The organism is Natrinema sp. CBA1119, from assembly GCF_002572525.1.
Taxonomy (GTDB): domain Archaea; phylum Halobacteriota; class Halobacteria; order Halobacteriales; family Natrialbaceae; genus Natrinema.
Genome location: NZ_PDBS01000001.1, coordinates 2,870,810 through 3,099,130, shown reverse-complemented (window position 1 = coordinate 3,099,130; position 228,321 = coordinate 2,870,810). Strand labels below are relative to the sequence as shown.

Below are 228,321 nucleotides of genomic sequence, written 5' to 3'. Positions count from 1 at the left end.
CGAAACGCTCGAGGCCGAAAACGATCGGGACGTGCCGATACTGGTAAAGATCGGCCCGGACGAGCCCCAGGAGTCAGTCTTCGACCTGGTCGACATCGTCCGGGAGTTCGATCTCGATGGCATCGTCGCGACGAACACGTCGACGAGTCGCGAGGGACTCGAGTCGCCCCGGCGCGAGGAGTGGGGCGGACTCAGCGGGAACCCCCTCGAAAGTCGCTCGACCGAGGTCATTCGCACACTTGCCGAGTACACGGACGGCGAATTGCCCATCATCGGCGTCGGCGGCGTCGACTCGGCCGAAAGCGCATACGAGAAGATCCGGGCCGGCGCCTCGCTCGTCCAGTTGTACACCGGATTCGTCTACGAAGGGCCCTCGACCGCGAAGCGGATCAATCGGGGGCTCGTTGCGTTGCTCGATCGCGACGGCTTCTCGTCGGTCGAGGAAGCGGTCGGCGCGGATCTCGAGCGCTGATCGAGAACCGGTATCGACCCGCGGAGAGACTACGAACGGCGAACGACCGTCGGGCCGGAGAGGGTCGGAACCGCGTCTGCGCCCCAGGCGTTGCGTTCCTGTTGATCCTCGATCGGCCCCTCGAACGCCGAAATTCCCGACACGACTGCTTGCTCGGGGAGATCGTTCGGGTCGATCATATCGATGCTGCCGGCCGTCGGCGAGTATGCCCAGAGCCGGACCGCCTTTCGCAGCGTGTTCAGGTCAATTTTCACAAGCCGATCCGCGATCCTGACGCCGTTATCGTAGATGGTGTCCGTCGTCTCTATCAGGTTCGCCGCCTCGAGCAGACCCTGGTTCGGGGTCGCAAACTCGACCGTGTGTCGCTCGACTCCGTCGGCGATGTTGGAATCCTGGAAGTCAACCTCGAGCTCGAGGTACGTGGGTCGAAACAGATTCCCTGGCATTCCGGTTTCCGTATGATACTCGGCGCTGAGCGAGCCGACGGCGTTTTGGCTCTCGACCGTCGTCTCGGTACTCTCGATCGTCCAGCTCCAGCCGTTGCCGCCGTAGGACGTGCCGGGTGTCTCAATGCTAAGACGCACGTAGACGTCACCGACATCGCTCGGGTCCGCGTCTGTCGCCCAGCTAATGACGAACGGGAAATCGACGGTGTATGAGTCACAGTTCCCACCGAACCAACCACAGCCGCGGAGCGATTCGTTCTGGTGCATGAAGATCCCGTCGGCGTTCCACTGGCCATTGACGGCGCCGACCTGTTCCGGGTCCAGCGGCGTCTCGTCTTTCTGGAACAGCGTGGGGATCCCGACCGAACAGAGGAACCCATCACCGGTCGCCCCGGCACCGAGTCCGGGGAGGGTCGCCGCTGCGAGCCCGGTCCCACCGACGGCTTTCAGAACGGTTCGACGCGATCGATTCGTCCTCTCGTCCGTACTGTTGGGTCTGCCAGACATTTCAATAGATACAACTATGGTATCTCATTTATATTTTTTCTAGCGATATATTATATGTCTCCCATATATGTATTATATAAATTCTTTCCGAATTCGAGAGTTGGCCTCAGAAGACCGGAGCACAGAGTAACGGAAAGGTGAAGATACCGGTTCGTAATCGGCGATCGAAAAAGGAAAGCACGGGAACGGAAACCAGTCGGTCGTCAGTGGTGGCTTCGACAGAGATCAATCAGCCGGTTCGAGGTCTCCGATCGCGTCGTCGAGCCCATGGTGTTCGGCCGGGCCAACGACCCCGTCGGTCTGCTCCTCGCGGATCTCCCGGGAGTTGGAGTCCTCCCGTTGTGATTCGACCATCGGTTCGGTATCACCGTCAGTGACGGAGAGGAAAACCGATCTGAGCTGTTCCGTCTTGTCCGTCTCGCGGTCGATATCGTCAGTGGGGTCTGCGTCGGTCATGTTCGTCTACCTACCAGATTCGGTGGCACGGATAATGTATATAAATCGACCGCAACTTTCACGAACTGAGAACGGTCGCGACGAACGACACTCCGTCTTCGGTCGATCGATCAGTCGACGTCCACGCGCGTACCGTATCCGGATTCGCCGATCACGTCACCGTCCTCGTAGACGACCTCGCCGCGGACGACGGTCGCGACCGCTTTCCCCCGGAAAGACTCGCCCTCGAACGGCGTCACGCAGTTCTTCGAGTGGAAGTCGGCGCCGTCCGCCGTCCACTCTCGGTCGGGATCGACGATCGTGAGGTCGGCGTCGGTACCCACCTGCAGCGACCCCTTCTGGGGGTACATCCCCCAGACCTGGGCCGGATTCGTCGAGTGTCGGCGGACCCACTCCTCGAGCGAGAGCCGATCCTGATCGACGAAGGTGAGCATGGTCGGCACCTCGGTCTCGAGGCCGACGAAGCCCGAGATCGCATCCCAGGTGTTGCCGAAGGGGTCGTCGACTTTCTTTTCCGCGGGCGTGTGCGGTGCGTGGTCGGTGGCGATGCAGTCGATCACGCCGTCGTCGATACCGACCTCCCAGAGCCTGTCACGTTCCTCGGCGTCCCGAATGGGTGGCTGAACCCGCGCGACGTTGCCCTTCTCGCGCATGACCTCCTCGGTGAACCAGAGGTAGTGGGGCGTCGTCTCGGCGGTCACGTCGACGCCGCGGTCCTTGCCGCGGGCGACCGCCTCGGCGGCCGATCCCGATGAGACGTGGAACATGTGGATCTTCGCGCCGGTCTCCTCGGCGAAGGTGATCATCCGCTCGACGGCTTCCCGTTCGGCAATCACGGGCCGCGAGCGGGAGTGATCGATCGGTTCGTTTCGTCCCTCGGCCTTGAAGCGCTCCGTGTAGTGATCGATGATCTCGCCGTTTTCCTCGTGGAAACCCAGTCGCTTGCCCGTCTCTCGGATCTTCTCCATGGCCTCGAGTATCTCGCCGTCGTTCGGCGGCGGGACGTCACCGACTGTCGAACCGAGAAAGACCTTGAAGCCGAGCGGGCCGACCGCGTCAATTTCGGGAATGAGATCGAGATTTTCGCTCGTGACGACCGCGTAACTCTGAAAGTCGACGTGGGCCGAGGCCTCACCGCGCTCGAATTTGAGCTCGAGGTTCTCGGGGCTGTCGATGACCGGGTCCGTGTTGGGCATCCCGACGACGGTCGTCACGCCGCCGGCGGCGGCCGCTCGCGTCGCGGACTCCCAGTCTTCCTTGTACTCGAGGCCGGGTTCGCGGTTGTGGATGTGGCAGTCGACAATCCCGGGAACCAGCACGTTCCCCTCGGCGTCGAGGACGCGATCGGCGTCGGGAAGCCGGTCACTCCGGCCGACGGCGACGATTTGTCCGTCCTCGACGGCGACGCCCGCGTCGGGCGTCCGGCCCGCGGGCGTGATGACGGTACTGTTCCGCACGACGAGATCCACGGTCATTGCCGTGAAGTTGCCGAGGACCGCGCATATAGCTTCCCCAAACGGCTCGAGTCCCGCCGAGTAAAACGGGCGATAGCGATCCGAAACGTGAGAGAGACGCGCGAGCAGTTGTTCACCATATCGTAGCCCACTGGTGTGTAAGCACTGCTTACGCCGGATCGGACACCGAAAGCGCAGGGGGTACGAATCGGATACTAAACAGCGAGGTGGTGCTACCGCCAGGAAATGGACTCGCCAGCGATTCGCGACAGCACGGTGCTCGTGACCGGCGGCGCGGGCTTTATCGGCAGCCACCTCGTCGAGGCGCTGACGCCCCACAACGAGGTTAGGGTCCTCGACAACCTCACGACCGGCGACCGAACCCACCTCCCCGACGGCGTGACGGTGATCGAGGGCGACATTCGGGACCCGATCGCGCTGCAGCAAGCGGCCCGCGGCGTGGACATAATCTTCCATCACGCCGCACTCGTCAGCGTCGAACGGAGCGTCGACGCGCCCCGACAGAGCAATCGCACGAACCTCGAGGCGAGTCTGCTGGTCCTCGAGCAGGCCCGCCAGGAGGACGCCCGGGTCGTCGTCGCCTCGAGCGCGGCGGTCTACGGCCACCCCGAAGAGCTTCCGGTCACCGAAACGACGCCGACGAACCCGACCTCGCCCTACGGCGTCCAGAAGCTCGCGCTCGACCAGTATACCCGCCTCTACGAGGAGTTGTACGATCTGCCGACCGTCGCGTTGCGCTATTTCAACGCCTACGGCCCGCGCCAGCGGGGGCCCTACAGCGGCGTGATTTCGACGTTCCTCGAGCAGGCGCGGGCGGGCGAGCCGATCACGGTTGAGGGGGACGGCGAGCAGAGTCGCGACTTCGTTCACGTGAGCGATGTCGTCCGGGCGAACCTGCGGGCGGCGACGACCGACGCGGTCGGCGAGGCGTTCAACATCGGGACGGGCCAGCGAACGACGATCCTGGAACTCGCCGAGATCGTCCGGGACGCGACCGGATCGTCCTCGCCGATCGTCCACCGAGATTCCCGCCCCGGCGATATCAGACACAGCGGCGCGGACACCACGAAGGCGACGTGCGAACTCGGGTTCGACGCCCGGATCGATCTCGAGTCCGGAATCCATTCGCTGGTTGGGGAAGGCGAGCGGACGCTGCTCGAGGAAGACGCTAACACGCTACTGGAGTCGAACCGGGAACACGGTTCGTACAGTTGATTCGGTCGATAGCACGGGACGGGTCATATCCGCCGATATGTCGGCCCGTAAACCGGTGCGACACCGAGACGGATATCGCCGAGACGAGCGCATCACTCGCTCGTATTCGATTCATTGACAGTCACGCCAATATTTTGTTACTCGCTAAATCCGGAACGAATCCGCACTAACCGTTCGAAACGTCCGGACGAGTTTATTCGGTCCGTCGAACAAAGACTGCCTATACCATGACTGGCGAGTGTTCAGCTGCGATGATCGCGGATCGGGTCGATCACCGCCTGACATCGATAGGGAACAACTGTCCGGGGCCCCATTGGGGAATCCCACTGATACCGACGGATCGGAATCGGTTGGTCGAGTGGAATTCACGTTCTGGAAGAGATATAGATAACGTACTAACAGCACATGGGTTATAAAAAGCGATTTGTAGAACGGTCACGAGGATACAGGATATGAACGACGTGAACACGGGTTTTCCACAGCCATGAGCAGCCACCGACGAGCTCCCCGATCCATCGTCGCGCTCGTTCCGTCGATCAGTGGAGCCGTCGCGTCAGCGGTGACCACGGGCGCTCGGCCGGGGTTCATCTCGTGGTCAGCCCAACCGCTCCAGCTGGAGGGAAGCGCCCACATCGCTGCGCTCGCCGGCATGATCGCGCTCGCGCTTCTTGGAGGGATACTCGTCGCTCGCAACCGATACGAGGAGCCGGCCTCGCTCGCGGCCGGTCCCGAGACGCACCACGAGGAGTTCGTGACCGATCGGGAGCGCGTTCGACAACTCCTCCGAGAAAACGGCGGGCGGATGAAGCAGTCGAGCATCGTCGACTCCGTCGACTGGTCGAAGGCGAAGGTCAGTCGACTGCTCGCGGACCTCGAGGAGGACGAACAGATCACGAAACTGCGTCTCGGACGGGAGAACCTGGTCTGCCTGCCGGGTCACGAACCGACGGCGTCGAAATCGCCCGAACAGGTGAACGACGATTAGTCATTCATCCCGACAGCAGAGCGCGATCCGCGTGTGGCGTCCCCGATCCGCATGTGGTGTCCCGGTTCTCGTTGCCGGTACCGAGCGGAACGGAACTGACCGTCGACCGTTCCTATCAGCAATCGTTGTTTTCCGCGAACGAACCCGACACTGAATACGCCACTGCTGGGCCGTAGTATCCGATTTCTCGCGTAATGGTTCCGCCGGTTTATGCGCCGAAGCAACGACGAAATTGGTGCCTTCACGGCAACCATGAACGCACGCAATCAGTTGCTCGTCGTACTTACCGCGCTGATGCTCGTTTGCTCGAGCGGGGCGATGGTCACAGCCGCCACATCCGGTGACACCATCGATCAGAGCAGCGAGGCCAGCGCGAACGAGTACGACTCAGCGAACGAGACGACGAACGAAACGGTAGACGACGAACAGGACGAGACAGCCACGGGGATCGACGGAAACGAGACGGTCCCCGACGACGGTGACGCTGACAATGAAACCGCGGACACGGACAACGACTCCCAGCCCGCGTACGTGACGTTCGACGATCAGACGACCGATGGCGAGACGGTCGTCGTCGAGAACGTCACGATCGCGAGCCCCGGTTTCGTGACGATCCACGATAGCAGCCTCCTCGTGGGAGAGGTCTTCGAGAGCGTCATCGGTACCTCGGAGTACCTCGAGGCCGGCACGCATGAACAGGTCGAAGTCACCCTCGACGAACCGCTCGAGGAGGACGAGACCCTGATTGCGATGCCCCATCGCGATACGAACGACAATCAGACGTACGATTTCGTCGAATCGGAGGGGCAGTTTGACGGACCCTTCCTCACGGCCGACGACGAGCCGGTGACCGACGATGCAGTGGTCACCGTCGAGGATGCGACCGATGAGGAGCCGGTCGAGGATACCGAGACCGACGAGGACGTTCAGCAGCCGGACGACAACGTCACTGACGAAGAACCAACCGATAACGTCACCGACGAACCGGTTGACGACAACGAAACCGATGATGGCCTCGTCGACGACAACGAAACCGACGACGACGGGCTAGCTGACGACAACGAGACTGATGATGAGCTCGTCGATGACGAAACCGACGAACCGATTGACGACAACGAAACCGACGAACCGATTGACGACAACGAAACCGACGAACCGATTGACGACAACGTAACCGACGAGGACGAGGGGGCCGACGAAGAGCCAGTCGATGAGATGCCGATGGAGGATCTACCGGTCGATGGTGACGGACAGCCGATCTTCGTGACCGTCGAGAATCCAACCATCGAGAACCTGAACATCGAGAACGTGACCGTTTACGTTCTCGTCGTCGGTGAAGACGTTGACGGTGACGAGATCGCAGACCAGATCAACAACGTCACCGACGGTGAGATGCCGGTTGACGACGACGAAACCGAAGACAACGTCACTGACGATAACGAATCGGACGAGAACATCACGCAGATCGACGAAGAACCGATCGACGACGAAACCGAAGACAACGTCACCGAGGACAACGAAACGGAAGACGACCTTACGCCGATCGACGACAACGAGACCGAGGATAACGAGACGGAAGATAACCTCACACCGATCGACGAAGAACCGATCGACGACAACGAAACTGAGGATGACGCCGCCGATGTTGCGGCAGCCGAATCCTTCAACGTTAGTGACCTCGAGGCGCCCAGCAGCGCCACGATCGGTGAGAATATCACCGTGACGGCGAACGTCTCGAACCCGACGGACGAGGAACGCACCGAGGCGATCCAGTTCCGTCTCGATGGTGACCTCGTCGCCGAGCAGAACGTGACCCTCGAGAGCGGCGCGAGCGAGGACGTCGAGTTCGAGGTCGACACCACTGGCCTCGCTACCGGCGACTACGTCCACATGGTGCTGTCGGACGAATCCGGTGAGGTCGCGGCCCTCGAGCTGACCGAGGAAACCGAAGAGACTGACACCGGTATCGACGACGAAACAAACGAGTCCGAAACCGAAGACACCGGACTCGACAACGAGACGAACGAGACTGAAGACGGTCTCAACGACACCGGTGAAAACACTACCGACGGTGTGACGGCCGACTGAGCCGACCCTGCGGCGACTGGGTTCGGTAGCGAACGGCCGACAGATCCAACGGACGGCGCGTCTTTTCTCTCCGTCGCAGCGAGCGTCGCGACGGTATGCTATCGTTCGCTCGGCGGATGACGACACTCGATTCAGCAGTCACCAGGCACGGAGCGACGGCGTCGTCCCGAACGAGCAGTCACCGACGGATAGACGTGCAGATGTGGCCGAGGCGCACGTTGAGCGCCGCTGTTCGAGGGCGGCCGGGCGTCAGTTGGGTGGGCACCTCGTTCAACCAAGCAGCTGATAGAGGCCGCTCGCAGCGACGGCGAGAAACAGTAGCACGCTCGAGAGCACCGGATCGATGCTCGAGACGACCGGCAGTCCGAGGCCGGCGAGCGCGATGATCGCGAGCCCGAGCAGACAGAGCCCGAGGTGAAGCCCCAAGACGCGCGAGTGGTCGTCGTTGTGTCCGTCGACGTACTGGAGGACCTCGTCGAAGTGACGACCGGGCTGGATCGTCTTCGCGTCGGAGTCGTACTCGATCACGGCGTCTTCCTCGAGCTGGGGGAGATGCGTCTGTTGGAGGGAGACGTAGACGCTCTTGTAGAGGTTATTCGGGACGGGCGTGGTATCGGATTCCGTCGCAGCGATCTCGGTCGCCACGTCGGAGACGTCGATCTGTCCGCCTTCCTCCGCGAGCAGCTGGACGATAGCCCGCCGTCTATCGTTACCGAGGATGTGAAAGACCTCGCTCTCCTCGAGCGGCTCAGTTCTGTTCGTTTGAACTGACATCGATCAAAGAGAAAGGGCAAGGGTACTCGAACGGCCGTCCACCACCTGTGACCATGTCTCCCCATTTCTCCCACCACTACCTTTAACTTTTGCAGGTTACGCCATCGCCCGAGTCGGACTGTGTGACCGGGATCCGCGCGAGGGGAGTAGGAGACGGATACAGTCACTCGAGCCATCGGTTCCGCCCACCGGTCACAGCGTGGCCGGACGATGTGGCAAACCGTGTCCGGAAGACGTAACGAACGGAGCGGACGGGAGAAAACCCCTCGAGTCGCCGAACGTATCGGTCACCCGTCTCGAGGGGGGACAGGAGTGGGGTGGTGTCGAAACGAAAAACGGAGCGGACCGGAGGCGATCAGTCACCCGGGAGATGACCGCCGGATTGCATCTCCCGATAGGTCGTACAGGATGGACAGCCGTGGACGATGTCGCCGTTGTCACCGAAGACACGCGCGAACTGCTGCGTTACATGCGTTCCGCAGTTTCGACATCGAGCACCGGCTGTCGACGATTCCATGGGCTTCCAGTCGTGTTGTGTGGAGTTCATGGGTTGTAGGGGGTGTACTCGGACGGATACGATCGGGGACGCAACTGACCGGATGGACCGACGCCTGACTCGATCCGGTCACGAGGCGGCCGATCTGACGCGATACCCGTCCGGGCATCATCGTATCGAGGGGAGCAATCGCGAATAAAGGACGTTGACCGTTCACCCGAGAAGCCGGTCTGAGAACCGGGAAACAACCGGTTTCCGGGCAGTTTGGCCCCGTAGAAGCGCCGATACCGACGTGTAGTCGAACACCACCCGATCGACCTCAACCAGAATTCAGCCGTATTAGGTAGTCAAACAGGGGATTGACCGGTTCGTGGAATCGTCGAAAGCTGTACTTTCCGGATCGAAATACGATCTTACGTCGCGGAACAAAATGGCGACGGACGATAAGGTACATCGTTATAAAATACCACTATCGCTTACCGATTTTTGTGCTGGAATGTAATGGTGGAACCGCCGACAGTGGTGGTCCGGCGACAGAGCCTCCCGAATCGTCACCTCTTACACAGAGCGAACGAACCCTGCCCGTCCTGGACGGGTGACTACGACTATGTCAACGCAAGCAAGTAACACGCGATCCGAGTCGACTGCCAATCCAGCGGCCAAACTCGATGTCCTCGGTGACGACTGCGCACGGACGATCCTTATCGCCACGAGCGAAGGGCCAAAGACGGCAAAGGAACTGACAAAACAAACGGACAGCTCGTCGGCAACGGTCTACCGACGAATCAACAACCTCCTCGAGAGCGATCTCCTGGCGGAGTGCGTGCGGTTCGAGAACGACGGTTCCCATACGACCGCCTACGAGACGACTGTCGACGCCCTTCGCGTTCGGATCGACGCGGACGGCATCAACGTTGTCATCTCTGATAACGACAGCTGATCGGCCTCGGATGGGCCACGGATGTGGTGTCTGCCCGGTGAAACGACTGTTTCTGACACCGCTGATGACCGCCTCGACCGCCGACCCGATCGACGCGTCGGAGATCGAGTAATAGTCTGTGAATCCGCAGTTTCACTCGAGTAATACCCCACGAAATGACGGAACGGACAGTGTATGAGACGGATAACAAATATCTATTCACTGGAACGGTCAGTGTGATTGAGCAATGCACGATCTGACCGGCTTCCAGCGCGACCTGCTCTACGTGATCGCAGGTGCCGACCGACCGTCGGGGCAGACCGTCAAAGACGAAGTCGAGAAGTACTACAGTTCGGAGATCAACCATGGACGGTTGTATCCGAATCTGGACACGCTCGTCAACAAGGAACTGGTCGAGAAGGGACAACTCGACAGGCGAACGAACTACTACGCGATCACTGATGCCGGTCGACAGCAGATCGAAGATCGTCGGGAGTGGGAGGGACAGTATATCGACTTCTAGGGCGACAGGTGGCCATGGACGGCGGCAGACTGCGAGTACAGTCGGTCTCACAGTGACCCGTGTCTCTCCCACCGGACGACAGTTTTCATTCTCGCGGTAACGCGGCCATAACAAAGCACGGAAGAGTGTATCGCTCCAACGAGAATGGCACTCGTCTTGTCCGCACAGGGATCAAACGTTGCACGACGAACCCCGGTGGATCGTCGATGAGTCATCGAACGAGTAGTCGGACGCGGCTCGCGTTCGTTCGCCGGTACCCGTTCGATCTCGCGGCCGTCTCGATCGGTGCAGTACTCGCGTTCCTGATCGTGACGGCGTTCGAGTCCGGAAACGGCCTTCGATTGTTCGTTACGATGCCGCTTGCTCTGTTTCTCCCGGGCTACGCGCTCGTTTCGGTCCTGTTTCCGGCCCGCGAGCGGGACGCGCGGGAAACGGCGGCGACGGCCGCCGAGGCCCGTCCCCGCGGAATCGACATCACCGAACGCGTCGGTCTGGGATTCGTCCTCTCGCTCGCGATCGTTCCGCTGGCCGTACTGCTCTTGCCGATCACCGGCTGGGGGCTGACAACTGCGTCGATCGCAGCGGCGCTCGCTCTCGTGACGGTCGTCGCCGCCCAACTGGGCGTCGTGCGACGGCTCCGGACTCCGGACGCCGAGCGGTTCAGCATCTCCCCGATCTCGAGTCTAGGACGCCTCCGCGGCGACGAGAGCGCGGTCGCGACGGCGTCGTCGGTACTGCTCGTGGTCGCGATCGGAACGGCGGTCGGCGCGTTACTCGTTGGATTTTTGCTGCCCGTGGCGGGCGGTGGGTACACCGAACTTGCGTTGTACAGCGAAGACGAAGACGGCGAACTGGTCGCCGGCGCGCTGCCGAGCGAGGTCGAGCCGGGCGAGTCGATCCCGCTAACCGTCTCGATCGAAAACCAGGAGGGCGACCAACAGCGCTACACGGTCGTGGTCCAGGAACAGGTCGTCGAAGACGGCGAGGTGGTCGAACGAACGGAGTTACGACGGATCGACGCGACCGTCTCGGACGGCGCGACCGCGAGCGGGGAACGATCGGTGACGCCGACGGCAGGACCCGGCGAAACGGTCAGGATCAGTATGTTGCTCTATCAGGGCGAGCCGCCGGCCACGCCGACGAACGAAAACGCTGCGGAGGAAACCCACTTCTGGGTGGAAATAACCGAGACGTAACGACTCCCGCAGGGCCCCCGCCGTGGACGTAATCGCCGATCGGGGACGGTATCGAATTCCGTGGGTGGGCCACTCCGTTTTGGGCGCGTTTGACGCGTTCGATGCCGACGAAATACTGTCCTACTGCTTCGAGACAGCGGTATCAACTCGAGTCGGAGCGACCCCCCGAGTCGGAAGTGACCACCCGAGCTGGAGCTACCCCTTCGAGACGGCGGGGATGAATCAGCCAGCGACGGAACAGACGGCTGCCGTCCGGCGGATGGGCTGCGCTCACATCGGTTCGGAATAGATTCCAGACGCGCCGAGATGGCCAGAGGGGTGCGTGTCGGCGCGAACGGGGATGGCGAGGATAGCGAACGACGACGGAAGTCGGGCGCGGAAAACGCTCTTACCGGCTCGCGAAGCCGAACGGAAGGTCCAGATCCGGACGGCGGGAGACGTGTTGTACCGCCGAGAGGACGAGGACGACGAGACAGAGTGCCAGTGCGACGATCGGTGCCAGACCGGTCGTCAGGGGGCCGACTGCGAGCAACGACAGCCCAAGCGCGACGACGCCGACCGCCGTCACCGCCGCGTAACTGCGATGCCACGCCCGATCGTTCTCGAGGTGGCGGTCGAGGTACGGCTCGAAGCGGTCCTCGCTTGGCAGCAGTTCGATCGTGTGCCCGTCGGGATCCCAGTCGACGATGTCGTGGTCCTCGAGCATCGGCAGATGGGTCTGGTACAGCGAGATGTACACTCGCCGGCGCTGGGTTCGAGTCACGTCGTCGGGCTCGGTGTCGTTTTCCCACGCGGCGACCTGCTGGACGAGCGGCGCGAGATCGCAGGAGCCGCCCTGCCGTTTCAGGTACTGGACCGCCCGTCGTCGCCGCGCGTTGCTGAAGACGTCGAATAGCTCGGCTTGCGTGAGTTCAGTCTCAGACATGGCTGCTCTCGTCGTGTCGTCTCGAGTCCCGGTTCCGTCTGACGGGTGTAGTCGGATACCTCACACCAGCGAATGCCAGACTGTGTCACTTTACTATCGCTCGGCTACCCGCGGGAAAGGGAATTGTACCAGTTGGCGTCCGTGACAGACGAGAAATACGATGTTTCAGCGTCCGAACGCGCGCTGTGCGCTCGTCCGCGGCCGCGATCACCAGGCTCACGACGATAGCAGGGTGTGCGGTTTCACTGCCACCGTAGCCACGAACTACGCCCCCTGCAAGCCGGGGATAACAAAGCCTCGCTACCGGCTGTTTCAGCACGATTACCCACGCGGGTATCGATTGACTATGAAACGAATACGCGACCGACCACGACGCCGAGTAGCGGCTCGAGCGCACGCCACGATTCACCGTCGCGGTCGCTCGAGCGACGTCCGGGGGAGCCGCGACGACGGAGGCGAACCACGATGAGCGAGGCGGTACGAGAGGTCGTCCGCGGCGACGGCTGTACGATCGACGCCGAGGCGACGGTCGGCTACGGCGAGTTCGACGAGCCGACTCGGATCGGCGACGACGCGACGATCAGGGCGGGCTCGATCGTCTACGGCGACGTGACGATCGGCGACGAGTTCGCGACCGGACACGACGTCCTCGTCCGCGAAGGGACGACGATCGGTGACGACGTACTCGTCGGAACCAAGACGGTCATCGACGGGCAGACGACGATCGGCTCGCACGTCAGCCTCCAGACCAATGTCTACGTGCCGACCGAGACGACGATCGGCAACAACGTCTTCGTCGGACCCGGGGCCGTCCTGACCAACGACGAGTACCCGATACGGACCGACGACGGACTCGAGGGGCCGACGATCGAGGACGGCGCGTCGATCGGCGCGAACGCGACGCTGTTGCCCGGCGTCACGGTCGGCGAGAACGCGTTCGTCGCCGCCGGAGCCGTCGTCACGGACGACGTTCCGGCCGACAGTCTGGCCGTCGGCACGCCGGCGACCGTCCAGGAGTTACCGGAGCCACTCGAGGGGGCGAACCAGCTCGCATGACTGACACCGAAACGAACCGAGAGGCGGAGACGGGTATCGATGCCGCCACTGGTGCCGATACCGGGGCCGAGACGGTGGACGCCGATACCGAACCCGAGACGGTAGACGCCGATACCGAACCCGACCGCGACGCGACCCCCGTTCCGATCGCCGACCCCCAACTCAGCGCTGACGCCGTCCGGCGGGTCGAATCCGTTCTCGAGGACGGCCGACTAGCGGACGGGCCGGAAGTCAGGGCCTTTGAAGAGGAGTTCGCAGCCTACTGTGGCACCGACGACGCGGTTGCGACGGCCAACGGAACGACCGCGTTACACGCCGCCCTCGAGGCGATCGGACTCGAGGACGGCGACGCGGTGATCACGTCGCCGTTTTCCTTCGTCGCGAGCGCGAACGCGATTCGACTGGCGGGCGGCAAACCCGTCTTCGCCGATATCGACCCCGAGACCTACACGCTTGATCCGGCCGACGTGGAGCGGGTGCTCGCCGAGCGCGACGACATCGCCGGACTCCTGCCGGTTCACCTCTACGGACTGCCCGCGGATATGCCGGCGCTGTGTGACATCGCCGACGAGCGCGACCTGTTCGTCCTCGAGGACGCGTGTCAGGCCCACGGCGCGAAAGTCGACGGCGAGCGAGTCGGCACGTTCGGTGACGCGGCCTGCTTCTCGTTCTATCCGACGAAGAACATGACGACCGCCGAGGGCGGAATGATCGTCACCGACCGCGACGATGTCGCCGAGCGCGCCGCGAGCTACGTCAATCACGGCCGGGACGTGAACGGGACCGGCGGCTACGACCACGTCGCTCTCGGGCACAACTTCCGGATGACCAGCATCGAGGCGGCGATCGGCCGCGTCCAGCTCGAGCGGCTGTCGGAGTTCAACCGAGCCCGTCGCGAGAACGCCGCCGCGTACGACGAGCGGTTCGCCGACCTCCCGCTCGAGACGCCGACGGAGCCGACCGGCGCTCGCCACGTCTACCACCAGTATACGGTTCGGACGGGAGATCGGGACGCCCTCGAGGCGGCCCTCGCCGATCGCGATGTCGGGACCGGGATCTACTACGAGACGCCGATTCATCACCAGCCGGCCTACGAAACGGTCAGCACGGCCGCGGCGCGGCTCCCCCGCGCGGAACGGGCGGCCGAGGAGGTGCTCTCACTGCCCGTTCACCAGGGCCTGTCGACACGCGACAGGGAGACTGTCGTCGAAGCAGTGCGGGATCACGTTACCAGCCAATGAGTACGGACAGAACGACTGACGGGACGACCGACGAACAGATTCGAGCCGGCGTCATCGGCGTCGGCTCGATGGGCGAAAACCATGCGCGCATCTACGCTGAACTCCCACGCGTCGAACTCGTCGGCGTTACCGACCACGACGACGGGATCGCGCGGCAAGTCGCCGACGAATACGGGACCGAACCGGTCGATCTCGAGACGCTGTGCGAGCGCTGTGACCTCGTGACGGTGGCCGTTCCGACCCACGCACACTACGAGACGGTCTCGACCTGTCTCGAGGCGGGTGTCAACGTACTGGTCGAGAAGCCGATCGCGGAAACCGTCGAGCAGGGCCAGAAACTGGCCGAACGGGCCCGCGAGGCGGGACTCGTCTTGCAGGTCGGTCACATCGAGCGGTTCAACCCGGCGGTGCAGACGGTCGCGGAACTGATCGACGAGCTGGACGTAATCAGCATCGAGGCCCACCGGCTCGGCCCGCCGATCGACCGGACGGCACCGGGTAACGTGGTCTTCGACCTGATGGTCCACGACGTCGATGTCGTCGGCTCGATACTCGACGAGAAACCGCACTCGGTCGCCGCGATGGGGGCCGAGAACGGTCAGTACGCTACCGCGACGATCGAGTACGACGACGTTATCGCGACGGTGACGGCGAGCCGCGTCACCCAGAAAAAGGTCCGGAAGCTCACCGTCACCGCCCGCGAGTGTCTCGTCGAGGTCGACTACCTCGAGCAGTCGGTGTTGATCCACCGCGATTCCTACCCCGAGTACCTCACGAACGACGGCCAGTCCCGCTACCGCCACGAGAGCGTCGTCGAGCGACCTCGCGTCGACACCGGCGAACCGCTTCGAAACGAACTCGAGTCGTTCGTCGAGGCGGTTCGCACCGGCACCGAGCCGGAGGTGACCGCCGAGGACGGGATTCAGGCCCTCGAGACGGTCCAGTTGATCGATCGGCTCGCGATGGGGCCGACGGACGAGACGGACGACGAACCGACCCAAGAGCCGGAGGTGGAAGCCTGATGTCGGACACCGCTGGCAGCGGCCGCGACGCGACCGATTCCCGGACTACCGACGGGCTCTACGGCTCGAGCCAATCCTCCGACCGTCAGCGTGATCGCCTGACGAGCGGCGACGTTCCGGTCGCCGTCTACGGTCTCGGCAAGATGGGGCTCCCGCTCGCGGCGGTCTACGCAGAGACCACGGGGAACGTAACCGGCGTCGACATCGATCCAACCGTCATCGAGACGATCACCGACGGCGAGAGTCACGTCGTCGGTGAACCCGGCCTCGCGGCCCTCGTCGCCGACCAGGTCGATGCGGGCCGACTCGAGGCCACGACCGACGGGACGGCTGCGGCGTCCGCGGCACGAATTCACGTCATCATCGTCCCGACGCTGCTGGACGACGAGAACGATCCGGATCTGACGACGGTCGAGTCGGTCGCCGACGACATCGCCGCCGGTCTCGCTCCCGGCGATCTGGTGATCGCCGAGTCGACGTTACCGCCGGGGACCTGTCGCGACGTGCTCGAGCCCCATCTCGCGAGCGAGAGCGGCCTCGAACCGGACGAGTTTGGGCTCGCGTTCTGTCCCGAACGGACATCCTCGGGAACGGCACTACGGGACATCCGCGGCCAGTATCCGAAGGTCGTCGGCGGCGTCGATCCGGAGAGTACGCGCGCGGCCGCGGTCGTCTACGACGAGCTCTCGGACAACGAGGTTCATCCCGTCTCGGACGCGACGACGGCGGAGGCCGTCAAGGTGTTCGAGGGCATCTACCGTGACGTAAACATCGGCCTTGCGAACGAGTTGGGGCTGCTCGCGGACGAACTCGACGTTTCGACCCGCGAAGCGATGGATACGGCGAACGAGCTGCCGATGTGTCAACTCCACGACCCCGGCCCGGGCGTTGGCGGGCACTGCATTCCGTATTACCCGCACTTCCTGCTCGGCCGAACCGACGAGCCGATGACCGTCACGGAGACGGCTCGCCGAGTCAACCACGCGATGCCGTCGGTCGTCGTCGATCGACTCGAGCGCGAACTCGCGCGGGTGGACACCGACATCGAGGAGGCATCGGTCGTCGTTCTCGGCGTCACGTACCGTCCCGGCGTCGAGGAGACGCGCGCCTCGCCCGCACTGGGGATCATCGACGACCTGCTCGAGCGGGGAACCGACGTCGCGGGCGTCGATCCGCTCGTCGATCCGGCCGACTACGGCGCGCGCCCGGTGACGATCGAGGAGCTGTCGGACGAAGTATTCGACGCCGCCGTGATCGTCACTCCCCACGAGGCGTTCGATCGAATCGACTGGGGTGGCCTCGAGCCGATGGTCGTCATCGACGGGCGAGATGCGGTCGACCTCTCGGAGACGCCCCATCGGGAGTACGACCTCGCCGGCTCGAGCGACGGGCGGCCGCCGCGGGAGTCGCGGGACCCCGACGACGGTATCGAACGCGACGGCGCTAATCGCGATGGGACCGATCGCAACGGCACCGATCGCGACGGCACCGAGCGCGAGACGTCGGCGGCGACGAGCGCGAGCACCGACGGAGGAAACGATGTATAAGGGAAAGCGGATCGGCGTTGTCGTAACGGCCTACGACGAAGCGTCGTTCGTCGGTCGTGTCATCGAAACCGTTCCGGAGTTCGTCGATCGGATCTATGCGATCGACGATAGGTCACCGGACGAGAGCTGGCAGGTGATCCAGCGCGTCGCCGAGCGGGTCAACGCGTCGGCCGAAAGCGACGCGACCGAACCGGCGGTCGCGGTGGCCGACGGCGGCGACGACCGGCGCGTCGTGCCGATCCGTCACCAGGAAAACCGCGGCTACGGCGCGGCGGTCAAGACCGGCTACCGCCGTGCGACGGAGGAGGGAATGGACGTCGTCGCCGTCATGAACGGCGATGGCCAGATGGACCCCGCGATCCTCGATCGAATCATCGATCCCGTCGTGACCGGCGAGGCCGACTACGCCAAGGGGAATCGGCTGCTTCGACCCGAAGACCGCGAGGATATGTCGACGTTCCGGTTCGTCGGGAACGCGATCCTCACCGGACTCTCGAAGTTCGCGTCGGGCTACTGGTCGATCGGCGACCCGCAGAACGGGTACACCGCCATCTCGCGGGACGCGATCGAGCGACTCGATCTCGAGGCGATCACCGACCAGTACGGCTTTCTGAACCACCTCCTGACGCACCTCAACGTCGCGGGCTGTCGGGTCGCGGACGTACCCATGACGGCGGTCTACGGTGATGAGGAAAGCAGCATTCGGTACATCCCCTTCGTCCGGTACGTCTCCCTGTTGTTACTCCGGAGCTTCTGCTGGCGGCTGAAAACGCGGTACGTGGTCAGATCGTTCAATCCGGCCATCGTCCACTACGCCGTCGGCTCCGGGGGGCTGGCCGTCGGGCTGGCGGGAGTCGGTGGCTCGCTCGTTCGAGTCGCCCGCGGCAACGGGGCCGCGACGGCGAGTCTCGCCTCGTTCGCTGCGATTCTGATCGGGCTCGTCTCGCTCGGCAGCGCTATCCAACTCGACGCCGAGGCGAACGAGGATCTCGAGCTTCCGTGTGACAAACGCGACGCGACGACTGATCGGACAGTCGGGCGCGACGATGGACCGCCGGCTCAATCGATCGAGTGAGTGACGATCGCGTCGCTCTCGCAGGTCGGACACTGAGTGGTTCCGGCCGAAACGTTCGTTCCACAGTCACGACACTCGTGGACGACCGTAACGGATCGGACGCCATCGCCGCTTTGTGCGGCAGTTTCTGGAGTGTCCGTCGTGGTTTCGGACCCGGAGAACAGTTGACTAAGTAGTGTGGAGAGACTCATAGAACGGGGTTGTCGGCCCTATTCCAGAGATAGGTATAAGCGTTTCGTGAGCCGGACGATACGCTCATCGTTCCGTATGCTTCAACGGTAGCAGTAGATGTGATGTGAGTTACCACCGTAAATTTCTACCAGAAACAGCTCGTTCCCGGAGTCACATCGTCTGCGAACGCGGCTGCAACGCTCGCTTCGTCGAACGGTCGAGACGGTCGACCGTTCCCCGAGAGCGGGCGACGTCGACGAGCAGATCGGTGAGGCTCACGAGATCCCCGACGTACTCCCGTCGCCGCCGCTGCCAGCGCTCGTCGGCCTCGTCGTCGGCGAGGACCTCGAGAGACCGCTCGCAGACCGCGTCGTACTCGTCGAACTGCTCGGCGAGGCCGGCGCGCTCGAGTTCCTGGAACTCGCCGTACTCGTGACGGTCGGTGCCGCGGTAGCGAAAGGCGGGCGTTCCGAGTAGTGCGGCCTCGTTGACCATCGTCCCGGTGTCGGCGACCAGCAGCGAGGCCTCGGCCATCGCGTCGTGAATCAGCGCCGGGTGGAGATCGTACGCCCGCGCGGGGAGGTCCCGGAGGTCCATCTCGTCTCCCTCGTCGGAGACAAAGACGGTCGCTTCCTCGCTCAGTCGCTCGATCAGGTCACGTCGCTGTTCGGGGCGGAACCCCTCGAGGTCGGCGTCGTGGAGGGCATCGAGGGCGTTGAATCGGACGATTGCGTACGGTTCGTCCGGAGTCACCCCAAGGTATTCCAGAACGTCGGCGTTCGGCTCGAAAACGTCGGGGTGGAGATAGGCGCACTCCTTGAAGCCGTCGAAGGTGTAGTGGGCGTCACCGAGATCGCGGCGCGTCACCGCCGGGGAGAGAATGCAATCGGCGAACGGCCGAGAAACGGTGTGGTTGAAGTCACCGGGCTCGTCGTCGAGGACGAGCACGACTGGGGTTCTCGTCAGCGTACCGGCGGCGGCCGCGTAGGGTCCCCTGCCGAAGATTACGTCGGGACCGAACCGGATCGCTTCGGTCGCGATCGTCAGGAACTGGCCCCCTAACTCGCGTGCGAACCCCAGTTTCGAGTACCGCTCCGTTTCGTGATCGCCGTACACTCGGTACGGCATGTCGAAATAGTCGAGTAGGTCGGTCGTACAGGCGTAGCGCCGAGTGAGCACGAGCACGTCGTGGCCCGCTCGCTCGAGGCGGTCGACGGCGTGTCGATACAGATGGACGTGAGCTGGCGTATTCGCCAAGACGAGGATCCGCATCGCTGCGAACTACCCCATCTCGACCCTTTGTAATCCCATCGCTACGGGGGACGCCGACCGGAAGCCACCGTATACGAATCCCACATCTAGATGTACGTGAAGGAAAACTCGCGTGGGTTGAGCGGATAACAAAACGGATCCAGTCCGTTTCGTCCGGTACTCGAAATGGACGTTCTCACGCTCACTGCGTACGCCGACGCCCCGTTCATGGTTCAGCAGATGGACGCGCTCGAGGAGCGCGGCGTCTCGTTTACCACGATGTCGGTGGCCGGTGAGATCGACGCCGAAACCGACCGGAGTCCGGTAGATTACATTCGGACGGTTCCGGAGATCATTCGGGAAGCGGGAAACGGCTACGATCTGATCCACGCCCACTACGGATTGACGGGGCCGATAGCGCTCGCACAGCTCCGCAAACCGGTCGTCCTCTCGCTGTGGGGGTCGGACGTCCACGGCCCGGTCGCACCCGTCAGTCGTGCGTCTGCGCCGCTCTGTGACGAGGTCGTCGTCATGTCCGAGGAGATGCGTGCGGTACTCGGCCGCGACTGTCGGGTGATCCCCGACGGCGTCGACCTCGAGACCTTTCGCCCGGAGCCCCGGGACCGAGCCAGAGCGCGGGTCGGCTGGGACGACGATGTGGACGCGTACGAGGTCCTCTTTCCCTACTCGCCCGCGCGCGGAGTGAAAAATTATTCGCGGGCCGAGCGCGTGGTGACCGTGGCCGACAACCTCCTCGAACGACCCGTGCGACTCCGGACCGTCTCCGGCGTCGATCACGATGCGGTGCCCGACTACATGAACGCCGCCGACGCGCTCCTGTTGACCTCTCACAGCGAGGGGTCGCCCAACTCTGTGAAGGAGGCCCTGGCCTGCAACCTCCCCGTGGTTGCCGTCGATGTCGGCGACGTTCGGGAGCGCCTCGCCGGCGTCGAACCCTCCCGCGTCGCCGCGAGCGACGAGGAACTCGTCCGGGGACTCATCGACGTCCTCGAATCCGGCGAGCGATCGAACGGCCGCGAGGCCGCCCGCGAGGTGAGCATCGACCGGACGGCCGATCGGATGCTCGAGGTCTACGAGGCGGTCGCGGGGCAGGTCATCGAGACCGCAGACGACAGGGAGAAACAGCAGGTACAGGGGACGGCACGGATCGAGTGACGGCAGAAGAGTCGTAGCTGTATCAGCGTACGTGCTCGGTCGCTTACTTTCGGCCTTCGTCGAGACCGGCTTCACGCAGTTCGTCCATGGATGCAGCTTTCAACTCGTCGCTGGCCGCGTTCCGTAGTGACTCGAGCGGATCATCGGGGACAGGCATGAGTTTGATACCGTCCTCCAGTTCGACGAGCCGATACCGCTCACCGAAGCGCTCACGGACTGCCTTCGGGATCGTAATCCGCCCGCGCTCGTCGGTCGTGATCTCGGACATACCTATCTAGCGTCGACGGGCGGGCGAGAAAGTAATCTACTCCCACTTTCCGCTCTCAAATGGGAATCGAAAACTGCGGTCGTTCAGCCGCTCCGGCGAACTGAGGTACGCGGAAAACCGTTCTCCAACCGATTCGATCGCAGTCGGTGATGATAAAATTTCGATGGCTACTGCACTTCCGCCCGATACCACTCCATCGCCTCGGGCACGTGCGCCTCGAGCGGCTGATACTCGTATCCGAGCTCCTCGCTGGCTTTCCGCGAACTGTAGAACAGCCGCTCGGTGGCGAGCCTCGCCATCTGCCGGTCGAAGGGGAACAGCCGGCGGTCGGCGACGGCGTCGACGACCTCGGCGACCGGTCCGGCGGCCCGAATCGCCGCGGACGGAACGCGGATCCGCGCGGGCGAGCCGCCGGCCGCGTCGGCGATTCTGGCGACCGCCCGGTCGTAGGTAAGGTTCTCGCCGCCGAGGATGTAGTGCTCGCCGCTGGTTCCGTGCTCGTACGCCGCAAGTATGCCGTCGACGACGTCCGAGACGCCGACGATGCTCAGGCCGCCGGGGAGGTAGGCGGGCATCGTCGGTTCGACGCCCATCGAGAGCAGTTGCGCGGTGAACTCCTCGTCGCCGGGGCCGAAGATCGACGTCGGGTGGACGGTGACGGCGTCTCCGTCCGTTTCGGCGTAGCGATCGACCAGTTCCTCCGCCTCGGCTTTCGAGGCCTGGTAGGCACCGATCGGCTCGGCAACGTCCGTCTCGTCCGCGAAGTCGCTCCCGTTCTTCGGTCGACGCGTGCCGGACGTACTGGTAAAGACGACGCGGCCGACATCGCCGTCCCGGCAGGCCTCGAGCACACGCTCGGTCCCGTCGCGGTTGACCTCCCGGACGGTCTCGGGACCGGCGCTCCAGAGGCCGATTCCCGCGAGATGGAAGACGGCGTCGGCCCCGTCGACGAGGTCCCGGAGCGTCTCGTCGTCGAGGATATCGCCGACGTACCACTCCACGTCGTCGAGGTCTCCCCGATCCGAGGTCGGCCGGCTGAGCCCGCGGACCGTCCAGCCCTCCTCGAGGAGGCGATCACAGAGCCGCGAACCGAGGAAGCCGGTCGCGCCGGTGACCGCCGCGGTTCGGGATCCGGTCGTCGCGGTCATCGACCACCCTCGAGTTGCGGCGGGACGGCGTCGCCGGCGACCGCCGCGTACACGCGGTAGGCGATGGAGACGGCGGGATGGGTCTCGTCTGAGGGCGGAAGCTCGCCGTCGGGGATCCGCTCTCGAAGCCGCTCGAAGTCGACGCCGTCTCCCTCAACGGTGACCGGTCCGGCCTCACCGCGGGCCGTCTTCAGCGCCGCGTCGGTCTCGAGCGATCGGCCGAGCAGCGAGGACGCGACGGCGTCGACGGCGGAAGCCGAACCCGCGAACAGTGCGTTTCCTGCAGTGGGATCGCCGCCGTAGGCGATCGTCGCGTCCAGAACGGAGACGGCGGGCTCGATGACGCGCGTCGCCGCGACGGGAACTCGCTCGGGATCCGCCATCGAATCGACGAGCGCGGCGAGCGTCCGCATCGCGCCGGCGACCGGCCCATTCTCGGTAGGTCGCAGCGACGGGACGACGATCACGGTACTCTCGGCGAGCCGCTCGGGCACCGAAAGCGCGATCGGACTCCCGTCAACGGTACAGATGTCCTCGGTCCGGGACTCGTCCGCCAGATCGACGAATTCCGCGTCGAAGCGCTCGAGCAGGCTCGCGTAGCCTATGTACTCGGCGGTTCGAGCGACGGAGATCCGCTCGTCGCTCGCGCCAACGACGGCTATATCGGCGTCAGTCCGCCGCTCGAGGTGGGACACGATCGAGCCGATCACGGCCGGGTCGGTGACCATCCCCGACGACGGGTGGAACGGGTAATGGGCATCGGGGACGAGCGTTAGTCGGTCGGCAGCGGCGAGCGTCTCGAGTGAGGGCTCGAGCACGTCGCGGACGGGCGACTCGAGCGCCGCCATGCGGGCGTCGATATCGGGATCCCACCCGCCGCGGCGTCCGGTGGCGTCGACGGCGGCTGCGCGGACCGTGTCCCCGTTCGTCGCGTCGTCCGTCGTGCTCGTCGTGTTATCCGTCGCGCTCATAGGGTCACCTCGGGCGTCTCGAGTCCGTCGATGTCGTCGGCGTCGTCGGTCTCCGCGACTGCCAGCTCGTATGCCCGTTCGGCGAGTTCGAGCGTGCGGCGACCGTCGGCCCCGTCGACCGGCGGCTGTTCGTCCTCGCGGATCGCATCACAGAAGTCCGCCAGGGCGTCGTAGTGAGCCTGCAGGTAGAACGTCGGACCGAAGACGGCCGGCTCGTCGCGCGTGAGTCGACTCGCGACGTTCGAGAGGGCGGATTTGGCAGCGCCGGCGTAGAAGTTCTGCGGCAGGTGGTCCTGATTGCTGATCGTTCCCGTCACGCCCTCGAGGCGAAGCCGGGTGTTGACCTCCGGAAGCTGTTCCCACTGGTAGGAGCCGCAGTGGAGCGTGATAGTCGTCCCCGTCTCCGGCGCTTCCATGAGGACGGTCGCGGCGTCCTCGACGTCGATCTCGAGCGTCTGCCCCATCGAGGCGTCCCGGACTCGGAGCTCGCCGAACAGCCACTCGAGGACGTCGAAGCAGTGGACGCCGAGCTCGAGCAGGGAGCCCCCGCCGACCGCGTCGGAATCCAGCGGCCACGACGGCGGCGCGTTCTCGACCGGTGGTCGGCCGAGCGGCCCGTCGTTGAGCCGGGTGATCGAGGCGTAGGGGACGTGACCAACGCTCCCCTCGTCGTAGGCCGCCTTGACGCCGGCCATGTCCGGCTGGTAACGCAGCGTATGGTCGACGCCGATCGCGATGCCCGCCTTGCGGGCGGTCTCGAGCATCTCGTCGGCCTCGTCGGTCGTCCGAGCCAGGGGTTTCTCGACGAAGACATCGACGCCGGCCTCGGCGGCCCGTTCGACGGCTTCGCCGTGGAGGAACGGCGGGAGTGCGACGACCGCTGCGTCCAGGTCCTCGGAGTTGAGCAGCGTCGCGTAATCGTCGTACGTGCGCGACGCACCGGCGCGTTCGGCGCGCTCGCGGTTCTCGGGGACGGCGTCAGCGGCCGCCACAACCGTGACGCCGGGCATCGCGGCTGCTGACTTCAGGTGTACCATGCCGATGTTCCCGACGCCGAGGATGCCCAGCGAGAGCGCATTCGAGTCGGTCAACCGATGCAAAAGAGGTGTTGGTGCCATCTGTCCGAGAACGGGCCGGCTGCGGGCTTTGTTATCGTCGTCGTACCCGCCAGAGCGCTCGAGTAGCAAATCCCTTCAGTCGTTCGTCTCGGTCACTTCCAGCTCGCCGTCGCCTGCTCCGTAACCGGCGACGATCCCGAGACACGGCGGGCAACATCTCCCATCGTCTCGACCGTGAGATCGGTCGCGGTCCGCCGGCGCTCGAGGTGAGAGAGAATCGCCCGCATGCGGCGATCGTCCCGCTCGTGGGTCAGGTTGTTCGGGTGGAGCCACATGTGAAAGAGCCCGTCGGTCCGGGCCGCCTCGTCGATCCCGCTATGGGCCAGTTCGACCATCGGATCCGTCCAGATCGACTCGGCAACCGTCCGCGCCGGCCCCTCGAACCCGAAGAGGAACATCGACGCCGGCACGTTGACCAGCCCGTACTCGTCGACGGCCGGTTCGACCAGCATCGACCGGTCTCGAATCGTCGAATCAAATATTCCGCGCACGCCGTCCCGCGTCGGTGATCGTCCCCGATACGCCGAGACGCCCTGCTCGGCCAGCACCTCCCGGTGGCCGATATCGTTGCGCGGGTAGACGAACGAGTCGATCGACTCGTTCCAGTCGGCCGCGATTTCGCGGCTGCGCTCGAGTTCGGCGACGGCGAACTCGCGATCCGTCTCCGGGCGGCCGAACAGGGCGTGCGAGAAGGAGTGGCTGGCGAACTCGTGGTCGGCGCCCGACTCGAGGAGATCCGTCACGAGATCGGGGGCGTATCGAAGGTCATCGCGGTCCGCCCAGTCGGTTCGCTCGCGGTCGAACCAGCCGTCGGGGGCCGGATGGTCGGCGTGGACGCCGTCGCAGTCGTCGAGCATGAGGTGACCGACGACGGCCCATGTCGCCGGGATATCGAACTCCTCGAACAACTCGAGCATGACCGACCAGCCGCGGCGACCGGCCTCGACCCGCTCGGTCGGCGGATCGGCCAGATCGTGAAATCCCCAGCCGAGTTCGGCGTCGAGGGAAATTACGACGCTGCCCACGGGATCCACCACTGTTGAACGCGTTTCATATCGGGACGGTCCGCCCGGGATGACTTTGTTATGGATCTCTTGTCGGGACGGGGACCGAGAACCGTCGTGGTTACCGCCGCCGCTCGAACGCCGCCGAACGCGGACATGCTGGCGGAAGAATTAATCGGAGCGAACGGAATCGAATGGAGGCGGCTACCGGGTGAAACCTCTCTATAACAAAGCGCTCGTCGGGCAATTTCTGTCCATAGGCGTCTTCGACGTCTCCCTACATAATCATGAGCGGATCTACAACCCCCTCCGAGCGAGCGTTCGTGCTTGGACTCGACGGCGTACCGTGGAGACTCATCGAGCAGTGGAGCGAGGAGGGCGAACTCCCGAACTTCGCCCGGATGCGCGAGGAGGGCGCGTCCGGAACGCTCGAGAGCACCCGTCCGCCGACGACGCCGCTCGCGTGGCCGTCGATCGCGACGGGTGTCTGGCCGGACAAACACGGAATATACGGCTTTCAGAACCTCTCTTCGGAATACAGCCACGAGATGTACACGAGTCGAGATCTCCAACAGCCGGCCCTCTGGGAACAACTCGGGCCGGCCCACGTCGGGAACGTCCCGATGACGTATCCGGTCAGCGAGATCGATGGCACCATGGTCACGGGCATGATGACGCCCTCGACGGACCGGGAGTTCACCCATCCACCGGATCTCCGGGACGAGATCGAATCCCGGATCCCGAACTACGAGATCAGCCTCGATTACCCCGAGTACGCCGATCGACTGGACGACTTCGAAGTCGCCGTCGACGACGTGCTCGCAAAGCGCCGCGAACTGATGCGGATTCAGATGGACCGCGCCGGCGACGACTGGCAACTGTTTTTCTTCGTCTACACCGCACCCGACCGATTCCAGCACCTCATCTGGGACATGGATCGGCTCCTCGCCCACTACAAGAAACTCGACGACGTGCTCGGCGAGGTCATGGACTACACGGACGACCACGACGCGGACCTCTACGTCGTCTCCGATCACGGCTTCGGCCCGATCGAGGACCTCGTCTACGTCAACCGCATCCTCGAGCGGGAGGGGTACCTGTTCCGCCGCGAAGACGACGGGACCCGCGGCGCGCTCGCGAGCCTCGGCATCTCCCGGGACGCCATCACCGGTGCGCTCAATCGCGTCGGGATCACCGAAAAAGCGCTCGTCCAGTCGCTCCCCCGACAGCTGGTCGACTCCGTTGCCGAGCAGATTCCCGGCGATCACGCCCTCTACGACGTTGACTTCGACCGCACGGTCGCGTTCGTCCACGACACCGGCAACCTGTACATCAACGACACCGAGCGCTTCGACAGCGGCGTCGTCGATCCCAGCGAGATCTCGGAGATCAAGGCCGATATCAGGGCCGCCCTGGAGTCGGCGACCGACGCCGACGGGGGGGCGCTGCTCGAGGTGTCCGACGGGGACGATCTGTTCCCGACGGACGAGAAGTCACCGGACCTCGTCGTGAGCGGTCGGGGAACCTACGAGTCACGAAGCACGGTCGCCGACGACGTGATCGGCGATACCGGGGTTTACGACGCGAGCCACCGCAGCGAGGGGATCGTCCTGTGTCGCGGGCCGTCGATCGACGCCGGAGCGACGCTTCGGGGCGCGCGCGTGGTCGACGTCGCGCCGACGCTGCTCCACGGAATCGGCGAACCGGTCCCGGAAAACGCCGACGGACGGGTGTTGTTCGATGCGTTCGCCGAGGAAGCGCGCCCGGCCTCGAGAAAGGTCGACCGCACGACGGTCAGCCGGACCGACACCGACGATGCGGTCGATGAGGACTTCGACGACGTCGAGGACCGACTGAAGGGGCTCGGTTACATGGAGTGAGTGATCCCGCGGTCCGTCGCGACCCGTTCTCCGAGTGACTATCGGCTCGGCAGGGGCGGGTAACTACCGCCGTATACATCGTGATAGGGCTCTTTTCCGGCGCTCTTCGATCCCGAATACTTCCGGTCCGCTCGAACGGATACCGAACGGCCGCCACCCTCCTCTCACGTCCGATCGCGCGGTAGCGTCAGCGTGATAGTGTTTCCCGTCTCGGATCGATCGAACGCGATATTGCCGTCCGAGAGGTCGGCGACCCAGTAGACGAGCCACAACCCCAACCCGGACGTGTGATAGACGTCGTCCATCTTCCAGTCACCGGTGAGAATGCGAAACTCGACTTCCGGGATCGGCGGACAGTTATCTCGAATCGAGACGGAGATCGTTTCCGGATGCGAGCGGACGGTTACCGACAGTTCCGGCTTACCGTGCGGTTCGTGTCGAACCGCGTTCTCGAGGAGTTCCGCCACGGCCAACTCGATTTCAGTTACTGCGCGGGCGGTCGCGGTGTCCGGAGACGTCGTCTCGATCGTCGCGTTCGGATACTGGTCGCGTATCGTTTCGATTGCCTCGGTTACGACTGGGACGAGGTCGATCGAGGCGGGCACCGATCCCTCCGTTAGCAACTCGATGATCTCGCGCTGCTTGGCGGCGGTCTCGAGGAGTTCCTGCCCCTGTCGGCGGATGGTCGCCGCGTGTTCGCGGGACGATTCGTCGCCGTCCCTCGCGATGCACTCTGCGTTGCCGAGCATCACGGACAGATCGTTTCGCAGGTTGTGTCGAAGGAGATTGTCCATGATCACGAGCTGGCGTTCCCGGCGACGACGATCGGTGATATCCCGGGAGAACCCGACGATACGGTCGACCTCACCGTCTTCGATGATCGGTTCGGAACGCACCCAGACCCAGCGGCTGTAGTCTGTGTCCGGATTGACGCGATACTCGATGTCGACCGATTCGCCGTCCGAGGTGCGGGCCATCGCTGCCGTGACGCGGGAAACGTCGTCAGGGTGGACGACATCGAGAAACTCATGCGGGTTCGCCTCGAGATCCTCGACCGGTTGGCCGAAGACGTCTTCGTAGACCGGGTTGACGAACAGGAGCTCGGTCCAGTCACTGTTGAACATCCAGAGAACGTCCCCGACCGTCCCGGCGATCGTCTGCAGTCGACTCTCGGCGGTGCGGCGATCGCGTTCCGCAGCGACCTGTTGGGAGATATCCCGCGAGCTGACAACGTACCCCTCGAGCGTGTCGTCGGGCAGATCCGTAAAGCGGCTCTCGAGCCACACCCACTCGTCGCTTCGGGTCGCGTGACGATATTGGACCGACGCGGACGACTCCCCCGTCGAACTGATCTGCTGGAACTGGTCCGCGACGGTTTGCCGATCGTCCGGATGGATGTACTCCTGGGAGTCCTCGCCGACGAGCTGGTCCGGCTCGTACCCGAGGATAGAGCGACTCGCATCGTTGACGTAGAGGTACGTCCCCGCCTCGTCGACGACGGCGAGTTTGTCCTGGGCGTTCTCGAGCAAAACCGAGGCCAGATCGCCGATTTCGACGGTCATCTCACTATTGTGGCAATTGTTCACGTAGGATGATGAAAAGCGTGGTGGGCGCGTCACCGACCGAACGCCTCGCTCTATCGACCGGATCGGACGAGTCGAAGGCCGGCTTTCGCCGTCGTCCAGGCCGGGTACACGGTGTTGTAGACGCTGTTCGGCGCGTTTCGCGCGCCGGCCCAGAGGAGTCGGTGGACCAGCGGCGAGCCGGACGACGATATCAGATCGGCCAGGTCCGCGGTTTCGAGCCACTCGAAGAAGGTTCGCTCGGCCGGCGTCGCGGGTTCGGTCTCGCTCGCGCGCTCGCGGATGTCGGCCCACATGTGGCGCTCGTCCTGCCCGAGCACCCACTCGCCGCGCTCGAGGGAGCGACGGAGGTCGCGGTAGTCCGCGTCCGAGAACGGATAGCCGTGGTTCGACGGCTCGAGGCCTGACAGGCGAAGGCCGACCGCCGTTCGATAACACTTCTCGCACTCGCCGCAGTTACCGTCCATGCGGTCGTTACAGGTCTGGAGTTGCAGTTCGGGATCCTCATCGCGGACGTAGTCGGCGATGACGTCGAGGCGTTCCTGCCGGGTGAGTTCGTAGGCGTCGTGGTGACACCGCGTCCCGGCCCATCGGACGTGCTCGTCGATGTCGGGGCGAGAACCCCACTCGAGGTCGATCCCGTCCCAGTGAGTCGCGGCGACGTAGAGGTCTTCCATTCCGCGCGCGTAGGCCATCGGTGCGCAGAGCCCGAGCAGTCCCAGCCCGTGACCCACGGAGCTGTACCAGCCGCCGTCGACGTAGCGCTTGTAGTGGGCCAACAGCATGGGATGATCGAGGAAAGAGAGCATGTTCGACTCGACGAACGCCGTCTCGCAGTCGTGGTCAGCGGCGAAGCCCGAGACGCGCTCGCGGAGGGCGTTCCACTTCCCGTCGTCGGCGGCGTCCGGGGTGATCGTCCAGCCGCGAACGCTGATCAGCGTCGGCGACTCCTCGCGGTGGCGGACGTACGAGCACGTCGAGTCGACGCCGCCGGTGAACAGCAGGCCGCTCTCGGCGGTCGCGTCCGGTTCCGGTTCGATAGTTCGGCGCGCGTAGAGCGTCCCGCCCTCGAGGAAGTCGTGCATGTCACACAGCGACTCTTTTACGTTCTCGAGCGCGCGGGCGAACGTCGCGTCGACCTCGTCGACGTAGACGTCGGCTCCGTTGGCCCACGCGACCGGACAGACCTGCGCGAGGACGGGGATCGCGAGCACGCCCTCGGGAACGTCCCCGATCGGAACGTCGTAGCTGGTCCGAAACGATTCGTCGGTGAAGAATCGCTCGAGGTCGGCAGCGCTGCGGACCGAACACTCGAGAGTCGCCTCGTGAGTTGAGATCTCGTCGATGATGATGGATGACATAGTGAGGGCGAGTTCGGGTGTCGTCTCGACCGATCACGACCGCCTACAAAAACCGGCATAATCGTTGATCGATTCCGACGCGAGAAACCAATCCGTAGCTGACCGTTCGGATTCGATAGGGATAGCATACTTTGGATGGAGGGCTCACAACGGCTGTTTTCGAGGGTAGGAAGCCTATAACAAACCCCGACAGTGCCGACCACTGGCCCAACACATGCGTATCGAGACTGGGCCGGCCGAACTCGGTGAGAGGGCATGAGACGATCGACGCTCAACGTGACGGTCGCAATCGGCTTTCTTGCGGTTGCGATGGGGATCCTCGTGGCGAGGGCGAACCCCGCGACCGCCTACGAGCCGTCGGTCTACGCGGGCGCTCCGACGGTCTCCTGGATCGGGTTCGCACTCGCGCTCGCGGTCGCGGTGGGGGTGACCCTGTCCTGTCGCGGCCGTCAGCAGGGACTCGGAATCGGTCTCGGGGGACTGACGGTCACGGCCATCGTGAGCCTCCCGATACTCAGGAACTATCGGTTCGCCGGAATGGGCGACGCACTCACGCACCTCGGGTGGACGCGCGACATCGTCACCGGCGGAACCGCGCCGCACGAACTCTTCTATCCGGGACTCCACGCTATCGCGACGGTCCTGCACTTCGCCGGCGGTGCCTCGATCGAACGGGGGCTCCTGATCGGGATGGTCGTCCTCTTCGTCCCCTTCGTCATCTTCGTCCCGCTCGTCGTCCGCGATATGACCGGCGACGGGCTGGCGGTTGGCCTCGCCGCGATCGTCTCCTGGATGGTGCTGCCGATCAACAACATCGCGACGCACATGGGCGTTCACACCAACTCGAACGCGCTGTTCCTCGTTCCGCCCGTGCTCTTCGCGATCGTCGCCTACCTCCACCGGCGCTCGACGCTCGAGCGACTCCCGCTCGACGTGTCGCCGTTCAGTGTCCTCATCTTTCTCACCGGCCTTGCGCTCTTGTTGGTGCATCCCCAGCAGATGTTCAATGTCGTCGTTCTCATTGGCGCGATCAGCGGCGTCCAGTATCTCGCCCGCCGGCGCTACGACGACCACCCGATGCTCGAGCATCCGACGACCTACGTTCACACGCTCTCCCTCGGGGCCCTCTTCGGGCTCTGGGCGCTCGGCAACGAGCGGTTCAGGCAGGCCGTCGGCGGCCTCGTCACCGGGTTGCTCGCACAGGATATCGGCGGCGGCACCGAAGTCGACCAGCGGGGGACGTCGTTGACCGAGATCGGTGGCAGCCTCACCGAGTTGTTCGTGAAGATGTTCCTCGACGCGGCGATCATCGGCCTCGTCGTCGGCTGTTTCATCCTGGTCGTCTGGCTCGGCCGGACGAGCCTGGACGGGGAGACCAAATCCCTCGTCAACTACTTCGCGTTCGCGCTGTTCCCGCTCTCCGCGATGTTTCTCGTCTACTTCCTCGGGACGCCCACGATGGCGTTCCGGCAGATGGGGTTCATATATGTGCTCCTGACGATCCTGGCCGGCATCGCCCTCGCAGGGCTCGTGGGCGGCCTCTCGAGCGTGATCACGAGACCGGGCGCGAATGCAGTCACGGCGTTGGTACTCGGGGCGTGTCTCGTCCTCGGGCTCATGACGGTGTTCACGTCGCCGCTGATCTACAACCCGGGCCAGCATGTGACCGGCGAAATGATGAGCGGTTACGAGGACGGGTTCGATCACGGGGCCGAGGACGTCCCCTACGCGGGGATGGGATACGACCCCTATCGATACGACCACGGCATCAACGGGGTTTCCGGCGGCGACACGATCAGCGGCGCGTCGGCCGCGACCGGCTCCGTCAACGCCACCGTGTTTTCGGAGGGGAACTACAGCGGGGCTTATCCCACCGACGAGTACTACTTCGTCGTCACCGACTGGGACGAGTCGCGGGAACTCGACGTCTACCGTGAACTCAACTACGACAGGAGGGCCCTCGAGGCACTCGACACCGAGCCGGGTGCGAACAAGGTCATTTCGAACGACGACTTCGAGATGTACGCGATCGATAGCGCACCGTAGGGGCCCCTCATCGCCCAGCGCGACTGCGTTTCTTCGGAGAGAGCGAACCGGTACGTCGAGCGATGAAGTCGCCTCTCGTGCTCGGTATCGAATCGTCGCTCTCGCACTGTCGCGGTCGATCACGGCCCCTCCGGAGGGGGTGTCCAACTCGGTCGTCGGGTCGTCCGGCTCGAGATATGGATGATGATATGCGTGCGTTGGGCGGCGCCTGGACGCACACTCGGGACGGGTCGTACCGAGTCCGGTATCGGCACCTCACTGGCGACCGCGGTGGTTCGACGCTGTTCGTCAATCGTGCTGACGGAGTGACTGACGGGCGACGGTGACGTCAGTCGGCGTTCCGGCCGGTAATAGGGTATTACGACCGAGGAAACGGATTCCTGTCCGAACGAAACAGCGTCACCACCGGAAAAACGATGCGGGAAGCAACTCGTCGAATTCAGCTCGGAGAACCCCACACTCCGAGGAATTCCCTCGTTTCTCGAGAAAATACGTGATTGCACGCCGTCGTTACACCGCGTGATCATTCGTATATTCGAGAACGAAGATGCATAGATTGTGCCAGTTTCTGCAAAGTTAGTAACTATGTCTGTAAATTTAAGCCATAGTAACAAGGAAAAGTTTATGGGCGTAAGATGGTGTTACGAAAATGTATGGCGCAGAATCCCCGTACGTCCGAAACGGAATCCGCTCCGACGACAGGCCGAAATTCCGGATTAACCCGCCGTAACTACGTTCGCTCGTTCGCCGCGGTGGCGACCGCGGCGACCGCACTCGGCGGTGCCGGTGCAGCCTCGGCCCAGGACGACTACGAGGTCATCGAAGCCGAGGGACAGACGATTACCATCGGCTCCGGTGAGACCTGGGAGAACAAACTCATCGACATGACGACCGGACAGGACATCATCGTCACGGCCCACAGCAGCGACTGGACGATCCGAAATATCGGATTCAAGGGCAAGAATACCTCCGGCACCGGCTCCGCCACCTTCGGTATCTCCGACACCGCCGGCGGGACCTGTACCGTCGAAAACGTCTACCTCGGCGACGGCTCGAGTACGGGTAACGGTAACCCGAACGGGCACGGCCAGACCGCTTTCTGGGTCGCTCCCGACCACTCCGGTCACATCGACTTCAAAAACGTCAACATCCAGAACTTCGCGGACAACGCAATCTACGCCTCCGCACCCGGCAACAAGGGCGGCGGTACGATCCACATCGACAGCAGTTTCGCCGCGAACTGCTATGTCTCGCACTTCCGACTGGCCACCGAAGGCAGCAAGGTGACCAATTCCAGCGTCTCCGTCGACGCCAGCGAGGGCTACGTCGGCCGCGGAATCTGGGCGTGGGCCCCCGGGACGATCGAGGTCGACAACTGCCAGATCGAGATGAACGGCCAGAACTCCGCCATCGTCGCCGGTGCGAACGGAAGCCCTACCCAGGTCTCCGTGACGAACTCCGACTACGACGAGGGTGCCGGCATCTCCGAAGAAGCAGGTTCGAGCGTCCAACTGGGCGACGGCGTCGGTACCGATCCCGAGGCAGTCATCCCGGATGGCGTTCCAACCTCCCCCGAAGCCGCCGCATCGGGCGCTTCGAACTGAATCCGCCGCTGACGCATCCCTCCACACGTTCCGTTCCCCGCTGACGCGCCCTTCCTCCACAGTGCGGATCGTTGCTTCCCCCTCCCGCGATCCGCACTGGCACACTCTCGCCGTATTCACTTCTCGTTCGACGGTTGTCACAGACTCGAGCCGTCTCCGATGAGGAGTATATAGTAGCCACTGCAAGTCACTGCACACCTGATCGCATAACGGCGTTGCGATCAGTGTTAATCCGTTTCAGTGGCTACTATAGTAGTCACCGAAACGATTCCCCGCTGATCGCACAGTCCGCAGGAGGTGGTTTTGCGTCCGGATTCGAGGGATCCGTTTCTCGAGAGACAAAACGGTTGTAGACGATCGCTTCTTCCGGGGGTCGTCGGAGTGTCGCTGCAAAGTAATATCGTATTACCGGCGACGGACATCCAGAATCAACCGGCTTTCGGCGCCCGTTTCCTGGTAATACGAGTATACCGATACGAAAACGAGAATGTTCCGCACATATAATTCCGAAGCTAAAAACCACTCAAACTTTTAGTAATAGTGCAGGGAAGAGATACAGTCTGTAAATTTTAAGGGCAGAAATGCGGAAAGTTTATGCCGGTAGTATCTAATTACCTGATTGCATGGCACGCGACCCTTCGGTACTGGACGACGAGTCGTCCGTCTCCACCGACGCGGAGGCGACCGACGAAGGCGGTAACGAGAAATTACTACACCGGCGATCGTATATGAAGCTGGCCGGTGCGACGACGGCGGCCGCGACGCTAACTGGAGCCGCGAGCGCCGTCGAAGATGACTACGAAGTCGTCGAGGCGCGCGGGCAGACGGTGACGGTCAACCGCGGCGAAACGTACGAAAACAAACTGATCGACCTCACGACCGGTGAGAGTTTCCTGATCATGGTCGAGGGAGCCGACTCGGCGGTTCGGAATATCGGTTTCAAAGGTCTCTATCGCGGGGACTCGTTCATGATCTCGATCAACGCCGGGCAGGGAGACATCCTCTTCGAGAACATTTATCTGGGCGACGGCGCGACGAAGGAAGGCGCGAGCTTCGTTCACGGGCCCGGTGCCGTATTCATGCACCGAGGAAGCGAAGCGGACCTCACCTTCCGCAACTGCAACGTCCAGGGATACCCGAACAACGGCTTTTACTGTTCCAACACGCCGTACGGCGGCAGCGTCCGATTCGAGCGCTGTTTCGGCAAGAACAACGGCGTTACCACCTTCCGCTGTGGCAGCGAGGACGACGAAATCATCGACTGCGTCGCCTACAACGACGATACTGACTACGGGCGCGGCTACGGCGGCTACGGCGAGACCAACGGCCGCCCCGTCTGGGTCTGGAACGGCGGTACCGTAACCATCCGCGACTCGCACTTCGCCGACGGCCCCTACCCGTACTCGCTCGTGGCCGGCGCGAACGGTTCCGCGGGCAGCGTCGACTTCCAGAGCGGCGGCTATCGCGGACAGATCCGGGAGGCAAACGGTTCCACGGTCTCCATCGGCAACGACGTCTCGAGGGAGCCCGATCTCTCGATCCCCGACGGCGTCCCGACGTCGCCCGAGGCGGCCGCATCGGGAACCGAATCGGCCGGCTCGAGCGGCGGAGCCAACGACGAGGCGACGAGCAACGAGGAGGGCTCGCAACTGCCGAACGTCCTCCTGGTCGACGGCGATCCGTCGGACGCGACCCGATACGAGTTCACGGTCGACGGTGCGATCGAACACACCAACTACGAGGGAGCCTCGATCGACGACGAGGACACCATCGACGGCGCGACCGTGCAGGGGGGCGTGGCCGACTGGAAGGACGCCTTCCGGTTCGACGGCGACCTCGCCGAACTCACCGTCGACGGCCCCGGAACGGTATTCGTCAACGGCGAGGCGGTCGATCCGGCCGACGTCGGGCAACAGCTTCCACACGTCCTCGAGGTCGCGGGACAGGGGACGCCGACGAGCTACGAGATCACGGTTGACGGATCGATTGAGCTCGCGTCGGACGCGCAGCCGGAAGCGGACGCGACGACGGTCTCGGGGTCGACGGTTCAGAGTTCGCTCACCGACGAAACCCAATCCTTCCGATTCTCGGGTGCGCTGACGGACCTCACGTTCAGCGACGGCGCGGCGGATGTGACGGTCGACGGCGAATCGATTGATCCGAGCGAGTACGGAGAACACGAACTGCTTCCACACGCCCTCGTGATCGACGGCGTCGACGCCGGCGGACCGAGCACGTACTCCCTCGAGGTCGACGGCGCGGTCGTCAAGTCGGAGTACCGGAACGCCTCGATCGACGACGAAGACGTGATCGAGGGTCGAGCCGTTCGCGGCGCCGTCGGCAACTGGCTCGACGCCTACTGGTTCGACGGCGACATCACGGACTTCCAGCTCCGCGGCAACGCGAGCGTCGACGTCCAGTACAACGCGCGCGATCACTGATACGACTCCATAATACGACTCGATTTTCCCGTTTCGCTCCCTCGCCGTTGCTCGAGTGGCGAGGCTCGAACGCGCCGAGCGACCCGACCGCGGCTCGGATTCTCACGCCGCAAAGTCCCATATCAGACATCCAGCGGGAGAGATAGGCGGGTTGTACTGTCGGTACGAGCGTAATAACAAACCAGTTGATATGCGTCTACTGTCGTATGCACATCGGGTTCTATCACGACGCGGCGGGCACGCGCCACGCCGGGGGGATCGCCGTCTACACGCAGCGGATGGCGGTCGAACTCAGCGAGACGAACGACGTGACGCTGTACACCAGACGCGGTGAGCTCTCCCCCGTGTTGCTCGAGTCGGACGTGCGAATCGTCGAGACCCCGTCGTTCGACGACCATCCCTCTCGGGTAACTGATCCGATCAACCCCCTCGGGACCCAGAACCGCAAGAAGTTCCTGATGACGCTGTGGGCGGCCCGTAACGACGTCATCGATCAGATGAACGAACGGCTCGACGTGCTCTGTACGTCCCAGTTTCTGGACGACCTGCTCCTCTCGAACCTCGTCGACGTGCCGACCGTCTACACGTTTCACAAGGCCTCGGACCGCTCTCCGGCGGCCTGGCTTCGCGACCGGTTTTCGCAAACGGACCTGCTGCTTGCCAACTCGCCGGATACCGCCCAGAAGCTCACCGAGACGTTCGGCTACGACTTCGAGGGCGTTATCGCGCCCGGCATCGATCCCGAGGCGTTTCGGCCCGGTATCGAGCCCGCGTTCGAGAGCGACGACCCGGCAATCTTGTTCGTCGGCCGACTCGTCGAATCGAAGGGGATCGACGACCTGCTCGAGGCGGTCGCGGCCCTCGACGGACGGCAGGAACTCCACTTCGTCGGGCGGGGCGAACGCACCCGGATTCGGGATCGGGCCGCGGCCCTCGGGATTGACGACGACGTCGTCTGCCACGGCGAGGTTCCCCACCCTGACCTCCCGGCGTACCACGCCGGAGCCGACGTGTTCTGTCTCCCAAGCCACAAGGAGAGTTTCGGGATGGCGAACCTGGAAGCGATGGCTTGTGGCCTCCCGGTCGTCACGACCGATCTCGAGGGGATCGGGACCTACCTGTCCAACGGGGAAAACGGTCTGCTGGCCCGCGTCGGCGATCCCCAGGATCTCGCGGACAAGCTGACGATGCTCGTGGACTCCCCCTCGCTCCGGTCGCGCCTCGGTGCGCAGGCTCGCGAAGACGCACACGCGTTTCGCTGGACCGCCCAGGCTGAACGCTTCGAGCGGGTCTGTCGCACCGCACTCGAGTCGACCGAGGGGGCCGATCGCCCGTCGAGCGATCCGATCCGGGCGGATACGGTCTGAACCTGCGGCGAACAATGGCGACCGCTATCGCGAACGCGATCGCGCGCAGGTTCCGAACGCGATCGTCTCGAGCCGCGATTCCGTCAGCAAAACCGGTCGAGACCGGTCAGTTGCTTCGGGCGTTGTACTGGACGTCGACGCTCGCGTTCCCGCTGAGCCGGAAGTCCGTGATGTCGCCGTCGAACCAGTAGGCGTCCAGTTCGTCGTCGACGCTGCCGCTGACGGATCGGCCGTCGATCTCGTCGCCAGGGTCGATCGACGCGTCGCGGTAGCTCGCGGTGACGACCTCGCCGTCGATCTCGAAGGAGTAGTTCGTCTCGCCGTCGGTGCCGGCACCGTCGATCACGATGGCGTTGGGGAGCAGTTCCTGCTCGCCGTACTGATCGGGGTCGATTCGCCGGTCGTCGAGGTAGACGTGCGCCGAGCCGTCGATGAAGGTGACGTCGGTGAGCGTCCCGGAGAACCGGAAGCGCTGAGCGCTACGTTCGATCGATCCCTCGACCGTGGTTCCGGAGGATACCGTCGCGTAGTCCTCCGAATCGTCGCCGTCGACCGTATCGATCGTGCCGTCGACCGTGATCTCGTAGTTCGCGGCCGACCCGTTGCCAACCAGCGTCAACACGTGTGGCTGCTCCTGACCGTAGTCGGCCGGATCGACCGCCTCGCCGTTGACGAGCACGCGCGCATCGCCGTCGACGGTGAGCTCCTCGAGTTCGCCGCCGAAGCGGAAGCCGTCGCGCCAGCCGGCGACGCCGCCCGAGACGTGGCCGCCGTCGATGGCGTCCTCGTCGTCGATCGTGGCTCCCTCGACGGTCGCCTTTTCGACGGCCCCCGAGACCGTGAACTCGTAGCTCGTTCCGCCCGCGGTGCCGATCCCGTCGACCAGTAGCGTGTTCTCGAGGCTCGGTTGATCGCCGTTGTACTGATCGGGGTCGATCACCTCGCCGTTGACCTCGACGCGGGCCGAGCCCTGTCGGAACGCGACCTCGTGGAGGTCGCCGGCGAAGCGGAAGCCATCGACGTGGGACGACGTCGTCACCCAGCCGGACGCGCTCGTGCCAGTAATTTCGTCGTGAACCTCGAGCGAGCCGGCGTTCGGATCGGCGACGAGTTCGTCGGTAGTCTCGACGTAGTACTCCGTCGCGTCACCGGTCCCGGTGACCGTCAGGGTGTTCTCGGGGAGGTCCTCGTCCTCACTGTCCTCATTGTCCGCGGGCGGGCTCGAGGAGCCCCCGCCGCTTCCGGCGCTCCCACCGCTCGCCGCTTCCGCACCGCTTTCCGGACAGCCGTCGGGGACGAAGTGTTGCGGGTTCGAGCCGTCGCCGCGGCCGTCGTCGGTGTGGACGTTATCGAGTGTCAGGTTCGGACTCCCGTTCGTTACAACCGAGCCGCCCGTACCGTTCGTAATGAAATGGGAGTTGCGGACGGTCGCGCCGCCGCCGTAGTTGCCTTCCCAGACCCAGATGTTGCGGTTCGCCGCGCGCGTCCCGCTCTTGTAACTCACGCAGTTCTCGATGGACATGCCACAGTCACCGATTCGAAACGCGGTGTGATGGCAGTCGTTACCGTAACAGCCCTCGAGTGCGATCGTCCCGCCGTCGCCGTTGTAGGCGGGCGCGGAGCCGTAGATACCGTTGTTTCCGGGAACGTTGAAGTTGACGTTCGTCACGTCGAGGTGCCCCGAGTGGCTGGGATCGACCCAGATACAGATCGAGCGCTCGCCGCTTGGCTGTTCGCCGGTCGATTCGCCGAAGTAGACGTTCTCCATCACCGACGTTCCGGAGCCGGAATCGCAGACCCCGAAAATGGTCTCGTTGTAGGGAATAGTGCCCGTAAAGCCGATGTTCCGGATCGTCCAGTTCGATCCCTTGGCGGTGATCGTGATGTTGTTTCGATCGCCGAAGTCGATGAGTTTGTTCTCCCAGGTCTCGCCCGAATCGATCCTGATCGACTGGCCGCGCGCCTCGATGACTTCGTAGTCACCCTCGGCCGCGCTCGCCGCGCTCGTCCCGACGCCCGCTGCGACGGCCGTTGCGCTGGCTAACTTCAGGTACGATCGCCGGTCGAGTATGCTGTCTTCGCTCTGTTCGTCGTCACTGACTGTCGGTTCGGCGGGACCGTCTGCGTCCCGTACCGGTTCGTCGCGTGCCATGCGATCTGAGAGAGAACACTACCAGACCATAAACTTTCCTGCCTCACTATCAGTAAGATTTTGTGATTTTCATTATATCACTGTAGATATTTTCTCTAATTATACAGTCTAATCACGGTTTCTTATATTAAAAACCAGACGGCTGCGGCGGGGTGGCATATATATTTATTAGCTTCAAGTTTTGTATAAAGACAGTAGCAGTTTCGCAACTGTCAGAAGCGGGGGAACAAACACGTACTCCAGAATTGTGACCTAACTATTCGCCTGTCGAACAGGCAAGCGAGACAGTCACCCGAAGACGACATCCCGCCGTGACTCGAGGACGCTCTCCGTGGAGTGAATATCGTCGATAAGCGAGGTGAGCGCGAAGAGACGGTAGACCGACACCCGATCGCGGTCCGCGTGTGCGTCGAGGAACGCGTGGAGTTCGTCGGTCGAGAGCACGTCGTCGACGGCCCCGCACTGTTCGATCTGCGTTCGAATGCAGTCGACCGTGCTCGGTCTCAGTTGGGACTCCGTCTCGAGACCGTTGAGCGATTTAATGATCGGTCGCAAGACATCGAACACCCGTGGATATCGCGACAGCAGATCGTCGACGAACGCCGCGGCCTCGTGGCGGGTCGAGGCGACCGGGACGCCGTAATCGGGATGAGTCAGCGCCGCGGCAGCGGGCGCGAGTTCCGTGAGGAACGACCGATAGAGGTTGTACCGAGTCTTCTGCTCGGGCGGGCAGTTCATCGCGTACCGGAAGAAGTCGATCGAGTAAAACGGGGTCGTACTCCAGAAGAAGAATCGATTCCGGTCCTCGCCCTCGAACAGGAAGTTGACGCCGCGCTCGTAGACGAGGAAGTGGACGTACTTCGAGGCGGGATCGGTCTCGGGGTACAGTCGGAGCCGCTCACGAACGCTCCGCCGAATCGCGTCCACGGAGAGCCCCGTAATCTGGGCCACCTCCTCGAGCGAGAGAAAGCAGTTTTCCGCGATGACGTAGTCGACCAGCGCCGATTCGTCGTCGATCGATGTCGCGGGAGTGAGATCGGGGAGCACCTTGTCCCCGCCGTCGCCGGTGACGTAAGTGAGACCGGCGTCGTACTCCTCGCGAAGCTGCCTGAAGAAATCGAGGATAAACGAGGTCAAAAGACCGATCTGTCCGTTTTTCGTCTTGATGATTCGGTCCAGATCCGACCCGTTGGGCGGCCCGACATCGTAGCGCTGCCAGTCGATATCGAACGTCTCGGCCAACTCTCGAGCGAGTTCGACGTCGGACGGCGGTACGAACTCGTCGGAGGCCATCGTTGCCGCAGTCGTCGGGATCCCCTCTGCGTGGTACCCGGCCAGCACGGACCGCGAGTCGAGCCCCCCGCTCAACGAAATTACGTCACGAGTACCGTCGCCCGATCGCTGGCGGCAGGCCCGTTCGAACCGATCGACGAGTTCGGCAGCGTTTCGCGATCGGCTTCGATCCGCGTAGGCCGGCTCACCGAAGTCGAACCGGTGGAGCGTCGTCTCCGTGACCGCGCCGCGCTCCGGATCGATGGTGAGTTTCGTCCCCGGACGCAGCCGGTTCGCCCCGTCGATCAGCGTCCGGTCGCCCAGCGAGTAGCCAAAGAGGAGACACTGAGCGACGCCCATCGGAGCGAACCCCTCGATCGGCGCCTCGTTGATGAGATAGCGCAGTTCCCGCGAGAACAGAAACGTCTCTCCGTCGTGGAAGTAGTACGTCGGCAGCCGAGCGAGCGGATCGTTGAGCAAGCCGAGCCGGTCGGTTTCCTTGTCGGCGGCGACGAGCAGGAACTCGCCGTCGGTCTCGAGTAGCCACTCGGTCAGGAACTCGTCGTCGCCGTCGGCCGCGAGCACGTGTGCCGCAACCTCGAGGAGTTCGCGTTCGAGCGTCTCGTCGTCGCGGTCGTAGATCCGGCCCTCGAGACAGACCCAGTACTCGTCGTTCTCGACGATCCGGATCGGATACTCGGGGTACGCCGTCGTCCCGACCGAACGAGACGCCGATTCGAGGACCACGTTGGCCTCGTACCGATCCGTGTGAACGAGTGGCTCGAGCGATCCGGCGAACGATCCGTCGTCTGCATCCGGCGTTCGCCCGGTGATGCCAACCATATTAGAAGATGTGATAGTCAGCGTCATAGTAATGGCCACGTTTACGATGGCCAGATCCGGGCTACCGAATGCGGTGATCGGCCGTAACCGACCTGAAGCACGAGGTTCTGATCGATCGACTACCGTCTCGGGGCGTTCGCCCGCGAGGCAGTCGACTCGAGCCGGTATAGCCACTGAAACGAGTTACATACTGATCGCAACGCAATCGTGCGATCAGGTGTAGAGTGACGTTCAGTGGCTACTATAGTCACTCTGCGGGCACAGAATTCGCGCACGTCGGCGAATCGGTCGCGTCAGAAGGCTCCCGCGCCGAGAACAGCTGCTGGCACGCGACTGTTCCGGTACTGGATGACGGTCGTCGGGAGCCAGATGAATGTACGGAAGCGGGTAATAAAAAGCCTTCTTAGCGGTCGATGAGAGACCGCCGTGCGAGAACGGATCGATTCCGTCGTCCATCCGTGCGGGGGACCCGGGAACAAACAGAGAGGGAGACTGAGGCCGGAACGGAAATCGAGACGGTGACGAACGCGAACATCCGGCCGACCGGACGATTCGCCGTCCGACTGGTACGGAATCGACGACCGCGTCACGATAGTACCAGCTGAAACGATTCACACACCGATCGCACAGTCCGCGGTTCTCGCTTACGGTGTTTGCTCACGGCTCGCTTCGCTCGCCGTTCGCATTCCCGCGGTTCTCGCTCACTTCGTTCGCTCACGGCTCGCTTCGCTCGCCGTTCGCATTCCCGCGGTTCTCGCTCACTTCGCTCGCTCACGGCTCGCTTCGCTCGCCGTTCGCATTCCCGCGGTTCTCGCTCACTTCGCTCGCTCCGAACCGCGCTCGCTCCGAACCGCGCTCGCTCCGAACCGCGCTCGCTCCGAACCGCGCCTCCAACGTGCGATCGGATGTGTAGTGACTGTCAGAGAGTACCATAGAATCACAATAGCAGAGAGCAGATTCGTCGCAGCCACGGCACAGTTGCCGTCGCATGGGATTACTCGATACGGGAGAGCTTTCCGTCGACGTTGCGTTCGTGATGGCGGTTCCGAACGACGTGAGCGCTCGAGAGGCAGAAAAAGGCGGCGACGACGAGGCCGGCGAGGGCAGTCATCGGCACGGCCGACAGGAGCGGGATCCCGAGGAACGCCGCACCGATAAGGGACGCCCCGGCCACGCTAAGCCCCGCATACCACCGATCCCACCGATCCTGTCGATGGGTATCCGTATCGAGGTACATCATCAACAGGTCGGCGTTGTCCGCCAGCGAGATCAACCCTCGGTCCTGGTCGTACTCGACGATACCAGCGTCGTCCATCTTCGGAAGATGGGTCTGATAGAGGGCGACGTAGACTCGTTTTCGCTGGTCGGAGCTGAGGGCGTTGATATCAGTGTCGTTCTCCCAGGCGGCGATCTGTTCCGCGAGCTCGCCGAGCGTCACCGTTTCGTCGGCGTCCAGGAGGTACGCGAGGACTTCGCGCCGACGGCGATTCTTTAAGAGCTCGAAAATGACGTCCTTCGAGAGCCGCTCGTCCGTCTCGTCGGTGACCGAGGCGATCTCATCCGGAAGTGACGTGTCTACCGACGACATTATCGCGACCCTCCGATCGTAGCGACCCCATTCGCGTTCGTTGTCCCCAGTGCACGGCAGGAAAAGCCACCAGAGCATCGGCTCGACGGTGACCGCTGTACGTTCGAACGGCGGATCCGAATCACGTTTGACACACCAAGTTGAACACCAACGGAGATACTCTTAAAAACGGCCACGTTTCGCACCGGCTGCAAAGGACGTACGGAGCGGCTTCCGGAGGGAGTCTCAGTGGTGACTTCTCGCCGTCGTGACGGCCGCTCTCGGTCGCCGGCGAAGTCGGTCGGTACCGATCGATTGTGGGCGCGTATCGACAGGGTACGGAGACGCGGGCCGAGAACGGATCTGATACCGGCGCGACTCGGGGAACTGAGTGACAACACGGCAGCGATACCGATCGTTCGGCCGATCGGATATAAAGTCGATCGACAGTTCACACACGAACGACTGGTTTACACGTCGAATAGAGGGATTTACGCCGATTGCTCGAGTCGACTATCCCCGCATTTCATGTAGTATGATCACACGAACCTATGTGGGTCGAAGCGACCGGTGACGGCCGTTTCGCCCGGATACGACCGATGGGACACGGTCTCGACGCGACCGTCACGGTTGTTTGCTCGAGAGTGACGGTCGCGTCGGTCGTCGTCGCCGCTCGGTTTAGCGTCGGCGACGGGACTCCTTACTGGCTGTTACGTAGATGCTCCCCGAACCCATCCGGTGAATACACTTCCTGACAGTCAGGCGTCAGAATGGTAAGTCGGTGTTTCCTGCGAAACCATGTGAACCCCTTACAGTGACTGCACGGTTTCGGTCGGATACTGATGACGCGGTCTATAATCGATCACGCCAGCACCGAATCGCAGTCGGAGGCGGTCGAGGCTGGTCTCTGTCCAGACTGTGAGACCGATACGATCGTCCACGATCCGGACCGCGGCGAACGGGTCTGTGAGGAATGCGGCCTCGTTCTCACCGAGGACCCCATCGATTACGGCCCGGAATGGCGAGCGTTCAACGCCCAGGAGCACGACGAACTCTCGCGGGTCGGCGCGCCCCTGACCCAGTCGATGCACGATCGGGGGCTGACAACGACCATCGATTGGCGCAACAAGGACGCGAACGGTCACTCGATGTCGGCCGACAAACACGGTCAGCTCCACCGGCTTCGGGTCTGGCAGGAACGAATTCGAACGAAAAACGCGGGCGAACGAAACCTCAAATACGCCCTCTCCGAGATCGACCGGATGGTGAGCGCGTTAGGCGTCCCCAAGCCAGTCAAGGAGACCGCGAGCGTCATCTATCGACAGGCGCTCGAGCAGGACCTCATCCGAGGCCGATCGATCGAGGGCGTCGCGACCAGCGCGCTCTACACCGCATGTCGTAAAGAGGACATACCGCGGAGCCTCGAGGAAGTAACGTCGGTTTCACGCGTCGACCAACGCGAGATCGGTCGCACCTATCGCTACATTGCGGACGAATTGGATATTAACCTCGAGCCGACGAACCCTCGGCAGTTCGTCCCGCGCTTTTGCTCTGATCTAGACGTCGACAAGGACGTCGAAACCAAGGCCGTCGAGATCATCGATCTAACGACCGAAAAGGGGCTCCATTCGGGCAAGTCACCGACCGGGTTCGCCGCCGCGGCGATCTACGCCGCCGGATTGCTCTGCGACGAAACCATTCCGCAGCGAGCGGTCGCCGACACCGCCCAGACGACCGTCGTGACCGTCCGGAACCGGTATCGCGAGCAACTCGAGGCGATCGACCAGCAGCCGGCTACATGATCGAGCGGTCCTTCTCGTCTTCCTCGTAGACCTCCTCGTCGAGCAGCGCGTGGAGGTTACTGTAGGGAACGAACGCGAGGAACCGGTCGTCATCGTCGTATAGCTCGAGTCCGTCGTCGGTGTGATCGTAGCGCTCGCAGACGATCTGTCCTTCGGGGAGGATCGCGCGGTACATACGACGACGTACGTTCGCATCAAGCATATCTGTTGGCCGTGATCGGCGAGCGAAATCGGTTTACCCCCACCGCCGCTACGACCGGTCAGTGACCGACGAACGTTCTTCGCCGCCCTCCGACGAACAGCGAAGCGATCCCCACGACTCGAGCGACGGGGAGACGGCCGACGCCGACGCGACTTCGGACGAGAACGACGCCGACGCGACCGACGACGCCGACGAGTTCACCATCGCCGACTTCCACGACGCCAGCCAGCAGGAGGGACGGCCCGTTCTCACCGCCGCGGCCGTCTCTCGAGCGCTCGAGATCCCCCACGAGGAAGCGAACGAGCGACTCGAGGCGCTCGCCGAAAACGGCGACGTCGAGCGCCACGCCGTCTCGACGGATCCCGTCGTCTGGTACCCGACCGAACTCGAGGACCTGACGGATCGAGAACGGGTGGTCGTCTTTCCGAAACAGCGGGAGATCGTCGTCGATCGGCCCGACCAGTTCACGCGCGCGCAACTATCGCAGTTCGCTCACCTCGCGGATGCGAACGGCGAACAGGGCTACCGCTACGTCGTTCGGCCGGCCGATATCTGGGGTACGCCCCACGACTCCTTCGAGGACCTCGCGCGGACGATGCGACAGGCGCTGGGCCAGCGGTCGGATGCACTCGAGGAGTGGGTCGAGAGTCAGTGGGACCGCGCCCACCAGTTCCGGCTGGTGACCCACGATGACGGGTATACGGTTCTCGAGGCACAGAGTCCCGAAATCATGGGCAACGTCGCCCGGCAGAAGCTCGACGAGGAACACGTCCACGCGCCGATTTCCGAGACCGAAGACTGGGTACAGGAGGGCTCTGAGGCCGCGATCAAGCGCATCCTCTACGAAGCTGGGTATCCGGTCCAGGACCACCGCGAACTGGCCTCCGGCGAGGAGTTGCCGATCGATCTGGGGGTGGTACTGCGGGACTACCAGCAGACGTGGGTCGATCGCTTCGCGGAGGCGGGTGAGGGCGTCTTCGTCGGCCCGCCGGGCAGCGGGAAGACGGTGGCCGCGATGGGCGCGATGGCCCACGTCGAGGGCGAGACGCTCGTCCTGGTCCCGAGCCGCGACCTCGCACAGCAGTGGGCCGACGCGATCGAGGAGTACACCTCGCTCGAGCCCCATCAGATCGGCCAGTACCACGGCGGCCGGAAGGAAGTGCGGCCGGTGACCATCGCCACCTACCAGATCGCGGGGATGGATCGCCACCGCTCGCTGTTCGACGACCGCGAGTGGGGGCTGGTGATCTTCGACGAGTGCCAGCACGTCCCCTCGGACGTGTACCGGCGGAGTACGCACCTACAGTCCAAGCATCGCCTGGGGCTCAGCGCCAGCCCAATCAGGGAGGACGACCGCCAGACCGAGATCTTTACCCTCGTCGGGCCGCCGATCGGCACCGACTGGGAGGCGCTGTTCGAGGCCGGCTTCGTCGCCGAACCCGAACTCGAGATCCGCTACGTGCCGTGGGGCGACGACGAACAGGCCAACGCCTACGGCTCGGCCGAGGGCCGCGAGAAGTACCGCATCGCCGCGGAAAACCGGGGCAAGATCGACGAGGTCCGGTACCTGCTGTCGGCTCACCCCGACGCGAAGGCGATCGTCTTCGTCGACTACCTCGACCAGGGCCGCGAGCTATCCGAGGCGCTCGAGGTGCCCTTCCTCAGCGGCGAAACGCCACACCACGAGCGACGGCGGCTGCTCGAGGAGTTCCGCCGGAACGAGCGCGACCTGCTGCTCATCTCGCGGGTCGGCGACGAGGGGATCGACCTGCCGACGGCGGATCTGGCGATCGTCGCCTCCGGCTTGGGCGGCTCGCGGCGACAGGGGACCCAGCGAGCCGGGCGGACGATGCGTCCCGCCGGCGGCGCGCTCGTCTACGTCCTTGCGACTCGAGGGACGCGCGAGGAGGACTTCGCCCGGAAACAGCTCCAGCATCTGGGTCGAAAGGGGATCACGGTCCGCGAGCAGGCCGTCGAGCGCGGCGAGGACTGAGTGGGGTCGGTCGGAGAGAGGTGAGGCAGAACGGCCCCACGAGTGCGACCCCGAACCGAGGCCAATATTCAAGGTCGCGTGTTCGAACTGTACTGATAGTATGAACGAGCCACGCGGTCGCGGGGTGAGGGAGCGGTGAGCGACGGAGGGACACAGCGCCAGATTCTCGTCGGCGAAACGGCCGACGGCGCGAACCTGAAACTGCCGGTCGTGGAACTGCTGACCGGCCGCGGGTTCGTGACGGGGAAATCAGGCTCCGGGAAATCGAACACCGCGTCGGTCATCGCCGAGGAACTGCTCGAGGCGGGCTATCCCCTCCTCATCGTCGACACCGACGGGGAGTACTACGGGCTCAAAGAGGAGTACGAGATGCTCCACGCGGGAGCCGACGAGGAGTGCGACATCCAGATCGGGCCGGAACACGCCGAACAGATGGCGACCATCGCCCTCGAGGAGAACGTCCCCGTCATCCTCGACGTCTCTGGCTATCTCGACGAGAGCGTGGCCGACGAGTTGCTCCGAGAGGTCGCCCGCCAGCTGTTCGTCAAGGAGAAGAAGATGAAGAAGCCGTTCTTGCTGGTGGTCGAGGAGGTCCACGAGTACATTCCGGAGGGCGGCGGCGTCGGCGAGACGGGGAACCTGTTGATCAAGATCAGCAAGCGCGGCCGGAAACACGGCCTCGGAATCCTGGGGATCAGCCAGCGACCCGCCGACGTCAAGAAGGACTTCATTACGCAGGCGAACTGGCTCGTCTGGCACCGGCTAACCTGGGACAACGACACCAAGGTCGTCGGCCGCATCATCGACACCGAGTACTCGGAGCTCGTCGCCGACCTCGACGACGGGCAGGCGTTCGTGCAGACCGACTGGACCGAGGCCGACGTCCGAAAGGTCCAGTTCCGCCGCAAGCGGACCTTCGACGCCGGCGCGACGCCCGGTCTCGAGGACTTCGAGCGCCCCGAACTCAAGTCCGTCTCGGACACGCTGGTCGGCGACCTCCAGGACATCTCCGAGCGCAAGGACCGCGAGCAAGACCGGATCAACGAACTCGAGAACGTACTCGAGAAAAAGGAGAAACGGATCGAGACCCTCGAGGACGAGTTATCCTCGGCGCGGGACGTCTCGAGTGCGGCCAGACAGATGGCCGACGCGTTACAGAACACGGACACGGTCCAGTCGGAGCTCCCTGGCTCGAGCGACGACCTCCGCCGGCTCCACGAGGAGATCGCCGAACTCGAGACCGAACGCGACGAGCTTCGGGAGGCGCTCGACGCGCGCAACGACCGGATCGAGGGCCTCGAGACCGAGCTCGCGGCTCGCGAGGACGAACTGGCAACGCTTCGCACGGACAACGAACAGTTACGCGAGGTCGTTCGCGACCTCGAGCGCGAGGGCGCCGACGGAAACGGGACCGCCAAGAGCGGGGCCGGCGACGAGTCACCCATTCTGCAGGCCGGCGGCGACGACATCGAATTCGGCTACACGCCCGTCGACGCGGACGGCGGTTCGGACGGCGAGAGCGGGTCGGACGCGGCTGCGATCGACGATCCGACGCTCGTCGTCGCCGACGAGGAACGCGAACTCGCGGAGCTGCTCGAGATCCCGTGGGTCCGCGACCGAGTCACTCGAGCGTGCGAGGGATCGCGGTGCTCGGTCGGTGCGGCCCGGGAGATTCTGGCCGTATTCGCCAAGGACGGTCCGCTCGAGGCGGAGTCGATCGCGGCTCGGGTGAACCGGTCGACGGTCGCGGTGCAGAGTCTCCTCTCGGAGCTGCGGACGGGCGGGATACTCGAGCGCACCGAAGAACGGACGTACGCGCTGTCCGAGGACGTCCGTGCGGAACTGGCTCCCTCGGCCGCCGACGAGTGAGCGTCGGGACCCGCGTCGAGCGCCGGTCGTGTCGTCCCGTCCTGTCACGTCACGTCACCGTCGGAGACGGTCGCCGACCGCCTCGATCGCGGCCGGCTCGGTTCCCTGGTGGACGGGAAGCGCGACGAGTTCCCGCGAGAGCCGGTTTGCGGTCACGTACTCGTCGCTCCCCCGGACCGACTCTCTGAGTATCGGCCAGGTGTGGGCTCCCGTGACGCCGGCCGCCTCGAGTTCCGCGAGAATCGCGGCCGAATCGTCGGCCCGGACGGGGAATTCGTACGGCGAGATCCCGGTGGGAAGCGAGTCGAACAGCAGCGTCATGTCGTCTCGGTCGCCGAAGATCTCCCGCCATGTTCGGTAGTTCTCCCGCCGCCGCTTCCGAATCGCGTCCGGGTCGGCGGCGTCGGCGATCGACGCCGAGAGCTTCGACATGGGTACTTTCGCAGCCTCGTATCTCGCCTTCGGATCGACCGATTCCGAGCCGTCAGAACCGTCGGAGAGGGCAGACTCGACCGACCGGTAGAGCGACGGACTCGTCTCGAGGAGGGCTCCTGCGACCGACGTGGCGAGGAACCGGCAGTCGACGCTCCCGACGCGGTCGGCGGGCCCGGCGAACGACGACGGGGAATACCGCTCGCGAATCTCCTCGTCGGTTCGATAGAGCAAGGCGCCATCGGGAACCGGGAGCAGCTTCCGTAGCGTCGTGATGCCGAGATCGCCGTCCGTCCCCAGCAGCGTCCCCTCGTGGATGCTGAGCGGCGAATGTGCGTTGTCGTCGACGTGGTAACAGTCGTATTCGTCGGTCAGCGATGCGATCCGCTCGAGGCCGGGCTGTGGAAAGCCGAAGTAGTTGACGGACATAACGGCGACGGTGTCGTCGTCGATCCGTGCCTCGAGGTCGCCGAAATCGGGAGCCAACGTCTCCTCGATCGCGTAAAATCGCGTCTCGAGCCCGAGGTCGCGGAACGGTTCGGCGATCGCCGGCGAGAGGTAGGCCGGAACGACGACGTTTCCGCCGGGATCGGCGACCCCGGCGAGCCCGTCCCTGAGCGCGGCTTTCCCGGAGCCGTAGTGCGTGTACGCCACACCGGGGGCGTGTCGGTCGACGAAGGAGTCGATTCCTCCCGTACCCGACCGGGAGCGGGAGAGATCGAAGACGGAGGGGGTAGTAGTGATCATACGTGTGACCGCTTTGTGAATCGATACCGAGAGCGGCGGTTATCGAATCAGTTGGTAGTCGCGTGGTCTTAGTGAACCGGACGATACAGCTCAGGACCGAGTGGCAATGGCTACTTACAGCCGATGCTCGCCGTCTCACTCGCTCCGCGATACCGAACTGACGGGGAAAGCACTTGCATAACAAAGCCCGGGCGGGCAGACATCGCGTCCATGGCAGGTTCGACTGACGATAACGACCTTCGTCTGCTCGTCGTCGGACTCGACGCCGGTTGTCGACCGGTGCTCGAGCCGATGTTCGAGTCGGACAAGCTCCCCACCTTACAGCGGCTGTTCGAAACGGGCATTGCAGGACCTCTCGAGTCCCAGATTCCCCCCTGGACGGCCAGCGCCTGGCCGTCGCTGTACACCGGCAAAAACCCGGGGAAACACGGTGTGTACGATTTCCTCTCCTTCGACGGCTACGAGTGGGACGTGGTCAACGCGACCCACGTCCGCGAACGACCGGTCTGGGAACTCCTGAGTGACAACGGACTCTCGAGCGTCGTCGTCAACGTCCCGGTGACCCATCCGCCTCGTGCGTTCAACGGCGCGTTGATTCCGGGACTGACAGCCCCGGAAGATCCGGACTGTCACCCCGACGGGATCCTCGAGGACGTGAAACTCGCCTGCGGCGACTACTGGATATACCCGCAAAGCGGGCCGTTGCCGGACCGCTCGATCGAGGGCTATCAGCGGACGATCGAACTCCGAGGAACGGCCTTCCGATACCTCTGTCGGCGGATCGCACCGGACTTTGGCTTCCTCCAGTTTCAGCAGACCGACTCGGTGTTTCACGAGCGACCGGGAGACAAGGAGGCGATCGAAGCGGTCTACCGGGCGGTCGACCACCAACTCGAGGAGACGCTCGAGCGGACGGAGCCCGAAAACGTCCTGATCGTCAGTGATCACGGTATGGGAAAAGTGACCGGCGACGAGTTCCGCGTCAACGAGTTCCTCCGGGACGCGGGTTACGTAAGCGCCCAGAGCGGGGGTGAGGGAATGCCCGACTGGTCGAAATCTTGGGAGAACGATCTGCTCGAGGGTGCGGTCGCCAGCGACTCCGGGCCCGGTGCGCTCGAGCGGGCGATGAACTCGGCCGCGACCGTTGGGCTGACGACCCAGCGAATTGCGGATGCACTCGAGCGCGTCGGGCTGAAGGAACCGATCGGCAAGCGGGTGCCCAACGATATGATCCGGGCGGCGAGCGAACAGGTCGACTTCCCGAACTCCCGAGCATACGTCCGATCGAAGAGCGAACTCGGCGTCCGGATCAACCTCGAGGGGCGCGAGCCGAACGGACAGGTTCCGGCCGCGGCGTACGAGCGCGTCCGCGATGAGCTCATCGAGGCGCTGTCGGCCGTCCGGACGCCCGACGGCGAGCCGATGTTCGACGCCGTCGAACCCAGGGAGACGTACTTCGAGGGGCCGCACGTCGACGAGGCACCCGACATCCTGACGGTTCCGGCGGGATTCGACAACGCGATCGCCGCCGATCTCGGCACGGAGCGCTTCGGCGAGCCGATGGAGCCGTGGAACCACAAGCCGACCGGTGTCGTCGCTGCCGCCGGGCCGGCGTTCGACGAGTCCGCCGCGCTCGAGGGGGCGACGATCTTCGATATCGCGCCGACGATCTGTTCGCTGTTCGACGTGCCGATCGATGTTGCGATGGACGGCGAAGCGCTACCGGCCGTCGACCGGAGCACCGAGCAATCGTACCCGGCTTACGATCCGGAACCGATCAGGGCGACCGACGAGGGAACCGTCGAAGACCGACTCTCTGACCTGGGCTACCTATGAGCGTCGAAATACAAACCCTCGATCCGCGAACCGACGGCGACGAGTGGAATCGGTACGTCGAACGATCCGACGGGTCGAACCCGTTCTTCCGGACGGAAGCGCTCCGATTGCAGGCCGAATACACCGGAACGACCCCGTACCTGCTCGCCGGGTTTAAAGGGCAGGAGCCGGTCGGGATCTTCCCCGTCTTCGAGTACACCAAAGGCCCGGTGACCGCCGCGTTCTCTCCGGCACCACACTCCTGGACATCGTACCTCGGACCCGCCCTGCTGAACGTCGATAAGCTCAAACAGCGCAAAGCAGATCGCCGGATCAAGCGATTCCTCGAGGGCTGTCTCGAGCGGATCAACACCGAAATATCGCCGCTGTACAGCAAGTTCGTCACCGCCGAGTTCGACGACATTCGTCCGTTCGTCTGGAACGAGTACGACGTCAAACCCTGTCACACGTACGTCGTCGACCTCGAGGGGACCGAAGAGGAGCTACTGGGGCGGTTCAGCAGCGATGCCCGGAGCAACATCCGAAACGCCGACGACGACAGCTACACGATCGAGGAGGGCAATTCCGATGACGTCGAACGCATTGTCGAGAAGGTTCGAGAACGCTACGAGAGCCAGGGCCAACCGTTTCGGCTGCAGTCTGACTTCGCCAGGTCGCTCCACGAACAGCTCCCCGACAATGCGATCCGTCCCTACGTCTGTCGCGTCGACGGCGAGTTCCTCGGCGGGATCCTCGTCGTCGAATCCGACCGGACGCGGTATCGCTGGCAGGGCGGGGTCAAACCGGACGCGGACGTCGATATTGCGATCAATGATCTGCTGGACTGGCACGTCATGCGCGACGGCCTCCGCGACGGAATCGAGGAGTACGACCTCGTCGGAGCCGGCGTCCCGAGCATCAACCGGTACAAGGCGAAGTTCAACCCGCGCCTCGAGACCCACTACGAGATCACGTCGGGTTCGTTCGGCGTCGACCTGTTGGTCGATCAGTATCAGAAACACCGGTAGCGTCCCTGCTGTCACAGCTGTCCACGCGTCCCCGGGACAACCCCGACAGACAGAACCCGATATATCGTCAGGCTAGATGATGAGTATCAGATAGATAATAGTTCGATCGCCGTTTCGTCATCTATTTATATCATATCACTAATTTGAAGGGACATGGGGATAACTATCAATGTTGCAGACGATGCAAATGTCGAACTCGACGATGTGGACATTACAATCTACGGAGATACCATAGCGTTTTCCGTCGAAGGAGAGATCACCGACGTTCCCTTGGACGTGCTGAACGAATTCGCCGGGAACAAATTGACACCGGTGGAGATCACGTTCGAACGGAATTCCTAAATATCGCAACTGTTATACAAGGGTTACAGTATTACCTTGTATACCCATGACTGAGCGCGACACGGCCGCTTCTCCTCCGGTTCCCGATAGTATCCAGGTGATCGAAACGATTGCAGACCATGTCGAGAAAGATCCCACTGAGGTCGATTTTACGTTTGGAGACTACCTCGACCCGGACGCCCTCGATACACTTCTCGAGTCCGCGAATTCGGAACTGGTCATCGCATTTACGATCGACGATATGCTCGTCACCGTGGCCACTGACGGAACGATCGAGGTTCGAGAGTGGCAGGACTAGGCCCGCGACTACTATAGGAGCCACTGAAACGAGTTACGTACTGATCGAGTTCGTCGTCCCGTTCGTTGACGAACTCGAAAACGACGAGGGGATTTACACGCAACTCGGCGTCGGATGCTAACAACACACTTTTCTCCGCCAGCTATCAACAGATAAACATGGGAATACGAGAATACTTCGAATCCGATCTTCGGTTCTACTATGCAGTCGGTGTATTCGTTATTCTGGTCTTCGTCAGTGGAATCGCGATAGTAGGAGTATTGGAACTCGCTGCCATCGATGCCCGACTCATTCCGCTTATCGTGGGCTTCTTCTTGTTTATGTTCGTCTACTTTATCTCGGTGAGTGTTCAGGCTCTCGAACCGAATTGAGTTGTGAACTAGACGTAAGGGACGATACGTCCCTCACCTCCGCCGGACGGTGACCACGCACGCAAACTCAGCAGCGCTTCGCCCATTATTTGTGATCGAATTGAGTCATTAATACTCCTAATTTCTGTGCTGTCGGGAGATTCCAGTTGTACGTAACCGCAGCTAACCGAGTCACAACGGTCACTACCGCACACACCCCGGCAGCCGTACTTCCGGTAGCACCTGCCGTCCCCACCAGCCAGTATGCGCTTCCACCGAGGACCGCACAACTCGCATAGAAATCCTCGAAGAGGATAAACGGGGGGCGATCGAGAAGAATATCTGCAAACGCACCACCGCCCACGGCGTTGATCGTCGCAATAGCGACGATACCAAACGCTGAAACGCCCGCCTCAGTTGCGACGATGGCACCCGTCGTGGTAAAGGCAGCAAGGCCGATAGCATCCGAAACAAGGGTGACTGGATGTGTTTCCGGAGACGTCAGAACGACGCTCAGCGTGATCGCCAAGCCGACTCCGAGTAGCCCCAGACTGATTTCGATCGGTGACTGGAGTGCTAACGGAGTTCGCGTCACGAGAAGGTCGCGTGTCGCTCCACCAGCAAACGCCATCGCCAGTCCAACGATGGTTATCCCGAATACGTCGAACTCCTCACGGATCGCCTTTGATGCCCCCACGAGTGCAAACGCGACCAGGCCGATCGTATTCATAACGGCAAATGGGTCGCCAAATAGTATTTCGATGAAACCCTGACTCATTGCTCTCGTTCTGTGGGTTTCTCTTGGGTGCTCCGTCTAAAGTGTTCTCTCCTCCCCGATCCGACTGTACAGGTGTGGGAACTATACACCCCGTTGAGCGGTACGTCCTCCCCCGTTCCCGCCGATAGCTGTTTGGCGAACCGGTGGTGTGTGAAAGACACCGGTGCAACTCGAGCACCACCAGCACCGAGTCGACCTGACCGCCAAAAATGGCACTCCTGTCGCACTCCCCACCCCCTCACCTATAGTAGCCACTGAAACGATTTACACACTGATCGTACAGCCGTCGTTCGATCAGGTGTACAATGACTTTCAGTGGCTACTATAGAACCGCCCTCGATGACAGTGCCCTGCGCCAGTGGAAGGGATAACCGGTATGCGTTCCGTTCGCTACTCGCCGATCCGGTACTTGGACTGGCGGGCGTCCTCCAGACAGACGCGGCTGGTCACGAGGCCGCCGTCCTCGAGCTTGCCGAGCGCGTAGCGGACGGTCCGGGGACACAGTCTGGATTCGGCGGCGATCCGCTCCTGGGTCAGCGGCCCCTCGTACTCGAGGACCTTGTAGACGAGTTTCGCGCTGGGCGGGAACTCGGAGATGGCGCTCTCGGCTGCCGTTTCCTCGCTCTCGTCGCTTCGCTCGTCCTCGCTCGTCTCTTTGGTCTCATCCGTGGCCTCGTCGAGTTCGGAATCCGATTCGGTCGCGCTCATGCGTATCGATCGATGGAGTCCACACGCGGTGGGTCCGACGACTGTCCGTCAGGGGCGATCCGACCGGAGCGGCGCGTGAGTGATAGTCGGGTGATGCGTCCAGCAATCGGTCGGCGATCGCGTCTACCGGCCAGCAGACGCCGTCGGCGGGCCGCGGGTCCGTCCAGTTTCATTCTCACTCGAGCGTATCGGCGTGAGTCACATATACGGTACCGACAGTTCAGAATCGCAGGGAGGAACTACCGAGTCACCGATCGGACGGGCACCCGCAGCGATCACCCCGCGGACCGACCGTCGACGACCGCTCGAGGCGGACGGCACGGGCCGCTGCGGACCCGATGACGGAGCGCGGAACCGACGGCAGTAACCCGTGCATAGTAAGGCAGCAGCCCACCTCAGGAACCGATATGTTCGGAACCAGCGGTATTCGCGGGCGGGTGGGCGACGAGGTGACGGCGGCGCTGGCGCTCTCGGTCGGCCGCGCCGTCGCCTCGGAGGGGTACGACCGGGTCGTCGTCGGCCGCGACGTTCGAGAGAGCGGCTCGATGCTCGTCGAGGCAGTCGGCGCGGGACTGCGCGAGTGCGGTGCCGACGTCGTCGAAGTCGGCGTCGCCTCGACGCCGGCGATCGCCCGCGCGGTCGACCACCTCGGAGCCGATGCGGGAGTCGTCGTGACGGCCTCGCACAACCCGGCGACCGACAACGGGCTCAAGCTCTGGAACCCGTCGGGGAAGGCCTTCGGCCCCGACCAGCGCGCGGCCGTCGAACGACGGATTCGCGAGGACGACTACGGGCTGGCCGAGTGGGACGGGGTCGGCGACCGAACGCGTCGCGACGGCGTCCAGGACCACCACGCGGACGCGATCGAGTCAGCGGTGGACCTCGAGCGGTCGCCGAGCGTCGTCGTCGATATCGGGAACGGGACCGGCGGCGTGACGGCATCGGTGCTCGACGACCTCGGCTGTCGGGTTCGGACGCTCAACGGGCAGGCGGACGGCTCTTTCCCCGGCCGGCCGAGCGAACCGACAGCAGAAACTCTCGAGACGCTCTCGACCCTCGTCGCGGAAACGGACGCCGAGTTGGGGGTGGCTCACGACGGCGACGCCGATCGAATGGTGGCCGTCGACGAGACGGGAACCTTCGTCCCGAAGGACGCGTTACTGGCGATATTCGCTCGAGAGGCGGCGGGATCGGGCGACCGGGTCGCGGCCCCAGTCGACACGAGTCTGGCCGTCGACGACGCGCTGACCGATGTCGGCGCGTCGCTGACGCGGACGCAGGTTGGGGACGTGTACGTCGCGGAGCGGACGACGGAGGCCGACGTCGTCTTCGGCGGCGAACCGAGCGGTGCGTGGATCTGGCCCGAGGAGACGCTGAGTCCGGACGGCCCGCTCGCGGCGTGTAAACTGGTGGAACTGATCGCCGAACGAGGGGCGCTCTCCGAACTCGTCGGAGACATCGAGGGGTATCCGATCCGGCGAACGTCGATCGAAGTGGAAGCGAAGGCGACGGTGATGGCCGACGTCAGCGAGGGGGTAAGCGAGCGATACGACGAGATCGATACGCTCGACGGCGTTCGGGTCGAGACCGATGACGGCTGGTTCCTGCTTCGCGCCAGCGGCACGCAGCCGTTGATCCGCGTCACGGCGGAGGCGCGGTCGGCGGCCGACGCCGAGGCGCTGTTCGAGGACGCGCAGGCGTTCGTTACCGAAGCCGTCGCGACGAGGGGGGAGTGACGACGGCGGCAACTGATCGGCGAGACCTGCCCGGCCGACGGTGGAGCACGCGAGACGGTCGGCAGTTACGGACCGGCTATCTGGCTTCTTTCGGAATGAAATCGGAGGTCTTCATCTCGCGGTACGTCGCACAGTCGGGACAGGCGTGGACGACGTCGCGGTTGTCGCCGAAGACGCGAGCGAACTGTCGAGTTACCTGGTTGCCACAGTTGACACATCGGGGGGCGGTCGTTTGCTGGCCGGACGTCATTGGCGTCCAGTTTGCGGATGGATCCGTCGACATCAACAACCCGTAACCACAGAACGGTATTTACTATAGACCGCATAATCGACGCGGCGACAGGCCGTTCGCGCTGCCGGCGGCGATTGATACCCCATCGAAACACTCCAGATATCGAACGTATTAGGCCCGCATTCGAGAGAAATACAGTATTACCGAAACGAAATATCGTATTTCGGCCCGTTTTCCGGCCCACCGTTCGTCGTCCCGGAGCGACCGAACCGGGACTGTCGTATCGATCACTCGAGCCCCGTCCGATTCGGTACTATCCGGATCGGATCCGAACCGGATCCGGTCCGACTTCGGTGCCGAGACGGGTCGCCGAGACAGGTCGCCGAACCGGGTCGGCGATGCATCGGTCCGCCGCTCGGAAAGCGTCCAATCATCGCTCGGGACGCATCCAACCGTCGCTCGAGTCGACCACTGTAACAGCTTTATAATTATCCGCCGGATCAGCGTACGTCGATTCGATGAAAGCCATCCTTCTCACGGCAGGTGAGGGGACGCGGATCAGGCCGCTCTCCGCGTCCCGTCCCAAGCCGATGCTGCCCGTCGCCGACCGGCCGCTGGCCGCGCACACGGCCGACGCCGCCATCGACGCCGGCGCGGACGAGATCGTGCTCGTCGTCGGCTACGAGGGTGAGACGGTCCGGGAGTACTTCGGTGAGGAGTACCGCGGTGTCCCGGTCTCCTACGCCGTCCAGGAAGCCCAGACGGGGACTGCCGACGCCGTCGACGCGGCCCGCGAACACATCGACGGCCCCTTCGCCGTGTTGAACGGGGACAACCTCTACGATCCCGCCGCCATCGATCGGCTGTTCGACGCCTGTCCGGCGGTCTGTGCCGCCGAGGTGTCGGACCCCCGCAACTACGGCGTCCTGAGTACGACCGACGGCACCGTCACGGACATCGTCGAAAAGCCCGACGAGCCGCCGACGAACCTCGCGAACGCCGGTGCCTACGCCTTCCCGGCGGACGCCCGCGAGTGGCTCGAGGTGCCCGCGAGCGAACGGGGCGAACGGGAGATCACGGACGTGCTCACGCGGGTCATCGAGCGGTACGCGGTCACGCCGGTCACGCTCGACCGGTGGCTGGACGTGGGCCGTCCCTGGGAACTGCTCGCGGCCAACGAGTGGAAAGTCGGCGAGCTCGAGCGCCGGATCGACGGCGCGGTCAGCGACGCGGCGCACCTCGAGGGGCGGGTCGTGGTCGAAGCGGGAGCGACGGTCGAGCCCGGCGTTGTGATCGAGGGACCGGTGCTGCTCCGGTCGGGGGCCACCGTCGGCCCGAACGCGTCCGTCCGAGGTGCGACGGTGATCGGTGAAGGCGTTTCGATCGGAAACGGTGTCGAGGTGAAAAACAGCGTCCTCTCGCGGGGGGTATCGGTGAACCACCTCTCTGCCGTCGCCGATAGCATCCTCGGTCGGAACGTCAACTTCGGTGCGGGAACGACGGTGGCGAATCGCCGCCACGACGACGCGGACGTCTCGTTTACGGTCAAGGGCGAACGACTCTCGACGGGCCGGCGGACGTTCGGCGTCGTCGCGGGAGACGGGGCGAAGACCGGCATCAACACGAGTCTGACTCCCGGGCTGAAACTCGCGACCGGCACGACCACGGCACCCGGTGAAACGGTCGACCGGGATCGATGACGGCGGGCCGCGATCCGATCCGTCGTAATCGCCGTCGAACTGATAGTTCGTCTCCCCGTCGCGGTCGAGCGCAGGCGGACGTTTCGGCCGCCCGGAGCAATCAGGTGTGCCCTTTATGCAGTGGCGAACACCTAGACTACTTGGAGGGTATCGGTCGATACCCACGACATCGGTGACGCCGTCACCGTGACTCGATCGCCACAGTGACCCTCCACGTTCGATTCCGACAGCGTTCGAGTACGGGTCGTCACGACCGACGCCGTGTGGATTCGAGACTACGGGGGTGGTTTCGCGTCCTGCGGCCTCGAGACCCTTACTCGAGTCCGATCGATCGGTTTACCCGCTGATTGGGGACGGCGCTGCTATCCGAAGACGATGTTCTGTATCGATGACCGAGAGGAACGCCATCTCGAGACGGACGTTCGAGTACAAACGAATCGACGCACGAGCCCAGCGACTCGACTGCGTCGGGTAGTGGAGCGACTCGACTGGGAGGATTCGAAAGACGTGGGAAGGGAGGACTCGAGCGCGAGCGGCGTCAGTCGCGTCTGAGTCGCAGTCGAATGTGCTGCGTCACTCGACGGTGACGCTCTTGGCGAGGTTTCGCGGTTTATCGATCGGCCGGTCAAGCAGGTCGGCGGCGTGATAGGAGACGAGCTGGAGCTGGACGTTCGCGACCAGCCCCGCCAGATCGGGATCGGTGTCGGGAATCCGCAGGTGTTCGTCGGCCACCTCGACGGCGGGGTGGCCGTCGGGACAGACCGCGATGACGGGTGCACCGCGGGTCTGTGCCTCCTCGGCGTTTTTCAGCGTCTTCTCGTCTTCCTGTCCGGTGAAGATCGCGAACACCGGCGTCTGGGGCGTGACCAGCGCCAGTGGGCCGTGTTTCAGTTCGCCCGAGGCGAAGCCCTCGGCATGCTCGTAGGTGATCTCCTTGAACTTCAGGGCCCCCTCGAGCGCCACGGGGAAGCCGAGCCCGCGACCGATGAAGAAGTACGCCTCGCTCCGGCTGTACTTATCTGCGATCGCCTCGGCGGTCGAGTACTCGAGGAGCTCGTCGATTTTGGCGGGCATCGACTCGAGTTCCGGCAACAGCGACTCGAGGTCGGCCGGCGGTTCGCCCCGGGCGTCGTCGGCGATGCGCTGGCCGAGCAGCGTGAGCATGACCGCCTGCGAGGAGAACGTCTTCGTCGCGGCGACGCCGATCTCCGGCCCGGCGCGGATGAAGAGGGTGTCGTCGGCCTCGCGAGCGGCCGTCGAGCCGACGACGTTGGTCACGGTGAGCGTGCGAGCACCCTCGGCGGCGGCCTGGCGGAGCGCGTTCAGGGTATCGGCCGTCTCGCCGCTCTGGGTGACCGCGATCACCAGCGTGTCGTCGTCGATCGGCGGCGCGGAGACGCTGTACTCGTTGGCCAGTAACGCGGTCGAGTGCACCCCCGCCTGGTTCAGCGCGAGCGACCCGTACAGGGCGGCGTGATACGAGGTGCCGCAAGCGACGAACTGGACGCTGTCGACGTCGTCGAACGTCCCCGGTTCGAAATCGGAGAGCGCGATCCGGCCGTTCAGGGAATCGATCCGCCCCTCGATCGCCTGGGTCAGCGACGTCGGCTGCTCGTTGATCTCTTTGAGCATGAAGTGATCGTACTCGCCCTTCCCTGCCTGTTCGGGATCCCACTCGACCGTCTCGGACGTGCGCACGATCGGGTTCCCCTCGAGGTCAGTGAACTCGACGCCGTCCTCGTCGACGATGACGACGTCGCCGTCCTCGAGGTAGACCACGCTGTCCGTGTACTCCAGGAAGGCCGGGACGTCGCTCGCGAGGAAGTACTCGCCGTCTTCCATCCCCACGACGAGCGGGGAGCCCTGCCGGGCCGCGTAGAGGACGTGTTCGCCCGACACCATCGCGGTCACGGCGTAACTGCCCTCGAGTTCGTCGATCGCCTGCCTGAAGGCCGACTCGCTGTCGAAGCCGGCGTCGAGGTAGTACTGGACGAGGTGCGGAATGACTTCGGTGTCGGTGTCGCTCGTGAACACGTACCCGTTCTCGGCCAGTCGCTCCCTGAGTTCGACGTAGTTCTCGATGATCCCGTTGTGGACGACCGCGACGTCCTCGCTCTCGTCCGTGTGCGGGTGGGCGTTCGCGTCGGTCGGCGGCCCGTGCGTACTCCAGCGGGTGTGCCCGATTCCGACTTCCCCGTCGAGCGGTTCACCGATCGATTCCTTCAGGTCCTCGACCTTCCCCGAGCGTTTTTCGACGTTGATGCCGGAGCCGTTCTGGACGGCGACGCCCGCCGAGTCGTAACCCCGGTACTCGAGGTTCTCGAGCCCGGTCAGCAGTGGCTCGAGGGCGTTGCCGTCTCCGACGCGGCCGATGATTCCACACATCTGTTAGTCACCACCCGTCGGGACGCTCGGGGTGCTCGCGCGGTCCGGACACGGGTTCGATTTCCGCTGACGAGACAACGCCTTGCCTGCCCCCGAACACTGCGATAGAAGTATCGTGGAGGGCTGCTGACTCGCAGCAACTGGTCGAGACGACGAACGGTACGCAACCATGAGAGGAAGTCAAACCTCCTGAACCCATTACTATAGACGGACTACTGAGCGCCGTAGTCACAGGGTACTCCACTGCTGGCTGTCGACCGCGGCGACTGTCGGCCGCACAGCCGAACGGAACCGCGACCCGACATCGGACACGAACTGTCGGTTTGAGGCGCTCTCTCCTCGAAAAACGTTCGAGCTGTCAGATCGGTCTCAAAAGTACGCCGAACAAACAGGGAATCGGCACTCGAGTATGGAGCGTCGAACGGGCGGTAGCGACCACCCAACTGACGTAGGAACGGAAAACAGTCGCCGCGGTTCCCAACGCCACACGCAGCACGTTTCGGCGGTCGGTCGCTGCATGACGAAACCGTGACTACAGACTGTGTTCCGAGCCGAGACGCCGGGAGACGCTCGATGGGCCGACCGCTGGGATGGGGGCTCGAACCGCCACACCTTTTGCGGTGGACCGGGTTGTACGCGTATGGGTTTTGGTAGCTACGATGAATCCGAACAACAGGACCAGAGCACGGACGATGAGGACGTAGAAGCCGTCAACGTCCACGAACACGAACATAAGGGGGAAATGTCGTTCGAATCCGACGTCTCGACGGACGAACTCGTCTCCCAGCTGGGCTCGATGAAAGAAGACGAGTCCGACGAGTCCGACGAATAACGACCCGACCGTAACGGACACGATACTGGTCCGGCCGTCCGCGGTCGACGGCGATCGCTCGCGCGTCGTCGAGCGCTATCGATCCGATCGCTACTTCGCTTTTTCTCGCAACTGTGGCTCGAGCCGTCGAGTCGATCGAAACGAGTGGGTACTCGAGAGATCGCTGCGTCAATAGCCGGATCCGAGTCAGCAGAGGGTCGCGGAACAGAGTTCACCGATCGCCCGCCGCAGTCGCTGGGAGACGGCCGACTTCGAGACGTCGAGTCGATCCGCGAGTTCGTTCTGGGAGATGCCACGCGGGACGTCGAAATAGCCCTCCTCGTAGGCGACAGTGAGCAGTTTCTGCTGTTTCGCCGTCAGCGCGACGACGCCGTCGTCGCCGTCGTCGGAGACGCGCAGGTGATCGACGGTGACCGAGATCCCGCGCTCGCGACAGTAGTCATTGAACGCGACGAGTCGATCCCGGTCGGCGAACCGAAGCTGCACCTGCCAGCCGTCTCGAGCGCTCGAGAGGTCGAGCAGGCGGCCGCCGACGTCGGCGATCTCGGCGGTGAACGTCGTCGCGCGGTCGGTACGCGTGACCCGGTAGATTCGTCTATCGGGGTAGCGATCGACGAGGACGGGGTCGGTGACCGTCGGATCCGTCTCGAGGGCGGTCTCGAACGCGTCGAACGCGGTGCCGTAGACGGTGACGAACACGAGCGTCCGACCCGGCTCGACGGTGGTCCAGTAGTCGGGTTCGACGGTGACGTCCGACGCGTGCCGAATCGTCGGGCGCAAGAACAGTTTCGGGTGGTCGAGTCGAAGCTGAGCGACGATCCCGCCGTCGGCTTCCGATCGAACGCCCGACCGGTCACCGGTCGCGTCGCTAATCGATTCGATAGGCTCCCCGGCGTCGGTGACTCCCTCGACGCTCGTCTCAGGATCGGCATCGGTGACTTCCTCGACGCCCTCCTCGGCGTCGGTGATATCGATGCTCACGAATTCATCCGCCATCCGGAGAGATGACCGGCGTAATTACGTCTTACCTCGAACGCACTCATCGAATGCCTCATTAGGAGCCTGGAACATGATCGTGGGCGCTATATACGGAAACGAATCGGGTTCGCCCCCCAATCTATATTCATCTATCGGCGTGTTGATCGGTATCGGTACCGGCGGAAAGACGGTATTACCGACCCGAACGGATCGAAGTAAGACAGGTATACCGGTGACGATACCGGGTAATAGCGGCTCGTACGGACTGCTGTCAGGTAGTTTCGGCGCGACCGCGATCCGTCCTGTGGTCGTGCCTGGACATCGCTGCAGTCGTGCCGGTACATCGGGACACGCGCCAGTGCACCGGGACAGCAGACCGTCTCAATCGGCCTCGAGTTCGTCGAACAACAGTTCGAACAGTTTTCGCTGGGCCAGCCGGAGATGGCGACTGAACGTCGGCTGGGAGATCCCGATCGATTCGGCCACCTCCTCGCCGGTGTGCTCGCGCGGCCACTCGAAAAAGCCGCCGTAGTAGGCCGCCTCGAGCGTCCGTCGCTGTCGCTCTGAGAGGTGCTGGCTCAACTCGTCGAACGGGCGCACCGGCCGGGACGATCGATCGCGTTTCCGGCGAGCGACCAGTTCCATGCCGGGATGGGCCCGCTCGAGGTGGTCGAGGAACGAGCGAACGTCGACAGGGTCGCCGAGTTCGATCACGAGCCGGCAGCGACCGTCAACCGGCGTGACGGATCGGAGGACGCCACCGTGCTCCGCGATCGCTCGCGCGACAGTGGGTTCCCGCAGGCCGATTTCGAGGACGGTTCCGCCAGTGTCGCGGTCGACGATCGAAATCGCGTCGACCGCCGACAGCGACTCGATCGTCTCTCGAATCGCGTCCGTATCGCCTCCGTCAACTGCACAGAACACCGTCGATCCGCCCGATGACCGCGGGACGATCGCTCGCACGTCGAGCGGCCGGTCGATGCCGCGGGCGATCGATGACAGCGCTTCGCCCTCGTCCCGGACGACGACCTCGAGTTCGGTGATCCGATCGGCGAGCAACGCGCGTTTCGTCTCGATCGCCCCGATCACAGCCCCGGCGATCGAAGCGAGGTGGCGACAGGCGCGGCGAGTTCGATCGTCGAACGCCGACGGTCGGTTCGCGTACGCGGTCAGCGTCCCGTATCGGACCCCGTCAGCGGTGAGCGCCACGCCGAGCGCGGACCGGAATCCGCGCTCGCGGAGCCGCCGTCGCCACGACCGGTCCTCGGCCGTGTCCTCGCGCCGATCGACCGAGAGGTCGTCGAGGACGACCGGCTCGCGTGCCGCGGCCGCCGCTCCCGCCGGCGCGTCGACGTCAGTCTTCAGGGGAACGGTCGCCGACTCGAGGAACTCGCCGTCGCGGCCGACCCACGTCGACGGGACGACTCGTTCGCGACCGTCGTCCGCGTGACCGACCCACGCGAGCCCTATTTCGCCGGCCGACTCGAGCGGATCCAGGGAGACGATCGCTTCACAGAGCCGTCGCTCGACCGCCTCGCGCGTGTCGGCCGCCAGTATCGACTGCCCCGCCTCCCACACCCGTTCCGTCCGCTCGATGACGGCTTCGAGACGGTCTCGCTCGTTCCGGGACGCCCGGAGGCCGTCGGCACGCTCGAGCGACTCGAGGGCGACGGTCGCGGCGTCCGACACCGCATCGATCGGGTCCGACTCGAGTCCGTCGAACGCCATCGGTTCAGTACTGGTCGCAAGGACCACGGCACGGTTCGCGACCGGGACGGCGAGAACTCGCTCGGCCCGGATCCCAGCGCGCTCGAGGAGATCCGCCAAGTCCGCCCGCTCGTAGACTGTCAGTCCACCGGTCTCCGGGTGATCGGCCGCTCCGTCATCGTCTGCCTGAGCAATCGATCTTTCGTTCTCGAGAACATCGGACAGCGGGCTCCCGTCAGGATCGATCGGTGGCGGCTCGAGCGAGCGCTTGTCGCCACCGGTGCGCTCCGCCGCCGCGACCGTCGCCGGACGAAAGCGATCGTCTTCGGCGCGATACCAGACGGCTACGTCAGCGCCGGCCAATTCCCGGACGGCAGCCGTGGCGGTGTCTCGAACGGCCGACGGCGTCTCGGCCTGACGGAGCGCGACGAGCGCGCGTCGGATCGACGACAGGGCGGCCCCTCGAGAGCCGCGCCTGTCGCGGACGACACAGAGCGTTCGATCGGGGTCCGACAGTGGCGCGACGAAGACGTCGACCGGTGGGGACGCGTCGGTCGCGAGAGCACCCGAAACCGGTTCCATCCACCGGACGACAGGTGATCGAGCGCGCTCCCGAATCGTCGTCGCGAGGTCGTCGGCGAACACGTCCTCGAGTTCCCGTCCGACGAGCGCGTCCGCATCGGCGAGATCGAGCAGCGCCGGGTTCGCCAGCCGAATCGTCGTCCCCTCGAGGACGGCGATCCCGTCGTCTAGCGCGTCGACGACGGACTCGAGGAGCTCGAGGCGGTCTTCGGTCACCGAGGTCGCAGCGTCGGGGGACTGTTCCCGCGCGTGGACCGAGACGCCGTCGTCACCGGGGTGAACGGTCACGGCGAGTCGCCCCTCGAGTGGAGGAAGGGCCGTTTCGAGCGTCTCGGCGGAGCCCGTCGTCTCGGCCGCTCGAACGCCGTCGTAGAGCGCCTCGCCGAGCTCGTCCGGAAGGAGGTCCCAGACGACGGTTCCGATCGGGTCGGCGCGGTCACTCGAGCGCTCCGCAGTGCTCGTCTCGGTCCCAGTTCCCCCACCGATACCGGTATCGGTGCCGGTGAACAGCGACATCGCGGCATCGTTGGCGTACCGGAGCTCGTCCCGCGGGCCGAGGGTGAAAAACGCGTCCGCGAGCCGGTCGACGCCCGCGCGAACGTCGTCGGCCACCGAATCGGCCGCCGGCCCCGTCCCGGTTCGGGTGACGACGACCCCCTCGACGGTCGGATCAGCGAGCCGGTTCGTGAGGGTCAGTTCCGAAACCTGCCACGTGCCGTCGGCGTGGCCGAGCCGCGGCGTCACGCGGTCGGTCGTCCCAACCGGCGCGTCGGTCACGAAAGCGAGCGTCTCACGAACCGCCGCCCGATCGTCCGGGTGGACGAGCCGGTCAATCGCCGTTCGCTCGAGTTCGGTCGGCGTGTACCCCATCCGCGACTCGACCGCCGGCGTCGCGTACTCGATGTCGCCGTCCGCGTCGAGCACCCAGACGACCGCGCCGGCGCTCTCGAGGATCGATCGGTAGCGAAGATCGGTTTCCGCCGCGGCCAGACGGAATCGCGCTCGCTCGGCCGCGTTTCTCACTCGAGCGGTCAGCACCGTCGGGGATTCGTCACGAGCAACGACGTCGCTCGCTCCCGCCGCGAGCGCGCGGTCGGCGCAGTCTGGGTCTGTGCCGTCGGCGCAGTCAGCACGGTCCGTGCGGTCGGCGTCGTCGCCATCGAGGACGGCCACGATCGACCGGTCGTCGGCTCCGGCGGCGAGGCGCTCGAGCAACGTTCCGCTCGGTTCCGATCGTCCGTCGCCGTCGGCCGGGACGAACGGGCAGACGAGACAGTGCACCTCGCGCTCGGCGAGTCGCTCGCGGGTCCCCTCGAGCGTTCGCTCCCTGAGTAGCGAAGCGCCATCGAACCGGGCGGCGAGCGTCTCCATCGCATCGTCGGCGGCAGCGGAATCGCCGACGACCAGGACGCAAGGGGCGTCACCGACGACGGTTGCGGTACCGTCGCTCACCCAGCGGTCACCTCCAGTCTGGCCCGATTCAGGTCTTGCATCCCGAATCGATACCGTCCAGTCTGATCGATCCCTGCTCGATGAATCGCCGGACGATCGGGTACCGAACGAGCGGGTACCGGACGACCGAGAGCACGAGCCGAGCAAGCAGCCACGAAAGGGGCCACAATACCGGCCGGATCGCTCTCCCGCAAGATAACTATGGATCTCGTACCCGCGCGTCGCGGGAGAGTAGGCGGACTCACCACCGGATTCGGAGGCCGTTATGACTGCACTGTTATGATTTCGCTCGAACCGTGAGGACCGGGACCGGCGCGTTCCGGACGATCTCCTCGGCGACGCTGCCCGAGATGAGGTGATCGAGCCCTGATCGACCGGCCGTCCCGACGATGATCATATCGACCGGATTCGTCTCCGCGAAGTCGACGACCTGCTCTTGAGGAACGCCGTGGCGGATGTCCGTGGTCACGTCGACACCCTCGCGAGTCGCCGACTCCTCGGCCTCCGTGGCGGCCGTGGCGGCCGCCTCCTCGGGATCGTTCCGGAGCTGATCCTGTTGGTCCTCCGCGTGCGGGCCGTCCTCCGACACCGAGAGGACGTGCAGGGTCGCGTCGAGTTGATTTGCGAGTTCGATCCCGTGATCGGTCGCCCGACGGGCCGCGTCGCTCCCGTCCGTCGCGAGGAGTATATCCTGATACATCGGTTGACTATCCGTTGGAGCGACGCCCGGATACATCCCTTACCTGCCGTTGCCTGCCGGCTATGCGTCGATCGGACGTCCTCAGAACACCACCTCCCACCCGTGCCCGCAGTTCCGGCACTCGAAGCGACGCTTCAACCCCGCATCGGTCACCGATCGATCCGCTTCTTCTCCCGACCCCTCGAGACAGTTCGGGCAACGATACCGGCTCATGCGCTTGTGGCAGCACACAGTCGGACATAAAGAGCCGACTCGTTTCGGGATGATTGAGACCAATTCGTTTCGTTTCACGCGGAACCCGATCGGTCGATCGGACCGCTGAATTCCGGGCCGAATCGTCGCGCCGCGAGCGTCGACGTCAGAGCAACTCGAGGATCGCGTGATGCAACTCGAAAACGACGATCGCGAGATACAGTTGCCCGATCCCGGCGGCGATCATCACGACTCCCGCGATCCGCTTGAGCAGGCCGGAATAGGCCGCGAACCGGCCGGCACCGGCGACGAGCCCCATCCCCGTCGCGACGGTCAACGCGATCATGAGCACGACGACGGTACCGACGTACGTTCCCAGGAGGACCATCGCGTCGGTCGTCGACAGCGATAATGCGCGGGTGACGACGCTGATGAACAGCGGCGCGACGCAGCCGGCCGACGCCAGCGCGTAGCCGACGCCGAAGACCCCGAAGCCGAGCGTGCTCGAGCGGCGCTTCGGAAGCGGAATCGAGAGCGACGGCGCGCGCTCGAGGACGATCAACACGCCGAAGCCGATCAGGACGAAGCCGGCGATGGCTTCGAACCACTTGATCGACGACAGCGTCGACTGGCCGACCCAGAACGTCGCCCCCAGCAGGGCGGTAAACGTGACGAGGACGCCGAGCCCCGCGAGCAGACCGCGGCTCAGCGCACCGCCGAGCGACGCCCGCTCCCCGTCGGTCTGACTCACGTAAAATCCCACGTACCCCGGCAGGAGCGGGTACGCACACGGGGAGAAGAACGTCGCGATCCCGGTCGACAGCGCGAACACGATCGACGTGGTGCCCGTCGCGTCGACCATCCTCACTCGGCCCCGCCCTCGAGGGCGCGATCGATTCCCGCGACGAGTTCGTCGGCGGTTTTGATGCCGGAATCGTGCCATCGGACGGTCCCCGAGGCGTCGATCGCCACGGCGGACGGATAGGGCGATCCCCAGTATCGGCTGGTGAGCTCCGAGGTCGGGTCGAGGCCGATCGTCCAGTCGCCGTCGTTTTCGTCCCACCACTCGGCGAGCTCAGCCTCGGAAATCGTGTCGCCGACCGGTTCGCTCGTGACGGACAGAAAGAGGACGTCATCGCCGACTCGGTCGTGGGTCGTGGCGAGGGCGTCCATCTGTTTGATACAGGGGTCACACCACGTCGCGAAGAAGTCGATGAACGTCGGTCGATCCGGCGCGGGGACGGTGACGGTGCCTGCTTCGCTCCCCGGCGCGTCGACCGTCTCGATCTCGTAGGGGTCGTGTTGTCGGCCGACGAGTCCGGACGATCCGTCGGAGTCGTCGTCGAACGAGGGGACGCCGAACGCTGCGACGGCACCGGCACCGGCGACGACGCCCACACTGCCGAGACCGGCGAGGACCTCACGGCGACGCATCGCTACTCGTCCACCCCCACGACCGTTCTCGTGTCTTCGACCATCACCCGGGTGTTCACTGCGTCGCGTTGCCTGCTCGCCCTCGGATACGCGCGCTCGACGATTCCGCGTTCGTTGACGATCTGGACGAGCGCGGAGTGGGTGAACGTGTACTCGAGACCATCGCTACCGGACGATTCGTTCCCGGATTCGTTCCCTGCAGCGGTTTCGTTCGTCGATTCGTTATTCGACGACTCCTCGTCTCGCCGAAGCGGGAGCCCGAACGTCTCATTGAGAACCGTTTTGGCCGTCTCGTTGTCCTCGGGACGGAGGTAATGCCAGTGTCCCGCGTCGGGATCGATCCCTCGCTCTGTACTGTAGGCCCGAAGGGCGTCGGCCGTGTCTCGGTCGGGGTCGAACGTCACCGCGAGCAAGCCGACCTCGTCCTCGTAGCCGCTCTCGATGGCGTCTTCCTGTATCCGAGCGAGGTGCTGGAGGAGCGCGTCACACATGCCGTCCGGACAGGATCCATAAAAATACGTGATGACGAACGGGCGTTCGCCGACGAAATCGTCGCGAGAGACCGTCTCCTCCGCGATCGGATCGGTGAGCGAGAACGAGGGGAACTCCTCGCCATACGTATAATACGAATAATCCGCGTGTTGGGCCTCCTCTTCCGGGGGTTCGAGTATCGTATCCGGGTTGGAGTCACCGCCGAGTAGATCACCGAGACAGCCGGCAACGCTCGTGATCCCCACCGTCCCGAGCGAGCCGAGGTATGTCCGCCGTTCCATAGTTAATTCGATGGAACCCGTAATCAAAGGTTCATTGGTTCGATCGCCGAAGGCAGCCCCTGTGCGTTTCGTTCTCGATATACGACACTCGGACGTGCCGCCATCCGCCGCCGATCGAGCGGGCACTCAGAGCGGTGATTCAATTCAGTGAACCGATCGTGAGCCCGTCTCCGGCCGTTCGAGTGACGAACCAACAGGCGTTTGATCGCCGATACCCAACCCTCACCCGATGAAACGCCGGGGTTTTCTCCGCGGAACAGCAGGGATCGGTGCAGTCGGGACAGCCGGAATCGCCGGACTTGCCGGCTGTCTCGAGCGACTCGGGTTCGAAGAGGAATCGGCGTGGGCGAATCCGCCGCTCGTCGAGAACAGACCCGACGCGGTCTACCTCCCGGCATCACGCGAGGAGATGGGCACCTACGGGACGGCGACCGACGGCGACTACGCGGCCGCGCTGTCGTACACCTTCCCCCATCGGTTCTGGACCGTCGAAGCCACCAGCGAGGGGAAAACGCTCGTCGAGGTCGACGCCGACGACAGCCTCCACCTCATGGTCTCCGTCTGGGATCGCGAGACGCACACCGCCCTCCCGGCGACCCTGCGCCTCGAGGTCTCCCAGGACGGCGAACCGGTCGACACCGGCACCTCGGCGCCGTGGCCCATGATCTCCCAGCGAATGGGGTTTCACTACGGCGATAACGTCCAGCTCCCCGGGGAGGGCGCGTACACCGTTCGAGTCACTGTCACCCCCGTCACCGGGATCAATCGGACCGGTTCGTTCGAGGGGCGTCTCGAGTCGCCGGGCTCGCTCGAGATCAACTTCGAGTACGCTCGGTCGGACATTCACGACCTCTCGTTCGAGACGATCCCCGAGGACCGGCGGGGGAGTCGCGAGGCGTTATCGCTGATGAGTCACGGCGGCGACGGTGGAGGAGACGGCAATGGCGGGCACAACGGTGGGGCCGGACAACCGCCGATGGGACGGGGGGTGCCGGTCGAGGACCTCCCCGGCCAGGTCTTCGAACCCCAGCGCAGCGGTGACGCGACGTTCGCCGCGCTCGTCTCCGACGCCGATCGGTTCACCGACGGGAGTTCCTATCTGGCGATCAGTCCCAGAACGCCGTACAACGACATTGTCCTCCCGTTTACGTCCCTGTCAGCGGCCGTCGAGGGCAGCGGTTCGGTCCGCCAGAACGAACTCGTGGAAGCGCTCGATCACGAGATCGGCCACCACTACGGGGTCGCGATCGACGGTCTCGCAGCCGGCGACCGCGTGACGGTCTCGGTCGACTCGCCGCCGCAAGTGTCCCGTCACGACGGCTACGAGACCGCGTTTTTCGACTTCGACGAACTGAGCTATACGGTCTGAGCCGGTTCGATGGCCGAAACGGTTTGCGATCGTTCATGAGACAGTTCACCACCCGTCTCGGGTCGGACGAGGCGGAGCCACTCGTTGCGATAGTCTCCGGATGTAAGTTGTCGATTTCAGCGTGGAAACCACGGCTTTCGGGCGGAACAACGATAAGAGCCGGTCGATCGTCGAAAACCGTTCTCGCCGGGGCTCTGTTTCAGCCCATAAATTCGTTCGTACCGTAACCGATCGATTTGGACCGGATACTGGTAGTTCCTTACGGTTATGATAACTATCGGGGATCGTCGAATACGTCCGAAGCATGTCTCGTACAGGTCACGCAGCCATGGATATCGGGTGTCCGGAGTGTGATACGACGATAGCCGCATCCATCCCGCCAGGCCCGGGAATCCACTCGGAGAGCGATTCGAACCGCCTCCTCGGAAAGGAAACGCGATGCCGGAACTGCGGTCACGAACTCGAGCTGTACTACTACTGAATGGCGCGTCTGACACAGGTGAAACGGCGTTTGAGACAACTGAAACGACGTGACTGACGGCGATTCGAATTCAGGTTCTCGACGGACGGTATCGACGCCGTAGTCGTCCCCCTGACCGCAGCGTTTGCTCGCAGCGGCTCGCCGTTTCGACTCACCGGCCGGTCTCCCAGCCGCGCGGCGTCTCGTTCAACCGCTCGGAACCGTCCTCGGTCACCGCGACGAGGTCCTCTATTCTGACGCCGAACTCGCCCTCGAGGTAGATCCCCGGTTCGACGCTGAAGACCATCCCCGGCTTGAGTTCACGGTCGTTGCCCGCCGCGATGTAGGGTGGTTCGTGCACCTCGAGGCCGACCCCGTGGCCGGTCCGATGGGCGAAGGCGTCGCCGTAGCCGGCGTCCTCGATAACCGATCGGGCGGCGCGGTCGATCGACCCGGCGGTGACCCCCGGCTCGACGGCGTCGATTGCGGCTCGCTGTGCTTCCCTGACGGTGTCGTGAACGCGCTCGTACTCCGCGGGCGGCTCGCCGACGACGATCGTTCGGGTCTGATCGCCCGGATACAGACCGGTTCCCGCCTCGAGATCGGCCGCGACGAATGCACCGAAATCGAGGACGACGGGATCGCCCGATTCGATCTCGCGCGAACCGCCGTGGTGGTGCGGGCGAGCCCCGTTCGGGCCGCTCGCGACGATCGTCTCGAAGGCCGGTTCCTCGCCGCCGTCCGCCGCGAGCAAACGGTCGATCTCGGCCGCCAGTTCGGCTTCGGTCATCCCAAGCAGTTCATCACCGCGCTCGCGAATCTCGAGCGAAACGCGATCTGCGAGTTCGCCGGCCCGGCGGAGCGCCGCGAGTTCGACTTCGTCCTTGCGGATCCGCAACGGCTCGAGGACGGTACTCGCGAGCCCGAAGTCGGCGTCGGGGAGCAGTTCTCGGAGGTCCTGCGTGAACGTCGCCCACATTCGATCGTCGACGAGCACGGTCGCCGAATCGGGGCCGCCCAGCGAATCGGCTTCCAAAACGGTTTCGACGGCCTCGAGCGGGTCGTCGGAATCAGTCCACCATTGTAGTTTCAGGTCCGCGATCGGCAGGTCGGAGAGTTCGGCCTCGTACATCGCCGGCGCGACGAGCGCGGGATCGCCGCGCGCGGGAACGAACAGCAACAGGTGCCGTTCAGACGGCGATTCCGCGAATCCGGTCAGGTAGGTCAGATTCGGGCTCGGGAAACAGACCATCAGGTCGGCTCCGGCCGCCGCGAGGCGATCCTGACAGGCCGCGATCCGTGTTTCGAACGGCGGTTTCATGGAGTGGGGTTCGCTCGAGCGAGAAATCAACGTTTGGTTGCCGAAACGAGAGCAGAGAGGGCGGTATGCACGCCGGAGATCAGCGTTCTGGTCGTGGCTCGAGGAGTCGGACGCGGCGAAACCGACGATCCGGAGGACCACCAGCGTCTCAGCGTCCGTCGATCGAAGTGACCCTCGATGGACGGTGTGAATGGAGCTGGAGCGATACGCTGCTTCCCTTTATCGAGCACCGCTTGCTAATCACAGAGTCGAATCAGTCCCGAGCGATCCGTTGGCGGACCGTAACGACCTCGCCGCCAGCACCGGGTTAGTGCCGATCGGCGACTGTCTCCTCGAGCGGATAGTCGGCCGGACGCGAGTAGTAGCGGGAACCTATTAGCGTCCCTGCGGTCGCAGGCCGCGAAGCAACCAGTCGGGGCGCTCTGTTGTCTCAGCGAATGCGAGTTACCGAGCGGTTGTCGTCGATGCTTGTGCACAGTCGACAGCTTCGGGCCGACGGCCGCGGACGAGCGGACGAAACGTCCGACGACGACGGCCCCACCTGTCCCGGTTCGTTGATCGTGGTCTCGAACCGGCAACCGTATCGTCATAAGTATGAAGACGAGCCGACCGCGGAACGGGCGTCCGATCCCGCGGACACCGACGAGAGCCCGCCGGCGGGAACGAACGGCGGGGCGCAGACGGGAACACAGCGGTCCATCACGGTCGACGAACCGACCGGTGGGCTGACTGCCGGCCTCGATCCCGTGGTTCAGGCAACCGACGGAACATGGATCGCCTGGGGCGACGGCGACGCCGACTTCGCTGTCACGGACGAGCGAAACTGCGTTGCCGTCCCGCCGGACGAAGAGGCGTACACGCTCCAACGGCTCGAGCTATCCGAGGAGGCGGTCGAGTCCTACTACTACGGGTTCAGTAATCGCGTGCTCTGGCCGCTCTGCCACGGCTTTCCCGACCTGATCGAGGATCGAGCGAACGACTTCGAGTGGTATCGGACGGTCAACGAACAGTTCGCCGACGCGGTCGGCGAGCACGCCGAGGACGACTCGGTGATCTGGCTGCAGGACTACCACCTCGCGCTCGCGCCGCGGATGATCCGGAACTCGATCCCCGAGAGCGCGACCGTCGCTCACTTCTGGCACATTCCGTGGCCGACGCCGGAAACCTTCCAGCGCTGTCCGGCAGGTGGCCACGTCCTCGAGGGGCTGCTCGGGAACGATCTGCTGGGCTTTCACGTCGATCGGTACGCCGATCAGTTCCTGCAGTGCGTCGATCAGTTCCTGCCGAGTGCGTCCGTCGACTTCGCTCGTCGAACGATCCGGTACGACGGGCGGACGACCCGCGTCGTCGCGACACCGATGGGCGTCGACGCCGAATCGTACGACCGGGACGCACGATCGGCTGATCTGGACCGCCTCTCCGCCCTGTTCGAGGAGTACGGAATCCCGAAGGGGACCGCGGTCGGACTGGGGCTCGACCGCCTCGACTACAGCAAGGGGATTCCGGAGCGGCTGGCGGCGCTCGAGCGGTTCTTCGAGCGGAACCCGGACTGGCGCGGTGAGTTCACGTTCATTCAGAAGGCGACGCCCTCCCGGACAGATATCGAGACCTACGAACGCTACGGCGAACTCGTCCGCAGCGAGGTCCAGCGGATCAATCGACGCTTCGAGACCGCCGACTGGCGGCCGATCGTCTACACGGAGGACGTGTTGCCGCGCGAGGACATCTGTGCGCTCTATCGACACGCGGACGTGATGGTCGTAAGTCCGCTGATCGACGGGATGAATCTGGTCGCACAGGAGTACGTCGCCGCGAGCGTCGACGGCGACTCCGCATTGTTGCTGAGCGACCGGACCGGAGCCCACGAGCAGCTCGGTTCGCACGCACTAACGATCGATCCGACCGATACCGACAGGTTCGCGGCCCAGATCGAGCACGCTCTCTCCCTATCCACATACGAACGCCAACGGCGAATGAACACGCTTCGTCAGCGCGTCTTCGACGGGGACATCGAGTCGTGGATGGAGACGCAGTTCGACTGGATCCGACGTGTCCACGACGATTCCCGGACGACCGAACCGCGGTCCGAACGCGATTCGGACTCCCGCGAACCCACGCCACCAATATAGTCGATGACGAGGACCGAGTCACCACCGCTGCCGATCGACGAGCATCTGCCCCGGATTCGAGAGACACTCGAGCGGGCGGAGGGGTTGCTCGTCTGTCTGGATTTCGACGGCACGCTCGCGCCGATCGTCGAGGATCCGGACGCCGCGGTTCCGACCGAACAGAATCGGTCTGCGGTAGCGACACTGGCAGACACGTCATCGGTGACGACGGCGGTCGTCAGCGGCCGCGCGCTCACGGACGTCCGCAAACGCATCGACGGGCCGTCGATCTACGCCGGAAACCACGGCCTCGAGCTCGCGCGCACGGGAACGATCGCCGTCCATCCGGTCGCGCGCAAACGCGCCGCCCGCCTCGATCGGATCTGCGCCGTTCTCGAGACCGCGCTCCGCCCCGTTCCGAACTGCCGGATCGAAAACAAGCGCCTGACCGGGACGGTCCACTTCAGATCCGTCCCGTCGGCCGCCGAACCGATCGCCCGCCGCATCACCCGCGAGGTGGTCGAGCGCTTCGGCGGCGACGCCCTCGAGATTTCGGCGGGGAAACGGATCCTCGAGATCGGACCGGACTTCCCGTGGGGAAAGGGCAACGCCGTCGAACTGATCGCCGCGGACGAACCGCCGGCGACCGCCAGCATATATATCGGGGACGACGTCACCGACGAGTCGGCGTTCCAGGCGGTCGAACCGGACGGGATCGGGGTCCGGGTTGGTGACGACGCGCCCTCGAGCGCGTCCTGTCGGGTGGAGTCGCCGGCCGAGGTCGCGTCGTTTCTCTCGTGGCTGGGATCGACCGGAGCCGATCTGGTCGCTCGGTCCGATGTGCCCACCGCGACCCCTATCGAGGCACAGTAACGATTTCGAGGGGAATGATATCGTTGGAGGAACTGCACTACCGTTACGAGCCACACCATCGTTACGCGCCAAACATCTATCAGACGCCATTTCGTCGGGTAACTGGTCCTGCATTACTATCCTAACTGAATCAAATAACCAGAAGTTACAGGAACGTTCGAGCCGAAAGTATTAGTTACCACTGGAAATATAGTACGGTACGAGAGTGAAAGAGAGTGAAACTCCGACAACCAACTGATTTCCTGATCCTCGAGGCGCTCGAGGACAAGGGTCGAAACGTCGCAACGAACCTGGCCGCGCATACGGGAAAGAGCCGGAAGAACATCAATACCAGACTGCCGGTGTTAGAGGACTACGGTCTCGTCCGCAAGATCGGTCCCGCGGAGCGATCCGGGCTGTACGAGATCTCCTCGACGGGGAAGGCGGCGCTAGTCTACCAGGACCAGTACGACGAAGCCGACGACTTCGAGGCGCTCATCGAAGGCCCGAGTGCCAGTGCCGAGCAGGGGGAGGCACAGGCGAGTTTCGCCCGCGGCGAAAACGACGACGAATCCGACGAGTGACCTGACGACGCGGCCCGTATTCGGCCGCCTTCACTCCGTCTCGAGTCGGCGTCGTACCGAGTTCCGCAACGGCGAGTCGGTCGCGGCATCCGTCAAATAGTCACAACTTCGGTCACCGCGAGTCAGAAGGGGATCTCCCCGTCGTAGCTGGCGAGACGGCGGCGGGCACAGGCCGAAAAGGCGAAGCTGAGCGTCCGTTCCCGGTCTGCAGCGGCGGGGATCGCCGACCCACACGGTGATGCGTCACTCTTGTACGCGGGATCCCACGCGTAACTGCTGAGCATCGGCGTCGCGGTCAGGGCACCGTCGTACACGAACGCGACGCCGTCTTGGTGGTTCAGACCGAGCGCGTGTCCGATCTCGTGGAGGAGGACCTGCATCGTCCGCACTGGCGTCGTGTTCGGCGCGATCGCGCGGGCGTCGTCGGTGACCACGTCGTCGAACGACTCGAGGGCGGCGAGATGTCGGGCCCCGCCGACCGATGCGATGTGAGGCACGCCGTATCCGGTTGGAGCCTGTTCCATCCCCCCGTCGGTCACCAGCAGGTTGACGTCCGACGCGGGCTCGAGGTTGCGCCCGCCGAGCGTCCCCGCCGCGACTGCCACGGGCCACTCCCCACGGCGAGTGAGGCGTGCGGCGTCTTCGGTCGAAACCGAGACGGTTCCGCCGATCGAAGCCTCGAGTGCCCAGTACTTGAGGGAGAGGGTTTCGTCGAGATACGATCGAATCCGATCGCCGACTCCGTCGTAGGTAGCGGCCTGTTCGGAGAGCCAGATCCGCACCTCGAGCGTGTCGCTCGTCCTACGTGTCGCATACGCCAGCGTCCCGAACGAGGCCGTCGATCCGACCGTCCCGAGGAACACACGGCGTTTCACGAGCGTGCGTCTCGCAACGAGGTCGGAGTGTCTGCGGGTGTCTATGGACACGCGTTAACTGTTGGTCGCTCCCTGCGATACGGACCACGTTGACGTCCTCCCCGCGCTGAAGCGCGAGGATTCCCGACCGCGTTGGGATATTAAGGTCTACGAGCGGACTTGTTCTTGAGGTACGAACGCGCCAGTTTCCTTGTCAAACAAGACTGTCGAAGGCTGCGCCAACCAGCCGTTACTCCTATCCGCGGCCGAAACAGCCGACGGACTCAGAGGTACTTGCCGAATATTCTCCGCCCCGTTCACATCCGCATTCGCAACCAACTCACACGAATCACATACGTACAACCCACGCTCCACACGATTCGAATCCCGCTCCCGCCCACAACACGAGCACGTTTTCGACGTGTCACGCTCGGACACAGGGTTCACCTCGACACCCTGCATCTCAGCCTTGTACGTGAGAATGTTCGTGAACCGGTCGAACGCCCAGCCATGCAAATCAAGATTGCCGTGCGTTCCCCAGTTTTTCACTTCGTCATCTTCGTCTTCACGAACTCCACTCAAGTCACCGATAGTGATGGAACCCACTCGTTTCTCCACACACTGTTCGACGATGTGTTTCGCGAGAGCGTGGAAGTAGTGAGTGCGGCGATTCGACCACTTACGGTGGAGTTGCTCCGCCCGCTCTGACGAAGAGTCATCGCAGTTCGCGATGTGCTTGCTGAAGTAGTAGCCGTCTTCTTTCAGACAGCCAAGCGGGTACAATTCCGCAGTTTCATCTTCGTAGGCAAGTGCAGCAAACGTGCAAATGCCGAGGTCGATTCCGACGGTTGATTCGCCGGGGGCGTCGGCGACTTCGATTTCGACGCGGCAGACGAAGTGGAGTTCCCACTTGTCGCCCGTCCATACCGCGCGGACTTGTTGAACACTCTCTACAGTAGGGAGGTCGACATCCGGCCGCGTTTCGTACTCACAGAGTGCGAAGTCGGACCAGTAGTCTTTCGTGTTCTTGCCTTTGGAGAGGCGGACGCGGTTGTTTTCTGTGTCAAGTTTGAACCCTTTATTTTTGAACGTGATGGTGGAGCGTGGGTGTTCGTCGCCGTGTTTGCGGTAGCCGGGTGGATTGGCTCGGGTGTCTCCGTTGGTTCGCTTGCCGTACCATGAGTGGAACGCTTCAGCGAGTTCTTGCAGAATTCGCTGACTTGACTGCGAGTGTAGGTCATCATAGCGTTCGTGGTTCTTGAGGTACGCGGTGAGTTCGTCGTGTTCTGGAATGTGTTCGATTTCGTCCCAGACGCGCTGAACGGTCCATCGTCCAACATTCCAGAGTTTGGAGCCGGAGAACCCGAGGGAGTCAAGGTCGCCCTCCACTTGCGAGTGGTTGCGGAGACTCGCTTTGAAAGTGCGTGGGACGACCTTATTCGCCATGCGTAACCTATGACAATATAGTTACTTGAGGGTTTGGTTTCGTGTTTGCGTGGAATATCCAGTCGTGCCATCGTCAGTGGATAGCGTCACCGTGCGACGGCGCGTATCCCCGCCGTGAACGGCGAGGCTTTGCGCCTGCTCAATCCGTAACCGACACGGCCGCCTCGAAGTGCGTGCCGGGGCCCGGTCACGTGCGGTGCCGAGGGCCATACAGACGGGATCCGTGCGTTCGGCCGACGCAACTTACCGCGGCGGCACGCGCCGAGTATCGACGACGCGGGCACGGCGCTCGATGACGCGGATCTCGAGCCCGTCGGGAAGTTCGTCTGGGTCGGTCGGTGTGAGCAAGAGCAACGCGTCGTCCGCAGTTTCGACCAGTTGTCGGTGCGGTGCGCGCTGGTACATACAAACCGCCCACTCGCCGTCCCGAAGCCGTTGACTGACCTGCCAGTCGGTGTAGTACCGACCGTCCGACCCCTCGAAAACGGTCTCGAACGGGAGTGCTACCACGAGGTCGCCACCCCTTGTGCTCGAGAGTTGGAGCTTCCGTACGAACTGGCAACGGTGTGGGCGATTCGAACGGCCCCGGTCATTCCTACAGCATCGAACGACCGTCACGCACGTCGGCACTCGGATTCATATGGACGACGTTTAAGCGAGCGTTACTTTCAACCGGGTGTGATAGTCAGAGACATGCGGGTTCACTGGTTGACGGACCGCCGACTGCAGTTGTGAGGCGCTTCACGGCTCGCTCGAGTTCGCCGCTGAGAACGACTACTCAGGGTTTCTGCCGTCCTCGAAGAATTCACCGAGAATCGATTTGAGTCCCTTTCGCAGGTGCTGGTGCATCGTCGGCGGCGAGATGTCCATCGCGTCGGCGATATCCTCGCCGGTACTCTCGCGCGGCCAGTCGAAGAACCCGCTGTAGTAGGCGAGTCGCAACGTCGTGAGCTGGCGGTCAGTGAGCCCGTCGAGGATCCGGTTCCGTCGCTCGGCCGCCGTCCTGACCGGTCGATCCACTTCCCGTCTGGCGACGAGTTCGGTGTTCTCGTAGATCACAGTCAGCGCCTCCGCGATCTCCCTGATATCGGCGTCCTGTGAGACCTCGACCAGACAGGTTCCGACCCCGCCCTCGACAGAGACGTCCCGGATCGTCGCGCCGTGGTTCGTGAGCGTCCGGACCCCCGACTTCGACAGTCGCATCTCGATCGTGCAGCTCTCCTCCCCGTCGTGGATGAGCCGACACTCCTCGACCGAGTCGTGGGTCGCCGCCTCCTCGAGCACCGTCTCGCCGTCCAGCCCATCGATCGTCACGTACTGGAACGTGCGTCCGCCGGCGGTCGTGCCGGCCCACTCGAGCGAGCAAGTACAGCCGTACTTCGTCGAGAGGTCAAACGAGAACGTGTCGCCGCCGTCGATTCGGAACTCGAGTTCGACGACGGAGTCGGCGAAGAGTAGCTGACGGTTCTTGACTGCCATGATCGTAAAGCCGATCGTCTCGCCGAGCAGTCTGAACCCGGCCCGCTCGCGCTCGCTGAAGGCGTCGTCGCGACTCGCGAGCACGGTAAGCACGCCGTAGGTCGCGTCTTCGTGCGTGATGGGGACGGCGATCGCGGACCTGACGTCGTCCTCACGGGCCGCCGCCCGCAATTCGTCGGAGATCGACTCGTCCTCGAGAATGCGGTTGGTCGTCCGTAACTCGTTGGTTTGTGCCGCCTTCGCCACCGGGTTATCGTGATCGTCACCGGGATACTCGCGAATGCGCTCGAGGACGGTCTCCGCCTCGCCCGCGCCGGTCCGGTAGGACAGTCGCCCGTCCCCGGTCCGTTCGGCGATCCACGAGCCGCAGTACAGCTCCGAGTCGACGAGTTGCTCGCAGACTTCGCGTTCGATGGCGTCTCTGGCCGGGGCCTCGACCAGCGTTTCGATAACTCGTCGGACGACCGCGTTGATCCGGTTGAGCGTCTCGAGTTGGTCCTGGCGCGAGCGGAGTTGCCGCTCGCGCTCGACGCGTTCGGTGATATCCCGCGCCAGCCAGACGACGGCGCGCCGGCCCTGAATCCGTTCGTCGATCGGGACGACGCGAGCCTCGAACTGTCGGCGGCCGTCGGTCGTGTCCGCCTCGTACTCGACCGACTGGACGTCGTCGGACCGGATCGCCCGATCGACACACTCCTGTAACTTCACGGCGACTGCGTCGGGGAACGCGTCGTCGAGTGCGGTTCCGACGAGGTCGTCCGCCGGCATCGAGTACAGATCCGCGGATTCGGACCGAACCTTCGCCTCGAGATACGTGCCGTTCTCGCCGATGACGAAGGCTTCGTCGGGCAGTTCGTTCGCGAGGATGTGATGATATCGGTCGTCGCCGCCGTCCGCTGGAACCGAGGTGGAAGATCGGACCGTCGAGACGATCCGATCGATCGGGTCCTCGTTGCACGTCGTCGGCACGTACTCGGTCGCGTCGGCCCGGAGCGCGACCGTGGCGAGTCGTTCGGTGCCCTCGCGTGGCGCAACGATCGTCGGCACGCCAGCCAGGCTGGCGTGGACTTGCCGGAGCACGGTTTCTATCTCGCCGGGACAGTCGAGTTCGATGACGACGGCACTCGGCGTAATCGATGCCGGCTCGTCGTCGCGTCGCTCCATCGCCGACTCGAGATCCGCGCTCGCGGGCACCGTTCGAACGTCGTTCTCGGTGGCCCGCTCGAGACGGGCCGGAAGACGGCTCTCCTGGCCCCGCGCGTCAGTTACGATGATGATCGGTCTCGTTCGATGTGCAGCGTTCATCCGTGTATCCCCGTCCGCAACCTGATCGGTCCGTTTCCGCACTCCTTTCTCCCACAACTACGCTGTGAAATAAAAATCTGCTGGTCGTCGTTCGACCGGCAGACACCTCACGGCCGGTGATCGATGCACCGTATCCCGGAGCGCCGACACGGCGGGTCTCGGGTGCGTCAGGTTGGCAGGAGTCCCCGAGCTGTGAGACACAGGAGTCCGTCTCACAGCTCGTCCGCCGCTTTCAGTTCCGCGATCAGGTCGTCGACGAGGGAGTCGACGTCCTCGTAGGGGAATTCCCCGCCGTCAGTTGTGGCGTTGAGCTCCATCGCGGTCATCGAGAAGTCGCCGCACTCGAACCTCGTCCCCGGCCCGTCGGGCAGCGCCGGCACGAGTTCCATCGGACCCGAAACCGGATAGTCAGCGTTCTCGAACGCGTCGATCAGCTGTTCGCGGAGTTCGGCTTCGTCTGTCATGAGTTTGTGTTTCCGCGCGGACACCAATAACTCTACAGGGGGCCCGTCGACCAGTCGGCGATCGCGATCAGACCTGGTCACGGACGGCCACTCACCAGACGCAAGCGACTAGAGCCGTCGCATGAACTCGGGGAGGATCCCCCGCTCACTCGAGTCGGTCGCCGCGGCCGGCTCGGCACCGGGGGGGTCAATCTCTGCGTCGCCGGTGTCCTGAAACGAGTTGGGATCCCCATCACCGGCGCTCCCTGAGCCGGCCGGCGTGCCGTCGGGTTCAGCTGGGGTCCCGCCGTTTGTTCCCGCCGTGGCCGTTCCGTTCGATGCGTCGGACTCGGCGTCGACGGTCGCCTGAAACTCGGCTTCGGATTCGGGACCGAAGTAGTAGGGGTCGGCGGGAAGCGAGCCCCGGAGGCGGACGTTCGCGTAGCCGGCCAGCGCCAGCGCGGGAACGAACAGCGGCTCGATCCCGAACAACGTCGGTCCGGCGGTCAGGATGACGAGAAAGACCGACAGCGGCGAGTAGAGGAAAAAGGCGACCACCCGGAAGGCGTCACCGACGTAGCCGTCGACGACGTACGCGTAGAGTCCGTACGCACCGACAAGCAGGCCGACGTCGGCGTAGAGCCCGACGAGCAGTCCGACGTCACCCGCGACGAATCCGTGGATGTGGACTGCGATCGCACCCGTAAGTACCGTCGTTCTGTTGACGTAGGTCTCGTCGAGCGCCATCCCGAACACGAGCACCGAGAGCTGGATCAGCGGGGCCGCAATCCACCACGGGAGGGAACTGAAGAGAACGCCATAAGACACGATTACACCCACTCGTCCGAGTGGAGTCGGCCCCGTGCCTTTAACGTTCGTTCCGTTTCGAGACTCGATACGAGCCCCGACGGTCGACGGGTACGCCGATCGACTGACTGGTACGACGACGACCGACTTGCACGACGACGACCGACTGGTACGACGACGACCGACTTGCACGACGACGACTGATAGGCTCGAGTACGTGTCTGCGTGCGTCGGCGCTTGAGCCATCGCTCGTCACGAGACGCCGCCGTTCGACGGACGCTCATCACGGTCAGACGCCGTTCGACGGACGCCCGTCACGGTCAGACGCCGCTCGATGGACGGTCGAAACAGTAATTAATCAGCGGCGAACAGTATGTCGATATGGCAAAAGATACCGTCAGATACCCCGACGACGTGGTCACGGAGATCGACACGCTCGTCGACGACGGTATGTTCGAGAGCAAGTCGGAGTTCTATCGGTTCTCCGCGGAGTACGTCCTCACCCTGATCGATTCGGACCACGATGTCAAGACGTTCAACTTCGACGAGATCAAGTCCGAACTCGACATCAGCGACCGCGACCACGCCGAAGCGCTGGGCGCCGACGGCGGGACCTTCTTCCTCGACGCCGTGATAAACGTCCGAAAACACGGTCTGCGCGGCAACTACGAGGCCGCCGAACGCTTCATCGACACCCACTACGACGAGACCGACCAGGAGTGTATCATCCTCGAGGAGTTGCTCGGGACCTACCGCGACGGGCCGTCGTAGCCGCTGCCGTTCCGTTTTCGCTACTCGAGTCGCTCAAACGGTTCGCCCAGGGTCGCTAGCTCGACGTGATCACGAACCAGCCGCGCCGCCCGGTCGGCAGGCGTCTCACCGGGTTCCTGCCCCGCCCCTGCCGAGTCCGCGGCGTCCCGGTCGACCCCCGCACTCGCCGCGACGGCGTCGAGAAACGCCGTTAGGACCGACGCGTTGTCGAACAGGCCGTGCAGGTAGGTTCCCAGCACCCGCCCCCTGGCCGCACTCGAGTCCCCGAGCGGTCGGCTCACGTCTTCGAGCGCGCGGGTCCGACCGGCGTGAATCTCGTAGCCCGACGCGGGACCCGTGGCTCCCTCGAGCAGCGGCGATGCGTCCCCGTCGACGGGAACCGCCGTCTGCTCGAGGCGCTTGTCGCCCTCGAAACGAGTCTCAACCGGTAACAGGCCCAGTCCCTCGACGACGTCGGCCTCGCCGGTCCCCTCGAGCGCGGCGTTGGTGATCCGCTCGCCGAGCAGCTGATAGCCGCCGCAGACGCCGACGATCGGTCCCTCGAAGGCTGCGAGCGCGTCGGCGAAGCCGGCGTCGTGGAGTGCAAGCAGATCGTCGACCGTGTTCTTCGTGCCCGGGAGGACGACCGCGTCGGCGTCGACGCCCTCGAGTGGATCGGCCGCGTTGGCGTCGACCGGCACGTAAACCACCGAGACACCGGGTTCGGCCGCCAGCGCCTCGAGATCGGTCGCGTTCGAGATTCGGGGCAGTCGGGGGACTGCGATCCAAATCCGGCTCTTTGCGGGAACACCGTCGTCGTCGCCGACGACGCCCCGTTCTTCGCTCCCGGGGAGGCCGACGCTGTCCTCCTCGGGGAGGCCGGGATCGTCGTAGGGGAGCACGCCCAGAATCGGCACGCCGGTCTTCGACTCGATCTCCTCGATCCCGGGCTCGAGCAGTGACGGATCGCCCCGGAATTTGGTGATGAGCGCGCCGACGATGCGCTCGCGGAGGGCGTCGGGAACGAGTTCGATCGTCCCGTAGAGGCTGGCGAAGGCCCCGCCGCGTTCGATGTCGACCAGCAGAAGGATGTCGGCGTCGGCGAACCGAGCCGTTTCGACGTTTGCGAGATCTCGATCGTGCAGGTTGATCTCGCCGATACTGCCCGCACCCTCGGCGACGATCACGTCGTTGTCGGCCGCGAGTCTGCGATACGATTTCTCGGCCGCCTCGCGCGCCCGCTCCCAGTACTCATCGTAGTACGTGCCGGCGGGCACGTGCTCGTGGGCCTCGCCCTGCACCACCAGCTGGCTCTCGCCGTCGCCGCGGGGCTTGAGGAGCACCGGATTGCAGTCCGTGGTCGGAGTGGTTCGAGCCGCTCGAGCCTGGACGAACTGCGAGACGCCGATTTCGCCCCACTGATTGTCCGTGCCGCTCGATTCGGTGCCGTCGTCGGCTTCGACGCTCTGCTGGCCGTCCGCGTCCGGCCGAACGACGACTCGAGCGTTGTTGCTCATGTTCTGGCCCTTGAACGGCGCGACGTCGACTCCGCTATCGGCGAGCAGCCTGCAGAGGCCGGCGGCGACCGTCGACTTGCCGACGTGGCTCGCGGTTCCGGCGACGAGGAGGGTTCTGGTCATCCGCGTTGAGTGGGACTCGAGTAGCGGGGAGTATCGTCCTATCGGTTCGTGTTCATACCGCACTCGTTACCAGTGACTACTCCCACGACTGAAATCGTGGGATTTCTCCTCGAATCTGGGGAACTACAGATGTATACGTACCTTTTTGCTGCGGGTCCTCGTTCGCTTCGCTCACTCGAACCGCTTGCAAAAATCTACGCTAAAAAGGCCGCCGTTACGGGCTTCGCCCGTTCCGGCGGTGTCGTTCGAAAGCGCTCAGCGCGCTTTCGTGACTGAGCGGAGCAAAGCTCCGCGAGGTCCGCGAAACCTTCGGTTTCGCTTGATGCCGAGAGAGCGATGCTCTCTCGTAGCAAACTGCTCGCTTCGCTCGCGGATGCTGGCAGCGGTAACTCCTCGGCCTGGACTTACCATTTGTCGGGTAGTCACAGAGAGAGGGTATTAGAATTTTTCTAGGACACCTTGTGGCTGAGCCACCTTACCTCAGAGAGCTGGTACGCACGTTATCCACTGAAATATCTTGATCACATGCGGAATCACGAAGCGCGCTATCTTCAGTCACCAGTGTGAGATCATTCCGCTCTGCAGTAGCAAGATAAGCCGCGTCATAGAACGTGAGTCCGTTCGCTTGAGCGACATCCATTGTTGGAGAGAGGTTTTCGTTAATCACGGTACTCCGTCTCATTTCCGTCCCAAGTCGATCGAGAATATCAATCGCGTCTTCCAACTCATCATCAGTCAGATTATCGTTGACCATCCCAATCTTCCAAAGCGAATTCGCCACCTCATACATCGTCAAATCCAACATATATTCATCAAACAAGATGGCGATATCTAAATCGGAACCACTTTCGCCAATGAGTATATCTACCACAGAGCTAGCATCAAAGAGATATTCAGGCATTAGTTCTCCTGACGGGTTTCACGAACTGCTTCAACGATCTCATCAGTGTCTATACCATCATCTACCTTCTTTCTGAGGGAATCCACATCTCGTCTCAGTTTTTCCCTCCTACGTTCGGTGATTTCCTCCTCGAGAGCATTACGAATAACCTCGCTCACATTGATATCTTCCTGTTCCAGTTCCTTCTTTAGGTCATCGGGGATCTTCGCTGATACTGTCGACATACGTAGTCGTATTACGCCACAGTATTACTAAAAGGTTTTCTCCAAAGTTAATAGGAAGGAAGGAGAGCAAAGAGATCCGTGTGAGTAGATCTATCCCGCTCTCGCCTCCTTCACGACTGTTCAGTCTCCTTGGGCTCCGATTCCAGTCGTTTGCGAGCGACTATTCTGCCCGATAGCGTGCGTCCCATCGCGGCCCGGCGCGACTCGAGAGCACGACCCCGACGATCCCGAGGACAAGTCCGCCGGTTCCGAGGACGGCGGCGAGTTCCAGTGTCGGCGGGACGACGACGAACCCGGCGACCAGCGTCGGGACGAGCGCGACGGCGACGCCGACGGTGAACGTCATGAACCGGACGGCGTCGAAGAGGAACTCGTTGGGATCGAAGCCGGCGATGTAGACCGTCAGGCCGTAGTAGTACAGCGCGTAGCCCGCCAGCAAAACGGCCCCGACGACGGCGTCGACGAGCGTCGCGTCGAACCAGATGACGGCCGCGAGGTAGGGCACCGCGACCGTCGGCGCGCCGACCAGGACGAACGCGATCCGCTTCGCCCGGAAGACGTCCGCGATCGAGACGGGGTACGTGAGGTAGTCCTCGAGCGAGTCGAACTGCGTCAGCCAGTTGTAGGTCGTAAACGCCGAGAGGCCGAGGACGCCGCCGAAGAAGATCCCCGGCGCGGGCGCGATGCCGGTGATCGAGTCGACGACGCCGACGAGCGTGGCGACGAGCGCGAGCAGAATGCTCGCGGAGACGAACGGCTTCCAGACGCCGCCGGAGGAGCGCGCGAGGTCGAGCAGGGTCTTCGTGACCAGCGGCGCGTCGTCGATGGGAAGCGCGTCACTGAGTCGAGCGAAGCGATCGGTCGCCGTCCGCGAGGGCCGCCCGTAGGTCGGATCGTAGATCGCGAGCGCGCCCGTCGCGACGACGAGGGTTCCGACAGCCAGCCCGCCCGCGGTGAGCGCGGATCCGCGCAGCGGAACGAGAACGGACCCGACAGGACCGAATCCGCCCGCTGCCCAGCCGCCGACGACGGCGAGGCCGATCGCCAGCCCGATGGTCCACGTCGGCGCGCCCCGCGTTCGGACGGCGATCAGCCCGACGGTGACGGCCATTCCGACGGCGAAGACGAGGAAGAGCGAGAGCCAGAACAGCCCGACCTCGACCGGCGTCGCGGCCGACAGTCCGTCCAGGGCCGCGCTCCCGAGCGCCATCGGGAGCACGAACGCGACGCCGTAGAACAGCGCGTCCTTCAGGAGGAACGCGCCCAGCAACCGCCGCCGCGAGAGCGGCAGCGTTGTCGACGACGAGAGCAGTAAGGAGAGCCGTCCAAAGACGTTCTCGAGCATGTCGGAGCCGGCGAATCCGGCGGTGCCGCTGTAGAGCCCGAAGGCGAGGGCGAGGACGTGAAGGCCGCTCACGATCGTCCCCGGTGCGGTGCCGGTTTCGACGAGGGCGACCGTCGCCCCCACGGTGAGCAGCGCGATCACGAACGGGAAGAGCGCGAAGCGCCAGCCGCCGAACAGCTGGGTGTGCATGCGCCACTCCTCGAGAAAGAGGATCGCGAGCAGCCGTCGGAACGAGAGCCCCGAACTGGCGTGATTCGAACCTCCTCGAGCCGCGGGCTCGGTTCCGGTTCCGGTTCCAGTTCCGGTTTCGGTCCCACTCATGCGTCCGGCCCGTCCATCCCCTCGAGCGTCGGCATATCTCGCGCGTCGGCCCCGTTGACGCGCTCGAGGAAGAGCTCGAGTAGCGATTCGTCGTCCGCGTCGCCGTCGTTGATCGATCGCTCCGTGACGAGTTGGCCGTCGGCGACGATGCCGACGCGGGTGCAGATGTCCTCGGCGACGTCGATGTTGTGCGTCGAGACGAAGACGGCGTTGTCGCCGGCCGCGTAGGAGACGAGGAACCGCTTGACCTGCTCCTGGACGAGCGGATCGAGATTCGCCAGCGGCTCGTCGATGAAGACCACGTCCGGCTCGTGGACGAACGCCTGCGCGATCATCACCTTCTGTTGTTGCCCGCGGGAGAGATCGGTGTGCAGCGTGTCGAGCTTGCTCTCGAATCCGAGTCGTTCGGCCCACGCCGCGGTCTGGTCAGTGACTCGCTCCGGACGGAGGTCGCGGACCTCGCCGACGAACTCGAGGTACTCGCGGGGCGTGAGAAAACTCGGCGGCGACCCCTGTTCCGGCAGGATGCCGACCCGCCGGCGCGTCTCGATCGGCTCCGTCGTCGGATCGGTCTCGAGGACGCGCACCGTTCCCGCGTCCGGTCGGATCTGTCCCGTCAGCGTCCGAATCGTCGTCGTCTTGCCGGCACCGTTCGGCCCGAGAAAGCCGTACAGCTCCCCCCGGTCGACGGCGAACTCCATCCCGGCCACCGCCTCGACGGATCCGTAGGACTTCCGCAGCCCGTCCACGCGAATTGCAGCCATTGAACGACGAGCTATTCTCACGAATTGATAATAACAATGCTGGTAGCGGAACCGACGAGTTGTTGATTCGACCGTCGTTCCGGCGTCATCTCGATTCGACGCGGTTCGCTCGAGAGTTCGATCCGAACGCGGGTCGGAGACGACCCCTTTCGAGGCCGACCGCTGCGCGGCCCGCTGTCCGCAATCTTCAACGGTCGGCCGGTCGAACCCTCGCCCATGATCACAGGCGAGCGAATGGCCGCCGTCGACGCGAACGCCGCGGCGCTCGGCGTGCCGCGAAAGCAGCTGATGGAGTCGAGCGGACACGCCGTCGCCCGGGCGGTTCGGGACGTTGCGGAGTCGGGCGCTCGAGTCGTCGTCGTCGCCGGCCGCGGGAACAACGGGGGCGACGCGTTCGTCGCGGCTCGATTTCTGAATGAGTACGACGTGACGACGCTGTTGCTCGGCCGCGCGGAGCTGATCGGCACCGACATCGCTCGCGAGAACTGGGACGCCCTGCAGCGGTCCGCCTACGAGACGCGAGCGGTGACCGACTCGAGCGAGTTCGAATCCGACGCAACTGCGTCCGATCTCGCCGAGGCGGACGTGATCGTCGACGCGATGCTGGGAACGGGGATCAGCGGCGACCTTCGGGAACCGGCGGCGAGCGCGGCGCGGGCGATCAACGAGGCCGACGCGACCGTCGTCGCGGTCGACGTGCCCTCCGGGTTCGACGCCGACGGGGGCGACCACGCGGACAACGCCGTGGCGGCCGACCGCGTCGTCACCTTCCACGACACGAAACCGGGGTTGGACGAACTCGCGGCCGAGGTCACCGTCGCGGATATCGGCATTCCGGCCGCGGCGGAACGGTTCGTCGGCCCCGGAGACATCGATCTCGCGCGACCCGACGGCCGCGCGGGTCGGCCCTACATCATCGGCGGTGGTCCCTACACCGGCGCGCCGGCGCTCGCGGCACAGGCCGCGCTTCGCGCCAGCGCCGAACTCTCCTTCGTCGCCGCGCCCGAGTCCGTCGCCGGCGAGATCCAGGGCTACGGCGAGGACCTCATCGTCCAGTCCTACGAGAGCGACGTTCTCACGCCCGAGCGGGCCGCGGACCTCGTCGAGACGGCCGAACAGTACGACAACGTGGTCGTGCTGGGCCCGGGGCTCGGCACCGCCGACGAGACCCTCGAGGCGGCCCGGCAGTTCCTCGAGTCGTACACCGGTCGCGTCGTCGTCGACGCGGACGCGCTGGCGGTCGTCCCCGACCTCGAGACGGATGCGACGCTGGTCTGTACGCCCAACAGACGGGAACTCGCGAGAATGAGCGGCCCGGACGTCGACGATCTGGCGGATGCGGCCGAGGAGGTCGAAGCGTTCGCGGCCGAGCTGGGTCACATCGTGCTCGCGAAGGGCGCGAACGACGTCATCACCGACGGCGAACGCACGCGGATCAGTCGCTCGGGAACCGTGGGGATGAAAGTCGGCGGCACGGGCGACACGCTCGCGGGAATCGTCGCGGCGCTGCTGGAACACGCCGAGCCGCTCGACGCCGCCGCAGCGGGCGCTCACGTCAACGGCCTCGCGGGCGAACGGCTGGCGGAAACCCAGGCCTTCGGTTTTCTCGCCTCTGACATGCTCGAGGAAATTCCCGCGGTCCTGTGGGGTGGTTCGGATGAGTGAGACCCCCGACGAACGGGCGACACCGGAGGGAGCCGCGGACGCCGACGACCTCACGCACACGACCGACGAGGGCGACGTGCAGATGGTCGACGTCGGCGACAAACCCGACAGCGAGCGACGCGCGGTCGCCGTCGGCGAGATCCGCCTGCAGCCGTCGACGGTCGAGGCCATCCGAGCGGACGGAATCGGTAAGGGGGACGTCCTCGCGACCGCCCGCGTCGGCGCGATCCAGGCCGTCAAACACACGTGGGAGACGATCCCGATGTGTCACCAGATTCCGATCACGAACGTCGACACCGACTTCTCGCTCAGTGAGGATCGAATCGAACTCCGGGTTGCCGTCGAGACCACCGGCAAGACGGGCTGCGAGATGGAGGCCCTCGAGGGCGTCACGACCGGCCTCAACGTCGTCTGGGACATGGTCAAGGCCGTCGAGAAGGACGCGGACGGACAGTACCCCGATACGGGTATCGAGAACGTGCGCGTGCTCGCGAAGGAGAAGGAGCGAGCGTAAGTGGGGAGGTGACTGCCGAGATGACGCTGACGAGACCGCTGTATGTTCTGTTTGGGATCGAGTACCCGATCGTGCAGGCACCGATCGGCAGCGCGACGACCCCCCAACTCGCGGCAGCCGTCTCGAACGCCGGCGGCCTCGGCCACCTCGCGGTCACGTGGCGCGACCTCGAGGAAACGCAGACGGGGCGTGGGTCACGAAACGCGTGCGCTGATTGACCGGCCATCCGCGGTCACTCTCGTGGACGACGATGCGACGATGATGGGTGAGAGGGACGAGTATCTCGAGGTGACTCTCGAAGCCAGGGTCGACACCATCGCCACGCAAGGCTACCTATCACTCATCCCCGTGTCAACTACCCCATCCTACACGCCTTCGGCGTGTTGAGGGTGGGAGAACGTCAATTCGAATCGTTGTCGTTGGACCCGTCGCGTACTTCGATTATCTCCGCCGCTACGTCTTTCACGTGCTGCTGGTGGGCAGCCGAAGTCCGTACGCTTTTGGCCGCATCGAGTTGGTCATTGACGACCGCGTTCTGTTGTGGCCCCCACGTTTCTGGCGGCTCGGATTCGATGTATTTGACCCAGCGCTTGATGCCTTCAATGCGTTGCTCACGGTTCCGTTCGTGCTTCGCGTCGAGGTGCTCACGCGCGTTTGAGTCGCTCATATTCGGTTTCAACGTCGAGCCGCGTTACCCACTCTTCGAGGCGAGGGACACTAAGACTTTCCTCGAAGAGCGTGTGAAGTACCCCGCGCACGGTGGCGCGGGGCGTCCGTGTTTACTCTGGCACTGCTGAGGCAACGGATTTTAATTCCTCTCGCGCTTCCATCTCTGGTTGCGCCGACGTTCCGTGTCGGTCAACACCCGAACTCAAAATGAGTCCGTGAGAGCCGGGGCCTCCACCAGCCCCCGATGCCGCCCATCTCACCTTCTTCACTCGTGGAAGGGTTTCGAGAGACGGCACATTCTCATTCTGTTCGTCAAACCAATTCTGCACGACGCACACCGCCGCCTTCCTATCAGAATGGTCTTGGAACTCACACTGACGGCACTTGAATCGCTTCTTATGGCGATTCGCTCGTACCGTATGCTGGCACTCCGTTCTCGGGCATCGCTGACTCGTGTATTCAGGGTCAACCTCATCGCTGGGAATCCCATCCCACGCAGCCTTGTAGGAGACCATCTCTTGGAGTGCTGCAAATGGCAGCGAGTGTAGGCGACGGTTCATCCGCGTTCCGTAGTCAATGGAGTCTCGCATGTCTTTGAGGTTTTCAAAGACAATAAGCGGGTTCGAAAACTGCGAGACCCATTCGACTACTTTCCGCGATACTTTGTGCAGGCAGTCGTGAACGTAGTCGCGTTCTTCAGTCTGTACGACTGTCTCAAATGCGGTCTGCTTGGCTTTCTGCATCCGCTTGCGCTTGGTGAAGAACTCGTGGCGTTGTTCTTTGACTGATGGATACTCAAACACCACGGAGTCTTTCACCGAACTGCTCCGACTCATCGCAATGAGAGCGATGCAGTCCTCGTTTACATCCACGCCGATAATCGTGTCTGCATCGACCTTGCTGGCGACTTGATGATTCTCGTGCGTGACGGTGACGTGGAGTCGCCACTCACTGTGTTTGTGAACGACTTCAGCGGTACCAACCCGCCACTCCTCGTCGTTGAAGGCAGTCCGTAGACGATCGAAATGGTCAGGGCTGCCACAGAGTTCGCCTTTGACGTGCGTTCCTCTCGTGGCAGTGACACGGAATCGAACCGTACCGTCGTCTTCGAAGAATAGGCGGTAGCCTTCCTCGTGGTTCATCACCACCGGGTACGACTCGTCAATGTATGGATAGGGTCGGCCCCACCCGTCATCTTTGTTGTCGTGATAGGTTTCAATTTCACTGAGTGCTTTGCCAACGATGAGTTGGCTGGTGTTTTTGACGTGGTTGGCGTTGTCAACAACGGTTGATTTAATGTCGCCCCAATCCCAGCCATGTCGGTCGAGACGGTTGGCTTCGTTGCGGATGCGTCGGGCTTCGAGACAGCCGGTTTGCAAGTCGTCGCCACTCCCTGTCTGGATGTCTAGTCCGAACGACAAAGTGTGGGTGAGTTCAGACGACTGCACTATATTCCAGTATGGTTTGATACTTGTTAACTGTTGTGTTTGACGTGCTTCACCCACGGGCACGGTGGCCCGTGGTACTCGCACTGCTATTTTTTATAGAGATATTTTCGATAACTGTTGCTACTATTTCTATTATCCTTAAATTCTTACCAACTCCCTCGCTTGCCCTTTTGCACGTACTTATCAACCACAATACCATAGTAGCGAATACGATATGGATGGGGGTACTTCGGAGCGGGGATCGAATCGATTACTGCTTGGCCCACTGCCGGACGAGGGGGAGATCCCCTTGTATCTCGAGCGCGTGCGACCGTCCGACCGAGCCGCGCCGAAAGTGGTCATTTCGACTCGTCATCCGCCATCGACGATTCTCGATTGCCGACAGACCAGCGACTCCTGCTCCTCGAGGATAGATATAATTTCAGTCAGTGAGATGAATCACGGTTCACCGGTACATCCTGACGTGACTGAGAGGCATACCGGACAGCTGAGTGCGGTCAATCGGAGCGACTTGACTGGTCTCGGAATCGAGATCAGTGAATTACTCTCACGGCGCGATCACGACGCTCCGGTGGAGCTCTGGTTCGATTCGGTCACGTCGTTGATCCACGCCAGCGACTTCGAGCGGGTGTTTAGATTTCTCCACATCCTCACCGCTCGCATCGAGCGCACAGGTGCCACCGCGTTCTACTTCATCGATCCCACGGCCCACGATCCGCAGACCGTGACGAGTCTCACGTACCTGTTCGACACCGTTCTCGAAACGGACTAGTGTGGCCCTGAATCGAACGGAGGCAGTTATCTCCTCCTCTAGTAGCCACTGAAACAATTCACACACTGATCGAAACGCCGTCACGCAATCAGATATGAATTGACTTTCAGTGGCTACTATAGTTTGGAACAACGGGCACTGTCTAGTTGAGGCAATTTGAGAAGTGAGCAGGTCGTTGAGTGAATTGGTCAGATGCTCGCAGACCTGCTCAGCGAGAGCTATGAACCGGATTTTGAAGAATCTTGGGAGAATGAGCGGACGGCGACGCCCGTCAGGGCGTTCGCCGTCCGCCTCCATCAGACCGGTTGTTTGCTTCGAGAGACAACAACGATTCTCGCTGAATTAGGCGTTCAACGCTCTTACGGAGCGATTTGGAACTGGGTTCATCGGCTATCTGACAGCGGACGCGACCCGCCTGAGGCGCAGCCGAAGCGGGTCGCCGTTGACGAAACCGCTGTCAAGATTAACGGCGAATGGTCTTGGTTATACGCTGCAATAGACACCGAGACAAAGTTGATTCTCGATGTTGCGTTATTTGGGCGGCAGGGCACCGATCCGGCGGCTGCGTTTCTCCATCGACTCACCGAGAAACACGATCTCTCGGATGCTGAGTTTCTCGTTGACAATTCGGCTACCGGACTGCCCTTGCTCGATTAGGATTGAGCGGTCAGGTCAACTATACCGACCGAAACCTCATCGAAAACTGTCCTGTTTCGACTTGATAAGACTACTGAGCGATCGACGACACGAGAGGCTGTGATTCATCAGATCACGAAGCGGTCAATGCTGAAGGAACCTGCTGCAAATGTACTCAACCAGCCGTAATTCTCTAGATTCAGTTCCAATTATGCGTGACTCTCCCCCTCTGGAGAGTGCCGCCGCTCCTGCGGCGGCGCTCTCATGGAGTCTTGAGTGAGTCACCCGTACACGGGAAGCGACTGATTCCAGCGTGTACGGATGAGACGGATCGCTTCCGGCACGCCACCCCGAAGGGGGTGGCAGTGCCGGAACCATTCGATCAGGACGTAACCAATCAATGTACAGAACAGCTCGAACAACACACCGTTCACCGATTGTGAGTGGAAATTCTCGATGTTCGTATACTGCTTCAACTCTCGGAACAGAATCTCGATCAATGTCCGAAGTGTGTAGATATTCATCACATCTATGGGATCGTAATTTGCAGAAGATAGCGTTGTTAGATACGCTATCTCCTCTCCGTCCACGTCCTCAAACAGGATCCGTCGAAACGTTTCGCCGGTCTCGGCGAGTTCAATCAGTTCGTCACGTACGTGGCGCGTTCCTGCTTCGTCAGTGATGTCGATGTCCTGGATTTCCTCCAGGACATCGACCCGAGAATCTGATTGCAATAAACACACGAAGTCCTTTTCCCGCTCTTTCAACGCACAGAAGCGGTCATAATCAAGATAGCCACGATCGAACACGTGAATCGGCGAGTCGAGGTCTGCGAAGACCTCGACGTCGTCTTGGAGATGATCGAACTGGGTTGGTTCACGTGTCTCACCCGCTGTGACGGACACGCCAAGAGGCTGCTTGGCGTGTCCGTCCACACGTGCAGCAAGATTGAGTTTGAGACCCCAGTTACCTGGGTTGATCTCGTCAATGACTTCGTCATCATCAAATTCACTCGGAATAGTAACTGATCTAGTGAGAGCTAGATTTGTTCCATCGAGAGCGACGACTGCTCGATCGAGCCGTTCCAACCGCTTACGCTGGACATTACGTTGGTGATACAGCTGCGATGAATGGAGTAGCCCAAAGAGGACACGAACGACCGCGCGATAGTCGCGGTCGTTCGTATGCCGGGAGAACGTCGACGCAGCCATTTCTTCCAGTTGATTATGCGTGGCCGTCTTCTCGGCCAGTTCAGCGAGTGAATCAGACGGGTGAATCCCTTCGAAGACACCGATCTTGAGATGATTCTCAAAGTCGTGCTTGGCAGTGTACTTGCCGATCTTGAACTGGTCGGCGATGAACTCGCTGTCGACTTCGTCGAGCAACGAGTAAAATTTACTTGCGGTCGTTGGTGACTGACTGTACTCCTCGGATCGGGTCTGACGCGAAGAACGCTGTGTCTGAGAATGAACTGCTTCTGTCATCGTCTCGCTCAATCTAACGGGCTGAGATCGGATTTAAGTACTCGAAATGGCACAGATCGAAAAGTGGTTTCACACCCTCAAAATGCGTATCGACCGCTTCCATAACTCGTGGGTGGGCAGTCGGTCGAGCGTCCGCGAGTGGCTTGAACAATTCATGCAGTACTACAATCATCAGAGACCGCATCAAGCTCTCGATGGAAAGACGCCGATTGAGGAGGTACAGAACTAGACAGTGCCCCCAGCGGTATGTACACACGCGTAGTTATCAACGATTCGCTCAGGACTGTGCGGGATTTATCAAGCGGTATAGGAGAATACCTTGGGCCTTGACCCCGAGGCAATTCACGCTGTGTGAATCGTTCACTGCCACTCTCAAACGTTTCTACCGGTAGTAGGTCTTGGTGACGAAATGAAACAGCGGTATCTCATCGAGTTCTTTGAGAAAAAGACAACCGGATACCGCGAAACTGGCTTTAAACTCACCCAGCTGAAGACGCCTTCTGAGGTACTAAGTCTCTCTGAGAGAATGTAATCAAATTCGAAGTGTACAAGCCGTTTCAGAACAATACTAGGTTAGAATCCTCCGGTTAGACCATGGCACGCCTGTTACTTTACGTCGGACTTGCCCTAATGGTGGTTGGTGTCGGTCTTTTTGCTGTGCCCACCGGCAGCTTCAGCTCTATTGGGGGTGACCGCCCGGTCGACATCTCTCTCGCTGACGACGGCAATGCGTTTCTTGGCATGCATGAAACAGGGATTGAAGTCAACCATCCGACCAAAGCCGTCCGAGTGGCGGAGATCAGGAACAACTTTGACTCAAGCCTGACCGTCTCGTACGAAGCCAGTATCGACTCCGATGCAGTGTCCTTAGAGGAGCCATCTGAGTCTGTTACAATAAGCCAGGGTAGCAACCAGGCCATCCGAGCTACTTGTGCTCCTCCAAACGGTGGGAGCGGGACTGCCACATTGACCGTCACTGTCCATGAGGCGGAGGCCGATGGCACTACCCTTTCCGAAGCGACGTTAGAAGCGTCTGTAAATTATGACTGTCCGGGCAAACCCGGTGGACCGCCGGGCGAAGGCGGAGACCTACCGGAGAACAGCGTTGCGTTTATCGACAGCAACGATAACAGCGTGTACGATGAAAACGAGGAGGTCCTTGACAGATCGGAGCTGAGGTCATTCGACGATGATTCGGCGAACCTGGTTGTTAGCTCCGGTGAAACCATCTTCTATGGGTATCAAGAAGTAGAGATCGAAGCAAAATCGGTTACTGTCTATGGAACAGAACTCGAAAGCGACAGCGATATATCTATTTCGGCAGAGGACGGGGGAATACACCTTGAGGAATCCACGGTGAGATCTAACTACGGGGAGATCGAGTTAGAGGCCGATTCCGTTACGTCCACCAACTCGGAAATACTAACAGATTCTGCGATCACCGTAACGGGAGATTCTGGAACAGTCGATTTAACCGGGAGTACTTTGAACTCGAGATACGGGGAAGTAGAGGTTTCAGCTGTCTCTGTTGACGCGGAAGACGTACAGATAGATACTGAGAGTTCGATCGAAGTTTCCACGGAAGCAGATCTGAACCTCGACAATGCGAATATAAATTCGGACTATGGATCAATAGACATCAATGGAGGTTCCGTCAGTGCCGCTGGAGCCACCGTTGAAACAGATGAACAGATAACGCTTACCGGTGATTCAGGACCGGTTGGTATCAGTCAGGGAACTATTTCCTCAAAGAGCGGCGAAATCACGATTACAGGCGGCTCGGTTACTGCTAACAAAGCCTCGCTGGAAACTGAATCCTCGATAACGGTAGAATCGGATGCCGAGTCGATCAGCATGGTAGACGCATTACTGACCTCAGACTACAGTAATATCGAAGTGATCTCCGCGGCAGACCTTGATGCGTCAAACACGGTTTTTGAAACCGATGCCGAAGTAACAGTTAGCTCCGTAGAAAATCTCCTGTTGAACAACTCGGAAATCAGGACTGACTACGGGGAAGCAACGGTAGCCCTCAACAATGGTTCGTCGACATTAGAAGTTGATGGAGCTTTGATTGAGGACAACGACAACAACCTGGTTTACAGCCCAAACAGTGTAACTGTTAACGGAACACCGGAGACCGGTCAAGTCACACCTGGATAACAATCTTGGCTGTTACGGGGATTCAAGGAGAAAGCCCGTTGAGGGCAAAGAGGATGTCACAGGAATCGTCTCTTCAGCTTTTCGAGGAACGAGATGTTTCGACTGGCCGAACGGAGACGGACAGAGTCAAACCCGATAGTGACAATACCGAGACTAAGTGCCCCAACAAGCAGTACAGAGTTCACTGCCGCAACAGCCAGAAGCGGGTGTATTTCATGCAGTGCAAGAATAACTGAACGGGGTAGAAACGGTAGATAACGGTGCTGGGAGACATCCCTACTATATGCACCGGTCTCTGCTGGTGCCTGTATCGTCAGGCCGATCGTTTCTTCCGAACGAGGGGAAAGACTGACAACCGATTTTGAAAATGAAATATCCTGATTATCCGTCTCGAGAACGGTCATCATGGGAATATACCCGTCATTGCTCACCTGGTACTCAATCGTCGATGTTTCTCCTTCGGGCACAACAAGCGGGTTATCGTTGGGTGATTCCGAACTAACAATGTCAAGGCTGTTTGAACCGGACCCCAGCACCATACTAGCCGTTGCGGGAGCGATAATGACAATTGCTATGATAAGAAAAATCATTCCAGAAGTATAGTATCCGCGACGTCGACGGCTATGGTTTTCTCTCTTCCGATTCCCTGTAAGAGAGTCCGCTACCAAATTGACTACGATAAGTAAACCTCCGACAACTACCAATGCCCTCGGAGAAAACTCACCGTTGACCAAATCTCCCAGCCCTGGAACTCCTACAAAAACCGCAACAATACCTGATATCACGCCCTGGATTGCTAAAACACCGGATCCAAGGTTTGGAATAACGACGATCCCGCCGTTAAACTGTAACGCCTTCGCAACGATTTGAGACTCCGAAACCGGCGGCTCAGGGCCATCTTGATCCGTGAATGCATTCGCATCACCCTGGGTGATATACCCCTCCTCTGTTTGATCGACGACACGGTGTGTGGTCAACCCCCCTCCCTGTAGCTCCTCGGCGTTAAAGACAACGACGTCTCCAGACTCAGGTGGACCTGTCAAGGCAGTTGGAACAGCAATGAATCCATCTCCTGGCTCGAGTTTGGGTTCCATGCTACCGGTCTCCACATAGCCAAGAAGAACAGGCTGTCCAAGGGCCTGACCGAAAAATAAGGCAGCCACCGCTAGGAAAATCAGTATTAACACAGTATACTGAATGATATCGCTGAATTTCACTTCTCACTGTACCATAGTACTGGACAGTGATAAAACGCGTTATCAGAGAGGCAATATGGAAAACAGCTTTTCGACTCTGTAACCAGCTCTATAGATGAACAAGGTGTCTCGAGGCTCGACCCTGAGTCGGTTCAACGTCTTTCGAGGAGTCGCCTTCCTCAAGGAGCGAACCGCATTAGCGGCAAGCGAGGGGACAGGATAGTTCACAACATCGGAGTTAAATCAGGAGATATTTGCGTGTACGCTACTCCCTTTTTATATAGAATCGGATTCAAGCCGGGCTTTCTGACAGGAAAGCCTGGCGAGAAGTCTTTCAAGCTGGAAAATACAAAGTGGGTAGGAGTTCATTAACAGGTTAGGAACACAGTACTACCTGTGTCAAAACCAAATCAGAACAATGGTACTCAGTAGACGCAACGTATTAATCGGACTCGGAGGAATAGTTGGGGGAGGCGGTCTCCTCATGAGCACGGGCGCGTTTTCAACAGCTAGCGCCGAACGGTCTGTTGATGTAAATACAGCTGGTGACAACAGCGCTTATCTTACTATCACCGGTAATAGCTCTTATGTGACTAATGCTGATAATGGTGAGACACTGACGATTGACCTTGGGGGGCCTGAAGGCGAGGACGGGGGATTTAACCAAAACGCGATAATCACGCTTGAAGACGTAGTGGAAATCACAAATAATTCAGCTGATGGAGAATCCACGACAGTAGGTGTCTCCCCAGAAGGGGCGAGTAACGATCCGACAGCTTATGGGGAGGCTTCCTTGCTTCTGCAGGATGGGAATAATAATGAGGCTGTTGTAACCTTCTATGTCGGAAAATCTGGCGATAACTCTATTGGTAGTGGTAGCACTATAAATGTGGGATCTGGTGACTCAGTATACCTTGATATTGAGATTGGTACAACTGATGACACTTTAGACGATCCGGGTGCGAGTACCGGCGATCTAACTATCGTCGCTAACTAATACTACAATCTCTCCTATATGTCTACAAATACTCTATCGCTTGTGGGGAAGAATGGGAAATCTCTAAGATATGAAACGCCGTAATGTGGTGGTCGGATTGGCATTGTTCGCCGCCGGTTCGGGTGCGGCGCTTGGTACTGGCGCTGTGGACGTGGCCAGAAGCCGTGGCTCAGATTCCAGTTTCCCGGTGGTGGCTCCGCAGGCCAGCCTGACTATCCAACTTTTTGGAGAGGACGAGTATGGTGACAACGTCAGCATTGAGGATGGCGGCATGTTCGGTGGATCGTCGCCGAATGTCTCCGATCTACCCCAGATATACGTTTCAGGCAGCGATGGAGAGATGGTTACGGTTCAGGTCGTTGTCGGCCTTGGGAGAAATTATACCTTTGAAAAATTATTCAAGATAACGAATAATTCAGACCGGGAAACCCGCTTTGATGTCGGTTTCGGCTATAGTTTCCCTGATCTTTTACGTGAAGACTCAGGGACGAATCTCAGCGCTAGGGATGCATGTGAGGTATTTCAACTGGTCTCCGATGGAACGCTTCTCTCGCCGGATCCTGAAGGTGATACTCAAGGGGAGCCGGCGGACACGGTAGGGATAATGCAGGGTGAAAGCTTCACTATCGGGCTGGAGACCAATACTACGAGAAACGATGTCCCCGGTCTGCATGAAGAGCTGTCTGACAACGTATTCGGCAATGTCGGTGGAAGTAACCGGTCTCGGTCGGTTCAACTGATTGAGGAAGTGACTGCGGAAGTAGAACAGACAAGGTGAAGACCATCTTACATCCAGGTAATTGAAGAATGACAACACGTAGGAAGATGATCCTTGGTACCGGTGGCCTGTTCATCGGAGGCGGTGTTATAGGTGCAGCTGCCTCATTCACCGAGAACTCATCCGCATCTGCGGATTTCCGTGTCGTATCACATAGTTCGTTGGAGCTGGTTCCGGCTAACGACCCGCCGATCCATGTCCAAACAGATAGTCAGAGCCGAGTGACCGCTATTGCGCCTGGCGGAGACGGGGAAGGCCTGACACAGAAGGCGATCACTCGTTTTGAAGACATAGTATTGATCTCGAACGTAAGTTCCAGAAGGATAGACAGTATCTACTTCTCATTCAACGCCACAAGCAGTACTCTCACGAACCAAGAACTCACAGAAATCGAAAACTCACTTCAAGTAACAGCTGCGGACAAGACGCTTGAATCCGGGGGAGTAGATAACGGAGACAATCTTCTGGCCAAAAGTGACCACGGTAACGCCGTTGATGGACTGCTTTCACCGGGCGAAGCAATCCCTTTCGGCTTACAGGTCAACCTCATCTCCAGTATAGGCCCGAGTTCAATCGAACTCTATCCAAGTCAAACAGACTTCGATATCACACTCTCTGTGAGTCTCGAGTAGTACACGTCTTATAGTCCCCTTCTGTCTGTACAGAATCTTGTCCACTTCTGTATTCAGGGAGAGAACAACCAAACTTCAGGTATGGTCGGTATCTATATTAGGCCAACACTTTGATTTCGAAGTGACTGATGGAGGGGGAACGATTCGAAGGAAGGGGGAGTATGGGAACTGGTGAGAAGCTTCCGAAAAACGAAATATTTGATCTGATGAGCAGCCAGCGCCGACGCTACGTAATCCATTACTGCAAAAGAACTGGTGAGGCTGTCACGCTTTCCGATCTTGCCGAACAGGTTGCGGCTTGGGAGCAGGACAAGAAGATTGAGGAACTCACCTCAGACCAACGTAAGACGGTGTACACCTCCCTTCAGCAGACACATATACCACGTTTGGAGAGGGCCGGCGTCTTAACTGAGTCGAACGGGGTGATAGAGCTTACCGATGAGATAGATAAAATCAGTATTTACCTGGATTTTGTCCCCGAGAATTCGATTCCCTGGAGTATATACTATCTCGGCCTTTCCTCTCTCGCTTTCGTTGTGATGGCGGCTCTCTGGATAGATATCCTTCCAACGGATCCAGTTCCCACCCTTGTGTACCCAACCCTGATTGTGGGCATCATGTTGATTTCAGCATCATGTCATGCGTATCTGAACCATAAGCAGAATCTCGAGAACTTCGAGAAGCCTCCTTGAGAAGGGGCGGTGCAGCAGACGACACTTCCTATCAGATATCTAGCCAGTTGTCGGTACTCTCCCTGTCGATTGCGTAGTAGTAGATCTCCTCGGTGTCGATCACTGCATACGTCTCGATGTCTGGGTCGTAAATAACACGTTTGTTGGTATCGATGGCGACGTCCACGAGGTCACCCAAGGTTAGAATAGATATGTACTGTCGATCCGAATTTGTGGGGAACTCTCCCCGTGAGATCCACTCATCATGGCGACTGTGGATTATCTGTGTCCTCATCCGTTCCGAATTGATACTGTCCTTTAAACTGTTCACTACGCCACATAGGCCGAAAAGGATCAAAGAGAGCACTGAGAGCCCTCCATAGACAAGCGGACTGGATGGCTGCTGAACAGTTCTCTGTACCACCGTGGAGTGTGTACGACTTTCGCTTAGGCTGCCACCGAGGTAGTATGCTTCCCCGGAGATAACTAGAGGGGTTGTCGCTGTGAGTGAGCCGTCATAGTCATCTGTTGAATATGTCGTGTTCATCCGTAGCCGAATTTCGAACTGACCGACCCCCTGTGTCTCCGATTCCTTTGTCTGTATGTCTTCACGGAGCTGTTCTACATCTATCGTCGTAGATGAGTTGACGGACCCGTTTGTAACCGTGTAGTTCGAACTGAGCAGTGTTTCTACGGAGCTATGGAACGGCTGTCCGTCCCGAAGACCAACAGTTTCCATCTCCAGCTCATGTGAAACAGTCACCTCTTGGTCCAGTGGAACGGTTGTATTTAGGTCGAGAGTGAGCTCTGGTGCGGATGATATGAAATAGGCCGACCGGTTTTCTATCCACAGATCCTGTTCATAGAGGGAAGACTCCCCGCTCACGAACGCTCTGGTCGAGACATCTGTACTCACCTGTTGTTGGTTTGTATCTTCGGTGACCGTCCCTGTCGCTGGATTGGTAAACACGTACCCTGCACCGACCAAGAAAAGGATTCCAGCAACCGCTAAGACCACGATCACTGTCCGGCTATTTTGATTCACAAACAGTTTAATACGGTTCTCGAGAGGCATTATATACTAAAGCTAAATTGAAGAATATTAGTTGGGAGTTGAAACAACGATGGTCACTGTAGCCGGAGTTTCGTGGCTTACAACAAAACTTTTGTCCTAGCCACGCGAGAGGTCAAGTATACTTACTCAGTTACCTTTGATGACTCGGGACCCAACTGACCAGAACGATGGCTTCCCATCCTCCAACTCACTTGAGGAGTGGATAGACCAACAAGCCGTCTCTGAAGGGGTCTCTAAGGAAGAACTGTTTCAGAAGCTGATATCGTCATACTGGACAGTAAACGAAATGTCTCAACTGGTGGATGAGACCGACACGAACCACGGACCATCCAGCAGAACCGGTCCGCCGTCCACAACGTCGGACAAAGCTGGAAGTGCTCCCGATCAGGTGACAGAACTCCGTGAACTGGTCAAGGATATAGAGAAGGAGCTTCAAACAGAGGTTCGCCGAAGCAACCAGATCGGGGCCAGGACCAGTACACTTGCAGAACGGATATCTGAGATAGAAAACAAGCTCGCTGAGGTCGAATCCCAGTCCGAATCCCAGATAACTGAAATTAGGGATGAGCTCCAGTCACTCGAAACAGAGCTAACCTCCGATAGGAAAAACCTGGAAGCAGACCTCTCCTCAAAGTTCGATGATCTTCAAACTATACTCAAGTTCTTGGTTGAAAAAACCGATGAGTTCGACGATCAAATAGCAAACATCAAACAAGATTACTACGGGACGGTAGAGCTGATAGAGGAAGAGCAGAAGCTTTTGCAAAAGCTGAAACAGGATGCCAGTGACGTCGGATCATATACCGGGGAATGCGAAACCTGTGGGACAGCAATCGATGTCGCCTTACTAATGGACCCGCACTGCTCACAGTGTCATTCACAGTTGACCGGCGTGAAAAAGGAAGCAGCCTGGTGGATCCTCTCAAAGACAGTGATCACTACGAAAGGAGGCCCCGAAAAACAGCCCCAAACAGACAAGGGGAATTCACGATCCAGTTCTTCTAATAAGCCGTCTCGAGATGACCTCAGAGAAGAGTTGGATAACCACTCCCCTCAGGAAACCGGCTCGAAACAGCCGGATTTGTCCTCGCAGACCGCTTCGAAGGATGTGATGGATAACGGTTCAGATGCAGATGATCCGTCAGACCTCTCACTTGACCTCGGCTCCGAAGATAAATCTCAGAGCCCCGTACCAGAAGATCAGGCGAGTGAAGACATGCCGTTCGGAGATCTTAATGACCTCACCCAAGATGAAGAAGAAGATGATCGCGGTGAGGAAGAACAAGGATTCGAATGGAATGATGACTGACTATCATCCTATCTGTAAAAATTCAATACTGAAGGGACCAACCTTGGGAACTTCTCCTCATCCCTCTACACGCGGAACAGGCCGGCATCTTGGTGTCAAGCCCAGAGGCAGTTCACAGGCCTAGTGTTCCATCCGGTTCGGTCCTTGCTACATGGACCACGTCGTGGGCGACCGTTATCACATAATCGTCGGCCCTGATCCTGACTTCCGTGCTGGATCCGGTATCAATCAGGGAATTGAGTGCGTCAACATCAACGTGGTCGGAGAGAACAAAGCTGTGTTCCTTCAATAAATTTGTCGCATCGACTCCTTCAAGTTCGGCGATCGCCTCCAAAATGGCGTATCCGACTGAACTATCCGGATCAAATTCCCGCTGGATCTCCGTGTCGCGACTCAACACTGGACTGTAGCTTTCCCCCATACAGGCACTAACGCATGTTTCCTCTTAAACCCTTGTCATCTTTTGGCGATGGCCAGTGGAAATGGCCAGGGCCCATATTTTCTTTTGAACGAAAAAGTGTTCGGTGTCAAGCGTTTCACTTACTAGAGGCCAGTTGAAGGGATTTCTCTATGAACTTGTACGTGTCGGGGGCTACGGATGGGTCAAAGATGGCGATGATGCCGGTACCGTCTTGGACTAGTAAATGGATGAGCAGACAGTCGGAGTAATAATGGAGCACAGCGTTGAGATCCTCCTGAATGCCTTGGCTCTGCCCTGGTTGGACATTTTCCTTCGCCCGTTGGAAAAGTATATCATCAGAGTACGCACGTAGAACCCTCAAGGATTTATCGTCGCGGGAGTACTCGATCGAGAGGTCACCCTTGCTGTACTGTGCCATTCCACGGAACTGGTTGACACCACGGTTTTGAAAGAAGTTTAACACCCGTTGATAATCCATGTTAGAGTCATCTTTGACGGATCACCACCTTGTAGCTTCGGTTCTGATTAGACAACAGATATCAGTCACCGTTTCTGGAATATTTGAGAAGAAGAGTCCTGCAAGCGCTGGTCCCTATAGATATATCTGCAAGTAAATGAATATGGTTCGCTATTCCATCGTGATCTTTCCGCCCTCATCAAACGTCAGAATTGTATCAAACAACGATGAAAACATTTTGACTTCCTGTTCGTTGTGACGATCAGGGTCAAAATGGTAATGTGATCTCACTTTCGCTGACTCGACACGGCCCTGAAGGACATGGAGGAACCGGAACACTAGCTGATTATCATCCACCAACTCGATCAGGTCGGAAAGCGAATGTATACACATGACTGTCTGGGAATCATTTTCTTCCCAGTTCACGAGTACTTTACTGATCAAGATCCCGATACGGCGCAAGTCAGTAGCACTGGGAACCGGTTTGATATCGACGGGTCCATCGTAGTTACTTGAGGATCTGTTTGTGCTGTATGTCTGGGGATCGATAACGACTGTGTTTGAGACCGGATTCGTCAGGTAATTTTGGAGGATGGATAACTGTTCGCTTGGTGTCTGTTTGACCGTTACCAGCAGTAGGTTAACCGCAGTGTTCGCTTGGGAAGCCATCATCCTTGAACAAAGGCTTTGTTCGGCGGCGCAGTCCGTAGGTCCGACGACCAAAACATTTGATGCATCACCGACTAACTCGAGTATCGCCTCGGTCTTCGGGTCAGCAGCTTCACGGGGTTTAGACGAATCTGCAGACTGGTCGATGAGGTCCCACTCGGATGAATCTTCTAACGTCTCAAAATCTTCCCTTGAACCCTGTTGCTCCTGTACCGACTCCGCTAGGTCTGACAGTGGTTTCGAACTATTGTCCGGGCCCAACAAACTGTTCTTTGATCTTTTTGTGACCTGGTCCGCGAGTTCAGAGAGGGGTGATGAGGATTCTTCTTCAGAGTCTTCGGATAGAGATGACTCATCGTTCTCGTCCTCTCCCATACACCCAAGAACTAGCCTGTACGCATAAAACTTCACCGCCCCAGAACTATCGTGTTCAGATAAGCTGATTCCATGCGAAGGCGAACGATCTGAGCCACTGACCAGCAGTTTCCGCGTGAGCGTTGGTGAACTACCCTACCCTACTCGCTCACGGCTGACGCCGTTCGCTCCGTGAGGGTCGGGCTTCCTGTTTCAACGACGAGCTTTGCAGATACGGGTATATCCACAGGGAGTGTAGTCTCCACAGGCGTTGATTCGGAGTGCCCCACTCCTATATCTTTGAGGCCGCGAGAAAGAATGTTCCACGCCGCATTCGCGTCACGCTTCCGCCCACAGCACGAACACGTCTTTGACGTGTCTCGCTCGCTCTTGCGGTCTACGACGATGCCGTGTTCTTCGGCCTTGTATTCAAGCTTCACCCACAGTGGCGCGGTTCTCACTTGGATGTCTCCGAGTTCGCCGCCTAACACCGGATCCACAGTGTTCAACGGAGAGTCGACATACCGTATAGTCCGGTTGACATTAACCATTTGTAACACCATCCACAACAGGGGAACGTGATCTACAAATACGCATTCAGGCTCCCTGTTTCATTTGATTAATACTTGGATATGAAATATAAGATCAGACTTATTCTTTTATCGGTCTTCCTTCGATTATATCGTCTTCCGGTATCCGTACTTCGAACCGTGCACCGGATCCACTGCTGTTCGTCACTGAGATATCCCATCCGTGGCCGTCTACGACTTCACGGACAATCGCCAAGCCTAGTCCGGTGCCGTTCTTAGAGTTGGTGTAGCCGTACTCGAAAATAGAGTCTTGCTCAGCTACAGGTATTCCTTCACCGTTGTCCTCGACAGTAAAGCCGTTCTCCAGAAAATCCACCCGGATCATATCAGCTGTTTCTGCATGTTCGACAGTATTCTTGAACAGATTCTCGAACAGCTGTTTCAGACGGGAGTCATCGCCTATCACCATCACCGGATCTTGATCAATTATAACGGCTATTCCCTCTAACTGAACATTGTTGGACGCGTTCTCAGCTACGGCCTTCAGGCTTACCGGGCCGGTGTCCTGGATTGAATCACCGCTCTGGGAGAGAGCAAGTAGGTCGGTTACGAGTGTATCCATACGGTCGACTGCGGCTTGGATTTCATCGAAATCTTCCTCTGCATTGGTTTCCCGGGCGATATCTAGGTAGCCGTCTATAACGTTAATGGGATTTCGAAGGTCATGGGAGACAAGACTTGCGAACCGGTCCAACTTGTTGTTCTGTTTTTCCAGTTCTTTCTCCCGTCTCTCCAAGTTCACTGTCCGTTCAATCCTGTCTAATACAAGCTCCGTGTGCACGGCTAAAAGCTTCGCAAGCTCTCTCTCCAATGAACTGAACTGTCTGTCAGAAAACGATCCGCTGATCATCACTCCATGTTTTCCTATCGGAACGATGTATTCAGATTTGATTTCTGTCTCGGAATTATGCGTATGAGGGTTGTTAGATAGATCGTTAAACGTTTTCGGTTGCTGTACCTCAAAAACTTCCCACGCCAAACTGTCTCCCTGTTCCAGAGTGGGCAGTTCACCGAAAACGTTGTCGGCGATGTTAGATACCGCAACAGGTTCCAAGCGACCATTCTTTTCCAGCCAAATACCGGCGAGTGGGAGTTGTATAATTGAATGGGCGGCGTCAACAGATATCAGACAAGCCTTCTTCTTGGAATCTGCCTCTAGGAGTTCTTGAGTTACGTTGTGCAGTAACAGCAGTGCAGAATCTCGCCGTTTCCCCCGAAGGTCATACACGCCTATGATGAAGCCGATTCCTGCACCGGTCGTTGCACTGTTCAAAATCAATGTTGGCGAAAGTGCAGTAAATGCAGTGTCGGAACCCTCCGAGATACCAATTAGTAAACCGATGACACTCATAATGCTCAACCCGGCGAGAAACCAGGCTAAGACCCTTAACTGAAACCCTTTTTGAAGACGTTGTTTGTATAACCAGTAGATACCTGCTAGAACGACCAGGCTTAGGATGAACGGGCCTATGTCACGGAAGAGAACGGAGGCAGTAGACTTGCTCGTGAAAAACAGTAACCGAAAGCCATGTGCGATAGTTATGGAGAACACCGCAAACCACATGAAGAGGACGGGGTAAGAGGAACTAGTGTTAGGATGGGATGTCATTCCCGCTAAATCTCATATCCTAGTTTAGAAGGTACTGGCTTATATCTAGTGATCTAACTCCCGGTGAAACCAACCGCCTTAGGTCCTCGTATGCGACGATTTCAACAAAAACAATAATATATTTGATAAAATGTGCCTCATAGTTCTTATAAAAGATGAAAATAAGAGGGAGGGGTGTTTGGGTTAGGACTGTATTTGATGTTATCTCAGGCTTTCCTCTTCCCCATCCCAGTATGTTTCCGTGTCTCTACGTTCTTCGATCAAATGGTTTGTCCGGTCTTCCACGGTCTGTTTTCCCAACTTGTCGGTGTCCGGCAGTTCTGAATACCCGTTTTCGAGGAGATCTGCTGCCTGTTCGTATCCAGTGTCTCGTTCAATCCGTGGAACGTTCCGGCTGTAATTCCTCGACAGATATCTCGTCGAGATAATCCACTACACCTAGCAATAATATCCGAGTGAAAAGCTCTAACGGTAACTATAGAAGAGCTAGGCCTTATCGGAGTCGAACGGCCTGACGGCTATACAACTCGTCCCATAGAAGGCCAGAAACGGACGTTTCGCTCTCCAAAAAAGGGGAGTCTGACAGAGAATGGTGAGGCAGCTCTGTCGGATTTGGACGTGGAAAGAGAGGCGTATGTGTGTATGAGTAGAAAGGAACTGATTGGAGAAATCAGAGAACTAAAGCAGCAACTCAACGAGCTTGAGACCCGGTTCAACGTATTTCAGGAACAGGTGAGAACACGGTTGAACGAGGAGACAGAGGGGTAGAGCAAGGAGTTTATGGATCGGTGGTGTCCTGAGTCCCTGCGCCGTCTTTCAGGTTGGAGTAGGTTGAACACGCCGGGCAACTGTGGGCCTCACCGTTGATTCCAAAGACACGGATGAAGTCGCTCGTAATATGCTCCCCGCAGTTCTGGCACTGTGGCATGAGGTTAGAACTCGTTGGCTGGGCCGTAAACCCAGCGTTTGTCGGTGCTCCGATGTTGTTCTCACTATTCCCCTGTTATCGTTGCGATCGCCGGTCATGGTTCCATCAAGCAAACTTGCAGGAAGACAGAATCATCGTGGGCTCGACCTCGAGACGGTTTACCAACTACTGCTATTTTCTCGTGTGTCAGTCTCGTACAAGTGGAACTGAGGATAGCGGCTATTCGCCGTCCGATCCAGTAACTGTCGCGACTGCGTCAGTCTCTGACGATGCCTCGCTGTCTTGTGAGTCGTTGTCGGCTGCGGGCGGAACGTACGTGTACAGATACTCGTCGTGAATAACGTAGTACCCGTCTTCATCCGGGTCCTCGATGACACTGTTGTCCGTGTCGATTGCAAGGTCGACAAGACTGGCGAGCGAATCAGCTTCTGCACGCGGCCGGTCGAATGCCTCGTCTGGCAGCCTAATCGTCGTTATCCAGTCGTCGAAGTCCTCCCTATCATCATGAAACGCCAGCCACATCAGTTCTGAATCAGACAACGACAAGCACCCAGACGATTGCAGGAATCCGAGGCTGCCCAGCCCACCAACAGCGATCAGTAGTGCGAGTGGCCCGCCAACACGGTACGGTGCTGGCGTCGAGGACACTGCTGTCACTGAGTTGGTTTGCTCTCCGTACTGTGTTGTCTGTTCAGACGGTGTCGTGACACGGTACAACGCGGAGTCAATCGATATGGACAGATCCTGTTTCTCGGACATGTCAACCTGCTCGTTGTTAACCGTTCCCTCCGTATCGATGGTCGTGTTTAGTTTGTAGCATTGTGCCAGACGGCGAAGGCTTGGAGCCACGACTCTGCTGTTGATGGTTTTGCGTGGCTGAAATAGTTTGAAAACGAAGAGGTACGTCGTTTTATCTCACGAAATATACGCTCAACAGCGTTCCGATTTCCATGTTTTTCGTATCGAAATCGGAGCCCAGCTCGACGGAGTGCAGTTTGGAGATGTTTTGCTCCATCGACGAGAAACACGGCATCGCCGAGATCGTGTTTCTCAGTGAGTTCCTGCAGGAACCATTCTGTCAACGCGGTCGTAGTCGTTGAATACAGCCGTATATGGAGAATTTTGTTCGTTTCTGGATCGACAGCAGTGTACAGCCAATACCGATGTTCGTCGAGTTGAATCACTGTCTCGTCAAGTGCGACGTGATTCGGCTTCTCGTCATCCGCTGGCTGTAGATTGCACTTGTGGACCCAATCGTGGACTGCCTTGCGACTCCGTTCGACACCGAACTTCTCTAATTCTCGAACGGTATTCGAAAGCGATAGACCAGCAAGATGGAGTCGAATACCGAGCTCCATGAGCTGACGCGGTGTCCGCTCTCGCTCCACAAAACTCAAATCGATCCAGTCGCTATCTCCACTGAGGCGGCGGATTTTTGGCATAGAGCACCACAAAATCGTACCGCCTCACTTTTCATGCTTAACGAAACAGCACCGGTGGTAGACTCCAAACCGTAATATCCCAAATGCGGTCGGGATTCCTCCGTCTTCAGCCGGAGGATGTCAAGTGAGGTGAGGTGTTGCTGACACCAGCAGATTAATACTTTCTGAAGGTGACATTCAGACCATGATGGGGGAAAGCTTGTCGCTCCTAGAGACTTGCCGAAAATACTATCGAGGTGACAGTAATGACGGACCCACACCGCGATGAGTCTGAACAAGATGGCCTCGACAGGATCGATCGAGATTCTGTGAACTCTCTCGAGACAGCCGATACGCAGCTCGAGGAGGTGGAGCAAACGCTGTGGGACCTCTCACGACAGACGAACTCAGCAGCACTAGTGGAAGTCGTCGATATGGTACTGACCGATCTCTGGGCGCTGCAGCATTCACTCCTAGAGATTCAGAAGGAGATCGATTCCCATCCGGAATCGACGGATGAAGACTCGTTTGACCGGTCATCAGATAAATAGCAGAGAGTAGTGTGATCAGAATTTTCTATGAAAATTGAGTTGATCGGTATCGGTGGCGCAGGGTGCCGTATCGCGCAGACAATCAGTGCCACCGTCCCACAGGACTCGTTTGTTGGCGACACGTTTGCGTTCGATACTGATCCTGAGAGTCTCCAGAACCTCACTCCTCACCCGCGGATGACTCGGCATCAATACGGTGGAACTGCGACCGGTGGACTGCACGGCGATCTACAGGCCGGATTCGAAGTCGGAGGGCGCCATGTCGACGAACTCAGCCATCAACTAGATGATGGCCACCCAACGGTAGCCGATGCGTTCCTCGTAATCGTCGGACTCGGCGGCGCAACGGGTGGCGGCACCGTACCTGCAGTCGTGAAGAATCTACAACGGCTATATGAGAAACCAGTCTATGTTCTTGCAACGTTGCCCGCAAAGCGGGAACTCTCACCTACAGACAATACAGAGAACGATCACGTGAGTGAGCCGCCCACAAACAAGGCAGCGACTGCCGATTCCACGAGCCGACCACTTGCAGAGAAGAACACAGCACGTACGCTCGAGCAGCTTGACGGCCATGCAGATGCGATCATCTGTTTCGATAACGAACGCTGGTTGCAGTCTACCGACACCATCCCCGACGCGTATACACGTCTCAACCAAACGCTTTCAACACGAATACTTGCCCTCTTCGGCGCTGGAGATACTGCCCCCGACCAGAGCGCCGAAACAGTCATCGATGCAAGTGACATCCACCGGATTCTGGGAGAGACAACCGGAATCGCGACACTCGGCTACGGCGAACAAGCGATTAACACAGCTTCTGGCTCACGGTTCGGGCTTGGACTCTTCTCGTCTGACACAGCCGTCGAAACAACGACTGCGATCAGTGCCATGACAACAGTCATCCAGAAAGCGATCCACCGCACACTCACGCTTGAGTGTGACCGGGCGAACGCCACAGAGGCACTTCTAATCGTTGGTGGGCCGCCGGCGTGGCTCAACCGTCAAGCGATTGCAGATGGACGAACTGAACTCGAGGCCACGATTGAATCACCGATGATTCTCGCCGGTGACGCGCCGCAACCGGACCGTGACACCGTCTTTGCAGTCGTCCTCTTCGCTGGGGTAGAGCCAGTAACACGGTTGCAGGAACTACAGGCGTCGACGGACCGCTGACCCCGTCGAGGGACAGCGACGCAGTTGAAAAATAATCCAATTCTTTGATATCCAGATAGCCTCCTACCCTCTCCAAACGCGGCGATACTGGATGATATACCGAGACCGTCACATGTGACGATGTTCTCGGTGTGTGCTGTCGAGGGTCCAGTGATCACATCTCTGGGAATGTAGCTGAGACGCTTGATTGTTCTCGGGAACCGGCCCGCTGGAAGATCCGTGGCTTGGAGGAACAGGGACGCATCGCCAGCCGGAAAACAGCGGGCAGGTTCGTATGGTGGACCGTGGACGAACACGATCCTGTGCGAGGGGTTGATCCGGATAATCCGTTCTGGGAGTTTGAACCCGGTTCCTCTGGCGAATCTAACGTTTCTGAACGAGCTGATAAGCGAGATATCGAGTATATCTCTGCGTTCGACGGCGATTTTCAAACGCTTGGATTCACACTCGTTTCGGAGGCTGTTGGTCACCTCGATGCATGACCGATTTCATATAATATATCTTAGTATATTGGGCCGTCTACCGGAGTGTGACCTCCTCCTCGCCGTAAACGGCGAGGCTTCCCACGGCACCGCACCGCTGATTTGGGATATTTTCTGGTTTGTAACCCGGTCGGCATGACGGGCCGATGGCGGGGCCACACCACCGTTCTCCTATCCCCGGTAGGGGGACTCGGAGTTATCTTGACCGAGACACCACAGCAGTTCAAGAGGGTGTCTCGAACGTTCTGGGTCTCGGAGTCCCGATATTGTGCATTTGGGTGGCGACGAATCGCCTCGGTGTACATAATACCACGGCACGATGCTACTTAAATATCCATATTTGCGTCAAACGCGATTCGTATAGGTGTTGTCGGATTCACTCCCGCCGTAAACGGAGGGATTCTCTCCTCGCAGAAAGATAGGAAAAGCTATGGAGCTTATTTCTCTTCCTCTCTGTACCAGGGCCTTTAGCTTAGTCTGGTGAGAGCTCTCGGCTCATAACACAGTCTGACACCGAGTGAGGGCGTGTGGGATACCGAGTGGTCACTGGTTCAAATCCGGTAAGGCCCATATGTAAGTGGTTCTACGGTTTCGTTGGCGGTGACCCTGTTTTTATGAATCCTCAATGGCGTCAGCGATGCGCTTGAGGGCGCGAGTCTGATCACGTAGTTCATCGCGGAGCTGTCGGACTTCGCTTACGAGTTCCTCGTTGCTGGTTTCCTGACCTTCAGCACCGCTAGGAGGACCACCAGGACCGCCGCCCATCATCCCACCCATCATCTGCGCCATTGGATTCCCGCCGCCCATCATTCCACCGCCACCCATTCCGGGACCACCATCCATATCACCGCCGAATGGACTCTCTGGTGGCTCATCCTCGCCGTCACCCTCTTCAGCCCGGTTTTCGCGGATCTTCTCAACACGCTCACGGAAAGATTGTTCCTCAGATCCGTTCTCTGAAGTTTCTCGCGTCCGCCCGTCACTGTTGTCAGGAGCTTCGTCAGCCATACATCTGATTCTCTCCTTTCAATGTAAAAGACTGGCGGCTGACAACGGCCCACACTCTACAGATCACATAGTAAGCCGATTGATGATTGAAAAGCCGGTTATAAACCGACTCACAGGTACGTCAGTGAGGGGAGTACCTGTTTGCCCTGGTAGACTTGGCAGATGTCCACGGATGTCTCGAACGGATTCCCAGGGCAGTTTGATCTTCTGATTGAAACGTGATAAATAACCCACAAGGGGGCATGTGTTACCGTATCATTCAGCCGTGAGAGCAGTTATGACGTCCAAGTGGATGAAGGAAAAGCCTGACCAGCACCGTCCCTAGAAACGATAATCCCGTCACCGGCGATCAACTCATGAATTACCCGAACCGGTAGGCCAGTCATCTTCCCTTCTATCCGTGACGAGCGCTTGATCGGTGTTGACTCAGTATCGTCGCTTGAGCAGCCGGCGATAATCGTTGAGAGTGCCGGCTCCGCTTCCCAGGAGGAGCTTCCGTCGGCTCATGCGACTACGATTTGACGGTTTCGTGATGGTATTCCCTCCGTCGGAAGTTACTACTGTGCTGCCAACTGCTGAGCACGGCCGAGTCGGTTGACAAGCTCTTCCCTTGGTTCGCCCCCAAGATATTCGCAGGTATACATGTATCGTTCGAGAAGCATCCGTTCGTCGACGTATCTCTCCTCTTTTCGGTAAGTAATCCCAAGTTGTTCGTAGTACCACTTCGGTGGTGCCGAGTAATTGTTCGCCCTCGCTTCAGCCACTGCTTGACCAATACACCACAGTAGCAGTTCCTCGGCAGCATCGTGTTCGCCTTCCCGTTTGAGTTGCTTGACATGGTCGGTCGCATCAGTATAGTTGTCAATGTCGGATTTAGCGGCGGGGTCGCTGATGCTCGTTGAGGTACCGGCTTGGCTTGGATCAGGTCCCGTTTCCGGACTTGTACTACGGCTTGCGTTCCGTTCGACGCTGAGGTACTCCTTCTGAACTGCATATCGAATGAGCAGATACAGTGGACCAACGAAAAGGCCAAGTCCAGGTACCGCAGCGATTCCGATGTATAGCTTCCGTCGCTGTGGCCACTGGACAATATCGCGAGTCGCTTGGGAGTCTTTATAGAGACAGATCGGTAATCCAACCCAGCTGATAAACAAAAGGGGGTCGGTAACGAAGGCGGGGAGAGCATCCATCCAAATCCCTGCAATCCAGATACCAACTGTACAGGCGATGGCCCCCTTCTTCCAGACTGTCTCGGGTAACTGTATATCGCCAGTAACGGTGTGTGAGGGGGTTGAGGCCGTTTCTAAACCAGATGGTGCTGTCGATCGTTCTGACTGGGTCTGAGCCAGTGCAGAGTCATCACCCCTCTCCGATACATCGTCTTCGGAACCCTCCGGTTCAAAGTCGATATACTCCGCGACCAGTTCCTCGGCACCTTCCTGATCGACGAGTCCGATAAGATCGTCACCATCGATGAGCTTCACATTGAGATCGTCGGCTAACTCCTTGGCGCATCCGTCTTTAGTTAGGAGAAGAATCGCTGGACTGCAGTAGCTTATCGAGGCTTCTTTTCGAGAGGAATGAGGAAGTCGAGTCTGTGCACAACCGAACTTCCTCATCTCGAATTATGCGTCGGCTCACTACTCTCTTTCCATCCGAGTTCCTCGAAGAGCACGCCGAGGAACTCGGCGTGGTCGAACGTGACCGCAAACTCCAGATGCCTGCCTTCGTCTGGGCATTTGTGTTCGGCTTCGCCCCAGGCGAAAGCCGAACACTTGCTGGCTTCAGACGCAGCTACAATTCCACAGCCGACGAGACGATCTCTCCCGGCGGATTTTATCATCGGTTGACGCCGTCTCTTGCAGAGTACTTCCGCGACCTCGTCGAGCGTGGCCTCAACGAGGTCGCTGTCCCTGACACTGTTGATGCCGATATCGACCGATTCAGGGACGTGATGATCGCTGATGGAACCGTCCTGCGGTTGCACGAATTTCTCTCCGAGGAATACGAAGCCCGGAAAGAGGAGCAGGCTGGAGCAAGGCTCCACCTGCTCCACAATGCCACCGAGCAGACGATAGAACGGCTCGACGTTGCTAACGAGAAAACGCACGACAGCACGTTGTTTAACACAGGATCGTGGCTCGAAGACCGGCTCGTTCTGTTCGATCGAGCCTACTTCAAGTACCGCCGCTTCGCGTTGATCGATGAGAACGACGGCTACTTCGTGAGTCGGCTGAAAGAGAGTTCGAACCCGGTCGTAACGGAGGAATTACGGGAAGGTGAGCAGATCTACGACGTCGTTGATGACCTGCACCGTGAGTTCATCGACGTCGAAGTCGAAGTAGCGTTTGACCGAAGATCATACGCAGGTACGCAATCACGCGATACGAAGCGGTTCCGCGTCGTCGGCGTCCGCAAGGAGGACGCCGACGACTACCACCTCTATATCACAAATCTCCCGAGAGATGAGTTTCTACCGTCAGATCTAGCGACGCTCTATCGCTGTCGGTGGGAGGTGGAGTTGCTGTTCCGTGAGTTAAAGACGCAGTACGAACTGGATGAGTTCGACACGACGAAGAAGCATGTCGTCGAAATTCTGCTGTACGCGGCGTTGCTGTCACTGCTGGTAAGTCGTGAGTTGCTTGATCTGGTCACCGAACAGGCCGACGATGAGATCATGTTCCCACCAGAACGCTGGGCGGCGACCTTCCGGTCGCACGCCCAGCTCATCCTCCACGAACTCAGCGAGTATCTTGGCTACTCGCCGCCACCGCTGATCGAACGACTGATCGAAGACGCACAGAAGATCCACCAGCAACGGCCAGTGTTATAAGAGACGCTCGCTACCGCTACACAACCGAGGTGTGAGTCTTAGCTAAAGACGAATGCTCCTTGGCGTTTCTCGAGTATGACGACGTCGTTACCACGACTACCTTGTCTACGTTGTCTTCCTGGTGCTTAAGGCTCGAGTACTGCTGGATCGCGGGGCTGCCCACCTTGTTCCCTTCACCGTAGCGCTTCGCCTGGATCAGTGCCTTTTGATTATATGGCGTTGTTTTCTTTGCCCGGACCCGGACGTCGATCCCCTTGTCGTTCGACGCGGTCGACACCTCGCAGTCCTAGCCCATAGTTTCCCAGAGATCCGCGACAAAGTGCTCAAACTCATAGTCATCCATGGACTGGAGCTTTTGTTTGATATCGATATCATCAGGGAGTACGGCGAGATCCTCACCGCAGAAGCGACAGAACTGGCTGCCATCTTCTATCTCCTCCCTACACGACGGACATTCCATATTGGTCTATCTAAGCCGTTAGTTCAAAAAGAGTGACTACCGGACTGATTCTACTACTCGGTCTCAATCTGGAGCACGTCGATGGCCTTACCGGGACTGATGTCATGATCAATATGAACTCACGTATTGCAGAAACACCGGCCAGAGGCCAGCGTTGAGCCCCCATCCAATGTCAATGGGTATCGACTTGGGTGGGTCCGAGATCGGGAGACAATATGGCAATTGGCTTCACGTTGGAACGTGGTTCGATCTCGGAAGGCGAGGGAACGTCTGTCTCGGGCCGGGCGGATCTTGTCGGGCAACGACTGAATCCTCCTCCCCTCGCCCCCTCGCCAGGTAGATCATTCGAGTATCGCTGATTAAGGCCTATGGCCATATAAGCAGGTAACATCGATGTTACCGGCTAGAGTAATATCGCCGCGGCTTCGTATATAGGACCCTGCTGGCCGCTGCTAGTCTGGATCACTCGTAGAAGGGATGGGGGAGGGGGTCGAGGGTACGCTGGCAGGGGCACCGCATAGTACGGTGACCTGCCGTATTCTTGTATAACGGGAACGTAGGGGATAGGACTGTCTCCAAAGTGAATTGGTGTCTCGAGAAAACGCCGACAGGGGGTGTCAGCGTTTGAGGCTCTATCCCGATAAGTGTGCCTCAGCGGGTGGTGGAACCGAGACCGGTTATGTTTGACAATATGGCGATTGACTTCACGGCGGACCGGCCTCGGCAGGCAAGGGACAGTAAGTCTTGGATCGGTAGATCCTCTCTGACAACGACTAAACTCTCCCTCCCCACCTCTTCGTTGTTACCAGCGCAGTATTAATTTACTGGCCAATTGATACTGTCCGGAACTATTAATGGTCATGGCCAATAACAATCGAATGCCTCCGATCCCCCTTCCCCCTTCCCTCGGAGGCCTACTCACATCCCCACTACGTTTTCAAGACAGTCTCGGAAGAATCGGAACCACCCTAGCCAGAGGTAAGATGGACTATGACCGTTCTCTGGGTATGCACGACTATGTTCAGCATGAGTCAAGGTGGAGCCTCCGACCTCAAGGGGCGAGGTGCGTACGTGTCAAGGGGGGTAGGGTGGGTGTCAGTGAAGTGCTTCTAGTGGGGGTGTTCGGCTTACACGCCATCCAGCAATGGCTGCTGCGATGGTTCCAATAATTACAGCGATTGCCAGTGCTCCGCCGTAAATCCAGGGTGCGGTTTGTACAAGTCCTTCAAAGCCGACAACAGTTTCGGAGAGTCTGTTAAATACTAAAATTAGCGTACTCCACTCACATGGAAGGCTAAGCCGTTTGCTCCTTGTGGACAGAAGCTTCCCACTCCATTCCCTCACTGCCTGTTCTGTTCGTCAACAGGCAGGGACCACCGCCTAGCTCGAGACGATTGAATCAGGAAGCCCCGCCCTCAACGACCCCGCAATCGCGGGCAACTAGGGCGGTGTAGTTCACGTTGATTGCCCACGGATGTCAAGCCTGTTCTGCAGGTCCGGGATCGGTTTCCCCCGATACAAAGACAGCTACGGCGACAGCGAACAGTGTGATCGATGTGACAACAGCCAGAAGCCGCCGAAAACCACGTTCACTGGTTTGACCTGTGGTGACGGTTTCTTTGCCGCCGTCTTGATCGTGCTCGATGTCTTCGATCGCCTCATCAACTTCTTTCTGAGTTGCCTCCGTGAGATCCGTCTTTTCCACGTTCACTCCCCTCTCCCAACCTCTACTCTACATCACAGACTAAAATAGTTTCTTATTTGAATAATATAGTTAATTGCTATAACCGATCGGTACACTATTGTTTTCGATATCTGTTGGGCATACCAGGAAACCGCTGGTCTCCGGCCACCGTTAGCTGTACCTGAGACCAGGAAGCCCCCCTCCTTCCTTCAACAGGGCTGGGGCGAGTAGCCCTCGAGCACGGTAGGATAGTTCACGGCACCGGTCCTATCGAGTTAACCATTAACCAGTGACTATCCAGTACAGAAGAAATACTGCAGTTGATAATGTTCATATTTCCGTTAGTATCTCGGCCATAACAATGGGTGGAACTGGTAACCGTTGATACGTGGTACCGCCCCTACCAGATAGAGACGGGATCTAGTGACCAGCTATGGTCTGGTAAGCGGGATGGACCATGAGAGAGAAACCATGAAACTTGCACTTATCGGCTTTGGTCAAGCAGGCGGAAAGGTCGTCGACGAATTCCTGGCGTATGACGAAGGAATCAACGGCGGCTTCATTGAATCAGCAATCGCGGTCAACTCCGCGACGACTGATTTGAAAGGACTTGAAAACATTCCACAGGAGGACCGTGTTCTCATCGGCCAAGCACGCGTGAAAGGACATGGTGTGGGTGCCGACAACGAACTCGGCGCGATAGTGACTGAGGAGGATATCGACGAGATCCAGGGAGCGATTGACCGGATCCCGATCCATGAAATCGATGCCTTCCTCATCGTCGCCGGAATGGGTGGTGGAACCGGCTCCGGTGGAGCGCCGGTACTCGCAACCCACCTCAAACGGATCTATAGCCAGCCCGTTTTCGGCCTAGGCATTCTCCCGGCGATGGACGAAGGCGGAATTTACACGCTCAACGCCGCCCGCTCGTTCCAGACGTTCGTCCGTGAGGTGGACAACCTGCTCGTCTTCGACAACGATGTCTGGCGCAGTGCCGGCGAATCGGTTGCCGACGGCTACAGCCAGATCAACCGCCAGATCGTCGAGCGGTTCGGCCTGCTGTTCGCCGCAGGCGAGGTGGGACAAGGGGATCAGATCGCCGAGAGCGTCGTGGACTCTTCGGAGATCATCAACACGCTTCAGGATGGTGTCTCGACCATCGGTTACGCAAGTGAAACGGTTAATACCTCGAGCGATGGAATCCTCGCATCGTTTAGAGAGGATACCGGTTTCGAGAAAGGAACTGCAACGAACCGGATAACAAGTCTCGTCCGTAAGGCAGCGCTCGGCCAGCTAACACTTCCCTGTGATGTTGGAAGTGCGGACCGCGGACTCGTCGTTGCGACCGGGCCACCAGAGAAACTGAGCCGAAAAGGTGTTGAACGCGGCCGCCAGTGGCTCGAGGACGAAACCGGTAGCATGGAGATCCGCGGCGGCGATTATCCGATGCCTCACAGCGACGAAGTCGGTGCAATCGTGCTCCTGTCTGGTATCACTGATGTTCCACGGATCGACAACCTTCAGCAGGTCGCGATCGAAGCACAGAATCGAACCGAAACCCTGCAAGCCAATGCCGACGACGAACTTGCCTCTCTTGTCGATACCGGTGGGGAACTTGATGCCCTGTTCTGACGAAGCATCGTGAGGGCTTCCAGAGGTTTTCTCCACGAAACTGTATCGGTATGGTCTGTTGATCTTCCTAGAGAGATTCCACTATTGGAACCATCCATGGTGTAATTATTAGTTACAAAACAATTGAATGGCCTATTATTTCATGCGTAGACCTATTTCTATCAAACGTTCTACTGAGACATTTATACTGGTTCTCGTGTTCACCTTCATGGTTTCAAATGCGGCCGCTGAACTGACCGTCTACGAGGATGATTCAGTAACCATCACCGGATCCAACTCCACTGTAACCTGGGGACAGGACTACCTATTCGACGTTTCAGACCTTTACTTCTACGATTCAGTTCTGGGGATCGGCGATGACAGGAATATCAGCGTGGTCTCGAACACCGTTACGGGAACCAGCTCCATACTGGAGGAGTACGATCTTTCCACGCCTTCAGTAGGCGATACCGTTCTAAAAATCGAAACGGAGGCGGTAACAGGGTCCACGGTCGGCTACCAGTTCACCGGCATCCCAAGTATAACGGACGGACAGTACCGGTTATTCATCGGTGGTCGAGGCGGATACCCCGACCCTTGAGGTTGGGGAGGAAGCCGACACTACCTTTCGCAAACCACGCGCGATAGCAAGTCCGACTCCCCATACTTGAATAAAAATACTATGAAGTATCTTCAAGCATACTAATGAAATATGGAGGTTGTTCGGAACATTCAAGTCAAACTCGACGTTTCCGAAGAGGACTACGAAGTCCTCGATGAGACGTTCGAGCAATTCCGTCAAGCGGCGCAACACGTCGCTGACCACGGATGGGACGACAACCCCTACGAAATCACGGACACGAAGAATACACTCCATGAGGAAACGTATTCTGACGTTCGTGACAAACTCACCCTGCAATCCAGCCTCGTTCAAAGTGCCCGCAACCTCGCGGCCACAGCACTCGGAAACTGCAAAGATCGCATCATCGAAGACGGTGAAAAAGCCAGCAAACCCGAATTCCGAGGGAGCGTCGTCGTGTACACCGGTCGAACCATTACGTACAACGACGACCACGTATCCCTCGCCACTGTTGACGACCGCGTGACTGCCAAATACGTCACCCCAGTCACCGAGGAGGGGACGCCGTTCGAGGACTACTGGACAGACGAATGGGAGAAAGGCGAAGCAACGCTCCACAAACGCGATGGCACGTACTACCTCCACGTCGCCGTGAAGAAAGATGTCGAATCCGATTCTAGCGACGATGAGTCCGAGAACGGAGTGGTTCTCGGTGTCGATTTGAACGTGGATGGCTACCTCGCCGTCACGTCAACCGGAGCGTTCCTTGGCAATGCAGACTACCTCAACCACAAGCGCAATGAGTACGAACGTCGGCGCGGCAACCTGCAACAGACAGGCACTCACTCGGCGCATCTCACCATCAAAAGTATTGGGTCACGGTTCGCTCGATGGAGTGCTAATTACCTCCACAGAGTGTCAAAAGCACTTGTTCGAGAAGCTGTTGAGAACGACTGTACGGCCATCGCGTTCGAGAACCTGAAGCATATCCGCGAGCGTATCTCGAACGCCTCAAAGTTCCAGCAGTGGGCGTTCCGTGAACTCCAACGCCTCAAAGTTCCAGCAGTGGGCGTTCCGTGAACTCCAACGCCATGTCGAATACAAAGCCGAAGAATACGGTATCGACGTGGACGATGTTGCACCTGCCTATACAAGTCAACGGTGTAGTCACAGTGAGTGTGGGTTCACGCACGAGGATAATCGTGATGGTGACGAGTTCGGGTGTCTGAAATGCGGGAAGCAACTGCACGCCGACTATAACGCCGCTCGAAACGTTGGGTGGCGTCTTGTTCAGCACTGGCTCAAGTCTAGTGCTGGACGAGCCACGAGTCAACTGGCTCTGAAGTCAGGGACGTTGAATGCGAATGGTCGATTTCGACCTACTGCCCTTCGCAGTTAGAGCGGGAGTCCACTGACAAGCCTTGGGGCTTGACCCCGAGGCAGTTGACCCAGAGATCTCGAGTTCGGGAAACATATCTGTTACCGTGTAACATCCTACAATCGGTTTGGAGAGTCACAGCCGTTGGAGGGGTGTATTACACCGTGAAAGGGATTTCACCGATCATCGCAGCGGTTTTGTTGACCGGTTTCACAGTAAGCGTGGCAGTAGTTACAGCACCGTTTTACACCGATACACTGGAGTCAAGCCAGGAAGGAGTCGAAGACCGTCAGGATGATCTCTTGGACTCGACATCAGCACGGCTCGATATACTTGACGTAGTGTACAACACCCAGGACGGATTCCTGAACCTGACTATCCAGAACAATGGTGAGACCGAACTCACCAACTTCTCCGTCACGGGGTTCGCCGACAGTCCGGTCCAGGAACAGTTCACAGAACCACTTGACACGAACGAGATTACAACTTTTACCATGGCCACACCTGGAACCGGTAACGTAGACAGGGTGGAGGTCGCCTCCCAACAGTTCTCGGCCATGGATGTGATCGACCTCAAAGACTTAGCCGCAGGCACACCGCCACCAACACCTGAAGGAATCACAATCAACTGAGGAATGTCTCTTAATAGTCATTACGGTGAACTATCCTATCCTCATACTTGACGAGGGGCTTAGTACCCCAACTCTGCCAATAACATATTTGAATAGTTTTCCCATAAGAAAGATCTGATGACATCTATTACTGTTATTCACCAACTTGGAGAAGAACCAATTGGACTAACCACGGACAGATCATTTGCTACAAAAGTCAGGTATTTACCAGTTTCAAGAAGATTTATATGATTCTCGTACGATCAAATCGTTAGTTGAACCACGGACGGTAACTACCAATGACAGGAACTAGCGTGCAAGCCGAGGAAGACAGGGTATTGATTATCGACGATGAGGAGAGGCTCACTGATATCTACATGCAGTGGCTGTCGGACCAGTACCAAGTCGAAACAGCATGTGATGGACGAGAGGGGCTTTCCAAACTGGACGATGAAATCGATGTGGTGCTCCTTGACCGGCGTATGCCGAACCTGAGTGGTGATGAAGTACTGGAGCATATACGGGAGAAAGAGTACCAGGTCAAGGTCGCGGTAGTGTCCGCGGTCGACCCCGACTTCGATGTGATCGGTATGGGTTTCGATGAGTACCTGGTGAAACCTGTGAAGAAGGACGGGATTCAAGAAGTTGTTGACAGACTTCTAAACCGGACGGACTACGAGGAGAATACGGAGGATCTAAGCCAGTTGCTGGCAACCAAAGCCGTACTGGAACAGGAGAAACAGGAATCCGAGCTCGAGGCAAACATGGAGTACCTGGAACTTCAACAAGATATATATGATCTGCAGAAGGATGTTGATGAAACGCTTGACGGGTTCACCCACGAGGACTACCTCGCCGCGTTCCGAGATATAGACGTGAAAAATGGTTCATGAAAGTCCGTACCTGTTTACAGTCAATGAATCGGAGCAGCCAAGCCAAAAACTGATACGTGTCGTAGGCTCCCTGGTAAACGCCTCCCGCGGCGAACTGGACCCGGTTCAAAACATTATCGACCCGGAGCTTCTGGACAACATCCGGCACAGCCGAAGCGATGTCTCGTTCTCATTCAGGTACGAAGGATACGACGTGACCGCACACAGTGACGGACGGATAGTTCTCAGGGACCCCGCCTCGATCTATGCACAGCTCGACAACCTTTCCAACACGCTTCACATGTCCTCCGGAGATGAAGACAAGATCTGCGCTGACCTATTACAGCAGTACCCTTTCGACCATGAAAACGTTTTAAATGTGGTGTACGGCCAACATCCGGACCACTCAATAGAGCCTATTCTCCAGCACGGGACGAAGCCACCGGCCAACAACAAAGTGATATCAGTGACTTCTGAAGGCAGTGAGCCGGACAGCCAGCTCTTCAATGTGAAAACAGACCTAGTCGATATGAATATGGAGGACGGCTTCTCCCGCCTAGGGAAGGAAATCCTTCAAGCAATCGGGGACTGGACGTCAAACCCGTATAAAACGGTTCTCTGCTTCCGCTCCATCGAAGCAGTTATAGACCGGACAGATATTGAGACCGGATTCAAGTTCTTCCATCTGTTGACTGAAAAAATCAGTTCATCCAACGTCACGGCACACTACCACATCAACTCCAAAACCTGTGACGAAATGACCATAAACGCGTTAACACCCCTGTTCGACGCAGTAGTCTACGAAGACGGCAACTTCACCATCTCCAAGTAAGAATAGGATCTCCGAAACGTTGGTTGGTGACTACTACTCAGACGCTGATGAAAAGGGGGTTAGTGAACCCCCTTCGTATGCTACTACACAGCCGATCGAGGCGCTGATTTAGCTGGATGCCAGTGCTCCGATCTGCCTCCAGCCAGTGTCATCCGGAAGCAGATCAAGCGGAACTGCGTTACTCATTCACACAGTAGTTAGCCCGACCTTTGCATGGTGGTTTGAGAGTATGGAGATACAGGATATTTTCTGGAAGTAGTCCTATCGGAGTTCGAGAAGCACCCCTTGTCTGCAGAGCGCTCTATTCGCACACGTAGTTGGTTCAGGACAGGTGGACGATGTAGTGCAATAGGGTTGAATATGTGTTTATACTGTTAAAAAGTGTGGGAAACCTAGGTGCTGAGAACATCGCTTTGGTACACTCGGCGGGTTTCGAGCGTGGCGTCGTACAGCAGGCCCTCGTTGTCACTCTGGATGTCGAGTTGGAAGTCCAGCGTCTTGACGAGGAGATTCGTAGTCATTTGATTCGAACGTCAATAAGCCTCCCAATCTCGTGGGTCGGTGGGTCATATTGGATATGGAACCCAGAATCAGACGACTTTTCATGGCACTCTAGGGTGCGTTCAACGTTGACCGTAACGGTAGGGAGGCCATCCCACGGCGGGAGAGCTTCTTCTTCACGCCCGTTGTTGATTGCTTGTTCTGCTTCCTCTCGCGTCAAATCCTCGTACTCATCAAGCCACCACTGACGGGACGCATTAATATCCACAACACAGTATTCTGGTTGTTCATCAACAGGCTCTGTGTACACGATGGAAGGGTCAATCCCCACCCGGTCTAATTCGTCCAGCCAGATTTTTGCAAAACACATGAGCGTCTCCCCTTCGTCTTCGATGCTGGCACGCCATATAGTTGCGTTTAGGGTTGCCTTGGGGAGTGTGTCGTGGTGGTAAGATGACCCGTCATATTTCGACGTGGGGCCACTCATCGGCCCATCGAACCGAAGAACAACGTCCTTTCCCCCGGCCTCACAGAGTATCTGAACGATGGAAGCGGTTCGAGCAGACTCAGTTTTCGTACTACTACTCATCATCTCCTCCGTCGGGTTCTGAGGTTCGGACGACTTTCACGTCCGCTCCACGCCAGCGTTTGGGGACGGTGATGTGGGCGCTGTTCCCGAACGGTTTGACCTCACCGTCGAGAACTTCCTCGCCGTCGATTTCAAAGCGATTCACCATAGAAACGTATATCCCTCGGATATACTTAACTGTGTCGGTGGAAAGGGTTTGATATGGGCGAAAAACGGTCGAATCACACAGTGTACAACGTCAATTACCACTTCGTGTGGTGTCCAAAATACCGTCCCGAGATTCTCGAACCAATCGAGGACTCACTGGAAACGAGCTTCCGTGACGTGTGCGACGAATACGGCTACGATATACTATCATTGCACATCTCATCTGACCACGTACATCTGTTTCTTTCTGCCCACCCGAAGCACGCTCCGAGCGAGATTGTACGGACAGTCAAGAGCATCACGGCCCGGGAGATGTGGGAACAGCACGAGTCGTTTTGGAGAGGTATCTGTGGGGTGGTGGGTTCTGAGAGGACTTGTACTACGTCGGGACGGCAGGCGACGTTTCGACAGACACGATTGAGCAGTATATTGAGCGCACGGAACACGTTTAGCGGAGCGTACGGCCTTCACCCTTCTCTCTATAGGCGTATATATCGGTCATAGTAACGAACAGGTTGGGAGAATACTAACCGGTTGAATGCAATGGAAGGCCAGCATGCTAATGAATTGCCGCGGGAGTACGATGCTCTCACCGTCGGTATTGCGTTGTATGACCCTAAGATGGGGCTAATTCTTGACACGAATAACCGCCTAGAATCGATCATGGGGTACCCGGTGGACCGCCTCCGTGAGATACCGATTGAGAGATACACTGCCAACTCTTATTCGTTTTCAGAACCAGACTTTATTAACCGACTTCGTGTGAGCGTTTCCGGAAACCCGCAACAGTTCAAGTGGCGTATTAAACGGGGTGATGGTGAACTTATTTGGACTCGGATTCGGCTATCACAGTTTTCCGGCGGTAGCCAAGAGAGAGTCTTTGCAGAGATACATGACATAACTGATTACTACGACATGAGTCACCGAGCTGAGTTATTTTGGCGACTACTCCGTCATAACCTACGGAATGAGGCGACGCTCATTCAGGGCAGTGCTACACAGATTAGAGATACCACCGAGAGCAGCTATGTGGATACGGCCGCTGAGACGATCCAATCTGGAGCGGCAGAACTTGGAAACATAGCCGAGTCGGTGAAGGAAATCGAACAGTCAGTAGACTCAACCGAAACACAGCGAGTTTACCGAAACGTAGCTGACACTGTTGAAGAAGTAACGACTACTATTGAAACCGACTATCCGTCGGCAGAGATCACTATCGAAGAGAAGGAAGAGATGTGGACATACGTCAATAACGGGTTTCGGACTGCTCTTACTCACGCGCTTGAGAACGCGATAATTCACAACGAAAAGACAGATCCATTCGTCAAGGTTGAGATTGGTCCGTCACCGAACACCGGCCGGGTTGATATCCAAATCAGCGATAGGAACCCAGAGATACCTGATGTCGAAACCAATCCCCTATTTGACCTCGAGGAAACTACCAGTACATCTCACGGGTCCGGCGTCGGCTTGTTCGTCATGAAATGGTGTGTCGAATCACTCGGCGGTGAAATAGAATTTGAGAGACGGAATCCGAAAGGCAACACTATCCACTATTATCTGCCCCCGAAGGAATCAGTTGAAAGCGTCCCATAGCCTATCACTAACGGATTTCACCACCGGATGGTTAATTTGTTGGATATACATACAATATGTTCATGAAGCTTCTTACAACATATATTATATATTATAGAAGTTACAGCGGGAAGTCCGCATATGTAGTGGGAAGTAGTCTCACGAGAGCTAATGTATAAAGAAGAGGGTTTAAACCGGGTCATATAGACCAATATCTCTTCTATCCATATTCCGGATGCGGCTACTCCAAACCAGTCAGAAAGCAATACTGGGGGAATCCCTGACACAGTGAACTACCATCCTACTCACTTGCAGCTATCACTGCTCGTTCCTTGAGGTTGGAGCTTCCTGTTTCAACGATGAGTTTACCAGAGACATCGGTACTCCCTGTAGATGTCACTCTTGGATGTTTTCGGAAATTTGTTGGAGGAGTTTGTTTGTACTCAGTGAGGCGGTGAGCTGTATTCGTTCGAGACAGGTCATTCTGTCGAAGGCGTTTTTATACCGGTTGACTGTGTCCCGTGAGACCTCGAGCTCTTCAGCAGTCTCTGCCTGGCTCATCCGTGTGACCGCATCGATGTACCGGGCTGTAGTCTCTTTCGTAAGCCCATATTTTTCGAGTATGTCCTCAACATTCATCGCTGGGCTAACTGGAGGATCTGCTCTTTTCCTGGGGGAAGTGGTGGAGCATGTAGTAGTGTCCAGTGATTTTGCTTTGTTTCCTTGCTTCTTGGCTGCGTCGACAAATCCTTGGGATTTGAGGGTGCGACTCCACTGCTTAACGAACTTTTGGCCTGACTGTAACCCGTTTTTGTCGTGTCGGTGGATCCCTTGGCTCTGTGTATACCGGATAGGAATCCACTCACCGTCCTTGACTTTGAAGATGATTTCAGGGCAGGCCTTTACTTCACCCATCCGTCTATAGTAGTGGCCGACGATTACATGGTTTCCGTCGACCTTTTTTATGTTTAGCTCTGGGAAGTCTCCGTTTTCGACAGTGATTTCCTGGTTGACCTCGAGGTCATCAACTGAGTCAACCTCGAGTTGCTTTAAGATCTCTCTGATCAATTTCACTGTTGGATCTTACTTCTGTTTATCCGATTTTTGTTGAGGTACCAGAGCATAGTTTCAGTGATGATTCTCCGGCTGTATTGTCCTCAGACAGGTAGGGAATTCATATAGGTGTTCGTATATCACAGTTGATCACATGACTATTACCTAATTATACTTATCGAAGATATAGTCGGGAGTATTTAAAATTATCTGTCACTGCATCAATAAATCCGGAATTCAAGGCCGTGATCAGCGGATCCATGCCGGAAAACAACAACGCCGTCGCCGCAGCCATAAGCAAGTATCCCGTGTCCGCTTCCGACCCGCACTTCACACACCGGAAGTCACTATGCAGATTCTGTTGGTATGGTAATTGTTTTACCGTAGTGTTACAGACATGGATACCATGATTGGAAATAACCTCTATACTGGGGGAAGTTTTAGTGCGGTTGTTGCAGTTGATCTTGAGGGTCGGTGATTATGGTGGAGGTGCCTGAGGACGTTGACGGGTTCAGCCACCTAATTGAGCATATCCAGGACGCGGTTGTCGGTTTTGAACTGGTGGGATCCGAGCCAGAAGTTCGGTGGGTCAACAAGTCTTTTGTCGATCTATTTGGTTACAGCCGTGACCAGATCGTCAATGCCCCGCTCAACAAGTATATCGTCCCAGAGTGGTTAAGACGTGAGGCTGCCACACTCGATAAGCGGACGGATGACGGCGAGGTCAACTATCAGCGAGTGCAGAGACAGACCTTTGATGGCCTCCAAGAGTTCTTGTACCGTGGAATTCCGTACGACAGTGATAGAGTTGACGGGTTCGCGGTGTATACGCCACTGACCAAGGTATCACGGCAAGAACGCCAGGTACAGGTGCTTAACCGTGTTCTTCGACATAATCTTCGAAACCAGGTAACGGTCATTGAGGGGAACGTCGAACGGCTTATCGCACGGCTGGACCGGTCAGACGACAGAACAGATGAGATCGCGACCGATGCGCGTGAATCAATCAGCAACCTACGGAACCTTTCCGAGGAGGTCGGACAGATACACCAGATCTTGGGGAGGCCGCCTACCGGAGATAACAGGGTTGATCTCATGGCGGTTCTTGACGACACCGTTGAGGAGTTCCGGAAAAAGTATCCTTCATCCGTTATCAAGACAGATATACCCCCTACACTATGTGTACGGGCCAGTTCCGACATCCGGACTGCAGTTGAGGAGTTAGTTGAAAACGCTGTGGAGCACAACCCGGCAGACCAGTCCCATATCTGGATTTATACACAGCCGGTGGTCGAAGACGAGTGGATCGACCTCGTTATTGATGACGATGGACCTACAATCCCCAAATCGGAACGCAAAGTGATCGCTGACGGTGCCGAGATCACATCCCACCAGCACGGAAGCGGTCTCGGGCTCTGGCTTGCCAAATGGACAGTTGAAAAATCCGGGGGACAACTGTTGATCGGTGAGAGCTCCCTCGGCGGAAACAAGTTACGGATACGGCTCCAAACCTTTGATTGACATCCTCCTCTCCCTACTTGCTTCCTGCTTCCGGCGCGGACACTGAAAGCCCCCGCACTCGTTGAGGAAGGGGCATCTGCCTTGACCACCTTAGGGGAGATAACGGTCGGTTCCTAGGCGGTTACCATCCACGTTGTACTCGACGAATAGCCCCACTTCTCGATCTCAAGTTTGGTATCGGCCTGCTGTATAGCTGGAATGTTTGGTCCTACCTCTGTCGGAGTTAACCCAAGCTCATCTGCAATATACCGTGATTTGAAATATACTTGGTCAGTGGTGTGGCTCCGGAGGTAGGTAAGGATCCGATATTGTTTTTCTGTCAGACTTTCCCTGTCTCGTTTCCCATCCAGTTTGTTTGTATCCCCATCACAATCATGCTATCCTGAGTATAGAGGTTTGTTATTAATCGGCTACTCGTAGTCTATCTAATGGATGCCACTCCGTACCAATGCGTTAATGTCGAATGGGTAGTCATTCCACGTACCGGTTCAGGCTGTGACCCTGCTTCCTCAAGATATGGATCTCATCGTTTGTAGACCGTCTCTGCTGTCGATTTGCTTAGGGTCATCTCACAACGATTTTTCCTTTCACGGAATCGAATTATTTCGGGAGTAGTGGTGAACTCTCTTCTCTTCCAGTCAGAGATCCAATATTGGCTGCCGCAACGGAGACCAAAGGGTGGCCGACCAGAGCCGTCACCACATCATCCATCGCGGCTTAGGCTTCGCTATTAAGGGGCTCTCTAGCCTATTGTATGCTAACCGAGGCGATCTATCCGTCCGATCCCAATGAGACAGTATCGGGATTCGCCTCTTCGCCGTGGAAGGCACCCCTTCTATTTCCACGTCACTGTACTGCGTGGGGGTATCGCCTATCACAGTCATGCAAGTCTCTTACGGTCGTGGAGGCCTGTTCACCAGTCTTCCCAGGTTATAAAGGGGATTGTGGCTGTACAAGATCCATAATCCGTTAACGAGGAGCGGGGCTCCAATAAGGAAGATAATGGGGTCATGTTTGAGAAGCGATCCGACGACAATACTGAGACCTAAGCCCAGATGTAACAATCCAAGTGGATACCGCTTATTCATTAATCGTCATATCGGATTTCGTGATGAAATATATTGCTCTCTGTTTCAAAATACGGAAATATGTCTGGCCTCTGGGTGCAGCACTCGTCGCACCGCCGAGGCTCTTCCTGCTAAAAACGGAGAGGGGGCCCTCTTGATAGATGTAGAACTACTCCTTGGCCGCGCCACTCACAGTGGGCTTTATATTATCTACATAACATTTCTTCTATAACCATACAGGATTGAAAACATTTATCAATACTAATTATTATAAAACTGAAAATGCAATTATAGATAGTGGGAAGAGACAACAGCCCTGGAAAGAAGGACAAGTATTCTGTCTCTGTAACTCCTCAATTATCGCCCAATTCCACATAAAGTAAATAATCATAAAATCATTTGAAATATAGCTGCAAGAGGTGAACTATACATGGCAAAGAAAGGATTTGCGTTTGATTTAGAAGACGAGGTCTATGGCTACGGCGTGCTCAACGTCCATAAAAACTGTTTGATCGATCTACCGGAAACAGGTGGAGAAAAACTACGTACGGACAGTCAAATCACAGAAGATGCAGAGGAGAATATTCTCAAGAAAATCGCGGAGCATTACGATTTAGACGATGTAAGCCATCTAAGAGTGGTCGAAGTCCGGCTATCAAACAGTTTGGATGAGAAAGCGGTAGAGAAAATACCGTGAAACCATTCAAGAAATGAGAACGCTCTTATGTCGTAGATTGTTGGTGAGTCACAGCACAGTTTTGAGGATGGTTTTGAGCGCTTCGCCACCCGGTTTGCGGAACACTTCACGGCGGAGTTGAAACGCTCGGAAATACGGTGTGAGTTTGTCTTTGGAGACGCCTCGATGCGGCGAGAGCCACCGTCGCGCCAGCGACGCGTGGCTCTCGCAGGTGTTCACGTGAACGTCTCCATCAACATACTCACCGTCACCGTGGACGACGTATTCACGAGTGAATGCGTCGTCCTCCTCAAGGGGTTCGTACGCCCGAAAGCCGTCAGTATAGACAGTTAACGACTCCTGCTGGCGGTCGGCCAGCAGGAGTCGAATCTTCGATTCCATCGCGGCTTTCGCCGGGATCACGTACCGTTCACCACTGCCACGATCTGCGAGAACAAAGACGGGGAGTTTGTCCTCAGCGTATGTTCCACGTCCGCGTGTGGATAGGCCACGCGAGCGCGACGGCTGGTCGCGCTCGCGGCCTTTGAGTCCAGCTTTCACGTAGAATTCGTCGATCTCAATCGGGCCTTCAAATTGTAGCCGAGGCGCGTCCAGCGCTCGCAGAAAGCGCTGGACGCGCCGGTAGATCGTCTTGTAGGAAACGTCGATCTCTACGTCTAACTGCCTGAGACTCGTGTTGAAACGGATATACGTGTAGACCGCGAGGAACCACTTTCTGAGCGCCACCGCAGAGTGTTCGAACACTGTGCCTGTTTGATCGTTGAACGTACGGTCGCAATCCTTACAGAGATACCTCTGAAACACCCGATAGCTGCCGTACCGAATCACAGATTCGCCACGGCAGCGTGGGCAATAGACGCCGTCACGCCAGCGAATCTGTGCCAGCAGATTCGCGGCGCGACGCTCCGAGACGAACGTCTTGATTGGGAACATCGTTCGTCGGGTGACGCGGTCGCGTCACCCTTGCCCGCTGTGACTTCCAGCTACTGCTGAGAACTTACCAACAATCTGCTACCCAAGAGCGAATGAGAAAGAGTTAATCAGGGCGTCAATCGGAATGTGAGTAGCCGTTTCAAGATTCTCCCTCATCGGATGGTAAACAAATTCGAAGCAGAGTACCTAATCGGGAACAGTATATCTAGTAGACAGATTAATACTGGTAGAGCTATAAGAATCTATTAGCGGGGGGAAAGGACTCGATCGTGAAACTCCAATCACGGTCACTTCCGAAAGGTCCCCTCGCTGTCCCGACCCCGAGATCACCTGCCCGTGAAGCCAACTGCCACATTGGCTCACGCACCCGATCTCGAACCCACCTTCATTGAACGTCAGCTCCCAGGGAATGGGAGGCTCCAACGCCGACCACCCCAGTTGGCGTTTCCGTCACAACAAATAGAATAATGCAATTTGAGACAGACTGAGCCGTATCTGCTTTGTCCTTTTCAATACGTCTGTCTGGAAGCGCCTCGTAGGATCGACTGCAGCATCTCAGTTTCTCACCGTCTGTAGGGTTAATTGACCAATCACCTGTTTAAATCCGGTAAGGACCATCAACATCCTTCACTGTCATGTTTTTCTCGATAAAGAAAATCACTGATAATTACTTCTGTTGATTGCCTTCTGCATCTGGTTGTATGATTCGATAATATTATGTCAGAGCACAGCATGAGGAGGAGTTACATGATTGAGAATATCATTCATGAAACCAGAAACCAGTGCCTTTCCAATGACGTCCTGTCCGATATTTTGTCACATAAACGGCGGCGGTTCGCCCTATATTGCCTCGAGAGATATCAGACACCGATGGCGCTTGCCGATCTGGCTGATGAAGTAGCACGGTTGGAGTATGATGCCGCTACACTTCCTCAGATCCCAGGGGAAGATGTGAAGGAGATCTATCTTGATCTCTACCATTCACATATTCCGAAGATGGAGGATGCCAGTTTCATTAAGTACTATCAAGAAGAAGACATGGTGAGTCTCAGATATGAGTTCTCGGATCTAAACTTGGGAGAATTCATGTAAACTATTCGGAGTGGTCATGTCGTTCAACGACTTCTCCAAAGGCCACGTTTGGCCTGATGCTCTTGATCTTGATCGTTACCCGTTCATTCACTTCAGTGTCTGGGACGATAATCACATATCCTCGTTCGACGCGAGCAATACCGTCTCCCTGTTCACCGATATCTTCGATATCGACAGCACATTGCTCACCTACCTCAACATGGGGTTTAGGTTCTGGGTCTGCCCGATCTTGTTTCTGAGTCTGGTCCTGTTGCTCCGGCTGCTCCTCTGCTGATGCGGTATCAGTCTGTAGTACCGCTGCACTATACATATTGTCTGTCTGTACTTGGCCTTTGGTGACTTCTTGGTCTGGAACTTCGATGATGTAGCTGCCGTCTTCTTCTTTTAGTTATGCGGTGAACAGGTAGAGCAGGTTATCTGGTACTTCCATGGAGAAAAATTCTCTTATCTATAATAGGGTTCCATGATCAACTTGGTTCTATCGATGGATCACCCCGCGATTGGCGAGCGTAGCAATGGCCGGCGCGATGATTCCCGATCACAATCGATTGAAATGGGTCGTTTCACCGGAGACGGCCGAATCGGTGTTCGGGCTGTCCGTCTCGTGGCGGCCGATGCACTCGATCGGCGGTGTCACAATCGCGACTTGCATCGGGGCACTCCTCGTCCGTTCCAGTATTGACGAGCGATTGCGATACTGCTCACAGTCGGTGTCCTGTCTCACTTCGTGCTCGCCTCCCATTAATGCCGCTGGCAGGCTTGTATCGGTATCTCTGGCCACTCACCAGCTCGGACATCGTCGTCCCCAGATCCTCCAGTAGCCGAGACCGAGGGACGGCATTCGTTGCGATTCTGCTCACACTCAGTGCCCGATCGATCGCACAGTGCTGACGGCATCGATCGCTCGAGACGGAGTCCACGATACAGGCCGATGGATGGGCGATCGAGACCCGGCGGATACGTCTCGAACGTGTCTCATCTCTTCTTGACGCAAGACGGCGGGTCTCAAAAGAAAATGGAGATTGAATAGCTCCCTCTCCGTATCGGTCAGCGAGAGCGCGCGTCCCAGAGGTGAACCTGAGGCGTCTCGCACGCTGGACAGACGATAGCGACATTATCCTTGTACGTGTCACGCTCGAACGTCCCCGCGGCACACTGCGGTGTAGTCCGTCGTGGGGCGGCCTCCTCGAAGCAAGCATCTCCACATCCAAATTCCACGCTGATATAGAGCATCTTAGGTGGATCTCTGATCCTACACCGACTGTTTCGCTCTGAGATGCCTTAGTATTGCCAAATTTTTGTTGTTCTATGACTCCACGAGTAGCTTCTATCGTCGAAATTAAAGGCCATCACCACAGCAAGATGAGGGTGTTGTTGGATCTGTGTTTTTCGTGGTGGGCAAGTTATAATCTAATTCAGCAGGTGTGACTATGTTTGTTGGCTGGTCGTGCTTTTGCTTTAGTTTGTAACGGAGTTACATCCGCTAGGGTACTTCTCGCCGTAGACTAGTAAACATCCCAACCTGCAGGACGGGAAACCCTGCTGTTTCCGGCGGGGAGGATGTCACTTGTCGATACGAACATTCTCGTCGCTGCGGCACTCAATGAATCGGAACGGGACGATATCGCAACTGAATTCTTGGATCTGAATCACGAGCTCTCGACAACAATATTCAACCAGCTGGAGTTCCGAACCGTATTAGCAAAGAAAAAGCGGCTCAACCAGGACTGGGTTGAACGTCTTCTCGAAATCTTTGGGATCGGGTGACAGTCTACCGGCCAGATACTGACGATATCCTCACATCCTACTCTGTCCAAGAGCGGACGCTACTGGATCCAATGAACTGTCTCATCCTTACGACGGCAGAAGAAACAGACGGCGTTCTGATCACGTTCGATTCGGAACTACTCGAGAACGGTACTATCTCTCCAGAGGAGTTCCTAGACTGACTGCTTTCCGATTACGACGTCGTCGATTGCGGCAACCGTGAACGCAACCCGCATTTTCAAGGGTCGTGGGATAGTGTCCCACTATGCGGCCGACACGGTCATCAGCGTACTGAGTTGACATCCGTGGGCCCATCGGCCGTTATTCACATCCTTCGCTCACCCACTCGGCATGCTGGCCGAGTGGACGCGAACTCACGACACCGAAATGATTGACAACCGTTCCACTCGAGCGTCACCCATAGCCAGCCACCGTCAGACCGCGGCCGGAACGATACCTTCCGCGACGGGCCGCCGGTTGGCCGATAGCGGATGTCGACCGCATCGTCAGTCATCGTCGTCCTCTAGGAACTCGGCGATTGCCCGGCAGCGCTCGGCGATCTTCTCGTCGGTCAACGGCCGCTCGAACTCGACTCGCATCTCAATCATGTCGCCGCTGGCTGCCATCAGGGTCATCTCGGTTCACCGGAAACGTGCTCTTCGTGCTCGCCGGCGACGTCGTCTCGGTCGACGATGGGTGACACCGGACCCACCCCGTCGCGTATGCAACGTGCTTGATGTGCCTCTACCACGATCGCGGAACTTGTGGTCAGAACACTCGTATGCCTCCAGTCGCGCTCGACAAGATACTCGCTCTCAGACTCAAAGCCAACGAGGCACTGTCCCGGGCAGTCACAAACGCGGCCCTGGTCCTCGAGGACGGTCAGATACTGGGTGAGCGCTCATCGGTCGAGACCGTCGATGTCCTCGGGAGGGGATCGGCGGCCGCTATCAGTTACTTACCTCGTTCCAGACGCCGGCGCGTTCGGCTGCCACGGTGTGCCCTGTAACCAGCCTCGAACCTTGTGCTTGGCCGCGGAGGTTTCGTCGTCGCTCCAGGCGTCGTCCCAGTCGCCGACGGCCTCGAGCAGATCCGCGAGCGCGGCAGCGATGACCTCGTCGACGTCGTCGATGTGGTCGTTGATCCCTCGGCTACTATACGTTCAATCGAGAGACAGCGATGGAGTCCCTTACTGATCCTTCTGATTGAAAGGTTGTGAAAAAGGTATGATAGAGGTTTTTGCGTTCCTGCTACTGTTGAGGTAGATATTCCGTCAAAACGGGACGCTGCAGTTGAAACCAGAGCCCTCGTCTGAGGCGACCTCGTACAGAAATGCTCTACCTCGAATCGTCGCCAGAGTTGCTCTCCTCTTCGAGGATATCCTCTGCGACGTCTTTCACATGTTGCTGGTGGGAGGCCGAGGTCTGGACGCTTTGGGCGGCATCGAGTTGGTCATTGACGACCGCATTCTGCTGTGGCCCCCACGTCTCCGGCGGTTCGGATTTGATGTATTCGACCCAGCGCTTGATGCCCTCGATGCGCTGCTCACGGTTACGTTCGTGCTTCGCGTCGAGGTGCTCGGGCGCGTTTGAATCGCTCATATTCGTCTTCGACGTCGTTCCAACTGCTATTCGTTGCCGACGTTGTTGATTGCGCTGTTCAACTCGAAGAGTTCTCGGACGACGTTGCTGTCTGCGACCCGGTACCGACGTGGAGACGTATTCGGGGCCTCCTCGATGAGTTCGACTTCAAGCAGAAGGTCGGTGTAGTTGCCGACAGTTTGGCGCGAGACGCCGGCGTGCTCTGCGAGTTCAGTTTCGTTGAATTCGAGGTTCGGCGGAAGATCGAGTAACGCATCTACGAGGATCGGGATGGCGTCGTACTGCGTAAGGTAGAGCCACCCGCTGGGATGCTCCCTACGGAGTTCCTTCTTCTCCCCGCGGTCAACCGCGTGCTCCATACTGCTCATACAGAGAGACAACCGCTTGAGCTACCCACGACTAAAGTCGTGGGATTCAGCGTGGACTCCCGTTCTGGCCACTAGCAGTGGCAGGAGAATACCCTCCGTTCACGTTCAGCGTCCCGCTGTTCAAGCGCACGCCCAAGGGTGCGCCTCCATCGCTCCCAGTTTGGTTGCGACGGAGATACCTCAATCCGATGTTCTTCGCGGCGTTGTAGTCCGCGTGGTTCTCGTACCCGCACTTCAGGCACTCGAACGCCTCACTGTCACGGTTGTCTGGGTGCGTGAACCCACAGTGCGAGCACCGCCGACTGGTGTTCTCAGGGTCAACCTGCTCAACCACAATTCCGCATTCTGTAGCCTTGTACTCGACGTACTCGTGCAAGCGGTCGAACGCCCACTTGTGCCCCCACGACGCACCGGTCCGCTCACGAATATCGGTCAACTCCTCGAATACGATGACCGAACACCCGTTCTCACGGGCTTCCGCGACGAGTTCATTGCTGATTCGATGCAGCATCAGCGTGAATCGTCCGTCTTCCTTGCGACCGACGGACTGGATGTTCTCGTGCGCCCAGCGTGTCCCGCACTGCTGGAGCGATCCACGACGGTTCTCGTATTCACACCGCCAGTGGTCGAACTCGTCGCCCGTCCAAAACGTGCCAGTCGAGGTGACAGCAAGGTTGTTCACGCCGAGGTCAACCCCGAGAACCGTGCCGTTCTCAGGTGGTGCCTGTGCCGACGTGTCAGACTCCACGTCCGTCTTGCAGTGGATGTGAAGCACCCAGTCACCGTCACGATAGTGCAGTTCCGCACCTGTAGTTTCGTACTCGTCTGAAAATAGGTACTCGGAGTGCGGTGTGTTGCTGTCCTCGTCGGGCAGCACGTACTCGGCTTCCACCCGACCGTCTGTGGTGGCGAGGCTCACATAGTCATCATGGAACGTCGCGGTACGCTTGTCGTAGACAACGTGTGGGCTGGTGAACGTGGGTTTGGACGCTTTCTTCCCGTTCTGCCAGCGGGCGACGACGCTCTTGCAGGCTTCGGCGGCCTTGTTGCGGGCGGCTTGCACGAGACCACCGTTGAACCCGTCTGTTTTCTCGCGCACGTCGTCGTACGTTTCGTCGTCCAACTGTGTTTTGCTGGTGGTAACGTACTCGCCTTGGAACGCGTGATCAACAACGTACTGCGCCGACCAGCGGAACGTATCGACGGTGTCTTCGAGGAGTGCGGCGTCGTCACTACCCACGTTGAGTGCAACGGGGACGGTGCGCCGCACCTCCATATCTTATATGTGAGTCTGATATTTCTTAAACGCTGGGAAGTCGGCCTGCCACCGTCGCGTGGTTTGGTTCCCAGTTGTCGGCTTCATCCCACGGCTAAAGCCGTGGGTTTTCGCCTCGCACTGTCTATAAATCGTCGGGAGTAGCGTGTTCATGACGCCTCATCTGATCTGCTCGATTGACTCAAGGCCGGGGACCTCAGCGAGCCGTCTACTTACCTCCGCATCAGTCATCGTCGTGGTCCAGCGAAGGGTGATGCTGACAATGATGGCCGTTGCCGAAAGCTTCGGATCGATACCGCGCATCTCGTCAATCGTGACAGTATCGATGTTCTCGGCCCGCGAGAGGCGCTCTTCGGCGTCGGTGACGAGATCACTGTCTGCGCCACATGGGATACGGATCGTGACGACAGCAGTCGCCGTCGGTCCGGGGTCGTTGTCATTGGTGATTGCCATGATATTACCTCTGTTGAAGAGCGTCGCTCGGGCTGTTTGTTCCACGAGCTGCGCTCTGAGTGCGCGAGGGGCGATTCGAACGCCTGTCTCGGTCGTGGCACGACCGCGTGATACCGAACTACACTACTCGCGCTCGACGAAGAAAGATGAGGAGCTAGCGCTATGTTGCCTCGAACGCGCTGATCTCATCGATGACTTGCTTCGGGCTTTCGGCGTGTTCGATGAACGAGAGGATGTTCTCTGACCAGCCGGAAACGTTGTAGACGTTCTCGTAGCCTTCCGGCGTCACGAGGTCGCCGTAGGACGTCAGATCGACGAGATACAGTGAGGTGTCCGTGGAGACCTCGTTCTGATACGCATCGAACGCCTCCTTGACCGTCTGGTTATCGCGCGCGGTGAATGGTGTGCTGTCCCAGATTTGCATGTCGGTGAAGACGACGACTCGCTCGACGGGTTCGCCTCGGTTGCGGAGATACTCCAGTGCCTTCCAGCCGTTCGTCGAGTTCCCGACTTCCTCGTCGATGGCCAGCACCGCGTCTTGCCGCTGTAGTACTGGCGTGTCGACGTGCATCGGAACGGTCTGGAAGTCGTCACCGAACCCGCTAACCTCGGCACCTTGGTCGGCTAGGATCACACCGAACAACGCACCGATCTCTTTCGGGCGGAGAGTGCTGTTCTTGGACAGCGCCATGTTCATCGATCCTGAGAGGTCCACAGCGACGAACGTTTCTCCGATTCCGTCAGGCACCGTCTCGACAGCGACATCGATTGTCTCCTCCAGCCACTGCTCAACCGCCGGTGCTTGGACGTCAGCATTCTGGAGCGCGGTGTACGCTTGGTAGTACCGGAACGGGTACAGCGGCGCGTGCTGCACCGCCTTCAGGTCGAGATGACCCACCACGGTGTCCTCGTCGACGCCTGCTTCGAGCATGTTCCGGAGGTTCCGGATTGACGCGAAGAGCGGCAGCGAGTGCTCCTCGCTCTCGATGAGAATCTTCCAGGCGTCCCGGGTGTTGCCGCGTTCGGAGATGACTGTCTCCCACGTGTTGGGCGACGGCAGTGGTTCGATGTCGGGATAATCGTCGAAATCGCCACGCGTAGAGTGCCATTGAAGTATCGCTCCGGTTCGACGACCACTGGCGACACGGTGACCGGGAAACTGTCGGGGCGGGATCCGGTGTCGAGAGCACCCTCGTGCTCTCTTTGTCCAGGATGTTCTCGATGGACGGGCCACCGACAGGATTTGAACCTGTGCAGTCCTCGGTAATTGGTCTTCAATTCTCAAATTGGGGTTTCCGGGTAGGGTGCATGGGAAAGGCAGTCTACCCAACCCCACCACGTCGTCGTAGGGATGAGGGACCAAGCCGTCATTGTTGTCACCGGCTACTCCCGCAGGAAGGAACGGCACGACCGCCGGGGGTCCCCGAACGGCGGCCAGGCGACCATCGAGAGAATGGTCGAGTCACCCCGCGGGGCACGGAGCTGCGCGGTACGTGGTGGTGCGTTGAGAAGTCGTTCGACGGGTTAGTCTCCCAACGCGGTTGGGATTCCCGCATCTTCAGGTGAGGGGAAGATGTCAAACCTTGAAGAGGGAGAGGAGGGCTTGTTTCACGAGTTTCTCGCCGTCCTCAGTAAGCTCTCCTGTTTGAGTGGTAATGAGTCCACCAGGAGGGATCGTGTGGAGCGCCCATGGCATAAGGTAATTCGTTTCGTCGAAACTGATCCCTGAGAGGTGTTTGTCTTTGAGTTCTGGTGAGTAGTGATCGTAGTCACCGGCACTTGTCCCGATACACATTACTGTACAGTCACTGGCGCTAAATGGGTGTTTTTCGTGTGAGAGAATAACGACAGGACGTTGTTTGTGGGCACCGGTTGGGTCAACCGCCCAACAGATTGTCCCTATCGGGTATTTACTCATCCTCTAGCTCGGCTTCTAACTCGGCAATCTCGGCGTCAAGCTCGTCTTCGTCCACGTCTTCCGTTGGAGTTCCTACGTATTCTCTGTCTTCGAATATTCTCTCCAGCTGGTCGAGGCTGGCGACGTACCGGCGAAGGTCTTCACGGTGTTCGAGCGCGTGGTAGTGGCTGTCCCGAGTTTTCCCGATGAAGCCGTCGTTGTAGAGCCGGGTGAGCGTTGTGGTGACGGTGCCATGAGGGAGTTCGAGGTGATCTTCGAGTTCTTTGGGTTTGAAGCCGAGTTCGGTGTTGTCGTAAAGGAATGCGATTATGTCGGATTTGGCTGTCCCAGGCGTGAGTTCGACATCGGGTTCGTGAGTGTCAAGGTGGACCGGCATAGTTGTGTCTCAATGTAGCTCCTTGTGTCTTATAGTAATTTCGGTGAGGTTCGGGGTCGGCCACATTGGGTACCACGTTGAAATTGAGAGTGAAGTACCCCGCGCACGGTGGCGCGGGGCGTCCGTGTTTACTCTGGCACTGCTGAGGCAACGGATTTTAATTCCTCTCGCGCTTCCATCTCTGGTTGCGCCGACGTTCCGTGTCGGTCAACACCCGAACTCAAAATGAGTCCGTGAGAGTCGGGGCCTCCACCAGCCCCCGATGCCGCCCATCTCACCTTCTTCACTCGTGGAAGGGTTTCGAGAGACGGCACATTCTCATTCTGTTCGTCAAACCAATTCTGCACGACGCACACCGCCGCCTTCCTATCAGAATGGTCTTGGAACTCACACTGACGGCACTTGAATCGCTTCTTATGGCGATTCGCTCGTACCGTATGCTGGCACTCTGTTCTCGGGCATCGCTGACTCGTGTATTCAGGGTCAACCTCATCGCTGGGAATCCCATCCCACGCAGCCTTGTAGGAGACCATCTCTTGGAGTGCTGCAAATGGCAGCGAGTGTAGGCGACGGTTCATCCGCGTTCCGTAGTCAATGGAGTCTCGCATGTCTTTGAGGTTTTCAAAGACAATAAGCGGGTTCGAAAACTGCGAGACCCATTCGACTACTTTCCGCGATACTTTGTGCAGGCAGTCGTGAACGTAGTCGCGTTCTTCAGTCTGTACGACTGTCTCAAATGCGGTCTGCTTGGCTTTCTGCATCCGCTTGCGCTTGGTGAAGAACTCGTGGCGTTGTTCTTTGACTGATGGATACTCAAACACCACGGAGTCTTTCACCGAACTGCTCCGACTCATCGCAATGAGAGCGATGCAGTCCTCGTTTACATCCACGCCGATAATCGTGTCTGCATCGACCTTGCTGGCGACTTGATGATTCTCGTGCGTGACGGTGACGTGGAGTCGCCACTCACTGTGTTTGTGAACGACTTCAGCGGTACCAACCCGCCACTCCTCGTCGTTGAAGGCAGTCCGTAGACGATCGAAATGGTCAGGGCTGCCACAGAGTTCGCCTTTGACGTGCGTTCCTCTCGTGGCAGTGACACGGAATCGAACCGTACCGTCGTCTTCGAAGAATAGGCGGTAGCCTTCCTCGTGGTTCATCACCACCGGGTACGACTCGTCAATGTATGGATAGGGTCGGCCCCACCCGTCATCTTTGTTGTCGTGATAGGTTTCAATTTCACCGAGTGCTTTGCCAACGATGAGTTGGCTGGTGTTTTTGACGTGGTTGGCGTTGTCAACAACGGTTGATTTAATGTCGCCCCAATCCCAGCCATGTCGGTCGAGACGGTTGGCTTCGTTGCGGATGCGTCGGGCTTCGAGACAGCCGGTTTGCAAGTCGTCGCCACTCCCTGTCTGGATGTCTAGTCCGAACGACAAAGTGTGGGTGAGTTCAGACGACTGCACTATATTCCAGTATGGTTTGACACTTGTTAACTGTTGTGTTTGACGTGCTTCACCCACGGGCACGGTGGCCCGTGGTACTCGCGCTGCTATTTTTTATAGAGTTATCTGAAAACGGATTCAACATGATGATAGCGAGGAGAAATGGGTTCAGTCGTTGCCTGACAGAATCCGTCCGATCCGAGACATACGGTCCCTCGCTACCCGAGATCGCACCACGAACTAACGTGAAGCCAATAGCCATATTGTCTCTCGATCTCGGACCCACCCAAGTCGATACCCATTGACATTGGCTGGGGGCTCAACGCCGGCCTCTGGCTGGCGTTTCTCAAGATGCCATAATACATTGGAATGTTGATTTGTATATAACTCTGGTAGACAGATATGCGGCAGGTGGCCATTCCCAGGTCAACAACCCCGACCTCAAGGGTCGGGGCTTGTCAGTGAACTCCCGCTCTGCCACTAAGCAGTGGAGGCGTTGAAATCGCCGTTCGCGTTCACGGTTCCTGACTTGAGGGCCAGTTGACTGGTAGCCCGTCCAGAACCAGACTTGAGCCAGTTCTGGACAAGACGCCACGCCACATTCCGCGCAGCGTTGTAATCCGCGTGCAACTCTTTCCCGCAATCCAAACACTCGAACTCGTCGCCATCACGATTATCCTCGTGTGTAAACCCACACTCACCGTGACTGCATCGTTGCGACGTGTACTGTGGGGCGACGGTATCCACTTCGATACCGTGTTCCTCGGCCTTGTACTCGACTTGCCGTTGGACTTCTCGGAACGCCCACTGCTGAAACTTGGAAGCGTTCGAGATGCGCGTCCAAATGTATTTCAATCGCTCGAACGCGATGTGAGTACAGTCGTTCACAACGGCCTCTCGGACGATACCGTTCGACACGTCGTGTAGGCGATGACGACTCCACTCAGCGAACCTATCACCGATTGATTGGATGGTGAGGTGTGCAGAGCGAGTGCCGGTTTGTTGCAGGCTTCCACGGCGTTGCTCGTACTCGTCGCGCTTGTGGTTAAGTTCGTCCGCGTTGCCAAGGAACGCTCCGGTGCTGGTGACGGCGAGGTAGCCGTCCACGTTGAGGTCTACGCCGAGAACCACTCCGTTCTCGGTCTGCTCGTCGCTAGAATCTGTGTCGTCTACTTGTTCAACGGCAACGTGGAGGTAGTATTCACCGTCACGCTTGTGGAGCGTTGCTTCTCGCTTCTCCCACGTTTCCTCGTTCCAGTATTCCTCGAACGGCGTCCCTTCGTCGTCGTGTGGTAGGACGTATTCGGCTGTCACGCGGTCGCCAGTGGTGGCGAGTGTCACGTGGTCGTCGTTGTACGTTATCGTACGTCCGTTGTACACGATGACGGTGCCTCGGAACTCTGGTTTGCTCGTCCGTTTGTCGTCTTCGAGCAAATCCTTGCAGTTCGACAGGGCGTCGGCGGCGAGATTTCTTGCGGATTGAACGAGGCTGGATTGGAGATTGGTTTTCTCGCGGACTTCGGTGTACGTGGCTTCGTGGAGGTTGTTTTTGGCTTTGACGAGGTGGTCTGGGTCGTCGTCCCATCCTTGGTCTGCGACGTGTTGGGAGGCTTGGCGGAACTCCTCGAAAGTCTGGTCAACGTCCGAGTGCCGTGACTCGGGGATATTGAGCTTGACTTGGATGTTCCTGACCACCTCTGCCATACTTCATCAGAAGGTTTGATACTATTTAATGGTTGGTATCTGGAAGCGTGGGGAGTTGGCTGTGCTGTGGAACGGGGGTTTATTCTCAAGTGTCGGCTTCCTCCCCGACCTCAAGGGTCGGGGTATCCGCCTCGACCGCTGATGAACGCCCTTTGAAGGGTTGAAGCCATCCGAAATGAGAGCTTCTCAAGGTTGTTTTCCGTTTCGCTACCACTAGTTCTCTTTTGCGATATTTCCACGAACAGGTCATTCTCTGGGGCTTCCCCTTTCCGTATTCGGCGTGTTTGGCCAGTTGTGGATAGCCCCTGACGGTGGTTTTCAACGGCAGTGACGTGTCTATCTAGGTTTCTGCTAGTGGGCCTTGTTTAGACGCGTGATATCACGGTTATGAGTGGCTGACGCTGAGTTCGATGTTTCTGACAGCGCATTTCAAGACGAGTTCGCGGAATTGACCAAACCACGTTCGAGCGCGAACGATTTCGCCGTATTTGCGTCGGAGCGCGAAAAACGTCGATTCGACGTTTGAGCGTTGATGGTAGATCGTATCATCTTGCAAGAAATTATTGGCGATACCGTGCCAGCCGAATTGGCGGTGCCTGATCATCGGTTTAACGCCTTCTGCACGCAATCTTTGGCGAAGTAGCCACCAGTCGTAGCCTTTGTCGGCGGTGAGAATGTTCAGTTTGTCGAGATTGCGTTTCACCATCTGCCAGCCAATCTTGGAATCATGCGGTTGTTTCATCGAGCAATGTATATCTAGAATCGCACCTGTCTTGCAGTCGATCAGCGTGGTAGTTTTTACCGCCTCGAACGTGTAGTTCGTCCGTTTTGCGTAGTGGTGGCTGGCAGCGATACGATCCATGCCGGTTGCGTCGATCGCCTGAACATCGCCGGTATCATGCAACTCCGCCGATAGCCGCAGCAGGACTCGCCAGATTCGCATTTGAAGATCCTGCTTCCGCGTACATACAGTGGTGAAATCGGGAAGCTCATCCACCGCTAGATCAAGTTTGGCGACGATCCCGTGCATCTCGTGAAGAACGTCCAGCAACCGCCGATACGGGTGATCGAGATACTCGCGGAGACCGTGAATCGCCACGATTACCCAGTCTGCGTAGCCGCCGTCACCCTCTTGGAACGCTGGATCCGGCTCGCCGACGACGGCTTTTTGAGCGAGCGAGACAACCCGATCAGTGAAGCGGGCGAGTTTGCTGGACACAAACTCCTCTTCCCGCTTCACATCCTAGTAAGTTAGACATTTAGCCGCTCTTACTAGCGTCTAAACACTCCCCTGCTAGTGTTGTTGGAGAGCGACGACGACGCGGTTAACTGTCGCTGTAAAATCTGGGTGTGGAACAATCAGGGTTGGTGTACGTGGGCATCTTCCTGGCCAGTGCTTGATATTGGTTCACACGGGGCGCAACCATTTTACGAACTATTTTTATACTAACTTCACTATGCCTCATCGATCTCGGATAAGATGTTAGGGTGGCTACCTGTCCGTAGACTGTGGCATGCTGGGCAGTCTGGTACTGGGTCGGGGTCTACGATCGGCCATGGGGCCGCTACCCGAGTGTCAAGAACTGTGGATCCGGCTGTGACCAGGAAGCCGGTCGTACAGTAACAGAATCACAAGGGAAAACAGATGTCACAAGACCTCACTTCGACGGATTGGACCGAACGCCAGCGCCGTACGCACTTCCAGTTACAGCCATGGAACGCGCGTGTTGACCTCACCCATGGCACTGGTGAGACCGAACGATCGCCGCTCAGTATAGCACTGCAGACAGTGCAGTCGGCGACGTTGACCGACGAGACTAGCAAGCCAGTTACTGCTCCGCTTGAACTGCTCGCCTACCAGCAGCCGGACGGACAGGTAACCTACCTGTTTTCGACATCTACAGCGATCACAGAGTCGAACACGGTCGCGTTGCGGGATGTCCTTCAGGAGAATTATGCTGTGAAGTCCGTCAACGCGCGATCGGCCGAGCTCGACGCACTGTTCGATGGGATACCAGCGGACGCGTTCACGACGCGAGTAAGGCCACCGGTTAAGTACTCGACCCACGTCCCGCAGTACCCTGCAGTGTCGGCAGGGGACGTGGTGGTGCAGTTGCTGCAACGAATCCAGGCAGCCCAGCAACAACGGCCGGAGATTGGGACATGGCTGGTCCAGGTGCTTGCATGTCCGTGGAACGGGACCCGTGAACTTCCATTGACAGCCGATGCGGCTGGCATGCTGTCAGTCCAGATTCGGATGGTGCTGATCCCGGCTGCCGGAGCTGACTTCCAACAGCGATTAGAGTCCTCGGATTTTGCGCTTGCGCAGCCGCCGACAGCGACAAAACTTCGCCTCCGGAACTACGTCTCGGATCCCGAATTCATCACTGATACCTTGGCTGCGCGATTCCAGCCTTCATCATCGTTCGTTGCACCGTCAGCGTATGCCCGCGGGCTACTTTTCCCACCGTCTCGAACGACATCGCTGTTCTGCGGTGTTCCCGGGACTGCATCGCCGCTCGAACACTGTCCGGCCAATGCTGTTGATCGGCTGATCAAGCCGACAGTCCCTGTCGGAGTCGAACCGTTGCCACCTGCCGGTTCGTTTTCCAAACGAGCGGTGTTAGGGCTGTCCGGGACAATGGGGCGCGTGCTGAAAGTAGGGGCTGAGCCACAAGGACTGCAGGTGACTGCGCCGACGGACGTCCAAGCACTCAGTATGGCCGGCGCGCCGATGTTTGCGATTTCAACACTGCCGGGCGTACTCAAGCGGTACGGGGAAACGTACACGGCGCTGCAGTCAGGGACAACGTCATTGGACGTTCCGACAGGCGAGATTGAGTACGTTGGCAGTGACCGCATCGAACCGATGGTTGAAATGGCGGATGACGTGTCGTTTTTCACTGATCGCCTCGATGAGACGCCATCATTGACCCTGTTAGACGTTTCTCAACTCGATGACCCGGCAGCTGCTGCGACAACACTACTCTCACAGCTCACACAGGCAGGTGCGGCTGTAACACCATCGCAATCATGCAGTGCCCCCGTCGGCTCAGTAGTGTTCGCCGCGCCATGGCCGCTTGCGCCGACAGCCGATGCGCAAACCCGACTCGAAACCGCGTTGCAACGCGTCGATAACGCCGAACTCCTGTTGACCCTGCATACGCTCTACCCGGAGGTCGAAGTCGGGACGATCGTGACTGACTGGGACCGGTTAGATACTGCCCGTCGACAGTCTGCGTACGATCAACTTGCGAGGATCGCGCAGGTTATGGATCTCAGCATGTTGCAAAACGGCGGTCCAGTGGATCGCCTCTATCAGCATGACCGCCTGCCAACAGTACCCGGGCTGACGCCACTCGAGATCAAAGACCGGAACGAGGATAGTGATTGGAATACGTACGTCCGACCTCATTCATCGAGTGATCCGCCGGTTGCGATTCCACTCTCTCGACTCACAACGGTCACTGGATTTGACCGAACCGTACCGACTGACACCGAGTACACGATGTCACGCCCAGAGCGAACCGCTGGGGCGTCACCTGAGCCGGCAGTACAGACAGACTCGGCTGGATCGGCTTCGACTGGCGAGACATCAAGTACCACGGCCGACCCTAACACGGTCACGATCGAGCGGCGACACGTGCCTCGAACACATGCAGATCTCCCGGTCGAGTACGATCACGGTCAAAACGGATATGTCTGTCAGGCGTGCCGGGCAGATACGGAGACTGACGCGTCCGTGTACGAGCGTAGCAAGCAAGGGCTGTTCAAGGCGATTAACTGCTGTCATACTATCGAGGAGATCGAGCGAGAAGCAGTGCGGCACGTCCCTGAACCAGTTGTCCCGAGTGCGTTACTCGAGGATACTGCTCACGAACTATCCGAAGAGGAGTACCGGTTCTTGGCCGTACTGTACGTGTTGCAGACAGGGCAGTTCGATTACGCAGTCGAATACGACCCGGTCGTCGATAGCGGTGTTGATATCCGTGACGACGTCGGAATTTCGTACCAGACAGAAACACGGTTAGTTGAGGACGACTACATCGTCCGGACGAATAACCCATCGAAACTCTACTCACTGACCGACCGTGGACTCGAGGCAATCGGGCAGACCGAAGCACAGGACAACGAACAGTTCCACTCGATGTTCGAGCGGCGGTTACGGCGCGCCGTCAAGTTATACATGACCGACCAGTACGCCGAATCGTCAGCGCAAGTCAAAACCGATCTGCCGTACGACGTGGCAGCGACCGATTCGCGCCATCCAAGTCGGGCAACGCTCGACATCGTTGTCCAGGCTGACGACAGTACGCTCGTTGCGGGGTGTGGTCTATACACACCGGAAACAGACGCTACATCAGCTGTTGATCAGGCGCCTGCCGCGTCGGAGACGGAAGCGTACGACGATGAGACAGTGATCACGTACCAAACACTAGCTGCTGCGAAGCCAGACACTGCACAGTGGGTTGCGTGGACACAAGCAGATGCGGTCGCTCTCGTAAACGAACTCACCGCGGCAGCCGCTGCTGGCCGTGTCACGTTCAACGCAGATACCGAGAAGGATCCAGATACTGCCCGCGTCCAGTATTTCAATTTCGACGAGCCTGGCCTCACTGATGTAAACACGATCAAGCATTGTGTTGATACGATTGAGCCCGCGTGGATCGGACAGGGAGATACGTTTGTGCTGCGCTTCGGCGGTGAGACAGATGAGTAAGAAGACACCACCGCGAGCCCGCCGCGGGACGTTCACATCAGTTCCGCGAGTTACGACGCTCGATGGAGTAATTGAGAAACCATTTCGAGAGCTTCTCGGATCGCTGCCAAGCCTGGCGTATTTCGACGCTGACCGCAACATCACGTATGCACCCTTCGAGCTGCTGGTATACCGGACCGTCGATGACGATCTTGTGTATCGACCGTCGTATCTCGCCCCGCACCCAAACGAACGCGAGCACAAGACTGGCGCTGAAGCATCGTTCACAACTGCGTTCGACTACACAGACCTGACGGCTGACCCGTACTGGACACCCGAGACGCTATTTGAAGAGCATGTGTGCCCGCCAGAGTCAGGCACGCTACTCGAACTACTCCCACGAGACCACGGTCCGTCCACGACTGGCTCGCAGTCTGATCCGTATCCCTCGGTTGCACCGAGCGCTGGACTTGTCGCGCTGATTCAGACACTCGACCGAACGAATACGCAGTGGGCCATTCAACTGCTGTGTTCCAGTAGCAGTGGCATGACGATCCGGGTCCTGCTCGACACCACATCCCGAAACCCGGCACAAGACTGTGATCTCTCTCCGATCACTAACCCCGACGCTCAGGGTCCCACACATCCCTTGTACTGGTTACACCCTGTTGAACGAACTGACAAGGAGTTCAGCGTGTGTTTCCGGCATGCGTTACTGAAAGATGGGGGATCATTTGATCCGCCATTTAATTACGCGAGAGGGTTCATCTACCCGCCAGCCCGTAAATCGTCACTACGATCCGGGATTGGCGGCACAGTAAGCGGTCTCGAGAACGGGCCAACGGACAAGATCTCCGCGCTCCTAGACTCGAAGTGGGCTATCGGCAGTGAATCAACGTTTCGTGCCGACAGACAGTTGAAATCACGCCTGGGACTCGGCGTACCTGATCTACCTGCATCGGTGCTTCGCGTTGCATCACCAGAGACACTGTTTCACGTCGAGAACACGGTTGTGAGCGCGTTGCGATCTAACCGGCCCACGTTCGTGCTCTCGACAAGCAACACCGTCATCACGTACTGCGCATACCTCTACTGTCATTTCTACAGGGAAGACTCGTCTGTAGATGATATCATGGTGCCCGAACGGATTACGGGTAACGCGCTTTCGCCGTTCCTCACGGAAGACCGGATTGCCGAGCTTCGCCCGTGGTTCAAAGAGATGCTTACGGGACCGGCAACGCTCTATCTGATCGACCTGTCTGACCATGAGTCACTTACACACTGCGCCGATGAAAGCACTGCCTTGCTGCTCTCGGAACTCAGCAACGCCGGCTATGGACTCGGCGACACAGCGCCAGACTGTACTGGCAACGTGTTCGCACTCACGCCACAGCTTCTCTCCGCAACGAACGCTCACCAAGACATCGTTGAGCGTGCACTTCGAAAGACCAGTGAGCACCGTCTCGCAATCGATGTCGCAACGACGTACGCTGTTGCAGAATCGAATCGTAGCCTTTGGGACTCGATCAGTCAAAGCGCAGATATCGTCATGGCGGCCAACGACGGCCAGTCCGCATCGTTCGTTCTGGATAACCGGCTTTCAGACTCGGATTGCACCCTTGCCAAGGAAATCACGACGAACGGGTCAGACGCACTGTGGAACACCCGTCTCGACCTGCGCGACTGGGCGCCATTCATCCTTCCGGTTCGCAAACTCGCTCAAACAGACGCAACGCCAGCACCGACGGAAACGAAGTCATACCCACATCAACAGGACGCACTTGAGCACGTCCTATCGAGTTTTGCAACGGTTGACGTTCCTGATCCAGGCGTGAACACGCAAGTCCCCTCGTACACAGGTCTGTCAGCGTCTACGGGCGGATCAATTCGTGAGCGGACGCATATCCCGCGTCGCACCGCGTTACCGCCAGCAATCGAGTACGATGACACGCGGCAGTGTTACAAGTGCATGCAGTGTTTCCCCGACGATGGAGAGAATGCGTCGCTTCGTGACGCGACTACGGATGGGCTACGCGCAGCGATTACGTGCTGTGAGTCACTCGACGAGGTTGACCGAGACGCGCTGCGGCGCATGCCAGACCCTGCGCTGAAAGTCACAGCAGAAGACATCGAAGAAAGCGATCTCAGCCTCAACCACTTCAAATTCCTGAAAGGGCTGTACCTCGTCGAAACCCAACAAGTCGATCATTACTTCGAATACGACCCGCTTCGAGATAGCGGAACGAAACTCCGCGATGACTACGATCTCGCACCGGCTGACATCGACCTGCTGAAGCAACACGGGTATATCACCGAGGATACCGATCCCCACGTCCTCTACACAGTAACGCCCGCAGGCCGCCGTCACATCAACGAGCCCTGGAAACAAGGGCAGGAATACGGACCGGGAATTCGGGAACTTAACGACACCCTCGAGCATTACACGATGGTTCGTGGAAGCGAACTTGATTACAAAGCACGCTTCGAAGACGATCCGACCCTTCACGTTGAGACGTACGTCCCGATCGAAGTCACGACCCCTGATGGCGAGACCGTGACGAAAAACATTGACGTTGCAGTCCTCGATACGGATGGGAACATCATCCACGCAACGGAAGCTGAACGTGAAAACAGTGATCAAAACGATTCCGTCGTCGAGACTTATCGGAAGCTCTGTACTGCTGATCCAGACACCGCTCGGTGGGTTGTTCCCAATAGTACAGCAGCTACAAACCTCTTCGACGATCTTGCAACCCAAGCCGCAGCCAGCCGTATTGACTACTCCGGCGCCACCTACTCAGACACGACATCCCCCGCCGACATCAACCCAGATGAGCCAGGCATCACAGCCATTGAAATTATTCGAAACCTGAAACACAACGCAATTGAGAAGGATATCCGATAATATTTCTTGTCCGCTTACGACGGATTTCTAACATTCACTCCAACCTCGTGAAGAGATCTAGTACATGGTCTCCATGGCAGCTCATTCTGGGAGTGGTCGCCTCCTACCGATTCCGGAGATTTCATTGCAATAACTGCCTGCGTCAGCCGTTACGATCACTATACTCTATCTGAAACAATCTCCAATTCTATTTTTGGCACGAAAAACCCGCAAACCCAGTGTATCGGCTGCTTACAGAGGTTATAGTTCTCTGAGAGGCAGAGTTTTAAATATCATCCGTTCAAAAATTGGGTATGCGATCAAGTAATTCACCGAGCGGAGACCGTTTAACCATCCACATCGAAGGATCTGATCTTCCGAATGACGAAGAAGCGCGAGCGAACCTTGCCATCGAACTCGGAGATGCTATTAGAGACGTACTCTCCACGGAGGGAATCAATCCGGACGACCTCCGTTGCATCAACGGGCACGCATACGCCGCGATCCCAGACGAATGCCCGGTCTGTCACGACAAACTCGAGCTAACTGAAGTCTCACTCGACACGTCGAATGGCGCTCACGCAACTGCCCGATGCGACTGCGGGTGGTACGGTAACGCCATCTACCGGCTCATTGACTTACACGAACACTCCGAGGAAACTGGCACAGAATTCGTTGTTGACCCCGAACAAGTCAGCAGCGTCCACCTCCACGACGTTGACCCCCAATACACACCGTATTAACGACTCACAATCGCTTAGACGGATACTGAACGGAAACTACCCCTAGCCACATTACGTCCGCCCACTTAATTTGATGTACCAAAAACAGCATACAACCAGCCGTTCTCCCTCGGACGGTGTTGGTCAAGTGATCGAAACGACAACCCCAGTGAAAAAACCGGCAGCAGATCTTCCATCCGATGATTTCTTCGAAGCCACTAGCCACAAACCACTCTATCCAACTGGTGTTCCAGAGTACTCCCTCGGTGGGCGAATTGAAGGCATTCATGTTCTCGGAATCCTGCACGGGCACCCAAAAACGATTGAACGTCTCACAACCGCGATTATCCAATTCAACCCAGATATCGTCGCCGTGGAAGCCAGTCGAGAAGCAATTTTCCAGCACCATCCAGACCAATATGAACTAGATTGGCCACCAGAGCACGAACTGGAAGCTGCGGGATACGCCGCCAGACACAATGATTCACTCTCGATTGCAGGAATTGACCTTCCTCACTGGGAGTGGCCGCTGGACGGGAAGGAACGATTTGCAAAGGTAGACGCTGACGTTCTCTCTGAGCTTGGAGTGATTGATACACCGAGTGACCTCACATCTGACAGCTACCACTTGTTGGATCTCCCCACGATCCGCAAGTGGCGCGAAAGAACACAACTGCGAATACCAGATCTCTTCAACCAAGTCATAACAATCCGTGACGATGCGATGGCAGGGCATCTGCACGAACTCTACCAAATGGACACCGTCGACACCGTGGTTGCCGTCGTCGGTATGCAACATCTTACCGGTGTTCTTGACCGCCTTCAGATACCGTACTTAATACCGGATACCCGCTTCGAACGTCCACCGATATATACGTATAACCCGTCCGAACTCAAAGAACAATTTCGCTAAGATAGTACGACTACTTCGTCAGTTACCTCAGAACCAATCCCCGTAGTTTCTTCCATAGGACTCCTACTCATACAATCCCGATTCGGACCGTATTCCTTAAGATATGTCGGTAAAACACCATTTTCAGTGGCGAACCCACCACGGATCGCTGAGGTCACGCCAGCTACCATCTCAGCCGGCGCGTCACTTTCTAAAGGAAACAGCGAGAGTTCCACGGGTCACCTGACCCGTGGGTGAATCGCGTACGCTCGATTAATGTTCCGTCTCCTCGATGTACCGACGAACCACGTCCTCGGAAACAGCACCAGTCGTCCCAACGTAGTATCCATCCTTCCACATTCCACTTCCCCAGAAATACCGCTGTTTGATTTCTGGATGGCGTTTCAGAATCGTTTGGCCCGAGTAGCCCTTGAACTGCTTGGCAATCTCGGCAGGACTCCATTTCGGGTCAGCCTCCACGAACAAGTGAACGTGGTCAGTAGCAATCTCCATCGACATAATCTCGTGACCGAACCGTTCAGCAGTTCCTTGGAACAACTCCGCAAGTTCGTCTCGAACGAACTCCAACATCCCGTGTCGATACTTCGGGCACCACACGAAATGATACTTACACAAACTAATCGAATGTGCATGACCCCTGTAATCTCCCATCCTAATCCCTACTTTTATCATCATTTGATTCGATAGTCAATGTATGGGTATCGAAGAAGTCACGAAGACCGCACGCACCCGACTCTGCATAGAGTCTGGTGAGCGGTCGTGGCTCAAAGATGCCCGCTTCACCGCACGAGACATCTCCAACGACACTCTCGAACTCAAGCAACAAGGCTACTCTCGCACTGAGATTCAGAAGGAAGTTGACCGCGATGACTTCCTGCGGAACAACAAGTGTGCAGTCGTCGGGAAAGCCCTGCAAGCGTGGGACTCCTACAAAGAACTCCTCAATTGGTGGCACGACCAAGACGACACCAACGCCGGGAAACCGTCGCCACCCGCCACGGACAAGAAGGGAGCATACCCACTCGTTATGGCGCACACCGAAGGTTATCGACTCACCTACAACGAAGAGGACGACCGCGTTCAGTTCCGTGTGAGTCCGAAGCCGTACAAGAAGGTGAAAGGACACCTTCGAGGGCGACCGGAAGACCTCAATCACATCGAGTCGGCCTTAACGGATGACGAGTGGTCGTTGGGGCAGGCCGAACTTTTGTACCGAGATGGCGTGTACTACCTACATGTCACGGTCAAAACAGAGGTTGAAGTGCCTGAACCAGAAGACGCTGACACACTCGTCGGCGTAGATATTAATGAGCGCAACATCGCCCTCACCGCTCTTAATCGTGAGACGATGGACACTCTCGGAACACTCGTGCTTGACTACGGCTCGGTGAAAGCCGAACGCCAACGCTACCACACCATCACCAAACGCTGTCAAGAACACGGCCAATACTCCATCCACCACCAACTCGGGGAGAAAGAAGAACGCTACACCGAGTGGATTCTCCACCGAATGTCCCGAATCGTGGTGGAGTTCGCCCAACAGTTCTCGAACCCAGTCATCGTGTTCGAGGATATGGAAGGTATCCGCGACGAGATCAAATACGGTACATACATGAACCGTAGACTGCACAAACTACCGTTCCACAAGTTCGAGAAATTCGTCTCGTACAAGGCGACGTGGAACGAGATCCCCACGGACACGGTAGACAGTTGCTACAACTCGAAGTCGTGTTCGTGCTGTGGACACCGTGGCTACCGCCAAGGTCGGCGGTTCCACTGTACGAATGATTCGTGCGAGGTTCAGCAAGACCACGCTGACCGAAACGCGAGCGTGAATGTAGCGTGGCGAGCGTGGGCGAAACACGCTGGCATAGACGTTGAATCGATTAATTACCGGACTCGCAAAACCCAACCATTTGTTCGGAAGGTGAGCCTGTCTGGGTCGGGGCGCTCTGTAAATCGCCCATCCTCATCCCGCGAAATCGCTTCGCGTGGAGTGCTTACGACGTAGGCTGAGGGAATTAGAAAAGCCACGGGTCACCCGACCCGTGGTCGTTTACCGGTGGAATATCCGGCCTTGCCATCGGCGGTGGATTGCGGAGGAGTTGTCGGATTCATCCCGCGCCTAAAGGCACGGGTATTCTCCTCGATGTCGTATAATACTGCCTGCCTATCCTTGCGGTATCGTTGTGATGTTATTTTACCACAACGGCTATGAGGGCCGGGTGTGTTGTCCTATGTGGACAACGCAGGTGCTTGGATGCCAGCTAGGAAGATCTTCGAGGACGACGATGAATTTCCAGCCGGTGACCGCTGGGAAGCACTTGCCTGGGACGTCCCTGAAAGCGACCAGTTCCCGGAGGGACTCAAATACAGCTTTCAGTACCTCGGCCCAGCCGACGAAGAAATCCTCCGGTACGACAACGCAAACGACGCCCACGGCGTCGGCCGCCATCACCGACACTACCGTGGCGAGGTCGAAGGCATCGAATTCGAAGACCTTCGATCACATCTCCAGCAATTCCTCACCGAGGTTGAAACCATCCATGAACAAGAATTCGCCTAACCACGCACACGAACCCCCGGAGGACGTTGAATACCCCTCGATCCTTCGCATCACGTCGAAACCGTTCGAGGAGCACAAGGAGAACGCACTGGACCGCGCTGCCCGCTGGGAAGACGGCGAAGACATCGCCCACGTCGTGAACTTCCAGGACGCCAGCCGCCTCCAGCGCATCCTCACCCCACGCCGCTTGGATCTTGTGAAGAGCCTGATGGATGCACCCGCAGACAGCATCCGTGCCCTCGCCGACCGCCTCGACCGTGACATCCGACAAGTCCACGACGACGTCCAGACACTACACGAGTACCGCATCGTGCACTTCCGTGAAGCAGGTGTCGCGAAGCAGCCCTTCGTCCCCTACGACACGGTGAAGATCGAGGTTGAACTGACGAAGTCACTCGGAGACACATCCGAATCACCAGCCTCGGCGTAACATGCGTTCTGGAAGGGTATCTTCCTCGCTCTTCCTCAGGGTTGTATCCGCGAAACCGGGTTCAACAGAGCCATCTATTTCATTCATTACTTCCGGAGTCATCGATGGCTACACGAACGCGGATGCGATCTTCCTCAGTTACGTTCTCTATGGCCTGATCGTTTGGGCCTTCAACTTCGTCGTATTCGGTTGGGAATCGTGCTTGCACAATTCGATTGTCCAAAATTGGCTGTTCTACATCGTTCGGTGGTAGTCCAGTTTCCTTACAGAATTCCTCGATGAGTTCGACTGCTCGGTCAACCCAGTCATCATCTATTTCTGCTGGGTCACTTTCTCTATTATAACGGAGTCTCAGTTTTCCATTGTGTTCTCCGTATTCAAACCCGGGATACTCGTCGGCTAATGACATTAGTTCGTAGCAGTAATCGTTACTGGGATGCCGATCAAAGATCTGATCACGAACCTGATTGTAGTCTACGCCAGCACTAGAAGATCCGTTAGCACGCGCCTTTAATGCCGCTACGAGGTGCTCAACACGGTCCTTCTTGTCCATTTCGTACCAGTCGAGATCATCGTCAGTTTTGTTTTCTTGAGCTAACTGCTTTGCTCGCTCGGGCGTTGCGTACACGCCATCGCTTGTCTCTACAGCGACAAATCCAAGTCGGTCAATGACACGGTCAGCGAAATCGTCGCGGATATCGTCAGAATGGACATCTAACGCCTCATCAACGGCAACTCTAATTCCCTTTATGTGGCAATACTCCGGGTAGTCAAGATTATTGTTAAGTTGGTCAATTACTTGTCCAACCCGATCTTCGGAAACGATGTCTGTTCCATCACGGAGCTGTTCGTAGTACCGTCGAACCCGTGCAACTTGACCGCCGTCACGGTATTCGTCGAATGCCGTCGCTATGTAATCTCCACTCACACTACGGACTTTCTTTTCTTGGTCGTAGACGTATTGTTCAAGCGCGTTTTGGACATCGTCTGCGATGCGGTATGTGACTTTTACCGTTTCGTCGCTACGCGAGACAGCAGGGTTTTGTTTCGATGAAGAACAGACGTCCAAGAGTCCGGCTTGGTCAAGATCCGTCCGAAGATCAGCTTCGAGTTCGTCAAGATCATCCCGGAACCGATCGGGACGATACGTTGGTGGAAGATACTCGACTATCGCTTGTTCAGCATGTCGCCCCTTATCGCCGCCATTCACGTGACCTTCACGTTGACACCATTCATTGAATTTCTCTACCGACTCCTTTCGGACTTCCCGGTTCAGTTGGGGACGCCGACTCACGATGATCGCCTCCTTGACGAAATTAAGTGAGTTGGTTGAGAACCAAGCCGATTCTTTGCTGTTTCTTCTCGAACCGAGTTGGACGTAACGAATCGAACTGGTTCTTTGAAGAAAGAAGAAGAATGCAGTTCACCGAAGAAAGAGAACCGAACCGCACAGATCGGGATTTTAACCGCAGCGTAGAGGCGCTGAGTCGCTTGTTCTAGTGTAGAGGTGCAGATACCCCCTCTCTTTTTGTATCTTTCTTCATCGAAACAGATCAAATTCGATCGATTCGGTTTTCCCAATCTTCGTTGGACTAGTCTCGGATACCCGCGTTTTCGTGAACTATACTTCATCTTGAACGAGGGTTTGAACCCCTCCCTTTTAAGCGAAAACCCAAGGTAATTGTGTTAGTATGAACCCAATCAATAGCGAACTGTTATGTATTCGGAAAACAATCATCCCGTATGGAATATGATTCGCAGAACATTGCGGCTAGGAAGGACAATGCTGTCGCCATACTTCGAGAAGCGAACGAAGAGAAGTGGGAAGAATTAGCGGAAGAGACCACCCTGACGAAACGTCAAATCGCCATGTGGGAACTCGCAATCGTATTCGATCAAAAGAACGCACACATAGCAAGAGAATACGGCGTTCGAGTTACGACAGTTGCTCGCCATTGCGAGCGCGTACGAGAGAAGCACAAAGAAGCAGAAAAGAAAGTCCAGCAGTTAGAGAATACAATTGAGTATCTTAACGGAGCATCCTCTACTGACGCATGACCCCTTTCGTCCACAGCCAGGCTTCCTCAGCGCATTCTAAAGATTTCATTGTTTTCTCTGTTCTATGGGATCGGTAGGGGTATTAGGCACCGTGGATGCCCAGAGTGTGACCTACACTACCGCCCCGAGACTATCAGGACGATGGTAGCGTGGGGATGTCCGACTAGTCCATGCGGATCCTCGCAGTCGTCTGAGAGAGTTTTTGCTCTTTCGTGATGACGAAAGGCCGAAGGCCTTCCCGACTGTGGCATATGCTTATACGTGACCGGTCATAATTCACAACATGCCACATAAGAACGACCGTGATGAAACCGAGCAAACCGCCCGCGTGGAAAATCTTGAGGAAGAGATCTATCATCTCGACCTGGAATCTGAGTTAATTGATCAGCAGAAAGCCCTTGTAGGCTGGGACCGCGAAAACATGATCTGTGCCAGGTGCGGCGGGGACCAAGCTACCTGGTATACAAAACAAGTTAAGCACGAGATCGCCTACTACAGCGATCATGGCTGCGTCAACACACTATGGTGTGATCAGTGTATTCCGCAGGAGTTCGTTGACCTCTGGATGATGTGGCCGTGGACCCCAGATTCGCAACTGTAGTTGGTATACGAGTTCTGGAATCAACGGACTGCCGTCTTAGGGAGGGACGGGACTTTATCGGTCCATATGATCGTATCAAGTACGTCCACAAGATCAGCGATTCGCTGGTCAAACACGTTTAATGGATGCACATCAAGAAACGTTGCTTGTTCTCGCTGTACGGTTTCGCCTTGAGAATCGATTTGGAAGTGGCACTCACCAAGATCCATGTGCGTTTCATCTTGATGCCACCCAATCATGAGATCTCGGTTGGACTCGACCCATTGAACCGAGTAGAAATCGTACGCGTGGCTCTGCGGAAAGTCAAACGAAATGTGGAGTTCCGCTTCATCAATCGGGTATGGCATATCAAGGAATTTCGACGGGATAACTGTGGACCGGACGCCGACTTTGTTCCCCGCTGACGTGTGATACCAGACTTGCTCGATCGGGGAATCCTCTGCAGGTACCTGTGTCTGCAACCGATTGTGGAGCCGAGAAAGGAGTGTCCGTTTATCGAGGTTCGACCGATTTGCGAGAAAAATCATCGTGAGGCCTACTGGGAGAGCGGAATCAAAGAGTTAGACGAATCGGTCTGTCCCGGGTAGAGTTCTCGGGCGTCATCATAGAGTTCTAGTGCGTGCTTGAGCAGACGCTTATTGTCCTCGTAGCGCTCCCACTGTCGGAGTACACGGTTGCGCTCTCGGATGGTCTCACTGTCCAGGTCATCATCAGTGAGCGTCGATTCTAACTCATCTCGCGATTCGATGTCGAATTTCGTCTTCCACTCATCAATTTCAGCTTGAATAGATGCGATTTCTGTCCGAAGATCCTCTCGGGTGTAGTTGTTGATCAGATCGGTCACCTCATTGAAGTATCGGAGCTGGTAGTTTGGCGCATACTTCGGATTCCCACCATCACCTTCGATAGCCTGTACTTGCCTGAATTCGACGAGCATCTCTAACTCATCTTTCGCGGTCTGCCACGAGGACACCTGTGCTTCTTTGCGTACCCACTCGACGGAGCGAGGCTCGGTGAGCGTTGTAGCGATTTCTCTGACGCGCTCTCGAGCAGAGAGGTCATTGGTCCACGATCCGAGGCCACGATCAGTCATATACACCAGTACGCGGCTTGCTCTATTATTTCTTTGGATGGATCACAAATATACGAGAGAGATGGTGAACTACCCCACCCTACTCTCTCACGGATGACGCCGTTCGCCCCCGAGGAAGGGGTTGTTATTTCCACAACGCGCTTTGCAGACATCGAAGGGCGCTCGTTGCTGAACTCGAGGACGGCGTCGCGGCCGACGATGACGTGGCGAGGTTCCGTAAACAGCTTGTCCATTGACATCCTCCCGCGCCTGAACAGTAGTTGCTGAAGTAACCAGGTGACGATTATCATTGCGGTCGTTGTCTCGATATGGTCGAGACAACCGAGGCAACGCAAGTAACTCGCGCAGCTTCATCACTGCTGTTTCCGGAACTTGACTTCGGGATCGCTGCGAACGGCACCTATCCGAGCGAGGACTTCCAACAAGTCCTCGCTCGGATCGCATTCGACAATGAGTTCGCCAATACTGATGCGAAAGCCTATCAGCTCGCCCGTGGCGACGATATTGCCATTGACGCAACCGCTCGAAATCCGCTCGCACGAGAACTCCTCTATCATTTGCGTGGACTCGACGCGGACGCGGTCGAACTGATCGTCGACCGCGTCCGCGAGGCGATCCTTGAGGAAGTAGCTCGCAACCGAGTGTTTACCAGGCCAGTAGATGTCGCAATTGACGTTCACGACTGGCTCTATTACGGGGGCGAAGAGACTCCTCACGTCTGTACAACGAATCCTGCGCAAGGTACCGATCGTGCGTACAAGTTTGCTACCGTCTGTATCGTCGATCCGAGTGTCCAATTCACGCTCGGATCGGTTGTCTTGGAAGGCAGCGATACCGACGAGTTGGCGGATACACTCCGCCAACTCGTCTCAGAAGTCCGCGAGTACGTCGATATCAATCGGCTCTACCTCGATCGTGGCTTCTATCGTGTTCACCTCGCTCTAGCGCTTGAAGACCTCGACGTTGAGTTCCTGATGCGTGCGCCGCAAACACGGAAGGTACAGCAATTCATTGACGACCACGACAGCGATACGTTCATCGCAGAGTACGAGATGGCTCGATCGAATCCGCCGACGGGCCGGACGACAGTCCGGCTCGTCGTCGTTCCGCACCGAACACGAGATGACGACCACTTCTGTCTGGTTACCAACCGCGATCTCGACGTCGGCACTGACGTCGAGATTGCTCGACCACTGGCCGAAGTATATCGCCGTCGGTGGGGGATCGAAACGTCCTATCGCAAGATTACGGAGTTTCTCCCGAGAACGTCGTCACCAACGTTCTCAGTACGACTATTTTACTTTCTGTTTGCTGTCGCGTTGTACAATCTGTGGGTATTGACGAATCTGCTCGTGACTCCACGTCGGGCGGTCGGGACGGATCCAGTCGTCCCGACCGCCCTGTTTCGCGCGTTTCTCGGGCAAATACCGTACGGATAGCGGTTGTCTCGACGACTGATTCGGGCTGAGCAGCCCGAGTCAGTACGCCGTTCAGTACTGGCAAGACTGGAAAAACAACGGCTGACGAAAAGCTTCGGCAGCTGTTCCACTCTCTGGACAGCACTGAGCACGGTTTCACGAAGTCGGAGTTGAGACTGAGACTTCAATCCTTGCGGCTTTCCTGATCGAATTAGCAACTACTGTAAAGGCGCGGGTATTCTCCTCGATGTCGTATAACAGTCACCCAACAAAGTCGCAATACGACTGGTAAAGGTCCAATCGCGGATGGACAGCTACTCGAAAAGAGTCGTAGACGTGTCAAATCCGATCGGTCGTTGCTTCTCCCACTCGACGGCGAGGATCGCGTCTTGAAGCGATTTGAGCCTCTGCTCGATGACGTCAAGCGGATGCGTGTCGATGAATTGTGCTTGCTCGTGAGCGACGACGGTTGAGCCGTCGTTTATTTGTAGATGTACTGGACCGAGGTCGTCGTGGGTATCGTCTTGGTGCCAGCAGACGAGAAGGCTTCGGTCCGGCTCAATCCAGTTGATCCAGTAGTGCTCGTATTGGTCACTTGTTCGTAGCTGGAACCCGATCTCGACCCGAGCAACTGTCACTGGATATTCGTCATCGCCGAGGAACTGTCGTGGATTCACGTCGCCAACGACACGGTACAGGCCAGTTTCGTGCGGCTCAGTACGCCGTCGTCGAACGTTGTTGAATTCGGCACTAAGCCGTTGCTGGATACGATCATGGAGCCGTTTACTCTGTAAATTCGCCCGATTAGCGAGAAATACGGGCATTAGGCGAACGTCGAACGTGAGTCAGTCTGGAGTGAGGAGAGTTCAACGACGTCTCCATACAGCTGGAGCGCGTGTTTTACGAGCCCGATTTCCGTGTTGATCGCCTCCCACGTAGTGATCACATTGCGACGCTCCCGAAGCTCGTCAGCCGACAACTCGTCCACAGCGAGTTGCTCTCGGAACTCCGTGAGCGAATCGACGTTGTACTCCGCGGCGAGTTCCTCCTGCTCAGCTTTCAACTCCGTGAGCTGGCTCTCTAACTCGTCGCGTGAGTGCTCTTCAATCAAGTCCGTCACTTCGTCGAAAAGCATCCGAACAGGATTTAGATCGTACGCCTTCGTCCCGTCAATGGTCGTTTCAGTGACCCAGTCGTCGCTCTCCAAGCGCTGGAGTTCGTCGTCTGCCGTTGCGCGCGAGACCTCTGCACGGTCCGCGATTTCCTGTACCAGCGTTGGCTCGTCCAGCAGTTCTACGACGTGCCGGACGCGCTTACGTCCGCTCATACTCTCCGTCCACGAGCCCTGGGCCGAGTCGATCATCGTACTGGCTCTTCTATTGCCCTACTCAAATAATTTGGCTTTGTTCAAATATTCAAAACAGCAATAGTGAACACGAATCCGCCGTCTTACATCCTCTCCGCCCTGAAGGGCGAGGCTTTCTCCTTGACTCTCTATAAACTCACCGCCGAGGTCTTCACATGCCTCCGTTGAGTAGTTTGTCTAGCCGTTGTTGCACCGCTGGGAGCGGTATCTGTGAGTCGCGTCGGTTGGTGACTGCGCCGAATGTCTCAATGGCGCAGGTGATTGGTCCCTCCACGCTGTTTTCGGCGGCGAGGAGTGAGGCGTACCATGATATTTGTGTTCGGTAGCGGCGTTGTGTCTCGGTGGTCAGCTCTGTGAGTGCGATTTTGATGTCGGTGATCACCCATGACCCGTCCGGGTTCTGCATCACGACGTCTGCCTGCCCTTCGATTTCGAATTCGACGTCATCACGTCTGACGTGACCGCGAAGTCGCTTTTCGACATAGATTTCGGCTGCTTGTTCTAACTGGCTCCACAGCTCTGAGGCGAGGAAGTTGGGGAGGACGAACTCGGTGAGGAACTCGATCAGACCGTCGCGTTCAGCTTCGTTCGCGGGTGGCCCATGGCGGTGGAGTTCCTCTGCAATGATTTGTTCGATATCGCCACCCTGCGTGCGGATGGCTGTTTTCGACATGCCCCGATCGACACAGCGGGTGAGGACGCTGTGGCAGAGTTTCCCGACGTCTTCGGTGTCGAACGCGGTGAGGGTGAGTGGTAACTCGCCGTCTACAGCGTCTGTGTCCGTGTGAAGTGGCCGGCCCTGTAGATGATCAAGGAGATATCGATCCTGGTCTTCTAGGAGCGGGTGGATTGTGCTGGGCTGGAGGAATCGTGGTACGAGCGCTGCGAGGTCGTCTCTGTCTGGCGGTGTTGATACGACGAACGGTGTCGGCGTGGCTGAGTGGGCATGGGTTGCCTGGCTTGCGGATGTGTCGACAGCATTGACGGCGACGTCGATGCACCGAGTGGACTCGTTCGGACCTTCGACGTCGAGGGTGTACGTGCCGGCAGCAGGTGTCCCGTCGAACTGCAGCCCGTCACGGATGGTTTCGAGCCATCGATCCCGTGGGTGTTCGGGGCCAGGTATGTCGCGGGGAAGCGGAACAACGAGATGTTGTTTGGCACGGGAGAGGGCTACGAACAGGATCCGGAATGCCTCGGCGCGGGTACGCCGGGATGCTGTTTGAACGCGGTCATGCCCGGCAAGTCCCGTGCTCGAGTGATCGGTGGTGACGGTGTCTGCCCAGTGTTCGCTTGCCCATCGAAGGCCGACGTCGATGGGAAAGGGTGTCGAGCCGACGCGATCATCGGTACGTGGGTCATAGAGACCACGCGTGAACGCGGAGAGGGGGTTGATGTCCGGTGCAGCGGCGTTCACTGGCGGTGCGAGGCCAAGCATCGGCCCGGTAGCGACGAAGCGCTGGCTGGTTGGACCGAGTTTGCGGAGTGGCCAGCCAAGATCTGCGAGTGCGACAACGTCGCTTTCGTCGCCTTTCGCCTGATGCACCGTCTTAAATACGACGTCGTGCTCATCGGTGGTGGTCACCGGTTGTGTTGGCCCAGTATATGGTTCGTTCCGAACTGGAGTGAACACATCGATGACGTCGCTCAGATCGGCTATCGAGTCGCCTTCCCAGCGGGTGATGAGCTGGACGAGTGCGTCTAGGTTGGCGATGCGTTGTGATGGAGCAACGGCGGTGAAGTTGTCGTTCGGATCAGCACGAAGAGCGAGTATCTCGATAATGTCGGCGATACTGGCAGCGGCCGACTGCGCCCGGAATGCGGGTCGCTTCTCTCGGAGGTGGGCGAGTCGGTCACGGACATCCCGTTGCTGGTCGGCGGTCTCGGTGTCGTCGCGGATCGCATCGAGACTCCAGGTAGCCGTGTTGCAGGTATCTGTACGGGTGGAGAGACCGAGTGGAGTATCAGTGACGAGTGTCTGTAGTCGGTCCATATCGGCGGGATCGACGAGCCACTCAGCGACGTCGAGGACAGTCTTGACAACAGGGCATTCGAAGAGGTAGTTGGAGGCGTTTGCAACGGAGAGGCCTTCCGCCTCGAATGCATCAGCGTACCGTGACATGTGTGTGCGCCACCGGAACAGGATAGTCACATCGGGCTGGTCATCGCTCTCGCTATCGGTGAGCGTGCCGTCGGCAAGCCCAGTAGCGATATAGGTCGCCAAAATCCCGGCTTCCCCTTTCCCCCTCTCAGGGGCGACATAGGCCGGTGATCCAGGACGTGCATCGGTCGTGAACGCTGCGACATGGACGCTCGGCCCAGCGGTCGCGTCGCGTGCAGTGTCAAGCGGTGTGTACGCGACGTCGAGGTTGCCGATACCCCCGCGGTCTGGGTCAGTGAGTGCCGGTTCAGCAATCGCGTTAATCGCAGCGGCGATGTCAGGCGTACACCGGTACGTCGTCGCTGCTGTCTCAGTCACGTGTGTCTCCCAGTCGACACCCAGATACTGCCCCTCCTCGACAGCGCGGTTGAAAAGCGACGGGTGTGCATCACGCCACTCGTAGATCGTTTGCTGAAGGTCTCCAACTGCAAGCACGCGGCAATCCTCACCCACGAGTTGCGCAAGCGCCGCGTGTTGCAGTTCAGACACATCCTGCGCCTCATCGATAATGACACTCTCGATGCGCTCCCGGTATCGCGCCAGCACCCGCTCCCGTTTCGCAGTTGCGCTGTCACCGGTACCGCGGGCCCCGGAGAGGAACTCAGCGACCAGGAACGCACAGTCCGTATGAGAAATGACGCCGCGCTCCCGACTCCGTGTCTCGTACGCGTTCCGGTAGGCGTCCAGAAGCGTCCCGAACGCAGTCACCGTCTCTCTCCACGCCGCCTGCAGCTGTTGGTCGGCGGCAACCAGCTGCTCACGGTCAGTCTCATCAAGCGCCTTGCAAGCCTCTGTCGCCGCTTGAGACCCAACACACCTGGCAAGCGCAGCAGCGATATCATCAAACGACGTCGTCTCCCCTTCCGCATACACTGCCTCAATCGTCGCGTGGAGTTCCGCAGTGAACTCCGCCGTCGTCAGACGACGGGCCCGACACTGCTCGAGAGCCTGGCGTAACAACGCACTCAGTCCATCGTCGTACTCACCCGGCGGGTACGCAGAGTCAACGACGTCGACGGCCTCCGCATATGCCGGATTCGACACGAGCGCCTCGTAACAGTCTCCGTGCAGGCGGGTAAGTTGCCCCTCGTTCCCAACGCTCGGCATCTCACCGAATCCGACCGTCGCCGCGAACTCCCCCAGAATCTGCCGGAACACGCTATCGATTGTTCCAAAATGCGGCGCGCGCCGGACCCGGTTAGCAAGATACTGTCGCTCATCGTCTGAGACAGCCGCCGCAGCCGGTGTCATGTCGTGTTCGACGAGTTCACGAAGTCGTGCAGTGAAGTCGGGAACAAAGGCAGCTGCTTCATCCCGATTGAACGAGATCACGCAGAGCGATTGCTCAGGCGTCTCATCACCATTGACAAACCGTCGCAAGAGTTCCTCAGCCCCGATATCAGTCTTTGTCACCGTCTTCCCCACTCCCGGGTTCGAATCCAAGATGAACAGCCCGGAATCATGGTCAAAGTATGCGTTCCGAATCCGTCGTTGTGCGTTCCGAAGGACGATCGGGCCCTCGCGTTCAGTTGGATCACCGGCTTTCCCCGTCGAGTCAGTCATCGGGCATCACCCCCATGGACGCTGACGCCTCACCGGGTAGCATCGACCGAATCACGTCCGGCAACGCCCGTTCAGTGCTCAGGAGTCGGCGGCGCGCAGCAGTGCTGATGGGTTCGACGTCGAGGGAGTCGAGTAACGGTGACCGAAACTGTCGGTTCCGCTCGGCGTCATGTGAGTGTCGCGTGACAATGAGACCCGTTGTGGCTGCCTGTACCGTATCCAGGAAGTGATCGTGGTCACGGCCATCCATCCACGCTGTCTGTGGAGACAATCGCTTCGCCGGCCCATTCCCGGCAAGGATGGCGTGTTGAAACTCTGCCGGCACAACACTTCCTCGTTGCCGTGGCCACTCTCCATCGACGAGCCCGACGGCGATGACGAACGGGATCTTCCGGGCCCAAATGTCGTTTGCTTCCAGAATGTCAAGGGCCAGCGCGTTTGCGTGTTCCCGCCGACCGGGTCGCTGCGTCGCTAGCGACTCGCAGATACCGGCCACCGTCACCCACGATTCGTCACTCCACCCGTCGGCTACCCGCTGTGCATACTTGCTCTCAACCTGCTCGACGAGTGTCTCCATCCGGACGACCGCACGCGCAGCCGTTTCCGTCTCCAACAACGCCGGCGAATCCGTCGCCTGCTGCTGTGGCAACACCGACTCGCGGTACGACGCTACGACACCACCGAGCACATCAGCGACGGTCTCCGGTGACGGATTCGGAGACGTCACAACCCATTCAACGAACTCGATGATTCGTGGGTCCGCCCACGCTGCATCTTGTAGAAGCGACTGCCATGCTTCGACCGAGCGTGATCCACACGGTGTCTCATGATACAGCTCCACCACTGTCTCGGCCGGAACCGGCCATTCGTCACCCGAATCCTGCGGCACCCACCCGAGTTCCAACGGCCGGAACAGAACATCACGAGCCGGGTTCGACGCAGCAATCAGTTCACAAAGCGCGATCACCAGCCGGTACGGCCGCGATGTGACAAGGTCGATCTGCGTCCAAAACACCGGCGTAATACCGTATCGAACAGCCGCTCGAGTGAGCGGCTCCTCATACCTCTCTAGGTCACGCGCGACTACGACGATATCCCGGACAGGAACACCATGTGCTCGAAGTTCAGCGACGACCGCCATCACCGCTCGTGTCTCCGCACGCCGTGTGGTTGTCGTGAGCTCCGCAACCGGCACGTCCGGCGTCACGTCCGCCGCATCCAGGTCCAGCCGGCCCGGCAAGCCAGTCATGTGACCACCACCCGGCCCGGTGTCGGAACTGCCAACAGCTCTGTGAGCCGCGTCTTCAGAAACGGCCCCGTTCCACGCCGGAGCATCCAGCGCACCTCGACGTCGCACGTAGCGGCGATGGCAGCCACCAGATCAACGAGCGGGGCCGGAACAGTACTCAACCCAACAACAACCACTCGTTCGACAGTCGGGAACGCCTCAGCCCAGGCCGACCCGTCAGCACCAGCCAACGCACGAGTCGCACGCCGCACAACCGCCCTCTCAGACGTCGCTTTCGACGTTCGCCGTCCCAACTCCCGCTCAACAGCGATCGTGCCAGTAAGAACATCACAAGCGTCGGCGTCGATGGGAGCCGGTACCGATTCAGCCACCCGGCGAAACCCATCAACACGTGCTGGGTGATAGTTCGTCATTGCTTCAAGTTCTGTTCGGACCTGCTCAACCGCTTTCCCGTTCTGGCCCGGCTTCCCACCGAGAATCATGCGAAAACGGTCAGTCACCTCGGTCTCTTCCGTCAGAATTTCTCCGAGCAAGGCGAGCCGGTCAACGCGATCAAGCGACCCGGTTGCACGCCCCTTCTTCGCCAGAACCAGTGACGCAACATGTCCTGGCTCCGTAAACCGGAACGCATCCAGCGGTAGACCAGCGTTCGTCAGTCGACGCTTCAGATTCCGCCGATGCAGTTCGACTGGGGCAATGACGAGATCTGTTGCCGACTGAGTCTGTCCAGCCCGATTAAGCAGTGGCTCCACCGTCCCGATAGACACGGCGACCCCATCAGGGAGCGCGGACCTCTCGTCACCCTCTCTCGACCCCGTCATTCAGCACCCTCCAGTTCCGCTTTACCGCATCCACCTTGACTGCCAGCCACGCCAGTGACTGAGACGGCCTCTACCACGAACCGTGTCGTCTGCGCTACCGTCCGCCGCTCAACAAGCCGCGCTGACGCAACAACATCGAGCGACAATGGATCCGGGTCAAGTGGACACTCACACGCATGACAGGTGCGGGCATCAACCTGCCACGCAAGCCGTTCTAACGGCCGCCGAACGCGTACCGTGATCGTATCCCCGTCCCGGAGCGACCGGCTACATACATCACACGCGACAGCATCAGCCTCCGTCACCACCCACCCCGTCAACACTTGCTGGGCTGCCGCCCGTATCTCTGCCTGCGTATACTGCTCGTGAGTGGACTCCCGTCCACCCTCTTCGGGTTGCGAACGAAGCGCGACCCTATTACTCACGTGAAACCATAGTTTCGCAACCAGCCTAGTAAGATGACCACCGCCGTCACTGGCCCAGTGTCCACGTTCGGTATCCGTCGATGGCGAATGCTGTCGATGATGACCAGATTCTTCCGCATCGCCAGCTAGAGACGAAGCCTCCTCAGCGTCAGCATTCATAATCATGCGTTCACCGCCACGACTTGCCTTTCCAGTGGTCGTGACTCACAAGGGCTGGCATCACGTCTCGAACACTTCCATTGGATCGACAGTGTCGTTAACGAGTCTGTTCGTCGGCCAATAACCGGGTCGAATCTTTCAAGTCGCGTGGTTACGTCATTCATAGTGGTTTCCGTGAATTAGGCACGGGAACCCAGCGGGCCCGAGCCCCTAACTCGGGGCCCGCAGTTTACTTCGACAACAGGTATTGCTGCACACCTGTCGCCGATCGATGCAATTCTTATTTCCGTTGCAGGCCACTAATCTGTTCGGATCTCTAATAGTAGAGACAATATTTTTTCGTATCCGTGAAGAAATGCCAGAGACCGTGCGAACTTTTAAATTTGTTTGGGTGCAGACCCCCTCATTTCCTCGTGCGAATAAACATCATAAGTTTGGTAATACGTGTATTCTTTCAATAGGAGTGTGGAAAGCTGCAAAAGAGATCTGGTGGGTGGTTGGGTCCCCGTCACTTCAAATAATATAATAATTTTTGAAAGTTATCTCGACACTCTTATATACTGATAGAATGCAGCACAGATATGTACGATTTGACAGGGTTTCAGCGCGACCTGTTATACACCATCGCCGGGCAGGACGAACCCCACGGACTCGCGATCAAAGACGAGCTCGAGGACTACTACGAGACAGAGATTCATCACGGGCGACTCTATCCGAACCTCGACGAGGTCGTCGACAAGGGACTCGTCGAGAAAGGCGAACTCGACAAGCGAACGAATTACTATAAGATCACTGCTCGCGGTCAGCGCGAACTCGAGGCTCGTCGGGAGTGGGAAGATCAATACGTCTACGAATTACTTTCAAATTGAAATCTTCTCGCCGTAAACGCCGAGGGATTCTCTCCTTGAACAACGTTTCGGCGTGCTGTACGGGTCTACAGGCTGAGCAGGGCGAGTGCCTCGGGGCTTGACCCCGGGGGTGAAGCCCGTCACGACACCTGACTTGGCACAAATACAAGTATTTACAAACCACGGTTTCTAACCAGTATACGTGCAGAAATCGCTGACAAGCACTCTGGTGTTCCAACTTGACATTCACGAGGGCAGTCAGCAACTGCTAGATACTGGACAACTCGAAGCCCGGCGAGTCGTCAACGAAATATTCCGCTTAGACGACGAAGGACACGATTGGGAAACTATCGAAGACAAAGTGATTGGGCGGTCTAACCACGTCCAGAACACCACGCAACGACTCTTCGAGAAAGCAACAGACGCGCTCGGCCGCTACTACGACCAAGACGACTACGGCCACCCTCGACAGAACCACGAAGAGTCGTTCCCACTTCGAATGAACCACGGTGAAGGCTACCAACTCTCCGTTGATGATGGGTCAGACAGTGTTTCGTTCCGTGTGACGGCACTGAAGCGGAACTTCAGTACCTCACAAAGCATCGCCAGTTCACCTGACCTGAGTCACCTGTTCTGTTGTGATGAGTCGCCGATAGCGGTTGAACAACGCTGTTCGAAGGCGGAGCTGTCGCGTCGGCGGCTGACCGCCGCCGACAGCGACAGCGTAGCCACTCACAAGGCGGCGTTCCTGGTCGGTGACTACCGGTGGAACCGGTCGTCTGGTGGCCGGTTCGCGGGGACGGCCCGACGCACCGCGAGGGCCGTCCACGCAGCCCGTCGAACCATATTGATAAACTCCTTGTACGGCCACCACCAGAGGCGGCGCCCGCCTCGGCGGGGCGTCGCCACGTATTCGTGGTGGAGATACCGCCAGACGTTCTGCAACAGCAGACTTACTACGACGTACAGCAGTCTCACCGTCGCGTCTCGCGTTGTTGTCGTCGCTATCGTTTGCTCGGACAAGCGATAGCTCGACTCGATACCGAAGCGTTTCGAGTAATGGTATCGAGCGTCGCGTGGCGTGTCAATGAACGGTGCGTCAGCGGCGTAGCCGTGACGCGCCACGCCGTTCTCGTCGTACCGTCCGTTCAGGTACGTACAGTCGATGTAGACCGGAAACTCGACGGTCCAGCTGTGACCGTCGAGTTTCCCTGTCAGGTCGTGGTTGATGACGCGACTCCATCCTTCCGAGAGTTCCTGCTGAATCGTCTCACCCCACCGGATAATCGGGACAACGTAGGCGTAGTTGTGCGTCTGGAGTAACGTGAGACACTTGCTGTCGTAGAATCCGCGATCGAGGTAGACGGCCTTGACTTCGGTGTCAAGGCCGTCGAGGACGCCGAGGAACTCAGCGAGGACGCTGCTGGCGGTGTCGCCGTCTTCGAGACGGCGCACCGCCAGCGTGTAGCGTTTGTTCTTCACACGCGCGTAGAGTGTGGCGTAGGCGTGGAAGGCGGTGGTTCCGCGCTTGGCCTCGGAGTGGTAGAGGCCGTCTGTGTCGGCTTCGTCACCGTAGTAGGGTCGCAGGTGGAGGTCTGCGCAGACCTCCACCTGCTCGGGGAGCAATTCGACGACATCCTGCCGAAGGAGTGTGTTAGCCACTCGTTCGAGCCGTTCCGGCTCGAACTTCGTCCGCAGATGATAGAGAATCGTGTTCGCTGCGGGTGAGTTCTCGCTAGAGCCACATAACGTAGAGACCGAGGTCCCGTCGGCGCACGCGCCGACGAGGACCTCGTAGATGACCTCAGCATCTATTTCAGCGTTTTTCGAAAGGCCGAGCGAAACTTCCTCGTCAAGCCGGTTGACGAGAAAGTTAAGGAGTTCGTCTTCGTGGATTTCATTGTCTGCTTGTTGGGTCTTGAACACACCTTCAGCAAGCAGACGTTCTAACTAACCGGCTTTGTGAGGTACTGAACTTCGTCCGAGGCACTCTCCAAAGTAGTCAACACCATCTTGAGCGTCTGAAGACAGCGTTGGTGGATGACGACTGGCGTGTTGGCACAGCAGAAGTCGTGCGCAACCGTGATCGACACGAACTCCACATCAACGTCACGTACGAGACTGCTGAAGTCGCTAACAAAGAAACCGCTGAGACGTTCATCGGTGTGGACGTGAACGAGGACTGCGTTGGATTAGCCGCAGTCACTGAATCTGGCGTCGAGGACTCAGTGGTCATTGAGTATCCAGACATCAAGAAAACGCGGCACGAGTACTTCACTATCCGTAAACGAATGCAGAGCGTCGGACAAACCACGCTCGAACACGGAGTTCGGGACGAAGAACAACGGTTTGTCCACGACCAACTCCACCAAGTGTCACGAGATGTCGTGGCGTGGGCACAACAGTTCGAGAATCCCGTCATCATCTTTGAAGACCTCAAAGACATGCGCGACGACATCGACTACGGGACTCGAATGAACCGGCGCTTGCATTCACTGCCTTTCGCACAACTCCAAGGATTCGTGTCGTACAAAGCTGCGTGGCGTGGAATCCCCTCCGAGAAGATTGACCCGGAGTATACGAGTCAAGAATGCGTGGATTGCGGGCATACGACTCGTTCAAACCGGCAGGGAAAGCGGTTCCAATGCGTTCGATGCGGGTTCCAAGACCACGCAGATCGGAAGGCAGCGTTGTTGATTAGTGCGAGAGGTTTGGAGAAGTTGAATCGGAAGGTGCCTGCTCTCAACAGCCCTCCGATTGTGAGGGTGCGACGGCATGGCAACGGGCTGAATGAACCAGCCGACCACGACCCTGTTTCAACCGTTCGAGGCCACCAGACCGATGGTGAAACAGGGAGTGTTAGGAATTAATCCGTGGGAAGAAGCCTCGGGGCTTGACCCCGAGGCAGTTCACCTGCACGACATCCAGGCCGTGTTCGCTTGCCTTGTTGTTGTGAACCGCACACATCAGAACGAGTTCGCGGAATTCGCCGAAGACGGATCTTGTGGGCCCATCCGATTTTGGATGGTTCAGATCCAAGGGACAGCATCGGGGTGTATTTAAATGGGGCGTCGTTCGACGTTTAGAGTCCATTCAATTAGTGAACGGGGGTCAGCGTCGTTGTGCGATTCGCTAAGAGCCATTCGTCCATCAGGGAACATAAATGATATTGACAGCTAGTGGCCTTCTCAGCTGAGTACACCTGTTCCTTTCAGCCCATCCGAAACACGCACCGAGCGAGATCGTGCGAACGGTCAAGAGCATCACGGCGCGAGAGATGTGGAAACAGCACGAACCGTTCTTGGAAGAGTATCTGTGGGGTGGCGGATTTTGGGAGGAATCGTATTACGTCGGAACGGCGGAAGATGTTTCGACCGACACGATTGAACAATATATCGAGCGCACAGAACACGTTTAGCGGAGCGTACGGCCTTCACTCTCGGGGTCAAGCCCCGAGGCACTCGGCCTGCTCCGCCTGTAGACTAGTTTGCCAGGCTTCAATCCCGTTCTGGGTTTCTACCGCCTTGCGACGGGAACACTAGTCGCTACGGGGCCGGCGACTTCGTGTTTCAATCCCGTTCTGGGTTTCTACCGCCCTGCGACCCCGTCAGCCCGTTCATTCACGATATCTTCTTGCCAGTTTCAATCCCGCTCTGGGTTTCTACCGCCCTGCGACCCCGTCAGCCCGTTCATTCACGATATCTTCTTGCCAGTTTCAATCCCGCTCTGGGTTTCTACCGCCCTGCGACCCCGTCAGCCCGTTCATTCACGATATCTTCTTGCCAGTTTCAATCCCGTTCTGGGTTTCTACCGCCCTGCGACTTCAAGTACATGCTGCTGGAGGACTGGCGGCAACAGTTTCAATCCCGTTCTGGGTTTCTACCAGCCTGCGACAGTACCCCGGGTTCCCATCCAGTGAGGATTACCTGAGTTTCAATCCCGTTCTGGGTTTCTACCGCCCTGCGACGAGCGCCTCCTGGAGCCGATGCCACGGCACCCGATGTTTCAATCCCGTTCTGGGTTTCTACCGCCCTGCGACGCGAGCTTCCCGCGTTTCGACAGGTCTTCACCGTTGTTTCAATCCCGTTCTGGGTTTCTACCGCCCTGCGACACCGCGTGATGCGGCGACTCGGACTGTACCACGAAGTTTCAATCCCGTTCTGGGTTTCTACCGCCCTGCGACGCGTTCGGCTTCCGAGAGTTCCACCGAGTCCGGTTGTTTCAATCCCGTTCTGGGTTTCTACCGCCCTGCGACGGAATTGACTCAGGAACTAAGTCGGCGTCACGTCCTGTTTCAATCCCGTTCTGGGTTTCTACCGCCCTGCGACTCCCATCGGCGAAATCCTGTGGTGCGTCGGTGATATTGTTTCAATCCCGTTCTGGGTTTCTACCGCCCTGCGACGTAACTTCATCACCGGGCGGGATTATCTCGAGGTCGGTTTCAATCCCGTTCTGGGTTTCTACCGCCCTGCGACTTCTGAGCAACGTCACCCATAGCATCACCTACGTGTTTCAATCCCGTTCTGGGTTTCTACCGCCCTGCGACGTCTTTGGACATGGACGACTCGAGCATTCCACCGAGTCGTTTCAATCCCGTTCTGGGTTTCTACCGCCCTGCGACCCGTGGACGCAGTGCAACGTCGGAGGGACTGCAAACGGTTTCAATCCCGTTCTGGGTTTCTACCGCCCTGCGACATTTCATGGGACCCAGAGAGTTGAGACCAGAGATGATGTTTCAATCCCGTTCTGGGTTTCTACCGCCCTGCGACAGGGGGTGATTTTTGTTCGAGCGAGTCCATAAACCTTACTCTACCCACGACAGCGCGGCTCGCTCTCGTGGACCCCTGCTGTACACGGCTTTAAAAAAGGTCGACGAAAGCCGACGTCAGATGACGTTCGATTGCTCGTCCGGTGGTTCGGTCCCGAGATCTGTCGTCGCCTCTTGGCAGGCTTCGCAGAGCCGATACAGCCGGACTCGATCTCCGTCCGCCGGGTCGATGTGTTCTTCGAGTTCGTCTTCAAGCTCGACCCGCTCGCTCTTCGACACGTCGAGTTCGAAGACGCTGTACTGTCGCCATGCCCCATATCGTTCCAGCGTCCGATAGACGCGCCGACGATTCGTGTCGTCGCTGACATCGTATGTCACTGCGAGTCTCATCGCGACACCTCCAGTGCGTGGTAGTCGTCGAGCTCACCCGTTATCGCTTTCCGCAGGAGGATCACTTGCTGTCGGATCGCCTTTCGACGACTCACGCGGTACTCGAAGTGCGGATGTGTCAACTTTTCGTCCGTGTAGTCGTCGAACTTGTTCAAGTACGCTTGGAAGCCGTCGTCGGTGAGTCGGTTATCGTTTCCGAACTGATCGTGCGTGATCGTCCCTCGGTTGATCAGGCGCGTGACGAGCGCGTCACAGAACAGCGGCCGGAACTCCTCTTGGAGATCAAGCGCGAGCGACGGTCGTCCGTGCCGATCGGCGTGGAGCACGCCCAGGAAGGGATCGTGGTTGTAGCAGCGCAGACCGCTCAATACCTCGTTCATATTTGGCGGCGCTCGATGTCCACGGACGTGACTCCGTCCTGTTGGACGTATGCGGCGTACTGGCCGTATCGGACTTCGATCGGCACCACCGCCTTCGGTAGCGAGAGATCGGAGAAAAACTGGCGAAGTACACCCTCGTCGACTTCTGTCTCGGTGAGATCGGAATCCTCGATCTCTGGGTAGATCCACCGGGAGAACATTTCCTCGATCCCGCTGTTGGAACCACTGTAGTCACGTGGTCGATTATTGTACCCGGGGAATCGAGCGGTGACCGCGACCGGTTGCTCCGAGCCTCGACGCTTGACGACGAGTGTCCCGTCGGACTCAATATTCTCGATGTCGTAGTATCGAAGCGTCGTCAAGAGGTCGTATGACGTGAGCGCCTCTCTGTCACCCCGTGGATACCGAATGTCAACAGGTAACGAGCGGCCACGGAGGCTCTCGAAGGTCCCGAAACAGTGTCGTGCGAAGTCGAGTATTTTCCGGGTGGAGCTGTTCTGCATGATTGGGGACCCGAACTCGCCGGCACTCTCTAAGGTCGAGTCAACGGCGCGGAAGAACGCGCGCCACTTTCCGTACTCGGAGACCGACTCGAAGTCCTCGAACAGCTCCGGTCCAAACCACTCGTCGTCGGCCATCCGAGAGTGAATCGCGTACGCCCCACGCATCCCGACGAGACTTCGGAGGGTCGCGATCTCCTCGTCTCGGCTTCGATGCGCTCCGAGCGCGTCGTAAATCGAGTCGACGAAGTCGAGATAGCTCATTTCGTCCGGCCACGCCATATCGCCGAGGCCGAACAGGTGGACGATTGCTTCGTGCTCCCGGCCGGCACGTCCGAACCGCTGGAGGAACGCGCTCGGCGTTGCCGGAGTCTCCATGAACAGCGTCTGAATGTCGTAGTCCAATCCGACTTCACCCTTGCTTGTCGTGTTGAGAACGAAGAAATTCCCGGACTTGAGATCCGCGTCCGGATCGTTCGTGTCGAACCCGTTGTCCTTCACGGCGTGTTCGAACACTTCGGGGAACACCTCCGCGAGATACGCGTGGAAGTCGTTGCTTGCGGCAACGCTGTTGAATACGAGCGCGACCTGCGGTTCGTTGAGGTCGTTAGCGTCGTCGACGAGTTCTTGGAGACGCTCCGCGACGGCCTCCCGCTCCTCGGCGATCGTACGGGCCTCATGTCTGTCCACGGTCACCGGCTGGCGGAACTGATCGCCGTCAGAGACGTACTCGGCGGTGATGTCTCGGACTGGGAGCGAGAGTTCGTCCTCGACGAATTCGACGAACGACTCGTTCGGCGTTGCGGACGCGAGGAGGATGTCCGTTCCGCGCCGGTCGTGCATGACGTGCATCTGCAGGAGGAGCCCGCTCGCAGCGAGATCGTCGTAGAAGTGAAACTCGTCGTAGACAACTGCGTCGAAACGGTTGAAGAACGCCATCGGCTTCGTCGAACCCTGATACATGTCCTGAATGATCGCCTGCAAGATATCGGGGTTCGTGACGACGACGTCGTGGCCTTCGAAGCGGTCGGCATGCTGTAGGAGGTTCTCGACGCGTTCGTCTCCGTGACCGGTGAGCGTGTCGGCATTGAGCGGTTCAGCGCTGATATCATCCCACTCGCGGAACCGTTCGAGCTGTTGGTCAAGGAGTGCGTTCGTTGGGTAGACGACGAGCGTCAGGGCGTTCTCCTTGACCACCTCGTAGAACGTCGCGGTCTTCCCCGCACCGGTCGGTGCTCGGAGGACACCGACCGGTTCCGTGGCGTCGTCGTGCGCCCACTCGGCGATGCGGTTCTGGAACGCCCGGGCGTGGTCGAAGTCCCGTTCAGCGAACCCCTCGGCGGGCGGTTCAGTCGCAAGCGTGGCACTCCGGACACGCATCTAGCTCAGCTCCGGGATGATCGTCTCACGTGCGTACTTCGGATCGACGCCGACGAAGTGCTGGAGTCGAGGATCGTTACCGCGCTTGAACGAGTCGCTCCGCTCCAAGAGTTCGCTGAGCGTCTCCGTCGGGAGGTCGTAGACTTCCTCAAGGAGGAACTCGTTCAGTACGAGCTGGTTGAGGTCGGTTTCGCTCGCGCGGAACTCCCCCGTTTGTCCGATACCCATTCGAAACGACGGCCGCTCTGGAAGGGGCTCGTCACTCCAGACGGTGAATTCAAATTTTGATCCGGGTGAGAGGCCGTGATATCGGCGGATGGTCTGCCAGCCGGCACCCGAGCGTTCGAGAACCTCCGGGACTGACTTCCCACCGGTCACCTGTTCGGCAACGTTCGGATCCGCCGTCGTGAAGTGCCGTTCGGAGCGGTAGTCGGTACTCCGAAACGTCCGTTCATCGGCCTTGACAGCGACTGGGCGCATGTCGCTCACGAATAGCGGTAGCTCGCGGAGGTGATCGTACGAAGGAGATGTCGCGTCGTCGCCAACGAGTGCGTACCGCTTCTCGAGGCCGCAGTACCGGTAGCCGATCGCGTGCATAAGTGCGGTCGCGGATAGCATCGGCTGTGTCCGGACGGACCTCCCCTCCGCGCTCGAGTAGAACAGCGGAGCGTACAGCTGTGCCTCGTACGTCTGCTCAATCATCGGCACTGAACACGTCCGTCGCCGCTTCGGTGAGACGACCGAATTCCTCTAGGAGGATCTCGTCGGCGTCGTCAGTCTCCCGCGACGCCACGGCCCGCATCCCCTCGTACCACTCAGGGAATGCGTCCGCATCGTGGAAGTCGCCGTAAACCTCCCAGTCGGTTCGGCGGACGTCCTCGACATATTCAGCAATACTGTCCCCGACCTCGTTGTCCTCCTCGTGGTATTCCATCAGGAGCTCTCCTGTCGAGAGCGATGTGTCGTGATCACCGAGGATAACGCCACGGATCGAGTTGCGGACATTACGCCCGGTCCGCGTCTCGCGGGCTCCGTACCGTCCCGTGTTGAGAACGTTGTGGAGCGCGTAGAGGAGCATTGGTCCCGTCGCGGCTTCGAGCGTGACGAAGTGGACGAGCGAGTTCCCTGGTTGGACTTTGACGTAGTCGAACAGCGCTTTGGACTGTTCGTTCTCGTCAGTACGCATCGTCCCGGACTCGTACACCGCGTTCCGGGTCTCCTTGTTCATCAGGTCGTACTCGTCGGTCGTGTACGTGTAGCCCTCGATGACGCGGGACTTGATCGCAAAGTCCTGGTCGCCGGTGCCGGCGAGGCCGTACGTGAGCGTTCCGACGTTGATCGACTCGTCGAGCGTCGCAGGTTCGTTATACGTGTATTCGTCGCCGACCAGTTCGTCGTCGAGCGACCGGAGCAGGTCGAGACCGCTGAGCCGCTCCTTGCTCGTGAACTTCTCACCGTTCACCTGTGCGTGCAACTGGTCACCGAACTGTTGGGTCTCCGCACGGTCGTTGTTGGAGTTGCGGAACAGCGTCGGTTCGGTAATCTCGCGTTCGACGACGAGCGTGACGCTCGGCTTCTGCGTGCGGTAGATTTCGAACGAGTCGACGAGGCCGGTTTCGGGGTACGTGAGTGTCATTGTGGATCAGTGAATAGGATTAGTTATCGGACGATTCGGTATCGTCCTCGTACAAAACCTGTTCGTAGGCGTATAGGTACGAGTTAACGAGCGCGTTCTCCCAGTCGGAGAGTTTCTTGAGGGAGTCGAGATCGTTCTCGACGAGATATGCCTGTAGGGCGTCGACGAACTCTTCCGCCTCTTCTACGGTAACGTAGCCGGCGTAGTCTTCGCGGTCCGCCGCGTCGTACACTTGTGCCGCGACGTGTTCGCGGAGGTCGTCATCGGACATCCGCTGGTTCTTCCCGCTGAGGAACGCGTCGATCGCCTCGCGGAAGATTTTCGTCTTCTTGTACTTGCTGTCGTACTGTTCGCCGAAGAGGTCGACTCCTCGTTCGGCGACGGTTTTCATGTCCATGAGTTGGGCCGTGTGGTAGGTTTCGAGATACGACTCGAGGTCGGAGAGGTGAGTCGCGTTATCGTGGTTCTGTACGGCGAAGTTAGCGAGGTGGTGAAACGTGTCTCGGTCGAGTTGGAGATAGGAATTCCGCATCCCCGCCTCCTGACCGATGGTAGCGATGATCTTGCAGAGCGCGAGCGCACGTCGGAGGTGCGACTGCTCGTGTCCGTCGTTACGGTCGGCGAACGACGGGAGCGGTCCGAACCGATCGATTACGTCCAGATCGAGCAGTTCCTGCTGGCGGATCGCATCCTCATCGACGAACGCCGCATTAGAGCTCTCGAAGCGCGTGAACGGGCGGCCGAGGACGACCTTCATGCCGGCGTCCTGTGCCGCCTGCATCAGCTGTCGAACGATGACCATCCGGTGGTTCTTTTCGCCCATCGCGGGATGTCCACCGAAATTGAACGGCTGGACGTAGTACTGGGGCCGGAGGAGACTCGTTTCTACCTCCGTGTCGCTGAGGTCGATCGTCTCGCCCTGCTGGAGGCCGACGCGTCCACCACGGAGACGGATGTCTCCAAGAAACTCGTCGAAGTAGTAGTACGCGACGCCGACGTTCGAGTTCAGGTTGACGTCGGCGCGTTCGCACGTGTCAGCGAGGAGCGCGTACTCGAGGTTACACACCTCGCAGATCTTCTTGTACTCGCCGTGGGGTGGTACACGTTTCGAGAACTCATATGATCGATACACTGCACTTTGCCCCTTCTGGTACTTGGTCTCAGTTTGCTTTCCACAGAGATAGCACATCTCGGATTTGTCTGGAATCCCTACATTGCTCTGTATTTCGAACAGAGCGCTAACAGATTCGAGTATTGCGTCTACTGATGGCTTAAGATCTTCTTTCAGCTTCGGCTCATATTTTTTCTGAAGCCAATCAAGTTCTCCTGAAAACTCTTGGTAGCTTCTCGCCAATTCTGTTATGAACTCTAGTTTTATTTTTTGGCCTTTTGTGCTCTTTCCACCCTCAATAGAATTATACACTTCCTCGTATCTGTCTTGTAACTTTCTATCATCAAAATCACCGACTCCATCAACGTATATTGCTTTGATGAGGCCTGGAAGGTATTCCTCAAAGCCCTCGGGGACTCTTTCAAGTGGTTCGATACCTCCTGCATCGGATTTGAGTAGATCGACAGCTTGCCGACGAATCTGTTCTATTTTCTCTTCGACTGGTAGGCTCAATTCACCAAGAACATCGTAATTAAAACTGTTCCACCCAAGCTTACAGGAGAACGAGTATGGGCCATTGTCAGTAAGATTCTGCTTAGCCCTCTCGTATGTTCGTTCTCGAAGCACGTCGCGGTCGACCTCGTCGCCGAGGTACAGCACGCGATCGGGCGTGCTCCCGACGACGACGCCGTACTCCTCGCCACCGTCCTTACCGGACATGACTTCCTTCGTCGCGCCGAGGAGTTCGTCGTTGAGGATCGGCTGTTCAATCTGTGTCAATTCGAGGAGGTGGACCTCGTTGTCGTCGAGTTTCTTGCGTAGTTTGCCGAACCCACCCTTGATACCGTCTCGGAGGACAACTGATGCAACTTGATCGCCAATCTGACAGTACCGATCGAGACCGGCGAACTCTGTCTGCGTTCCGCGGGTTTCACGGCTGTCCTCGTTCACCTCCGTCCGCTGGACGAGATAGTGGAGGTCGTCGCGGTAGCCCTCGCCGAGGAATTCCTCGACGCCGAAGTCGTCGCCGTTCTCGAAGTAGGCGTCGAAGGCCTCGTTCGTGTTCCCGTCCGTCTCGACACCGTACGCCTCGCGGACGTACTTGTTCGTGTCGTGGAGCGCGAGCGCCGCCGCGAGCACCGAGAGTTCCTCTTCGAGTTCCATGATGTCGCGGCCGCCGTCGACGGCGTTGTACACGAAGGTGTTCACGCCGACCGTCATCGCGTTGATGATGTGGGCCGCGAGCGACGTCGTCTCTTCCGGCTCCGTCTTCGCGTCGTACTCGCCCGCGTGCTCGAGGACGTTCCCGATGAGCGGCGTATCCACGATGTACCGGTGTGCGTAGCGGGCCGCTGAGGCGGGTGTGTCGTGGGTCATTTCAGCTTCTCCTTGGTCGATCTCCCATATGGGTGTGCCCCATCATTTCCCATCAGGGTCCGAGACGGGATTGAAATAGTGGCAGTGCCGATCCTGTTATCTAAAAACCCATTCTGGACCCTCATTCTTTCACCTCCACAGAGACCGTCCCACAGCCGCGCGAGACGAACGCGCCGATGCCGGCGTACTCGCTGAAGAGCGCAAGCGCTGTCACCGCGGTCCGGATGGCTTCGCTCGCGTCCTTGAACTTGTACGTGCAGTCGGCGGTAAACCCCTGGCGGAGGATCGGGCCGCCATCCTCGCCGCGGTTGACGAGGACGCTATCCGTCTCGTAGGTGTCCGCGTCGGGTTTCTCGATGAGGTTCGTCCCGAAGTCCTCACGGGTCATCGCAATCTCGAACTCGTCTGCCCGCTCGTCCGGGATCGTCGCGTTCCATTTTCGCAGTACCGAGGCGAATACGTGTTGCCTCGCGGGAAACATGTTAGTTATATTGCTACTCTCTTTGATGCACGTCGGCGTCTCGAAGCGGACCTCAATTTCGAAGGTGTTGTGGTACCGGGCGGCGATCTCTGAGGCTTCAGTGAGGAGGTCCTCGTGGGTTGTGTTCGTGCTCGCAAAGTCGCGCACGCGGAAGTCGCCGTCCGCGAGTTCGAGAGTATCGTCGCTGAAGACGAACGCGTCGGCGAGTGCTTGGAAGACCTCTTGGTCGCGGGGATCGGCGACGCCCAACTTGAGATCGTACGTCTCGTCGCGGATTACGCGTTTGTGGTGGTCGCGATTGCTTCCGTCGAACGTCCCGAGGAGGCCGCTGTTCGTCAGACTCCCGATCGAGGAATCATGGACGCGCGTGCTCACGTCCTCGTCGACACCATCGAGCGCCGAGAGAACCGCGCCGTAGATCTGGTAGCCATTCGCGGTCGGCACCGGGAACGAGCCCTCTGGTTTAACCGTTAGGTCGATTCGACGCATAACACCTCTCGACAGTATACAATCGTATGTCGCTTCATGATCACATCTGGACCCGTCACTACCTTGAATCTTTTTACGCGATTACTATGTGTCGACGTGCTTGAAGCTGCCGAGGGGACGGTGGTACTCAACTTCGACGGGGGTCCGCGGGAGATCTTTCTCCCGCTAACCGTCGCCGCGATCGTTCGGCCGAACGTCGTTGACCTCGCACTCCAGTTCAGGGACATCGACGAAAAATCGAAGAGATCGGCCTCCCGGACCTGATGAGCAGCCCGTCCGACGCGACTCTTGACACGCTCCGGTATCTCGTCTCTATCGACGAGAGTACGACACTTCCTGAAATATCTGACGAGACCGGGAAATCGAGGAGTACTGTCGGTCGACACTTCGACGCGCTCGAATCCGATGGCGCCGTCGAGACGTGGATGGAGGGCAAAACCCGCTACGTCGTACCGACACTTGCCGGCCGACTCCAGACGTAAGTGCCAATTTTCGTCAACCCTTTTCAAAGCCATGTACAGCTGGGGTCCACGAACGACTCCCCCATTCTCGCGTCTCCAGAGAAAACTATAGGTGCTATCCCCCAGAAAACACCCCCTGACGCAGCAGAAACCCAGAACGGGATTGAAACACCGCCCGTAGAATCCGTCGTGTACTGCGCTGTGTTTGATCTGGACGCAGCAGAAACCCAGAACGGGATTGAAACACCGCCAACAGGAGGAGTTGGGGGAGCGGTTCACCGGTCGCGACGCAGCAGAAACCCAGAACGGGATTGAAACAGTGCGCCAAGGACGCTGAGCTCAGTTGCGTAGCTGGGTCGCGACGCAGCAGAAACCCAGAACGGGATTGAAACACATCGCTATCCAGCAGGACACGAGCGAGACGTACATGTCGCGACGCAGTAGAAACCCAGAACGGGATTGAAACTGCTTGTACTCGGGGTGTCGGGTGTTGGCAACGAGAGTCGCGACGCAGCAGAAACCCACACCGGGATTGAAACGCAAGCGTTGGCCGGTGCGACCGAACTGGTCACGACGTCGCGACGCAGCAGACGTCGAGAAGAGCGGATTCGCCATGTTACTCCCCTGTTACGTGACACTGGCAAGTTAACTTGATTATACCGTGAATCGACTCCGATTGGCCGGGAGGCTTTGATGTGGACTCTTGGCAATCAGTTTTTGGCGATGTGATACAGCGATGCGACCGATTATGTTCGGATCTTGGATAAACGACGTTCACAAATCGTGTGACTGATGTCCACCAATCCGACGGTACGTATCTCATCGTCGGTGCTGTCGGCTTCGAGCCACCGAAACACTTTGTACTGGTCGCTGAACGTCTATTATGGGAACGATCGAGGTTCCATCAGACGTTTACGATGCCCTCAACGTCCCGGACGACAAACGGGACGACGTCTTGCGCAACGAATTGGCGATTTCGCTGTACCGCGAAGGCATCCTCTCGTTCGGAAAGGCTCGAGAACTCGCACCCTCTCTCACCGAGAGTTCCACCAACTGCTCGGCGACCGGTAGATCGAACGTCACTGCACGAGCGACGACCTTGACGACGACCTCGAGTATGCGCAACGGTGACCTCGTCGTCTCGGACACGTCCCCGCTTCTCAACCTCGCGCTGATCGACCGGCTTGACCTCGTGGGGGAACAGTTCTCGACTGTTACCGTCCCGCAGCAGGTGTGGAACGAATTGCTCGCAGGCGAGGACGGTGTCGATGCACTTCGATCCGTACGCGATGCTGGCGGGATGGACATCGTCAATGTTCAGTAGTTGAAAGCGGGTCAAATCCGGAAGTCGGTTCTGTTTCGTTCGTGTCATCTTGAGTCGTTTTCTTGCGTGGTTGTTGTCGGCCACAGGAACTATTCATATCAGGTTCCTGCTCTTTATTCTGCACCAAGTGGTGCGTTTCCCTAAATTCTTGCCCCGCGTGGTGCAATATATGGGTCAAAATTGACTAAAAGAGATAGATGACGTGCAATCCTAACGACGACTCAATCCTCAAGAAACACGTCAAAGTCGCGGGCGGGTGACCGAAATCCAGCCTCATCGATCCAGCGCTTAAGATACCTGTCAGCCGTCTCAGCCGAAATGTGGCCGTCTTCAACGAACCGTACCAAGAGACCGATAGAGCCGGTTAGGCCAACACCACGCTGCTTTGCAGTCGCACGCGCATCACCGTCGTCGGTAACGGCCATTCCGTCAGCGACCTCTGCGACGGCCAGAGCCTGTGCCTCTCCAGGGTCTAGCGTTTCAAGGAGTTGCTCTTCCAACTTCTCCGCCGACGCAGATGGGGTGATAACGGGTATCTCCTCTTCGAGGACAGCCAGCGCGTGTTCAACTGAAGCGGTAGCGCGGAGTCCCCTTCCTCAAGGAACGAGCGAAGCGAGTGAGTAGGGAGAGGAGGAGCGCGTTCGCACAGGGAACAAACACCGTACTATAAGTAGCAGCGGAACCACATTGAACCAGTGGCAGACGACTACGTGCGTCGGACGGCAATCACTCGTCTCAAAGTCACGGACGAGCAACGCGACCTTCTCGAAGAGGCTATCTCCGAGTGGAAGCGTGGTTGCCAAATCGCCACCGACATGGCGTGGGGCAAGTGCAACGCCAAAAGCGACGTACAGCCCCTCGCCTACGACGACGTGCGCGAACACACTGACCTCGGTAGTCAGCACGCGATCCTCGCCACCCACCAGGCCGCCCAAGCCATCACCGGCTGTATCGAACGCCGGTCCAACGGCAAGAAGGTGAGCAAGCCGACCTTTACCGCATCCACGGTGAAGTACGATACCCGGACCATGACACTGTTTGACGACGATACGGTGTCACTCACCACAACGGAAAGTCGCGTCCGGTGTGAACTTGCTCTGCCCGACGCTGACGATGGCTACCAACGACAGTACCTCAATTCAGACAGATGGAGCATCACGGAAAGTACGCTCACCGCCCGTGACGGCGACTACTTCTTGCATATCGGCTTCCGCCGACCCAAGAACGACACCGAGCAGAACACCGTCGAGGACGGAACGGTCCTCGGGGTTGACCTCGGTATCGAAAACCTCGCCGTCACAAGCACCGCCTACTTCTTCAGCGGGCGGGAGATGACCCACGACCTCCGCGAGTTTGAGAAGGTGCGCGCCGGACTCCAACAGACCGGGACCCGAAGCGCCCACCGAACGCTCGAGCAGTCAAGTGGCCGCGAGCTTCGATACGTCCGCGATGTACTCCACCGAGCGTCGAACGCCATCGTAGGCGAAGCACTCCGGTATGAGTGCGACGTAATAGCGTTCGAGGACTTGACACACATCCGCGACCGAACAGGTGCGTCGTGGGGGCATAAATGGGCGTTCAGGACACTCTATGAACAGGTGGGATACAAAGCCGAAGCGGTCGGCATCTCGGTGAAGCAAGTCGGGTCGGCGTACACATCGAAGCGGTGCGCCGAGTGTGGGTTCACGGCAGACGAGAATCGCCCGAATCGTAACGATTTCCGCTGTCAGAAATGTAAGTCGGAAGCGAACGCGGATTACAATGCGGCGAAGAACATCGGTATGCGGTACGTCCGTCGGGGCCAACAGTCGTCTCGACGGACGGGCAACAGTCAGCTTGCCCTACAGTCTGGAACGGTGACGCCGAGCGGCGGATTTACTGCCCACCCAGATGGGTTCGAGGCCGAGTTCATGGACAAGCCCCACCCTCAACGAGCGAACCCGTCAGGGTGAGCGAAGTAGGGTGGGGTAGTTGACTGTACAGGTGGGTTTCAGCGCCTAATTCGAGTTCTTCCTGAACAGCATCTACTGTCACGAGGCGAGGTAGATCCAGCAGCAACTCGACGTGGTCTACCTGCGCGAAGTTCGAAAGAACGGTGGTGTTGAGAACCGTCGCGTTTGTCGGTGGGCCGGTCATTCGAGGTTGCGGGCTGCCTCAATCTCGTCTCTCGCGGCATCCATGTCTTCAGGGCCGAACCGCAGTTCCACACCTTCTTCTCGCAGTATGTCCCGCATCTCGAACCGGTTGATGCCGGCAAGGCGGGCAGCCGTTCCGAGGGTAATCTCGCCGTCTTCGTACAACGAGACCGCAGCTGCAACCCGCGCGTTCTGGTTCTCTTCGAAATACTCGCGGAGAACGTGGCGAATGGCGTCGCTCTTGTTTTCGAAGATTCCCGCTCTAACGGCTCCCTCCATGAGATCGGTGAGATCGTCCGGGATGGTGGCGGTGGTTCGGGACATGCCTCCACTCAAGATATGGGCTTCATACAATATATGAATTTTGGTGAGGGGCAGGAGCCCACATTCCGTTCAGACAGGTGAACCGCCTCGGGGTCAAGCCCCGAGGCTTGTCAATGAACTTAATACAGTTACGGCGCGGCAGTGGCCGTGTCGCCAGCCTCTGGATCGAACGGGAGGGTGATCACGAGTTCGTCGAACCAGACGACCGGGCGCTTACTCTGGCCGTCTTCCTCGAAGAAGATGATGCCCAGCTGGGCGAGCCGGCTAAGTTCCCCGTGGACGTTCTTCACGTCCCGGTCAACGACCCGTGCGGTCTCGTTGATGCTGGCTGGTTCTTCCTGACGGATGGCTTCGATGAGATCGAGGACGCGCGGCGTCAGCGTCTCCATCAGATCATCGTAGCTGGTGAACGAGAGCGTCGGCGTGGAATCCACCGTGTCCCCCTGTTCGAGCGCCTCGATCCCGTCGGTGACGCCGTCGTGGAACTCACTGGACGACCTCACGGTCACGACGAGGGTTGATTCGGCCCGAAGCTGTTCGCGCTCCATCGGGTGCAGCGGCGGCGTGGTATCGTTCATGCGTATCACCGTGGTGTGATGGCCTCACTTGACCTCGAACTCGGATTTCGGGATTTCGCTCCAGAACCGTTTCCAGAGTTCGACCATCCCGGGGAACTTGATGATGTCTGGGTTGGGGTCCGGTGCAACGTGTAGTTCGTGCCCTTTGGTGTCCTCGTGCGAGTGTCGTACCGACGAATCGTCCCATCGTCAAGCGTGCGGGGCGGGTCCGGCTCCGTCGCGCCGTAGTGAGCTTGTAGGCCCACCCAGACGGGTACGCGTCACGGTCTGTCTGCATGCAAAACACGCGGACGACAGTCCCATCGGGGTACTTTCGCCCCTCGCTCACGCCATCGAGGTCGTCGTCGATCAGTGAGGCCATCCTCACCTATTGGTACACTGACCAATATGATAAATCTGTGCCGAGCGACGACAGAGACGATTTCTTCTCCCGCTTGCTGCACGGCGAGGGCACCCTCGCTTGCGGAATCAATCGCTGTCGAGTCCGAACCTGAACGGCCGACACCGTCGGACACGATGACGGATCCACTGATGTTTAAGGTCGTACGGAGCAAGTATTCGGACATGGCCACGGATCTCACCGAGCGGGTGCAAGAGATCGCCGACGCACGAGGAAAACCCGAATCGGAGATCCTCGAACACGCCCTTGAGCGCGGCGTCGAAGACCTCTGGATCGAGGTCGTCCTGTCGCGATACGTGAACGACGAAATCGACCGAGAGACGGCGATCGAACTCGTCGGTCGGGACCGGGTCAAGCGTGCAGAACGTGAGCTGCAGGCGGTTTCCGACGATGTGCAGTGGGGACTCGATGCGTGACGCTCGCGGTCGCTGACACGGAGCCTATTATCCATCTCGACGAGATCGATGCGCTCCATTTGCTCTCGACCATCGATCACGTCCTGCTTCCACAGACGGTGTGTGATGAACTTGCGGCGGGCACGGTTCCGCCTGCGCTCGGCGCCATCGAGTACGAACTCGTCGAGGCCGACGCGGCCGCACTCGATGTGGAGTTGGATGCCGGCGAGACAGCCGCGCTTGCGGTCGCGGCTGAACGCTCAGCGGTGTTTCTGACCGACGACCTCGCAGCCCGGAACGCCGCTACGGAGCGCGGTGTCGAGGTGCATGGATCGATCGGGATTCTCGTGCTCGCGTATAGCCGTGGCGCGCTCAGTGAATCAGCGGCGATCGGCCACATGCGAGCGCTCCAGGCAGAGACGAGCTTGTTTATTACCGATGCAATCGTGGAGCAAGGGATTGCGCTGCTCGCGGAGTCGTCCTGACGCTGGTCGCCTGTGACCCGATCGAACGCGTGCGATACGGATTCGACCGAGTACCACCAGTGTGGCTATCGAACCGGTGTACGAGACGGTCGTTGCTGGCACACCACTCCCACCGGTGCTCGCGACCTCGCGACGATTTGACAGGGGCCAACAACGGCTACCTCCCGCCGACGGTCTCGGTGTATAGCCCGCCCGGCATGGGCAAGACGCTCACGACGCGGTGGGTCTTTGGGAATTCGCACAGCGCCACGACCAGCTCGCCGCCGAGTACGTGAATCTGAAGGAGTGTCGCACGCTGTTTAGCGCGGCTACCGAGAGTCTCGCCGCGTTGACAGGGGTGAAAAGGGCGACTACGAGGGGCTCGACGGCGTCTTCACCGGGATCTGGAATGCGCTCGCTGCGTATTGGGCGTGGACCGTCCTCCTGCTCGCCGAACTCGATCACGTCCAGCAGGATCCGAACGACGACCCCAGCGACTTCTTCTATCGGCTGTTGCGCGGCGAGGGGAAACTCGCCCACGGCATCGGTCTCTCGGTCTGGCTGGTCAACAACGAGCTGGTTGAGGTCGACCTCCGACTGGACAGCCACGTCGCGAGCGCGATGAGCGACGCGGCGGTCTGCTTCCCGCCGTACGACGCCGCTGGCCTCGACGCGGTCCACACTATCGTCCTCGACGTCGCAGGCCAGGTCGTCTGGGAGACGGCCGCCATCGGGGGCTGGCTGGTGCTCTCCGACGACGGTGGGACGGTGGTTACTGCGGACACAGACGGTACGTTGTACGCGATTGCTGCCCCCACGGGCGAGGTGCGATGGAGGGCCGACATCGGCATGTGGCCCGCCGCCGACCTCAGCGTCTCCGCTGACGGGTCGTGTGTCTTCGCCGCGGACCGCGGTGCGGGTGCGTTCGTCGTCGTCGACGAGGGAGCGCCGATCTGGAGCGCGTCGCACGACGTCGGCCCCGGACGCGGGGCAATCGCTGCCGACGGGGGGGACGTGGAGTACCATCGTCACGGATCTCGCCGCCGAGTCTGCCCACCTGGCGGTCTACCGGACCCCCGACGCGGTGGCCGCGCCCGAGTCCGCACCGCCTCGGAATGGACCGCCCGCCGACGAGGACCCGGCTGCGGAGGACGACGAGTCAGCTAACCGTGACGATGACTCGGCCGGCGATGACGACGAAAACGACGAAAATGACGCGGGGCCAGGTGATCCGGCAGCCCTTGCACTCGCTGACTACCACATCCTCGGCGAGCAAGCCAGCGCGGAGTATCTCACGCTCCGGAACACCGGCGATGGACCGCTCGAGCTGTCCGGTTGGACCATCCGAGACCGAAGAGACGGTGGCCGAGTGGGCAATAGCGCCAGTCCGTTCGAGTTCCCGCGCGGATTCACGCTGGAACCAGGAGCGACGGTGACTATCTCCACTGGCGCGGGTGAGCCCACGGCCGAAACGCTCTACTGGGGGTACAGCGGCGACTTCCAGATCTGGCACGAGGAGGGAGATGTCGTGATCGTGCGCGATGCCAGCGGCACCGTCGTTCTCGAACAGGAGATCGCTACAGACCAACCGCCGGAGCCGCCCGGTGACGAGGACCCCGACGAATCGGCTGGCAACGGATCCGACGAACCGACCGACCCACCCGATGATGATGTCCCCGACGAGCCGACCGATCCATCTGGTGATGAGACCGACGACCCAACAGAGCCACCCACCGGTGAGCCGACCGAGCCACCCAGTGATGACACCGCGGACTCCCCAGCCACTAGTGGTGGAGCTGATGGCGCTGAACCGAATCGCACCGACGGGGCGTGACGGTGACGGCGGCCCCAGAGTGCAGTCGGTGACGGACAGGGGCGCACGGGCCTGGGTCAGCCAGCGGTTCGACTCAGCGTGGGCTGCGCGTGCCGATCACGTGGAGTCCCCCGTCGTCACGACAGCGGCTGGCTCCGGGCGACACTATCGGGGGACAGGCCGGCCTCGACCAGCCGCCCCGCTCCGCAGCAGTGCCATGACGGCGCGGCGGCCGCGCTGTCCGCCCGATTTACTCGGTTGGCACGATGTCACTGCGGCGTGACGCGACCGCTGTGTCGTGTGTTGACGTGGGTCTCGTGGCGCGGGCGGCGCGCCACCGGCCTGAGTGACTCGCTGTGGCGGTCGGGGCTGCGACGGCGCTCCCGCCGGCCGGTCCACGGCCCACGGTGACCGCCACGATTATGACGTGTTATTGTGAAATACTATCATATATGCCGACCTGTAGTGACTGTGGCGAGTTCGTGACGCGGGACTTCATCCGTGTGTTCGGCGTCGAGGGGGAGGTCGACGGCTGTCCGGCGTGTCGGACCAACCGCGAGCTGGGCGACGGTGACGCTGCTACACGCAGTGAGTGACGCGGCCTCGAGTCAGGCCCGACACGGTCGCTCTCAGACGGGGCTGTACTTGTGCCTGCAGAACTGGTTCTCCGGCTTCCGCTTCAGCGAACACGGTGCCGGCCTGCGCCGGCAGTGCATCGACGAGGGAGCCTAACAGGGCAACTGCTCGGCTCTGGAGGTCGGCATCTCACGGCTCCTCGTAGTTGCGGTCACAACGGTCGGCAGAGACGGTATCCGAGTTCCGCAGCCACCGCGTCACACGTCTCGTCTAGAACAACAGCTCCCGACCGCCGGTACGCGTCCGTTTTTTCACGGCGATGTCATCATCCGTATCGAGCCAGACCACCTCGTCACCGGGCTGGAGGTCGTATTTCTCGCGGAGTTCCTTTGGACTGCTCGCGATCGATCTCCGGCTCGATACGTGGGGCGAACCGCCATGAACGACGAGGTGGTGTTCGTCCCACTGGATGGTCTCGCAGAGCGACACTACGGCTGGTTTCTGCTCAGACTGCTGCAGGATCGATTCGGCGGACAATGCCATCGAAGTCATCGTCGAAACTCATGATCGCGTCGAGATCGTGACGCCGACACAGCGCGACGGACGTTGCATCAGTGAAGCTCAGCGCTTGATCGTCGTACTGTTCGAAGATTTCGACGGCATCGGCGAACACGGCCGCTGATACGCGGAGCATTTCATATGTCTGGGGATACGATGCGACACCGCGGAGTTTCTCGCCGAGATGCTTTGCTGGCGTGAACGATCCGCTTCGCTTGAGCGTCAGTGTCACGGCTTCGTCGTAGAGATAATCGCTCACGTACGGCTGGCCGAAGGTCCCACTGTAGACCGCCTCGAGTGTGTCGCTCGCAGCGTCATGTCGAGACGCGTCGCGATCGTGATCCGCGTACAGCACACCCGTGTCGACAAGGACCGTCATCCGTACAGTACGTCGTCAATGTCGTCCTCATCAGTCTCGAGGCCGGATTGGAAGCGATTGCGACGCATTGCCTCCTTCTCGGCGTCCGAGAGCGGAACCGTCGTCTCCCGAAACGAGTCAATAATCTCGTCGTGCGATTCGTAGGCGTCATCGATGAGGCGCGTGAGGAGCTCCTGTTGGGTGACGCTTGCCCCCGCCCGAAGCCGGATCTCCGCCTGGAGCTCCTCGAGTCGTGATTTTGCATCTTCATCGACTTTGACCGCTGTTGCCATACGACCTAGTTACGTTCGAAACCTGGTAAACGTTTCCACCAGGTGACGCTGGCGGGCAGCTGCGGACCAGGAGACGGCATCGATGAGATACCGGTGTGGGTCTCGGCGATGCAGCGACGGGCAGACCCACGGTGGCTTCGGCACGGTGAGGGCGCTGCGATCGCTGCACCCTCTCGAGGACGTCCGGGCCTGGATCGCCGACAACGGAAAGCTACATGGGCTGAGCTCCTGCGATCACGATCCCGTCAAGATCGACACGCGCAATCGCGCGGGCGACAGCGCCGAAGCTGCGACGACGGACCTCGATGAGGGAATCGCTGAGGTGCGCAAGCGCCTCGAGGTCGATGGGAATCTAGATGCGGGCGTCAAAGAAAAGATGATCATGACCATCGGCGGGATGCCGGACGCTACGTATGTGTCGTCGTCGTCGAGCGGGGAAACCCGACACGCGGGCGAGACAGCCAGCGCCGAGCCAGCGACCGCCGACGAGTCGGCGAGAGCGTACGCGGCGGCGTTCCGCCGCCGCTGGGGAATTGAAACCTCCTATCGGCAGATCGGTGATTTTCTCCCAAGAACGTCGTCGCCGACGTTCTCGGTGCGGCTGTTCTACTTCCTGTTCGCGGTTGCGATGTACAATCTGTGGATCCTCGCAAATGTGCTTGTCTCAGCTGGTGCTGTACCAGAGAAATCGCCGATCTCGACGCGTCTCTTCCAGGAATTCGTCGTTGTGACTGACTACGGATAGCGGTTGATTGATCCGACCGAACTTATCGGTCAGCACGCCATAACTGAGTGGAAACGCTCAGAAACGCCGTGCTGGCGGCGTTTCTTCGCTCCTTCCATCTCTGTATCGCCGAGAGCATCGCAGCTTCACAATCCAAATCGCTTCATCAACTACGACTTCGCTCGGCCGTCGCGTCGAATCGGCAACTACTGTTTAGGGCGGAGAGGATGTCACCGAGTTGTGCTACTATCAACGATATCAAGATCCGGCTCCTCAAACTCGAGCGCTTCCGCAACAGCTTCGGGAAGCGCAGGTCGCGGTGCTGATTCGTGGCGTTCGATTTTTTCAGTTTTCCGGGTATTCTCATAGAGGGCGCGGGCGACTGGGAGGCCGCGCAGATACTTATAATCGTGAAGGATCTCGACGCCCCGCTCCGTGAAGCCGTAGAACTGCGAAGGAAGATCGCGTTTCCCCTCGCTCGGTTCGTACGTGTAGCATGCGAGGATTCCGGCCTCGCTTAGCCTCTCGAGTTGGTCTTTGATGGCTGCTTGGCTCTTTCCAGTCATGTACTCGAGTTCAGCGAGCGACATCAGGTGGGCAGGATGGCCGAGAAGTTCTTGGATGATGAGGTGGCGCGTATCCTGGGACAGCAACTTAAACAGTCGCTGCTGTTCCGCAAACGGCCCCGAATCGGCTGTTCTGCTGTGACTCTCGCTCATACGTGGCTCTACGAGCAGCAGCACTATAATGGTTAGGACTATCCAAGTTGGTAATTAGCGGAAATACCAAAGTCGTTCAGAAGTGATAAGGAATTCCAGCTTAATCACCAGCTGATGAGTGATCCGAGTCCCCCACCCGACGCTACGGATAGTATGGCGGTGGTCCACGAGGCAGTCGGGGATATCGAACTCGAGCCAGCGGAGAAACGTGAGATTTGGCGGTTCACGCAGCGCGAACTGCCGTACCTTCGGAGTCAACGGACGTCGTACTTCATTCTCGGCAGCTATCGTGATCCCTACCTCCGGCGTCTTCGCGCTGTACAGAACGAACTCACGAAACAACTTGGCGCCTACCCGTTCATCATGGGCGATCTCCTTGAGCTCCCGACTGACCGGCTCAATACGTTCGATATCATGTTTTCCCTGTTGGCAACGTACAGCGACTACATCGTCGGTGTCTTCGAGAAAGAAAGCGGTGGTGAAGCACCGGAATTAGGTGAGATCGATGACCCGCCGTTTTTCGATAAAGCGTATGTATTCCCCCGCGACTACGCGTGGGTGACTGATACGAATCTCGAGTCGAAACAGCACGTCATCCAAGCTGCCCTCGAAATGGCGTTCACGGACGGTTTGACAGAGACTGAGACTCACTCAAAAATCGAATCGCTCATTGACAGTGCGCAGGCTACTGGTATTGATGTTACTGAAGACGAGGTATGGGATGTTGTTGATGAACGAGCAGAAGAGGGGGAGGAACCAGCGACGTATAGTTGGGTCCATCTCAACAAGTTCCGTAAATTCGAATTACACGGCCGGTGCTTCCCATGGGCAACGGAAGAGGAACTCCGAACTACGGTTACCGAACTCCCGTCACCGACACCACGTCCAGAGTGGGAAACGAGCGATGAGTCCTGAGTGTCGGTCACCGCGTCCGTGGCCGCCGTGAATCTGCTAGATCTCATCGATCACGTTGGTTGTCAACGACCCCACCCTACTTCGCTCACCCTGACGGGTTCGCTCGTTGAGGGTGGGGCTTGTCCATGAACTCAGCCTCAAGTCAGGGACGTTGAATGCGAATGGTCGATTTCGACCTACCGAGTTGCTCGGTTAGAGCGGGAGTCCACTGACAAGCCTCGGGGCTTGACCCCGAGGCGATTGACCAATCATAGCTCTCAGTCAGAGTGCCCGAGGGAACGCTGACCGCCACCCGTCGTGCGGTCTGAAATATCAACACTATCCTCAGATCGGACCACAGCCCTATATAGGGGAAGAAACGAGATTTTCTCCCGGTATCCTACCGCTTCCCCTTGAGTGCGGGTTGGAACATCGAACACCACATGTGGCGGAAATCCCATGGTGGGATTCTACGTCCGTCAGGGCGGAGAGGAGGTCAACTGATTGAGATTGTCGAGGTCAAACAGTGACCAATTGCCGTCGAGGTCGTCAGCGAGACCATCGACGAATCCACTTTTCGAAAAGAGGGCGAACTGCTCGGAGCGATCGTTTGGGCCCCATCGGACGCTGTCTGCCTTTGCTCGAAGGTCTGCAACGAGTCCATGGCCGACCGGGTCACTGGTCCATTTGCATTCGGCGAGGAGGATACGGTCATCAGCGGGGGCGAGACCGACGATGTCGATCTCCTCTTCACCGTACCACCAGCGTCCGACGTCGGAGTACGACGCAAGGTCACCTCGTCTGATCAACTCCCAGATGGCTTCTTCACAGATGTCTTCGAACGTCGCTGCGACGTGCATCGGTAAATCTGGCTCGATGGTACCGTCGAAAACGACTGACGGTGCTTCTTCAATGCTGGAGCGATTCGGCTCGACGTAGCGGAACCAGAATCGGAGAAACTCATCAGCAACGCGATATCGGGAGCGTTTGGACTTCTGCTTGGACGCTGTGACTGGGACACTACGGCCGAGGAGTCGGAGTTGGCGAAGCGTTTGGAGATACTTCGACAGTGGCCCCGAATCGATTCCAGTTGCTCCCGAAATCTCGTTCGGAGTCGTGTGACCCAGCGCCACTGCTTCAAGAATACTCAGGTACCGAGCGGGATTTCGTAGTTCGGTTCGAAGCAGGAATTCCGGTTCGTTGTAGAGTACTGCTGTCGGCGAGAGGATGTGTGTCTGGATGTTCTCGGCGAGCGATTGCCCGTAGTCGAAGAGAGTCAGGTACATCGGCGTCCCTCCGGTGACTGAATACGATCGAATCGTGTCTGCAATATTATAGGAGATAACGGCTCGAGCCTCTTGAAACGAAAACGGTTGGAGATCTATCTGCCCGGTACGGCGGCCGTACAGCGGACTCTCGTGGCCGAGGACCTCGGACTCCATCGTACTCACACTCGATCCGCAGAGGACGAGCATCGAGTCAGTGTCTGTGAGTTGTTCGTCGACGAACCCCTGGATGTAGGATGGGAGTGAGTCGTTCTCCTCGACTAAATACGGGAATTCGTCAATGACGACGATTCGGTCTTCGACGGAGAGTTTGTCACCGAGATAGTCGAACGCATCGTCCCACCCATCGATTCGTGGAACACGGTCGTCGAACGACTCAGCTATTTGCTCGACGAATTTCTCACGCTGGCGATACTCCGCTTCTTGAGCGGCGAGATAGTAGAGATGCGGGCGGTCAGCGCAGAATTCCTTGAGAAGCGCTGTCTTTCCGACGCGTCGGCGTCCATAGACGACGTAGAACGCGTGACCAGACGCCCTAAAGGCGGTCTGTAATGACTCCAACTCGTCGCTCCGGTCATAGAAGGTCATACTTTGCCTAATGATTACTGCAATAATGACTTGTATGTTTTGGTGTGCTCAGACATGTAAACTACCCTCCCCTACTCCCTCAGCGCATACGCGCCTCGGTCCTTGAGGGGAGGGCTTTGATGTGGACTCCCGGCAATCAGTCTCCGGCAATAGGCCGGTGACTCTCGCCGTTCAACATCCCACCATTCACACGCACGTCTACTGGTGCGTCTCCGCTCCCCGACGTGGGCGAGGAACGGAGTCTGTGTTTCCGCTTCCGGGCGTACCGGAGCCCGATATTCTTCGCCGCATTGTAGTCTGCGTTCACCTCGTAGCCGCACTTCTGGCACTTGAAGTGTTCGTCGTCACGGTTCGCTTCGTGCGTGAACCCACAGTCTGTCCGAGAACAGCGTTGGGACGTGTGGTTCGGCGCAACCTGCTTCGCCGCGACACCGCGTTCGGCGGCCTTGTACTCGACATACTCGAACAGGCGACGAAACGCCCATAAGTGGTGCCACTTCGCCTGTGGAAGCCGCTCGCGGATGTCCGTTAAGTTCTCGAACACGATCACGTCGCATCCGTTCTCGACGGCTTCGGTGACGATTTCGTTGGCGACCGTGTGGATGTACTGCTTTCGCCACGCGTCTTCGCGCTTGCCGAGGCGAACAAGCGCGTTGTGCGCAGCTTGCGTCCCACGCTGTTGCAGATCACCGCGTCGCTTCTCGAACTCACGGCACCAATGGTCGTAGTCGTCTCCCTTCCAGAAGCGCCCGGTCGAAGCGACTGCAAGGCTGTTGACGCCGAGGTCGATACCAAGGACTGTTTGGAGCTCAGTATCTTCCGAAACCTCGGACTCGTCATCGTCCGAATCGTGCTTCCGAGTCGTGATGTGGAAGTAGAACTCGTCAGTCGCCTTATCGTATTGCAGTGTGCTCGCCCGGAATTCGAACTCCTCGGACAGCACGTACCGTTCGTATGGTGTGGGGCTGTCCGAGGGAAGTTCAAAGTCACACTCGACGCGCCCGTTGACGGTTGAGAGGGACACGCGGTCGCGATAAAAGGTCGCGCTTCGCTTGTCATAGAGGATACTCCATGACGTGAACTCCGGCTGGCTCACTCGTTTCCCGTCCTTCCACCGTTCGACGCATCCCTTGACGGCTTGGACAGCGCGTCGAATGGCTTCTTGAACGAGGTTCGCGGTGAGATCGGTTTCCTCGCGGAGTTCGTCGTATAGCGCGTCCCGTGCGGTCGTGTTGGCCGTGATGCACTCTGTGGGAGAGGCGTTGGACCAACAAAACTCGGCGGCGCGGTTCGCACAGTGGAGGAACTGACGGGCGGATTCGTGGAGGTCGGTGTGGCGCTCATCGGGAACAATGAGTTTGACCGGGGCGGTTCGACGAACCTCCATGTTTCAGATTACTGTCTAATGGTACTTATACGCTTGGGAGTCGAGTGGCTGCTGTCGTGCGGTTGCGTCGTCCATTGTCGGTTTCCTCTCCGACCTACTCGCTCGCTTCACTCGCTCCTTGAGGTCGGAGGCTCCACCTCGAATTATGCTGAGACCGCGGACCGCGGTGCGGGTGCGTTCGTCGTCGTCGACGAGGGAGCGCCGATCTGGAGCGCGTCGCACGACGTCGGCCCCGGACGCGGGGCAATCGCTGCCGACGGGGGGACGTGGAGTACCATCGTCACGGATCTCGCCACCGAGTCTGCCCGCCTGACGGTCTACCGGACCCCCGACGCGGTGGCCGAGCCCGAGTCCGCACCGCCTCGGGATGCACCGCCCACCGGCGAGGACTCGGCTGCGGAGGACGACGAGTCATCAGATGATACCGATGATTCGGCCGGCGATGACGACGATGACGAAGACGATGAGAGTCCTAGTGATCCGGTCTCCCTCGCACTCGCTGACTACCACATCCTCGGCGAGCAAGCCAGCGCGGAGTATCTCACGCTCCGGAACACCGGCGACGGACCGCTCGAGCTGTCCGGTTGGACCATCCGAGACCGAAGAGACGGTGGCCGAGTGGGCAATAGCGCCAGTCCGTTCGAGTTCCCGCGCGGATTCACGCTGGAACCAGGAGCGACGGTGACCATCTCCACCGGCACGGGTGAGCCGACGGCCGACACGCTCTACTGGGGGTACAGCGGCGACTTCCAGATCTGGCACGAGGAGGGCGACGTCGTGATCGTGCGCGATACCAGCGGCACCGTCGTTCTCGAACAGGAGATCGCCGCAGACCAACCGCCGGACCCGCCCGGTGATGATCCACCCGATGAGGAGCCCGACCAGCCGACCGACCCACCCAGTGGTGATGAGCCCGACGACCCAACCGAGTCACCCACCGGTGAGCCGGCCGACGGCCCGGCCAACCCACCCGTCGATGACACCGCGGACCCCCCAACCACTAGTGGTGGAGCTGATGGCGCTGAACCGAATCGCACCGACGGGGCGTGACGGTGACGGCGGCCCCAGCGTGCAGCCAGTGACGGACAGGGGCGCACGGGCCTGGGTCAGCCAGCGGTTCGACTCAGCGTGGGCTGCGCGTGCCGATCACGTGGAGTCCCCCGTCGTCACGGCAGCGGCTGGCTCCGGGCGACACTATCGGGGACAGGCCGGCCTCGACCAGCCGCCCCGCTCCGCAGCAGTGCCATGACGGCGCGGCGGCCGCGCTGTCCGTCCGAGCCACTCGGTTGGCGCGATGGAACGGCGGTGTGAAGCGACCGCTGTGTCGTGTGTTGACGTGGGTCTCGTGGCGCGGGCGGCGCGCCACCGGCCTGAGTGACTCGGTGTGGCGATCGGGGCTGCGACGGCGCTCCCGCCGACCGGTCCACGGCCCACGGTGACCGCCACGATTATGACGTGTTATTATGAAATACTATCATATATGCCGACCTGTAGTAACTGTGGCGAGTTCGTGACGCGGGACTTCATCCGCGTGTTCGGCGTCGAGGGGGAGGTCGACGGCTGTCCGGCGTGTCGGACCAACCGCGAGCTGGGCGATGGTGACGCTGCCACACGCAGTGAGTGACGTGGCCTCGAGTCAGGCTCGACGCGGTTGCTCTCAGCTCTCTGGACTCGTCATAGCCGAGATTCCCAGTGCGAGGAAACCCTGGCGTTCACGCCGGAGTGGATATCATCTGTCGAGAAGGTCGTCCAAGTCGTCGGCTGTTAGCGAATTCTGGTCTTCAAGATACGTTTCAACATCTTTAACAGATTCCAAATTTGTGATCATCTCCAGCGTCTGTTGAGCTTGCTGGCTCAACTTCCCTAGTCCCCCTTGGTCATAGTCGTGGTCTTCGTCAACGTAAAGAACGTAAATGATGTGATAGTGGGTATTTCTCTCGGGGATAAACGTGACTACTTTTGTGTATGTGCGACCCGTTCCACTGAATTTGATTATATCTAAATTGCCGATTTGTTCGTAAACGTATCCATCGGGGGGCGCATCTTCTCTCGCGATGTTTCTGAGCTTCGTCAGCAAATCCCGCTGTTCGGAAGCACTCAGATCGGCGAGGTGAGTAGGGATTCCACCATCAAAGATAACGTGTGTCTCTTCCGACCCGCCCAAGGGAATATACGCCACACGTCCTCAAAAAGCAGTAATGAGACTTAAAAGTTTAAAACTTGAGAACGGCTTCGATTTCTTCCTTGCTAGCGGTGTTGCCCTTTGCAAGGTTATCAATCGCTTCGAGGACCTCCACCGGGACGTGTGGCTCACTGTCCCCTTCCTGCTGGGCGGGTTCTCGAGCGAATTCGGTTGACATATCGACCACTAAGCGGGTCATAGATATAAATCTACTCCCTTGCCATCTCACTCTGAATATTGGAAGTCTGGAAATCATACATCCTGACTTAGCCATCTTCTTCTCGCATAGGGGTATATGGGAAACCTTAGTTCCATAGCGTTCGATATCGGGACCTCGGGTTTGGTGCCCAGGGCGGTCGTTACGTTGCGGGCCTCACCACGGACATCGGATCGTGGCTGACCTTGAACACGATGGACTGCGACGCCGATTGGATTCTCTAATTTGAGAATCAATGGGCACTATGGACAGTTGTCGTCCCCAGAGAAACCTTCGAGGTCGTCTCTGAATGGACTGCTGAGGACTGCTCAAGGAGTGTACCTACAGCTAGCCGACCTAGCAACTAACCGCTTCTCGCGTCTGTATTGAGTTCTATTACGAGATGTGGCCTCTCTCGAGGGGACTTACTAGGGCCTGTCCCTGGTTAGCCGAGGACGCCAGTTGTCTCTGGAGCGTCGTCGTCTGAGCCACTCGAGTTCGACGGTTCTCCCGGAATCTCAGCATCCTCCGGTAGGACCAATCGTCGCTCAGTGTACTCGAGGCCGTTCTTTCGTTCAGTCCGTCTCCGAACTGCCAGTCGATGCTTCGAGAGATCGAGCATGGCGTCGATCGTCCGCGAAACCAGCTTCTTTGCATACGCCTCGCTCGTCCCTGGTTCCTGCCGGCGGATCCAGTGTTTCAGATCGCTTGCCTTGACGTACTCCCTGATACCTTTACATCCCGCCTCCCAGGGATTATCACCGAAACTCGAGTCAGCTCGTGCCTTCCAGAGCTTCGCAGCTAAGCGCGTCGGCAACGCGTTCGCCGTCGAGCGAAGCATGTCTTCGTCCATGCGCGCGAGTTGCTGGACGGGCAGCAAATCACCGTAGGCGAGCGAGACACTCCCGCCGTCGAGGGGGTCAGCACTGTCGGGAAGCCGGAAGTATGCCTTGCCGTCGTCTTTGGTGATCCGCTCGAGTCGATCGCCCTGCACCTCGAGTTCGTGTTCATCAATGGTCTCTGTTTGCAGGTGGGCACCTTTCTCGAGTTCTCTCGCCTGGAGCTCTTCGATTCGGTCTTTGTTCGTCCCGGCTTTGTTCAGCGCTGCGTCGACGGCGTTCTCACAGCGTGTTCGCGCTTGTTCGCACTCCTCGAGGCGCTCTCTGAGAGCGGCGGTCGTTTTCTCGAGGCGGTCGCGCTCGAGGTCGTCAATTCGGTCGTCCTTGGTTTCGAGTTCCGTCTCGAGGTACTCAATGCGCTCCTGGAGGTGCTCAAGTCCGGTCGCAAACTGGTCGATTGATCGGGTCGAATCTGAGGTCTCGGTATCGTCGGTCATTGTGATTGATGTCGCTCATGAGTGCGGTGATCAGGCGATACGATGGCAGAGACAGCGTTGGGAACTGGGAACGAGAACCCGACAGTGAGGACGTGTACCCCGCTGTTCGGACTATAGATAGGGTAGCTGCCTAGCTCACAGGGATGGAGAAGAGCCTACTCGAGGGGGTTCACACGCTCGAGTTTGCACAGCAGAGCCCAACTCTAGCTACCGGAATCCTGTCTGGCAGATAACGGTAAGCAGGAGAGGCCCTGCGTTACTCACCCCCTGTCTCGGATTTGTGTTCGCTTTCGCTATCGTCCCCAATCGGTCGGAATTAATCCGTGTGTTCGGCGTCGAGGGGGAGGTCGACGGCTGTCCGGCGTGTCGGACCAACCGCGAGCTGGGCGACGGTGACGCTGCTACATGCAGTGAGTGACGCGGTCTCGAGTCAGGCCCGACGTGGTCGCTCTCAGAGACTGTCGCAGCGGGAGGGCGGTATCGCCTCTCGGAAACATGATGTCTCGCCGTGCGAAGTCTCGAGTGTGCCCCCGCGTGCGGCGGCCCTGTGCGTCTTCCCGGTGGCAGCAGGTGGTGCTCGAACGCGGGTGACCTGTGAGAGTGGCCCGCCAGCCCACGAGGGGGTCCGCCTGTGGCGTGATGGTTGTTGGTTGGGCAGTCCGCGAGGGTCTCTCGACACCGGTCGTTGAAACGGCCCCGTACACGCCTGCAATGCGCACTGATGTGACCACCGGGTTCCGTGCCGAGACAATGAGCCTGGTCGCCGATCTCCGGAACCAGCGGCACGGCGTTCGAGCGCGATGCCGCGGTGATGGCCGTGATCGGACTTGCCGCGTCGAAGTCGGCGCAGGGCCGCCGCCGTGGCGGCGGCTGGGCCAAGGGTTGGTGCCCGCACAGTGGCGCTGCGAGCACGGGCGTGGCGCGTCACGGCCCCGGTTGCTCCTATCAGCACTGTCATGACCGAGGCCGCCGAAGTGGTCGAGAGCCATGGGAACAACACGCAACCAGCAGTGGCGACTTGCGAGCAGACCGACCGGCGAACCGACGGCCGATGAGTTCGAACTGACCGAGGAGCCGATCCCCGAGCCGGGACCGATGGAGGTTCTCGTCCGGACCGAGTACCTCTCCGTCGATCCGTACATGCGCGGGCGGATGCGCGACAGCGAGTCCTACGCCGACCCGTGGCCAGTCGGCGAGCCGATGCGGGCACGGGCCGTCGGCACGGTCGTCGAGTCGAACCACGCCGCGTTCGAGGCCGGCGACACCGTCTCGGGCCACCTGTACTGGGCCGAGTACGCCGCCGTCGACGGCACGGCCCTCGAGCCGGTCGACACGGGGACGGCACCGGGTTCGACGGCGCTGCACGTCCTGGGAATGCCCGGCCGGACCGCCTACGTCGGCACCGTCGACGTCGGCGGGGTCGAACCCGGCGATACGGTTGTCGTCTCCGCCGCGGCCGGCGCGGTCGGCTCCGTCGCCGGCCAGATCGCTCGGATTGCCGGCTGCCGCGTGGTCGGGATCACGGGCCGGGACGAGAAGGCCGACTGGCTCACCGGCGACTGCGGCTTCGACGCGGCGATCAACTACCGCACGACCGACGACCTCTCCGCGGCGGTCGCCGACGCCTGCCCGCGCGGCGTCGACCTCTACTTCGAGAACGTCGGCGGCGAGGTAACCGATGCCGTCATGGACCACCTCGTCGATCACTCTCGCGTGGCCGTCTGCGGGAAGATCGCCCTCTACAACGCGGAAGCGGGCGACGACCGACTGGACGGGCCGCGGCACTTCCACCAGCGGACCCGCACGCGCGTCGAGGGGTTTATCGTCAGCGATCACGCCGATCGGTTCGACCACATCAATGCGCGGCTGCGGCGGTGGGTCGAGGCTGACCGGCTCCAGTATCGCGAGACAGTCAGTGACGGCATCGAGACCGCTGCCGACGCGTTCCTGGGGCTGTTCGACGGGACGAACGTGGGGAAACAACTCGTCCGGATCGCCGACGACTGATCCCGCTGGAGAGCCCCGGGCGACCGAGTTCGCGGGCTGCTCACTCGCCGAAGCGGTCGACGCGATGGCGATCCCGGTCGTCGTCGACGGCCGCCGGGTCGTCGAGCGCCGAAACGGGAGCACCGACGACGGACTGACCTGGGAACCGGTCGATCGACGATCGTGCGCGCGCTCCTCGCCGCTCGAGGTGGCACGTCTCGTTCCCGCCGATCCCCAGACGAGTCCCGCGCCAGCGGGCACCCTCACCGCCGCTCGCGGTCGACGCCCGGACCGTCGCCGCGTCGTTCGGCGTAGATGACGGTGACCAACAGATAGACGCCGAGCGCGACGGCCGCGAGTCGAGCCGAGTCGGTGGGATCGGCGCGGTCGAAGACGGCGTGGAGCCAACAGACGTTCCCCAGCGCCGAGTGACTCAGGTCTCGGACGGCCCCGCGATAGATCGGCGTCACGCGCCAGACGTCGGGCAACAACGCCCAGCAGCCGCTCGCGACGACGATGGTGGCGTCGTATCGCGTCCGGACGGGGAGGTACGCCAGAAGGAGTGTTGCACCGGTCGCGCCGGCCGCGAAGTGTGTCAGGGCGAGGCTCATGGTTCGTCGTTCAACCCGCTGCGATACAAAGCGGGGTGGTGGGACCGTCGCGGCGCTGGTCGTCTCTCGAGCGGTGGCATCTCCGTCCGCCAACGGAGTAGTCATTCCCCTTGGATGCCGGTTGCAGATCAGCTCTCGGATACGCGACAGTATATCGACCCTCGAACCGCTGCCTGCTGCTCGAGCGACGCAATCGAGTCAGATAGCGGTGTCTGGAGGGCGTTGGCGGGTAAATCGCCTGCCGTGGTCTACGACCCATTCGGTAAGATCCGCGGAATCGGATACGTTCCACCGTTGGCGTGAATTACCTGCCCGGTAATGAACGGCGCTCGATCGGACGTTACAAATGAACAGACGTCGGCGATCTCGTCGACAGTTCCGATTCGACCGAGCGGCGTCGCCTCGAAAATCGCGTCCTGCGCCCGTTTCCAGTCGTCGGTTTGGTCCCGACCGACCTCGATGAATCCGGGTGAGACGGCATTGACGCGGACGCCGTCTCGTCCGAACTTGCTCGCCAACTGTCTGGTCAGGCCCTCGATGGCGAACTTCGTTCCGTACGAGTGAGCGTGATTCGGACGACCCAGATACACCATCGCACCGATCACGTTGACTATCGAACCGCCACCACGATCCAGCATGTCGGGAATGACGTGCTGGGCCGTGAGAAGGGTCCCGCGGACGTTCACGTTCATCGCCCGATCGATATCGTCAACGGTCAGGTCGAGGAGCGGTTTTATCGGTCTATAGGTTGCGTTGTTCACGAGTGTGTCGATCGGCCCGAGTTCCGAACGGATCGTGTGAACCAGCTCCTCGACGTCGCTGGGCACCCCTAAATCACCGAGTGCGATGGCCGCTTCGCCATCCGCCGCTTGAACACGTCTGGCGGTTTCTTCACACCCCTCCCGGTTCGTGTGGGCGACAACGCCGACATCTGCTCCCTGTTCGGCTAGTTTCACTGCGATCGCTCGTCCGATATTTCTGCTCGCACCGGTGACGAGCGCCGTTCGTCCGTCCATCTCCATGGCTGGTATACCTTCACCTATCAAGTAATTGTTCGCCTCTCACGGGTATTGCTCTGTCGTTCGGTATCTGTGCGCAGCCATCAGTTCGAACGTTCTCAATGGGCGAACACCCCTGAGTATCTACGCGGCCGGGCCTCTGATCGTAGTCAGTATCGGTACACTCGGCGCGTTTGTCACTGGCTGGCGGGCAGCACGATACGCCCGCGTCGCCGTTCTCACCGTCTGACAGTGCTGTTGACTGTAATACGTTTTTATCGAGTAATATCTTCTGCGCTGTGATCGGCATGACTTCCCCACACGAAGGGAATCCGGCTTGCTACCGGTCAGTTTCAGGACTCACTCTCCCGAGGTCAGCGGGGCGGGTTTCGACCCTCGCCCGGGAGCGTCATGTGACCTGTCACATGACATGGCGCTGTTCGCCGGCCAGAGCGGCGGGCTGACCGACGATGTTCGGCCGGTGGGAGCGTTGCTCGAGGAGTTCGTCGCAGAGACGATCGAGACGGTCTCGGGGTTGCCGGCAGTCCGTCACGGCTGATCGGTCGCCGCGAGTATGCGCCGCGTTCCTGCTCCTCGAGAAGCGGACGTCGCACGATATTCAGCTAAAACGACGTCCAGTCGACGACGGAAACATCGTCCATCCGCTCGAAGTGATCGACGTTCGCGGTCAGTACCGGGAGACGTTCGACCGCTGCAGTCGCGCCGACGTAGACGTCGTGGAGATCGTGTAACGGCTTTCCACGCCGCTGAAGGTCGGTGATGATATCCGCCGCCGCGGTCGCGACCGCTCGATCGATCTCGACGAGTTCGAATCGGGCAAGGAGTCGGTCGAGGTCCTCCAGAGCGCCCTCTCGTGACGAATCGTCTTCATACCGTTTGTCGACGCCGTGGCGGAGTTCGGTGACCGTGACGCTACTGATTGCGTGGTGACCCTCGTCGTCGAGTTTCGTCACTCGATCAGCGACGCCACCGCGATCAATATCGACGAGGACGGACGTGTCACAGAGTTTCATCGTCCATTCTCGAGAGCGTCCCGCGGCTCAGCTGCTTGATATCGTCTTTCACGTCTTCGTGCGTCTCCCGGTCGAGGACTCCAGCCCCCGTGACGTCGGCCAGTTTCCGCCGCTCCTCGAGATTGTCTCGAATGACGTCACTGAAACTCCGGTCGCCCTTCTCTCGTTTTAGCTCTCGATAGACATCGTCCGAGATCGAGATGTTCTTGCTCATGCTAGATGTATGGGTACCCATACGAAAATCATTTACGGGAAGTAGAGACTGGTGGTAGTAGATCGACAGCGGTCACAAGTCACCCATCCGATGATCGGACTGACCGACACCGTTCGAACGGCGAGAGCGCTCCTCGAGGTGTCGTTTCCAATCGCCTAGACATCGGTCGGCAGCGCGACGGCCCCAGAACTCGCAACGGCCGTCTCGAACGCCGGCGGCCTCGGTAACCTCGCGGTCACGCGGCGCGACGATGATGGGAGAGAGAAACGAGTATCTCGAGGTGATTCTCGAAGCCAGGGTCAATACCATCGCCACGCAAGGCAGCCTCTCACTCATCCCCGTGTCCCTACCCGATCCTACACGCCTTCGGCGTATTGAGGGAGGGGAGAACGTCAATTCGAATCGTCGTTGTTGAACCTGTCGCGCACTTCGATGATCTCCGCCGCTACGTCTTTCACGTGCTGCTGGTGTGCAGCCGAAGTCCGGACGCTTTTGGCCGCATCGAGGTGGCCATTGACGACCGCGTTCTGTTGTGGCCCCCACGTTTCTGGCGGCTCGGATCTGATGTATTCGACCCAGCGCGTGATGCCTTCAATGCGTTGCTCACGGTTCCGTTCGTGCTTCGCGTCGAGGTGCTCACGCGCGTTTGAGTCGCTCATATTCGGTTTCAACGTCGAGCCGCGTTACCCACTCTTCGAGGCGGGAGACACGAAGGCTTTCCTCGAAGAGCCCTCGAGTCGACCGCGTCGTCGCTGTCGACTGGGTCGTCTTCGATCGCTTCTCTCGACGGAAAATGGAAGGAATAGTCCGCTCACGGTAGTAACCGTTGGTATTTTCAGGAGTATAACTCAAGGTTCCCAAACTGTTAACTTCTGTGACGTTGCGTCTCAGCGTAGCGCCCATCGTCTCGCGACGATCCGGGGGTGTGGGGATATGAGCAACGACACAAAGACGAAAACAACCTACTGTCCCAACTGCGACGCCGACCGAGAGGTGCGAATCACCGTCCCCTGGCAGGACGATTTCTGTCTCGAGTGCGGAGAGAACGTCGACGGCTAGGGGGACTCACGGCGGTCGGTCGCGACGTGGGTCAGGACGCGATCGATCGCTCCGTCGTCCGGTGGAGTGCGGTCGAATAGCAATCCGGAATTTTTCGACTCGTATGAACCAGTAACCGTTCCCCTCGGCGGGCCGGCCGATGAATTCTCGTCGGTGACCCCCACGCTAACGTCGAGATCCGATATCATCGATTCAGATCCGCTGGCATACGAATCGAACGAACAGCATATCGAACGTCCGTGTCGTCGAACACTGACCGAGATCCCTCTCGGTTCGTGAGCGGAGTTCGTCTTTTCGTTCCGCGACCGAGAATTCATCTCGATCGGTAGCGTCGCTCAGAATCTCGAGCCTCCGATCGTTCGCTCCCTGTTCGAACACCGTCCGTGTGTTCCGCCGAACTGTTATGCCCGTGGCGCTCATGCTCTCGGATATGGGAGTGTACGTCGATGACGTGACTGAATTCACCCGGTCGAATGACGCTGACGACGACCGCGCCCCGTTAGGCGAGCGGCTCCGCGGAATGGCGTCCGAACTCGATGTCAATTCCGTCGACGAGGTCCGGAGCGTTCGGGAACAGACATGAGGCTCTTTCTCGATACGAACGTTTTCGTCGCCGCCGTCACTGATGAACCGGAAACGGGGGAGATCGCGGCTGCCTTGCTGAGCGCTGACCACGAATTCCTCACATCGACGCTCAATCTCATGGAGCTCCGAACTGTCCTGACGAAAAAGCAGCGCCTCGAGCTTTCTCGAGCGAACACCATTCAGACCGAGATCACGCAGGACGTCGCCGTCGTTATCCCCGATGCATCAGATATGATGGACGCGAATCGATTGCAGCAAGAGACGTTACTGTATCCACTCGATTGTCTCATCCTCGCATGTTCACAGGGCCACGATGCCGAGCTCGTCTCCTTCGACACGGAACTAGAAACGGCAGGGGCACTGGCACCGGCCGATCTCCTCGACTGATCAGGGACACCGCTCCGGTCGTCGTGGTCGTCTCTCTTCAAGCACCTACTCGATCGTCTTTCTCCGTGGACAGCTGTCGTCTCCGGACGGCCACTCGAGGCCGTCTCGCCGTCGACTGCCGAGGACTGCTCGAGGAGGGAGACCCACGGCTAGCCGTCCTCGCTCGCCGGCCCTCGCGTCGTCTCGGTTGGTGGCCAAGCGCGCGGTGTCGCGCTCTCGAGGCGGGGGTGACGGAGCCCGTCCACGGCTGCCCGAAGACGTCAGCTGTCTCCGGGGGCCGCCTCGCTCGTAGCCGTCTCGTTTGCAGCCGTCTTCGCTTCGGTGCTCGAGCCGTTCTCTAGGGGGCACTCATCGCTTCGGAGTCAGCCGGGTTCGTCGTCTCCCCGGGAATCTCGGCGCCCGTCGGGAGGAGGAGTCGGCGCTCGGTGTACTCGAGCCCGTTCTTTCGCTGGGTGCGTTTGCTGACCGCGAGGCGATGTTTGGAGAGGTCGAGGATCGCGTCGATCGTCCTCGAGACGAGTTTCTTGGCATACGTCTCGCTGATCCCGTCTTCCTGCCTGCGGATCCAGTGTTTGAGATCGCCCGCGGTGACGTACTCGGCGACGGACTTGCAGCCGTCCGTCCAGGGATCGTCTCCTATCGTGGGGTCGGTCCTGGCCTGCCAGAGTTTCGCGGCCAGTCGGGTGGGGAGGGAGTTCGCGCTCGAGCGGCGCATGTCCGCGTCCATCCGCGCGAGCTGCTGGATCGGGAGGAGGTCCCCGTGGGCGAGCGCGACACCGTCGGTTCGATCCAGCGGATCGCTCGAGTCCGGAACGCGGTAGTACGTTCGTCCGTCGTCCCTGGTGAACTTCTCGAGGCGATCGCTCGTGATGTGGATCTCGTGGGGATCGACGGTCTCCGTTCGAAGGTGCGCGCCCTTCTCGAGTTCGCGACCCTGAAGCTCGCGGACGCGATCCTTGTTGGCGTCCGCCTTCTTGAGCGCGGCGTCGGCCGCGCGGTTCGTTTCGGTTGTCCGGGACTCGCACTCGGTCAGTCGTTGTTCCAGGTCCGCGATTCGGTCGTCTTTTTGTTGGCACTCCGCCTCGAGCGAGCCGATTCGATCGTTCTTCTGCCCGCACTCCGCCTCGAGGTCCGCAACTCGGTCCTCGAGGGTCGTGATCTGATCGCGGAGGGCCTCGAGTTCGCGTGCGAGGGGTTTGGGATGGTCGGAGCTCGCGCTCGAGTCACTCCCCATCGCGATCACCGTTGTCTTCGTTGGGAGTGCGATTGGTGGTGTCGTCGTGGTTGGTGGTGTCTGCGTGGTTGGAGTCGTCGGCGGTTCCGATCTCTCCGTCGAGGAGTTCATCAATACTAGCGGGCTTGCGGTCGCCGGTCGCGTGTTCGAGGGCACCCGGGATCGGTCCCCGAAAGGTCGTCGTGAGCGAATCACAGCCGACGACCGTCGGGAGGTCGTCGGTCTGGCGGTCGTCGTCGACTTTCTCGGCCGACCGCCTCGGAATCAGCATCCCCGGCCCGAACAGTTCGAGGCCCACGCGCCTCGCTTCCGCATCGATCTCTCGCAACCGACGCGTCGCGCCACGGCGCGTCTCGTCGGAGATGTCCTCGAGATCGCTCGCGGTGTCAGGGTTCCGCACCTCCTCGAGGATGCTGTTCGTGAGTTCGGTGATCGTCTCGAGGCGCTCGCGGACGGACTCGTCGGTCGTTCCGCCGTCACAAGCGACTCTGTCGTTCGGCGTCGATGCGTGCGGTCGGTCGGGGCTTTCAAGACCCCGCGAATCGTCGTTCATCATGGCTTCCGTAGGTGGTTTACGGGAGCTGCTCGCGGACTCGGTGCCGCAAACACCGGTCCGCTATTCTACGACTCTGCAACCGAGAGAGTCGTGTATGCTTCCGTACCAGAGAAAATATCCTCCACTGACATAAATCTTAACAACGGGCGTTGATCGAATAAAACAACGATTGTATACACTCTCCCTGCCAATAGTGCTACTTTTTCTGCACTGCTGGCAGGTACTCACCAACAGATGGTAGAGCGAGTATCTTGGATGGCTCCTGTCGACTACGAGATTATGCTCTTTTTCGATGTGCACCCGATTCTGGTCTCCCCAAAAGTGCTCGCGGTGAATATCGAGTACGACCGTCAGTACGTGAGCAGACGATGTAGCGCACTGTCCGATGCTGGACTCCTAGAGTCAGTTGATACTGGTCTCTATCAGTTAACAGAAACGGGGGATTCCTATCTCAAGGGAGACCTCGACGTAAGCGAACTCGAGACCGACGAATAGCCTCGAACGGAACTGTTCTCCGAGATTACTTTCCAGAAAGCCCCGACGGCTCTCGAGCGCTGCGACTTGTTGCGCGCCTCGCTTCGCTGCGGTGCTTACTTCGTCTCGCACCTCGAGAGCCGTCGCCCCTTTCAGTCCCACCCGCGGTGGTTCGGTCGGTCAGCTCTCGCGGATACAGTGTGAGATGCCGACCCTAGTACTAGGACCGGACCTAGTATAGTCTCGTTGCGCTAGTCGGGACGATCCGTAAGTGGCTCACTCGCGAGAATGCCGTATGGACCTCCGAAAGCGTCTGGGATTGCGTCTCCACCGGGCGCTCCTGTACTGGGGCTCCTAGAACACCCGCGCGGCCGCGACTATGCGAAAGAACGGTCACACCGCTCGGCGGGGAGAGTGACAGCGCGAAACAGGAGGCGAAATTTCTCGACGAAAACGACGGCACTGAGGAGTGATGAGTTTTTCTGTAATCTGGTCGCTCGAAACGCTACCACGTCCCGTCGATCGCGTGGCGGTAACACTGCGCCGCCTGATCGGCCACGGTATCCCAGTCGTATCGCTGCGCTCGAGCGGTGGGGTCCGTACTAGGACGGTCACCTGCTAGTGCCCGCTCGAGCACCGCTGCGAGGTCGTCCACAGTTGGGGACGTGAGAAACCCCGCGTCGCCAATGACCTCGGACGCAGCGGACTCGGGATGGTCCGCTGCGATAACGGTACAGTCCGCAGCCATTGCCTCCGCGAACGTGATCCCGAACCCTTCGCGGGTCGAGGGCGAGGCGAAGACATCCGCCGCGCGCATGTGAGCGAGCACGTCGTCGTACTCCTTGAGGAAACCGAGCATGGTTACGCGGTCGGCGTACTCGATGGTTTGGGCCTGTTGCTCGAGACGGTCGCGTTCCGGCACGTTTCCAATGATACCGAGGGACGCGTCAGGGAGAACGAGAATGGCGGTCATCGTCTCCAGGACGTTCTGGGTGGCCTGAAGCGGAGGATTATTGATGAGACTGTCAAGATCGAGTATAAGCGATGGCCCTACGGTGGGACGGAGTCAACCAACACGACAGAGGTCCGTGTCATCGGTGTCCGCAACGAATACTCCGACAACTACCATCCCTACGTCACGAATCAGCCCGAGGAGTTCACTCCCCGACAGGCCGCAGCCCTGAACGGACTGCAGTGGACGGCAGAATTGCTGTTCCGTGAGCTGAAACCGGTGTGCTGGCTCGAGACGTTCCAGACGAGTAATCCAGCAAGCTTCGAACTGTTCGTCGTAGCGGTTCTGCTGACATTAGTGGTCACTAGTGACTTACTCGACCTGTTTCAGGAGTTATTCCTAGGGACAGTGCTCCCGGGAGAACGCTAGGCGAGCGACTGGAAGGTCCCCATCCAACTGGCTCTCGTAGAAATTGCCGAATCGATCGGTCATCCGCTACCGGATCTCGTGGCGTTACTCGTTTTGGATACTTACCAACCAGAACGATCACTATAGATATTGCCTGAACGAGTGATTGAAGCCTTCAGAGTAGAATATAGTGTATAACCGAATACAATGTATCGAAGATCTAATTTTTCCATCTCAGGGCCCTGCAAGTACCGTCACGAACCACGACGATTCGTATCCACACGACGGCGCCAGGTTCCTTATAAAGAACTCGGCGGACCGCGAATGGATATCGTCACGGTGCGTTACGCCCTCCTCGCCGTCTGGCGATTCGCTAAATATGCAGTACGGTGCAGGGGTAATAAATGGAGGGGACTAGTCAAATCAAGACGTGATCTAGGCCGTCACTGATCGAAGCGATGTGGACTGCAGAACTGGTCGGGACATCAGTTACCAAGTGGGCATTCGCAGACAATGCCGTCTCGTCGGTCTAGACGACGTAATCAACGTTCGAAGATGTGATGTCTGTAACTGCGAGGAACACTCGGTCAAGTGGGCCAGAAATTCGTCCACGGCAACTTGCTTACCAAAGCGCGCTCTATTGAGCGTATGGACGAACAGACGCACCAGTACTGCCCGGACTGTGGCGCCAGTTTGAGTTCTCAAGAGATCGAGGGCCAACTCCGAGCGTACTGTGCGACGTGTGGGGCTCCGATCTACCGAAATTCCAAACCCTGTGCGGGAGTACTCGTCATGGACGACGCCCAGTTATTGCTGGTGAAGCGCACGCAACCTCCCAGTGTGGGATCTTGGAGCGTCCCTGCCGGGTTTCTAGAGTACGACGGACCTCCAGCTCTCGGTGCAGTCCGAGAACTCGAAGAAGAGACCGGTGTAACGGCTTCAGAAGAAGATATAGAGCTGTTTGATACTGCATTCGTTACTGCGGGCGAACGGGCGAACGTCCTCGTCATCATCTATCGCGTCGAACGAAGCGCGACGAAAGGGGAACCTGGCTCCGATGCAGGCGATGCTCGGTTCTGGGAGATGGAGGCCTTTGAGAGTGAAAATGAATAAGTCAAATCGGGCTATGAAGAGATTTTTCGGCGCGCTTGAAACCTCTGAGCGCTACTTCGTGAGCATCCGATAGTAGTCGTCAATCGATTCGTCCACGGTGAAGTTCTCCTCAAAGACCTCACGTGCATTCTTCCCCTGTTTCTCCACGAGTTCAGGGTTCGACTTCCAACGCTCAATAGCATCGACAATACCGTCCACATCGCCCTGTGAGACGTGAACCCCGGAGTCAAATTGTTCAACAATTCGTGAGTTGTTGTCGTTTGTTGTGTCCTTCTATTAGATAATCTCTTAATTATGTTCAAATGTAGCCTTCTTCACGTGCCAATAGTAGGGGGGTGAGAGTCCAACCCGTTGTTGGCTGGTTCATAGCTATCTTGAAGGCGATTTCTGCCGGGATATAATCCCATTCAATATACTCACCCTCATCTGGCTCTGATTCCCCTTCAGATAAATTTTGAGCAACAACTACCGCACGTTCGTAGCGGGTTGTGGCTGTAGGATAGTATGTAGTCAGGTGTGTGAGTTTTTCAGCAGATATCCCTGTTTCCTCTCGTAACTCGCGTGCAGCTGCTTCAGGATAGGTTTCGTCTTTTTCCACATGGCCGCCAGGACATTCTATGAAAGTATGATCTAACTTAGGACGATATTGTTCAACCATGACGACATTATCGTTCTGAATCGCGACGACGGCAAGCGCGTTCTCAGGCCGATCAATCCAATAGTAATTTTTTACGCTTTCATCCGGTGTCTTTACCTTATCGTAGCCGACGGAGAACCAAGGGCACTGGAACACCGTCTCTTCTGATAGAAAGTTCCAGCTATCGTCCATTTTATTAATACACGTGGGACCAACAAAAACTTAAAACAATCTTAGAGCTACTCATGTCTACACTAGAGGTCGTCGTAAATCTGAGCCATATTGTCCATGCAACGCTCTAGGGAATCGTCGAGTTTTATTTCTGGATTCCAGTTGAAGTCGTTTTCTGCTTTATCGACGGAGGGAACTCGTTTCTTGACGTCGTCATCATATATTGAAACGTGGTCAAACTCAAGTGTATCCCCCTCAACGATACCGCGTTCTTTGCCCTTCTCAAATATTCGTTGAGCGAGTTCTTTCATCGTTACCGGTTCGGGATTTGCGAGATTATACGCTTCATTGGTAGTCGCATCAGCGAATGACTGTGTGGCAATTGCACCAGCCACTTCATCAATCCACGTGAAACACCGCACCTGTTCTCCCTCGCCAAATATCTCCATCGGATTCTGTTTTTCCACTAGAATCTTCCGTAAGAAGTCGGCGAACACGTGGCTGATACCTGCCTCTTCCTCACTTTTTTCGTATGGAGTGATTATATTGAACGGTCGCCAAATAGTGTAGTCAATATCATATTGTTCCTTAAACGCCATACTGAGTCGTTCACCAACTACTTTCGAGAGACCGTAGTCCGTGGACGGTACATTGCTTTCCCAGACATCGTCTTCATTATGCGGGGGCTCATCCTGTTCATACACCATCGACGAAGAGAGGTATGCAACTCTGTCAACGTCGTGTTTGGCAGCTGCCTCCAAGATGTTCCGATGGATAGTGAGGTCGTTCGAGAGGATGTCTGCGGGATACTCGTGAAATCCCTTCACGCCATAGATTAGTGCTGCGGCATTAATTATGGCATCTATATCTGCAACCAAGTCCATAACCCGGTCATACTCCGTGAGATCGGCCTTATGGAACTCGTACTTTTTAGGGTCCACAACTCGCGTGTGTTTATAGTCGTCGTATCGAGCGTGGTTATCCACACCGACGACCTCGTGACCATTCTCAAGAAGATGCTTGGTGGTCCACTGCATAAGAGACCCTTCGCTTCCCGTAACGAGAACTCTCATTGTGCTACCTCCGTTTCTATCGTCATCTCTTCTTGATCTACTTCGCACTGGAAGAAATAACCATTGTCTGAATTATACCTGGCAATGTCCCATGTCCCCCAGAGATCACAGTAGAGACAGTCACTGTTATCCACCTGGCGGCTAATTGCCTCAAAATCTTCGAACTCATCGTGTGGTGTCATAAGAATCACCCAGTCACTACCTTGGATATCGTTGAAATCGTCGAACCCTTCTGTGTTAGGTTCAATTTCGACAATATTTCGGTATCCCTTCATCCTGAGTTGCTTCTCCATTTTAAACGAGACAGAATTCCGGGTATCGTCGGAATTTGCTTTAAATGTCATCCCGAGAATCGTTATCTTGTCCGGATTCGGGGACTTCCGAGCCATCCGGTCAATAATCTGTGCTGGCATCCCTTCGTTAATCTGGTACGCTGTCGAAACAAGCTCATTGAACGGAATGTTGTCTACGAGGAACCACCCGTCTTTGGTCAAGCAGGGACCACCGACGTTTGCACCTGGGGATGGCACATCAAATCGGGGATAGTTGTGCCCCGTTTTATCGAGTATCTTGTTCACATTGACATCGTGATGAGTTGCAAATGATTCTGTAATGAGATGGAATTCATTCGCCGCTGCGAACGTCAAGTAACGCCACATGTTCGTGAACAGTTTACCGAGTTCTGCTTCTGTCGGATTCAGGCGGAGACACTCCTCTTCAAGGAAGCTTTCAAAAATTCCCTTGGTACGTTGATAGCTTTTATCGTCAGGTGCACCGATAAGCTGGGGAAGACTAACGATCTCCTCAAAGGCCTTATGCTGAGAAATCCGTTCAGGTGCGAATGAAACGTAGACATCTTCTCCGACCGTATAACCTGCCTCGTCAAGAAGTTCACAAACAAGGTTCGTGGTCCCCGGATAGATTGTTGAACGGAATATCAACAATTGATCGTCAGTAAGGTTGGAGATGACGTCGTCAACTACAGCAAGCAGTGTATCCATCTGTGGATTGTGATGTTCGTCAATCGGGGTGCCGATGACGAAGAATATGACATCATAATCCGCTATCGAATTGATCTCAGTGGTAGTATCCAATCTGCCTTCCGCTAAAACATCTTCAAGGAGTGGTTTTCCACCGGGCTCATTGAACGGCAATTCACCGTTCTCAATAGTATCGAGTCTATCTCCATCTTTGTCAATCAGTGTGACGGAAAACCCGGCGTCAGCAAGCACAATTCCCATTGGTAGACCGACATGACCCCCTCCACCGATAATACCAATATCCATACCCTCTTTCTATTTTATAGCCATATTATGTTTTCCTTCTAGAACGGAGAGTGATTCTTCTGACTTCAGGTAATTCTAATAAGGACTTAGTTAGTGGCCAATAACTTGTAGTATTCACCAATAGACGCGTCAGCTGTGAAATTTTCCTCAAATGACTGTCGAGCATTTTCTCCCTGCTGTTTCACGAGGTTGGGATTTTGGCGCCATCTTTCGATAGCCTCAACGACACCCTCAATATCCCCTTGGGAAACATGGATTCCCGCATCAAATTGATCGATGATTCTCGCTTCGTCGTCATTTGGCTGTGCTATTGTCAATACAGGTTCCCCAGCAGCCATAGCAGTATACAACTTACTTGACACACAAACTCCCTCAAATCCTTTTTTAACAGTGACAACTGAGACATCCGCTGACGTAAGACTGTAGGGTAAATCTGCCCGCGGCTGGTAGGGAAGGAAGCGAACCGTCCCTCCCCGGAGTCCCAACTTTTCGGCCCGAGATACGATGGTTTCTTTATTATCTCCTTCACCAATAATTAGAAACTGAACATCCTCATCTTCGAATTCCGCTGCTGCCTCCACAACCGTTTCGAGGTCGTGAAAATGCGCAATATTCCCCGAGTAAAGGATCGTAAACGGCTCAACGAGGTCGTGTTCCTGACTAAACCAATTATTCTCCTTATCTTGCGGTTGGATAAACTCTTCGTCCTCCCAGTTGTGGATGATTTTGACCTTTGACGAATTAAATTTCGGGCCAGCGTTCTGGCAGATGCGCTCCTTCATTACCGGACCGAGAGCGACCACGTTCTTTGCGGCAAGGAGAGCTTGTCTGTCCAGAAATCCCCAAACCCGATCAATGATATCGCCTTCTTTGATGTAATTGAGTTCAACCGGCTGATCAGGATATAAGTCGTGGACGATATAGGTATAGTTCCAACCACGGATTCGACAAACTATCCATATTGCAACGGGCAGGAAGGGAGGGTTCGAGACGAAGACTACCTCACGTTCTTTCTCGGTTTGGCTCAATAGCATCACAAAGAACATCCAGATAGTGAAAATACCCCAGTTAAACAAGCGGCGTAGAAGCGACGACTGGCGAACCTGGGGTGCACGGATGCGTTTGACCTGGACACCCTCATGCGTGGACACGAGAGGTTGTTTCTCGTTCTCACCGCTGTGGTAGTTCGGCTGTCCGGTGAGAACGGTCATGTTTAACCCGCGATTTTCAAGCCCGACTGCGAGGTCAGTGATGAGTTGACCGGTCGTAGCCGTGTCGGGGTGGAAATACTCTGTGACAAGAACGTACTCTTTGTTTTCGTCAGTCATCAGAAGATGTGCGTTAGTGGATTTCAATGCTTTCGGTAGCTTCGATACAGCCGTTATGGGTTGTGGGGTCTACCGGACGAATCTCGATCTCGTTCTCGATATGGGAGAGTCTGCGGTGCCCACTTAAGAGATTGTCTACGACCTCCGCACCACGGTCGACAAGTTCTTCAGTCAGGAATGAACCAATTAAGCCCCCACCGCCTGTAACAAAGGTAGTACTACTTCTCCAGCCAATTGACATTGTCCACCTCATCCTACCTTATTAGGAGAATAATAGTGTTCCGATATTATAGATATCCTAAGTCTTCCAACCGGTTTTCAACACCGCCGTTTATCTCACCTTGTAGATATTGTGCTTCCACGTCGAGTTCGTCTAGACGTTCGAGAACGGCGTTACGGACGGTTTCGGCCTCAGCGTGGTCTCGCTCTACCTGCTCGAAGTTTCCATCACGGAGATCGAACAGTCTGTGTTCGTCGTTGATTTCATCCCCCTCGTAGAGCCAATCCGACGACCGAGCACCAACGATTACCTCTCCCTCCACCTCGTGTTCCGCTATAATATACTCACGAGCCTCGTTAACCCCCGGAATTTGTCCTTCGTATTCCTCCGGAATTTCCAGTCCGAGTGCATTATGAATTAGCGGAGGAATATCAAGAAGGCTCACTAACTGATCCTTGGCGTCGTTGAGATACTCTGGACCGTTAGCGACGATGAGCGGAACATGCAGCAACTCGTCGTACATCCGTTCGGGTTTTCCATACTTGCCGTACTCACCAAAGAGCTCTCCGTGGTCCGAGGTGATAATAACGAGTGTCTCTTCGTAGCGCTCAGAGTCTTTCAGATGGTCTATGATACGCCCGATCTGTTCGTCAGTGAACTCAACGGCCGCACTGTATAGGTCCTTGAGATCCTGAATTTCTTCGTTTGAGAGTGTCTCCGGGTTACGGAGAAGCGCAGAGTACCAATCAGAGACTTCGGTCTGGGATACGTCTTTCACGCCATGTCGATCACGGTATTCTTCGGGTGGGAAGCAGGGATGGTGAACGTCCATATAGTGTGTCCAGCAGAAGAACGGAGTGCCAGTTTGGGAAAGCCAATTGATCGTATCATCAGTTATGATATCGGCACTAACGTAAGGACGCGGCTTACCTTTGACTAACTGGTACGTTTTTTTGATGGCATCCGTTAAATGGAGTGTATCGTCAATCCTGCGGAGTTTCGGGTTGTTGATTTCTATTCCCCGCGGGAAGACTTTGGTAGCAATCCCCATCAAGGGATTTTGGTAGTCTTTGAATTTATTGTACCCATCATCATAGTTAAAATGAGCTGAAAGGAATGGGTTACACTGGAACGCTGCTGTCGTGAGACCTCCCTTTCTCAAGAGTTCACTCACGCGAGGCCGAGCATCTGCTAGCGCTCCTAAGCCATCATATGAAAGTGGCAGCGTCCCTGTCAAAAGCGCCGGGAATGATGGCGTCGTTCCAGGGCCAGTGGCATATGCGTTCGAAAATGAAACCGAAGACCCACCTAAGGAACTAAGAACACCTTGTTTCGAAGACTCTAATTGGATACTATCGAACCGAAGCGAATCGACAGTAATCAATACGATATTTTCAACCATCTTCTTAGCCAATCGTCTTTACGAGTGATATGCTTTGATGTGCGTAATTCCATAGCTCAAGGCCTTCAACGTCGACGTCCTCACCGGAGAGCATCATCTGAGTTGTTCCAAATGGTGGATTAGCTTATGTGCTGAGTCTTCCCACGAGTACTTGTTAAGCCTTTGCCTGCCCTGATCAACCAATTCCTCTCGCAACTCCTCATCATCCATGACTCTTGATATCTTGTCAGCGATGTCCGTCGAATCATATGGATCAAAATATACTGCCGCACCCCCTGCCACTTCGGGAATTGCGGCAACATCGGAAGCTACGACTGGTGTTTCGAAATACATCGCCTCCAGAAGCGGCATCCCAAACCCCTCATATAACGAGGGTTGAACATACGCTGCAGCACCCTCATATAAACCCGCAAGTTCGGTATCCTCCACATACCCTGGTAGATACACTTGATCGCTAACACCCTTCTCCACCGCTAGCCGTTCCACCGCATCGGCATCACTCCGCTTCGGCCCACAAACCACAAGCGGAGGAACCGGATCAATCTGAGCAACTGCTTCAATCAACGCTGTCGTATTCTTGTGTGGATGGGTTGTACCGACGTACAATAGATATTTACTGTTCCTCACCGAAGTTAGCTCCGAGGGAAAGGTAGGTGACGTCTCAATTAGCGTGTCCGGCAACGCATTTGGTACCACCTGTACCTTTTCGGACTCAATATCGATTAGGTCTAGAATTTCCCGTTTTGAGAACTCAGAAACAGTGAATACCGTATCTGCGGATGTTGCTGACAGCGGAACGAGAGTTTTCATCGCCGTTTGTTTGAGCCAACTGAAACCTTCTGGAACTCGTTGATAGTTCATATCATGAATTGTAGCAGTTGTAGAGAACGGCGCCATAATGGGCGCGAGATAATCAACCGAATGCAAAACATCGATCCCTTCCCTGGCTGCGTACATTGGTAGAAATATCTGTTCGGCGAGTAACCGTTGTTCTCGGCTATGCCCACTAATTGGCAGTTTGACTTGGCCGTACTCTTCCGGAACCTTCAGATTCTCATACCCTTCCTTATTCGTAAACAGGATGATTTCATGTTCGTGTTCAATCTTGGTTAGCTCATGAAGAAGATTCCTCGAATGGGCATATATCCCAGCATGATGGCCTGGAATAATGGAAAGTAGATTCATTCCAATCTTCATATAGAATTCGTCGGCCGTCTGCGTTAAAAGTGTTCCAGTATGTTATCGCGTTGTCTGTTCGCAGTCACGGTCAACGAAGTCGGAACCTTGAACCACCTTCCTCAAGAGTATTCCGTAAGGCCATTTCAAAACTACTATCATGAAAATCGCCCACATTCAGCATCCGTACTTTCTAGGATTAGGATATCAGGAAAACCATCTCCCAGCTAAACAACGTAAGCTTGGTCACGACGCACGAATTTTCACAAGTGACTATCTCCCACGCACATCAAACGGAAAAACCATCGTAACTGGGAATTTTACATACAACGGTGTTCCCACAACACGATTGAAGGCCTCCCCAAATCTAACAAGTATCGGAAGTGTTGGTCTTCGGGGCCTCCAAGCAGAACTGGAACAGTTTAACCCTGAAATCATCCATTCACACGGCCTGTACTCGATCTACGTCCTTCAGAGCTTATGGTACAACTTTCAGAATGACGCAAAGTTATTTGTGGATGTCCATATTGATAACGATAATTTCCACATCAACTCGCTATCTAAGTACATAGGCTATTCTGCTCATCGCTATCTGGTCTTGCCGTTTCTTAAACGGCAAGTAAATACATTTCTGCCAGTAAACCCTTACGCAGAGCAATTTCTGACGGACGAACTGGGGATTCGCTCGTCAATGGTGAACCTACTTCCATTGGGAGTGGATACAGCAGTATTTTCCCCGGACGTTAATTCTGATTTACTTCGGGAAGAACTTGGTATCAACAAGGGTGAGAAAGTACTGATTTCGGCTGGAAACCTAAATAAGACTAAAGATTTGGATGTTTTGCTTCAAGCGTTTGATTCGGTAGTGGACGAAGAGTCCAATATAAGGCTTCTCATCGTTGGGCCCGGACCCGATGAATATCTTCGAGAAATCAGAGAACTTGTGTCCGATCTTGATCTCAGTGATCAAGTGAAATTCTGCGGGGAGGTTCCCCATGAATCGCTCTCAGAGTACTACAATTTAGCTGATGTCGGGATTTGGCCGGGGAAGTTGGGAATCACGATTATTGAGGCAATTGGTTGTGGACTTCCGGTTATAGTCTGCCATAGTACTGCAACGGATTTCTTGATCGCAAATGAGAATGGTATGACTTTCGAACGGGGTAACTCAAAAGTATTGGCGTCAATAATTTCCCAACTGATTTCTGACCCAGATCGAATCAATTCATATTCGAAGAAAGCCATTGAGTACGCTCAAACCGAATTATCTTGGCAGAAAATAGCTGAGCGCAGTATTGAACTCTATCAAGAATAAGTCTCCGACGTATATTCGCCCTTTACTATTGCTGCGTGCTGATCTGCGGCAGTTTCGTTTCTCAATCTAGTGACCCGTTCACAGCCATTTTCTGCTAGCTTTTCTCGGATTTTTGGACTTTGAATAATCCTCTGCAGCTGGTTTGCTAAGGACGAAACCGACCCCGGCGAAGCAAGGAGTGCGTTTTCGCCATCAGTCAGCGAGTTACTGAAATGGCCCAAATCCGTTGTTATAACAGGGAGCGCGTATAGATGTGCTTCGTCGATCACTCGCGGAAATCCCTCGCCACGTTTCGCGGGAAGAACAAGAACATCTGATTGGTTGTATACTTTTGCGAGTTCTATTGAGTCATCAATATACCCTTCAAATGTAACTTGATTATCTATCCCTAAATATTCAGTCAATTTCTCTAATTCTTTTCGCTGTTCACCATCACCGACAATGCGAAGTCGAACTTCTTCGTATTCTTTCTCAACTTGTGCGAAAGCCTTGAGCAAAATATCTAGGCCTTTCCGTTCGTAAAATCCACCAACATAAAGAAAATCGAAACTATCGTTTGTATTTCCGACCTTCTCAGACTCACTTATACTTATGATTGGTCTGGATTCGTGTACGTTACCGTACGATTCGTATCTCGATTTGTCGCCACGTACGAGGACAGAGTCACTTAATCTGAGAGCAAGCGTCGTATGTGCTACATTGAGCAAATGCTTCAGCCTTGTAGTGATACGCCCACGAAAACTTGTTTGAGAACGATCGACTGCATCATGGGGGTTCATTGCGACATATACTGATAGATGGTTAGTTAAAAGCGCAATCGGTATTATTAGAGGAGCGTACCCAGGCGATGGAACATTAACAATTGCGCTTGAGCTTGCATATGAAGCTCGTATCACTCTTGCTATCCCAATCAACAGGGAGGTCAAAAAGTTTGATTGATTATTTATATAGGGAACTACCTCTACTGAATCTGAATCAATTCGAGAGGTGAGGATCCCCTCTCGATGAACGATATTTCCAACTAACCAAACTTTGCTAAATTCACCACTTAAACTATGACTATAGTCCCGTATCTGGTTCTTTGTAAAGTATTCGCATTCTTCTTCCTCAAATACACAGAAATTCACAACCAGAATATCTTCTTCTACCATGTTACTCTGAGTATGAAGGAGACCCCATTAGGTGTTCTCATTCGTCCTCTGCTAAGTTTCGACTTCGGTAATGTAATAGTTGGTATTGTTTATCTAAATCAAACATCGAACAAAAAGGCACTGTCTAGATGAGGGTTTGAGAAGCGAGCAGGTGGTGGCGAGAAGTGGTCATACAACTCGCCGACCTGCTCAGAGAGACCTTGGACGTGGATTGTGATGAGCTTTGGGAGAACGAGCGCACCCCGACACTCGTCAGGATGTTCGGGGTGCGCCTACATTCGATGGGATTGTCGGTTCGAGAGGTCGTTGTAGTGCTGGAAATACTCGGTATTGACCGTTCTCACGGCGCAATCTGGAACTAGACGCACAAACTCTCAGAGGCCCAGAGCGACCCGCGACGGCATCGCCGTCGCGGGTCGCGGTCGACGAGAAACAGATCGAAGTCGATGACGAAAAGAAGTGGCTGTACGTCGCGATCGACACAGAATCGAAGCTATTGCTCGAAATCGACGTCTTCAGCCGCCGCGGGGTCAGTCCCGCGGCGTTCTTGCATCGTCTCACCGAGAAACACGAAATCGACGAGACAAAGTTTCTCGTCGATGCTAGTGGCTATCTGACAGCTCTCGCTCGTCACGAATTGAGCAGTCAACTCAACTACAGCGAGCGAAACCACTTCGAAAAGTGGTTTCAGACTATCTCAATGCGGATCGACCGCTTTCATTCCTTCTGGCGGGGCAGTCCAGCTATAGCAGACATTAGAAATAAAATGTTTCGCGTGATCGGCAGTAACATACTCTTCGAAGCGAGAGAAAAAGCGATTATCGTCTTCGGTGATCGCGCCAAGCAGTACGTCCAATCGCGTTGTCCAGAGAGGTCAACAGCAGGCCGCGTGCCGCGCGGAAACCACTCGGCACGCGGCTCAATTTGCACGGATTTCTTGGTTTGATCGCTACAGACTACTGTGGCGTCCATCTCCCGCCGTTTTTTAAGTTCCTCGCTAAACGTTTCTTGCTCCTCAGCGTCAGATTCGGCGGCTGTGCGGCGTGGCTTTTGATGGCTTAATCCCGCTTCTTTGAGCAACCACCGACATCTTGGGATCGAGTACTCAACATCGTACGTCTCGGCAAGATACTTCTGAACCAGCGCCGGCGTCCACACTGGTGCGTCAACCCCCACTTCGCCGGGTGATTCGTAGACAGTTTCTTCGAATTCTTTTTGCTGTGCTTCTGAGAGCTTTCGTTTTCTCCCAGATCAGTGAGTATCAGTTACGGCCTGTTCAAGCGACTCGTCGGTGTCGAGTCGGTGAGCCAGCTATAGATTGTTCGGCCCTGAACGTCGTACCACTCGGCTAGTTCAGTCTGCGTGACGCCGTTTTGTACGTAATTGCCGCTAAGAGCCGTTGTGTCGGCTTCTTTCCGTCCACGTTGTCGAGGGCGTTTTGCAAATCCTGGCCAGAGATCCCGTCGAGATGATCCACTACATTCAGTAACACTCTCTAAGTGGAAAATTCTAACGGTTACTATAACGCACGCCGCTGGCTCAGATACTTCAGACACCACTATAACCACGATCGACCGAATCAAGCGCTGAATGGCAGAACACCAGCTGAGGAGATGCTGAACTAGACAACGCCGCCAATACCGAACCCTTATAGGTCAGCAGCACTAATAAACATACCATAAATTGATTTTCCGGATTGACTATTCAACACACATGGTTCTTCCCGTACATCAAATTACAAAAGCAATGGTGGCGACGTGATCAAACAAGTATGACTATCAATTCACGGTTTTTGCGCCTAATATTAGCTATTTATTTTCTTATATTTTCTTACGCTATTTACTGGGAAGCCAAATTACCATATAGAGTAACAACGGATGAAAGACTTGTTTTTGGTGACATATATGATACTTACACAGAGGGGATTCTCCCCTCATTACCAGACTATCCGAATGGAGTCGGGTTTACTATTATTGAAACAATAATTCTAAGAGTTGTTGGTGGAGATATCTGGGATACATTATTAATTGATAGATTCGTATCTATACACACTATCATTTTATTTGTGGTAGTTCTCATGACGATCTATATTGGAGAGGTCCCAAACAAAAATAGAATTGACCACGACATCTGGGTTCTTGGTATAATATCGAGCTCTTTCTTTATTTTTGCTGGATTTATAAATAGACTGTTTGAATCAACGCATATATCATATTCCTACGCACTTTTTGCACTCGCTATTTGGTGTTCTTTTAGAATGAATACTGGGAGTGAAAATAGGATAAAACTTCTGCTCCCATTCCTTCTGTTTTCTATCGGTTTATACAATTTTATATGGGCTATTGTGTTTGGTGGGATTATTGTCATATTTATATTATTAACGCAAAAGCTCAGTAAAATAGTTTATGTGTCTATGCTATCACTAATCCCTACAGTTCTAATACCTATCTATTTTAACAAGGTTACTTTTCCAGTTTCATATTTACTAGGGCGTATACTAAATATTGGTTCAACCGATCAAACTATATCCAGTGCTTCAACCAAGGTAGCAACCTGGCGTTCGATATTCATCCCATATCTTGGCGATTTTAATGTCTGGTTCTTGTACATCTCAGGAATTGCTTTTGTGTCATTATTAACACTATCTGCGATTCTAAGCATATTTTATAGAGGCATGAAAAAAGAGGAATTGACACTACTCAGCTATTATGTTCTATCCATATGTTTTGGATTTGGAATGCTTGCTATAATGTTCATATACACAGAAGAATTAGCAACTTTGAAGAGAGTATTGGCTATCCCGGGAATATTCGGTATACTTTACTGGGTATCTTATACAGTACGGAATAAAAGAAGAAATATAATACGATACTGCTTGGTATTTCTCTTGATATCATCATTATTATTCAGTGGACTTGCTTCGAATAGGTCAATGTTAGATGGGGGCCAGAAGCCTTATGATAATTATGTTTCTGAAAGTGAGATTCAGTCGCTCAACTGGATGCACAATCATGCAAACCTAGAGGATGAAGAGTGCTTAATCAGTAATAACCCAAACCACTATTATACGAGTCGCAAAGAATTTGGATATCAAATCCCACGTAACTCTGGAGAATATCCAACTGGAACCGATGAAATTCTAGTGTATAAAAATGAACAATCTTCTGTTTCT

The 228,321-nt window shown here is 58.4% G+C and carries 216 protein-coding genes, 2 tRNA genes, 17 pseudogenes and 1 CRISPR repeat array (2 of these 236 only partly in view); of the genes and pseudogenes, 106 read left to right on the top strand and 129 right to left on the bottom strand.

Annotated features, from left to right (window positions below; genetic code table 11):
- Positions 1-472, top strand: partial view of a quinone-dependent dihydroorotate dehydrogenase gene (locus CP556_RS15380; protein ID WP_098726407.1) — the end only. Its footprint begins 602 nt before the window's first position; 472 of the gene's 1,074 nt are visible here — the last part of the coding sequence; its start codon lies off the left edge, out of view; the stop codon is at positions 470-472.
- A 29-nt stretch (positions 473-501) separates the two neighbouring features.
- On the opposite strand, the gene CP556_RS15375 is transcribed toward CP556_RS15380, so the two are convergent.
- The 3 genes from CP556_RS15375 to allB all read right to left on the bottom strand — a co-directional run bounded on the left by CP556_RS15375 (position 502) and on the right by allB (position 3,356).
- Positions 502-1,425 (bottom strand): hypothetical protein, encoded by a 924-nt coding sequence (locus CP556_RS15375; RefSeq protein WP_098726406.1) that lies wholly within the window; start codon positions 1,423-1,425, stop codon positions 502-504.
- A 225-nt stretch (positions 1,426-1,650) separates the two neighbouring features.
- Positions 1,651-1,881, bottom strand: coding sequence for a hypothetical protein (locus CP556_RS15370; RefSeq protein ID WP_098726405.1), 231 nt, complete (start codon positions 1,879-1,881; stop codon positions 1,651-1,653).
- A 110-nt stretch (positions 1,882-1,991) separates the two neighbouring features.
- The gene (gene allB, locus CP556_RS15365) at positions 1,992-3,356 is read right to left on the bottom strand and encodes an allantoinase AllB (RefSeq protein ID WP_098726404.1); all 1,365 of its coding nucleotides are present in this window, start codon (positions 3,354-3,356) and stop codon (positions 1,992-1,994) included.
- Between the two features lie 225 nt (positions 3,357-3,581).
- Here allB and CP556_RS15360 point away from each other — a divergent pair, with 225 nt between their 5' ends.
- From CP556_RS15360 to CP556_RS15350, 3 genes are all read left to right on the top strand, one after another.
- On the top strand, positions 3,582-4,571 hold the full coding sequence (locus tag CP556_RS15360) for an NAD-dependent epimerase/dehydratase family protein (protein ID WP_098726403.1): 990 nt from the start codon (positions 3,582-3,584) through the stop codon (positions 4,569-4,571).
- A 484-nt stretch (positions 4,572-5,055) separates the two neighbouring features.
- Positions 5,056-5,556 carry a helix-turn-helix transcriptional regulator gene (locus CP556_RS15355; RefSeq protein WP_098726402.1) on the top strand — a complete coding sequence of 167 codons (501 nt, stop codon included), beginning with the start codon at positions 5,056-5,058 and terminating at the stop codon, positions 5,554-5,556.
- Positions 5,557-5,808: 252 nt separating this feature from the next.
- Positions 5,809-7,644 carry a DUF7282 domain-containing protein gene (locus CP556_RS15350; protein ID WP_098727428.1) on the top strand — a complete coding sequence of 612 codons (1,836 nt, stop codon included), beginning with the start codon at positions 5,809-5,811 and terminating at the stop codon, positions 7,642-7,644.
- A 270-nt stretch (positions 7,645-7,914) separates the two neighbouring features.
- Here the strand turns inward: CP556_RS15350 and CP556_RS15345 are convergent, their stop codons facing one another.
- The gene (locus CP556_RS15345) at positions 7,915-8,418 is read right to left on the bottom strand and encodes a DUF7344 domain-containing protein (RefSeq protein ID WP_098726401.1); all 504 of its coding nucleotides are present in this window, start codon (positions 8,416-8,418) and stop codon (positions 7,915-7,917) included.
- A 355-nt stretch (positions 8,419-8,773) separates the two neighbouring features.
- Positions 8,774-8,935, bottom strand: coding sequence for a DUF7563 family protein (locus tag CP556_RS27560; protein ID WP_007109247.1), 162 nt, complete (start codon positions 8,933-8,935; stop codon positions 8,774-8,776).
- A 586-nt stretch (positions 8,936-9,521) separates the two neighbouring features.
- On the opposite strand from CP556_RS27560, the gene CP556_RS15340 reads away from it, so the two are divergent.
- From CP556_RS15340 to CP556_RS15330, 3 genes are all read left to right on the top strand, one after another.
- Positions 9,522-9,854, top strand: a complete 333-nt coding sequence (locus tag CP556_RS15340) for a winged helix-turn-helix domain-containing protein (protein ID WP_098726400.1) — start codon at positions 9,522-9,524, stop codon at positions 9,852-9,854.
- A gap of 226 nt (positions 9,855-10,080) precedes the next feature.
- Positions 10,081-10,356, top strand: coding sequence for a PadR family transcriptional regulator (locus CP556_RS15335; protein WP_098726399.1), 276 nt, complete (start codon positions 10,081-10,083; stop codon positions 10,354-10,356).
- 206 nt (positions 10,357-10,562) lie between these two features.
- Entirely contained in the window at positions 10,563-11,552 is a 990-nt protein-coding gene (locus CP556_RS15330; protein ID WP_098726398.1) for a DUF1616 domain-containing protein, read from the top strand.
- A 388-nt stretch (positions 11,553-11,940) separates the two neighbouring features.
- Here CP556_RS15330 and CP556_RS15320 read toward each other — a convergent pair whose 3' ends face one another.
- The gene (locus tag CP556_RS15320; protein WP_098726396.1) at positions 11,941-12,477 is read right to left on the bottom strand and encodes a DUF7344 domain-containing protein; all 537 of its coding nucleotides are present in this window, start codon (positions 12,475-12,477) and stop codon (positions 11,941-11,943) included.
- 465 nt (positions 12,478-12,942) lie between these two features.
- On the opposite strand from CP556_RS15320, the gene CP556_RS15315 reads away from it, so the two are divergent.
- From CP556_RS15315 to CP556_RS15295, 5 genes are read left to right on the top strand one after another with little or no spacing between them, the layout of a single operon-like run.
- Complete coding sequence (locus tag CP556_RS15315; RefSeq protein ID WP_098726395.1) at positions 12,943-13,533, top strand: acyltransferase; 591 nt, start codon at positions 12,943-12,945, stop codon at positions 13,531-13,533.
- Positions 13,530-14,774 (top strand): DegT/DnrJ/EryC1/StrS family aminotransferase, encoded by a 1,245-nt coding sequence (locus CP556_RS15310; RefSeq protein ID WP_098726394.1) that lies wholly within the window; start codon positions 13,530-13,532, stop codon positions 14,772-14,774. Before CP556_RS15315 ends, CP556_RS15310 begins: the two co-directional genes overlap by 4 nt.
- On the top strand, positions 14,771-15,796 hold the full coding sequence (locus CP556_RS15305) for a Gfo/Idh/MocA family protein (RefSeq protein ID WP_098726393.1): 1,026 nt from the start codon (positions 14,771-14,773) through the stop codon (positions 15,794-15,796). Before CP556_RS15310 ends, CP556_RS15305 begins: the two co-directional genes overlap by 4 nt.
- Positions 15,796-17,343 carry a nucleotide sugar dehydrogenase gene (locus CP556_RS15300; protein ID WP_098726392.1) on the top strand — a complete coding sequence of 516 codons (1,548 nt, stop codon included), beginning with the start codon at positions 15,796-15,798 and terminating at the stop codon, positions 17,341-17,343. Before CP556_RS15305 ends, CP556_RS15300 begins: the two co-directional genes overlap by 1 nt.
- The gene (locus CP556_RS15295) at positions 17,336-18,418 is read left to right on the top strand and encodes a glycosyltransferase family 2 protein (protein ID WP_098727427.1); all 1,083 of its coding nucleotides are present in this window, start codon (positions 17,336-17,338) and stop codon (positions 18,416-18,418) included. The genes CP556_RS15300 and CP556_RS15295 overlap by 8 nt, the downstream gene beginning before the upstream one ends.
- Here CP556_RS15295 and CP556_RS26755 read toward each other — a convergent pair.
- Entirely contained in the window at positions 18,403-18,609 is a 207-nt protein-coding gene (locus CP556_RS26755) for a hypothetical protein (RefSeq protein ID WP_098726391.1), read from the bottom strand. The two genes, CP556_RS15295 and CP556_RS26755, sit on opposite strands and share 16 nt — an antisense overlap.
- Before the next feature lie 151 nt (positions 18,610-18,760).
- On the bottom strand, positions 18,761-19,861 hold the full coding sequence (locus tag CP556_RS15285) for a DUF354 domain-containing protein (protein WP_098726390.1): 1,101 nt from the start codon (positions 19,859-19,861) through the stop codon (positions 18,761-18,763).
- Positions 19,862-20,026: 165 nt separating this feature from the next.
- Between CP556_RS15285 and CP556_RS15280 the strand changes: the two genes are divergently transcribed.
- Positions 20,027-21,016 carry a glycosyltransferase gene (locus CP556_RS15280; RefSeq protein ID WP_098726389.1) on the top strand — a complete coding sequence of 330 codons (990 nt, stop codon included), beginning with the start codon at positions 20,027-20,029 and terminating at the stop codon, positions 21,014-21,016.
- Positions 21,017-21,059: 43 nt separating this feature from the next.
- Here CP556_RS15280 and CP556_RS15275 read toward each other — a convergent pair whose 3' ends face one another.
- The 5 genes from CP556_RS15275 to CP556_RS15255 all read right to left on the bottom strand — a co-directional run bounded on the left by CP556_RS15275 (position 21,060) and on the right by CP556_RS15255 (position 25,546).
- Positions 21,060-21,284: an AbrB/MazE/SpoVT family DNA-binding domain-containing protein gene (locus CP556_RS15275; RefSeq protein ID WP_176548215.1), complete on the bottom strand. Its 225-nt coding sequence runs from the start codon at positions 21,282-21,284 to the stop codon at positions 21,060-21,062.
- A gap of 167 nt (positions 21,285-21,451) precedes the next feature.
- Complete coding sequence (locus CP556_RS15270) at positions 21,452-22,432, bottom strand: NAD-dependent epimerase/dehydratase family protein (protein ID WP_098726387.1); 981 nt, start codon at positions 22,430-22,432, stop codon at positions 21,452-21,454.
- Entirely contained in the window at positions 22,429-23,403 is a 975-nt protein-coding gene (locus tag CP556_RS15265) for a DUF362 domain-containing protein (protein ID WP_098726386.1), read from the bottom strand. The genes CP556_RS15270 and CP556_RS15265 overlap by 4 nt, the downstream gene beginning before the upstream one ends.
- A complete protein-coding gene (locus CP556_RS15260; RefSeq protein WP_098727426.1) occupies positions 23,400-24,521 on the bottom strand; it encodes a Gfo/Idh/MocA family protein in 1,122 nt (373 codons plus the stop codon). The genes CP556_RS15265 and CP556_RS15260 overlap by 4 nt, the downstream gene beginning before the upstream one ends.
- A 92-nt stretch (positions 24,522-24,613) precedes the next feature.
- On the bottom strand, positions 24,614-25,546 hold the full coding sequence (locus CP556_RS15255; protein WP_098727425.1) for a polysaccharide deacetylase family protein: 933 nt from the start codon (positions 25,544-25,546) through the stop codon (positions 24,614-24,616).
- Between the two features lie 266 nt (positions 25,547-25,812).
- On the opposite strand from CP556_RS15255, the gene CP556_RS15250 reads away from it, so the two are divergent.
- Positions 25,813-27,405, top strand: coding sequence for an alkaline phosphatase family protein (locus CP556_RS15250; protein WP_098726385.1), 1,593 nt, complete (start codon positions 25,813-25,815; stop codon positions 27,403-27,405).
- Positions 27,406-27,569: 164 nt separating this feature from the next.
- Here CP556_RS15250 and CP556_RS15245 read toward each other — a convergent pair whose 3' ends face one another.
- Together CP556_RS15245 and CP556_RS15240 are read right to left on the bottom strand one after the other, a co-directional pair.
- Positions 27,570-28,967 carry a PAS domain-containing sensor histidine kinase gene (locus CP556_RS15245; protein ID WP_098726384.1) on the bottom strand — a complete coding sequence of 466 codons (1,398 nt, stop codon included), beginning with the start codon at positions 28,965-28,967 and terminating at the stop codon, positions 27,570-27,572.
- 74 nt (positions 28,968-29,041) lie between these two features.
- Positions 29,042-30,349, bottom strand: coding sequence for a hypothetical protein (locus tag CP556_RS15240; protein WP_098726383.1), 1,308 nt, complete (start codon positions 30,347-30,349; stop codon positions 29,042-29,044).
- Between the two features lie 255 nt (positions 30,350-30,604).
- Here CP556_RS15240 and CP556_RS15235 point away from each other — a divergent pair, with 255 nt between their 5' ends.
- The 4 genes from CP556_RS15235 to CP556_RS15220 all read left to right on the top strand — a co-directional run bounded on the left by CP556_RS15235 (position 30,605) and on the right by CP556_RS15220 (position 37,807).
- A complete protein-coding gene (locus CP556_RS15235; RefSeq protein WP_098726382.1) occupies positions 30,605-32,395 on the top strand; it encodes a hypothetical protein in 1,791 nt (596 codons plus the stop codon).
- Positions 32,396-33,048: 653 nt separating this feature from the next.
- On the top strand, positions 33,049-33,999 hold the full coding sequence (locus tag CP556_RS15230) for a hypothetical protein (RefSeq protein ID WP_098726381.1): 951 nt from the start codon (positions 33,049-33,051) through the stop codon (positions 33,997-33,999).
- Between the two features lie 623 nt (positions 34,000-34,622).
- A complete protein-coding gene (locus CP556_RS15225) occupies positions 34,623-36,440 on the top strand; it encodes a hypothetical protein (protein WP_176548214.1) in 1,818 nt (605 codons plus the stop codon).
- A 206-nt stretch (positions 36,441-36,646) separates the two neighbouring features.
- Positions 36,647-37,807 carry a glycosyltransferase family 4 protein gene (locus CP556_RS15220; RefSeq protein WP_098726380.1) on the top strand — a complete coding sequence of 387 codons (1,161 nt, stop codon included), beginning with the start codon at positions 36,647-36,649 and terminating at the stop codon, positions 37,805-37,807.
- Positions 37,808-37,913: 106 nt separating this feature from the next.
- On the opposite strand, the gene CP556_RS15215 is transcribed toward CP556_RS15220, so the two are convergent.
- The 3 genes from CP556_RS15215 to CP556_RS15205 form a co-directional block, all read right to left on the bottom strand.
- Positions 37,914-39,959: a hypothetical protein gene (locus CP556_RS15215; RefSeq protein WP_098726379.1), complete on the bottom strand. Its 2,046-nt coding sequence runs from the start codon at positions 39,957-39,959 to the stop codon at positions 37,914-37,916.
- Positions 39,960-40,247: 288 nt separating this feature from the next.
- A complete protein-coding gene (locus tag CP556_RS15210) occupies positions 40,248-42,074 on the bottom strand; it encodes an asparagine synthetase B family protein (RefSeq protein ID WP_176548213.1) in 1,827 nt (608 codons plus the stop codon).
- 994 nt (positions 42,075-43,068) lie between these two features.
- A complete protein-coding gene (locus CP556_RS15205; protein WP_098726377.1) occupies positions 43,069-43,662 on the bottom strand; it encodes a DUF7344 domain-containing protein in 594 nt (197 codons plus the stop codon).
- An 821-nt stretch (positions 43,663-44,483) separates the two neighbouring features.
- Here CP556_RS15205 and CP556_RS15200 point away from each other — a divergent pair.
- Positions 44,484-45,443, top strand: a complete 960-nt coding sequence (locus CP556_RS15200) for a transcription initiation factor IIB (protein ID WP_098726376.1) — start codon at positions 44,484-44,486, stop codon at positions 45,441-45,443.
- Here CP556_RS15200 and CP556_RS15195 read toward each other — a convergent pair.
- Positions 45,436-45,618, bottom strand: coding sequence for a hypothetical protein (locus CP556_RS15195; RefSeq protein ID WP_098726375.1), 183 nt, complete (start codon positions 45,616-45,618; stop codon positions 45,436-45,438). The genes CP556_RS15200 and CP556_RS15195 overlap by 8 nt on opposite strands.
- An 88-nt stretch (positions 45,619-45,706) precedes the next feature.
- Here CP556_RS15195 and CP556_RS15190 point away from each other — a divergent pair, with 88 nt between their 5' ends.
- Positions 45,707-47,638 carry a DEAD/DEAH box helicase gene (locus tag CP556_RS15190; protein WP_098726374.1) on the top strand — a complete coding sequence of 644 codons (1,932 nt, stop codon included), beginning with the start codon at positions 45,707-45,709 and terminating at the stop codon, positions 47,636-47,638.
- A gap of 135 nt (positions 47,639-47,773) precedes the next feature.
- Positions 47,774-49,507 (top strand): ATP-binding protein, encoded by a 1,734-nt coding sequence (locus CP556_RS15185; protein ID WP_098726373.1) that lies wholly within the window; start codon positions 47,774-47,776, stop codon positions 49,505-49,507.
- A gap of 54 nt (positions 49,508-49,561) precedes the next feature.
- On the opposite strand, the gene CP556_RS15180 is transcribed toward CP556_RS15185, so the two are convergent.
- On the bottom strand, positions 49,562-50,686 hold the full coding sequence (locus tag CP556_RS15180; protein WP_098726372.1) for a DegT/DnrJ/EryC1/StrS family aminotransferase: 1,125 nt from the start codon (positions 50,684-50,686) through the stop codon (positions 49,562-49,564).
- 210 nt (positions 50,687-50,896) lie between these two features.
- Here CP556_RS15180 and CP556_RS15175 point away from each other — a divergent pair, with 210 nt between their 5' ends.
- From CP556_RS15175 to CP556_RS15155, 5 genes are all read left to right on the top strand, one after another.
- Positions 50,897-52,522 carry an alkaline phosphatase family protein gene (locus CP556_RS15175; RefSeq protein WP_098726371.1) on the top strand — a complete coding sequence of 542 codons (1,626 nt, stop codon included), beginning with the start codon at positions 50,897-50,899 and terminating at the stop codon, positions 52,520-52,522.
- Positions 52,519-53,529, top strand: a complete 1,011-nt coding sequence (locus CP556_RS15170; RefSeq protein ID WP_098726370.1) for a lipid II:glycine glycyltransferase FemX — start codon at positions 52,519-52,521, stop codon at positions 53,527-53,529. The genes CP556_RS15175 and CP556_RS15170 overlap by 4 nt, the downstream gene beginning before the upstream one ends.
- A 153-nt stretch (positions 53,530-53,682) precedes the next feature.
- Positions 53,683-53,871: a hypothetical protein gene (locus CP556_RS15165; protein ID WP_098726369.1), complete on the top strand. Its 189-nt coding sequence runs from the start codon at positions 53,683-53,685 to the stop codon at positions 53,869-53,871.
- 46 nt (positions 53,872-53,917) lie between these two features.
- Positions 53,918-54,169, top strand: coding sequence for a HalOD1 output domain-containing protein (locus tag CP556_RS15160; RefSeq protein WP_141551697.1), 252 nt, complete (start codon positions 53,918-53,920; stop codon positions 54,167-54,169).
- A gap of 158 nt (positions 54,170-54,327) precedes the next feature.
- On the top strand, positions 54,328-54,540 hold the full coding sequence (locus CP556_RS15155) for a hypothetical protein (protein WP_098727423.1): 213 nt from the start codon (positions 54,328-54,330) through the stop codon (positions 54,538-54,540).
- An 85-nt stretch (positions 54,541-54,625) separates the two neighbouring features.
- Here CP556_RS15155 and CP556_RS15150 read toward each other — a convergent pair whose 3' ends face one another.
- Positions 54,626-55,297: a trimeric intracellular cation channel family protein gene (locus CP556_RS15150; RefSeq protein WP_098726367.1), complete on the bottom strand. Its 672-nt coding sequence runs from the start codon at positions 55,295-55,297 to the stop codon at positions 54,626-54,628.
- A gap of 390 nt (positions 55,298-55,687) precedes the next feature.
- Positions 55,688-56,005 (bottom strand): MarR family transcriptional regulator, encoded by a 318-nt coding sequence (locus CP556_RS15145; protein WP_098726366.1) that lies wholly within the window; start codon positions 56,003-56,005, stop codon positions 55,688-55,690.
- 407 nt (positions 56,006-56,412) lie between these two features.
- On the opposite strand from CP556_RS15145, the gene glmM reads away from it, so the two are divergent.
- A complete protein-coding gene (gene glmM, locus CP556_RS15140) occupies positions 56,413-57,741 on the top strand; it encodes a phosphoglucosamine mutase (protein ID WP_098726365.1) in 1,329 nt (442 codons plus the stop codon).
- Positions 57,742-57,817: 76 nt separating this feature from the next.
- Here the strand turns inward: glmM and CP556_RS15135 are convergent, their stop codons facing one another.
- Positions 57,818-58,024, bottom strand: a complete 207-nt coding sequence (locus tag CP556_RS15135) for a DUF7563 family protein (protein ID WP_066296984.1) — start codon at positions 58,022-58,024, stop codon at positions 57,818-57,820.
- Positions 58,025-58,491: 467 nt separating this feature from the next.
- Between CP556_RS15135 and glmU the strand changes: the two genes are divergently transcribed.
- Entirely contained in the window at positions 58,492-59,673 is a 1,182-nt protein-coding gene (gene glmU / locus CP556_RS15130; RefSeq protein ID WP_098726364.1) for a bifunctional sugar-1-phosphate nucleotidylyltransferase/acetyltransferase, read from the top strand.
- A 573-nt stretch (positions 59,674-60,246) separates the two neighbouring features.
- On the opposite strand, the gene glmS is transcribed toward glmU, so the two are convergent.
- Positions 60,247-62,058, bottom strand: a complete 1,812-nt coding sequence (gene glmS, locus CP556_RS15125) for a glutamine--fructose-6-phosphate transaminase (isomerizing) (RefSeq protein WP_098726363.1) — start codon at positions 62,056-62,058, stop codon at positions 60,247-60,249.
- Positions 62,059-62,698: 640 nt separating this feature from the next.
- On the opposite strand from glmS, the gene CP556_RS15120 reads away from it, so the two are divergent.
- The gene (locus CP556_RS15120; protein WP_098726362.1) at positions 62,699-62,890 is read left to right on the top strand and encodes a DUF5786 family protein; all 192 of its coding nucleotides are present in this window, start codon (positions 62,699-62,701) and stop codon (positions 62,888-62,890) included.
- Between the two features lie 186 nt (positions 62,891-63,076).
- Here CP556_RS15120 and CP556_RS15115 read toward each other — a convergent pair whose 3' ends face one another.
- The 6 genes from CP556_RS15115 to CP556_RS15090 form a co-directional block, all read right to left on the bottom strand.
- Entirely contained in the window at positions 63,077-63,886 is an 810-nt protein-coding gene (locus tag CP556_RS15115; RefSeq protein WP_098726361.1) for a helix-turn-helix domain-containing protein, read from the bottom strand.
- Positions 63,887-64,249: 363 nt separating this feature from the next.
- Complete coding sequence (locus tag CP556_RS15110; RefSeq protein ID WP_098726360.1) at positions 64,250-67,609, bottom strand: bacterio-opsin activator domain-containing protein; 3,360 nt, start codon at positions 67,607-67,609, stop codon at positions 64,250-64,252.
- 277 nt (positions 67,610-67,886) lie between these two features.
- Positions 67,887-68,309, bottom strand: coding sequence for a universal stress protein (locus CP556_RS15105; RefSeq protein WP_098727422.1), 423 nt, complete (start codon positions 68,307-68,309; stop codon positions 67,887-67,889).
- A 358-nt stretch (positions 68,310-68,667) separates the two neighbouring features.
- On the bottom strand, positions 68,668-69,363 hold the full coding sequence (locus tag CP556_RS15100; RefSeq protein ID WP_098726359.1) for a cytochrome c biogenesis CcdA family protein: 696 nt from the start codon (positions 69,361-69,363) through the stop codon (positions 68,668-68,670).
- A 2-nt stretch (positions 69,364-69,365) separates the two neighbouring features.
- Positions 69,366-69,935 carry a TlpA family protein disulfide reductase gene (locus CP556_RS15095; RefSeq protein ID WP_098726358.1) on the bottom strand — a complete coding sequence of 190 codons (570 nt, stop codon included), beginning with the start codon at positions 69,933-69,935 and terminating at the stop codon, positions 69,366-69,368.
- A 2-nt stretch (positions 69,936-69,937) separates the two neighbouring features.
- Positions 69,938-70,708 (bottom strand): SCO family protein, encoded by a 771-nt coding sequence (locus CP556_RS15090; protein ID WP_098726357.1) that lies wholly within the window; start codon positions 70,706-70,708, stop codon positions 69,938-69,940.
- A 229-nt stretch (positions 70,709-70,937) separates the two neighbouring features.
- Here CP556_RS15090 and CP556_RS15085 point away from each other — a divergent pair, with 229 nt between their 5' ends.
- Positions 70,938-72,077 carry an iron transporter gene (locus CP556_RS15085; protein ID WP_098726356.1) on the top strand — a complete coding sequence of 380 codons (1,140 nt, stop codon included), beginning with the start codon at positions 70,938-70,940 and terminating at the stop codon, positions 72,075-72,077.
- Between the two features lie 632 nt (positions 72,078-72,709).
- Here CP556_RS15085 and CP556_RS15080 read toward each other — a convergent pair.
- Complete coding sequence (locus tag CP556_RS15080; protein WP_098726355.1) at positions 72,710-73,858, bottom strand: M24 family metallopeptidase; 1,149 nt, start codon at positions 73,856-73,858, stop codon at positions 72,710-72,712.
- A gap of 437 nt (positions 73,859-74,295) precedes the next feature.
- Here CP556_RS15080 and CP556_RS15070 point away from each other — a divergent pair, with 437 nt between their 5' ends.
- The 3 genes from CP556_RS15070 (at position 74,296) to CP556_RS15060 (ending at position 77,402) form a co-directional block, all read left to right on the top strand.
- Positions 74,296-75,987, top strand: coding sequence for an alpha,alpha-trehalose-phosphate synthase (UDP-forming) (locus tag CP556_RS15070; RefSeq protein WP_098726353.1), 1,692 nt, complete (start codon positions 74,296-74,298; stop codon positions 75,985-75,987).
- Positions 75,988-75,990: 3 nt separating this feature from the next.
- Positions 75,991-76,839, top strand: coding sequence for a trehalose-phosphatase (gene otsB, locus CP556_RS15065; RefSeq protein ID WP_098726352.1), 849 nt, complete (start codon positions 75,991-75,993; stop codon positions 76,837-76,839).
- A gap of 215 nt (positions 76,840-77,054) precedes the next feature.
- Positions 77,055-77,402, top strand: a complete 348-nt coding sequence (locus CP556_RS15060) for a winged helix-turn-helix domain-containing protein (RefSeq protein WP_098726351.1) — start codon at positions 77,055-77,057, stop codon at positions 77,400-77,402.
- Positions 77,403-77,524: 122 nt separating this feature from the next.
- Here CP556_RS15060 and CP556_RS15055 read toward each other — a convergent pair whose 3' ends face one another.
- The 6 genes from CP556_RS15055 to CP556_RS15030 form a co-directional block, all read right to left on the bottom strand.
- Complete coding sequence (locus tag CP556_RS15055; RefSeq protein ID WP_098726350.1) at positions 77,525-78,277, bottom strand: peptidase M10A and M12B matrixin and adamalysin; 753 nt, start codon at positions 78,275-78,277, stop codon at positions 77,525-77,527.
- 147 nt (positions 78,278-78,424) lie between these two features.
- The gene (locus tag CP556_RS15050; protein WP_098726349.1) at positions 78,425-79,702 is read right to left on the bottom strand and encodes an RNA-guided endonuclease InsQ/TnpB family protein; all 1,278 of its coding nucleotides are present in this window, start codon (positions 79,700-79,702) and stop codon (positions 78,425-78,427) included.
- Between the two features lie 243 nt (positions 79,703-79,945).
- A complete protein-coding gene (locus CP556_RS15045; protein ID WP_098726348.1) occupies positions 79,946-80,212 on the bottom strand; it encodes a hypothetical protein in 267 nt (88 codons plus the stop codon).
- A gap of 264 nt (positions 80,213-80,476) precedes the next feature.
- Complete coding sequence (locus CP556_RS15040; RefSeq protein WP_098726347.1) at positions 80,477-82,486, bottom strand: bacterio-opsin activator domain-containing protein; 2,010 nt, start codon at positions 82,484-82,486, stop codon at positions 80,477-80,479.
- A 212-nt stretch (positions 82,487-82,698) separates the two neighbouring features.
- A complete protein-coding gene (locus tag CP556_RS15035; RefSeq protein ID WP_098727421.1) occupies positions 82,699-82,950 on the bottom strand; it encodes an MTH865 family protein in 252 nt (83 codons plus the stop codon).
- Positions 82,951-83,058: 108 nt separating this feature from the next.
- Positions 83,059-83,757: an ICP22 family protein gene (locus CP556_RS15030; RefSeq protein WP_255291478.1), complete on the bottom strand. Its 699-nt coding sequence runs from the start codon at positions 83,755-83,757 to the stop codon at positions 83,059-83,061.
- A 360-nt stretch (positions 83,758-84,117) separates the two neighbouring features.
- Here CP556_RS15030 and CP556_RS15020 point away from each other — a divergent pair, with 360 nt between their 5' ends.
- Positions 84,118-84,507 carry a CopG family transcriptional regulator gene (locus CP556_RS15020; RefSeq protein WP_098726345.1) on the top strand — a complete coding sequence of 130 codons (390 nt, stop codon included), beginning with the start codon at positions 84,118-84,120 and terminating at the stop codon, positions 84,505-84,507.
- Between the two features lie 20 nt (positions 84,508-84,527).
- On the opposite strand, the gene CP556_RS15015 is transcribed toward CP556_RS15020, so the two are convergent.
- The 5 genes from CP556_RS15015 to CP556_RS14995 all read right to left on the bottom strand — a co-directional run bounded on the left by CP556_RS15015 (position 84,528) and on the right by CP556_RS14995 (position 89,681).
- Complete coding sequence (locus CP556_RS15015) at positions 84,528-86,126, bottom strand: cobyric acid synthase (RefSeq protein WP_098726344.1); 1,599 nt, start codon at positions 86,124-86,126, stop codon at positions 84,528-84,530.
- A gap of 475 nt (positions 86,127-86,601) precedes the next feature.
- A complete protein-coding gene (locus tag CP556_RS15010; protein WP_098726343.1) occupies positions 86,602-87,027 on the bottom strand; it encodes a type II toxin-antitoxin system VapC family toxin in 426 nt (141 codons plus the stop codon).
- Positions 87,027-87,251: a hypothetical protein gene (locus CP556_RS15005; RefSeq protein WP_098726342.1), complete on the bottom strand. Its 225-nt coding sequence runs from the start codon at positions 87,249-87,251 to the stop codon at positions 87,027-87,029. The genes CP556_RS15010 and CP556_RS15005 overlap by 1 nt, the downstream gene beginning before the upstream one ends.
- A 160-nt stretch (positions 87,252-87,411) precedes the next feature.
- A complete protein-coding gene (locus CP556_RS15000) occupies positions 87,412-88,917 on the bottom strand; it encodes a hypothetical protein (RefSeq protein ID WP_098726341.1) in 1,506 nt (501 codons plus the stop codon).
- Positions 88,914-89,681: an ABC transporter ATP-binding protein gene (locus tag CP556_RS14995; RefSeq protein ID WP_098726340.1), complete on the bottom strand. Its 768-nt coding sequence runs from the start codon at positions 89,679-89,681 to the stop codon at positions 88,914-88,916. The genes CP556_RS15000 and CP556_RS14995 overlap by 4 nt, the downstream gene beginning before the upstream one ends.
- 216 nt (positions 89,682-89,897) lie before the next feature.
- Here CP556_RS14995 and CP556_RS14985 point away from each other — a divergent pair, with 216 nt between their 5' ends.
- Genes CP556_RS14985 through CP556_RS27280 form a run of 4 tightly spaced genes read left to right on the top strand, consistent with a single transcriptional unit; the run spans position 89,898 to position 92,247 of the window.
- Entirely contained in the window at positions 89,898-91,346 is a 1,449-nt protein-coding gene (locus CP556_RS14985) for an NAD(P)H-hydrate dehydratase (RefSeq protein WP_098726338.1), read from the top strand.
- Positions 91,339-91,860: a cyclic pyranopterin monophosphate synthase MoaC gene (gene moaC, locus CP556_RS14980; protein ID WP_098726337.1), complete on the top strand. Its 522-nt coding sequence runs from the start codon at positions 91,339-91,341 to the stop codon at positions 91,858-91,860. The genes CP556_RS14985 and moaC overlap by 8 nt, the downstream gene beginning before the upstream one ends.
- A gap of 20 nt (positions 91,861-91,880) precedes the next feature.
- The gene (locus CP556_RS14975; protein WP_394340738.1) at positions 91,881-92,078 is read left to right on the top strand and encodes a nitronate monooxygenase; all 198 of its coding nucleotides are present in this window, start codon (positions 91,881-91,883) and stop codon (positions 92,076-92,078) included.
- A gap of 22 nt (positions 92,079-92,100) precedes the next feature.
- Positions 92,101-92,247, top strand: a complete 147-nt coding sequence (locus tag CP556_RS27280) for a hypothetical protein (RefSeq protein WP_394340737.1) — start codon at positions 92,101-92,103, stop codon at positions 92,245-92,247.
- Between the two features lie 13 nt (positions 92,248-92,260).
- Here the strand turns inward: CP556_RS27280 and CP556_RS14970 are convergent, their stop codons facing one another.
- Both CP556_RS14970 and CP556_RS14965 read right to left on the bottom strand, forming a co-directional pair.
- Positions 92,261-92,527 carry a DUF8150 family protein gene (locus CP556_RS14970; RefSeq protein ID WP_098726336.1) on the bottom strand — a complete coding sequence of 89 codons (267 nt, stop codon included), beginning with the start codon at positions 92,525-92,527 and terminating at the stop codon, positions 92,261-92,263.
- Between the two features lie 112 nt (positions 92,528-92,639).
- Entirely contained in the window at positions 92,640-93,977 is a 1,338-nt protein-coding gene (locus CP556_RS14965) for an RNA-guided endonuclease TnpB family protein (RefSeq protein WP_098726335.1), read from the bottom strand.
- A 214-nt stretch (positions 93,978-94,191) separates the two neighbouring features.
- Between CP556_RS14965 and CP556_RS27555 the strand changes: the two genes are divergently transcribed.
- Positions 94,192-94,749, top strand: coding sequence for a DUF7504 family protein (locus tag CP556_RS27555; protein ID WP_486187775.1), 558 nt, complete (start codon positions 94,192-94,194; stop codon positions 94,747-94,749).
- A gap of 192 nt (positions 94,750-94,941) precedes the next feature.
- A pseudogene (locus CP556_RS14955) lies at positions 94,942-95,450 on the top strand (IS6 family transposase); the annotation flags it as partial.
- Positions 95,451-95,666: 216 nt separating this feature from the next.
- On the opposite strand, the gene CP556_RS14950 reads toward CP556_RS14955, so the two are convergent.
- Positions 95,667-96,869, bottom strand: a complete 1,203-nt coding sequence (locus tag CP556_RS14950) for an IS4 family transposase (RefSeq protein ID WP_098726333.1) — start codon at positions 96,867-96,869, stop codon at positions 95,667-95,669.
- A gap of 55 nt (positions 96,870-96,924) precedes the next feature.
- Here CP556_RS14950 and CP556_RS14945 point away from each other — a divergent pair.
- Both CP556_RS14945 and CP556_RS14940 read left to right on the top strand, forming a co-directional pair.
- A pseudogene (locus tag CP556_RS14945) lies at positions 96,925-97,098 on the top strand (integrase core domain-containing protein); the annotation flags it as partial.
- Between the two features lie 365 nt (positions 97,099-97,463).
- Positions 97,464-99,032, top strand: a complete 1,569-nt coding sequence (locus tag CP556_RS14940) for a DUF4097 family beta strand repeat-containing protein (protein WP_098726332.1) — start codon at positions 97,464-97,466, stop codon at positions 99,030-99,032.
- Between the two features lie 56 nt (positions 99,033-99,088).
- Here the strand turns inward: CP556_RS14940 and CP556_RS14935 are convergent, their stop codons facing one another.
- Positions 99,089-100,249 carry a signal peptidase I gene (locus CP556_RS14935; protein ID WP_098726331.1) on the bottom strand — a complete coding sequence of 387 codons (1,161 nt, stop codon included), beginning with the start codon at positions 100,247-100,249 and terminating at the stop codon, positions 99,089-99,091.
- A 463-nt stretch (positions 100,250-100,712) separates the two neighbouring features.
- Between CP556_RS14935 and CP556_RS14930 the strand changes: the two genes are divergently transcribed.
- The 4 genes from CP556_RS14930 to CP556_RS14915 all read left to right on the top strand — a co-directional run bounded on the left by CP556_RS14930 (position 100,713) and on the right by CP556_RS14915 (position 103,327).
- A complete protein-coding gene (locus CP556_RS14930; protein ID WP_218011970.1) occupies positions 100,713-101,225 on the top strand; it encodes a hypothetical protein in 513 nt (170 codons plus the stop codon).
- Between the two features lie 70 nt (positions 101,226-101,295).
- The gene (locus tag CP556_RS14925) at positions 101,296-102,003 is read left to right on the top strand and encodes a hypothetical protein (protein WP_098726329.1); all 708 of its coding nucleotides are present in this window, start codon (positions 101,296-101,298) and stop codon (positions 102,001-102,003) included.
- A gap of 47 nt (positions 102,004-102,050) precedes the next feature.
- Positions 102,051-102,635, top strand: coding sequence for a hypothetical protein (locus CP556_RS14920; protein WP_098726328.1), 585 nt, complete (start codon positions 102,051-102,053; stop codon positions 102,633-102,635).
- A 128-nt stretch (positions 102,636-102,763) separates the two neighbouring features.
- Positions 102,764-103,327 (top strand): DUF7344 domain-containing protein, encoded by a 564-nt coding sequence (locus CP556_RS14915; RefSeq protein ID WP_255291477.1) that lies wholly within the window; start codon positions 102,764-102,766, stop codon positions 103,325-103,327.
- 31 nt (positions 103,328-103,358) lie between these two features.
- Here CP556_RS14915 and CP556_RS14910 read toward each other — a convergent pair whose 3' ends face one another.
- Positions 103,359-104,381 carry a DUF5305 domain-containing protein gene (locus tag CP556_RS14910; RefSeq protein WP_098726326.1) on the bottom strand — a complete coding sequence of 341 codons (1,023 nt, stop codon included), beginning with the start codon at positions 104,379-104,381 and terminating at the stop codon, positions 103,359-103,361.
- 139 nt (positions 104,382-104,520) lie between these two features.
- Here CP556_RS14910 and CP556_RS14905 point away from each other — a divergent pair, with 139 nt between their 5' ends.
- Positions 104,521-105,690 carry a coiled-coil domain-containing protein gene (locus CP556_RS14905; protein ID WP_141551695.1) on the top strand — a complete coding sequence of 390 codons (1,170 nt, stop codon included), beginning with the start codon at positions 104,521-104,523 and terminating at the stop codon, positions 105,688-105,690.
- Between the two features lie 112 nt (positions 105,691-105,802).
- Here CP556_RS14905 and CP556_RS14900 read toward each other — a convergent pair whose 3' ends face one another.
- From CP556_RS14900 to CP556_RS14870, 9 genes and pseudogenes are all read right to left on the bottom strand, one after another.
- Positions 105,803-106,111, bottom strand: a complete 309-nt coding sequence (locus tag CP556_RS14900; protein WP_098726324.1) for a HalOD1 output domain-containing protein — start codon at positions 106,109-106,111, stop codon at positions 105,803-105,805.
- A gap of 115 nt (positions 106,112-106,226) precedes the next feature.
- Entirely contained in the window at positions 106,227-106,589 is a 363-nt protein-coding gene (locus tag CP556_RS14895; RefSeq protein ID WP_098726323.1) for a DUF7522 family protein, read from the bottom strand.
- Between the two features lie 150 nt (positions 106,590-106,739).
- Positions 106,740-107,612, bottom strand: a complete 873-nt coding sequence (locus CP556_RS14890; RefSeq protein WP_098727419.1) for a DUF7504 family protein — start codon at positions 107,610-107,612, stop codon at positions 106,740-106,742.
- Between the two features lie 55 nt (positions 107,613-107,667).
- A pseudogene (locus CP556_RS25395) lies at positions 107,668-107,742 on the bottom strand (IS6 family transposase); the annotation flags it as partial.
- A 10-nt stretch (positions 107,743-107,752) separates the two neighbouring features.
- Positions 107,753-108,025 (bottom strand): annotated as a pseudogene (locus CP556_RS26750) (zinc ribbon domain-containing protein); the annotation flags it as partial.
- A gap of 217 nt (positions 108,026-108,242) precedes the next feature.
- Positions 108,243-109,790 carry a GAF domain-containing sensor histidine kinase gene (locus tag CP556_RS14880; protein ID WP_098726321.1) on the bottom strand — a complete coding sequence of 516 codons (1,548 nt, stop codon included), beginning with the start codon at positions 109,788-109,790 and terminating at the stop codon, positions 108,243-108,245.
- Between the two features lie 778 nt (positions 109,791-110,568).
- On the bottom strand, positions 110,569-110,718 hold the full coding sequence (locus CP556_RS27550) for a DUF7563 family protein (protein ID WP_486187774.1): 150 nt from the start codon (positions 110,716-110,718) through the stop codon (positions 110,569-110,571).
- 219 nt (positions 110,719-110,937) lie between these two features.
- Positions 110,938-111,477, bottom strand: a complete 540-nt coding sequence (locus CP556_RS14875) for a DUF5305 family protein (RefSeq protein ID WP_098726320.1) — start codon at positions 111,475-111,477, stop codon at positions 110,938-110,940.
- A 47-nt stretch (positions 111,478-111,524) separates the two neighbouring features.
- Positions 111,525-112,160, bottom strand: a complete 636-nt coding sequence (locus CP556_RS14870) for an IS6 family transposase (RefSeq protein ID WP_098726319.1) — start codon at positions 112,158-112,160, stop codon at positions 111,525-111,527.
- A 245-nt stretch (positions 112,161-112,405) separates the two neighbouring features.
- Between CP556_RS14870 and CP556_RS14865 the strand changes: the two genes are divergently transcribed.
- The 4 genes from CP556_RS14865 to CP556_RS14845 all read left to right on the top strand — a co-directional run bounded on the left by CP556_RS14865 (position 112,406) and on the right by CP556_RS14845 (position 114,918).
- Positions 112,406-112,690, top strand: coding sequence for a hypothetical protein (locus CP556_RS14865; protein WP_098726318.1), 285 nt, complete (start codon positions 112,406-112,408; stop codon positions 112,688-112,690).
- A gap of 27 nt (positions 112,691-112,717) precedes the next feature.
- Complete coding sequence (locus CP556_RS14860; RefSeq protein ID WP_098726317.1) at positions 112,718-113,866, top strand: tubulin/FtsZ family protein; 1,149 nt, start codon at positions 112,718-112,720, stop codon at positions 113,864-113,866.
- Positions 113,867-114,150: 284 nt separating this feature from the next.
- Positions 114,151-114,348 carry a hypothetical protein gene (locus tag CP556_RS26045; RefSeq protein WP_176548210.1) on the top strand — a complete coding sequence of 66 codons (198 nt, stop codon included), beginning with the start codon at positions 114,151-114,153 and terminating at the stop codon, positions 114,346-114,348.
- Positions 114,349-114,809: 461 nt separating this feature from the next.
- A tRNA-Ile gene (locus CP556_RS14845) sits at positions 114,810-114,918 on the top strand.
- A 42-nt stretch (positions 114,919-114,960) separates the two neighbouring features.
- Here the strand turns inward: CP556_RS14845 and CP556_RS14840 are convergent.
- On the bottom strand, positions 114,961-115,356 hold the full coding sequence (locus tag CP556_RS14840; protein ID WP_098726315.1) for a hypothetical protein: 396 nt from the start codon (positions 115,354-115,356) through the stop codon (positions 114,961-114,963).
- Positions 115,357-115,913: 557 nt separating this feature from the next.
- Positions 115,914-116,840 carry a hypothetical protein gene (locus CP556_RS14835; protein ID WP_098726314.1) on the bottom strand — a complete coding sequence of 309 codons (927 nt, stop codon included), beginning with the start codon at positions 116,838-116,840 and terminating at the stop codon, positions 115,914-115,916.
- Positions 116,841-116,983: 143 nt separating this feature from the next.
- Between CP556_RS14835 and CP556_RS14830 the strand changes: the two genes are divergently transcribed.
- A complete protein-coding gene (locus CP556_RS14830) occupies positions 116,984-118,189 on the top strand; it encodes an IS4 family transposase (RefSeq protein WP_098726313.1) in 1,206 nt (401 codons plus the stop codon).
- A gap of 16 nt (positions 118,190-118,205) precedes the next feature.
- Here CP556_RS14830 and CP556_RS27275 read toward each other — a convergent pair whose 3' ends face one another.
- From CP556_RS27275 to CP556_RS25390, 4 genes and pseudogenes are all read right to left on the bottom strand, one after another.
- Complete coding sequence (locus CP556_RS27275) at positions 118,206-118,466, bottom strand: restriction endonuclease (RefSeq protein WP_098726312.1); 261 nt, start codon at positions 118,464-118,466, stop codon at positions 118,206-118,208.
- 9 nt (positions 118,467-118,475) lie between these two features.
- Positions 118,476-118,649 carry a zinc-ribbon domain-containing protein gene (locus tag CP556_RS14820; protein WP_098726311.1) on the bottom strand — a complete coding sequence of 58 codons (174 nt, stop codon included), beginning with the start codon at positions 118,647-118,649 and terminating at the stop codon, positions 118,476-118,478.
- Positions 118,650-119,744: 1,095 nt separating this feature from the next.
- Positions 119,745-119,918 (bottom strand): annotated as a pseudogene (locus CP556_RS27270) (ABC transporter permease); the annotation flags it as partial.
- 208 nt (positions 119,919-120,126) lie between these two features.
- Positions 120,127-120,354 carry a hypothetical protein gene (locus CP556_RS25390; RefSeq protein ID WP_141551693.1) on the bottom strand — a complete coding sequence of 76 codons (228 nt, stop codon included), beginning with the start codon at positions 120,352-120,354 and terminating at the stop codon, positions 120,127-120,129.
- Positions 120,355-120,804: 450 nt separating this feature from the next.
- Here CP556_RS25390 and CP556_RS14810 point away from each other — a divergent pair, with 450 nt between their 5' ends.
- The 6 genes and pseudogenes from CP556_RS14810 to CP556_RS14785 all read left to right on the top strand — a co-directional run bounded on the left by CP556_RS14810 (position 120,805) and on the right by CP556_RS14785 (position 126,217).
- Complete coding sequence (locus CP556_RS14810; protein ID WP_098726310.1) at positions 120,805-121,965, top strand: tubulin/FtsZ family protein; 1,161 nt, start codon at positions 120,805-120,807, stop codon at positions 121,963-121,965.
- Between the two features lie 208 nt (positions 121,966-122,173).
- Positions 122,174-122,545 (top strand): hypothetical protein, encoded by a 372-nt coding sequence (locus CP556_RS14805; RefSeq protein WP_141551692.1) that lies wholly within the window; start codon positions 122,174-122,176, stop codon positions 122,543-122,545.
- 111 nt (positions 122,546-122,656) lie between these two features.
- Positions 122,657-123,923, top strand: a pseudogene (locus CP556_RS14800) (RNA-guided endonuclease InsQ/TnpB family protein).
- Between the two features lie 143 nt (positions 123,924-124,066).
- Positions 124,067-124,534 (top strand): archaellin/type IV pilin N-terminal domain-containing protein, encoded by a 468-nt coding sequence (locus tag CP556_RS14795; RefSeq protein ID WP_176548209.1) that lies wholly within the window; start codon positions 124,067-124,069, stop codon positions 124,532-124,534.
- A 278-nt stretch (positions 124,535-124,812) separates the two neighbouring features.
- A complete protein-coding gene (locus CP556_RS14790; RefSeq protein WP_098726307.1) occupies positions 124,813-125,406 on the top strand; it encodes a response regulator in 594 nt (197 codons plus the stop codon).
- A complete protein-coding gene (locus CP556_RS14785; protein WP_098726306.1) occupies positions 125,396-126,217 on the top strand; it encodes a DUF7504 family protein in 822 nt (273 codons plus the stop codon). The genes CP556_RS14790 and CP556_RS14785 overlap by 11 nt, the downstream gene beginning before the upstream one ends.
- Positions 126,218-126,609: 392 nt before the next feature.
- On the opposite strand, the gene CP556_RS26735 is transcribed toward CP556_RS14785, so the two are convergent.
- From CP556_RS26735 to CP556_RS25385, 3 genes are read right to left on the bottom strand one after another with little or no spacing between them, the layout of a single operon-like run.
- A complete protein-coding gene (locus CP556_RS26735; RefSeq protein ID WP_255291474.1) occupies positions 126,610-126,738 on the bottom strand; it encodes a hypothetical protein in 129 nt (42 codons plus the stop codon).
- Entirely contained in the window at positions 126,735-127,307 is a 573-nt protein-coding gene (locus tag CP556_RS14780) for a hypothetical protein (RefSeq protein ID WP_141551691.1), read from the bottom strand. The genes CP556_RS26735 and CP556_RS14780 overlap by 4 nt, the downstream gene beginning before the upstream one ends.
- Positions 127,300-127,455 carry a DUF2080 family transposase-associated protein gene (locus CP556_RS25385; protein WP_141551690.1) on the bottom strand — a complete coding sequence of 52 codons (156 nt, stop codon included), beginning with the start codon at positions 127,453-127,455 and terminating at the stop codon, positions 127,300-127,302. Before CP556_RS25385 ends, CP556_RS14780 begins: the two co-directional genes overlap by 8 nt.
- Before the next feature lie 53 nt (positions 127,456-127,508).
- On the opposite strand from CP556_RS25385, the pseudogene tnpA (CP556_RS14775) reads away from it, so the two are divergent.
- Together tnpA (CP556_RS14775) and CP556_RS14770 are read left to right on the top strand one after the other, a co-directional pair.
- Positions 127,509-127,906 (top strand): annotated as a pseudogene (gene tnpA, locus CP556_RS14775) (IS200/IS605 family transposase).
- A gap of 91 nt (positions 127,907-127,997) precedes the next feature.
- Positions 127,998-129,050, top strand: coding sequence for a PAS domain-containing sensor histidine kinase (locus tag CP556_RS14770; RefSeq protein ID WP_098726304.1), 1,053 nt, complete (start codon positions 127,998-128,000; stop codon positions 129,048-129,050).
- Positions 129,051-129,425: 375 nt separating this feature from the next.
- Here CP556_RS14770 and CP556_RS14765 read toward each other — a convergent pair whose 3' ends face one another.
- Positions 129,426-130,103 (bottom strand): helix-turn-helix transcriptional regulator, encoded by a 678-nt coding sequence (locus CP556_RS14765; protein ID WP_098726303.1) that lies wholly within the window; start codon positions 130,101-130,103, stop codon positions 129,426-129,428.
- 462 nt (positions 130,104-130,565) lie between these two features.
- Between CP556_RS14765 and CP556_RS14760 the strand changes: the two genes are divergently transcribed.
- Positions 130,566-131,603, top strand: a complete 1,038-nt coding sequence (locus CP556_RS14760; protein ID WP_218011969.1) for a sensor histidine kinase — start codon at positions 130,566-130,568, stop codon at positions 131,601-131,603.
- Positions 131,604-131,716: 113 nt separating this feature from the next.
- Here the strand turns inward: CP556_RS14760 and CP556_RS26730 are convergent, their stop codons facing one another.
- Complete coding sequence (locus tag CP556_RS26730) at positions 131,717-131,953, bottom strand: DUF7123 family protein (protein WP_098727418.1); 237 nt, start codon at positions 131,951-131,953, stop codon at positions 131,717-131,719.
- Positions 131,954-133,100: 1,147 nt separating this feature from the next.
- On the opposite strand from CP556_RS26730, the gene CP556_RS14750 reads away from it, so the two are divergent.
- Positions 133,101-133,367, top strand: a complete 267-nt coding sequence (locus tag CP556_RS14750; protein ID WP_098726301.1) for a hypothetical protein — start codon at positions 133,101-133,103, stop codon at positions 133,365-133,367.
- Positions 133,368-133,415: 48 nt separating this feature from the next.
- On the opposite strand, the gene CP556_RS14745 is transcribed toward CP556_RS14750, so the two are convergent.
- On the bottom strand, positions 133,416-134,300 hold the full coding sequence (locus CP556_RS14745) for an IS1595 family transposase (RefSeq protein WP_098726300.1): 885 nt from the start codon (positions 134,298-134,300) through the stop codon (positions 133,416-133,418).
- A gap of 747 nt (positions 134,301-135,047) precedes the next feature.
- Between CP556_RS14745 and CP556_RS14740 the strand changes: the two genes are divergently transcribed.
- Positions 135,048-135,392 carry a DUF7344 domain-containing protein gene (locus CP556_RS14740; protein WP_098727417.1) on the top strand — a complete coding sequence of 115 codons (345 nt, stop codon included), beginning with the start codon at positions 135,048-135,050 and terminating at the stop codon, positions 135,390-135,392.
- Between the two features lies 1 nt (position 135,393).
- On the opposite strand, the gene CP556_RS14735 is transcribed toward CP556_RS14740, so the two are convergent.
- Complete coding sequence (locus CP556_RS14735) at positions 135,394-135,702, bottom strand: TRAM domain-containing protein (RefSeq protein WP_343124878.1); 309 nt, start codon at positions 135,700-135,702, stop codon at positions 135,394-135,396.
- A 1,250-nt stretch (positions 135,703-136,952) separates the two neighbouring features.
- On the opposite strand from CP556_RS14735, the gene CP556_RS26725 reads away from it, so the two are divergent.
- Positions 136,953-137,159 (top strand): type II toxin-antitoxin system VapC family toxin, encoded by a 207-nt coding sequence (locus CP556_RS26725; RefSeq protein WP_255291473.1) that lies wholly within the window; start codon positions 136,953-136,955, stop codon positions 137,157-137,159.
- Positions 137,160-137,665: 506 nt separating this feature from the next.
- On the opposite strand, the gene CP556_RS26720 is transcribed toward CP556_RS26725, so the two are convergent.
- The 12 genes from CP556_RS26720 to CP556_RS14645 form a co-directional block, all read right to left on the bottom strand.
- Positions 137,666-137,794: a hypothetical protein gene (locus CP556_RS26720; RefSeq protein ID WP_255291472.1), complete on the bottom strand. Its 129-nt coding sequence runs from the start codon at positions 137,792-137,794 to the stop codon at positions 137,666-137,668.
- A 702-nt stretch (positions 137,795-138,496) separates the two neighbouring features.
- Complete coding sequence (locus CP556_RS14700; protein ID WP_098726295.1) at positions 138,497-138,760, bottom strand: DUF8150 family protein; 264 nt, start codon at positions 138,758-138,760, stop codon at positions 138,497-138,499.
- Between the two features lie 26 nt (positions 138,761-138,786).
- Entirely contained in the window at positions 138,787-139,128 is a 342-nt protein-coding gene (locus CP556_RS14695; protein WP_176548208.1) for a hypothetical protein, read from the bottom strand.
- A 46-nt stretch (positions 139,129-139,174) separates the two neighbouring features.
- Positions 139,175-140,404: an RNA-guided endonuclease InsQ/TnpB family protein gene (locus tag CP556_RS14690; protein ID WP_098726293.1), complete on the bottom strand. Its 1,230-nt coding sequence runs from the start codon at positions 140,402-140,404 to the stop codon at positions 139,175-139,177.
- Positions 140,405-140,563: 159 nt separating this feature from the next.
- On the bottom strand, positions 140,564-140,857 hold the full coding sequence (locus tag CP556_RS14685) for a hypothetical protein (protein ID WP_141551689.1): 294 nt from the start codon (positions 140,855-140,857) through the stop codon (positions 140,564-140,566).
- 60 nt (positions 140,858-140,917) lie between these two features.
- A tRNA-Gly gene (locus tag CP556_RS14680) sits at positions 140,918-140,990 on the bottom strand.
- A 27-nt stretch (positions 140,991-141,017) separates the two neighbouring features.
- Positions 141,018-142,265: a TROVE domain-containing protein gene (locus CP556_RS14675; RefSeq protein ID WP_218011968.1), complete on the bottom strand. Its 1,248-nt coding sequence runs from the start codon at positions 142,263-142,265 to the stop codon at positions 141,018-141,020.
- A 168-nt stretch (positions 142,266-142,433) separates the two neighbouring features.
- Positions 142,434-142,652 carry a hypothetical protein gene (locus CP556_RS26420; protein WP_218011967.1) on the bottom strand — a complete coding sequence of 73 codons (219 nt, stop codon included), beginning with the start codon at positions 142,650-142,652 and terminating at the stop codon, positions 142,434-142,436.
- 115 nt (positions 142,653-142,767) lie between these two features.
- A complete protein-coding gene (locus CP556_RS14665) occupies positions 142,768-143,151 on the bottom strand; it encodes a MarR family transcriptional regulator (protein ID WP_098726290.1) in 384 nt (127 codons plus the stop codon).
- 128 nt (positions 143,152-143,279) lie between these two features.
- A complete protein-coding gene (locus tag CP556_RS14660) occupies positions 143,280-144,617 on the bottom strand; it encodes an RNA-guided endonuclease TnpB family protein (protein WP_098726289.1) in 1,338 nt (445 codons plus the stop codon).
- 459 nt (positions 144,618-145,076) lie between these two features.
- A complete protein-coding gene (locus tag CP556_RS14650; protein WP_098726287.1) occupies positions 145,077-146,300 on the bottom strand; it encodes an RNA-guided endonuclease InsQ/TnpB family protein in 1,224 nt (407 codons plus the stop codon).
- A 385-nt stretch (positions 146,301-146,685) separates the two neighbouring features.
- A complete protein-coding gene (locus tag CP556_RS14645; protein WP_098726286.1) occupies positions 146,686-147,540 on the bottom strand; it encodes an IS5 family transposase in 855 nt (284 codons plus the stop codon).
- Positions 147,541-147,945: 405 nt separating this feature from the next.
- Between CP556_RS14645 and CP556_RS14640 the strand changes: the two genes are divergently transcribed.
- From CP556_RS14640 to CP556_RS14620, 4 genes are all read left to right on the top strand, one after another.
- Positions 147,946-151,020, top strand: coding sequence for a hypothetical protein (locus CP556_RS14640; protein ID WP_098726285.1), 3,075 nt, complete (start codon positions 147,946-147,948; stop codon positions 151,018-151,020).
- A complete protein-coding gene (locus tag CP556_RS25380; RefSeq protein ID WP_141551688.1) occupies positions 151,013-153,904 on the top strand; it encodes a hypothetical protein in 2,892 nt (963 codons plus the stop codon). Before CP556_RS14640 ends, CP556_RS25380 begins: the two co-directional genes overlap by 8 nt.
- Before the next feature lie 293 nt (positions 153,905-154,197).
- Positions 154,198-154,626: a hypothetical protein gene (locus CP556_RS14625; RefSeq protein WP_098726282.1), complete on the top strand. Its 429-nt coding sequence runs from the start codon at positions 154,198-154,200 to the stop codon at positions 154,624-154,626.
- 73 nt (positions 154,627-154,699) lie between these two features.
- Positions 154,700-155,518, top strand: coding sequence for a hypothetical protein (locus tag CP556_RS14620; protein ID WP_141551687.1), 819 nt, complete (start codon positions 154,700-154,702; stop codon positions 155,516-155,518).
- 252 nt (positions 155,519-155,770) lie between these two features.
- Here the strand turns inward: CP556_RS14620 and tnpA (CP556_RS14615) are convergent, their stop codons facing one another.
- Positions 155,771-156,169 carry an IS200/IS605 family transposase gene (tnpA, locus tag CP556_RS14615; RefSeq protein WP_098727416.1) on the bottom strand — a complete coding sequence of 133 codons (399 nt, stop codon included), beginning with the start codon at positions 156,167-156,169 and terminating at the stop codon, positions 155,771-155,773.
- A gap of 43 nt (positions 156,170-156,212) precedes the next feature.
- Between tnpA (CP556_RS14615) and CP556_RS14610 the strand changes: the two genes are divergently transcribed.
- The 3 genes from CP556_RS14610 to CP556_RS14600 all read left to right on the top strand — a co-directional run bounded on the left by CP556_RS14610 (position 156,213) and on the right by CP556_RS14600 (position 158,514).
- Positions 156,213-157,529 carry an RNA-guided endonuclease TnpB family protein gene (locus CP556_RS14610; protein WP_098726280.1) on the top strand — a complete coding sequence of 439 codons (1,317 nt, stop codon included), beginning with the start codon at positions 156,213-156,215 and terminating at the stop codon, positions 157,527-157,529.
- A gap of 249 nt (positions 157,530-157,778) precedes the next feature.
- Entirely contained in the window at positions 157,779-158,084 is a 306-nt protein-coding gene (locus CP556_RS14605) for a toxin-antitoxin system TumE family protein (protein WP_098726279.1), read from the top strand.
- Positions 158,065-158,514: an HVO_A0114 family putative DNA-binding protein gene (locus CP556_RS14600; RefSeq protein WP_098726278.1), complete on the top strand. Its 450-nt coding sequence runs from the start codon at positions 158,065-158,067 to the stop codon at positions 158,512-158,514. Before CP556_RS14605 ends, CP556_RS14600 begins: the two co-directional genes overlap by 20 nt.
- A 79-nt stretch (positions 158,515-158,593) precedes the next feature.
- On the opposite strand, the gene CP556_RS14595 is transcribed toward CP556_RS14600, so the two are convergent.
- Positions 158,594-159,724, bottom strand: a complete 1,131-nt coding sequence (locus CP556_RS14595) for a hypothetical protein (RefSeq protein ID WP_141551686.1) — start codon at positions 159,722-159,724, stop codon at positions 158,594-158,596.
- Between the two features lie 533 nt (positions 159,725-160,257).
- Here CP556_RS14595 and CP556_RS14585 point away from each other — a divergent pair.
- Positions 160,258-160,572: a hypothetical protein gene (locus CP556_RS14585; RefSeq protein ID WP_098726275.1), complete on the top strand. Its 315-nt coding sequence runs from the start codon at positions 160,258-160,260 to the stop codon at positions 160,570-160,572.
- A 283-nt stretch (positions 160,573-160,855) separates the two neighbouring features.
- Complete coding sequence (locus CP556_RS14580; protein ID WP_098726274.1) at positions 160,856-161,173, top strand: hypothetical protein; 318 nt, start codon at positions 160,856-160,858, stop codon at positions 161,171-161,173.
- 535 nt (positions 161,174-161,708) lie between these two features.
- Here CP556_RS14580 and CP556_RS14570 read toward each other — a convergent pair.
- Together CP556_RS14570 and CP556_RS14565 are read right to left on the bottom strand one after the other, a co-directional pair.
- A complete protein-coding gene (locus CP556_RS14570) occupies positions 161,709-162,266 on the bottom strand; it encodes a DUF7342 family protein (protein WP_098726272.1) in 558 nt (185 codons plus the stop codon).
- Positions 162,263-162,499, bottom strand: a complete 237-nt coding sequence (locus CP556_RS14565; protein ID WP_141551685.1) for a hypothetical protein — start codon at positions 162,497-162,499, stop codon at positions 162,263-162,265. The genes CP556_RS14570 and CP556_RS14565 overlap by 4 nt, the downstream gene beginning before the upstream one ends.
- A 75-nt stretch (positions 162,500-162,574) precedes the next feature.
- On the opposite strand from CP556_RS14565, the gene CP556_RS14560 reads away from it, so the two are divergent.
- Entirely contained in the window at positions 162,575-163,705 is a 1,131-nt protein-coding gene (locus CP556_RS14560; RefSeq protein ID WP_141551684.1) for a transposase, read from the top strand.
- A 293-nt stretch (positions 163,706-163,998) separates the two neighbouring features.
- Here CP556_RS14560 and CP556_RS26715 read toward each other — a convergent pair whose 3' ends face one another.
- The 6 genes from CP556_RS26715 to CP556_RS27545 form a co-directional block, all read right to left on the bottom strand.
- Positions 163,999-164,322, bottom strand: coding sequence for a hypothetical protein (locus CP556_RS26715; RefSeq protein ID WP_255291471.1), 324 nt, complete (start codon positions 164,320-164,322; stop codon positions 163,999-164,001).
- A 185-nt stretch (positions 164,323-164,507) separates the two neighbouring features.
- Complete coding sequence (locus CP556_RS26710) at positions 164,508-165,011, bottom strand: DUF7342 family protein (RefSeq protein WP_176548207.1); 504 nt, start codon at positions 165,009-165,011, stop codon at positions 164,508-164,510.
- Positions 165,012-165,201: 190 nt separating this feature from the next.
- Positions 165,202-168,774: a UvrD-helicase domain-containing protein gene (locus tag CP556_RS14545; protein ID WP_098726269.1), complete on the bottom strand. Its 3,573-nt coding sequence runs from the start codon at positions 168,772-168,774 to the stop codon at positions 165,202-165,204.
- Positions 168,767-170,023 (bottom strand): PD-(D/E)XK nuclease family protein, encoded by a 1,257-nt coding sequence (locus CP556_RS14540; protein WP_098726268.1) that lies wholly within the window; start codon positions 170,021-170,023, stop codon positions 168,767-168,769. Before CP556_RS14540 ends, CP556_RS14545 begins: the two co-directional genes overlap by 8 nt.
- Positions 170,020-170,844 (bottom strand): hypothetical protein, encoded by an 825-nt coding sequence (locus tag CP556_RS14535; protein ID WP_098726267.1) that lies wholly within the window; start codon positions 170,842-170,844, stop codon positions 170,020-170,022. The genes CP556_RS14540 and CP556_RS14535 overlap by 4 nt, the downstream gene beginning before the upstream one ends.
- Positions 170,841-171,428 carry a DUF8112 family protein gene (locus CP556_RS27545; protein ID WP_486187773.1) on the bottom strand — a complete coding sequence of 196 codons (588 nt, stop codon included), beginning with the start codon at positions 171,426-171,428 and terminating at the stop codon, positions 170,841-170,843. The genes CP556_RS14535 and CP556_RS27545 overlap by 4 nt, the downstream gene beginning before the upstream one ends.
- Positions 171,429-172,009: 581 nt before the next feature.
- On the opposite strand from CP556_RS27545, the gene CP556_RS14530 reads away from it, so the two are divergent.
- The gene (locus tag CP556_RS14530; protein WP_098726266.1) at positions 172,010-172,297 is read left to right on the top strand and encodes a PadR family transcriptional regulator; all 288 of its coding nucleotides are present in this window, start codon (positions 172,010-172,012) and stop codon (positions 172,295-172,297) included.
- A gap of 738 nt (positions 172,298-173,035) precedes the next feature.
- On the opposite strand, the gene CP556_RS14520 is transcribed toward CP556_RS14530, so the two are convergent.
- Positions 173,036-174,202 (bottom strand): ISH3 family transposase, encoded by a 1,167-nt coding sequence (locus tag CP556_RS14520; protein ID WP_098725114.1) that lies wholly within the window; start codon positions 174,200-174,202, stop codon positions 173,036-173,038.
- Positions 174,203-174,246: 44 nt separating this feature from the next.
- Here CP556_RS14520 and CP556_RS14515 point away from each other — a divergent pair, with 44 nt between their 5' ends.
- Positions 174,247-175,146 (top strand): RNA-guided endonuclease InsQ/TnpB family protein, encoded by a 900-nt coding sequence (locus CP556_RS14515; protein WP_255291524.1) that lies wholly within the window; start codon positions 174,247-174,249, stop codon positions 175,144-175,146.
- A gap of 326 nt (positions 175,147-175,472) precedes the next feature.
- Positions 175,473-175,694 (top strand): annotated as a pseudogene (tnpA, locus tag CP556_RS14510) (IS200/IS605 family transposase); the annotation flags it as partial.
- 76 nt (positions 175,695-175,770) lie between these two features.
- Positions 175,771-177,045: a CRISPR direct-repeat array (repeat unit 37 nt; unit sequence GTTTCAATCCCGTTCTGGGTTTCTACCGCCCTGCGAC).
- Between the two features lie 116 nt (positions 177,046-177,161).
- Here tnpA (CP556_RS14510) and cas2 read toward each other — a convergent pair.
- The 7 genes and pseudogenes from cas2 to cas6 all read right to left on the bottom strand — a co-directional run bounded on the left by cas2 (position 177,162) and on the right by cas6 (position 184,788).
- Positions 177,162-177,434 (bottom strand): CRISPR-associated endonuclease Cas2, encoded by a 273-nt coding sequence (gene cas2, locus CP556_RS14505; RefSeq protein WP_098726263.1) that lies wholly within the window; start codon positions 177,432-177,434, stop codon positions 177,162-177,164.
- Positions 177,431-177,811: pseudogene (gene cas1 / locus CP556_RS14500) on the bottom strand (CRISPR-associated endonuclease Cas1); the annotation flags it as partial. The gene cas2 and the pseudogene cas1, both read right to left, overlap by 4 nt.
- Positions 177,811-179,694: a type I-D CRISPR-associated helicase Cas3' gene (gene cas3, locus CP556_RS14495; protein ID WP_098726262.1), complete on the bottom strand. Its 1,884-nt coding sequence runs from the start codon at positions 179,692-179,694 to the stop codon at positions 177,811-177,813. The gene cas3 and the pseudogene cas1, both read right to left, overlap by 1 nt.
- On the bottom strand, positions 179,695-180,396 hold the full coding sequence (locus CP556_RS14490) for a hypothetical protein (protein WP_098726261.1): 702 nt from the start codon (positions 180,394-180,396) through the stop codon (positions 179,695-179,697).
- A complete protein-coding gene (gene cas7d / locus CP556_RS14485) occupies positions 180,389-181,330 on the bottom strand; it encodes a type I-D CRISPR-associated protein Cas7/Csc2 (protein ID WP_098726260.1) in 942 nt (313 codons plus the stop codon). The genes CP556_RS14490 and cas7d overlap by 8 nt, the downstream gene beginning before the upstream one ends.
- 19 nt (positions 181,331-181,349) lie before the next feature.
- Positions 181,350-183,818 (bottom strand): hypothetical protein, encoded by a 2,469-nt coding sequence (locus CP556_RS14480; RefSeq protein WP_218011966.1) that lies wholly within the window; start codon positions 183,816-183,818, stop codon positions 181,350-181,352.
- Between the two features lie 121 nt (positions 183,819-183,939).
- Positions 183,940-184,788 (bottom strand): CRISPR system precrRNA processing endoribonuclease RAMP protein Cas6, encoded by an 849-nt coding sequence (gene cas6, locus CP556_RS14475; protein ID WP_098726259.1) that lies wholly within the window; start codon positions 184,786-184,788, stop codon positions 183,940-183,942.
- Positions 184,789-184,884: 96 nt separating this feature from the next.
- Between cas6 and CP556_RS26410 the strand changes: the two genes are divergently transcribed.
- From CP556_RS26410 to CP556_RS27260, 4 genes and pseudogenes are all read left to right on the top strand, one after another.
- Positions 184,885-185,052 (top strand): hypothetical protein, encoded by a 168-nt coding sequence (locus CP556_RS26410; protein WP_218011965.1) that lies wholly within the window; start codon positions 184,885-184,887, stop codon positions 185,050-185,052.
- Entirely contained in the window at positions 185,052-185,270 is a 219-nt protein-coding gene (locus CP556_RS26405) for a winged helix-turn-helix domain-containing protein (protein ID WP_218011964.1), read from the top strand. Before CP556_RS26410 ends, CP556_RS26405 begins: the two co-directional genes overlap by 1 nt.
- A gap of 862 nt (positions 185,271-186,132) precedes the next feature.
- A pseudogene (locus CP556_RS27265) lies at positions 186,133-186,320 on the top strand (UPF0175 family protein).
- Positions 186,321-186,366: 46 nt separating this feature from the next.
- A complete protein-coding gene (locus CP556_RS27260; protein ID WP_218011963.1) occupies positions 186,367-186,573 on the top strand; it encodes a PIN domain-containing protein in 207 nt (68 codons plus the stop codon).
- Positions 186,574-186,794: 221 nt separating this feature from the next.
- Here the strand turns inward: CP556_RS27260 and CP556_RS14455 are convergent, their stop codons facing one another.
- Positions 186,795-187,100, bottom strand: a complete 306-nt coding sequence (locus CP556_RS14455) for a PIN domain-containing protein (RefSeq protein WP_486187781.1) — start codon at positions 187,098-187,100, stop codon at positions 186,795-186,797.
- 168 nt (positions 187,101-187,268) lie between these two features.
- On the opposite strand from CP556_RS14455, the gene CP556_RS14450 reads away from it, so the two are divergent.
- Positions 187,269-188,525 (top strand): RNA-guided endonuclease InsQ/TnpB family protein, encoded by a 1,257-nt coding sequence (locus tag CP556_RS14450; protein WP_098726258.1) that lies wholly within the window; start codon positions 187,269-187,271, stop codon positions 188,523-188,525.
- A 180-nt stretch (positions 188,526-188,705) separates the two neighbouring features.
- On the opposite strand, the gene CP556_RS14440 is transcribed toward CP556_RS14450, so the two are convergent.
- The 3 genes and pseudogenes from CP556_RS14440 to CP556_RS27255 form a co-directional block, all read right to left on the bottom strand.
- Positions 188,706-189,032 carry a DUF7317 family protein gene (locus tag CP556_RS14440; RefSeq protein WP_098726257.1) on the bottom strand — a complete coding sequence of 109 codons (327 nt, stop codon included), beginning with the start codon at positions 189,030-189,032 and terminating at the stop codon, positions 188,706-188,708.
- A 128-nt stretch (positions 189,033-189,160) separates the two neighbouring features.
- Complete coding sequence (locus tag CP556_RS14435) at positions 189,161-189,610, bottom strand: HVO_A0114 family putative DNA-binding protein (protein WP_176548206.1); 450 nt, start codon at positions 189,608-189,610, stop codon at positions 189,161-189,163.
- Between the two features lie 24 nt (positions 189,611-189,634).
- Positions 189,635-189,971: pseudogene (locus CP556_RS27255) on the bottom strand (toxin-antitoxin system TumE family protein).
- A 203-nt stretch (positions 189,972-190,174) separates the two neighbouring features.
- On the opposite strand from CP556_RS27255, the gene CP556_RS14425 reads away from it, so the two are divergent.
- The 7 genes and pseudogenes from CP556_RS14425 to CP556_RS26030 all read left to right on the top strand — a co-directional run bounded on the left by CP556_RS14425 (position 190,175) and on the right by CP556_RS26030 (position 193,414).
- Positions 190,175-190,426 carry a hypothetical protein gene (locus tag CP556_RS14425; protein ID WP_098727412.1) on the top strand — a complete coding sequence of 84 codons (252 nt, stop codon included), beginning with the start codon at positions 190,175-190,177 and terminating at the stop codon, positions 190,424-190,426.
- Positions 190,423-190,890, top strand: a complete 468-nt coding sequence (locus tag CP556_RS14420; RefSeq protein ID WP_098726256.1) for a PIN domain-containing protein — start codon at positions 190,423-190,425, stop codon at positions 190,888-190,890. The genes CP556_RS14425 and CP556_RS14420 overlap by 4 nt, the downstream gene beginning before the upstream one ends.
- A gap of 137 nt (positions 190,891-191,027) precedes the next feature.
- Positions 191,028-191,547, top strand: a pseudogene (locus CP556_RS27250) (Cdc6/Cdc18 family protein); the annotation flags it as partial.
- Between the two features lie 6 nt (positions 191,548-191,553).
- Entirely contained in the window at positions 191,554-192,036 is a 483-nt protein-coding gene (locus CP556_RS26700) for an outer membrane protein assembly factor BamB family protein (protein ID WP_255291523.1), read from the top strand.
- On the top strand, positions 191,954-192,703 hold the full coding sequence (locus CP556_RS14410) for a lamin tail domain-containing protein (protein WP_176548205.1): 750 nt from the start codon (positions 191,954-191,956) through the stop codon (positions 192,701-192,703). Before CP556_RS26700 ends, CP556_RS14410 begins: the two co-directional genes overlap by 83 nt.
- A gap of 431 nt (positions 192,704-193,134) precedes the next feature.
- Positions 193,135-193,278: a DUF7563 family protein gene (locus CP556_RS26035; RefSeq protein WP_176548204.1), complete on the top strand. Its 144-nt coding sequence runs from the start codon at positions 193,135-193,137 to the stop codon at positions 193,276-193,278.
- Positions 193,253-193,414: a hypothetical protein gene (locus CP556_RS26030; protein ID WP_176548071.1), complete on the top strand. Its 162-nt coding sequence runs from the start codon at positions 193,253-193,255 to the stop codon at positions 193,412-193,414. Before CP556_RS26035 ends, CP556_RS26030 begins: the two co-directional genes overlap by 26 nt.
- A gap of 114 nt (positions 193,415-193,528) precedes the next feature.
- Here CP556_RS26030 and CP556_RS26400 read toward each other — a convergent pair whose 3' ends face one another.
- The 3 genes from CP556_RS26400 to CP556_RS14395 are packed head-to-tail and all read right to left on the bottom strand — an operon-like array spanning position 193,529 to position 194,467.
- The gene (locus CP556_RS26400; RefSeq protein WP_218011961.1) at positions 193,529-193,747 is read right to left on the bottom strand and encodes an AbrB/MazE/SpoVT family DNA-binding domain-containing protein; all 219 of its coding nucleotides are present in this window, start codon (positions 193,745-193,747) and stop codon (positions 193,529-193,531) included.
- Positions 193,748-193,763: 16 nt separating this feature from the next.
- Positions 193,764-194,195, bottom strand: coding sequence for a type II toxin-antitoxin system VapC family toxin (locus CP556_RS14400; protein ID WP_098726254.1), 432 nt, complete (start codon positions 194,193-194,195; stop codon positions 193,764-193,766).
- Complete coding sequence (locus tag CP556_RS14395) at positions 194,192-194,467, bottom strand: hypothetical protein (RefSeq protein ID WP_098726253.1); 276 nt, start codon at positions 194,465-194,467, stop codon at positions 194,192-194,194. Before CP556_RS14395 ends, CP556_RS14400 begins: the two co-directional genes overlap by 4 nt.
- A 487-nt stretch (positions 194,468-194,954) precedes the next feature.
- Here CP556_RS14395 and CP556_RS27145 point away from each other — a divergent pair.
- Positions 194,955-195,212, top strand: a pseudogene (locus tag CP556_RS27145) (transposase); the annotation flags it as partial.
- Positions 195,213-195,421: 209 nt separating this feature from the next.
- Here the strand turns inward: CP556_RS27145 and CP556_RS14385 are convergent.
- On the bottom strand, positions 195,422-195,910 hold the full coding sequence (locus CP556_RS14385; RefSeq protein ID WP_098726252.1) for a helix-turn-helix domain-containing protein: 489 nt from the start codon (positions 195,908-195,910) through the stop codon (positions 195,422-195,424).
- Between the two features lie 114 nt (positions 195,911-196,024).
- On the opposite strand from CP556_RS14385, the gene CP556_RS14380 reads away from it, so the two are divergent.
- Entirely contained in the window at positions 196,025-196,825 is an 801-nt protein-coding gene (locus CP556_RS14380; RefSeq protein ID WP_098726251.1) for a DUF8170 family protein, read from the top strand.
- A 458-nt stretch (positions 196,826-197,283) separates the two neighbouring features.
- On the opposite strand, the gene CP556_RS14375 is transcribed toward CP556_RS14380, so the two are convergent.
- Together CP556_RS14375 and CP556_RS14370 are read right to left on the bottom strand one after the other, a co-directional pair.
- On the bottom strand, positions 197,284-198,678 hold the full coding sequence (locus tag CP556_RS14375) for an ATP-binding protein (protein ID WP_098726250.1): 1,395 nt from the start codon (positions 198,676-198,678) through the stop codon (positions 197,284-197,286).
- 136 nt (positions 198,679-198,814) lie between these two features.
- Complete coding sequence (locus CP556_RS14370) at positions 198,815-200,065, bottom strand: RNA-guided endonuclease InsQ/TnpB family protein (RefSeq protein ID WP_098726249.1); 1,251 nt, start codon at positions 200,063-200,065, stop codon at positions 198,815-198,817.
- An 18-nt stretch (positions 200,066-200,083) separates the two neighbouring features.
- Here CP556_RS14370 and CP556_RS14365 point away from each other — a divergent pair, with 18 nt between their 5' ends.
- The 3 genes from CP556_RS14365 (at position 200,084) to CP556_RS26025 (ending at position 201,689) form a co-directional block, all read left to right on the top strand.
- A complete protein-coding gene (locus tag CP556_RS14365) occupies positions 200,084-201,115 on the top strand; it encodes a lamin tail domain-containing protein (protein WP_098726248.1) in 1,032 nt (343 codons plus the stop codon).
- Complete coding sequence (locus tag CP556_RS25370) at positions 201,081-201,314, top strand: hypothetical protein (protein WP_141551682.1); 234 nt, start codon at positions 201,081-201,083, stop codon at positions 201,312-201,314. Before CP556_RS14365 ends, CP556_RS25370 begins: the two co-directional genes overlap by 35 nt.
- Before the next feature lie 231 nt (positions 201,315-201,545).
- Positions 201,546-201,689, top strand: a complete 144-nt coding sequence (locus CP556_RS26025; RefSeq protein ID WP_176548203.1) for a DUF7563 family protein — start codon at positions 201,546-201,548, stop codon at positions 201,687-201,689.
- Positions 201,690-201,794: 105 nt separating this feature from the next.
- Here the strand turns inward: CP556_RS26025 and CP556_RS14360 are convergent, their stop codons facing one another.
- From CP556_RS14360 to CP556_RS14355, 3 genes are all read right to left on the bottom strand, one after another.
- Entirely contained in the window at positions 201,795-202,244 is a 450-nt protein-coding gene (locus CP556_RS14360) for a hypothetical protein (RefSeq protein ID WP_098726247.1), read from the bottom strand.
- Positions 202,245-202,278: 34 nt separating this feature from the next.
- A complete protein-coding gene (locus tag CP556_RS26020; RefSeq protein WP_176548202.1) occupies positions 202,279-202,425 on the bottom strand; it encodes a hypothetical protein in 147 nt (48 codons plus the stop codon).
- 463 nt (positions 202,426-202,888) lie between these two features.
- Entirely contained in the window at positions 202,889-203,779 is an 891-nt protein-coding gene (locus tag CP556_RS14355; protein WP_098726246.1) for a DUF8008 family protein, read from the bottom strand.
- Positions 203,780-204,766: 987 nt separating this feature from the next.
- Between CP556_RS14355 and CP556_RS14350 the strand changes: the two genes are divergently transcribed.
- Positions 204,767-205,786 carry an NADP-dependent oxidoreductase gene (locus CP556_RS14350; protein WP_098726245.1) on the top strand — a complete coding sequence of 340 codons (1,020 nt, stop codon included), beginning with the start codon at positions 204,767-204,769 and terminating at the stop codon, positions 205,784-205,786.
- A 242-nt stretch (positions 205,787-206,028) separates the two neighbouring features.
- Here the strand turns inward: CP556_RS14350 and CP556_RS14340 are convergent, their stop codons facing one another.
- Positions 206,029-206,376 (bottom strand): hypothetical protein, encoded by a 348-nt coding sequence (locus CP556_RS14340; RefSeq protein WP_098726244.1) that lies wholly within the window; start codon positions 206,374-206,376, stop codon positions 206,029-206,031.
- A gap of 248 nt (positions 206,377-206,624) precedes the next feature.
- Complete coding sequence (locus CP556_RS14335) at positions 206,625-207,398, bottom strand: SDR family NAD(P)-dependent oxidoreductase (protein ID WP_098726243.1); 774 nt, start codon at positions 207,396-207,398, stop codon at positions 206,625-206,627.
- A gap of 406 nt (positions 207,399-207,804) precedes the next feature.
- Between CP556_RS14335 and CP556_RS26690 the strand changes: the two genes are divergently transcribed.
- Complete coding sequence (locus CP556_RS26690) at positions 207,805-207,933, top strand: hypothetical protein (protein ID WP_255291466.1); 129 nt, start codon at positions 207,805-207,807, stop codon at positions 207,931-207,933.
- Positions 207,934-207,997: 64 nt separating this feature from the next.
- Here the strand turns inward: CP556_RS26690 and CP556_RS14330 are convergent, their stop codons facing one another.
- The 3 genes from CP556_RS14330 to CP556_RS14320 form a co-directional block, all read right to left on the bottom strand.
- A complete protein-coding gene (locus CP556_RS14330; protein WP_098726242.1) occupies positions 207,998-208,408 on the bottom strand; it encodes a type II toxin-antitoxin system VapC family toxin in 411 nt (136 codons plus the stop codon).
- Entirely contained in the window at positions 208,395-208,622 is a 228-nt protein-coding gene (locus CP556_RS14325; protein WP_098726241.1) for an antitoxin VapB family protein, read from the bottom strand. Before CP556_RS14325 ends, CP556_RS14330 begins: the two co-directional genes overlap by 14 nt.
- 392 nt (positions 208,623-209,014) lie before the next feature.
- The gene (locus tag CP556_RS14320; RefSeq protein WP_098726240.1) at positions 209,015-209,281 is read right to left on the bottom strand and encodes a DUF8150 family protein; all 267 of its coding nucleotides are present in this window, start codon (positions 209,279-209,281) and stop codon (positions 209,015-209,017) included.
- A 274-nt stretch (positions 209,282-209,555) separates the two neighbouring features.
- Here CP556_RS14320 and CP556_RS26680 point away from each other — a divergent pair, with 274 nt between their 5' ends.
- The 3 genes from CP556_RS26680 (at position 209,556) to CP556_RS14305 (ending at position 210,653) form a co-directional block, all read left to right on the top strand.
- Positions 209,556-209,681 carry a hypothetical protein gene (locus CP556_RS26680; protein ID WP_255291465.1) on the top strand — a complete coding sequence of 42 codons (126 nt, stop codon included), beginning with the start codon at positions 209,556-209,558 and terminating at the stop codon, positions 209,679-209,681.
- 430 nt (positions 209,682-210,111) lie between these two features.
- Complete coding sequence (locus CP556_RS26015) at positions 210,112-210,264, top strand: hypothetical protein (protein WP_176548201.1); 153 nt, start codon at positions 210,112-210,114, stop codon at positions 210,262-210,264.
- Positions 210,261-210,653 carry a type II toxin-antitoxin system VapC family toxin gene (locus CP556_RS14305; protein ID WP_098726237.1) on the top strand — a complete coding sequence of 131 codons (393 nt, stop codon included), beginning with the start codon at positions 210,261-210,263 and terminating at the stop codon, positions 210,651-210,653. The genes CP556_RS26015 and CP556_RS14305 overlap by 4 nt, the downstream gene beginning before the upstream one ends.
- Before the next feature lie 337 nt (positions 210,654-210,990).
- Here CP556_RS14305 and CP556_RS14300 read toward each other — a convergent pair whose 3' ends face one another.
- Together CP556_RS14300 and CP556_RS14295 are read right to left on the bottom strand one after the other, a co-directional pair.
- On the bottom strand, positions 210,991-211,887 hold the full coding sequence (locus CP556_RS14300; RefSeq protein WP_098726236.1) for a DUF8008 family protein: 897 nt from the start codon (positions 211,885-211,887) through the stop codon (positions 210,991-210,993).
- Positions 211,877-212,440, bottom strand: a complete 564-nt coding sequence (locus CP556_RS14295; RefSeq protein ID WP_176548200.1) for a hypothetical protein — start codon at positions 212,438-212,440, stop codon at positions 211,877-211,879. Before CP556_RS14295 ends, CP556_RS14300 begins: the two co-directional genes overlap by 11 nt.
- A 237-nt stretch (positions 212,441-212,677) precedes the next feature.
- Between CP556_RS14295 and CP556_RS14290 the strand changes: the two genes are divergently transcribed.
- Positions 212,678-212,938, top strand: coding sequence for a MarR family transcriptional regulator (locus CP556_RS14290; protein WP_176548199.1), 261 nt, complete (start codon positions 212,678-212,680; stop codon positions 212,936-212,938).
- A 484-nt stretch (positions 212,939-213,422) separates the two neighbouring features.
- On the opposite strand, the pseudogene CP556_RS14285 reads toward CP556_RS14290, so the two are convergent.
- Positions 213,423-213,869 (bottom strand): annotated as a pseudogene (locus tag CP556_RS14285) (glycosyltransferase); the annotation flags it as partial.
- On the opposite strand from CP556_RS14285, the gene CP556_RS26395 reads away from it, so the two are divergent.
- Both CP556_RS26395 and CP556_RS14280 read left to right on the top strand, forming a co-directional pair.
- Positions 213,804-214,298 (top strand): transposase, encoded by a 495-nt coding sequence (locus CP556_RS26395; RefSeq protein ID WP_394340736.1) that lies wholly within the window; start codon positions 213,804-213,806, stop codon positions 214,296-214,298. The pseudogene CP556_RS14285 and the gene CP556_RS26395 overlap by 66 nt on opposite strands.
- A gap of 627 nt (positions 214,299-214,925) precedes the next feature.
- Positions 214,926-215,390, top strand: coding sequence for an NUDIX hydrolase (locus CP556_RS14280; RefSeq protein ID WP_141551679.1), 465 nt, complete (start codon positions 214,926-214,928; stop codon positions 215,388-215,390).
- 51 nt (positions 215,391-215,441) lie between these two features.
- Here CP556_RS14280 and CP556_RS25355 read toward each other — a convergent pair whose 3' ends face one another.
- From CP556_RS25355 to CP556_RS14250, 7 genes are all read right to left on the bottom strand, one after another.
- A complete protein-coding gene (locus CP556_RS25355) occupies positions 215,442-215,588 on the bottom strand; it encodes a glycosyltransferase family 4 protein (protein ID WP_141551678.1) in 147 nt (48 codons plus the stop codon).
- Between the two features lie 100 nt (positions 215,589-215,688).
- The gene (locus CP556_RS14275) at positions 215,689-216,219 is read right to left on the bottom strand and encodes an NUDIX hydrolase (RefSeq protein WP_098726232.1); all 531 of its coding nucleotides are present in this window, start codon (positions 216,217-216,219) and stop codon (positions 215,689-215,691) included.
- Positions 216,220-216,281: 62 nt separating this feature from the next.
- The gene (locus CP556_RS14270; RefSeq protein WP_098726231.1) at positions 216,282-217,271 is read right to left on the bottom strand and encodes an NAD-dependent epimerase/dehydratase family protein; all 990 of its coding nucleotides are present in this window, start codon (positions 217,269-217,271) and stop codon (positions 216,282-216,284) included.
- Positions 217,268-218,557 carry a nucleotide sugar dehydrogenase gene (locus CP556_RS14265; protein WP_098726230.1) on the bottom strand — a complete coding sequence of 430 codons (1,290 nt, stop codon included), beginning with the start codon at positions 218,555-218,557 and terminating at the stop codon, positions 217,268-217,270. Before CP556_RS14265 ends, CP556_RS14270 begins: the two co-directional genes overlap by 4 nt.
- Before the next feature lie 86 nt (positions 218,558-218,643).
- Complete coding sequence (locus tag CP556_RS14260) at positions 218,644-219,885, bottom strand: glycosyltransferase family 4 protein (RefSeq protein WP_098726229.1); 1,242 nt, start codon at positions 219,883-219,885, stop codon at positions 218,644-218,646.
- A 287-nt stretch (positions 219,886-220,172) separates the two neighbouring features.
- Positions 220,173-221,507: a sulfatase gene (locus CP556_RS14255; RefSeq protein ID WP_098726228.1), complete on the bottom strand. Its 1,335-nt coding sequence runs from the start codon at positions 221,505-221,507 to the stop codon at positions 220,173-220,175.
- Between the two features lie 93 nt (positions 221,508-221,600).
- Positions 221,601-222,704: a glycosyltransferase family 4 protein gene (locus tag CP556_RS14250; protein ID WP_098726227.1), complete on the bottom strand. Its 1,104-nt coding sequence runs from the start codon at positions 222,702-222,704 to the stop codon at positions 221,601-221,603.
- A 139-nt stretch (positions 222,705-222,843) separates the two neighbouring features.
- Here CP556_RS14250 and CP556_RS14245 point away from each other — a divergent pair, with 139 nt between their 5' ends.
- Positions 222,844-223,998, top strand: coding sequence for a glycosyltransferase family 4 protein (locus CP556_RS14245; protein ID WP_098726226.1), 1,155 nt, complete (start codon positions 222,844-222,846; stop codon positions 223,996-223,998).
- Here the strand turns inward: CP556_RS14245 and CP556_RS14240 are convergent.
- Positions 223,989-225,149, bottom strand: coding sequence for a glycosyltransferase family 4 protein (locus tag CP556_RS14240; RefSeq protein WP_098726225.1), 1,161 nt, complete (start codon positions 225,147-225,149; stop codon positions 223,989-223,991). The genes CP556_RS14245 and CP556_RS14240 overlap by 10 nt on opposite strands.
- Positions 225,150-225,319: 170 nt before the next feature.
- On the opposite strand from CP556_RS14240, the pseudogene CP556_RS14235 reads away from it, so the two are divergent.
- Positions 225,320-225,924, top strand: a pseudogene (locus tag CP556_RS14235) (IS6 family transposase); the annotation flags it as partial.
- On the opposite strand, the pseudogene CP556_RS14230 reads toward CP556_RS14235, so the two are convergent.
- Positions 225,898-226,626, bottom strand: a pseudogene (locus CP556_RS14230) (IS630 family transposase); the annotation flags it as partial. The pseudogenes CP556_RS14235 and CP556_RS14230 sit on opposite strands and share 27 nt — an antisense overlap.
- Positions 226,627-226,672: 46 nt before the next feature.
- Between CP556_RS14230 and CP556_RS25350 the strand changes: the two are divergent.
- Positions 226,673-226,774, top strand: a pseudogene (locus CP556_RS25350) (IS6 family transposase); the annotation flags it as partial.
- 146 nt (positions 226,775-226,920) lie between these two features.
- A protein-coding gene (locus CP556_RS25345; RefSeq protein WP_141551677.1) for a hypothetical protein crosses the window boundary here: on the top strand, positions 226,921-228,321 show its 5' portion. 18 nt of this gene lie beyond the right edge of the window; the window shows 1,401 of its 1,419 coding nt (coding positions 1-1,401); its start codon is at positions 226,921-226,923; its stop codon lies off the right edge, out of view.

What these genes read in the sequence shown, in the direction of transcription:
- CP556_RS15375 (WP_098726406.1), bottom strand. Translation starts at nt 1,425, where the DNA reads ATGTCTGGCAGACCCAACAGTACGGACGAGAGGACGAATCGATCGCGT.
- CP556_RS15370 (WP_098726405.1), bottom strand. Translation starts at nt 1,881, where the DNA reads ATGACCGACGCAGACCCCACTGACGATATCGACCGCGAGACGGACAAG.
- allB (WP_098726404.1), bottom strand. Translation starts at nt 3,356, where the DNA reads ATGACCGTGGATCTCGTCGTGCGGAACAGTACCGTCATCACGCCCGCG.
- CP556_RS15360 (WP_098726403.1), top strand. Translation starts at nt 3,582, where the DNA reads ATGGACTCGCCAGCGATTCGCGACAGCACGGTGCTCGTGACCGGCGGC.
- CP556_RS15355 (WP_098726402.1), top strand. Translation starts at nt 5,056, where the DNA reads ATGAGCAGCCACCGACGAGCTCCCCGATCCATCGTCGCGCTCGTTCCG.
- CP556_RS15350 (WP_098727428.1), top strand. Translation starts at nt 5,809, where the DNA reads ATGAACGCACGCAATCAGTTGCTCGTCGTACTTACCGCGCTGATGCTC.
- CP556_RS15345 (WP_098726401.1), bottom strand. Translation starts at nt 8,418, where the DNA reads ATGTCAGTTCAAACGAACAGAACTGAGCCGCTCGAGGAGAGCGAGGTC.
- CP556_RS27560 (WP_007109247.1), bottom strand. Translation starts at nt 8,935, where the DNA reads ATGGAATCGTCGACAGCCGGTGCTCGATGTCGAAACTGCGGAACGCAT.
- CP556_RS15340 (WP_098726400.1), top strand. Translation starts at nt 9,522, where the DNA reads ATGTCAACGCAAGCAAGTAACACGCGATCCGAGTCGACTGCCAATCCA.
- CP556_RS15335 (WP_098726399.1), top strand. Translation starts at nt 10,081, where the DNA reads ATGCACGATCTGACCGGCTTCCAGCGCGACCTGCTCTACGTGATCGCA.
- CP556_RS15330 (WP_098726398.1), top strand. Translation starts at nt 10,563, where the DNA reads ATGAGTCATCGAACGAGTAGTCGGACGCGGCTCGCGTTCGTTCGCCGG.
- CP556_RS15320 (WP_098726396.1), bottom strand. Translation starts at nt 12,477, where the DNA reads ATGTCTGAGACTGAACTCACGCAAGCCGAGCTATTCGACGTCTTCAGC.
- CP556_RS15315 (WP_098726395.1), top strand. Translation starts at nt 12,943, where the DNA reads ATGAGCGAGGCGGTACGAGAGGTCGTCCGCGGCGACGGCTGTACGATC.
- CP556_RS15310 (WP_098726394.1), top strand. Translation starts at nt 13,530, where the DNA reads ATGACTGACACCGAAACGAACCGAGAGGCGGAGACGGGTATCGATGCC.
- CP556_RS15305 (WP_098726393.1), top strand. Translation starts at nt 14,771, where the DNA reads ATGAGTACGGACAGAACGACTGACGGGACGACCGACGAACAGATTCGA.
- CP556_RS15300 (WP_098726392.1), top strand. Translation starts at nt 15,796, where the DNA reads ATGTCGGACACCGCTGGCAGCGGCCGCGACGCGACCGATTCCCGGACT.
- CP556_RS15295 (WP_098727427.1), top strand. Translation starts at nt 17,336, where the DNA reads ATGTATAAGGGAAAGCGGATCGGCGTTGTCGTAACGGCCTACGACGAA.
- CP556_RS26755 (WP_098726391.1), bottom strand. Translation starts at nt 18,609, where the DNA reads ATGAGTCTCTCCACACTACTTAGTCAACTGTTCTCCGGGTCCGAAACC.
- CP556_RS15285 (WP_098726390.1), bottom strand. Translation starts at nt 19,861, where the DNA reads ATGCGGATCCTCGTCTTGGCGAATACGCCAGCTCACGTCCATCTGTAT.
- CP556_RS15280 (WP_098726389.1), top strand. Translation starts at nt 20,027, where the DNA reads ATGGACGTTCTCACGCTCACTGCGTACGCCGACGCCCCGTTCATGGTT.
- CP556_RS15275 (WP_176548215.1), bottom strand. Translation starts at nt 21,284, where the DNA reads ATGTCCGAGATCACGACCGACGAGCGCGGGCGGATTACGATCCCGAAG.
- CP556_RS15270 (WP_098726387.1), bottom strand. Translation starts at nt 22,432, where the DNA reads ATGACCGCGACGACCGGATCCCGAACCGCGGCGGTCACCGGCGCGACC.
- CP556_RS15265 (WP_098726386.1), bottom strand. Translation starts at nt 23,403, where the DNA reads ATGAGCGCGACGGATAACACGACGAGCACGACGGACGACGCGACGAAC.
- CP556_RS15260 (WP_098727426.1), bottom strand. Translation starts at nt 24,521, where the DNA reads ATGGCACCAACACCTCTTTTGCATCGGTTGACCGACTCGAATGCGCTC.
- CP556_RS15250 (WP_098726385.1), top strand. Translation starts at nt 25,813, where the DNA reads ATGAGCGGATCTACAACCCCCTCCGAGCGAGCGTTCGTGCTTGGACTC.
- CP556_RS15245 (WP_098726384.1), bottom strand. Translation starts at nt 28,967, where the DNA reads ATGACCGTCGAAATCGGCGATCTGGCCTCGGTTTTGCTCGAGAACGCC.
- CP556_RS15240 (WP_098726383.1), bottom strand. Translation starts at nt 30,349, where the DNA reads ATGTCATCCATCATCATCGACGAGATCTCAACTCACGAGGCGACTCTC.
- CP556_RS15235 (WP_098726382.1), top strand. Translation starts at nt 30,605, where the DNA reads ATGAGACGATCGACGCTCAACGTGACGGTCGCAATCGGCTTTCTTGCG.
- CP556_RS15230 (WP_098726381.1), top strand. Translation starts at nt 33,049, where the DNA reads ATGGCGCAGAATCCCCGTACGTCCGAAACGGAATCCGCTCCGACGACA.
- CP556_RS15225 (WP_176548214.1), top strand. Translation starts at nt 34,623, where the DNA reads ATGGCACGCGACCCTTCGGTACTGGACGACGAGTCGTCCGTCTCCACC.
- CP556_RS15220 (WP_098726380.1), top strand. Translation starts at nt 36,647, where the DNA reads ATGCACATCGGGTTCTATCACGACGCGGCGGGCACGCGCCACGCCGGG.
- CP556_RS15215 (WP_098726379.1), bottom strand. Translation starts at nt 39,959, where the DNA reads ATGGCACGCGACGAACCGGTACGGGACGCAGACGGTCCCGCCGAACCG.
- CP556_RS15210 (WP_176548213.1), bottom strand. Translation starts at nt 42,074, where the DNA reads ATGGTTGGCATCACCGGGCGAACGCCGGATGCAGACGACGGATCGTTC.
- CP556_RS15205 (WP_098726377.1), bottom strand. Translation starts at nt 43,662, where the DNA reads ATGTCGTCGGTAGACACGTCACTTCCGGATGAGATCGCCTCGGTCACC.
- CP556_RS15200 (WP_098726376.1), top strand. Translation starts at nt 44,484, where the DNA reads ATGACGCGGTCTATAATCGATCACGCCAGCACCGAATCGCAGTCGGAG.
- CP556_RS15195 (WP_098726375.1), bottom strand. Translation starts at nt 45,618, where the DNA reads ATGTACCGCGCGATCCTCCCCGAAGGACAGATCGTCTGCGAGCGCTAC.
- CP556_RS15180 (WP_098726372.1), bottom strand. Translation starts at nt 50,686, where the DNA reads ATGATCACTACTACCCCCTCCGTCTTCGATCTCTCCCGCTCCCGGTCG.
- CP556_RS15175 (WP_098726371.1), top strand. Translation starts at nt 50,897, where the DNA reads ATGGCAGGTTCGACTGACGATAACGACCTTCGTCTGCTCGTCGTCGGA.
- CP556_RS15170 (WP_098726370.1), top strand. Translation starts at nt 52,519, where the DNA reads ATGAGCGTCGAAATACAAACCCTCGATCCGCGAACCGACGGCGACGAG.
- CP556_RS15165 (WP_098726369.1), top strand. Translation starts at nt 53,683, where the DNA reads ATGGGGATAACTATCAATGTTGCAGACGATGCAAATGTCGAACTCGAC.
- CP556_RS15160 (WP_141551697.1), top strand. Translation starts at nt 53,918, where the DNA reads ATGACTGAGCGCGACACGGCCGCTTCTCCTCCGGTTCCCGATAGTATC.
- CP556_RS15155 (WP_098727423.1), top strand. Translation starts at nt 54,328, where the DNA reads ATGGGAATACGAGAATACTTCGAATCCGATCTTCGGTTCTACTATGCA.
- CP556_RS15150 (WP_098726367.1), bottom strand. Translation starts at nt 55,297, where the DNA reads ATGAGTCAGGGTTTCATCGAAATACTATTTGGCGACCCATTTGCCGTT.
- CP556_RS15145 (WP_098726366.1), bottom strand. Translation starts at nt 56,005, where the DNA reads ATGAGCGCGACCGAATCGGATTCCGAACTCGACGAGGCCACGGATGAG.
- glmM (WP_098726365.1), top strand. Translation starts at nt 56,413, where the DNA reads ATGTTCGGAACCAGCGGTATTCGCGGGCGGGTGGGCGACGAGGTGACG.
- CP556_RS15135 (WP_066296984.1), bottom strand. Translation starts at nt 58,024, where the DNA reads ATGTCGACGGATCCATCCGCAAACTGGACGCCAATGACGTCCGGCCAG.
- glmU (WP_098726364.1), top strand. Translation starts at nt 58,492, where the DNA reads ATGAAAGCCATCCTTCTCACGGCAGGTGAGGGGACGCGGATCAGGCCG.
- glmS (WP_098726363.1), bottom strand. Translation starts at nt 62,058, where the DNA reads ATGTGTGGAATCATCGGCCGCGTCGGAGACGGCAACGCCCTCGAGCCA.
- CP556_RS15120 (WP_098726362.1), top strand. Translation starts at nt 62,699, where the DNA reads ATGGGTTTTGGTAGCTACGATGAATCCGAACAACAGGACCAGAGCACG.
- CP556_RS15115 (WP_098726361.1), bottom strand. Translation starts at nt 63,886, where the DNA reads ATGGCGGATGAATTCGTGAGCATCGATATCACCGACGCCGAGGAGGGC.
- CP556_RS15105 (WP_098727422.1), bottom strand. Translation starts at nt 68,309, where the DNA reads ATGTATCAGGATATACTCCTCGCGACGGACGGGAGCGACGCGGCCCGT.
- CP556_RS15100 (WP_098726359.1), bottom strand. Translation starts at nt 69,363, where the DNA reads ATGGTCGACGCGACGGGCACCACGTCGATCGTGTTCGCGCTGTCGACC.
- CP556_RS15095 (WP_098726358.1), bottom strand. Translation starts at nt 69,935, where the DNA reads ATGCGTCGCCGTGAGGTCCTCGCCGGTCTCGGCAGTGTGGGCGTCGTC.
- CP556_RS15090 (WP_098726357.1), bottom strand. Translation starts at nt 70,708, where the DNA reads ATGGAACGGCGGACATACCTCGGCTCGCTCGGGACGGTGGGGATCACG.
- CP556_RS15085 (WP_098726356.1), top strand. Translation starts at nt 70,938, where the DNA reads ATGAAACGCCGGGGTTTTCTCCGCGGAACAGCAGGGATCGGTGCAGTC.
- CP556_RS15080 (WP_098726355.1), bottom strand. Translation starts at nt 73,858, where the DNA reads ATGAAACCGCCGTTCGAAACACGGATCGCGGCCTGTCAGGATCGCCTC.
- CP556_RS15070 (WP_098726353.1), top strand. Translation starts at nt 74,296, where the DNA reads ATGCGAGTTACCGAGCGGTTGTCGTCGATGCTTGTGCACAGTCGACAG.
- otsB (WP_098726352.1), top strand. Translation starts at nt 75,991, where the DNA reads ATGACGAGGACCGAGTCACCACCGCTGCCGATCGACGAGCATCTGCCC.
- CP556_RS15050 (WP_098726349.1), bottom strand. Translation starts at nt 79,702, where the DNA reads ATGGCGAATAAGGTCGTCCCACGCACTTTCAAAGCGAGTCTCCGCAAC.
- CP556_RS15040 (WP_098726347.1), bottom strand. Translation starts at nt 82,486, where the DNA reads ATGAACGCTGCACATCGAACGAGACCGATCATCATCGTAACTGACGCG.
- CP556_RS15035 (WP_098727421.1), bottom strand. Translation starts at nt 82,950, where the DNA reads ATGACAGACGAAGCCGAACTCCGCGAACAGCTGATCGACGCGTTCGAG.
- CP556_RS15020 (WP_098726345.1), top strand. Translation starts at nt 84,118, where the DNA reads ATGGCAAAAGATACCGTCAGATACCCCGACGACGTGGTCACGGAGATC.
- CP556_RS15015 (WP_098726344.1), bottom strand. Translation starts at nt 86,126, where the DNA reads ATGACCAGAACCCTCCTCGTCGCCGGAACCGCGAGCCACGTCGGCAAG.
- CP556_RS15010 (WP_098726343.1), bottom strand. Translation starts at nt 87,027, where the DNA reads ATGCCTGAATATCTCTTTGATGCTAGCTCTGTGGTAGATATACTCATT.
- CP556_RS15005 (WP_098726342.1), bottom strand. Translation starts at nt 87,251, where the DNA reads ATGTCGACAGTATCAGCGAAGATCCCCGATGACCTAAAGAAGGAACTG.
- CP556_RS15000 (WP_098726341.1), bottom strand. Translation starts at nt 88,917, where the DNA reads ATGAGTGGGACCGAAACCGGAACTGGAACCGGAACCGGAACCGAGCCC.
- CP556_RS14995 (WP_098726340.1), bottom strand. Translation starts at nt 89,681, where the DNA reads ATGGCTGCAATTCGCGTGGACGGGCTGCGGAAGTCCTACGGATCCGTC.
- CP556_RS14985 (WP_098726338.1), top strand. Translation starts at nt 89,898, where the DNA reads ATGATCACAGGCGAGCGAATGGCCGCCGTCGACGCGAACGCCGCGGCG.
- moaC (WP_098726337.1), top strand. Translation starts at nt 91,339, where the DNA reads ATGAGTGAGACCCCCGACGAACGGGCGACACCGGAGGGAGCCGCGGAC.
- CP556_RS14975 (WP_394340738.1), top strand. Translation starts at nt 91,881, where the DNA reads ATGACGCTGACGAGACCGCTGTATGTTCTGTTTGGGATCGAGTACCCG.
- CP556_RS14970 (WP_098726336.1), bottom strand. Translation starts at nt 92,527, where the DNA reads ATGAGCGACTCAAACGCGCGTGAGCACCTCGACGCGAAGCACGAACGG.
- CP556_RS27555 (WP_486187775.1), top strand. Translation starts at nt 94,192, where the DNA reads ATGGATGGGGGTACTTCGGAGCGGGGATCGAATCGATTACTGCTTGGC.
- CP556_RS14950 (WP_098726333.1), bottom strand. Translation starts at nt 96,869, where the DNA reads ATGACAGAAGCAGTTCATTCTCAGACACAGCGTTCTTCGCGTCAGACC.
- CP556_RS14940 (WP_098726332.1), top strand. Translation starts at nt 97,464, where the DNA reads ATGGCACGCCTGTTACTTTACGTCGGACTTGCCCTAATGGTGGTTGGT.
- CP556_RS14930 (WP_218011970.1), top strand. Translation starts at nt 100,713, where the DNA reads ATGAGCACGGGCGCGTTTTCAACAGCTAGCGCCGAACGGTCTGTTGAT.
- CP556_RS14925 (WP_098726329.1), top strand. Translation starts at nt 101,296, where the DNA reads ATGAAACGCCGTAATGTGGTGGTCGGATTGGCATTGTTCGCCGCCGGT.
- CP556_RS14920 (WP_098726328.1), top strand. Translation starts at nt 102,051, where the DNA reads ATGATCCTTGGTACCGGTGGCCTGTTCATCGGAGGCGGTGTTATAGGT.
- CP556_RS14915 (WP_255291477.1), top strand. Translation starts at nt 102,764, where the DNA reads ATGGAGGGGGAACGATTCGAAGGAAGGGGGAGTATGGGAACTGGTGAG.
- CP556_RS14910 (WP_098726326.1), bottom strand. Translation starts at nt 104,381, where the DNA reads ATGCCTCTCGAGAACCGTATTAAACTGTTTGTGAATCAAAATAGCCGG.
- CP556_RS14905 (WP_141551695.1), top strand. Translation starts at nt 104,521, where the DNA reads ATGACTCGGGACCCAACTGACCAGAACGATGGCTTCCCATCCTCCAAC.
- CP556_RS14900 (WP_098726324.1), bottom strand. Translation starts at nt 106,111, where the DNA reads ATGGGGGAAAGCTACAGTCCAGTGTTGAGTCGCGACACGGAGATCCAG.
- CP556_RS14895 (WP_098726323.1), bottom strand. Translation starts at nt 106,589, where the DNA reads ATGGATTATCAACGGGTGTTAAACTTCTTTCAAAACCGTGGTGTCAAC.
- CP556_RS14890 (WP_098727419.1), bottom strand. Translation starts at nt 107,612, where the DNA reads ATGGGAGAGGACGAGAACGATGAGTCATCTCTATCCGAAGACTCTGAA.
- CP556_RS14880 (WP_098726321.1), bottom strand. Translation starts at nt 109,790, where the DNA reads ATGACATCCCATCCTAACACTAGTTCCTCTTACCCCGTCCTCTTCATG.
- CP556_RS27550 (WP_486187774.1), bottom strand. Translation starts at nt 110,718, where the DNA reads ATGCCACAGTGCCAGAACTGCGGGGAGCATATTACGAGCGACTTCATC.
- CP556_RS14875 (WP_098726320.1), bottom strand. Translation starts at nt 111,477, where the DNA reads ATGTCCGAGAAACAGGATCTGTCCATATCGATTGACTCCGCGTTGTAC.
- CP556_RS14870 (WP_098726319.1), bottom strand. Translation starts at nt 112,160, where the DNA reads ATGCCAAAAATCCGCCGCCTCAGTGGAGATAGCGACTGGATCGATTTG.
- CP556_RS14865 (WP_098726318.1), top strand. Translation starts at nt 112,406, where the DNA reads ATGACGGACCCACACCGCGATGAGTCTGAACAAGATGGCCTCGACAGG.
- CP556_RS14860 (WP_098726317.1), top strand. Translation starts at nt 112,718, where the DNA reads ATGAAAATTGAGTTGATCGGTATCGGTGGCGCAGGGTGCCGTATCGCG.
- CP556_RS14840 (WP_098726315.1), bottom strand. Translation starts at nt 115,356, where the DNA reads ATGGCTGACGAAGCTCCTGACAACAGTGACGGGCGGACGCGAGAAACT.
- CP556_RS14830 (WP_098726313.1), top strand. Translation starts at nt 116,984, where the DNA reads ATGCGTCGGCTCACTACTCTCTTTCCATCCGAGTTCCTCGAAGAGCAC.
- CP556_RS14820 (WP_098726311.1), bottom strand. Translation starts at nt 118,649, where the DNA reads ATGGAATGTCCGTCGTGTAGGGAGGAGATAGAAGATGGCAGCCAGTTC.
- CP556_RS14810 (WP_098726310.1), top strand. Translation starts at nt 120,805, where the DNA reads ATGAAACTTGCACTTATCGGCTTTGGTCAAGCAGGCGGAAAGGTCGTC.
- CP556_RS14805 (WP_141551692.1), top strand. Translation starts at nt 122,174, where the DNA reads ATGGTTTCAAATGCGGCCGCTGAACTGACCGTCTACGAGGATGATTCA.
- CP556_RS14790 (WP_098726307.1), top strand. Translation starts at nt 124,813, where the DNA reads ATGACAGGAACTAGCGTGCAAGCCGAGGAAGACAGGGTATTGATTATC.
- CP556_RS14785 (WP_098726306.1), top strand. Translation starts at nt 125,396, where the DNA reads ATGGTTCATGAAAGTCCGTACCTGTTTACAGTCAATGAATCGGAGCAG.
- CP556_RS26735 (WP_255291474.1), bottom strand. Translation starts at nt 126,738, where the DNA reads ATGACTACGAATCTCCTCGTCAAGACGCTGGACTTCCAACTCGACATC.
- CP556_RS14780 (WP_141551691.1), bottom strand. Translation starts at nt 127,307, where the DNA reads ATGAGTAGTAGTACGAAAACTGAGTCTGCTCGAACCGCTTCCATCGTT.
- CP556_RS25385 (WP_141551690.1), bottom strand. Translation starts at nt 127,455, where the DNA reads ATGGTGAATCGCTTTGAAATCGACGGCGAGGAAGTTCTCGACGGTGAG.
- CP556_RS14770 (WP_098726304.1), top strand. Translation starts at nt 127,998, where the DNA reads ATGGAAGGCCAGCATGCTAATGAATTGCCGCGGGAGTACGATGCTCTC.
- CP556_RS14750 (WP_098726301.1), top strand. Translation starts at nt 133,101, where the DNA reads ATGGCAAAGAAAGGATTTGCGTTTGATTTAGAAGACGAGGTCTATGGC.
- CP556_RS14745 (WP_098726300.1), bottom strand. Translation starts at nt 134,300, where the DNA reads ATGTTCCCAATCAAGACGTTCGTCTCGGAGCGTCGCGCCGCGAATCTG.
- CP556_RS14740 (WP_098727417.1), top strand. Translation starts at nt 135,048, where the DNA reads ATGATTGAGAATATCATTCATGAAACCAGAAACCAGTGCCTTTCCAAT.
- CP556_RS14735 (WP_343124878.1), bottom strand. Translation starts at nt 135,702, where the DNA reads ATGTATAGTGCAGCGGTACTACAGACTGATACCGCATCAGCAGAGGAG.
- CP556_RS26725 (WP_255291473.1), top strand. Translation starts at nt 136,953, where the DNA reads ATGTCACTTGTCGATACGAACATTCTCGTCGCTGCGGCACTCAATGAA.
- CP556_RS26720 (WP_255291472.1), bottom strand. Translation starts at nt 137,794, where the DNA reads ATGACCCTGATGGCAGCCAGCGGCGACATGATTGAGATGCGAGTCGAG.
- CP556_RS14700 (WP_098726295.1), bottom strand. Translation starts at nt 138,760, where the DNA reads ATGAGCGATTCAAACGCGCCCGAGCACCTCGACGCGAAGCACGAACGT.
- CP556_RS14695 (WP_176548208.1), bottom strand. Translation starts at nt 139,128, where the DNA reads ATGAGCAGTATGGAGCACGCGGTTGACCGCGGGGAGAAGAAGGAACTC.
- CP556_RS14690 (WP_098726293.1), bottom strand. Translation starts at nt 140,404, where the DNA reads ATGGAGGTGCGGCGCACCGTCCCCGTTGCACTCAACGTGGGTAGTGAC.
- CP556_RS14685 (WP_141551689.1), bottom strand. Translation starts at nt 140,857, where the DNA reads ATGGCAATCACCAATGACAACGACCCCGGACCGACGGCGACTGCTGTC.
- CP556_RS26420 (WP_218011967.1), bottom strand. Translation starts at nt 142,652, where the DNA reads ATGTGTATCGGGACAAGTGCCGGTGACTACGATCACTACTCACCAGAA.
- CP556_RS14665 (WP_098726290.1), bottom strand. Translation starts at nt 143,151, where the DNA reads ATGCCGGTCCACCTTGACACTCACGAACCCGATGTCGAACTCACGCCT.
- CP556_RS14650 (WP_098726287.1), bottom strand. Translation starts at nt 146,300, where the DNA reads ATGGCAGAGGTGGTCAGGAACATCCAAGTCAAGCTCAATATCCCCGAG.
- CP556_RS14640 (WP_098726285.1), top strand. Translation starts at nt 147,946, where the DNA reads ATGTCACAAGACCTCACTTCGACGGATTGGACCGAACGCCAGCGCCGT.
- CP556_RS25380 (WP_141551688.1), top strand. Translation starts at nt 151,013, where the DNA reads ATGAGTAAGAAGACACCACCGCGAGCCCGCCGCGGGACGTTCACATCA.
- CP556_RS14625 (WP_098726282.1), top strand. Translation starts at nt 154,198, where the DNA reads ATGCGATCAAGTAATTCACCGAGCGGAGACCGTTTAACCATCCACATC.
- CP556_RS14620 (WP_141551687.1), top strand. Translation starts at nt 154,700, where the DNA reads ATGTACCAAAAACAGCATACAACCAGCCGTTCTCCCTCGGACGGTGTT.
- tnpA (WP_098727416.1), bottom strand. Translation starts at nt 156,169, where the DNA reads ATGGGAGATTACAGGGGTCATGCACATTCGATTAGTTTGTGTAAGTAT.
- CP556_RS14610 (WP_098726280.1), top strand. Translation starts at nt 156,213, where the DNA reads ATGGGTATCGAAGAAGTCACGAAGACCGCACGCACCCGACTCTGCATA.
- CP556_RS14605 (WP_098726279.1), top strand. Translation starts at nt 157,779, where the DNA reads ATGCCAGCTAGGAAGATCTTCGAGGACGACGATGAATTTCCAGCCGGT.
- CP556_RS14600 (WP_098726278.1), top strand. Translation starts at nt 158,065, where the DNA reads ATGAACAAGAATTCGCCTAACCACGCACACGAACCCCCGGAGGACGTT.
- CP556_RS14585 (WP_098726275.1), top strand. Translation starts at nt 160,258, where the DNA reads ATGGAATATGATTCGCAGAACATTGCGGCTAGGAAGGACAATGCTGTC.
- CP556_RS14580 (WP_098726274.1), top strand. Translation starts at nt 160,856, where the DNA reads ATGCCACATAAGAACGACCGTGATGAAACCGAGCAAACCGCCCGCGTG.
- CP556_RS14570 (WP_098726272.1), bottom strand. Translation starts at nt 162,266, where the DNA reads ATGACTGATCGTGGCCTCGGATCGTGGACCAATGACCTCTCTGCTCGA.
- CP556_RS14565 (WP_141551685.1), bottom strand. Translation starts at nt 162,499, where the DNA reads ATGGACAAGCTGTTTACGGAACCTCGCCACGTCATCGTCGGCCGCGAC.
- CP556_RS14560 (WP_141551684.1), top strand. Translation starts at nt 162,575, where the DNA reads ATGGTCGAGACAACCGAGGCAACGCAAGTAACTCGCGCAGCTTCATCA.
- CP556_RS26710 (WP_176548207.1), bottom strand. Translation starts at nt 165,011, where the DNA reads ATGAGCGGACGTAAGCGCGTCCGGCACGTCGTAGAACTGCTGGACGAG.
- CP556_RS14545 (WP_098726269.1), bottom strand. Translation starts at nt 168,774, where the DNA reads ATGACTGACTCGACGGGGAAAGCCGGTGATCCAACTGAACGCGAGGGC.
- CP556_RS14540 (WP_098726268.1), bottom strand. Translation starts at nt 170,023, where the DNA reads ATGACTGGCTTGCCGGGCCGGCTGGACCTGGATGCGGCGGACGTGACG.
- CP556_RS14535 (WP_098726267.1), bottom strand. Translation starts at nt 170,844, where the DNA reads ATGACGGGGTCGAGAGAGGGTGACGAGAGGTCCGCGCTCCCTGATGGG.
- CP556_RS27545 (WP_486187773.1), bottom strand. Translation starts at nt 171,428, where the DNA reads ATGAATGCTGACGCTGAGGAGGCTTCGTCTCTAGCTGGCGATGCGGAA.
- CP556_RS14530 (WP_098726266.1), top strand. Translation starts at nt 172,010, where the DNA reads ATGTACGATTTGACAGGGTTTCAGCGCGACCTGTTATACACCATCGCC.
- cas2 (WP_098726263.1), bottom strand. Translation starts at nt 177,434, where the DNA reads ATGAGACTCGCAGTGACATACGATGTCAGCGACGACACGAATCGTCGG.
- cas3 (WP_098726262.1), bottom strand. Translation starts at nt 179,694, where the DNA reads ATGCGTGTCCGGAGTGCCACGCTTGCGACTGAACCGCCCGCCGAGGGG.
- CP556_RS14490 (WP_098726261.1), bottom strand. Translation starts at nt 180,396, where the DNA reads ATGATTGAGCAGACGTACGAGGCACAGCTGTACGCTCCGCTGTTCTAC.
- cas7d (WP_098726260.1), bottom strand. Translation starts at nt 181,330, where the DNA reads ATGACACTCACGTACCCCGAAACCGGCCTCGTCGACTCGTTCGAAATC.
- CP556_RS14480 (WP_218011966.1), bottom strand. Translation starts at nt 183,818, where the DNA reads ATGACCCACGACACACCCGCCTCAGCGGCCCGCTACGCACACCGGTAC.
- cas6 (WP_098726259.1), bottom strand. Translation starts at nt 184,788, where the DNA reads ATGCGTCGAATCGACCTAACGGTTAAACCAGAGGGCTCGTTCCCGGTG.
- CP556_RS26405 (WP_218011964.1), top strand. Translation starts at nt 185,052, where the DNA reads ATGAGCAGCCCGTCCGACGCGACTCTTGACACGCTCCGGTATCTCGTC.
- CP556_RS27260 (WP_218011963.1), top strand. Translation starts at nt 186,367, where the DNA reads ATGCGCAACGGTGACCTCGTCGTCTCGGACACGTCCCCGCTTCTCAAC.
- CP556_RS14440 (WP_098726257.1), bottom strand. Translation starts at nt 189,032, where the DNA reads ATGTCCCGAACCACCGCCACCATCCCGGACGATCTCACCGATCTCATG.
- CP556_RS14435 (WP_176548206.1), bottom strand. Translation starts at nt 189,610, where the DNA reads ATGAACGATACCACGCCGCCGCTGCACCCGATGGAGCGCGAACAGCTT.
- CP556_RS14425 (WP_098727412.1), top strand. Translation starts at nt 190,175, where the DNA reads ATGGCCACGGATCTCACCGAGCGGGTGCAAGAGATCGCCGACGCACGA.
- CP556_RS26035 (WP_176548204.1), top strand. Translation starts at nt 193,135, where the DNA reads ATGCCGACCTGTAGTGACTGTGGCGAGTTCGTGACGCGGGACTTCATC.
- CP556_RS14400 (WP_098726254.1), bottom strand. Translation starts at nt 194,195, where the DNA reads ATGACGGTCCTTGTCGACACGGGTGTGCTGTACGCGGATCACGATCGC.
- CP556_RS14395 (WP_098726253.1), bottom strand. Translation starts at nt 194,467, where the DNA reads ATGGCAACAGCGGTCAAAGTCGATGAAGATGCAAAATCACGACTCGAG.
- CP556_RS14385 (WP_098726252.1), bottom strand. Translation starts at nt 195,910, where the DNA reads ATGAGCGAGAGTCACAGCAGAACAGCCGATTCGGGGCCGTTTGCGGAA.
- CP556_RS14380 (WP_098726251.1), top strand. Translation starts at nt 196,025, where the DNA reads ATGAGTGATCCGAGTCCCCCACCCGACGCTACGGATAGTATGGCGGTG.
- CP556_RS14375 (WP_098726250.1), bottom strand. Translation starts at nt 198,678, where the DNA reads ATGACCTTCTATGACCGGAGCGACGAGTTGGAGTCATTACAGACCGCC.
- CP556_RS14370 (WP_098726249.1), bottom strand. Translation starts at nt 200,065, where the DNA reads ATGGAGGTTCGTCGAACCGCCCCGGTCAAACTCATTGTTCCCGATGAG.
- CP556_RS14365 (WP_098726248.1), top strand. Translation starts at nt 200,084, where the DNA reads ATGGTACTTATACGCTTGGGAGTCGAGTGGCTGCTGTCGTGCGGTTGC.
- CP556_RS25370 (WP_141551682.1), top strand. Translation starts at nt 201,081, where the DNA reads ATGGCGCTGAACCGAATCGCACCGACGGGGCGTGACGGTGACGGCGGC.
- CP556_RS26025 (WP_176548203.1), top strand. Translation starts at nt 201,546, where the DNA reads ATGCCGACCTGTAGTAACTGTGGCGAGTTCGTGACGCGGGACTTCATC.
- CP556_RS26020 (WP_176548202.1), bottom strand. Translation starts at nt 202,425, where the DNA reads ATGTCAACCGAATTCGCTCGAGAACCCGCCCAGCAGGAAGGGGACAGT.
- CP556_RS14355 (WP_098726246.1), bottom strand. Translation starts at nt 203,779, where the DNA reads ATGACCGACGATACCGAGACCTCAGATTCGACCCGATCAATCGACCAG.
- CP556_RS14350 (WP_098726245.1), top strand. Translation starts at nt 204,767, where the DNA reads ATGGGAACAACACGCAACCAGCAGTGGCGACTTGCGAGCAGACCGACC.
- CP556_RS14340 (WP_098726244.1), bottom strand. Translation starts at nt 206,376, where the DNA reads ATGAGCCTCGCCCTGACACACTTCGCGGCCGGCGCGACCGGTGCAACA.
- CP556_RS14335 (WP_098726243.1), bottom strand. Translation starts at nt 207,398, where the DNA reads ATGGAGATGGACGGACGAACGGCGCTCGTCACCGGTGCGAGCAGAAAT.
- CP556_RS26690 (WP_255291466.1), top strand. Translation starts at nt 207,805, where the DNA reads ATGGCGCTGTTCGCCGGCCAGAGCGGCGGGCTGACCGACGATGTTCGG.
- CP556_RS14330 (WP_098726242.1), bottom strand. Translation starts at nt 208,408, where the DNA reads ATGAAACTCTGTGACACGTCCGTCCTCGTCGATATTGATCGCGGTGGC.
- CP556_RS14325 (WP_098726241.1), bottom strand. Translation starts at nt 208,622, where the DNA reads ATGAGCAAGAACATCTCGATCTCGGACGATGTCTATCGAGAGCTAAAA.
- CP556_RS14320 (WP_098726240.1), bottom strand. Translation starts at nt 209,281, where the DNA reads ATGAGCGACTCAAACGCGCGTGAGCACCTCGACGCGAAGCACGAACGG.
- CP556_RS26680 (WP_255291465.1), top strand. Translation starts at nt 209,556, where the DNA reads ATGAGCAACGACACAAAGACGAAAACAACCTACTGTCCCAACTGCGAC.
- CP556_RS26015 (WP_176548201.1), top strand. Translation starts at nt 210,112, where the DNA reads ATGGGAGTGTACGTCGATGACGTGACTGAATTCACCCGGTCGAATGAC.
- CP556_RS14305 (WP_098726237.1), top strand. Translation starts at nt 210,261, where the DNA reads ATGAGGCTCTTTCTCGATACGAACGTTTTCGTCGCCGCCGTCACTGAT.
- CP556_RS14300 (WP_098726236.1), bottom strand. Translation starts at nt 211,887, where the DNA reads ATGGGGAGTGACTCGAGCGCGAGCTCCGACCATCCCAAACCCCTCGCA.
- CP556_RS14295 (WP_176548200.1), bottom strand. Translation starts at nt 212,440, where the DNA reads ATGAACGACGATTCGCGGGGTCTTGAAAGCCCCGACCGACCGCACGCA.
- CP556_RS14290 (WP_176548199.1), top strand. Translation starts at nt 212,678, where the DNA reads ATGGTAGAGCGAGTATCTTGGATGGCTCCTGTCGACTACGAGATTATG.
- CP556_RS14280 (WP_141551679.1), top strand. Translation starts at nt 214,926, where the DNA reads ATGGACGAACAGACGCACCAGTACTGCCCGGACTGTGGCGCCAGTTTG.
- CP556_RS14275 (WP_098726232.1), bottom strand. Translation starts at nt 216,219, where the DNA reads ATGGACGATAGCTGGAACTTTCTATCAGAAGAGACGGTGTTCCAGTGC.
- CP556_RS14270 (WP_098726231.1), bottom strand. Translation starts at nt 217,271, where the DNA reads ATGAGAGTTCTCGTTACGGGAAGCGAAGGGTCTCTTATGCAGTGGACC.
- CP556_RS14265 (WP_098726230.1), bottom strand. Translation starts at nt 218,557, where the DNA reads ATGGATATTGGTATTATCGGTGGAGGGGGTCATGTCGGTCTACCAATG.
- CP556_RS14260 (WP_098726229.1), bottom strand. Translation starts at nt 219,885, where the DNA reads ATGACTGACGAAAACAAAGAGTACGTTCTTGTCACAGAGTATTTCCAC.
- CP556_RS14255 (WP_098726228.1), bottom strand. Translation starts at nt 221,507, where the DNA reads ATGGTTGAAAATATCGTATTGATTACTGTCGATTCGCTTCGGTTCGAT.
- CP556_RS14250 (WP_098726227.1), bottom strand. Translation starts at nt 222,704, where the DNA reads ATGAAGATTGGAATGAATCTACTTTCCATTATTCCAGGCCATCATGCT.
- CP556_RS14245 (WP_098726226.1), top strand. Translation starts at nt 222,844, where the DNA reads ATGAAAATCGCCCACATTCAGCATCCGTACTTTCTAGGATTAGGATAT.
- CP556_RS14240 (WP_098726225.1), bottom strand. Translation starts at nt 225,149, where the DNA reads ATGGTAGAAGAAGATATTCTGGTTGTGAATTTCTGTGTATTTGAGGAA.